188 protein-coding genes, 9 tRNA genes and 4 pseudogenes (1 of these 201 cut by a window edge) are annotated in these 230686 nt (G+C 37.4%); 55 read left to right on the top strand and 146 right to left on the bottom strand.

All coding sequences use genetic code 11. The annotated features are described in order from the left end of the window. The 6 genes from PVV66_RS02145 to topA form a co-directional block, all read right to left on the bottom strand. On the bottom strand, positions 1–230 hold the 5' end (the start) of the coding sequence (locus tag PVV66_RS02145) for a uracil-DNA glycosylase family protein (RefSeq protein WP_273718473.1). 400 nt of this gene lie to the left of the window's left edge; the window shows 230 of its 630 coding nt (coding positions 1–230); it begins with the start codon at positions 228–230; its stop codon lies off the left edge, out of view. Positions 231–258: 28 nt separating this feature from the next. Further along, a complete protein-coding gene (locus tag PVV66_RS02140) occupies positions 259–819 on the bottom strand; it encodes a thermonuclease family protein (RefSeq protein WP_273718472.1) in 561 nt (186 codons plus the stop codon). A 343-nt stretch (positions 820–1162) separates the two neighbouring features. After that, positions 1163–1330, bottom strand: coding sequence for a 50S ribosomal protein L33 (gene rpmG / locus PVV66_RS02135; RefSeq protein ID WP_004864083.1), 168 nt, complete (start codon positions 1328–1330; stop codon positions 1163–1165). 103 nt (positions 1331–1433) lie between these two features. Beyond that, positions 1434–2603: an MFS transporter gene (locus PVV66_RS02130; protein ID WP_273718451.1), complete on the bottom strand. Its 1170-nt coding sequence runs from the start codon at positions 2601–2603 to the stop codon at positions 1434–1436. Between the two features lie 284 nt (positions 2604–2887). Further along, positions 2888–5158, bottom strand: coding sequence for a ribonuclease R (rnr, locus tag PVV66_RS02125; protein ID WP_273718450.1), 2271 nt, complete (start codon positions 5156–5158; stop codon positions 2888–2890). Positions 5159–5161: 3 nt separating this feature from the next. Further along, on the bottom strand, positions 5162–7735 hold the full coding sequence (gene topA / locus PVV66_RS02120; RefSeq protein ID WP_273718449.1) for a type I DNA topoisomerase: 2574 nt from the start codon (positions 7733–7735) through the stop codon (positions 5162–5164). A gap of 265 nt (positions 7736–8000) precedes the next feature. Between topA and PVV66_RS02115 the strand changes: the two genes are divergently transcribed. Further along, entirely contained in the window at positions 8001–8207 is a 207-nt protein-coding gene (locus tag PVV66_RS02115; RefSeq protein WP_273718448.1) for a hypothetical protein, read from the top strand. Here the strand turns inward: PVV66_RS02115 and dprA are convergent. The 4 genes from dprA to PVV66_RS02095 are packed head-to-tail and all read right to left on the bottom strand — an operon-like array spanning position 8137 to position 12233. After that, on the bottom strand, positions 8137–9369 hold the full coding sequence (gene dprA / locus PVV66_RS02110; protein WP_404977242.1) for a DNA-processing protein DprA: 1233 nt from the start codon (positions 9367–9369) through the stop codon (positions 8137–8139). The two genes, PVV66_RS02115 and dprA, sit on opposite strands and share 71 nt — an antisense overlap. After that, entirely contained in the window at positions 9326–9958 is a 633-nt protein-coding gene (gene plsY / locus PVV66_RS02105) for a glycerol-3-phosphate 1-O-acyltransferase PlsY (RefSeq protein WP_273718445.1), read from the bottom strand. The genes dprA and plsY overlap by 44 nt, the downstream gene beginning before the upstream one ends. Positions 9959–9969: 11 nt before the next feature. Then, entirely contained in the window at positions 9970–11271 is a 1302-nt protein-coding gene (locus tag PVV66_RS02100) for a dihydroorotase (RefSeq protein WP_273718443.1), read from the bottom strand. After that, positions 11268–12233: an aspartate carbamoyltransferase catalytic subunit gene (locus PVV66_RS02095; protein ID WP_273718441.1), complete on the bottom strand. Its 966-nt coding sequence runs from the start codon at positions 12231–12233 to the stop codon at positions 11268–11270. The genes PVV66_RS02100 and PVV66_RS02095 overlap by 4 nt, the downstream gene beginning before the upstream one ends. A 125-nt stretch (positions 12234–12358) precedes the next feature. Between PVV66_RS02095 and PVV66_RS02090 the strand changes: the two genes are divergently transcribed. Next, positions 12359–13978 (top strand): acyl-CoA dehydrogenase family protein, encoded by a 1620-nt coding sequence (locus PVV66_RS02090; RefSeq protein ID WP_273718439.1) that lies wholly within the window; start codon positions 12359–12361, stop codon positions 13976–13978. Here PVV66_RS02090 and ruvX read toward each other — a convergent pair. Beyond that, on the bottom strand, positions 13963–14442 hold the full coding sequence (ruvX, locus tag PVV66_RS02085; RefSeq protein ID WP_273718437.1) for a Holliday junction resolvase RuvX: 480 nt from the start codon (positions 14440–14442) through the stop codon (positions 13963–13965). The two genes, PVV66_RS02090 and ruvX, sit on opposite strands and share 16 nt — an antisense overlap. Positions 14443–14589: 147 nt before the next feature. Here ruvX and gatC point away from each other — a divergent pair, with 147 nt between their 5' ends. Continuing rightward, on the top strand, positions 14590–14877 hold the full coding sequence (gene gatC / locus PVV66_RS02080; RefSeq protein ID WP_273718435.1) for an Asp-tRNA(Asn)/Glu-tRNA(Gln) amidotransferase subunit GatC: 288 nt from the start codon (positions 14590–14592) through the stop codon (positions 14875–14877). 31 nt (positions 14878–14908) lie between these two features. Next, positions 14909–16393 carry an Asp-tRNA(Asn)/Glu-tRNA(Gln) amidotransferase subunit GatA gene (gene gatA / locus PVV66_RS02075; protein WP_273718433.1) on the top strand — a complete coding sequence of 495 codons (1485 nt, stop codon included), beginning with the start codon at positions 14909–14911 and terminating at the stop codon, positions 16391–16393. A gap of 94 nt (positions 16394–16487) precedes the next feature. Here the strand turns inward: gatA and PVV66_RS02070 are convergent, their stop codons facing one another. From PVV66_RS02070 to PVV66_RS02050, 5 genes are all read right to left on the bottom strand, one after another. Beyond that, on the bottom strand, positions 16488–17198 hold the full coding sequence (locus PVV66_RS02070) for an ABC transporter ATP-binding protein (protein WP_273718431.1): 711 nt from the start codon (positions 17196–17198) through the stop codon (positions 16488–16490). Next, on the bottom strand, positions 17185–17967 hold the full coding sequence (locus tag PVV66_RS02065; RefSeq protein WP_273718429.1) for an ABC transporter ATP-binding protein: 783 nt from the start codon (positions 17965–17967) through the stop codon (positions 17185–17187). Before PVV66_RS02065 ends, PVV66_RS02070 begins: the two co-directional genes overlap by 14 nt. Continuing rightward, a complete protein-coding gene (locus PVV66_RS02060; RefSeq protein WP_273718428.1) occupies positions 17964–19022 on the bottom strand; it encodes a branched-chain amino acid ABC transporter permease in 1059 nt (352 codons plus the stop codon). Before PVV66_RS02060 ends, PVV66_RS02065 begins: the two co-directional genes overlap by 4 nt. Further along, positions 19022–20098, bottom strand: a complete 1077-nt coding sequence (locus tag PVV66_RS02055) for a branched-chain amino acid ABC transporter permease (protein ID WP_273718426.1) — start codon at positions 20096–20098, stop codon at positions 19022–19024. Before PVV66_RS02055 ends, PVV66_RS02060 begins: the two co-directional genes overlap by 1 nt. Before the next feature lie 112 nt (positions 20099–20210). Then, entirely contained in the window at positions 20211–21344 is a 1134-nt protein-coding gene (locus PVV66_RS02050) for an ABC transporter substrate-binding protein (RefSeq protein WP_273718425.1), read from the bottom strand. Between the two features lie 301 nt (positions 21345–21645). Here PVV66_RS02050 and PVV66_RS02045 point away from each other — a divergent pair, with 301 nt between their 5' ends. From PVV66_RS02045 to PVV66_RS02030, 4 genes are all read left to right on the top strand, one after another. Next, complete coding sequence (locus PVV66_RS02045) at positions 21646–22221, top strand: cold-shock protein (protein ID WP_273718423.1); 576 nt, start codon at positions 21646–21648, stop codon at positions 22219–22221. A gap of 235 nt (positions 22222–22456) precedes the next feature. Then, positions 22457–22969, top strand: a complete 513-nt coding sequence (locus tag PVV66_RS02040; RefSeq protein WP_273718421.1) for a DUF192 domain-containing protein — start codon at positions 22457–22459, stop codon at positions 22967–22969. Further along, positions 22966–23739: an alpha/beta fold hydrolase gene (locus tag PVV66_RS02035; protein ID WP_273718418.1), complete on the top strand. Its 774-nt coding sequence runs from the start codon at positions 22966–22968 to the stop codon at positions 23737–23739. Before PVV66_RS02040 ends, PVV66_RS02035 begins: the two co-directional genes overlap by 4 nt. A 589-nt stretch (positions 23740–24328) precedes the next feature. Continuing rightward, a complete protein-coding gene (locus PVV66_RS02030) occupies positions 24329–24541 on the top strand; it encodes a DUF3126 family protein (RefSeq protein ID WP_005773530.1) in 213 nt (70 codons plus the stop codon). A gap of 44 nt (positions 24542–24585) precedes the next feature. Here PVV66_RS02030 and radC read toward each other — a convergent pair whose 3' ends face one another. Genes radC through sfsA form a run of 3 tightly spaced genes read right to left on the bottom strand, consistent with a single transcriptional unit; the run spans position 24586 to position 26940 of the window. Further along, positions 24586–25383 (bottom strand): DNA repair protein RadC, encoded by a 798-nt coding sequence (gene radC / locus PVV66_RS02025; RefSeq protein WP_273718413.1) that lies wholly within the window; start codon positions 25381–25383, stop codon positions 24586–24588. 17 nt (positions 25384–25400) lie between these two features. After that, positions 25401–26231, bottom strand: coding sequence for a type I methionyl aminopeptidase (gene map, locus PVV66_RS02020; protein WP_273718411.1), 831 nt, complete (start codon positions 26229–26231; stop codon positions 25401–25403). After that, positions 26224–26940 (bottom strand): DNA/RNA nuclease SfsA, encoded by a 717-nt coding sequence (gene sfsA, locus PVV66_RS02015; protein WP_273718409.1) that lies wholly within the window; start codon positions 26938–26940, stop codon positions 26224–26226. The genes map and sfsA overlap by 8 nt, the downstream gene beginning before the upstream one ends. A 299-nt stretch (positions 26941–27239) precedes the next feature. On the opposite strand from sfsA, the pseudogene PVV66_RS02010 reads away from it, so the two are divergent. From PVV66_RS02010 to ttcA, 4 genes and pseudogenes are all read left to right on the top strand, one after another. Then, positions 27240–28077, top strand: a pseudogene (locus tag PVV66_RS02010) (RNA methyltransferase). Beyond that, entirely contained in the window at positions 28070–28897 is an 828-nt protein-coding gene (gene murI / locus PVV66_RS02005) for a glutamate racemase (protein ID WP_273718406.1), read from the top strand. Before PVV66_RS02010 ends, murI begins: the two are co-directional and overlap by 8 nt. 170 nt (positions 28898–29067) lie before the next feature. Next, positions 29068–29685 (top strand): 30S ribosomal protein S4, encoded by a 618-nt coding sequence (rpsD, locus tag PVV66_RS02000; protein ID WP_012231733.1) that lies wholly within the window; start codon positions 29068–29070, stop codon positions 29683–29685. A gap of 260 nt (positions 29686–29945) precedes the next feature. After that, positions 29946–30821, top strand: a complete 876-nt coding sequence (gene ttcA, locus PVV66_RS01995; RefSeq protein ID WP_273718403.1) for a tRNA 2-thiocytidine(32) synthetase TtcA — start codon at positions 29946–29948, stop codon at positions 30819–30821. A 533-nt stretch (positions 30822–31354) separates the two neighbouring features. On the opposite strand, the gene rimO is transcribed toward ttcA, so the two are convergent. Both rimO and lexA read right to left on the bottom strand, forming a co-directional pair. Then, entirely contained in the window at positions 31355–32668 is a 1314-nt protein-coding gene (rimO, locus tag PVV66_RS01990; protein ID WP_273718401.1) for a 30S ribosomal protein S12 methylthiotransferase RimO, read from the bottom strand. Between the two features lie 473 nt (positions 32669–33141). Next, the gene (gene lexA / locus PVV66_RS01985) at positions 33142–33855 is read right to left on the bottom strand and encodes a transcriptional repressor LexA (protein ID WP_273718399.1); all 714 of its coding nucleotides are present in this window, start codon (positions 33853–33855) and stop codon (positions 33142–33144) included. 1373 nt (positions 33856–35228) lie between these two features. On the opposite strand from lexA, the gene PVV66_RS01980 reads away from it, so the two are divergent. The 9 genes from PVV66_RS01980 (at position 35229) to PVV66_RS01940 (ending at position 44409) form a co-directional block, all read left to right on the top strand. Continuing rightward, positions 35229–35304: transfer RNA gene (locus tag PVV66_RS01980), tRNA-Lys, on the top strand. 586 nt (positions 35305–35890) lie between these two features. After that, positions 35891–36787 carry a septal ring lytic transglycosylase RlpA family protein gene (locus PVV66_RS01975; RefSeq protein ID WP_273718397.1) on the top strand — a complete coding sequence of 299 codons (897 nt, stop codon included), beginning with the start codon at positions 35891–35893 and terminating at the stop codon, positions 36785–36787. 1046 nt (positions 36788–37833) lie between these two features. Then, complete coding sequence (locus PVV66_RS01970) at positions 37834–38997, top strand: D-alanyl-D-alanine carboxypeptidase family protein (protein WP_273718396.1); 1164 nt, start codon at positions 37834–37836, stop codon at positions 38995–38997. A gap of 30 nt (positions 38998–39027) precedes the next feature. Continuing rightward, positions 39028–39672, top strand: a complete 645-nt coding sequence (gene tmk, locus PVV66_RS01965) for a dTMP kinase (RefSeq protein ID WP_273718394.1) — start codon at positions 39028–39030, stop codon at positions 39670–39672. Beyond that, entirely contained in the window at positions 39669–40715 is a 1047-nt protein-coding gene (locus tag PVV66_RS01960) for a DNA polymerase III subunit delta' (RefSeq protein ID WP_273718392.1), read from the top strand. The genes tmk and PVV66_RS01960 overlap by 4 nt, the downstream gene beginning before the upstream one ends. A 76-nt stretch (positions 40716–40791) precedes the next feature. Then, complete coding sequence (gene metG / locus PVV66_RS01955; RefSeq protein WP_273718390.1) at positions 40792–42351, top strand: methionine--tRNA ligase; 1560 nt, start codon at positions 40792–40794, stop codon at positions 42349–42351. Continuing rightward, positions 42341–43114: a TatD family hydrolase gene (locus PVV66_RS01950; RefSeq protein ID WP_273718388.1), complete on the top strand. Its 774-nt coding sequence runs from the start codon at positions 42341–42343 to the stop codon at positions 43112–43114. The genes metG and PVV66_RS01950 overlap by 11 nt, the downstream gene beginning before the upstream one ends. Before the next feature lie 10 nt (positions 43115–43124). Further along, on the top strand, positions 43125–43934 hold the full coding sequence (locus PVV66_RS01945) for an MBL fold metallo-hydrolase (RefSeq protein WP_273718386.1): 810 nt from the start codon (positions 43125–43127) through the stop codon (positions 43932–43934). Between the two features lie 115 nt (positions 43935–44049). Beyond that, the gene (locus PVV66_RS01940) at positions 44050–44409 is read left to right on the top strand and encodes a hypothetical protein (protein ID WP_273718385.1); all 360 of its coding nucleotides are present in this window, start codon (positions 44050–44052) and stop codon (positions 44407–44409) included. 391 nt (positions 44410–44800) lie between these two features. Here the strand turns inward: PVV66_RS01940 and PVV66_RS01935 are convergent, their stop codons facing one another. Genes PVV66_RS01935 through pcsA form a run of 3 tightly spaced genes read right to left on the bottom strand, consistent with a single transcriptional unit; the run spans position 44801 to position 47098 of the window. Further along, positions 44801–45214, bottom strand: coding sequence for a DUF6163 family protein (locus PVV66_RS01935; protein WP_273718383.1), 414 nt, complete (start codon positions 45212–45214; stop codon positions 44801–44803). Beyond that, entirely contained in the window at positions 45211–46257 is a 1047-nt protein-coding gene (locus PVV66_RS01930; protein WP_273718381.1) for an enoyl-CoA hydratase/isomerase family protein, read from the bottom strand. Before PVV66_RS01930 ends, PVV66_RS01935 begins: the two co-directional genes overlap by 4 nt. A gap of 22 nt (positions 46258–46279) precedes the next feature. Next, positions 46280–47098, bottom strand: a complete 819-nt coding sequence (gene pcsA / locus PVV66_RS01925) for a phosphatidylcholine synthase (protein ID WP_273718379.1) — start codon at positions 47096–47098, stop codon at positions 46280–46282. A gap of 178 nt (positions 47099–47276) precedes the next feature. Between pcsA and PVV66_RS01920 the strand changes: the two genes are divergently transcribed. From PVV66_RS01920 to sodC, 4 genes are all read left to right on the top strand, one after another. Beyond that, positions 47277–48518 (top strand): UbiH/UbiF family hydroxylase, encoded by a 1242-nt coding sequence (locus PVV66_RS01920; protein WP_273718376.1) that lies wholly within the window; start codon positions 47277–47279, stop codon positions 48516–48518. Positions 48519–49560: 1042 nt separating this feature from the next. Further along, on the top strand, positions 49561–49905 hold the full coding sequence (locus PVV66_RS01915; RefSeq protein ID WP_273718374.1) for a hypothetical protein: 345 nt from the start codon (positions 49561–49563) through the stop codon (positions 49903–49905). Next, positions 49883–50239 (top strand): hypothetical protein, encoded by a 357-nt coding sequence (locus tag PVV66_RS01910; RefSeq protein ID WP_273718372.1) that lies wholly within the window; start codon positions 49883–49885, stop codon positions 50237–50239. The genes PVV66_RS01915 and PVV66_RS01910 overlap by 23 nt, the downstream gene beginning before the upstream one ends. 443 nt (positions 50240–50682) lie before the next feature. Then, positions 50683–51210 (top strand): superoxide dismutase [Cu-Zn] SodC, encoded by a 528-nt coding sequence (gene sodC, locus PVV66_RS01905; protein ID WP_273718370.1) that lies wholly within the window; start codon positions 50683–50685, stop codon positions 51208–51210. Between the two features lie 623 nt (positions 51211–51833). Here the strand turns inward: sodC and PVV66_RS01900 are convergent. The 9 genes and pseudogenes from PVV66_RS01900 to PVV66_RS01860 all read right to left on the bottom strand — a co-directional run bounded on the left by PVV66_RS01900 (position 51834) and on the right by PVV66_RS01860 (position 64357). Further along, the gene (locus PVV66_RS01900) at positions 51834–52772 is read right to left on the bottom strand and encodes a COG2958 family protein (RefSeq protein WP_273718368.1); all 939 of its coding nucleotides are present in this window, start codon (positions 52770–52772) and stop codon (positions 51834–51836) included. 434 nt (positions 52773–53206) lie between these two features. Next, positions 53207–55958 (bottom strand): annotated as a pseudogene (locus PVV66_RS01895) (DEAD/DEAH box helicase). A gap of 22 nt (positions 55959–55980) precedes the next feature. Continuing rightward, complete coding sequence (locus PVV66_RS01890; protein WP_273718366.1) at positions 55981–57621, bottom strand: site-specific DNA-methyltransferase; 1641 nt, start codon at positions 57619–57621, stop codon at positions 55981–55983. 57 nt (positions 57622–57678) lie between these two features. Next, entirely contained in the window at positions 57679–58080 is a 402-nt protein-coding gene (locus PVV66_RS01885; RefSeq protein WP_273718364.1) for an SUF system Fe-S cluster assembly protein, read from the bottom strand. Then, the gene (locus tag PVV66_RS01880) at positions 58073–59317 is read right to left on the bottom strand and encodes a cysteine desulfurase (protein ID WP_273718363.1); all 1245 of its coding nucleotides are present in this window, start codon (positions 59315–59317) and stop codon (positions 58073–58075) included. Before PVV66_RS01880 ends, PVV66_RS01885 begins: the two co-directional genes overlap by 8 nt. A gap of 10 nt (positions 59318–59327) precedes the next feature. Beyond that, positions 59328–60593: a Fe-S cluster assembly protein SufD gene (sufD, locus tag PVV66_RS01875; RefSeq protein WP_273718361.1), complete on the bottom strand. Its 1266-nt coding sequence runs from the start codon at positions 60591–60593 to the stop codon at positions 59328–59330. 11 nt (positions 60594–60604) lie between these two features. Beyond that, positions 60605–61360, bottom strand: a complete 756-nt coding sequence (gene sufC, locus PVV66_RS01870; protein ID WP_273718359.1) for a Fe-S cluster assembly ATPase SufC — start codon at positions 61358–61360, stop codon at positions 60605–60607. Between the two features lie 166 nt (positions 61361–61526). Beyond that, positions 61527–63038, bottom strand: coding sequence for a Fe-S cluster assembly protein SufB (sufB, locus tag PVV66_RS01865; protein WP_273718357.1), 1512 nt, complete (start codon positions 63036–63038; stop codon positions 61527–61529). Positions 63039–63211: 173 nt separating this feature from the next. After that, on the bottom strand, positions 63212–64357 hold the full coding sequence (locus PVV66_RS01860) for a cysteine desulfurase family protein (RefSeq protein ID WP_273718355.1): 1146 nt from the start codon (positions 64355–64357) through the stop codon (positions 63212–63214). Between the two features lie 161 nt (positions 64358–64518). Between PVV66_RS01860 and PVV66_RS01855 the strand changes: the two genes are divergently transcribed. The 3 genes from PVV66_RS01855 (at position 64519) to PVV66_RS01845 (ending at position 67478) form a co-directional block, all read left to right on the top strand. Further along, positions 64519–65199, top strand: coding sequence for an alpha/beta hydrolase (locus PVV66_RS01855; RefSeq protein ID WP_012231761.1), 681 nt, complete (start codon positions 64519–64521; stop codon positions 65197–65199). 324 nt (positions 65200–65523) lie between these two features. Next, entirely contained in the window at positions 65524–66777 is a 1254-nt protein-coding gene (tyrS, locus tag PVV66_RS01850) for a tyrosine--tRNA ligase (RefSeq protein ID WP_273718352.1), read from the top strand. 215 nt (positions 66778–66992) lie between these two features. After that, a complete protein-coding gene (locus tag PVV66_RS01845; RefSeq protein WP_273718350.1) occupies positions 66993–67478 on the top strand; it encodes a peroxiredoxin in 486 nt (161 codons plus the stop codon). Positions 67479–67842: 364 nt separating this feature from the next. Here PVV66_RS01845 and prfB read toward each other — a convergent pair. From prfB to PVV66_RS01830, 3 genes are all read right to left on the bottom strand, one after another. Further along, a protein-coding gene (gene prfB, locus PVV66_RS01840; RefSeq protein WP_273718348.1) for a peptide chain release factor 2 occupies positions 67843–68971 on the bottom strand; the annotation gives its coding sequence in 2 pieces (ribosomal slippage) (positions 67843–68901 and positions 68903–68971; 1128 coding nt in all). 170 nt (positions 68972–69141) lie between these two features. Beyond that, positions 69142–71607, bottom strand: a complete 2466-nt coding sequence (locus PVV66_RS01835) for a penicillin-binding protein 1A (protein ID WP_273718347.1) — start codon at positions 71605–71607, stop codon at positions 69142–69144. 168 nt (positions 71608–71775) lie between these two features. Beyond that, a complete protein-coding gene (locus PVV66_RS01830) occupies positions 71776–73005 on the bottom strand; it encodes an N-acetylmuramoyl-L-alanine amidase (protein WP_273718346.1) in 1230 nt (409 codons plus the stop codon). 612 nt (positions 73006–73617) lie between these two features. Between PVV66_RS01830 and PVV66_RS01825 the strand changes: the two genes are divergently transcribed. Beyond that, on the top strand, positions 73618–76248 hold the full coding sequence (locus PVV66_RS01825; protein WP_273718330.1) for an Rne/Rng family ribonuclease: 2631 nt from the start codon (positions 73618–73620) through the stop codon (positions 76246–76248). Between the two features lie 88 nt (positions 76249–76336). Here the strand turns inward: PVV66_RS01825 and PVV66_RS01820 are convergent, their stop codons facing one another. The 24 genes from PVV66_RS01820 to PVV66_RS01705 all read right to left on the bottom strand — a co-directional run bounded on the left by PVV66_RS01820 (position 76337) and on the right by PVV66_RS01705 (position 105086). Next, on the bottom strand, positions 76337–76948 hold the full coding sequence (locus tag PVV66_RS01820) for an invasion associated locus B family protein (protein ID WP_273718327.1): 612 nt from the start codon (positions 76946–76948) through the stop codon (positions 76337–76339). Positions 76949–79087: 2139 nt separating this feature from the next. Then, positions 79088–79888, bottom strand: a complete 801-nt coding sequence (locus tag PVV66_RS01815) for a hypothetical protein (RefSeq protein ID WP_273760945.1) — start codon at positions 79886–79888, stop codon at positions 79088–79090. Positions 79889–80178: 290 nt separating this feature from the next. Next, on the bottom strand, positions 80179–83679 hold the full coding sequence (gene mfd / locus PVV66_RS01810) for a transcription-repair coupling factor (protein ID WP_273718323.1): 3501 nt from the start codon (positions 83677–83679) through the stop codon (positions 80179–80181). 5 nt (positions 83680–83684) lie between these two features. Then, positions 83685–83972 (bottom strand): succinate dehydrogenase assembly factor 2, encoded by a 288-nt coding sequence (locus PVV66_RS01805; RefSeq protein WP_273718321.1) that lies wholly within the window; start codon positions 83970–83972, stop codon positions 83685–83687. A 65-nt stretch (positions 83973–84037) separates the two neighbouring features. Further along, positions 84038–84718: an ABC transporter ATP-binding protein gene (locus tag PVV66_RS01800; RefSeq protein WP_273718319.1), complete on the bottom strand. Its 681-nt coding sequence runs from the start codon at positions 84716–84718 to the stop codon at positions 84038–84040. Further along, positions 84718–85986 carry a lipoprotein-releasing ABC transporter permease subunit gene (locus tag PVV66_RS01795; protein ID WP_273718318.1) on the bottom strand — a complete coding sequence of 423 codons (1269 nt, stop codon included), beginning with the start codon at positions 85984–85986 and terminating at the stop codon, positions 84718–84720. The genes PVV66_RS01800 and PVV66_RS01795 overlap by 1 nt, the downstream gene beginning before the upstream one ends. Positions 85987–85997: 11 nt before the next feature. Then, positions 85998–87323: a proline--tRNA ligase gene (gene proS, locus PVV66_RS01790; RefSeq protein ID WP_273718316.1), complete on the bottom strand. Its 1326-nt coding sequence runs from the start codon at positions 87321–87323 to the stop codon at positions 85998–86000. A 202-nt stretch (positions 87324–87525) separates the two neighbouring features. Continuing rightward, positions 87526–89202 carry a ribonuclease J gene (locus PVV66_RS01785; protein ID WP_273718315.1) on the bottom strand — a complete coding sequence of 559 codons (1677 nt, stop codon included), beginning with the start codon at positions 89200–89202 and terminating at the stop codon, positions 87526–87528. A gap of 47 nt (positions 89203–89249) precedes the next feature. Further along, positions 89250–90059, bottom strand: a complete 810-nt coding sequence (locus PVV66_RS01780) for a biotin--[acetyl-CoA-carboxylase] ligase (RefSeq protein ID WP_273718313.1) — start codon at positions 90057–90059, stop codon at positions 89250–89252. After that, positions 90059–91513 carry an NADH-quinone oxidoreductase subunit NuoN gene (nuoN, locus tag PVV66_RS01775; RefSeq protein WP_273718311.1) on the bottom strand — a complete coding sequence of 485 codons (1455 nt, stop codon included), beginning with the start codon at positions 91511–91513 and terminating at the stop codon, positions 90059–90061. The genes PVV66_RS01780 and nuoN overlap by 1 nt, the downstream gene beginning before the upstream one ends. Positions 91514–91530: 17 nt before the next feature. Next, the gene (locus PVV66_RS01770) at positions 91531–93000 is read right to left on the bottom strand and encodes an NADH-quinone oxidoreductase subunit M (RefSeq protein WP_273718310.1); all 1470 of its coding nucleotides are present in this window, start codon (positions 92998–93000) and stop codon (positions 91531–91533) included. Continuing rightward, positions 93000–94964 (bottom strand): NADH-quinone oxidoreductase subunit L, encoded by a 1965-nt coding sequence (nuoL, locus tag PVV66_RS01765; protein ID WP_273718308.1) that lies wholly within the window; start codon positions 94962–94964, stop codon positions 93000–93002. The genes PVV66_RS01770 and nuoL overlap by 1 nt, the downstream gene beginning before the upstream one ends. A 6-nt stretch (positions 94965–94970) precedes the next feature. Continuing rightward, positions 94971–95279 (bottom strand): NADH-quinone oxidoreductase subunit NuoK, encoded by a 309-nt coding sequence (gene nuoK / locus PVV66_RS01760; RefSeq protein WP_273718306.1) that lies wholly within the window; start codon positions 95277–95279, stop codon positions 94971–94973. Between the two features lie 13 nt (positions 95280–95292). Continuing rightward, the gene (locus PVV66_RS01755) at positions 95293–95913 is read right to left on the bottom strand and encodes an NADH-quinone oxidoreductase subunit J (protein WP_273718304.1); all 621 of its coding nucleotides are present in this window, start codon (positions 95911–95913) and stop codon (positions 95293–95295) included. A 95-nt stretch (positions 95914–96008) separates the two neighbouring features. Then, on the bottom strand, positions 96009–96500 hold the full coding sequence (nuoI, locus tag PVV66_RS01750) for an NADH-quinone oxidoreductase subunit NuoI (protein WP_004860049.1): 492 nt from the start codon (positions 96498–96500) through the stop codon (positions 96009–96011). 14 nt (positions 96501–96514) lie between these two features. Continuing rightward, positions 96515–97561, bottom strand: coding sequence for an NADH-quinone oxidoreductase subunit NuoH (gene nuoH, locus PVV66_RS01745; RefSeq protein ID WP_273718504.1), 1047 nt, complete (start codon positions 97559–97561; stop codon positions 96515–96517). Between the two features lie 22 nt (positions 97562–97583). Then, the gene (gene nuoG / locus PVV66_RS01740; protein WP_273718299.1) at positions 97584–99653 is read right to left on the bottom strand and encodes an NADH-quinone oxidoreductase subunit NuoG; all 2070 of its coding nucleotides are present in this window, start codon (positions 99651–99653) and stop codon (positions 97584–97586) included. Between the two features lie 63 nt (positions 99654–99716). Next, positions 99717–101024: an NADH-quinone oxidoreductase subunit NuoF gene (gene nuoF / locus PVV66_RS01735; RefSeq protein WP_273718297.1), complete on the bottom strand. Its 1308-nt coding sequence runs from the start codon at positions 101022–101024 to the stop codon at positions 99717–99719. 161 nt (positions 101025–101185) lie between these two features. After that, positions 101186–101842, bottom strand: a complete 657-nt coding sequence (gene nuoE / locus PVV66_RS01730; protein ID WP_273718295.1) for an NADH-quinone oxidoreductase subunit NuoE — start codon at positions 101840–101842, stop codon at positions 101186–101188. Then, positions 101842–103032 (bottom strand): NADH-quinone oxidoreductase subunit D, encoded by a 1191-nt coding sequence (locus PVV66_RS01725; RefSeq protein WP_273718294.1) that lies wholly within the window; start codon positions 103030–103032, stop codon positions 101842–101844. Before PVV66_RS01725 ends, nuoE begins: the two co-directional genes overlap by 1 nt. Before the next feature lie 121 nt (positions 103033–103153). After that, the gene (locus tag PVV66_RS01720; protein WP_273718502.1) at positions 103154–103762 is read right to left on the bottom strand and encodes an NADH-quinone oxidoreductase subunit C; all 609 of its coding nucleotides are present in this window, start codon (positions 103760–103762) and stop codon (positions 103154–103156) included. A gap of 17 nt (positions 103763–103779) precedes the next feature. Further along, positions 103780–104361 carry an NADH-quinone oxidoreductase subunit B family protein gene (locus tag PVV66_RS01715; RefSeq protein WP_273718293.1) on the bottom strand — a complete coding sequence of 194 codons (582 nt, stop codon included), beginning with the start codon at positions 104359–104361 and terminating at the stop codon, positions 103780–103782. After that, complete coding sequence (locus PVV66_RS01710; protein WP_273718292.1) at positions 104352–104717, bottom strand: NADH-quinone oxidoreductase subunit A; 366 nt, start codon at positions 104715–104717, stop codon at positions 104352–104354. The genes PVV66_RS01715 and PVV66_RS01710 overlap by 10 nt, the downstream gene beginning before the upstream one ends. Positions 104718–105009: 292 nt before the next feature. Then, positions 105010–105086 (bottom strand) — tRNA-Asp (locus tag PVV66_RS01705). Between the two features lie 176 nt (positions 105087–105262). Between PVV66_RS01705 and PVV66_RS01700 the strand changes: the two genes are divergently transcribed. Both PVV66_RS01700 and PVV66_RS01695 read left to right on the top strand, forming a co-directional pair. Further along, a tRNA-Val gene (locus PVV66_RS01700) sits at positions 105263–105338 on the top strand. A 1082-nt stretch (positions 105339–106420) separates the two neighbouring features. After that, positions 106421–106510, top strand: a tRNA-Ser gene (locus PVV66_RS01695). A 243-nt stretch (positions 106511–106753) separates the two neighbouring features. Here the strand turns inward: PVV66_RS01695 and PVV66_RS01690 are convergent. From PVV66_RS01690 to PVV66_RS01665, 6 genes and pseudogenes are all read right to left on the bottom strand, one after another. Further along, the gene (locus PVV66_RS01690; protein ID WP_404977241.1) at positions 106754–108220 is read right to left on the bottom strand and encodes a replicative DNA helicase; all 1467 of its coding nucleotides are present in this window, start codon (positions 108218–108220) and stop codon (positions 106754–106756) included. Between the two features lie 2 nt (positions 108221–108222). Next, the gene (locus tag PVV66_RS01685) at positions 108223–109221 is read right to left on the bottom strand and encodes a phage late control D family protein (RefSeq protein ID WP_273760947.1); all 999 of its coding nucleotides are present in this window, start codon (positions 109219–109221) and stop codon (positions 108223–108225) included. Continuing rightward, a pseudogene (locus PVV66_RS01680) lies at positions 109221–109474 on the bottom strand (tail protein X). The gene PVV66_RS01685 and the pseudogene PVV66_RS01680 overlap by 1 nt, the downstream one beginning before the upstream one ends. Continuing rightward, positions 109471–109941 carry a phage tail protein gene (locus PVV66_RS01675; protein WP_273760943.1) on the bottom strand — a complete coding sequence of 157 codons (471 nt, stop codon included), beginning with the start codon at positions 109939–109941 and terminating at the stop codon, positions 109471–109473. The pseudogene PVV66_RS01680 and the gene PVV66_RS01675 overlap by 4 nt, the downstream one beginning before the upstream one ends. Before the next feature lie 156 nt (positions 109942–110097). After that, positions 110098–111351: a phage tail tape measure protein gene (locus tag PVV66_RS01670; RefSeq protein WP_273760946.1), complete on the bottom strand. Its 1254-nt coding sequence runs from the start codon at positions 111349–111351 to the stop codon at positions 110098–110100. Positions 111352–111438: 87 nt separating this feature from the next. After that, a tRNA-Arg gene (locus PVV66_RS01665) sits at positions 111439–111515 on the bottom strand. Between the two features lie 271 nt (positions 111516–111786). Between PVV66_RS01665 and PVV66_RS01660 the strand changes: the two genes are divergently transcribed. Both PVV66_RS01660 and PVV66_RS01655 read left to right on the top strand, forming a co-directional pair. Continuing rightward, entirely contained in the window at positions 111787–112560 is a 774-nt protein-coding gene (locus tag PVV66_RS01660; RefSeq protein WP_273718641.1) for an NAD kinase, read from the top strand. Positions 112561–112704: 144 nt separating this feature from the next. Next, positions 112705–114108, top strand: coding sequence for a DEAD/DEAH box helicase (locus PVV66_RS01655; protein ID WP_273718640.1), 1404 nt, complete (start codon positions 112705–112707; stop codon positions 114106–114108). Between the two features lie 59 nt (positions 114109–114167). Here PVV66_RS01655 and gltX (PVV66_RS01650) read toward each other — a convergent pair whose 3' ends face one another. From gltX (PVV66_RS01650) to PVV66_RS01620, 7 genes are all read right to left on the bottom strand, one after another. Next, entirely contained in the window at positions 114168–115541 is a 1374-nt protein-coding gene (gene gltX, locus PVV66_RS01650; protein WP_273718638.1) for a glutamate--tRNA ligase, read from the bottom strand. Positions 115542–115551: 10 nt separating this feature from the next. Beyond that, a complete protein-coding gene (locus tag PVV66_RS01645; protein WP_273718636.1) occupies positions 115552–117213 on the bottom strand; it encodes an NAD+ synthase in 1662 nt (553 codons plus the stop codon). A 127-nt stretch (positions 117214–117340) separates the two neighbouring features. Next, on the bottom strand, positions 117341–118720 hold the full coding sequence (locus tag PVV66_RS01640) for a class II 3-deoxy-7-phosphoheptulonate synthase (protein ID WP_273718634.1): 1380 nt from the start codon (positions 118718–118720) through the stop codon (positions 117341–117343). Between the two features lie 71 nt (positions 118721–118791). Next, on the bottom strand, positions 118792–120183 hold the full coding sequence (gor, locus tag PVV66_RS01635) for a glutathione-disulfide reductase (RefSeq protein WP_273718632.1): 1392 nt from the start codon (positions 120181–120183) through the stop codon (positions 118792–118794). A 202-nt stretch (positions 120184–120385) separates the two neighbouring features. Continuing rightward, the gene (locus PVV66_RS01630) at positions 120386–120943 is read right to left on the bottom strand and encodes a DUF2059 domain-containing protein (protein ID WP_273718631.1); all 558 of its coding nucleotides are present in this window, start codon (positions 120941–120943) and stop codon (positions 120386–120388) included. Between the two features lie 98 nt (positions 120944–121041). Then, a complete protein-coding gene (gene rpiA / locus PVV66_RS01625) occupies positions 121042–121746 on the bottom strand; it encodes a ribose-5-phosphate isomerase RpiA (RefSeq protein WP_273718630.1) in 705 nt (234 codons plus the stop codon). A 331-nt stretch (positions 121747–122077) separates the two neighbouring features. After that, positions 122078–124354 carry a ComEC/Rec2 family competence protein gene (locus tag PVV66_RS01620; protein WP_273718629.1) on the bottom strand — a complete coding sequence of 759 codons (2277 nt, stop codon included), beginning with the start codon at positions 124352–124354 and terminating at the stop codon, positions 122078–122080. Positions 124355–124466: 112 nt separating this feature from the next. On the opposite strand from PVV66_RS01620, the gene gltX (PVV66_RS01615) reads away from it, so the two are divergent. The 7 genes from gltX (PVV66_RS01615) to PVV66_RS01585 all read left to right on the top strand — a co-directional run bounded on the left by gltX (PVV66_RS01615) (position 124467) and on the right by PVV66_RS01585 (position 132629). After that, complete coding sequence (gene gltX / locus PVV66_RS01615; protein WP_273718627.1) at positions 124467–125897, top strand: glutamate--tRNA ligase; 1431 nt, start codon at positions 124467–124469, stop codon at positions 125895–125897. Between the two features lie 277 nt (positions 125898–126174). Further along, positions 126175–127470 carry a citrate synthase gene (gltA, locus tag PVV66_RS01610; RefSeq protein WP_273718625.1) on the top strand — a complete coding sequence of 432 codons (1296 nt, stop codon included), beginning with the start codon at positions 126175–126177 and terminating at the stop codon, positions 127468–127470. Between the two features lie 807 nt (positions 127471–128277). Further along, the gene (locus PVV66_RS01605; protein WP_273718623.1) at positions 128278–129030 is read left to right on the top strand and encodes a transporter substrate-binding domain-containing protein; all 753 of its coding nucleotides are present in this window, start codon (positions 128278–128280) and stop codon (positions 129028–129030) included. A gap of 487 nt (positions 129031–129517) precedes the next feature. After that, positions 129518–130270, top strand: coding sequence for a transporter substrate-binding domain-containing protein (locus PVV66_RS01600; RefSeq protein ID WP_273718621.1), 753 nt, complete (start codon positions 129518–129520; stop codon positions 130268–130270). Positions 130271–130348: 78 nt separating this feature from the next. After that, positions 130349–131071 carry an ABC transporter permease gene (locus tag PVV66_RS01595; protein WP_273718619.1) on the top strand — a complete coding sequence of 241 codons (723 nt, stop codon included), beginning with the start codon at positions 130349–130351 and terminating at the stop codon, positions 131069–131071. After that, the gene (locus PVV66_RS01590) at positions 131068–131775 is read left to right on the top strand and encodes an ABC transporter permease (RefSeq protein WP_273718618.1); all 708 of its coding nucleotides are present in this window, start codon (positions 131068–131070) and stop codon (positions 131773–131775) included. The genes PVV66_RS01595 and PVV66_RS01590 overlap by 4 nt, the downstream gene beginning before the upstream one ends. Positions 131776–131855: 80 nt before the next feature. After that, positions 131856–132629: an amino acid ABC transporter ATP-binding protein gene (locus tag PVV66_RS01585; protein ID WP_273718616.1), complete on the top strand. Its 774-nt coding sequence runs from the start codon at positions 131856–131858 to the stop codon at positions 132627–132629. A 20-nt stretch (positions 132630–132649) separates the two neighbouring features. On the opposite strand, the gene lpxB is transcribed toward PVV66_RS01585, so the two are convergent. From lpxB to PVV66_RS01520, 13 genes are all read right to left on the bottom strand, one after another. Continuing rightward, positions 132650–133846 (bottom strand): lipid-A-disaccharide synthase, encoded by a 1197-nt coding sequence (gene lpxB, locus PVV66_RS01580; protein ID WP_273718614.1) that lies wholly within the window; start codon positions 133844–133846, stop codon positions 132650–132652. Beyond that, positions 133839–134711, bottom strand: a complete 873-nt coding sequence (locus PVV66_RS01575) for an LpxI family protein (protein WP_273718612.1) — start codon at positions 134709–134711, stop codon at positions 133839–133841. Before PVV66_RS01575 ends, lpxB begins: the two co-directional genes overlap by 8 nt. Positions 134712–134713: 2 nt before the next feature. Beyond that, on the bottom strand, positions 134714–135538 hold the full coding sequence (lpxA, locus tag PVV66_RS01570; RefSeq protein ID WP_273718610.1) for an acyl-ACP--UDP-N-acetylglucosamine O-acyltransferase: 825 nt from the start codon (positions 135536–135538) through the stop codon (positions 134714–134716). Positions 135539–135562: 24 nt separating this feature from the next. Beyond that, positions 135563–136030, bottom strand: coding sequence for a 3-hydroxyacyl-ACP dehydratase FabZ (fabZ, locus tag PVV66_RS01565; protein WP_273718608.1), 468 nt, complete (start codon positions 136028–136030; stop codon positions 135563–135565). Between the two features lies 1 nt (position 136031). Next, the gene (gene lpxD, locus PVV66_RS01560; RefSeq protein WP_273718607.1) at positions 136032–137078 is read right to left on the bottom strand and encodes a UDP-3-O-(3-hydroxymyristoyl)glucosamine N-acyltransferase; all 1047 of its coding nucleotides are present in this window, start codon (positions 137076–137078) and stop codon (positions 136032–136034) included. A gap of 65 nt (positions 137079–137143) precedes the next feature. Beyond that, positions 137144–139540, bottom strand: coding sequence for an outer membrane protein assembly factor BamA (bamA, locus tag PVV66_RS01555; RefSeq protein ID WP_273718606.1), 2397 nt, complete (start codon positions 139538–139540; stop codon positions 137144–137146). A gap of 203 nt (positions 139541–139743) precedes the next feature. Then, positions 139744–140892 carry an RIP metalloprotease RseP gene (gene rseP, locus PVV66_RS01550; protein ID WP_273718605.1) on the bottom strand — a complete coding sequence of 383 codons (1149 nt, stop codon included), beginning with the start codon at positions 140890–140892 and terminating at the stop codon, positions 139744–139746. Between the two features lie 15 nt (positions 140893–140907). After that, the gene (locus PVV66_RS01545; RefSeq protein ID WP_273718604.1) at positions 140908–141723 is read right to left on the bottom strand and encodes a phosphatidate cytidylyltransferase; all 816 of its coding nucleotides are present in this window, start codon (positions 141721–141723) and stop codon (positions 140908–140910) included. Between the two features lie 744 nt (positions 141724–142467). Next, the gene (gene frr, locus PVV66_RS01540) at positions 142468–143028 is read right to left on the bottom strand and encodes a ribosome recycling factor (RefSeq protein WP_273718603.1); all 561 of its coding nucleotides are present in this window, start codon (positions 143026–143028) and stop codon (positions 142468–142470) included. Between the two features lie 37 nt (positions 143029–143065). Next, on the bottom strand, positions 143066–143785 hold the full coding sequence (gene pyrH, locus PVV66_RS01535) for a UMP kinase (RefSeq protein WP_273718602.1): 720 nt from the start codon (positions 143783–143785) through the stop codon (positions 143066–143068). Positions 143786–143940: 155 nt separating this feature from the next. Then, entirely contained in the window at positions 143941–144864 is a 924-nt protein-coding gene (gene tsf, locus PVV66_RS01530) for a translation elongation factor Ts (RefSeq protein WP_273718601.1), read from the bottom strand. 102 nt (positions 144865–144966) lie between these two features. Next, positions 144967–145746 (bottom strand): 30S ribosomal protein S2, encoded by a 780-nt coding sequence (rpsB, locus tag PVV66_RS01525; RefSeq protein WP_273718600.1) that lies wholly within the window; start codon positions 145744–145746, stop codon positions 144967–144969. Between the two features lie 168 nt (positions 145747–145914). Next, positions 145915–146751, bottom strand: coding sequence for a cell envelope integrity EipB family protein (locus tag PVV66_RS01520; RefSeq protein WP_273718599.1), 837 nt, complete (start codon positions 146749–146751; stop codon positions 145915–145917). A gap of 142 nt (positions 146752–146893) precedes the next feature. Between PVV66_RS01520 and PVV66_RS01515 the strand changes: the two genes are divergently transcribed. Both PVV66_RS01515 and PVV66_RS01510 read left to right on the top strand, forming a co-directional pair. Beyond that, a complete protein-coding gene (locus PVV66_RS01515; RefSeq protein WP_273718598.1) occupies positions 146894–147355 on the top strand; it encodes a RidA family protein in 462 nt (153 codons plus the stop codon). 134 nt (positions 147356–147489) lie between these two features. Then, positions 147490–147924, top strand: a complete 435-nt coding sequence (locus PVV66_RS01510) for an HIT family protein (protein WP_273718597.1) — start codon at positions 147490–147492, stop codon at positions 147922–147924. On the opposite strand, the gene clpA is transcribed toward PVV66_RS01510, so the two are convergent. Together clpA and clpS are read right to left on the bottom strand one after the other, a co-directional pair. Beyond that, positions 147921–150272 carry an ATP-dependent Clp protease ATP-binding subunit ClpA gene (gene clpA, locus PVV66_RS01505; RefSeq protein ID WP_273718596.1) on the bottom strand — a complete coding sequence of 784 codons (2352 nt, stop codon included), beginning with the start codon at positions 150270–150272 and terminating at the stop codon, positions 147921–147923. The two genes, PVV66_RS01510 and clpA, sit on opposite strands and share 4 nt — an antisense overlap. Positions 150273–150278: 6 nt before the next feature. Beyond that, complete coding sequence (gene clpS / locus PVV66_RS01500) at positions 150279–150650, bottom strand: ATP-dependent Clp protease adapter ClpS (protein WP_273718652.1); 372 nt, start codon at positions 150648–150650, stop codon at positions 150279–150281. A gap of 232 nt (positions 150651–150882) precedes the next feature. Here clpS and PVV66_RS01495 point away from each other — a divergent pair, with 232 nt between their 5' ends. Continuing rightward, positions 150883–152232 (top strand): D-alanyl-D-alanine carboxypeptidase, encoded by a 1350-nt coding sequence (locus tag PVV66_RS01495; RefSeq protein ID WP_273718595.1) that lies wholly within the window; start codon positions 150883–150885, stop codon positions 152230–152232. Positions 152233–152263: 31 nt separating this feature from the next. Next, complete coding sequence (locus PVV66_RS01490; RefSeq protein ID WP_273718594.1) at positions 152264–152542, top strand: hypothetical protein; 279 nt, start codon at positions 152264–152266, stop codon at positions 152540–152542. Positions 152543–153374: 832 nt separating this feature from the next. On the opposite strand, the gene PVV66_RS09715 is transcribed toward PVV66_RS01490, so the two are convergent. Then, positions 153375–153596: a phage integrase central domain-containing protein gene (locus PVV66_RS09715; protein ID WP_404977240.1), complete on the bottom strand. Its 222-nt coding sequence runs from the start codon at positions 153594–153596 to the stop codon at positions 153375–153377. A 101-nt stretch (positions 153597–153697) separates the two neighbouring features. Next, positions 153698–153967 (bottom strand): hypothetical protein, encoded by a 270-nt coding sequence (locus PVV66_RS09710; RefSeq protein ID WP_404977239.1) that lies wholly within the window; start codon positions 153965–153967, stop codon positions 153698–153700. A 297-nt stretch (positions 153968–154264) separates the two neighbouring features. Between PVV66_RS09710 and PVV66_RS01480 the strand changes: the two genes are divergently transcribed. After that, positions 154265–154471, top strand: coding sequence for a DUF4102 domain-containing protein (locus PVV66_RS01480; protein ID WP_273718593.1), 207 nt, complete (start codon positions 154265–154267; stop codon positions 154469–154471). 676 nt (positions 154472–155147) lie between these two features. Here the strand turns inward: PVV66_RS01480 and PVV66_RS01475 are convergent. The 15 genes from PVV66_RS01475 to PVV66_RS01405 form a co-directional block, all read right to left on the bottom strand. Beyond that, a complete protein-coding gene (locus PVV66_RS01475) occupies positions 155148–156542 on the bottom strand; it encodes an L-serine ammonia-lyase (protein ID WP_273718592.1) in 1395 nt (464 codons plus the stop codon). A gap of 339 nt (positions 156543–156881) precedes the next feature. Continuing rightward, on the bottom strand, positions 156882–157571 hold the full coding sequence (locus PVV66_RS01470; protein ID WP_273718591.1) for a nitroreductase: 690 nt from the start codon (positions 157569–157571) through the stop codon (positions 156882–156884). A gap of 211 nt (positions 157572–157782) precedes the next feature. Next, positions 157783–158169, bottom strand: a complete 387-nt coding sequence (locus PVV66_RS01465; protein ID WP_273718590.1) for a MerR family DNA-binding transcriptional regulator — start codon at positions 158167–158169, stop codon at positions 157783–157785. A 550-nt stretch (positions 158170–158719) separates the two neighbouring features. Then, positions 158720–162931, bottom strand: a complete 4212-nt coding sequence (rpoC, locus tag PVV66_RS01460; RefSeq protein ID WP_273718589.1) for a DNA-directed RNA polymerase subunit beta' — start codon at positions 162929–162931, stop codon at positions 158720–158722. A 170-nt stretch (positions 162932–163101) separates the two neighbouring features. Further along, positions 163102–167253 carry a DNA-directed RNA polymerase subunit beta gene (gene rpoB / locus PVV66_RS01455; RefSeq protein ID WP_273718587.1) on the bottom strand — a complete coding sequence of 1384 codons (4152 nt, stop codon included), beginning with the start codon at positions 167251–167253 and terminating at the stop codon, positions 163102–163104. A gap of 286 nt (positions 167254–167539) precedes the next feature. Further along, on the bottom strand, positions 167540–167911 hold the full coding sequence (rplL, locus tag PVV66_RS01450; RefSeq protein WP_012231477.1) for a 50S ribosomal protein L7/L12: 372 nt from the start codon (positions 167909–167911) through the stop codon (positions 167540–167542). 101 nt (positions 167912–168012) lie between these two features. Continuing rightward, entirely contained in the window at positions 168013–168531 is a 519-nt protein-coding gene (gene rplJ / locus PVV66_RS01445; RefSeq protein ID WP_012231475.1) for a 50S ribosomal protein L10, read from the bottom strand. 354 nt (positions 168532–168885) lie between these two features. Next, positions 168886–169590, bottom strand: coding sequence for a 50S ribosomal protein L1 (rplA, locus tag PVV66_RS01440; protein ID WP_273718582.1), 705 nt, complete (start codon positions 169588–169590; stop codon positions 168886–168888). Between the two features lie 4 nt (positions 169591–169594). Further along, positions 169595–170023: a 50S ribosomal protein L11 gene (gene rplK / locus PVV66_RS01435; RefSeq protein ID WP_012231471.1), complete on the bottom strand. Its 429-nt coding sequence runs from the start codon at positions 170021–170023 to the stop codon at positions 169595–169597. Between the two features lie 148 nt (positions 170024–170171). Then, a complete protein-coding gene (nusG, locus tag PVV66_RS01430; RefSeq protein WP_273718580.1) occupies positions 170172–170702 on the bottom strand; it encodes a transcription termination/antitermination protein NusG in 531 nt (176 codons plus the stop codon). Positions 170703–170722: 20 nt separating this feature from the next. Next, positions 170723–170935: a preprotein translocase subunit SecE gene (gene secE, locus PVV66_RS01425; RefSeq protein WP_273718579.1), complete on the bottom strand. Its 213-nt coding sequence runs from the start codon at positions 170933–170935 to the stop codon at positions 170723–170725. Positions 170936–171159: 224 nt separating this feature from the next. After that, positions 171160–171235: transfer RNA gene (locus PVV66_RS01420), tRNA-Trp, on the bottom strand. 47 nt (positions 171236–171282) lie between these two features. Then, positions 171283–172458, bottom strand: coding sequence for an elongation factor Tu (gene tuf / locus PVV66_RS01415; protein WP_012231465.1), 1176 nt, complete (start codon positions 172456–172458; stop codon positions 171283–171285). 188 nt (positions 172459–172646) lie between these two features. Continuing rightward, positions 172647–172720: transfer RNA gene (locus tag PVV66_RS01410), tRNA-Gly, on the bottom strand. A gap of 31 nt (positions 172721–172751) precedes the next feature. Continuing rightward, positions 172752–172835, bottom strand: a tRNA-Tyr gene (locus tag PVV66_RS01405). Between the two features lie 205 nt (positions 172836–173040). On the opposite strand from PVV66_RS01405, the gene PVV66_RS01400 reads away from it, so the two are divergent. Then, positions 173041–173871 (top strand): RNA methyltransferase, encoded by an 831-nt coding sequence (locus PVV66_RS01400; protein WP_273718577.1) that lies wholly within the window; start codon positions 173041–173043, stop codon positions 173869–173871. Here the strand turns inward: PVV66_RS01400 and PVV66_RS01395 are convergent. From PVV66_RS01395 to PVV66_RS01370, 6 genes are all read right to left on the bottom strand, one after another. After that, a complete protein-coding gene (locus PVV66_RS01395; RefSeq protein WP_273718576.1) occupies positions 173861–174601 on the bottom strand; it encodes a rhomboid family intramembrane serine protease in 741 nt (246 codons plus the stop codon). The genes PVV66_RS01400 and PVV66_RS01395 overlap by 11 nt on opposite strands. A 1205-nt stretch (positions 174602–175806) precedes the next feature. Continuing rightward, positions 175807–176238, bottom strand: a complete 432-nt coding sequence (locus tag PVV66_RS01390) for a DUF2155 domain-containing protein (RefSeq protein WP_273718575.1) — start codon at positions 176236–176238, stop codon at positions 175807–175809. A gap of 85 nt (positions 176239–176323) precedes the next feature. Further along, the gene (locus tag PVV66_RS01385; RefSeq protein ID WP_273718574.1) at positions 176324–176722 is read right to left on the bottom strand and encodes an NADH:ubiquinone oxidoreductase subunit NDUFA12; all 399 of its coding nucleotides are present in this window, start codon (positions 176720–176722) and stop codon (positions 176324–176326) included. A 180-nt stretch (positions 176723–176902) separates the two neighbouring features. After that, the gene (gatB, locus tag PVV66_RS01380) at positions 176903–178402 is read right to left on the bottom strand and encodes an Asp-tRNA(Asn)/Glu-tRNA(Gln) amidotransferase subunit GatB (RefSeq protein ID WP_273718573.1); all 1500 of its coding nucleotides are present in this window, start codon (positions 178400–178402) and stop codon (positions 176903–176905) included. Positions 178403–178528: 126 nt separating this feature from the next. Continuing rightward, positions 178529–179956: a trigger factor gene (tig, locus tag PVV66_RS01375; protein WP_273718571.1), complete on the bottom strand. Its 1428-nt coding sequence runs from the start codon at positions 179954–179956 to the stop codon at positions 178529–178531. Positions 179957–180090: 134 nt separating this feature from the next. Further along, positions 180091–180173, bottom strand: a tRNA-Leu gene (locus PVV66_RS01370). Positions 180174–180340: 167 nt separating this feature from the next. On the opposite strand from PVV66_RS01370, the gene trmFO reads away from it, so the two are divergent. Next, complete coding sequence (gene trmFO / locus PVV66_RS01365; RefSeq protein WP_273718570.1) at positions 180341–181753, top strand: methylenetetrahydrofolate--tRNA-(uracil(54)-C(5))-methyltransferase (FADH(2)-oxidizing) TrmFO; 1413 nt, start codon at positions 180341–180343, stop codon at positions 181751–181753. 1134 nt (positions 181754–182887) lie between these two features. Here the strand turns inward: trmFO and PVV66_RS01360 are convergent. From PVV66_RS01360 to PVV66_RS01325, 8 genes are all read right to left on the bottom strand, one after another. Then, entirely contained in the window at positions 182888–183166 is a 279-nt protein-coding gene (locus PVV66_RS01360; protein WP_012231443.1) for an HU family DNA-binding protein, read from the bottom strand. Between the two features lie 229 nt (positions 183167–183395). After that, complete coding sequence (gene lon, locus PVV66_RS01355; protein WP_273718567.1) at positions 183396–185822, bottom strand: endopeptidase La; 2427 nt, start codon at positions 185820–185822, stop codon at positions 183396–183398. A 184-nt stretch (positions 185823–186006) separates the two neighbouring features. Further along, complete coding sequence (clpX, locus tag PVV66_RS01350) at positions 186007–187281, bottom strand: ATP-dependent Clp protease ATP-binding subunit ClpX (RefSeq protein ID WP_273718565.1); 1275 nt, start codon at positions 187279–187281, stop codon at positions 186007–186009. A gap of 184 nt (positions 187282–187465) precedes the next feature. Beyond that, positions 187466–188098 carry an ATP-dependent Clp endopeptidase proteolytic subunit ClpP gene (gene clpP, locus PVV66_RS01345; protein ID WP_273718563.1) on the bottom strand — a complete coding sequence of 211 codons (633 nt, stop codon included), beginning with the start codon at positions 188096–188098 and terminating at the stop codon, positions 187466–187468. Positions 188099–188245: 147 nt separating this feature from the next. Continuing rightward, complete coding sequence (locus PVV66_RS01340) at positions 188246–189055, bottom strand: hypothetical protein (protein WP_273718562.1); 810 nt, start codon at positions 189053–189055, stop codon at positions 188246–188248. Positions 189056–189065: 10 nt separating this feature from the next. Further along, positions 189066–190442, bottom strand: coding sequence for a Trk system potassium transporter TrkA (gene trkA / locus PVV66_RS01335; protein ID WP_273718560.1), 1377 nt, complete (start codon positions 190440–190442; stop codon positions 189066–189068). 3 nt (positions 190443–190445) lie between these two features. Beyond that, positions 190446–191804, bottom strand: a complete 1359-nt coding sequence (locus tag PVV66_RS01330; protein WP_273718558.1) for a sigma-54 dependent transcriptional regulator — start codon at positions 191802–191804, stop codon at positions 190446–190448. Between the two features lies 1 nt (position 191805). Next, positions 191806–194070: a PAS domain-containing sensor histidine kinase gene (locus tag PVV66_RS01325; protein ID WP_273718650.1), complete on the bottom strand. Its 2265-nt coding sequence runs from the start codon at positions 194068–194070 to the stop codon at positions 191806–191808. A gap of 176 nt (positions 194071–194246) precedes the next feature. Between PVV66_RS01325 and rirA the strand changes: the two genes are divergently transcribed. Genes rirA through PVV66_RS01310 form a run of 3 tightly spaced genes read left to right on the top strand, consistent with a single transcriptional unit; the run spans position 194247 to position 196386 of the window. Then, a complete protein-coding gene (gene rirA / locus PVV66_RS01320; protein ID WP_273718556.1) occupies positions 194247–194678 on the top strand; it encodes an iron-responsive transcriptional regulator RirA in 432 nt (143 codons plus the stop codon). Between the two features lie 32 nt (positions 194679–194710). Further along, complete coding sequence (locus tag PVV66_RS01315) at positions 194711–195901, top strand: bifunctional 2-C-methyl-D-erythritol 4-phosphate cytidylyltransferase/2-C-methyl-D-erythritol 2,4-cyclodiphosphate synthase (protein ID WP_273718648.1); 1191 nt, start codon at positions 194711–194713, stop codon at positions 195899–195901. Continuing rightward, positions 195898–196386, top strand: a complete 489-nt coding sequence (locus PVV66_RS01310) for a CinA family protein (protein ID WP_273718554.1) — start codon at positions 195898–195900, stop codon at positions 196384–196386. The genes PVV66_RS01315 and PVV66_RS01310 overlap by 4 nt, the downstream gene beginning before the upstream one ends. A 192-nt stretch (positions 196387–196578) precedes the next feature. Here PVV66_RS01310 and PVV66_RS01305 read toward each other — a convergent pair whose 3' ends face one another. From PVV66_RS01305 to tpiA, 15 genes are all read right to left on the bottom strand, one after another. Further along, entirely contained in the window at positions 196579–197040 is a 462-nt protein-coding gene (locus PVV66_RS01305; RefSeq protein ID WP_273718552.1) for a type II toxin-antitoxin system RatA family toxin, read from the bottom strand. 2 nt (positions 197041–197042) lie between these two features. Next, positions 197043–198005: a lipoyl synthase gene (gene lipA / locus PVV66_RS01300; RefSeq protein WP_273718550.1), complete on the bottom strand. Its 963-nt coding sequence runs from the start codon at positions 198003–198005 to the stop codon at positions 197043–197045. A 68-nt stretch (positions 198006–198073) separates the two neighbouring features. Further along, positions 198074–199534 (bottom strand): dihydrolipoyl dehydrogenase, encoded by a 1461-nt coding sequence (lpdA, locus tag PVV66_RS01295; protein ID WP_273718548.1) that lies wholly within the window; start codon positions 199532–199534, stop codon positions 198074–198076. Between the two features lie 214 nt (positions 199535–199748). After that, positions 199749–201092, bottom strand: a complete 1344-nt coding sequence (locus tag PVV66_RS01290; RefSeq protein ID WP_273718546.1) for a pyruvate dehydrogenase complex dihydrolipoamide acetyltransferase — start codon at positions 201090–201092, stop codon at positions 199749–199751. A gap of 14 nt (positions 201093–201106) precedes the next feature. Continuing rightward, positions 201107–202471, bottom strand: a complete 1365-nt coding sequence (locus PVV66_RS01285) for a pyruvate dehydrogenase complex E1 component subunit beta (RefSeq protein ID WP_273718545.1) — start codon at positions 202469–202471, stop codon at positions 201107–201109. A 16-nt stretch (positions 202472–202487) separates the two neighbouring features. Continuing rightward, entirely contained in the window at positions 202488–203528 is a 1041-nt protein-coding gene (pdhA, locus tag PVV66_RS01280; protein ID WP_273718542.1) for a pyruvate dehydrogenase (acetyl-transferring) E1 component subunit alpha, read from the bottom strand. A gap of 135 nt (positions 203529–203663) precedes the next feature. After that, entirely contained in the window at positions 203664–203975 is a 312-nt protein-coding gene (locus PVV66_RS01275; RefSeq protein ID WP_012231414.1) for a septum formation initiator family protein, read from the bottom strand. Positions 203976–204161: 186 nt separating this feature from the next. Next, entirely contained in the window at positions 204162–204614 is a 453-nt protein-coding gene (locus PVV66_RS01270; protein WP_273718646.1) for a TM2 domain-containing protein, read from the bottom strand. A 383-nt stretch (positions 204615–204997) separates the two neighbouring features. Further along, a complete protein-coding gene (locus PVV66_RS01265) occupies positions 204998–205429 on the bottom strand; it encodes a TM2 domain-containing protein (RefSeq protein WP_273718539.1) in 432 nt (143 codons plus the stop codon). Positions 205430–205815: 386 nt separating this feature from the next. Continuing rightward, positions 205816–206223 carry a TM2 domain-containing protein gene (locus PVV66_RS01260; protein ID WP_273718538.1) on the bottom strand — a complete coding sequence of 136 codons (408 nt, stop codon included), beginning with the start codon at positions 206221–206223 and terminating at the stop codon, positions 205816–205818. Positions 206224–206337: 114 nt separating this feature from the next. After that, complete coding sequence (eno, locus tag PVV66_RS01255; protein ID WP_273718536.1) at positions 206338–207606, bottom strand: phosphopyruvate hydratase; 1269 nt, start codon at positions 207604–207606, stop codon at positions 206338–206340. A gap of 71 nt (positions 207607–207677) precedes the next feature. Next, positions 207678–208514: a 3-deoxy-8-phosphooctulonate synthase gene (gene kdsA, locus PVV66_RS01250; protein WP_273718534.1), complete on the bottom strand. Its 837-nt coding sequence runs from the start codon at positions 208512–208514 to the stop codon at positions 207678–207680. Between the two features lie 36 nt (positions 208515–208550). Continuing rightward, positions 208551–210179 carry a CTP synthase gene (locus tag PVV66_RS01245; RefSeq protein WP_273718532.1) on the bottom strand — a complete coding sequence of 543 codons (1629 nt, stop codon included), beginning with the start codon at positions 210177–210179 and terminating at the stop codon, positions 208551–208553. Between the two features lie 140 nt (positions 210180–210319). Then, positions 210320–210772, bottom strand: coding sequence for a preprotein translocase subunit SecG (gene secG, locus PVV66_RS01240; RefSeq protein WP_273718530.1), 453 nt, complete (start codon positions 210770–210772; stop codon positions 210320–210322). An 83-nt stretch (positions 210773–210855) separates the two neighbouring features. After that, positions 210856–211620: a triose-phosphate isomerase gene (gene tpiA, locus PVV66_RS01235; RefSeq protein WP_273718528.1), complete on the bottom strand. Its 765-nt coding sequence runs from the start codon at positions 211618–211620 to the stop codon at positions 210856–210858. 154 nt (positions 211621–211774) lie between these two features. On the opposite strand from tpiA, the gene PVV66_RS01230 reads away from it, so the two are divergent. Beyond that, complete coding sequence (locus PVV66_RS01230; RefSeq protein WP_273718526.1) at positions 211775–213664, top strand: peptidyl-prolyl cis-trans isomerase; 1890 nt, start codon at positions 211775–211777, stop codon at positions 213662–213664. 1122 nt (positions 213665–214786) lie between these two features. Here the strand turns inward: PVV66_RS01230 and PVV66_RS01225 are convergent. The 3 genes from PVV66_RS01225 to yajC all read right to left on the bottom strand — a co-directional run bounded on the left by PVV66_RS01225 (position 214787) and on the right by yajC (position 217830). Continuing rightward, a complete protein-coding gene (locus PVV66_RS01225; RefSeq protein WP_273718524.1) occupies positions 214787–215644 on the bottom strand; it encodes a phytoene/squalene synthase family protein in 858 nt (285 codons plus the stop codon). An 860-nt stretch (positions 215645–216504) separates the two neighbouring features. Continuing rightward, positions 216505–216891, bottom strand: coding sequence for an Mth938-like domain-containing protein (locus PVV66_RS01220; RefSeq protein WP_273718523.1), 387 nt, complete (start codon positions 216889–216891; stop codon positions 216505–216507). A gap of 477 nt (positions 216892–217368) precedes the next feature. Continuing rightward, a complete protein-coding gene (yajC, locus tag PVV66_RS01215) occupies positions 217369–217830 on the bottom strand; it encodes a preprotein translocase subunit YajC (protein WP_273718521.1) in 462 nt (153 codons plus the stop codon). A gap of 627 nt (positions 217831–218457) precedes the next feature. Between yajC and PVV66_RS01210 the strand changes: the two are divergent. After that, positions 218458–218663, top strand: a pseudogene (locus PVV66_RS01210) (phage antirepressor Ant); the annotation flags it as partial. Positions 218664–218772: 109 nt separating this feature from the next. Here the strand turns inward: PVV66_RS01210 and PVV66_RS01205 are convergent. The 7 genes from PVV66_RS01205 to PVV66_RS01175 form a co-directional block, all read right to left on the bottom strand. Next, the gene (locus tag PVV66_RS01205; RefSeq protein WP_273718519.1) at positions 218773–219954 is read right to left on the bottom strand and encodes a M23 family metallopeptidase; all 1182 of its coding nucleotides are present in this window, start codon (positions 219952–219954) and stop codon (positions 218773–218775) included. Between the two features lie 168 nt (positions 219955–220122). Next, positions 220123–220782, bottom strand: a complete 660-nt coding sequence (locus PVV66_RS01200; RefSeq protein WP_273718645.1) for a protein-L-isoaspartate(D-aspartate) O-methyltransferase — start codon at positions 220780–220782, stop codon at positions 220123–220125. 124 nt (positions 220783–220906) lie between these two features. After that, complete coding sequence (gene serS, locus PVV66_RS01195) at positions 220907–222184, bottom strand: serine--tRNA ligase (RefSeq protein WP_273718517.1); 1278 nt, start codon at positions 222182–222184, stop codon at positions 220907–220909. 77 nt (positions 222185–222261) lie between these two features. Further along, positions 222262–223044: a twin-arginine translocase subunit TatC gene (tatC, locus tag PVV66_RS01190; RefSeq protein ID WP_273718516.1), complete on the bottom strand. Its 783-nt coding sequence runs from the start codon at positions 223042–223044 to the stop codon at positions 222262–222264. Further along, positions 223041–223475 (bottom strand): twin-arginine translocase subunit TatB, encoded by a 435-nt coding sequence (locus tag PVV66_RS01185; RefSeq protein WP_273718513.1) that lies wholly within the window; start codon positions 223473–223475, stop codon positions 223041–223043. Before PVV66_RS01185 ends, tatC begins: the two co-directional genes overlap by 4 nt. Before the next feature lie 56 nt (positions 223476–223531). Continuing rightward, positions 223532–223843 (bottom strand): twin-arginine translocase TatA/TatE family subunit, encoded by a 312-nt coding sequence (tatA, locus tag PVV66_RS01180; RefSeq protein WP_273718511.1) that lies wholly within the window; start codon positions 223841–223843, stop codon positions 223532–223534. A gap of 1024 nt (positions 223844–224867) precedes the next feature. Continuing rightward, a complete protein-coding gene (locus PVV66_RS01175; protein WP_273718510.1) occupies positions 224868–225011 on the bottom strand; it encodes a hypothetical protein in 144 nt (47 codons plus the stop codon). 218 nt (positions 225012–225229) lie between these two features. On the opposite strand from PVV66_RS01175, the gene PVV66_RS01170 reads away from it, so the two are divergent. From PVV66_RS01170 to pgsA, 3 genes are all read left to right on the top strand, one after another. Next, on the top strand, positions 225230–226093 hold the full coding sequence (locus PVV66_RS01170; RefSeq protein WP_273718508.1) for a 23S rRNA (adenine(2030)-N(6))-methyltransferase RlmJ: 864 nt from the start codon (positions 225230–225232) through the stop codon (positions 226091–226093). A gap of 712 nt (positions 226094–226805) precedes the next feature. After that, positions 226806–228791 (top strand): excinuclease ABC subunit UvrC, encoded by a 1986-nt coding sequence (uvrC, locus tag PVV66_RS01165; protein ID WP_273718643.1) that lies wholly within the window; start codon positions 226806–226808, stop codon positions 228789–228791. Between the two features lie 72 nt (positions 228792–228863). Then, positions 228864–229445: a CDP-diacylglycerol--glycerol-3-phosphate 3-phosphatidyltransferase gene (gene pgsA / locus PVV66_RS01160; RefSeq protein WP_273718506.1), complete on the top strand. Its 582-nt coding sequence runs from the start codon at positions 228864–228866 to the stop codon at positions 229443–229445. Positions 229446–229750: 305 nt separating this feature from the next. Here pgsA and ndk read toward each other — a convergent pair whose 3' ends face one another. Further along, the gene (ndk, locus tag PVV66_RS01155) at positions 229751–230173 is read right to left on the bottom strand and encodes a nucleoside-diphosphate kinase (RefSeq protein ID WP_273718505.1); all 423 of its coding nucleotides are present in this window, start codon (positions 230171–230173) and stop codon (positions 229751–229753) included. A gap of 400 nt (positions 230174–230573) precedes the next feature. Further along, positions 230574–230686, bottom strand: a 113-nt coding sequence (locus PVV66_RS09705) for an autotransporter outer membrane beta-barrel domain-containing protein (protein ID WP_404977270.1), incomplete at its 5' end; no start/stop codon positions are given.

Raw genomic sequence — 230686 nt, 5'->3', positions numbered from 1 at the left:
TTAAGCCAATCACGTAATCTTTCGCCAGAGCGATCATTAAAAGGGATAGATGTTTCATGAACACGCAATCCTGGTGCTTGTCCTGCAATTGCAATTGAAGCCGTATCAGATAAATAAACCACGGGATTGGGTTCATGAGGAAGAGGAGGAAAATAATGTGGTTGTTGGATACAAACCCGACAGGAATAGATTTTTTTTTCAAGTTTGATAATCTGACTACATTGTTTCATTGGTCAATAAAATTTAAAAATATTTTTCTTATTCTGTGCGAGGATTTGCTTTGCGCCATTCTTTCGGTCGTTGAAAACTTGATGCCCATATCCCCCTTTTTTTTCTTCTGGCTTCTTGCTCTTCTTTGGGATACTCATAATAGCTTACAGCCCAACCATTCTGTACAAGCATTGCATTGATATTGCTGACTTGTTTCGTTTGACATGTTGCAAGAATGCGGCGATATTTATCTGTTTTATGCCAGTGACATGTGACAATTTGATTTTCGAGTAGTTGTTCTAAATATTTTTTTGCCTCAAGCCCACAAGGGTATTGTGCATCTTTTTTTCCACAAAATTGGTGGAGCTCGGGAGCATCAATTCCAACCAGTCGAATCTTAATGGAAGAAATCGTGATGGAATCGCCATCCATGATTAATGCCTTTCCTTCAACAGAATTTTGAGAAGAAAATTTTTCTTTTTGAGGTAACGGTTGAGTCTGCTTAAAATAAGTTGCCATAATGATAAGCATGCTAGAGGCGACAAAAATACTAAAACCGATAATTTTTTTTAAGCTTCTTAGATTAAAATGAGAAAGAAATTTTTTCATGAAATAAAGAAACTGCTACTATCATTATAACGCATTTTATAGAGTATTACGTATAATTCTTTCAAAAAACTTTTATTCACATGACAAAACAATATCTCGTTTTAATGATAAAATCTTTGTTAGATATCACAATAATCAAATACTCATGCAGTATGATATGTAAGCAACTTAAAAAATAAATCAACTCAGCCAAATTTGTACAGAACATACAAATTTAAAGTTGTACAGATTTTAAGGTGAATTTTTTAAGACACCAAAAAACACTCCCCAGAAAATAACTTTGAAGAGCAATAACGCCACATTTCTTTTAGAGTATAAAACCTATCAAGAATGATTGGCTTATTCATTTAATTTTTGTTTCTTTAAATTCAACGTGCTTTTTTACAACTGGATCATATTTACGTTTGCTCATTTTATCTGTCATTGTACGGCTGTTTTTCTTTGTTACATAAAAAAAACCAGTATCTGCAGTTGATAAAAGCTTGATCTTAATGGTTGCTGCTTTAGCCATAATGTAAAAACCCTATTTATACTGAAAAAAATATTATCCCTGCCAAAACTTATTTCTGACATCATCAGATTTCCCGGCAACACTACGGATGTTCTCAAAAAAGTCAAGAGCTGATTAATTTTCTTATAAGTTGAACAAACACCAAAATGGCATATAAACCGAAAAAAATAGCCATGGCTATTGAAAAACCGAAGGGTTTAAAAATATCCATGGATTTTCCAATAAAGGTCGGTCCGATGAGCATACCAATTCCATAGCAAAAAATAAAAGCTGAATTAGCAGCAGCAAGTTCTTGCCCCTTGAGACGTGCTCCTAAATGTGCAAGACTAATTGTATAAAGGCTCGCTGATACCCCCCCTAGAACAAACAGATCAAACATCAGAATCCATGGATATTGAGTAATCCATGGTACTATAAAAGTTCCCACAAAGCCTAAGATAGCGCAACTTATCAACGGATAGCGCCGATCTTTGGCGTAGTCACTTATCATGCTGATAGGAATTAAGAGGAAAACATTCCCGAGTGCAAGGGTTGCCATAAAGTGTGCTGCTTCATTCTCATTATAACCAATGGATAAACTAAAGGGTATTATAAGCGTTAATGTGCCCATTTGAATGGCCCCGTAAACAAGGACCGCCATCATCGCGCTTGGAACGTGAAAAAGATAACGAAAAAATGGCGTATATTGATTTTTTTGAAATTCTGGACTTAATTTCCAAGCTGCAAGAATTGGTATAGTAGAAAGTATAATAAGGCTATAGCCAACAGCAAAAGGAATAAATCCTTGTGTTCCCACTTTTGCTAGCAGCGTTAGACCTATCACAAACCCTAATCCTAAGACAATAGCGTAAATAGAAAGGACCAAACCACGTTTTCTAGGAGGAGCATAACTGTTGATCCAAAACTCTGACAGGATAAACATAACTGTCATGGTGAAATGTAATATAAACTTTAAAATGAACCAAACCCATATGGGATCAAAAAAATAGAATCCTAAAAAACTTAAAGATCCTATCGCCATCATAAGCAATATTGTTTGAGCGATGCCTAAGCATAAAGCAATTCGAGACGTAAAAATAGCTGCAATAATTGTGGCAATTCCACCAACTGTTCCACTATAACCGATCGTACTGTTGGAAAGTCCTTTCTCTGTCATAAGAATAGAGACAAGTTGTGTTCCCATTGCCAATGCTGTTCCAACAGTGCCAATGGTTGCAATAGCTGCAATAATTGCACGTAAAGAATTATTTTGAGCGTCAAAGAATTTTTTCATGAAAATAGTTTAAGGTACTTTTGTTTATTCAAACAACCAAAAGGTGAGCTGAAATAAAAGAAAGATCAAACCAACTTTTGCAGATTTTCTCATTTCATTGAGTATAAAAAACTCTGCAATACTTTTAATAAAAAATAAAACATATATGTTATTATATGCTAAAGAAAGCGTATTGTATACATAAAATAATATAGAGAATAAACAGTATAGAAAATTTATTGTGTTAAATCATTATTATATTATTAATTATTAAAGAGGGAATAAAAAGCTTAATTTATTTTTAATTAATATTTCCTTCTTCCATAAAAAGTGCGCTTTTGTTTTTTTAATTTGTTTTTATGGTAGGATGTCGATGAAAATTTGATTGGACGAGGCTCTGTTAAGAGTTCAAAGCCTAAAGAACCAGCAAAAGGTTGTACAGTTATAAGTTTTACTTCTACAATATCACTGAGCTGATAGCCTTTATGGCTATGTTGTCCTACAAGAATATGTTGCGCTTCATCAAAATGATAGTAATCATTTTTAAGTGTAGAAATATGGACAAAACCATCTGTATTGAGTTTATCAAGTGAGATAAAAAGGCCTGCTTTTGTGACTCCAGAAATGCGGCCTGTAAAAACACGGCCGATTTTATTCGTTAAATAGTGAGCAACAAGCCGATCAATCGTTTCTCTTTCAGCCATCATTGCACGACGCTCATATAAAGAAATTTGCGTAGCAATTTCTACAAGATTCTGTTCTTGTGTATCAGTTAATTGATCATTTCCTAGTTTAAGAGCTTTAATGAGTGCTCGATGAATAATGAGATCAGCATAACGACGAATTGGTGATGTAAAATGTGTATAGTTCTGCAAATTCAAACCAAAATGGCCACTATTTTTAGGATTGTATTCTGCTTGTGATTGTGAACGCAAAATAACTTGATTGACTAGTTCTTTTTGTTCGGTATGAGCAACCTTTTCTAAAATTCTATTAAGGCGTGCTGAAGTTAATTCTGCACTTTTGGAGAGGGATATCCCTAAACTTCGAAGGAAATTCCGCAATATTTCTTGTTTGGCAAGAGAGGGTTTGTCATGAATACGATAGATGAGGGGCTGATGATGTTTTTTTAATGTTTCAGAAGCAGCAATATTGGCTTGTATCATAAACTCTTCAATCAAACGATGAGCTTCTAAATGTTCTTCACTCACAACATCTTGGATGCATCCATTTTGATCAAGAATAATTTTTTTTTCTGCTATTTCTAATTCTAGTGGTTGTCGACGATCTCGCGCTGCTTCAAGGCATGTATAAGCTTCCCATAAAGGGTGCAAGATATTCTCAAGCAGGGGAGCGATTTTTTTATGGATATGTCCTTTTCTTGCCAATTGTACTTCTTGATAGGAGAGTTTAGCTCTTACACGCATCATAATACGATGAAAACTATGTTTTTGTTTATTACCGTTTGCATCAAAAATCATACGAACGGCTAAAGCTGGTCTTTCTTTTCCTTCATGCAGAGAACACAAATCATGAGAAAGGCGTTCAGGCAGCATTGGTACAACGGTATCGGGAAAATAAATAGAATTTCCGCGTTTTAATGCTTCTTTATCTAAAGCACTTCCTGTTTTGATATAATAAGAAACATCCGCAATGGCCACAATAATAATCCAACCACCATTATTTGTAGGGTCTTCATCCTTGCTTGCATAGACTGCATCATCATGGTCTTTTGCATCTGGTGGATCAATCGTAATAAATGGCAATTGTCGCCAATCTTCGCGATTATCCATATTGGCAGCTTTGATATGTTTAACTTGCTCAAGAACGCTTTCAGGAAAAATATAAGGAATTCCTTTTGAGAGAAGAGCAATCATTGAGAGCGTTTTCTCACTCTTAATATGCCCTAAAACATTTTTTATTTGCGCACTTTTCAGTCCATAACCAGTATTTTTTTTTATTTCAACTTCGACGAGATCACCCGTTTCAATCTTCATTTCTGGAGATATTTCAACCATGAGCTCATCGGTTTTGTGGTCTATAGGATCAAGGCGCCATTGATTATTTTCCAACTTTCGTACAATACCAAATGTGCTCTTTGGGGATACATCAATTTTACGAATAATTCGCCCCGTATAAGAGGAACTTTGAGAATTTTTATTTCGAAAAACTTTTACAAGAACATGATCTCCAACGCCAATGCTCCCTCCCTTTATGTGATGAAAAGAGTGTATTTCAATATTGGGCTTTGGAGTATCTTCCCATTCAAAAGGTTGTGCAATAAAACTGCCATCTTTATCACGACCGCTGATTTTTACTAAAGCAACAGGGGGTAATTTTTTTTTGTTTATTGCCCTTTTACGCTGTTTAGATATAAGATTTTGATCCTTTAGTGCACGTAATATATCTCTAAGCCAAATACGAGAATCGCCTTTTAAGTTAAAAGCTTTGGCGATTTCTCGTTTACTTGATCGATCAGGGTTCTCATTGATAAAGGAAAGAATTTCTTCCTTATTGGGCAATTTTTCTCCCTTGACTGAGGAGAGGTATTTTACGTTTTTTTCACCTTTAGCCAAAATTTATGTCTCTTTTGTTTTTGCTTTTGTTTTGGAAGAAGCTCTTTTTGAAGTTGTCTTTTTACTCGATTCTTTAGCCGATATAAGCTCTAATGCCTCTGTAAGTGTTACACTAATGGGATCTTTCTCTTTTGGCAATGTTGCATTAATTTTACCCCAATTGATATAAGGACCATAACGCCCATTGCGCACGGTGACAGTTCCTCCTTCTGGATGCTCTCCTAATGTTGCCAATGCTGCAGATGTTGTTCTGCTTTGCTTGGTTTTATTTTCTTGTTGTTCTGCCAATACTGTAACAGCGCGATTGATACCAATATCAAAAACTTCATCTGCATGAAGAAGGCGCGCAGATTTTCCATTATGGCTAAGGTAGGGACCATATCGTCCAATTGTCGCCGTGATTATTTTTCCAGTTTCAGGATGGACGCCAATTTCACGGGGAAGAGATAGTAAAGCCAAGGCTTTTTCAAGGGTTATATTTTCTGCCTGCCATTCTTTTGGTAGTCCTGCACGTTTAACTTCTTTGCTTTCACCCAATTGAATATAGGGACCAAAACGGCCATTGCGAAGAGAAATATCTTTTCCAGTTTCAGGATCAAGACCAAGCATAACAGGTTCGTCATTGCGCACAGCTTCATTCTCTTCTTCTGTATCTGTACCAAGTTGGCGTGTGTATTTACATTCAGGATAATTGGAACAGCCAACAAAAGCACCATAACGACCGAGTTTTAATGATAACTGACCATTTTTACACAGAGGGCAGGAACGCACATCACTTCCGTCTTCGCGTTCAGGAAAGGCAAGAGGTGCTAATGTCACATTTAAAACATCAAGAACATTGGCGATACGGAGTTCTTGGATATTGCTAATAGATGCATTAAATCCATCCCAAAAATCGCGTAATACGTCTTTCCAAGAAAGTTTGCCATCAGAGATAAGATCCAGCTTTTCTTCAAGATCTGCTGTAAAACCATATTCTACATAGCGATTAAAGAAATTTTCAAGAAAGGCTGTAACAATACGCCCCTTAGCATCAGGAATAAGTTTGCGCTTATCAATGACAATATACCCACGATCACACAATGTTGCCAATGTGGAGGCATAAGTTGAAGGACGACCAATTCCTAATTCTTCAAGCTTTTTAATTAAGGAGGCTTCAGAATAACGGGAAGGGGGCTCTGTGGTATGTTGTACAGATTCAACCTTTTCTTTTGTAAGTACTTCACCCGTGTTTATTTGTGGTAAACGTGTTGATTCATTTTCTTCATTATTTTCTTCGTCTCGTTGATCCGTATAGACGGAAATAAACCCGTCAAAACGCACAACAGATCCTGTTGCACGAAGATTTGCACGGTTGTCTCCCTGCTGGGCTTCAATTTCAACGGTTGTACGTTCAATTTCAGCAGAACACATTTGGCTAGCAATAGCGCGCTTCCATATCAGCTCATAGAGCTTTGCCTGATCATTGTCGAGAAAATCACGGACTTGGTTGGGGGACCGTTGAAAATCTGTTGGGCGGATTGCTTCATGCGCTTCCTGAGCATTTTTTGCCTTTGTTGAATAAAAACGCGGTTTTTCAGGAATATAGTCCTTTCCAAAAGATTCATAAATTACTTTTCTTGCAGCATCAATGGCTTCTGGTGCTATTTGCACACCATCGGTACGCATATAAGTAATAAGTCCTGCCATTTCACCGTTAATTTCAATCCCTTCATAAAGCTTTTGGGCAATTTGCATCGTGCGAGAAGCTGAAAAGCCTAATTTTGAAGAAGCCGCTTGTTGTAGTGTAGAGGTTGTAAACGGAGGAAAAGGATTTCTCTTTGTAGGTTTTGCTTCAACACTGAGTGTATGATATTGAGCCTTCTCCAACATAAGGCGAATTTGATCTGCTTGTTCTTGAGATTGAATATCAAGTTTGCCAATCTTTCTTTGATTAAACATTGTTAATCTGGCTTGGAAATGATCATTTCGGATGGTTTTTAACTGTGTTGTAATGGACCAATAATCTTCTTTGATAAAATGTTCTATTTCTGATTCACGATCACAAATAATACGCAAAGCAACCGACTGAACGCGCCCAGCCGAGCGTGCACCAGGGAGTTTACGCCATAAAACAGGTGAAAGTGTAAAACCTACGAGGTAATCGAGAGCACGACGTGCAAGATAAGCATCGACAAGTGATGTATCAATATCACGTGGATTGTTCATGGCATCAAGTACAGACTTTTTAGTGATGGCATTGAAGACAACTCTTTTAATAGGTTTATCTTTTAAAACTTTTTTTTGACGAAGAACATCCAGAATATGCCATGAAATAGCTTCCCCTTCACGATCAGGGTCTGTTGCTAAGATAAGGCTGTCGGCTTCTTTAACGGCTTTTGCTATTTCATTTAAACGTTTAGCAGCAGCAGAATCTATATCCCATTTCATCGAAAAATCTTGATCCGGTAAAACGGAACCATCTTTTGCAGGCAAATCACGAACATGTCCAAATGATGCGACAACTTTGTATTGAGACCCAAGATATTTATTAATTGTTTTTGCTTTAGCTGGAGATTCAACGATAACGATATTCATAATTTTACCCGAATATTGAAATAAAAACCTTTTTATAAACGCCTTTCACGCGAATAGCTAATGGCAATTGCTTAAGAACAGATAAAAAAAATATTAGCCATATAAAAAACATGAATATTGTACAACTTGTGATTGTTATTATTAAAGCGTACCCTATATAGAATTACACGATTTGTTTTCCACTGTTATTACAAAAATGTACGGCGAAATACTAAGATAACGTCTATTGAGAGGTAGGAGGGGAAATGCTCAAGGATAGAGGATTATGTTTATAAATCATTTGAAAGTTATCCAATATATTACAGATATGTCAAAGCAAATGAATCAGATGGCGCATCAGGCGCGTAGTCCGCTTTTAGCATTGCTGTTGGATATGGTTGCCAAAGAAGGGCAAAGCATTATTAATAGTGCTGAGGCTCTTGGGGAAGATCAAGATTCGACAATGACACACAACCACCAGAGTGTCGAATAAGCTTTCCAGCAAGGTCGAGTTCTACCAACAAGAGGTAGAGAGTTGGGAGTGAAACACCTGAGTGCGTACTGAGTGTGTCTAAGTCGATTGGTGTTGTTGAGAGCGCGGAGAGAACTGCTGCACGTGCTGCATCATCATTTGTTAAAGAGGGCTGGCTGTTTTTTTCGTCTACTGAATTAAAATTCTCCTTTGCAAGTTGTAAAGAGGGTGGTTCCTCAAAAAAATTGAGTTGGGAATTTGGAAGTGGTGAAATTAATGGTGTAAGTGTTTCTATGATGTCAGAAGGATGTGTGGTGAGTAGAGCGCCGTCCTTGATAAGATTATTTGTACCAACAGATCTTGGATCAAGTGGAGAACCGGGAATGGCAAAAATTAATCGTCCCATTTCAGCGGCTTGACGCGCGGTAATTAAGGACCCGGAGCGCAGGGCTGCCTCCACAACCAAGAGACCAAGCGATAGAGCTGCAATAATACGATTTCTTCTCGGAAAATCGATAGCGCGTGGCTTCCAAGAAATGGGCATCTCGCTGATGATGGCTCCACCGTTGGCGATAATATCTTCATGCAACTTTTTATTTTCAGGAGGATAAATATGATCAATTCCCCCAGCCATGACTGCAACAGTTCCTGTTTTTAAACTTGCTTGATGCGCAACGCTATCAATTCCACGAGCGAGCCCAGAAATTGTTATAAAGTCTGCTTCTCCGAGAAAATGTGCAAATTGAGCCGTAAGCTTTTTCCCAGCAGCTGAAGCATTTCGAGAGCCTATAATTCCAATAGAAGTTTTTTGAAAAATTGAAACATTCCCTTTGATAGCAATAAGTGGAGGAGGAGCTTCCGTAACCTTAAGAAAAGCTGGATAATCTGGTTCTCCCATACCGATAAACCGAACACCTAATCTTTCAGCTTCTTGTATTTCTTTTTCCGCATCTTCTAAGCTTGCTATTTTAAGTAATGCAGAACCACCTCCTTTTCTACTAAGCTCTGGCAGCGCTGCTAGAGCATTTTCTGCTGTTTTATAATGATCAATGAGATTGCGAAAACTAACAGCTCCAATATTTTCACTGCGCAATAACCGTAACCAGCTTAGACGTTGACGATCAGTAAGCAGGATTCCTTTATTTATCTCTGTTTTGCGTACCAATCTTACTTTCTTCCCCAATGAGTAATCTACTGATATTTGCAGAATGTTTTATGAACACAAATAGGCTCATCGCGATCAGCATACAACAGAAATAAGAATCGGAAAAATAAAAAACAAATATCGGCGTGATCGTAACTGCAACAAGCGCAGATAATGAAGAATAACGCATGAGAAGAAAAATCGCACTCCATACAATAATAAAAATAATTGCTGCAGGCCAATAGACTCCTAAACAAACCCCTAGATAGGTAGCAACACCTTTGCCACCTTTAAATTTAAGCCATACGGGAAAAAGATGTCCTAAGAAAGCAAAAAAACCCGCTAGAGAAACAAGGATACTATTGTCTTGCGGATCACTAAAGAACTTTATAACAAAAACAACGATAGCTCCTTTCAACATATCACAAAGAAGTGTTAGAGCAGCAACTTTTTTATTTCCTGTTCGTAAAACATTTGTTGCACCAATATTGCCGGAACCGATTGTTCGTATATCGCCAAGTTTTGCCAATCTCGTAAACAGAAGACCAAATGGAATCGAGCCAATGAGATAAGATACGAGGAAAATAAACCATGGAGTGAACTGAAAAAATATTTCTGCTTCATTCATTAAAAATCTCATTAAGTTTGTTGATCAAATTGAAAAACGGATTTCCCTTTCACAAAGGTCTGGAGCACGCGTCCTTGAAAACGTGCATTCTCAAAAGGGGTATTTTTTGAACGTGAATAGAGCTTCTCTGTCGAAACAACCCATGGTTCTTCAAGATCAACGACAATAAGATCTGCATAAGCACCTTTCTTCAGTGTTCCAGCATTGAGTCCAAAGAGCTTTGCAGGCGTCGTTGACAAAAGTTCAGTTATCCGTAGAAGAGATAAGCTCTCATCATGATAAAGACGTAAGGCTGCACTCAATAAGGTCTCCATACCAATAGCGCCAGCTGCTGCGTCATTGAATGGTAAACATTTTGTGTCGATACCCTGAGGATCATGGGAAGAGACAATGACATCTATAGTTCCATCTTTTATTGCTTCAATCATTGCTATACGGTCTTCTTCTGTCCGCAATGGGGGCATGAGGCGGAAAGAAGTTTGATATTGGCCAATGTCATTTTCGTTGAGAGATAAATGATTAATCGATACACCGGCTGAAATTTTCTCACTGCGTTGCTTACTTAAACGAAGGGCATCAGCAGACAGTGCTGTTGATATCTGGGCGGCATGATAGCGTGTTTGCGTTAATGCTGCTAAGCGCAGATCCCTTTCAAGTGGGATAACTTCTGCTTCACGGGGGATGCCAGAAAGGCCAAGCCAACTGGCAAGCAGTCCTTCATTCATTACGCCTTGTCCTGTAAGATCTTTATCTTGCGTTTCGTGTATCAATGGGACATCAAAATCGCGTGCATAAGTCATTGCACGTCGCATAACAGATGAATTTTGAAGTGTTTTTTTTCCTTCACTAAAAGCAACGACTCCTGCATCCTTGAGTAAACCAAATTCGGTTATTTCTTGTCCGTTGAAAGCTTGTGTAATTGCCGCAACGGGATAAATATTGACCGCTGACATTTCCTCTGCTGTACGCTTAATAAATTGAACGAGGGCAACATTATCAATAACTGGATGCGTGTCTGGCATCATAAGAAAGGAAGTAATACCACCGGCTGCGGCTGCTTGACTTGCAGATGCAATTGTTTCACGGTTTTCATTTCCTGGTTCTCCAACAAAAACACGTGCATCAACAAGTCCAGGGAGAATTGCTTTGTTTTGTGCATTAATAACTTCTGCCCCTGCAGGGGTTCCCTGATTCAGAGCTTCTTTTCCAGAAGCTACAATCCGCCCATTTTCAACAATAACTGTACCAATTTCATCGATTGCACGTGAAGGATCAATAATACGAGCCTTTTGAAAAACAATCGGTTTTATCATTTTTTTTCTCCATTGATCTTCAAGCGTGAATCTAATAAAGCCTCCATGACCGCCATACGCACTGCAATTCCCATTTCTACTTGGGTATGAATCATACTTTGTGGTCCATCGGCTATGTCAGATGCAATCTCCACACCACGGTTTATGGGACCAGGGTGTAAAATAATGCAATTGTTTTTGGCATAAGCTAAATTTTCTTTATGTAAGCCAAAATAATGAAAATATTCACGCGTGGAGGGAATAAAAGAGCCTGTCATCCGCTCATTCTGTAAGCGTAACATCATGATAACGTCAGCATCTTTAAGGCCTTCTTTCATGGTGTTAAAAACCTCAACACTCATATGATTAATTTCGGCGGGTAAGAGTGTTGAAGGGGCAACAGCACGAACACGAGCACCCAAAGCATTAAGACTAAGGATATTAGAACGTGCAACACGTGAGTGCAAGATATCTCCACAAATGGCAACAGTTAATCCTTCAATACGACCTTTTGCTCTCTTAATGGTGAGAGCATCTAATAAAGCTTGGGTTGGATGTTCATGAGCACCATCACCTGCATTAATGACACAACAATCAACTTTTTGCGCTAATAAAGCTGCTGCTCCCGCACTGCTATGGCGAAAAACCAGTAGATCTGGCTTCATTGCATTAAGCGTTGCAGCTGTATCAAGTAAAGTTTCCCCTTTTTTTACAGATGAGTTGCCGATCGCGACACTCATCACGTCTGCTCCCAACCTTTTGCCTGCTAATTCAAAAGAAGATTGTGTTCGCGTAGAAGCTTCAAAAAAGAGATTAATTTGAGTCCGTCCGCGCAAAATAGATTTGGTTTTATCAATTTTGTTAGAAAGGATAACATTTGCTTCTGCACGCTCAAGCAATGTATTAAGGTCTTGTACACTCAGATCTTTAATAGCTAAAAGATGTTCATGAGGGAAAAGTGAAAAAAAATTATCTTGAATCATAGCATTCTTCTTTATCTCTCTCTAAACAGGTTAAACAAGCATTTGTTTGAATATGATAAATGTTTCTTAACTCTAAAAAGACAAATAGTCTATGATATGAATGATTTGAATATAGGAATAGACCTATGAGTGCTGTCTCTGCGCAAAATGCTCGTCGAAAAAATACATTTCTTAGCGATACGCTTATGTTTCGTGTGGCCTCTACTTTGCCTAAGTTTTTATTAGCAAGTTTTGAAGAAATAGGGGATTTTGCTGCGAGTCGAGAAGCATGGAAGCTTTCTTGCTTAGCGAATCATTATAAACCTTTATTGTGTTATAACGATGAATGGGGAAAGCCAACAGAAAAATTAGAAATACATTCTTCCTATCAAGACCTTCAACGATATTCTAGACAAGCGGGGTTGGTTACCTCGCTTTGGGAAAATACTTCTTCAGAAAATGGAGTACGCTATCAAGCGCGGGCGATTCGTTTGGCTTTATCTGCTGGTTTAGAAACAGGGCATTTGAATGAGGTTATTATAACCAGTGCAGCAATTGCTGTCTTAATTAGTGATAGTGAGCTTTTCAAAAAATGGCAAAATGTCCTTTTGTCACGCCAATATGATTCTTCATCAAAGCCTATTCATCATAAAAAATCTGCTTCTCTGACGTGTGCCTTTGATGATATTGAACAATACGCTTTCAATTTTCCAAGTGTTAAGAAAATTTCTTTCGATGAAAATATGGAACGCGATCTGTATCGCTTAAATGTCGTAAAAACCAATGTTATTAATCCTACAGCTGATGGATACCTTGTTAGTGCAGATTTAAATGGTCATTTAAGTTGCTTTTTTGTTCCACGTATACAGGAAAATGGTGCATTAAATGGACTGATATCGATTCGTCATTTAATTCAGCGTTCTGGAGAACTTTTAACACCAGAGGGGGTTGTTGATTTTCAAGGCAGTTATGGCTGGCTTTTGGGAAATGCTGGAGAAGGTCTTAAAGTTATTAAAGATATCGAGACGATGATGCGTTTTGATCAATCTGTCATATCGGCAGGTGTTTTGCGCGCAGCCCTTCAATTTGGTATAGATTTTTTCCGGAAAAAAATGCCAAATCAGCCTTTACCACCACTGACAGAACGTATTTTTGCAGATATTGCATTAGATATTGCTGCTTCACAAGCATTGGTTTTGCGTTTAGCGCGAGCGTTTGACAATGCAGCAAATGACCGTTCTGAAGCAGCTTTTGCGCGCATTATGACACCTATTATTGCTTATCACGTCAGTCAGTTGGTTGTGCCTATTATTGGTGAAATTATTGCACAACTTGGTATTGAAAGCTTTATAGAAAATAATCCATTATCACAAATGTTGCATAATGGGCCTGCGCGAATTGTGAGAAATAGTTCTGCTAATCAATTGGTAAAGGATGCCATTCTTATTGCTGAAAAGGCACCGGGATTGTTTCAGAAATTGTTGGAAAAAATTGCTCTTGATATTGGACCAGCAGGACCACGCGCCATTGAAATTATTAAGTCTGCCGGTGATATGGCCGCTGCAAATGAAGGTGCAGGAAGGTTTTTTGTTGAACAAGTAGCCTATGCAGCAGCTGCTGCGTCATTACGTTCTACGGATATAGAACATGTTGCAAATGCCTATATGGAAAGCCGACTTGGAGGACAATGGAGATCTTCCTACGGGATGCTCATTGCACGCTATAATGCAGGGCATTTGCTCAATGTTCTTTATCCTTCCATATGATGAAAGTTGTGAATTCTATTGAGAGCACCTTGCAATATAAAAGCGGCGGCGGCCGAATCAATTCTGCTTGCTCTTTTAGCGCGCGATACATTCATTTCTAAAAGAGAACGTTCTGCAGCAATTGTTGATAAGCGTTCGTCCCAAAAAACAAATGGAATTTTTGTATGCTCTTTCATATTGCTCACAAAAGCTTTGGTTGCTTGAACACGAGAGCCACTGCTTCCATTCATGTTAAGAGGTAAGCCAATGATAATAACGCCTACATTTTCATGATCAAAAATTTTAATAAGTGTGTGGGCATCTTCTGTAAATTTTTTTCGCTGGAGCACAGGACGCGGATTTGAAATAGTTAATCCCATATCAGAAATTGCAATTCCAATCGTTTTTGTCCCTAAATCTAAGCCTGCTATTGTTTGGCCAGGCAAAAGATGTGTTATAACTTCATTTATATTAATAACAGCCATAGGGATTATAATACGTTTTTTAATGTTTCAGATCTATAATTATATTCCTTATTTATGTTATCTAATATTCTTGCGCTTGTAAGCAGAGCCTTGTATAGCCAGAATAAAGATCAATAAATAAACAAAAAACAGAAAGGCGTAAAAAGTATGTCTGTTGATCAAGAAACCGTCAAGCGGGTTGCACGTTTAGCGCGGATTGCCATTCACGATAATGAGGTGGAACCTATGACAAAAAAATTCAATGCTATTTTAGGTTTTGTAGAGCAATTGAATGAAGTTGATGTTAGTGAAGTTGATCCATTAACATCTGTGATACCGATGACTCTACGAATGCGTGAAGATAGTGTTACAGATGGCAATAAAGCAGCAGATATTGTCGCCAATGCACCTGTTACAGAAGAAAAATTTTTTCTTGTCTCAAAAATTGTTGAGTAACTTTTTATATTTTTGAAATTTGAGAACCAATATGACCGATTTAACAACCCTCACAATTGCACAAGCTCGTGATGCTCTGATAAAGAAAAAGCTTAAAGCAACGGAATTAACGGAAGCTTATTTAAAAGCAATAGAATTGGCTAATCCAATTTTGAACGCTTATGTAACAATAACAGCAGAACAAGCAAGAAAAATGGCTGCTGAATCAGAAGGCCGCTTGACGAGAGGAGAGGGGGGGCTTTTGGAAGGAATTCCCTTGGGAATTAAAGATCTTTTTGCAACCCGTGGCGTTCATACTCAAGCCTGTTCAAATATCCTTGATGGTTTTAAACCGCATTATGAATCAACCGTTACGGCTAATTTATGGCAAGATGGTGCCGTGATGTTAGGGAAACTTAATATGGATGAGTTTGCTATGGGCTCCTCTAATGAGACATCATATTATGGTCCCGTTATTAGTCCATGGAGAAAAAAAGGCTCGAATGAAAAACTCGTCCCCGGTGGTTCATCGGGGGGATCGGCAGCCGCTGTTGCCGCACAAATTTGTGCTGGTGCAACAGCAACAGATACAGGTGGCTCAATACGTCAACCAGCAGCTTTTACTGGAACTGTAGGAATAAAGCCAACTTATGGACGTTGTTCACGATGGGGCGTTGTCGCGTTTGCTTCGTCCCTTGATCAAGCTGGACCTGTTGCTAGAGATGTTCGTGATTGTGCTATCTTACTCAGATCAATGGCCTCTTTTGATGAAAAAGACTCTACTTCCATGAATTTACCCGTTCCAGATTATGAAAGTTATCTTGGCCAATCAATCAAAGGAATGAAAATTGGTATTCCAAAAGAATATTATCTGGATGGAATGCCTTCTGAAATTATTGAACTTTGGCAAAAGGGAATAAATTGGTTAAAAGATGCAGGTGCTGAAATACACGATATTTCTTTACCTCATACACAATACGCTCTACCTTCTTATTATATTATCGCTCCTGCAGAAGCCTCTTCTAATTTAGCGCGTTATGATGGTGTCCGTTTTGGTTTGCGCGTGCCTGGAAAAGATATCATTGAGATGTATGAAAATACGCGTTCTGTTGGTTTTGGTGATGAAGTCAAGCGGCGTATTTTGGTTGGGACTTATGTTCTTTCATCAGGTTATTATGATGCCTGTTACCTAAGAGCTCAAAAAGTAAGAACACTCGTAAAACGTGATTTTGATCAATGTTTTGATTTAGGTATTGATGCTATTCTTACACCAACAACACCAACACCTGCCTTTGGTATTGCTGATGAAAAAATAAAAAATGATGCTGTTGCAATGTATCTTAATGATATTTTTACGGTACCCGTTAACATGGCTGGTTTACCAGGAATTTCTGTTCCTGCTGGTCTGTCATCAAATGGTTTACCCCTAGGATTGCAACTGATTGGTAGACCTTTTGCTGAAGAAGTCATTCTTCAAATAGCACACATTATTGAACAAACCGCAGGAATATTCTGTGCAGAAAAATGGTGGATATAATCATCAAACCCATAAGAAAGCATTTCTTATCATTGATGAAAAATGCTTTTTTAAAAGGGGGAGGGATGAGTTCTATTTCCTTAATGTCTCACTTTTATCCACCAAGATAAGCTTCTTTAACACGGGGATCAGAAAGCATCGCTTTGCCTTCACCGTGAAATAAAATATGCCCTACCTCTAAAATATAAGCATAATCAGCTATGGAAAGTGCAGCAAATGCATTTTGTTCAATAAGAAGAACAGTTTTTCCCATATCATTAATTTTTCGGATAATCGAAAAAATCTCCCGAACGAGAAGGGGGGCTAACCCCAACGAGGGCTCATCTAAGATGACCATATTAGGATTGCTCATGAGGGCGCGCCCTACAGCAACCATTTGTTGTTCCCCACCTGACATTGTTCCTCCCAACTGTTTTGATCTTTCACGCAGGCGCGGGAAAAGATCAAATATCCATTCAATATCACGAGAAATTCCCTGTTTATCATGACGGATATAAGCGCCTAAATGGAGATTTTCTAAAACAGTGAGATGGGGCATAATACGCCGCCCTTCAGGACTAAGAGCAATCCCTAATCGCAAAATCTCTTCTGGTGATTTTTTAACAATTGATTCGCCATTATAGGTAATTTCTCCATAAACAGAGCGATTAAGTCCTGTAATAGAACGTACAATACTGCTTTTTCCTGCACCATTGGCTCCAATTAAAGTAACAATACTTCCTTTTTTTATGGACATAGAAAGATTTTGTACAGCTTTAATGGCGCCATAATGAACGTGAAGATTTTTTATTTTAAGAATATCCATAAACATCTCCGCCAAGATAAGCTTCAATAACTTTAGGGTTATTACGAATTTCATCTGGTGTGCCATTGGCAATGCAACAGCCATGTTCCATAACCAAAATATGTTGACAAAGCCCCATAACCACTTTCATATCGTGCTCAATAAGAAGAATTGTAAGATCGAAGTCTTTTTGCACTTTTGCTATGAATTTTCTAAGATCTTCACTTTCTTGTGGATTCATGCCAGCGACAGGTTCATCAAGAAGAAGCAATTTAGGCTTTGTGGCTAACGCGCGTGCAATTTCTAAACGTCGTTGCACACCATAAGGTAAAGCTGTTGCCAATTGATTGGCAAGATGATCAAGTTGTAACCGTTCAAGAAGTTCCATGGAATTTTTATAAACTTCCTTTTTTTCTTTCATTGCTTTTGAAAAAAAGAGAGCTGAAGAAAACCAAGGATATTTTTGTCGAACATGCGCCCCCACCATAACATTCTGCAAAACCGTTAATCCTGAGAAAAGGCGAATATTTTGAAATGTCCTGGCAATATGACGCCTACAGATAATATAAGGAGGTTCTCCAGAAATTTTTTGTTCATCAAAAAGAATGGTGCCGCTTGTAGGGGCATAAAACCCAGAAATCATATTGAAAACTGTTGTTTTTCCAGCACCATTGGGACCAATTAACCCAGTAATACTTCCTCGTTTAATGGCCATATTAACTTTATTGACAGCCACTAATCCGCCAAAACGCATTACAATATCATTGAGTGAAAGGATGGCGTCGTTCATAGCTTTCCCTCAGTATTAGAAAGCTTTTTGCGTGTCAAAAAGCTATAAATTCCATTCCATGAAAATTCACGTTGTCCCATCAATCCTTTTCTCCAAAACAAGATAATTACCAGCAATAAAAGAGAAAAAACAACCATGCGAAGTCCTGGTGTTTCTGGAATATGTATAAAACCTAAGTCAAAAGGACTTTCAATAATACGAAGCCATTCAAGCATGACTGTAATAATAATGCTCCCAATAATGCTTCCTGTAATTGAACCAAGACCACCAGCAACAACGATCATTAAAATATTAAAAGTGAGCAAAAAATTAAACATTTTCGGATCAATGGTTGAAATAAGAGCAGCCATTAAGGCGCCACCTATACCTGCAAAAAATGCTCCAACAGTAAAAGAAAAGCTACGATAGAAAAAAACGTTAATTCCCATAGTCTTCGCAGCGATTTCATCATCACGAATAGCACGTAATACGTTACCAGTATTGCTTCGCAGTAAGAGGACAATAAAGAGAACTGTAAATGCTAACCAACCGTAGTTCCACCATAATGTTGCATTCTGAGGTATTCCTTTGATTCCCAAAGAGCCGTTTGTGAGTGATGTTGCGTTCGTAATGATGATGCGAATAATTTCCGCAAAACCCAATGTTGCAATTCCAAGATAATCGCCACCAAGACGCAATATTGGCAAAGCAATCAATAAACCAATAACAGCCGCACACAAACCGCTTACAACAACAGCGACAAAAAAAGGTAACTGCAGATAATACAATGGTTCAGCGATAGGCTCCAAAATCCACATCATCTCTTTTTGTTCAGGAGAAAGAAGTAAAATTGCGCAGACGTAAGCACCAATAGCCATAAAGCCGGCATGTCCAAGAGAAAACATACCTGTGAAACCATAAATCAAATTAAGCGAAATTGCCAATATAGCATTAATAGCAATCAGATTTATGATACGAAGCGTATAGTCATTAAAATGGCTGTCCGCATAAAATAAAAAACCTATAAGAACTAAAATACTGACACACGATAAAAAAGTTGTCGCTGACTTTGCCATTAGATTTTCTCCTGATTTTTTTTACCCATTAATCCCGTGGGCAATACCAATAAAATCAGAATCAATAAAATGAAAGCGAAGGCATCTCGATATCCAGATAGCGCGGGAAAAAATGCGATAATCATAATTTCAATAAACCCTAATAACAATCCTCCTAACATTGCTCCTGGTATCGAACCAATACCTCCAATAACGGCAGCGATAAAGGCTTTGAGACCCGGGAGAACGCCCATATAAGGATGAATTTGAGGATAACGTAAAGACCACATAATGCCTGCTATAGCGGCAAGTGCTGAACCTATCCCAAATGTAAATGCAATAACTTTATTGACAGAAACCCCCATCAAACGCGTCGTTTCAATGTCATGGGAGATTGCACGCATAGCAAGACCAGGTTTTGTTTTATGAATAATCCATAACAGTAAAACAATAAGAATCAGTGATACAATGGGAACAATCAGAGACATGGGAGCAATTCTAATGATACCTTCTGCTTCTGATCCTAGATGCCATAAAAATGGTGTTACCAGAAAATCTGGCTGTTTTACACCTTTGGGAACACCACTAAAGAGTACTGTAGAAAGATTTTCAATGAAAAAAGAAACACCAATTGCACCGATAAGTGCCGAAATACGGGGAGCATGGCGTAAAGGTTTATAAGCAAATTGATCAACAGTAATCCCCACTGCACTTGTAATAAAAATAGAAAAACAAAGAGCTAAAACCCAAATCGGTGTAAAAGCTTGTGGGGAAATTTTAAAATAATAAACAAATCCTAACGCAAGAATTAAAAAAATAGCGATCCAATAAATTGGAGGGCGCCTTTTAAATCCTATAAAAACTGAATAATAAATTAGAGCAGCAAAGAATAAAAGAAGAAGTGCTGCCCAAGCAGGCATAAAGCTAATTGTGGAAAAGAAAACAAAATAGGCTCCCAGCATAAAGATATCACCGTGAGCAAAGTTAATCAGCCTCAGTATACCGTATACCATGGTGTAACCAATAGCGATAAGCCCATAAAGAGAACCTAATGCCAGTGCATTAAAAAAATACTGGATGAACATTTCAGTGCTCATCTCTCATCCTTCCACATTTGTTAATTTACATAGGATAATAAGAAAATTTTAAGTTTTTGGTTGAGAAAAAATCTCAACCAATTCTTGTATTTTAATAAGTACAACCCTTACACTAAAAAGCAGGCTTTACTTCTTCTAAATAAACACGTTTTCCATCTTGGATTTTAATGATACCAATAGGAATCCTAGGGTTATGATTTTCATCCATTGACATTTCACCAAAGGGCGTTGGAAAATCTTTTAATTTGCTCAGTTCAATCGTAATTTTTTCACGATCAGCGCTACCAGCATTTTCAATAGCCTTCATGAACATCATATAACTTGTGTATCCCAAAACTGAATTGATATTTGGCTCTTTGTCAGGATAAGCTTCTCTCCATTCTTCTGTGAATTTTTGCGCAGCTGCTGACATATTTGGCATATCCTCACTATAGGGAAGTGTTGTATGTAAGAAGCCTTCTGCAGCACTTCCTGCAATCGTAATAGTTTCTGGATTATCCATGGCATCTCCACCCATAATTTGAAACTTTGCCCCTAATTCACGCGCTTGTTTCATGATGATGGCACCTTCAGAAAAGTAAGATGGAATGAATAAGATATCAGGTTTTTGCGCGATGATCTGTGTGAGAACAGCTGAAAAATCCTGATCTCCGGAATTATAATTTAAATTTGAAATAACTTCACCACCTAATTTTTTAAAAGCACGCGTAAAATAACTTGCAAGACCAATGGCATAATCGCTTGAAATATCTTTGAGGATAGCAGCTTTCTTTGCATGTAAAATCTGGCTTACATAAGTTGCGATTCCTATCCCTTGATAGGAATCAATAAAGCAAGCGCGAAAGTAATATTTTTTACCCTGTGTAACAAGGGGACTCGTTGAAGAAGTTGCAATGGTTGGAGTCTTTGCTTTTTCAGATATCTCACCACCCGCTAATGAGAGTGAAGAACCATAGCTGCCAATGATTCCACTTACCTTTTCACTTGCTGTTAAACGCATAACAGCATTAGCCGCTTCCACTTTATCAGACTTATTATCAATAACAACAAGTTCCACTTTACGTCCCAAAATTTCTGGAACTTGTTTATGGGCTAATTCGATACCTCGAATTTCAAGCTGACCTCCAAAAGCATTTTGACCACTTAATGGAAGATAAACACCAATTCTGATAGGCTCACTCGCATAAACATTTGCTGTAAGCGCCATGAAAGCTGTGATTGTCGTAAGGATTTTCTTCAATTGCATTGCGCATTTTCCTTAATTGAATTGTCGTTTTTGCACCTTATATTGAACTTCTTCATCATGCAAGTTACACATTATGTAAAAAACTTTTTTTGTAGGGCACTCTTTGTAAGATATGTAAAGCGTACAATCAAATAGTTTTATAAATATTTTTTATAAATATTCATGTTGATATTAACATGTAAGAGATAAGACAATATGGGGAAATCTTATCTTGGGGCTTGCGTGTTGATACAAGAGCAATGTTTACTTAAACCTAGAGAATCAATATCGTGCAATTTATAAGCTACAGGATCACGTTATTATGACGAGTAAGGATGCATTAAAGGATTGTTCCCTATCTGAGGATAGTATAGGCGCTTGTGGGGAGATTATCGAAATCAGTGGTGTCATTAAGTGGTTTGATGGTAGTAAGGGTTATGGATTTATTGTACCTGATTTACCTCATTTCCCCGATATATTATTGCATGTTACAGTCATGCGAAGAGATGGTTTCCAAACAGCTTTGGAGGGCGCTAAAGTTATTTGCGCTGTGGAGAAAACGGAACGAGGGTTAAAGTGCGTTCAAGTGAAATCCATCGATTGTTCTTCTGCGGTTCATCCATCAGAAGTTCCAGCCCGTACTCATGTTGTTGTTACTCCAGAAAGTGGCCTAGAACGTGCAATTGTTAAATGGTTTAATCGTGATAAAGGTTTTGGTTTTCTTAGCCGCGGGCAGGGGACAGAAGATATTTTTATTCATATGGAAACGTTGCGCCGTTTTGGTTTAGCAGAGCTTCGTTCTGGACAAGTTGTTCTTGTCCGTTTTGGTAAAGGAGAGAAAGGTTTGATGACAGCAGAAATTTATCCAGATATAGGGTTTCCTTTTGCTACGCATTAAATTTTACGAGTGAAATCAGTATTTTTCTGTGTTTTTAAAGGGCGGTTATTGCATAAATGGCTATGGGAGTAGCTTTGTTATGGCTCTTGTGAATTTATAAACTAAGTGAAATAATGTGCATATCCTATTGAAGAAAATAAAGAAAAACAAGGAAACAGCTCTCTTGTCGTTTGGCTTTTAAACTCTGATATTTTTTATTTTAGAGACGAAAAAATTTTCTGTGGTGGAGATAAGAATGGTAAAGCCTTTTAGAAAAGGGCATATTGTTTTATTGGCAATACTTTTTATGTTGGAAATGCGCGTTACTATCGCGAAGGAGCCCATAAAGATCCCTGTTCATCCGATTCCTTTAGAAATACAGACAGAGAACGGTACGGTTTCTTATAAAGTAGAGATTGCTTTTACACCCTCTCAAGCAGAAGCTGGTTTAATGTATCGGACTGATTTCCCACGCGATCGTGCAATGCTCTTTAAGCAGCAAGAAAGTTATCAATCGGGAGATGAACAGAAGTTTTTTATGTGGATGGCCAATACACCTTTGCCCTTAGATATGATTTTTTTAAACTCTGAAGGGATTATTGTATCGATTATTGAAAACACTTCTCCATTTTCAACAAAGATCATTTCATCAGGCGTTTCTGCAGCTTTTGCAGTTGAGATTAACGCTGGTGAAGTTTCTGAAAAACAGATACAAAAAGGGCAACGTGTTATTCATCCTGTCGTTTGTGGAAAGTACAATAAAAAATGACAACTGAAGACGTTCGTTTTTTTGAATATGATGGTTTGCGGTTTGCTTATCGAGAAGAAGGACAAGGCGCACCTATTTTATTGATCCATGGTTTTGGGTCTTCTGCACGGATAAATTGGTATACAACGGGTTGGTTTCGTATTCTCACTGAAGCAGGGTATCGTGTTATTGCTCTTGATAATCGGGGGCATGGAGATTCAGTTAAAAGTTATGATCCTGCTTTTTATACACCTCAAGCTATGGCTGGCGATGCAGTAAGACTATTACAGCATTTAGAGTTATCGAGAGCCCATGTTATGGGATATTCTATGGGAGCTCGTATTAGTGCTTTTATGGCTCTTTTGCATCCAACATATGTGAACAGTGTTATTTTTGGTGGTCTAGGTATTGGTATGGTAACGGGAGCAGGAAATTGGGAACCTGTTGCTGAGGCTCTTTTAGCGGAGGATACTTCTAGCATTACTAATACGCGTGGTTTAATGTTCCGTAAATTTGCCGATCAAACGAAAAGTGATAGACGTGCTTTGGCTGCTTGTATAATCACATCAAAACAAGAGCTGACGGCATCTGAAATTTGTAAAATTGAACAACCTGCACTTGTTGCCGTTGGTTCATTAGATGAGATTGGTGGTGCAGCAGAGCCATTAGCGGCTTTATTGCCTTGTGGTGAAGCTTTATCAATTCCTAATCGCGATCATATGCTTGCTGTAGGCGATAAAGTTTATAAAAAAGGCGTTATCGATTTTCTTTCTCGTTATCCTATAAAATAAAAATTTTTATAGGTTTTAGCATTTACAAAAATACCCAATATTTTTTGCGTATAAACTGAAAAGCTTATTTAAAAACTTTTCTATTTTGACATAAGTTATTTATAAAAAATAGGCACAAAAATAAACTCTTACTCACTTATTTTTTACCTTTTTTAAGATGTGTAATTCTTTTAAGGTTAGATAACTATATTTTAAAATGATGTAATAATATTTTAGGCTAAAAAATTTAGTTTTAAATAAAAAATTATTATTATTTTAATTTTTTATAGAAGGAACAAAATTATAAATCGTTGATTAATTTTTCTTCTGAATATGCATCATAAATGCAGATGCTAAAATTGGAGATAAAGTAAAATTATTAAAAGTCATAGAGTTTTCTGCCATTTTTTTATCTATACGAGTATATTTAATAATGATAGAATCCTTTTATAAAAGTTCTTTATGAAGATATAAAGAAAGAGCTGTAAATATATGTAATATTAAGTCAATATTCAGATTAAGCTTTTTTAATGGCTTTACAGAATCAGAGGAGTGTCTTATTCGCGCGACACGCAATTAGTTTAATCATATCAAAAAACAGGAGAGCATAGTGAATGCTGATGAAATAAAAAAACTTGATAATTATTTAAAAAATACATTCCAAAACTCAGCATTGCAAGTCAGAGCACGGCCTAAAAAGGATGATTCTTGTGAGGTTTATATGGGGGATGAGTTTTTAGGCGTTATCTATCGAGATGAAGATGAAGATGAGCTATCCTATAATTTCTCAATGGCTATATTGGATATTGATTTAGAAAATTGATTTGCTATTCATCCTTGAATGCAGTCTTTTTTATCCCATAAGATTTATATAAGTTTTAATGCTTTAAAACTTGTATGGTTATGTCGTGCGATAATAAGGTGATCATGGATCGTAATGCCTAATGCATTTGCTGCATCTTTTAGTCTGTATGTCATTGTTATATCTGCATCAGAGGGGGTGGAATCACCAGAGGGGTGATTGTGGACTAAGATCAGTCCTGATGCGGATAACTCTAAAGCTCGAGAAATAACTTCACGAGGATAAACAGGGGTATGATCAATGGTTCCGGTTTGTTGTACCTCATCGGCAAGTAAGCCGTTCTTCTTATCGAGAAATAAAATACGAAATTGTTCACGTGTTTCGTGAGCCATAACTGCTTTACAATAAGCTAATACTTTATCCCATGATGAAAAAATATCGCGTTTAAACAACTCTGCACGAGCAAGACGTCCAGCAACATCTGAAATAATTTTTAAATCAATTGCAGTTGCCGGACCACATCCTTGAACCTCTTGAAGTCGATGAATATCAGCGCCTAACACATCAGCTAATGAACCAAAATGTGCTATCAAATTTTTAGCTATCGGTTTTGTGTTTGCGCGGGGTATTGTGCGAAAAAGCAATAATTCAAGATATTCATAATCTTCAATTGCATTTCCTTTTGACTTTAAATAGCGTTTCCGAAGACGTTCACGATGTCCTTGATAATGTTTATCAAGCGGTGTATTTCTCTTAGGCTTTTCACTTTTTCTTTCTGATACGGGGGTGATGAGTGGAGAACTTGATGTTAATGCAAAGTGATTCCTTTGAATATCTTCCTTTTGATTTAACTTTTTAGCCATAACTTCTCTACATTGCGTTAGGTCTTCGAATTTGGAATATAAAAAATATTTTTAGGTGATTGTGTAAATATTTCATACCCTTCATTTGTGACACCAATTGTATGTTCATATTGTGCTGTCAGAGAGCGGTCACGGGTAACGGCTGTCCAACCGTCAGATAAAATCTTAACTTGTGGCTTACCAAGATTAATCATAGGTTCAATCGTAAACATCATGCCTTGTTTTAATTCGATTCCTTCTCCAGGATTTCCATAATGGAGAATATTGGGGGCATCATGAAAAAGTTGACCGATACCATGTCCGCAAAAATCTCTTACAATTGAGCACCGTTCAGATTCTGCGTACTGTTGAATGGCTGCACCAATATCACCTGTTGTTGCTCCAGGTTTAACGACAGCGATTCCTCTCATAAGACTTTCATAGGTTATTTGTAAAAGGCGTTCTGCAGCACGTCTGATTTTTCCAACAGGATACATACGGCTTGAATCACCATGCCAACCATCAAGAATGAAGGTCACATCAACATTCACAATATCGCCTTCTTGCAAGGGTCTTTTATTGGGAATACCATGACAGACAACGTGATTGATAGATGTACAGCATGAATGGCTGTATCCATGATAATTTAGATCAGCAGGAAGAGCTCCTTTTTGTGCACCAAAAGTAAATACGAAATCATCAATTTCTTGCGTAGTGACGCCAGGTTTAATAATATCCGTAAGTGCATCAAGGCATTCTGCAGCAATACGACCAACTTCATGCATTTTAGCGAAAGCATAGTCATCGAAAATGCGAATTTTCCCGTTAAATTTTAAAGGGATTTTATTATATTCGATATACTCAATCATTGTTTTTTCTGTTTTCTATTTTTACTCTCTGAATCGGAAAAATGCCTTCTACACTTACGTGACACTTTACAGCATAACATTCTACCCGTGATTTTAATGCTAAATTAAACTTACGTCCATAGAGTGGATCAAGATCATGACAAATTGTAAAAGCTGCACAATCTTCTCGTTGAATAATATAAAGCATCGCAGCTCGTTTTCCTTGTTGTAGGACTTGTATGAGCTCCTCAAGGTGACGGGCACCACGTTTTGTCTCAGTATCAGGAAATTCTGCTAATCCTTTTTGGCGAATAAAATGAACATTTTTGACTTCTAGGTAACAATCAGGAAGAATGCCATCCCGTAAAAGAAAGTCAATGCGTGATTGTGTTCCATAGCGTTGTTCTTTTAAAATTGTTTTATATCCACTTAATTCTGGTAGTAATCCGCTTTGAATTGCTTCTAATGCAAGTTTATTAGGTAAAGTGGTATTAATACCAACCAAAGTATTATCGGATTCAACAATTTCTAATTGATAGGCATATTTTCGCTTGGTGTTGTTATGATATGAAAGCCAAATATTGGCGTTGGGAGCTGTCAGTCCAAGCATTGATCCTGTATTTGGTACCGACACGGTGAAGACATGTTGATCATCTTGTTTCACATCTGCAAGGAAGCGTTTATAACGACGGATAAGCTTTGCAGGAAAAAGTTTGGGAGTAAAATGCATATTCTTTTTTAGGGTTTATGATTTCATAATTCAACTGAGATTATGATTTGTAGGGGCTATTCTTATTAAAAAAGATAAAATTGATGTAAAAAATGCTACGATAGCTTATATAAATTGTTATAAACTGCATCATTTATTTTAATGGCTTTTGAAATTTACTATTAGAAAGTCTACACTCTTTGAGTGAGAAAATGACATTGTCTATAATTTATTATTAAACAACATTAGAATAATATAAAAAAGGTTGCATTAAAAAATAGTGGAGAGGGAGATTGTTTAAGTGAAACTAGGTAAGATTGATGGCTGGAACGAATAAGAATCGTGAAAATTTAACAAATGGTCCCATCATTATTTTAGTTGAACCGCAGCTTCCTGAGAATATTGGTATGGTTGCAAGGGCAATGGCAAATTTTGGGCTTTCTAAGCTTCGGCTCGTCAAACCTCGAGAAACATTTCCGAATGAAAAAGCTAGAGCTGCTGCAAGTAAAGCCGATCATGTCATTAACAACGCCGTGATTTTTGACACATTGCGTGATTCAATTGCAGATTTACACTATGTTTTTGCCACAACAGCACGTGAAAGATGCGGATTTAAAACGGTAAAAAGTGCTGTCGAAGCCGCAAATGTAATCCGTCAGCGTGAAAATATCGGACATAAAACAGGTATTGTCTTTGGAAGAGAGAGATGGGGACTAGAAAATGATGAAATCAGCCTTGTTGATGAAATCATCACTTTTCCAGTTAATCCTGCTTTTGCATCACTTAATATTGCGCAAGCGGTTCTTCTGATGTCTTATGAATGGATGAAAACAGGTCTAGAAAATGTGAGCGATACAGCATTTCGTGCACCAGAGATGGAGCCTGCAAATAAAACAGTGTTTCATGGTTTTTTATCTCAATTAGAAGAGGCTTTGGATATTCGTGGGTATTTTAGACCCCAAGAACGAAAAGAAGTTATGCTTGCAAATTTGCGCTCTGTGTTTACGCGCGCCAACTTTAGTGAATCTGAGGTTCGCTTATTGCGAGGTGTTGTATCTTCATTGGATCATTTTTCTCCACAATATCCACGGGGGAGTAGAGCGCCTCGAGAGCGCGATCGTCAAAAAATTAAAAACAAGTGTGAAAACTGATGGATGAGAGGCCAGTTCTTTTTTTTGATAGTGGTATTGGTGGCTTGACAGTATTGAGGGAAGCGCGCGCGCTCATCCCTGAAATACAATTTATTTATGTGGCTGATGATGCGGGATTCCCTTACGGTAATTGGGAAGAAAATATCCTAAAAGAGCACGTTTTAAAGATTTTTACAAATCTTTTAACGCGCTATAATCCCGTCTTATGTGTGATTGCTTGCAACACTGTTTCTACACTGATGATGGCAGATTTACGACAAAACTTTCCTCATGTTCCTTTCGTAGGAACGGTTCCTGCAATTAAATCTGCTGCTGAACAAACAAAATCTGGTTTTATTTCCGTATTAGCAACTCCTGGAACAGTTAAACGTGCCTATACAAATGAATTAATTAACTCTTTTGCTGGACAGTGTCATGTTCAGCTTGTAGGAAGTGAAAAGCTTGCTGGATTTGCTGAAGATTATTTACGTGGAAAATCTATCGATTCAGAAGAGTTAAGAAAAGAAATCCAGCCATGTTTTGTGAAAAAAAATGGCAAATATACTGATGTTATTGTTTTAGCCTGCACTCATTACCCTTTTTTGATTAATTTCTTTCGTGAACAAGCTTTATGGTCCGTTGAATGGATTGATCCAGCAAAAGCGATCGCCAAACATATTAGATCATTATTACCCTTGTCTGAAAAAATACATCAGAAACCCATAAAGAAATATCAAGATTTTGCGTTGCTGACGTCGAAAAATATCACTGCTTCAACGGAGCATTTGTTAAAAGGATTTGGCTTAAAACTTATGAAAAGAGTTGACTTTGAAATACGAGATCAATAAAGATGCTCCAGCTTTTTCTTTCAAGAAATGGCAGTAATTGACGTGTCCCGTGGATAACTTTGCATATTGGTATGTTAAGCTATTCTGTCAGTCTTTTGTATTTAAAGGCAGAGGAGGGCGCGTTTCCTTGGGATCTTCAAGATCTCGTGTTTTATTTTAAAGGAAATGCGATGAGTAAACGCGAAACAACAAAGTATAAAATTGACCGTCGTATGGGAGAAAATATTTGGGGTCGTCCCAAATCTCCTGTCAATCGTCGTGATTATGGTCCAGGTCAGCATGGACAGCGCCGTAAAGGAAAACTTTCTGACTATGGGGTGCAATTGCGCGCTAAACAGAAGTTGAAAGGGTTTTATGGCGATATTTCAGAAAAGCAGTTTCATAAAACTTATGTGGAGGCTGCTCGTCGACGGGGTGATACGGGTGAAAATCTTATCGGTCTGTTGGAATCTCGTTTGGATGCTGTTGTCTATCGTGCAAAATTCGTTCCTACGATTTTTGCTTCTCGCCAATTTATTAATCATGGTCATGTGAATGTAAATGGGCGACGCACAAATATTCAATCGTATCGTTGTAAGCCAGGTGATGTTATTGAGGTTCGGGAAAAATCGAAACAGCTTGTTTTGGTTTTAGAATCAGTGCAATTAGCAGAACGTGATGTCCCTGATTATATTGAAGCAGATCATAAACAGATGAAAGCGACCTTTACACGTATTCCTGCTTTTGCAGATGTTCCTTATGCTGTGCAAATGGAGCCTAATTTGGTCGTTGAATTTTATTCTCGATAATTTTTTATGAAAAAAATTGTTTCTCTTCTATTATTATAATTTCAAACTATTGTGTTGTTTTTATAATCCTTGAGGTTAACAAATATTTTGTGAATGGTTCTATATTAAGTTTATGACACTATTCTCGTGTTATAAGCTTATATAGTTCCATTTTTTTTCATATCTGTTTTGATAAATTCAGAAAACATAAATGTAAGCGTGCTTTATATTTTGTTTCTGTCTTTACAAAACGAGCGACTACTTGTGCAGGTTATGATCTTATGAATGATGTTTCAGTTGAATATCAGGCAACAGAAGAAAACGAAAAGAAAGATGATTTTTTGGCAAACCAATCAGATGATTGTCATCCAATATTTCGGCGTGCTCCTTCAAGTGTGGAATTTAATAAATTACGCAAACGACTTTTGCGTCATATGCGGCAGGCTTTGGATGATTTTTCGATGCTCTCGACTGGAAAAAAATGGCTTGTCGCTTTATCGGGTGGAAAAGACTCTTATGGTTTATTAGCACTTCTTTTAGATTTAAAGTGGCGTGGTCTTTTACCCGTTGAAATTCTGGCTTGTAATCTTGATCAAGGACAACCAGGATTTCCTAAACATATTCTTCCAGATTTTTTGAGTTCTTATAAAATTCCCTATCGTATTGAATATCAAGATACTTATTCCATTGTTACAGATAAATTGGCACAGACACAGACATATTGTTCACTTTGTTCTCGATTACGACGCGGTAATCTCTATCGCATTGCACGTGAGGAGGGGTGTTCTGCATTAATTTTAGGACATCATCGTGATGATGTTTTGGAAACATTTTTTATGAATTTATTTCACGGTGGCCGATTAGCCGCTATGCCTGGAAAACTTAAAAATGATGAAGGAGATCTTTTTGTATTACGCCCTCTTGTCTATGCCGCTGAGGAAGATATGGAAAAATTTTCTCAAGCAATGCAATTTCCAATTATTCCTTGTAATCTTTGCGGTAGTCAAGATGGTTTACAACGTAATGCAATGAAAGAAATGCTGAAAAATATCGAAAGACAAATGCCAGGACGTAAAGATACAATGATTCGCGCTTTAACGAATGTGCGCCCAAGTCATTTGCTTGATAAAAAATTCTTTGATTTTAAAAGGTGTTAATAAAATGAGATATAAAAAAATAAGTTCAAATAGTTTAAGATAAAATACTTATTTATAATGATAATTTATTGCTTTGCAATTTAACGACCATAGGTGTTTTATTTCAAATTTTCTTATATTGTATCCATAAAAACATCTCCTTGCATATCACAAACAGAGCTCTTGTGTGTATAAAACACATTTTAAAAAGCTTCCTTTAAATAATTAATGACTGTCGCAATATGGAAAAATGGGAAAATAATATGACGGTTGGTTTGCTCTTTTTTTAAGAGAACCTTTTAGATTTTATTTTATCTTATCCTGTTGTGCAATAAAACATCTCGTCATTTAGGGTGGTGAACCAAAATGATATAAGCACTTGATAAATTAAGTATTTTTAGAGTGTATAGCAAAAACTCAAGGCAGGAATTATCCGTAAATCCTCATGAAGTGAGTCACATAAGTGATCGCGCCCTATTGTGAGCAGTTGTTTTTTTATAAACTGTCTCTGATCAGAAACTTTGTCATTGGGGATGGGAATAAGTTAAATTTTTTCAAACTGCTATACCATAAAGGTCATAGGCATCCGATTGTTCGATTTTAACGGTGACAAATTCACCGATACGTAAGGGGCGTCGTGATGATATATGGACAACACCATCTATTTCTGGAGCATCGTATTGACTACGTCCTTTGGCAACTTTTCCTTGACTTTCATCGATAAGGACTTGGAGTCTTTTTCCAATTTTTTTCTTTAAAAGATGTGTCGAAATTTGTTGTTGTTTTGCCATAAAACGATGCCAGCGATTTTCTTTCACGTCCTCAGGAATATTTTCTAATCCCAAATCATTTGCTACGGCCCCTTTTACTTCTTCATATTTAAAGCATCCAGCGCGTTCAATTTTTGCTTCTTCTAGCCATTCTAGCAGCATATTAAAATCTTCACTCGATTCACCTGGAAATCCAACAATAAATGTTGATCGCAAAGTAAGATCTGGACATATTTTTCGCCACTTTTCAATTCTACGGTTTATTTTTTCCATAAGAGCAGGACGCTTCATATGACGCAAAACAGTCGGTGATGCATGCTGAAAAGGAATATCCAGATAAGGGAGAATTTTTTTCGCAGCCATAAGTTCGATAACTTCATCCACATGAGGATAAGGATAAACGTAATGCATACGTACCCAAATACCCATATCACCTAGTTCACGACAAAGATCAAAAAACTTTGTTTTAATTGTACGATCTTTCCAAGAATTTTCGAGATATTTAAGATCAATACCATAAGCGCTCGTATCTTGTGAAATAACCAAAAGTTCTTTTACACCCGCTTGTACGAGTTTTTCAGCTTCGCGAAGAACGTCACTAATGGGGCGTGAAGTGAGATCACCACGCAGTGTAGGGATGATACAAAAACTACACCTGTTAGAGCATCCTTCAGAAATCTTTAAGTAGGCGTAATGGCGAGGTGTTAAACGAATACCTTGGGGAGGAACTAAATCAATAAACGGATCATGAATTGGAGGAATTGCTGTATGAACAGCTTCTATAACACTTTCATAAGCTTGCGGTCCTGTAATAGCTAATACATTTGGATAGGTTTGACGAATAACATCAGGATCAGCACCAAGACAACCAGTCACAATAACTTTGCCATTTTTTTTGAGCGCTTCATCAATATTGGCTAATGATTCTTTTCTGGCAGAATCAAGAAAACCACAGGTATTTACAATAACGACATCAGCTCCTTGATGTTGACGTGAAATCTCATACCCTTCAGAGCGGAGGCTTGTAATAATTCGCTCAGAATCTACGAGTGCTTTTGGGCATCCGAGGGAGACAAAACTAATACGAGGTGCTACCATGATGATCCTATAATTACTATGAACGATTGAGTTCCGCTTTTATTGACTTAAAAAGTAAAAAATGTTTTTTATTTTTATATATAACAATCTGTTACAAATTTATTTGATTTTTTTCTACAATATTTTATGTGATTTTATACTGGCATACGATTTTAACTTATTATACCGTAAAATACCGTCGTTGAGGATGATGATATAAGACAGACTCCTTCAAAGTATTCAAGCTCTTTTAGAGTACGTAGTGAATATTTTAAGCTTACTTGTCGAGCCTTCCATCATCGAAAAACATAAGAGGGAAGGAGGAATCCGTTCGATAAGGATTTGGATTGTTTATAGACCAAACTGGAGGCATCCTTTTCCTTTGGCTATGGGGAGAAAGTCAATTGCGTGTGACACAATAAAAAATACTTAACAGATTCTTTTACTCTATTTTATTGGCGTATGTATAGCGTATTATAAAATAGGGTTGTTTTTTAATATTTGCGAATAAGACCGGTAAGTTTGCCTTGTATTTCTACACGCTCGGATTTGTATGTACGTACTTCGTAATGAGGATTAGCGGCTTCTAATGCAACAGAGGTTCCTTTGCGTCGATAACGTTTTAATGTTGCCTCTTTTTTATCAATAAATGCGACAATAATTTCACCTGATATTGCTGTATTTTGACGTTTCACAATAATTGTATCTTTATCAAAGATACCAGCTTCCACCATAGAATTATCTTTAACTTCTAATGCATAGTGCTCACCTGTATTAACCATATCGTGTGGAAGAGAAAGTGTACTTGTTTGTTGAAGTATGGCAGAGACAGGCACGCTTGCAGAAATACGTCCCATAATGGGAATAGTGATATTTTTTATTTCTTCTACCTCAAAGTTACCAAGATTAGTCAAGTTTTTTGATATTTCCCTTTTATTTTTTTCTATCATACTGGGAGAAATCTTACGTGCTAGAGAAAGGTTAAATGTTATTCTCTCGGGGAGTCGAATCACCTCCACTGCACGAGCGCGATTGGGCAAACGGCGTATAAAACCTCGTTGTTCTAAGGCTATAATGAGCTTATGAATGCCTGACTTTGAAGAAAGTTCTAAAGCATTTTTCATTTCTTCAAAAGAAGGAGGAACACCAGTTTCTTTTATATGATTGTGAATAAATAAGAGGAGCTCATATTGTTTACATGTCAGCATTCAATCTTCCAATCAAAAAAATAAAAAAATTTATAGTAAAAAATACGTGTATATATAATAATTCTACAATTTTTTCGCTAAATCAAAATTATTTGCTTTATTTTTGACCTTATAAGTGAAGTTAATTAGGCAATCTATTTATTTAGAGACATATTTAAGGTATGATAGGTATGGAATTTTACTTTAATAAAGTTATCATAATATTTCTTATATATTGTAAAAACACATTAATATTAAATAATATATAAAAAATATTTTATAGCTCTGACTGAATTACCCTACACTAAATTTTATGGTCAGAGTGTTATCCTTCTATTTTTTAATAGATCTACGTATTTTATCATTTCTCGTATAAAAAGTTAAATAGAATACATTCTTTCAATAGCGACTTTATGTGTATTTAGAATTATTTTATGTGTATTTAGAATCATTTCGCATATTGTTTCTGTTTTTTTATTTTTTAGTCAAATTATCTACAGCTACAATAATGAGCATAATTTATAGTCATGTCTGATATTTTCAATGAAACTAAATTTTTTTGCTTCATATCTGCCTTATTCTATAGAATAATTGGCTATTGTTATAGAATCATTGTACGTGAGTAAAAGTCATATCTTCAAAATGCCATTATTGCTCATTCGCATATTTGTTTTTAAAAAGATATCTCTCAATGTGCCTGCTTCCATCAAAATGATCTTGCAAATAACATAAAATCTTTTGAGCAACGCTATCTTCATATCTCAAAAGTCTACACCACCATACTATTTTGTCCGCCCCTTATGTTGCAATAATTTTTGGTTGTTGAAAGGACATACAAGAGGCATTTTCATTTCTTTTTTTAATCGTTTTATTCTTCTCCTTGTGTTGAGTAAGCAAATGATTTTTATTATTTTAATATAAAAAGAACAAAAGAATTTGATATGAGAAAATCTTACGGTATTCAGATCTCTCACTCGAGTGATAAAATGATAAATTATTATAAATCAATGGGATATATTATAAATCTCTATTTATATTTGAAAATTGAAAACTAAGACATAAAGATATAAAAATAAACTATAGTAAGAAGTATTTTTCTGCTCTATCCATGATGCTTAACAGCCCATGTGTGGAGGAAGAGGGGGGCTTATAATTTTACCATTTCGAATCTATGAGATATTTTTATCGTTAGATTATTTCTTTATCGAGATTTCAAAAAGAAGATCAAAGAGTAACTTTACAATGACGAGGAAAGGGAAAAAACGGAAAATTATTGATAACTGGAAAAAAATAATAATATTTTTTCAAAAGGTGTTGACCAAATGAAAAGTCAACCGTATGTTCCCTTCACTTTCTACAAATTATATAGTCTGCAAACTAGATAGCTTGTGTGAGAGCGCGTAGCTCAGCTGGTAGAGCAACTGACTTTTAATCAGTAGGTCCAGGGTTCGAATCCCTGCGCGCTCACCAACTTTAAATAATATCAATAAACTATACAGAAGTTTGAGAATCTTTGTTATTTTGATTCTTTTTAGTTTTTTTGACTGCCCTAATTCTTTTTGAGATTTTTTGATTGATTCTATAGTCGATTATTTTTTATCAGCTGTTTTTATATAGAGCGTTTTTTCTCCAACCCAAAAGTGCTTTATGTTTATGAAACAATTAAACCTGTGCTGATAGCACGTATAGCTACTCGTTTTCGCAATTCATGGGCTGTGCTTTAATACCCGCTGCATTATATGGAACAAGCTGGTAAAATCGTCATACTTATTCACAGTTTGTGTTTATTCACAGCTTATCTTATAAGATGATTTTATATAATAACATATTGATTTATCTATTTTTTTATTTTCTAACGTTTTTATAAAGTGCATTTATTTCTCATGACAATCATAAAATGGTTAACAATGTGTTAATTTTTTGATAAAAGGGGCGAATTCAAGGGTGGTATATGCGCGAGGGGTATCATTTAAAAACGTGAATTCTCCTATCGCGTACAAAAAGCGTGACGTGGTTTTTACAGTAGTACTTAACAAAAACTAAGTGGACTGAATAGATGCCTTCAAATAGTAAAAAGAAATTTACTTCTATTATTAAACCGACATTTCAATTATTTTCTATGATCGTCATTTCTCTGTCATTGGTGTCTTGTTGCGCAAGCGAAACTATGCATTTTTCAATAAAAGATTCCTATCAGAATAAACCAATTGACGTAAATACTTCTGTTCTCCCGAAACAAATGTCCAATAACAGAAATCAATCAGAAGAAAAAAGGCGTGGACGAGCAGTTGTTGGTAAACCTTACCAAATAAAAGGAAAGTGGTATTACCCTGAAAATGATCCAACGTATAAACGTGTTGGTGAAGCATCATGGTATGGTTCAGACTTTCATGGGCGTTTAACTGCCAACGGTGAAATTTACGACATGAATCTTCTGACTGCTGCTCATCCTACAATGCCTTTACCTAGCTATGCTCGTGTTACTAATTTGAAAAATGGATCTTCACTCATTGTTAGAGTGAATGATCGCGGACCTTTTATGAAAGATCGTATCATTGATTTATCAAAGCAAGCTGCGGCAATACTTGGTTATGTGGATAGGGGAGTCGCAGATGTTAAAGTAGAGTATATTGCTGAAGCGCCCATTGGCTACTATGATGGTGCATATTTAATGGCCTCTTATACTCCTGGAAATTCTGCCTCATATTCATTAGCGTTGGAAAATGTTTCGAAAAAAAGAGAAACTGCTTTGTTCAAGGAGCGCAATACAGGAAACAAAGAAGAATTAGCTAAAGCCTCCTCTGTTTCACAAGAACAGCGCAATAAAACTGTTTCAGTAAAATTGCCAGAAATTGGTCCTATCATGGTTGATAAACCGGTACCATTCGATCAAGTTGCTTCTATAAATAAGCTAAACAAAAGAACAAAGATTAATTGGCTACAACTGTTTTGAGAAAAAATATGTTAATTTTTAATCGATATCATTTTCAAATAAAAAGTGATGAAAAAAGGTCGAGGTTGAGTGTTATCATTAATAATTTAATACGTCTCTCCAATCCATTGCCAGTCTATTTTTGATTTTATGACAGTGTTTGCTGATAAAGCGCGTGTTTTTTTCTGCTATAATGGCTTTTGTCAAATGAGAAAAGCCGGATTGTGTGAGTCTGTTTGTGTAATCTCTGAAACGACTATACAATCTAATTGGGAAAGAATATAAAGTCTAAAAAGCAAAAGATATTTCCTTTTGATTCTGACTTTGCGGCCTTCGAAAGCATAAGGGTAATATCTTATGAGGAGATTATGCATTGTTTTATGCTTTTTTATCGATTTCTTAATAGCATAACACCCTTCACGTAAACTGAACAACCTCAAAAAAAATACACTTTTGTATTGTCTGTTCACATGTGCTCATTTTCCATTTTAAAGAGGTATATCTGGCTCTCAAGCCCATTTTATGACAGCTTTCCTGAATAGTAGAATGTAAAGCCATTAGGCATCATAGTCTTTACACGTATGAAGATATAAACTGACACCATCATACATTTTGCAAAGCTTTTATGTTTTGCAATACCTTGGGACTTGAGAGATTTATAAAAAGTATTTTTATTCTCTCTTTAATAATCTTAATCTTCACCCCTATACTAACCTTGCTTATGAAGAATAAAAAAAAGCGATTTTAATTGCTTTAAAGAGGTGGGATGATGAGAGAATTTTACAGTATTTTGGTCAGCTTAAATTTTAAAAATTAATAATTTATCATAAATAAATCAATGTACTGGAAATAAAAAAGCTAAAAAGTCTTTTTTGTCTTTCATGCTTTAAAATGTTAATATTAGCTCTTGCGTGGAAGATAAAAAATATATCATTTTACTTTTGCTCATGCTGAATGAAAATAAAATCTTTTCTTGAGTTATCAATAATTCCTCAATTTGCGGAAATAAGAGAGTTTTTTCCTATATAGTGATTCTCTATGCTAATCTTTGGATGGGAGGAGTGGCTATGTATACAGTATTAAGGATCTTACTGATCTTATGGGGGATGTTGGTATTTAATACGTGGGGGAGAGCGCAAGATTTTCAAATTTCCGCTTCACAAGTGTTGTTACTAGATGATGATACAGAGACAATACTTTATGAAAAACAAACTGATATTCCTTTTTTTCCTGCTTCATTAGCAAAATTGATGACAGCGGAAGTCATCTTTCATCAATTAAAAGAAGGATTGTTACAGAATTCCCAAAAATTTAAGGTCAGTGAAAATGCTTGGCGCAAGGGTGGGGCACCTTCTGGTACAACCACTATGTTTGCAAAAATAAAGACAGAAATTAGTGTTTCTGATCTTTTGCGTGGTTTAATTATTGTTAATGGAAATGATGCTGCTATTATTCTGGCTGAAGGAATATCAGGAGATGAAGCCCATTTTGCACAGCTGATGAATCAGCGCGCTAAAATAATTGGTTTATCTCAGAGCCATTTTGTTAATGCAACAGGGCTTCCCGAGGAGGGACAATTTGTAACCGTGCACGATATGATTATATTAGCGCGCCATATTGCTCACGAATATCCGGATTATTATGCACTTTATCGTGAGCCTCATTTTACGTGGAATAATATTTTTCAACGGAATAAAAACCCTCTTATTTCTAAGGAAATTGGTGTAGAAGGATTTGGCTTTGGCTACAGCGAAAAAGAAGGATTTTCAATGGTTGCCACCATTTATAAAAATCATCGACGTCTTTTTTTAGCAATCAATGGTTTGCAAGATGGTAAAAAACATACAACGGAAATAGAACGCATTCTTCAATGGGGAATAACGGCTTTTGATCTCAAAACGATTTTCACAAAAGGGGAAACGGTTGGTCGTGCTTCTGTTTATGGTGGGAAGCAAAATTTTGTTCCACTTATTGTTAAAAAACCGATAAGTTTTATGCTTTCCAATGAAAAAGAAGTCAACGTTAAAGCAAGAATTAAATATCATGGTCCATTGAAAGCTCCCATCGTTTCAGGACAACCCGTTGGCGTTATTCAAATTTTAGAAGATAAAAAGGTTCTTTTGGAAAAACCAGTTTTTGCCGAAGTGGATGTTCAGGAAGGAAGTTTCTTTACAAAAGTAAAAGATGCATTCTATGAAATAACAATTGGATGGTTACGGAAATATTTGTAGTTACGCGCTAATAAGGGTTAAGGTTTATACGTGTCAGGTTATTTTATTACATTTGAAGGAGGGGACGGGGTAGGAAAAACAGTGCAGATTTCTTTACTTGCTGAATATCTCTCTCACCAAGGTTATGATGTTATTACAACACGAGAACCAGGAGGAACAGCAGGGGCAGAAGCAATCCGGCATATTTTGTTGTCGGGGCAGGCACAGCAGTATGGACCATTGATTGAAGCGGTTTTGTTTACTGCGGCACGCGCCGACCATATCGCCGAGGTTATCGCGCCTTCTTTGCAAAAAGGTAAAATCGTTTTATGTGACCGCTTTATTGATTCTACACGGGTCTATCAAGGGCTCAATGAGACAGTCAATACTTCTCTTCTTTCTATCTTAGAGTGTATTGCGCTTAATGGTATCATGCCTCATTTAACATTTTTATTAGATATGCCAGCAGCGTGTGGTATAAAGCGTGCAAATTTGCGAAGAAAAAAAACTGAAGAAATCGATCATTTTGAAAAAGACCCGCTGGAAACCCAAGAACAAAGGCGTCAAGCTTTTCTTCAATTGGCTAAACAAGAGTCACAGAGATTTCGAGTCATTGATGCTACTGGCTCAGTGGAAGTCATTGCGCATCAAATAAAAAATATTTGTCATCAGGTATTGTTGGATCAATTTTCATGAGTGATGTAATAAATATTTTACGACAATATGATGATATTGATACAATTTTATCGCCGTCCCAGAATAATGTTATCTTTGGTCATGAAGATGTTCGTCACTTTTTGGCAGAAATGCTTAAAGAAGAGCGTTTGCACCATGCTTTATTATTCGAAGGGGAATATGGAATTGGAAAGGCGACATTAGCGTTTCATCTTGCTTGGAATATTTTAAGTTCTCAAAAGAAAAATTTCCTAAAACCCGATCCTCATTCTACTTCATGGCGCCAAATTACACAAGGAAGTCACCCTGGTCTTTTGTATATTTCACGTCGATTTGATGTAAAAACACAAAAGTTTAAAACAGGAATACTCATTGATGATATCCGTGATATTATGCATTTTTTAAGCCGAACATCGCAAGATAATGGATGGCGTATTGTTATTATTGATTCCGCAGATGATATGAACAGAAATGCAGCAAATGCAATTCTTAAAATACTTGAAGAACCTCCTGCAAAGACGCTCTTTATTATTATCGCACATTCTTCAGGCAAATTGCTTCCAACAATTCATTCACGCTGTCAAAAAATTTCTTTTCGCCCACTGTGTCATGATGAAATGAAAAAAGTCATTACACATATTTTCACCAATCAGGATTTACCTGATGAAAAAACAATTGAAATGATCATTAAAAAATCCAAAGGAAGCCCTCGAAAAGCTGCTTTATTTATTCGCCATGGCGGTCTTGAAATTATTAAAACGATTGATGCCCTTCTAAAACAACCTGTTTGTAACGCAACGATTGTACACACGCTTGCACAAACATTCTCATCTGTTTCTTCCCCCTTCCAATTTCAACAATTTTGTGATGAAATTCTTGATAAAATTCAACAAAAAGCTATCATGTTCGTTGAAAAAGGAAACTTATTTCTCTCAAAAAAATATGCGCAAAAATGGCAAGAGATTCATCAAGAAATAGAGGAAATACAACTGTTTAATCTTGATAAGAAGCAGTTTGTTATTAACTTACTTTTTAGAGTTCATAAGATTATTCATGAGGATTAGTTTTTCCGTGACAATGTGATGAACAGGCGTTATGTCATTGTATCTTTTATTTATAGCGTTTTACAGTGAGTATGACATGCGTGACACATATTACATAACAACTCCTATTTTTTATCCTAATGGTAATCCGCATATTGGACATGCCTATAGTGCCATTGCAAGTGATGTCTTAGCCCGCTTTCAACGATTAAACGGAAAAAAGGTATTTTTTCTTTCTGGTACAGATGAGCATGGTTTAAAGATGCAACAAACCGCAGCAGTATTGGGCATAACACCTCAACAACTTGCAGATCGTAATAGTGCTGTATTTCAAAAAATGCTTGCGGTATTAAATTGTTCTAACGATGATTTCATCCGTACAACAGAAGAGCGCCATTATCAAGCTTGTCAAGAAATTTGGAAAAAGATGGAAGAAAATGGCGATATTTATCTCGGCCGTTATACGGGTTGGTATTCGGTTCGCCAAGAAGCCTATTATGAAGAGAAAGATACGGAAGTTGGACCAGATAATATCCGTCGCGAAAAAGAATTAGGTTCTCCCGTTGAATGGAATGAAGAAGAAAGTTATTTTTTTAGACTTTCTCGTTATGAAAAAGCTCTTCTTGAATATTATGAAAAACATCCTGATTTTATTGCTCCCCTTGAGCGGCGTAATGAAATTATAAGTTTTATCAAATCAGGTTTAAAAGATATTTCTATTTCACGGGCAAGTTTTAATTGGGGGATTGCTGTTCCTGAAAATCCCAAACACGTGATGTATGTTTGGGTTGATGCGCTTACAAATTATCTATCAGCAATTGATTTTTTTAATAAAAATTCAAAAAAATGTGATTTTTGGCCTGCAAATACGCATATTATTGGTAAGGATATTATTCGTTTTCATGCCGTCTATTGGCCGGCATTTTTAATGTCTGCGGGAATTGAATTACCTAAAAATATTTTTGCACATGGTTTTTTACTTAATCGTGGTGCCAAAATGTCAAAATCTGTTGGAAATGTCATTGATCCTTTTGAAATGATTGATCATTACGGTCTTGATCAGGTTCGTTATTTTCTTCTCCGTGAAGTACCCTTTGGACAAGACGGTAGTTATAACCATGAAAGCCTTATGAACCGTATTAATGCCGATCTTGCTAATGACCTTGGTAATTTAGCACAGCGTTCTTTATCTATGATTGCCAAAAATTGTGATGCAAAGGTTCCTAGACCCGCTACATTTTTAGTTCAAGATAAACAGCTTTTAGAACAATCTCTTCAAGTGCTTGAAACTGTACACCAAGCGATGTCTTCTCATAGTATGCATTTAGCTCTTTCAGCTATTTTTTCAACTGTAGCAGATGCCAACCGCTATTTTGCCAACGAACAACCTTGGAGTTTACGGAAAAATGATCCAGAGCGATTTTCTACAGTTCTTTATATAACTGTAGAAATCTTGCGACGAATAGGAATTATGCTTTTGCCTTTCATCCCCCAATCAGCAGCAAAACTTCTTGATAGCCTTGCGGTTGCTGAAGATGATCGGTTGTTGTATCATATAAGTCATGCAAAAATTCAAGAAGGACTTGATCTTCCACCGCCAGAACCGATTTTTCCTCGTTATGTCTTGAAGAAAGAAGATTCTCATCATGCTCATTGATACACATTGTCATCTTGATTTTGAAGATTTTTCACAAGATTTGGATAATGTTATCCAACGAGCTTTAGATGCTGACGTTAGACGTATGATAACAATTTCAACCCATGTTCGTAAGTTAGATAAGCTGTTAGCCATAGCACAAAGCTATGATCAAGTCTTTTGTTCCGTTGGAACACACCCCAATCATGCGCATGAAGAACAAAATATTACAGCCAAAGAGCTTATACAGCTCTCAAAGCACCCTAAAATAGTTGCGTTTGGGGAAGGGGGGCTTGATTACCATTATGATTATTCTACACCAGAAGAGCAAAAGAAAGTTTTCCAAGAACATATCATTGCTTCTCGAGAAACACAGATTCCTCTTGTTATACATTCACGCAATGCAGATATTGATATGGAGAAAATCTTACGCGAACAGATAAAGGAAGGGGCTTTTCCCTTTATTCTTCATTGTTATTCCTCTGGAATACAGCTTGCTCGCGCTGGCATTGAACTTGGTGGTTATATTTCTTTTTCAGGTATTCTTACTTTTAAAAACGCATTTGAAATCCGTGAAATAGCAAAAATTGTGCCCCATGAGTGTTTATTGGTGGAAACAGATGCACCATTTTTAGCCCCCACTCCTCATCGAGGAAAAACCAATGAACCATCTTTTGTATGCTATACAGCAGCTGTTTTGGCTGAAACAATTGGCCTAAGCATTGAAGAAACAGCTCAAATAACAACGCGTAATGCTTTTCGTTTATTTAGCAAAATGAAATAAGGCAAAGGGTATGTTTGATCGATACCGATTTACAATATTAGGCTGTGGTCCTTCTCCAGGAGTCCCACGCCCCAATGGTGATTGGGGAGCTTGTGATCCGAATAACCCTAAAAATAAACGCTACAGAAGTTCTTTATTAGTTGAACGCATTAAACCATCAGGAAAAAAAACAACAGTCGTTATTGATACAGGGCCAGACTTTCGCTCACAAATGATCGATGCGCGTGTAAACCATCTTGATGCTGCACTTTATACGCATTCTCATGCAGATCATATCCACGGTATTGATGATTTACGCAGCTATGCACTTGCACAAAAATGTTTAATCGATATCTATGCAGATAAGTTTACATTAAAACATCTCAAAAATGCTTTCGGATATTGTTTTCAAACGCCAAAAGATTCATCTTATTCGCCTATCTTAAAAGAACATCCTATCGATGAAGATAGTCAATTCATCATTCAAGGGCAGGGTGGAGCAATAACTGTCAGTACACATTTACAATGTCACGGTAATATTCATTCTTTAGGTTTTCGTATTGGGAATGTTGCTTATTGTACAGATGTTAGTGAATTTCCTGAAAAAACATTATCTAAATTAATGGATTTGGATATTCTTATCATTGAAGCTCTTCAATTTAAATCTCATCCGAGTCATTTTTCTGTTGATCAAGCATTACAATGGATAGAATATTTAAAGCCAAAACAAGCTATACTCACACATATGGACAGATCGCTAGATTACAATGAGGTTGTCAATTACGTTCCAGCATACGTAAAACCTGCATATCAAGGGCTTATTTTTGAAACAGAGGCATAAGCTTATTGTAACGTAATATTTCAGGTTAAATAAAAATACTTTTTAAAGATTATCCTTTATTTTGTTTTATTTTTGTCGTAATTGGTGCTTTTTATGTCAAGAATGAGGTTTTTTTATGTATAGATATTTTAAGCGGGGAATATGTATTGTGGCTTTAGCTGTTTCCTTAACAGCATGTGGGGGGCGTTTAGAAAAAAATATTTCAACGACAACATTACATGATGGAGCAATGAGTTGCGCCGATATTCAACGGGAATTTTTTGCTAATAAACGTCAGATTAATGATACAATTGCAGAGCGCTCTAAAGCAAGAAACAAAAATGTAGCTTTAGCAGCAGCAGGTGTTGTATTTGTACCTGCTTTGTTTTTTATGGATGTAAAATCAAGCGAAAGTAATGAAATTTCAGCTTTAAATAATCGTAATGCTGTTTTGAGTGATCTTGCGCGTATGAAACGCTGTAAAATAGCACAATAATTTTTCTTATTTATACTCCGTAATTTTATTATAACTATTTGGTCTTTAAGGGGAATATACTTAAAGACCAATTAAGCAGCATACGCTCTTTAAAATTATAGCCAAATTCATTTTCCATTTTCTCCAAATCTTCCGTAAATTTGGGGCGAGAGGATATATATGTTCTAATAGAGAATTTAGGTGTTTCTATTTGGATTAGAGGCTTTATTTTCTGCATCAGATTATCGCATAATATATATTATGTAACTTTTTTGGAAAGGGTATTTTATAGTATCAGCACTTTGAAATATGAGTTGTTTGGCAATTGTAGCGAATATCTTTTTTAATTTTAAAGACTTGATGACTTTAGATTGAAAACCGATCGTGTTTTATTTTAGCTGGAAAGTTTTAATCACACTCGTTTTTTGTTTTTTACTCTTTTAAAAAAAATCATCATAATTTGTAGGATCACAAAAGCTAAAAATAATATTCCATGAAATAATGGTACAAATGGCTGATCAATAAAATTGGAATAATAGATTGTTATTGTTTCAATCAATGCAGCGCTACACCATAAAATAATGCCCCATAGCGAATACATCCAAAGTCCAATCAAGGCAACAGGATAGAGAATGGCCAATATAGCTGATGCAAATTGCCACTGCCAAGGCATAAGGTCAAAGCGCCATAGAACACCTGGAAAAACACCAACAAGGCGTATCCAATAAAAAACACTCAAACTTAAGCAAATAAGCGCCAAAAAACGTAAATAACAGTTATAAATTAAGTCGATTTTTGAAATCCGTTTTTGTGCACTATTTTTCACAATAATAGCTCTTGTTCAATAGGTTGGAAGTAAGAATTGACCATTTCATCTGTTACATTTGAAAGTTTATCTGGCTGCCATTGAGGTGTTTTGTCCTTATCGATTAACATAGCACGTATCCCTTCATGAAAATCATGTGCATTAATCATATGATGTGCAATGCGGTTTTCAATTTTTATACAATCTTCTAAAGTTCGAGGTATATTTTGTTTCATTTGTTTCCAGATAACTTTTAAACTCATCGGAGAACGTGACTGCAAAATATCATAACATTCTTTAGCAAATAAAATACCTTCATTATTTTTTTTATTAAGCAATTCAAGACATTCTTCTAATGTATTAGCACTAAAACAAGTGTTAATGATACAACGTATTTCATGACTTGTTTCATAGTCTTTTGTAATTGCGCACTCCTCTAAAGCTAAAGTAGGATTTCCTTTCTCAATAACAGCTTTTCTAATTATATCGAATTCAATTTCAGGAACAGCATGTGTTGCTAATCCTAAATTTAAACAATCTCCCCATTTGATACGAGCACCAGTTAATGCAAGATAAATGCCAAAATGATTGGGAAGAGATGGTAAGAAAAAACTTGCACCAACATCTGGAAAAAATCCAATCGCAGCTTCCGGCATTGCAAAAACTGTATTTTCTGTAACAATTCGATGTGAACCATAGAGAGAAATGCCTACCCCTCCTCCCATCCAAATACCGTTTAAGAAAGAGATATAAGGCTTTGAAAAACGTTTAATATAAGCATTTAAACTATATTCATCTCTAAAATATTGATAAGCAGAAGCACTTCTCCCCATATGGTAGATTTCTACAACATCTCCACCAGCACAAAAAGCACGTCCCTCCCCTTCAATTAAGACACAAAAAATATCATTATCCGTTTCCCAGGTCTTGAGAGCTTTTTTTAAAGCGGAAACCATCCGCCCATTAAGAGCATTTAATGCTAAAGGACGTGAGAGTTTTATAATACCAGCACGCCCTTCTTTCGTAAAAGAAATATCATTACCCGCTCCAAAATCAATTTGCATCTCACACCCTTCTTAAAAACAACTAATCAACTGTTTTTTTTATATTTTTTGCCCCAAGTTGAGGAAATATTTGCATAATCGCGCCAATACAATATATATAAATTCCTGTTATTGAAATCCCTATTTTGACCCAATATGGAGCCTCTAATTGATAAAAGAAGGCTGCAACACCAAAGAAACACCATAAGAGAAAAATTGGAAAATTAACTCTCCGTAATCGAAGGACTCTTACAGGATGGATGAAATAAATTGGCAAGAAAGATATAATTGCCGATAAAACAATGATGATAAAAGTAATCCACTCCGCTGGTCTTACGACAAAAAGTGTAAAAACCATCATATTCCAAACAACAGGAAATCCTTTAAAAAAGTTTTCTTTGGTTTTCATACCAGTATCGGCATAATAAATAGCGGATGAAATAACAATGATTGCACTCAATGCAAACGATAACCCTACCCCCATAAAACCACTTTGATAGAGGGCAAAAGCAGGAATTAAAACATAAGTTACATAATCAATGATATTATCTAACAGCTCTCCAGACCATGTTGGAAGTACGTATTTAACATCAAGTTTGCGTGCAATTGGTCCATCTATACCATCAACGAGAAGTGCAAGCCCAAGCCAACAGAACATAGCTGTCCATTCTTTTTGAGATGCCGATATAAGAGAAAGAAACGCTAAAAATGATCCCGAAGCTGTTAGTAAATGAACAGAAAAAGCTTTTGCTTGTGGCATTGTTACTTTTTTATGGCGTAATAATTTAGCGTTTGTTTTAATTTTCTTTGTTAGCTTACGTTTCAAGGCTTTCTTATCCTCGTTTTTAAAGTCTTCATCCATCTACCAATACGCCATTTTACCCATGATATGATTTAGCGTAAAAAAATCATAAAAAGGTTACTTTTTTATATCGCATTATTTATTACATAATATAATAGAAGGGCTTCGTACAATAAAAAGAGAGCAATTATTTGGAAATGTTAAAATATTTGCTCGATGAGGAAAGGCTCAAATCGTTGTGATACTTGAAAAGAAAGAATATAAAGCTATTACTGTTATTGGTGCAGGTCCTGTCGGGATGTTAGCCGCGTTGAGGCTTGCGCATGAAGGTTTTTCTGTTTTTCTTGTTGGGCCCCCTGCTCATACAGATGAGTTACGGACAACAGCTCTTATGATGCCTGCAATACGCACGCTTCAAAAACTCAATATTTGGAATAATCTTCAAAAACAGGCTGCAGCTTTATCGTGCATGAGAATTATAGATATAACTTCCAGGATTGTGCATGCTCCTACGGTGCATTTTTCTTCTGCTGAAATTGGTGAAAAAGCTTTTGGCTATAATATACCCAATGTAGAATTAAACAATGCTTTAGTTGATGCTGTTACACATATGCCCAATATTAAAAGATTTGTTTCTGAAGCCAAATCTTTTAATCATACCAAAAGCCATGTATCTATTACTCTTGCTGATGGTAGAAACATTCAAGCGCCACTTGTTATTGCTGCTGATGGACGTCACTCTCTTACGCGTGCGGCTGCGGGGATAAGTATCAAACAGTGGAACTATCCACAAAAAGCACTTGTTCTCAACTTTTCTCATGAGTTTTCTCATCAAAATACATCAACTGAATTTCATACAGAACATGGTCCATTTACACAGGTTCCGCTACCAGGGCGAAGATCCAGTCTTGTGTGGGTTGTTCACCCTTCTCGAGCTGAGGAGTTATTGAATATAGAATCAAAAGCAATTACAAAAATAATCGAAAACCAAATGCAATCAATGCTTGGAACGCTAACCTTAGAAACATCAATTCAAGCATGGCCGCTTTCAGGGCTTCTCTCTCATCATTTTGCTGCAAATCGAACGATTTTGGTGGGGGAAGCTGCTCATGTTTTCCCCCCTATTGGAGCACAGGGATTAAATTTAGGATTCCGTGATGTTCAAACTTTGATTGATATTCTACCCAATCAAATATCCGATTCTAACTCTGAAATGATTGTTACACGATATAACCAATACCGCAAACCAGATATATTAATCCGAAGTGGAGCTGTTCATACCCTCAACTCTGCTTTGCTTTCTCATATGTTACCTGTTCATATCATGCGCAGTATTGGGCTTGCTCTATTACATCATTGCTCGCCATTACGTAATTTATTTATGCGCGAAGGAATGTATCCTGGTTATGGATTCAAGGAAATGATGCAAATATTCCCAACAAAATCGCCTAAACAAACTCTATTGGGAAATAATGGATAATAACGCAAAATAAATACTAATTTTGTATCTAACTTACTCATGCAAACTAAAAAAGTACATAATGTATAAACAACCAAAGAAATAGTTATTTCTAATAATACATTTTACTAGTACATTTATTGAGTAATAAATGCTATATTCTATCATACGTTTTCTAATGTAAATATTTAAGATTTTTTTAAATTTGAACATATAGAATAATAAAAGATAATTATTTCATTTTATTGATTTGCGCGCTTGTTTTAAAGCAACATCTAGCACTTAAATCTATTTCGCAATAGCGCTTCGTTAATGCTATAAACAAAAAGCTATTAAACCTATCATTTTTATACTTATGAAAGTGCAAATCTGTACACTTCATAGCTTTTTACTCATACACCAGCCCCTTTTTGACATACAAACAAATGATTTTAATTAATTCAGAATAAACAGATTTCAAATGAGAGCAATCATACAATATTCGAAACGCTTATTTAACATACAAAATAATGAGTTATCGTTATAAATCTATGGTTATCAATGAGCAATATAATCGCTCTATGGTTTAATATTGCGCTTTGAAGCATATCTCTTACTGATATGATAAAATTTTTGATTTTCATATTGTTATCAAGCATTTAAAATTCTGTACTGTTTTTTTTACACCATTTTTGTTCTTTCTAAAAAAACAAATTATATTAAAATGACGAAGCATATTTCTTTTAATGTGTATAATAATATATATAAAACTAATATTTATATATCTCATATTTTCTGAAAAAATTACTCTATATATTTAGCATATTGATATGAAGTAAGAGAAAAAATAAATATATTTCTTATAATACTGTATTAAATATCAAACTTATAGATAAAAAAATAATAATATTAATAGTTATTTTATAATATCAATTTTAATAAAAAATAAATAATAAAAAACAGTTTTATTTAATCAATAAATTTTCATTTTTTTGTTAAGTATAATATTAAAAATAAAATAAGCTTGGGAACCTGTTAGCAATACAACGGTTAATGAAGTGTTGTTTCAACAGAGAGTGACAAGATGAAACTAAATAACATTTTAAAATTAAGCATTTTTTTTATGATAATTGTATGTGTTTCATTGATCGTCACGACTTCAATCAGTGAAGTTTTTCATCTTCCTTATTGTCAAACCTTTACCTATAGCTCTACTCAAAATGTCACTAAAATAGGTCAAAATTCATTTACTGCTTCACAAGTTAAAAATTGTCTTATGCAAAATGGTTTTGAGAACATTAAACGATTGCGTTTAGATGACAAAGGAATCTGGCGTGCTTTAGTAAAATTTAAAAAGTCCCATTTTTTTGTATCCGTTGACTATTCAGGAACAGTTAGCATTCAAAATGAAAGAAAAAAATATGATTAATTTTAAAACTTACAGCAATGTTTCTATTGATCATTGTAAGAAAAAAATTTTCAAAAAGTGCTGTCATTCTATTAAAGAATTTGCTTTCATTGGCGGTTTAAATGGTAGCATATCAGGAGTAATCGCAGCAACTCTTGCTACTTATGGTCATATTGCTCTTCCAGGATTTGGTCCATTTATCGCAATGGGTATAGGAGTAGCACTTTCTGCCGGAATGATCATAGGAGCGCTGATAGGATCAGGAATGGGGGGAAGTGTCGGTATATGCTGTATTTTATGGGAAATTTATATGAATCATAATAGTTCTTTCTCTTATAAATTTCACAAAGAATAGAAAGTTCTCGTCATTTTTTCTATGAATAAAACATTAAAATCATCAGCAAATTATATGCTCTGTTTTTTGATGAAACGATCGTCATATTATAAATAAAATAACAACTAACTTATTAAAATTGCTTGCTTAATTGATTATTACACCTTAAAAAAATAGATTTTTTTTAAGCATCTCTTGAAGAAATGTAAGCGAGATATAATTATTCGTTCATAAAAGCTACATTTTTTATAAATCAAAAAACAAGACTTATATTCAGAATATATATAAGAATATACTTTAATTTATTTAGTATTTCTAAGAACTAATTTTATATCTAAGTTATTTTTTTAATTTCAATTTAATACGCTTATTTATATTTAATAATATATATTATTACTAAAATTTTAAGTAATATAATTATTTTTATAGATAAAATTTATTTAAGATAAGTATAAAGGTATCTTATGAAAAAAATATTATTTTTATTATTATTTTTTATGGCATTTTTAATGCATAAAAATGCTGTATTAGCGCTCTCAACAAAAGTAAATATCTATAAACTAGAAGATAATAATTCCAAAAAGGCTATTGGTAGCATTAAAATTGAAGAAAACACATACGGTTTGATTTTCATCCCTAATTTATCTACTTTACCAGAGGGAATGCATGGTTTTCATGTACATGTAAATCCTTCATGTGATACAAAAGATGGCATAATTGGTGGAAGCGCAGGTGGGCATTATGATCCTGAGCATACCGGAAAACATTTAGGACCTTATAATGTCAATGGTCATCTTGGTGATTTACCAGCACTTTATGTTGATAAGCAAGGAAATGCCATAATGAGCATTCTTGCTCCACGATTGAAAAAAATCTCTGAAATTACAGGGCGCTCATTAATAATTCATTTAGGGGCTGATAATCAATCAGATGAACCATTACCGCTTGGCGGAGGTGGTGCACGTTTGGCATGCGGTATTGTTGAAAAATAAAAAGCGTATTGTGGTAAACTGTATCGTATGCTTTTCACTTTATCATAAGATGTGATAGAAATTTATTTTTTAAATCCACTTCAAGAGATTAAATAAACTATTCACATAGTTTATTTAATCGATATTTCTTTTTGAATGTTTAATACAGATGATAAAGCAGTTAACAATAATAAAAACAAAAAGCAGTCGAAACTAAAGAAATAGCAGTGTAAATTTTCCGAAAGAAGACTTAAATATGAAAAAATATTTTTAGTAATTGATATTAACAAATAAAAACTTGATTTTTACTCTCTACAATAGAAAATTTGTAATAAATTATCATCATTAACTCTATTATTTAATGAAATCATGCCACACACAAAAAATAAAATGGGTCTAAAATAGAATTTTTACTCACCCTCGCTTGATGCATACATAAAATTTTGATTGTTTCACTATCAATATAAGATGTCTTGAAACGATTGAATGCTACAATATTCTAATCTCTAATTTAAGTAAAAAAAGAATAATTATCATTATTAATCAATATATTATCTAAATATAATCAATAAAATAGTTAGAGTAATTTTTTGTCACTCTGAACAAAAGAGCTTTAAAAAATAGAGTCTTTTTTTAAATACCCCTCATGGCCCCATATGATCCCAATCGGATGGACGCGTCTCGCCGGTTTGATAAAATTGACGAATGAGCTTGATATAATGAAGAAAGTCTTTGTTTTCCTCCACTAATCTATTAGCAGTATCCCAATCAATATCACTCCGTTCTTTCGCTGGAATTATGATCTCACTTTCAGAAGCGTTTTCCTTGTTGAGTCTTATAAATCCAATTCCATGCAAACTTGAAAGCATTCGAAGTTCTTTTAATGTATCAACACCTTCAACTTCACTAGCCACTAAATAACTAAAATTAGCCCATGAAGAATTGCTAACCGTTTGAAAAAATGCTTTTCGTAAATTTGAACGATTGATAAGAATTTTAACTTCAAAAGACCAAAGCTTCGTTTTTTTATCAAAATATTGCAAAACGCAATCTTTGATTTCACGATTCCATTCCTTACTTAAATCTTGTATTCCTACGAGATCCGGATAAAGCCATTTGTTCCCGCCCGAACCATGTTTATTATGAGAACATTTCTCATTAATGCGTTTGCTGTAAACTGCAAGTTCTGACCATAAAAATTTAGATAATAACGGATAAAGGTCATGTTCTTTAACAGAACCATCTTTTGTTCTACCCTCTGCATTGTCCTCTACTGCATCAATTTCAGCGCTATCTGTTTGTCTTGTAAAATAATATTGCCGTGGTCGTCCTTCAGTGGTTTTAATTTCTGGATAACGCTTTTGTAACTGAGGTCGCTGAGATCCTATTTCAGCGACAATTTGCTGAATAAGAGCTATATCATTCTTAAGAGGAGCGATTGTTGCCGTTGACCGCTTTTGTTTTTGTCGGCATTTTTCTGGATAATTTTCAAATATCCATTGAGCAATGTCTCGAGCTGTAAATTTTTTTGTCGGGTTTTTCTTTAAAAAATTAAAAACAGTGTTTGTTAAATTCAAAGTCATATGTAGAATATTCCACTTTTATCCTCTGGATATTTCATTATATTCAGATGTTCCAAAAGAAAAAACAACAAACTGTTTAATTTTTTTTTTGAAAAAAGCATATCTCTGAAATTACTCAATAAAATTAAAATATTTTTTCTCAATTTATCACTATAAACTCAAGAACTGTTTCGTATAAAGTAAAGTGAGGATGTATTTTCAGAAAAAATTGTAAATGAGCTGTAAATCCCCATAAAAAAGTATAATCTTGTATATATTTTTCCTTTTATTTTAATGTTTTAGAAAAAAATAATAACTTTCTTATTTAAGAAATCCCTAATATTTTTAAATTAATGATGCGATAATGCATAAAATTAAAAATAATATTCAAATATTTGATCGAGCCTCACATCCGTCAATTAAAAAACTTATATGTTTTATTTTGAAGCAAAACGTTATGGGCTTTCAAGTATAGATTCTGAAATAGTAAACTCTGCACATAAACCTTCAAAACTACTATTAGCTTTAATAGCATCATGGGGAATAAGAACATAATACCATTTTTTACCGCCATAAGTAGCCGCATAGCGCGTTGCATGACAACACCATTGAACTGCAGCTTCTCTCTTTTTTAAAACAATAACGTTTTGTATTTCAGAGGCTTTTTTAGGCTCACAAAGATATTTGGCATCCTTCGTTTCTACAACAAAGTCCGGTTCATAAGTTGAGCCTTTATCATACTCTATCTTGAAAAAACCTCTAGCGGGTTTCATCCATTTCAATACTTGTGAATCATCCTCTAATATCTGAGCAAATCGTAATTCTCCTTCTACTGAATCAAACTTTTGCAAAGGATAACAGCATTTTTTAAAGCCGCTGAATACAAGTTTTTTAATATCGCTTTTAATGGCGGGAATATTACGAAAATCAACAGGAGATGTTCCTTGCGGCAACACATAATGGATAGGTGTTAAAGTTGTAAAACTTCGTGTCACTTTGATCTCATAATCTTTTTTCGTTTCCCATTGATGTTCTCTCAATTGTGCAACAATAAAATCACTCAGCTTATGCTGATAGTGAATTAATACGTTCTCAACGGCTGCGTCATTAGGTAAATAAGATCGGAAATGCTCTACTATCTGACCAGCTAATTTTCGTAATAATAGCGTATGGCTATCATAATCGATAAAATCATTATCAATTAAACAACGAATGATATAATTTTCAAGATGAGGCTCTTTGATATATTCATTCTTAGAAGTAAGAAAAATGCTTTTGTGGGTACGCAATTCTCGAATTAAAAGCTCTTTACTAACAGGTTGCAAATTTAAGCTTTCTAGATTTTCCAAATCAAAATCAGAAAAACCATAAGTAACCTCACGTGAAGGAATGAGGATAATATTGGGAATATCTATCATCAATTCTGCTAATTGTTTTGTCAAAATTGTAACCACTTTTGACACGAGAGACTTTTGTGCTAGCGGCATAGTACTCATAATTTTATTGCTCATTTTTTCTTGTATCGGTGCAGAACAAAGCATTTGAGAACTTAGTAAATTATCATTCTCTTTGATAATATTCCACGCAATAGCAGCAATTTGTTGCTCTTCGGGCGTCAATATAGGGGAATCTGTATTTCGTAACATGATATTTTGTAGATCTGATGCTCTATCTATATCGCAATGACGCGTTCCCGCCGTTTGCATAAATAAAGCTTCCACTTGACATGGAACCGTCACTATATCTGTTTTTTCAGAGGGTATGTCCCCCCCCTTTTCCAATCTCAATATGCTTTTTTATAATTGAGTTTGGATCATTTGCACGGTCAATAATATCCTGGAAACGATCATGCGCAATGATTGTTAAACGATCAATAGCTTCTACACCGGTCCTACATCCATACGGCAAACGCAATCCACGCCCAATTGTTTGCTCTGTTAAAATTTCTGAAGCCGATGCACGCAACGGTACAATCGTATAGAGATTGGTAACATCCCACCCCTCCTTTAATTTATTAACGTGAATAACAATTTCTGTTGATTCATGAGGATCTTCAATCGCAATAAGCTTTTGAATATTTTGATCTTCTTCTATATTTGACTGCTTTGTATGAATCTCTAAAACTTTTCCCTTATAGGCCCCTGCGAAAAAATCATCTGATTCCAATAAATCACGCAATTTCTGTGCATGATTTGTATCTTGAGCGACAACTAAAATAAAAGGCTTAACGAACTTTTTGTTATAATCTTTGGCATAAGCGATTAAATCTGCTTTTACGTTTTCGTGTGCAAGAATTGCATCTTGTAATTTAATATGTTCTAATTGCTCAGATGTATAATTTTGCGGTTGAAAGTCTTTACGTGTAGCAACAGCAGGCTCTTTTACAAAACCATCCCTCATAGCCTCTGCAAGTGAATAACTGTAAACAACATTTTTAAAATCTACAGGTTTTGCACCTATTGTTTTCGGTGTTGCTGTAAGCTCTATACCTAATATAGGTTTTAACTCATTAATTGCCGCCGCACCAGCAGAAGCACGATAACGATGTGCCTCGTCCATTAACAAAACTAAATCAGGAAGATTTGCGAGATAATCAAAATAACTTTCACCAATCGTCTCTTGTAAGCGTTTAATCCGCGGAATACTAGATTTTAGTGCAGCTTTTTTATTATCCATTGTATTAATTTTAGAAATATTAAAAATATTGATAAAGGCTGTATCCCTATTTTCAAACAAACGCTTTTGTCCGTGAAAGTGGTGTTCATCAGCGCGAATACCTTTACCACTTTCATAATCTTCACCTGTAATAATGACTGGTCTATTGGCAATAAACTCACTCATTCCACTGAAAACATATTTTGAACTTTGGGGACTAAAATCCTGTTTTAATTTTTCATAAATAGTCAAATTTGGCGCTAAAACAAAAAAGTGACGACTACGTCCTGTTAAATAAAGATAGCTGATAAAAGCGCCCATAAGTCGTGTTTTCCCAACACCCGTTGCTAAGGCAAAACAAAAAGAAGGAAAGTTTCGTTCAAAGTCTTGTACAGAAGGATAGAGATTTTTTACCGATTCTAATTCTGCAATCAAATCAGCACTTTTAGAAAGCTCTATATTTTCTAAGATGTTCACCAAAATATTTAAAGATTCACGTTGAGGATCGCGCAACGATAGGCGAGCAGAAATCCTTTTTTCAACAGTGTTCATGAAAAACTCCGCTTTTTATATATTATCCAAATAGATCTAATTCTGCTTGCGCATCATCTTTATCTTTGTTTTTTTCTTTTACCACAATCATTGGTTCAAGATTGGCGATATTTAAACTGTAATCATCCCTTCCCCATTCGCATTTTTCTAATACTACACGGGGAATTTTAGTCAGTGTGAGATTCTCAAAGGAGGCTGATTTTGTATCAAAAGCTGTACAACAAATCAGCAACGTGCGATGAGACCCCACCTCTTCGCTTATAATACGCAGTTGTTCATGAGTCATAGCACTTGTTGTAACATAAATATAATCTGTTTCCGTTGAATACCCTTGCATCCAATAATGATTTTCATCCGGCGCATAAGTAAACCCCATATGTTTACACATCGCTTCTGACAGCATTGCTGCATTATATTTGCAACTAATAATCCATTGTCCCCATGGATCTTTTTGCAACAGAGAAGGAGCAAGGCGATAATAACGAAATCCACCGCCCCCTTGCCAATTGACACTTTTGGAAATTCCCCCTTGATCAGTTCCATCAATCACTTGTTTTAAACGAGGGATAATATGGGTATGACAATGTTCTCCAAGTTCAATCATAATCCACCTGCGGCCCATTTTATGAGCAACAGCCCCCGTCGTACCAGAACCCGCAAAGGAATCCAGGGTAAGATCACCGGGATTCGTTGCAAGTTGAATGATGCGTTCCATTAGACGCTCAGGTTTGGGAGTTGTAAAGACATGATCAGAATTAAAGGCTTTGACTTCTCTTTTTGCATCTTGATTGTGCCCTACTTCCGTATAGGGCCAAATCGTCATTGAAACCATACCATTTTTTACTTCTGATAAAAAACGCTTCAAAGAAGGAATATTGCTTCCTGTTGGACCAAACCAAATGCGATTATCTTCTAACAATTCAGAGAATTTTTTTTCACTCATAGCCCAACTTCTACCATGAGGAGGCATCACTTTTCGTCCAGAAGGTGTGACGATTTCGTAAATATCTTTAAGCGTCACCCTTTTTACGGATAAGTCTCCAGGTTTCCAAGGACCACGCGGATCATTATCAGGATTTTTATAGCGTGCATCCATAGCGCTTGAACGAGGAAGCAAGTAAGGGCGCCAAATCGTTTTATCTTTGGCATAAACCATTATAAAATCATGGTTATCGGAAAACCATTTTGTATCATTTTGTGGAGCATATTTCTTTTGCCAAATAACATTGTTAATGAAATTTTGGCGACCAAAAATTTCATCCATCATTACTTTAAGATAGGCTTGTTCATCATCATCGATTGATATCCAGATACTTCCATCATCCGCAAGCAAATGATGTAACAACTCTAGCCTGTCTCTCATAAGACTGAGCCATATGGAATGCTCCAAACCATCTTCATAATGCTCAAAGGCATTGCCTGTATTATAAGGTGGATCGATATAGATACATTTCACCTTCCCCGTATATTCTTGCTCTAGTGCTTTGAGTGCGAGTAAATTATCACCAAAAATAAGTTTATTATCAAAAATATCCTGCGATGATATTTGATGCGAGGCATGATAAGATTTTTCAAGATCTTCTAATAAGACATGAGGTTCTAGTTTGGGACGTTCTTCTTTTCCAATCCAGGTAAGTTCTAATTTTTGTTTATTATAACGCATATGATCGTTTTTAAATCCAACTGTTTATAAAAAACGATGTATTTGCAAACAGTATTGTTAGTACCATCCCACAGCAATTTGCGCTTCTTCTGACATACACTCAGGTGTCCATGGTGGATCAAAAGTCATCGTGACTTCAACATGCGAAACCCCTTCAACAGCACTGACAGCATTTTCTACCCATCCCGGCATTTCACCAGCAACAGGACAGCCTGGCGCTGTAAGAGTCATTTCAATTTTTACTGAACGATCATCTTCAATATCAATACGATAAATCAGTCCTAGCTCATAAATATCAGCAGGAATCTCTGGATCATAAACTGTTTTAAGAGCAGCAATAATATCATTCGTCATCCGATCAATTTCGTCTGCTGGAATTGCTGATATGTAAGATTTTTCATTTTCGCCTACAGTTTCAACAGATTCTTTAGAATGACGCTCTTCTATTAACTCACCCATTAAAAAATGTCCTTGTTTCTTTCAATGCTTCAACTAATTGATCTACATCTTCTTGAGTATTATACATGGCCAACGATGCGCGACAAATAGATGTTAGACCAAAGCGCTGTAATAAAGGCTGTGCACAATGAGTGCCCGCACGTATTGCAACCCCTTTTCTATCAATAAACATAGCAATATCATGAGCGTGAATACCTTCAATTGCAAATGATATAATAGCTCCTTTATTGGGAGAATGGCCATAAATGCGCAATGCCTCAATCGTTTTAAGTTTTTCATGCGCATAAGCCGAAAGAGACATTTCATGGGCATGAATTGTACTAAGACCTTTTTCTTTTATATAATCAATAGCCGCAGCTAATCCAATAGCTTCAACGATAGGAGGCGTCCCTGCTTCAAAACGATAAGGAGGAGCATTATAAAGAACCTTATCGGTTGTTACCTCCTCGATCATTTCACCTCCCCCTTGAAAAGGACGCATTTCCTCTAACCGGTGTTCTTTACCATAAAGAACACCAATCCCAGTGGGACCATAAAGCTTATGTCCTGTAAAGACATACCAATCACAATCGAGATCTTGTACATCAACAGTTAAATGTATTGCTCCTTGAGAACCATCAATAAGAACAGGTATAGAATTTTGATGTGCTTGCTTAATCATCTCTTTAACAGGAGGCACAGTGCCTAATATATTAGACATATGCGTTATAGCGACAAGCCGTGTTTTTTCGCTTAAAGCCTTTTGGAAGTCTTCAATATGCAGAACACCATTTTCATCAACAGGAACAAAAATAAGTTTAACCCCTTTTCGTTCACGCAGAAAATGCCAAGGGATAATATTTGCATGATGCTCCATGATCGTTAGAACAATCTCATCACCTTCCTTGAGTTTGGGCATAGCCCATCCATAAGCAACCGTATTAATAGCTTCTGTTGCATTTTTCGTAAAAACAATTTCCTCAACTTTTTGAGCATTTAGAAAAACACGAACAGTCTCACGAGCATTTTCATAGGATTGTGTTGCTGTATTGGCTAAAAAATACATTCCTCTATGTACATTAGCATAACTATGCTGATAATAATTATTCATTGCATTGAGTACTGATTGCGGCTTTTGAGCAGAAGCACCACTATCAAGATACGCTAAGCGCTTTCCATAAACTTTATGGTGTAAAAGAGGAAAATCACGTCGAATTTCGTCGACATTATAATTGAATGTTTGTACGTCATTTTCCATTCTCCCCCCCTTAAACATTTTTTTCAAGCCATTGCCTAATGATATTCTCCAAAACAGCTTGGATATTATCTTGTTTGATGTCATCAATGAGCTCAGCAATAAATCCTTTAATTAAAAGAGCACGAGCCGTTTTAAATGGAATACCGCGCGCCATGAGATAGAAAAGATAATCGTGATTAATATTCGCAACTGTTGCGCCATGACCACAGGCAACATCATCAGCAAAAATCTCCAGTTCAGGCTTTGCATTAAATTCTGCATCATCCGAAAGGATAAGGCTATTACAAGCCATGCGTGCATCCGTTTTTTGTGCTTTTTGAGCAACACGTATTATCCCTTGAAAAACACCCACAGCCTTATCTGTAACCACATTGCGTATAATTTCGGTTGATGTTGATTTTTCTTCCACGTGACGAACGGTCATCGTAAGATCACTATGGGTTTGTCCTGATAATAAATTTATAACACGTAATTGAAAATCAGATCCTTCCCCCTGTAACTCAATATCGACTTCCTGACGATTGAGTTGGCTCCCTATATTAATGACATAAAGCGATAACTTCGCTCCTTGAGCAAGAACAGCACGCAATCGGCCAAACTGTGTAGAATTAAAACCGCGGTTGCGAATAAGAATCCACGTAACATCACTATGAGCGGCAATGTTTAATGAAAATATTGAACTGACAAAGGTATCTTGATCATTGCCAACTTGATGTTCAACAAACATAACTTGATTATTTTTATCAACTTTTATGTCTGAAAAAGTATGGGATTGTCCTCCCATTTGTATATTTTGCAATTCGATAGGTATATTTAACTTTGTATTTTCAAGAATGTGAAAAAGCCAACCATCTGTAACGAAAGCTGTATTTAACTGTCCAATAAAATCTTCATCAGAAATATTTTGATCTATCTTTATAGAATTATCTTCTAATGCATCTGAAAGGCGTTTTACTGTAATATTGTCTAGCTTTTTTGATTGTGTCGATGTTTTTCCATTATTCATAGAAAAAACAGCGCTTTCTGAAAACAATGGATCAACCAATGGATTGTCTTGAGCTTTTGAAAAATTACTCACAGATTTCAGTAATGTGCGCAGGTTGGTATAATGCCAATTTTCGATTTTACGAGAAGGAAGACGTGTCGTTTGAAACTGCTCAATAGCTTTCTTGCGGATTGCCCGCACAGCTTTGTCACCAGGTAAGTCGTTGATAGACTGATTGAAATTATTGATAATATCTTCTTCAACCGCTAACAAGTTTTGCCGTGCCTTCATATTCAATAACCTCAAACCGCTTCCCTGATAAGATCAGCATACCCATTTTGCTCTAAATAAAGCGCTAAGGATTTATCCCCACTTTTGATAATTCGTCCTTTATAGAGAACATGTACCGTATCAGGAATAATATAATTAAGCAGTCGTTGATAATGGGTAATCACTAAAAATGAACGTTTTGAATCCCGAAGTTTATTAACACCATCTGCAACAATTTTTAGTGCATCAATATCTAAACCAGAATCCGTTTCATCTAAAATGCAAAGTTTAGGTTCAAGAAGTGCCATTTGTAAAATTTCAGCACGTTTTTTTTCTCCCCCTGAAAAACCTACATTTAATGGACGTTTGAGCATGTCCATATCTATTTCAAGCTTGGCTGAAACGTCTTTAACATATTTTATAAATTCAGGAATTTTAAGTTCTTCATCACCACGCGCTTTGCGTTGAGAATTCATCGCAACTTTTAAAAATTCCATCGTTGCTACCCCTGGTATTTCCATTGGATATTGAAATGCAAGAAAAATACCATATGCTGCACGTTCTGCTGGATCCATTTCTAAAAGTGATTGTCCATTATAAAGAATATCGCCTTCTGTTATTTCATAATCATCACGACCAGCAAGTAAATAAGACAAAGTTGATTTTCCGGCACCATTTTGCCCCATAATCGCGGCAACTTCCCCATCTTGAACCGTCAAATTTAAACCACGAATAACTTCTGTATCGGTCCCAGCAATACGGGCGCGCAAATTTCTTATCTCTAACATCAATTTTATCCTGTTCTGGCTGTTTTTTTCAGATACCAATGCATATATTTTTTTGCCTTAGCATCTAGCTCCTTTTGTAATCACAATAGAAGTTATTTTTTTACATTATTTTCTACTGTTACAGCCTTTTTGCATCAAGTCTTCGATTTATCTTCATTAAATAAAATTACCCAACACTTCCTTCAAGGCTAATACCAATAAGCTTTTGCGCTTCGACAGCAAATTCCATGGGAAGTTTTTGAATAACTTCTTTTACAAAACCATTGACAATTAATGCAATAGCTTCTTCTTCAGGAATTCCTCTTTGCATAACATAAAAAAGTTGGTCATCAGAAATTTTTGATGTTGTAGCCTCATGTTCAAACTGAGCTGTTGCATTTTTTGCTTCAATATAAGGGACTGTATGTGCCCCACAATCATTTCCGATTAACAAACTATCACATTGCGTAAAGTTACGCGCATTTTGTGCTTTTCGATGTGCAGTGACTTGTCCTCGATAAGTGTTATTTGAAAAACCAGCAGAAATGCCTTTGGAAATAATACGACTGGAGGTATTTTTTCCTAAATGAATCATTTTTGTACCGGAATCAATTTGTTGGTGACCGTTTGCAACAGCAATAGAATAAAATTCTCCACGCGCATTATCACCACGAAGTAAACATGATGGATATTTCCAAGTAATCGCAGAACCAGTCTCAACTTGTGTCCAAGAAATTTTAGAGTTATCCCCTCGACAATCTCCACGCTTCGTCACAAAATTATAAATACCGCCCTTTCCATCTTTATCGCCAGGGTACCAGTTTTGTACTGTAGAATATTTAATCTCTGCATTTTCGAGGGCAATAAGCTCAACAACAGCAGCATGAAGCTGGTTTTCATCACGTTGGGGGGCTGTACACCCTTCAAGATAAGAAACATAGGAATCTTCAGCAGCGATAATCAATGTTCGCTCAAATTGGCCTGTATTGCGTTCATTAATCCTAAAATAAGTTGAAAGCTCCATAGGACAACGAACCCCTTTGGGAATATAAACAAATGAGCCGTCTGTAAACACAGCTGCATTTAAGGCCGCATAATAATTATCCCCTACTGGTACAACGGTTCCCAAATATTCTTTAATAAGCTCAGAATGTTCAATAATCGCCTCCGAAATAGAGCAAAAAATTACACCAGCACGTGCCAGTTCTTTTTTAAATGTTGTCACAACAGAAACAGAATCAAAGACCGCATCAACAGCCACCTGCCCCGATACAGATACACTGTCATCAAACGTAGAGGGATCAGACTGTTTTCTTACCCCTGCCAAAATCTCTTGTTCTTTAAGGGGAATGCCAAGTTTTTCGTACGTTGCTAATAACTCAGGATCCACTTCGTCCAAAGATTTTGGTCCTGTATGATTTTTAGGGGCAGCATAATAATAAAGCTCCTGAAAATCAATTTTAGGATATTCAAGACGCGCCCAATGTGGCTCTTGCATTGTCAACCAACGGCGGTAAGCTTGTAAGCGCCATGTTAGCATCCATTCAGGTTCATTTTTTTTAGCAGAAATAAATTTGATAATATCTTCATTCAAACCTTTCGGCGCTTTATCCGTTTTAATTTTCGTTTCAAAGCCATATTTATATTGGTCAACATCTATCTCACGAACTTGGCGTATCGTTTCTTGTACTGCCGGCATAAATCTTCTCCATTTTTTGGCATCAAAAACCGGTAACTAAAAGCCTTGTTTTTTTTACAAGATTAAAGTTAAGCAAGTTATTTCTTAGGCTATAGGCAAAGTGCGAAAATTTCAATCAAAGTTATTTTATTTTTAAAATAATTCTAATTTTTATAATTTCTTCATGATGAATTTTATCCTTTTTTCTTGTTTATCATTTGAGAAAAAAACAATAGAAAATCATCAATGTCTTCAGAAGTTGTATCACGTCCTATCGAAATGCGAATGGCGCCATTTGGAACATGATACCCCATTGCTTCCAAAACTTTGCTTTGTTTTACTTTTCCTGAAGAACAAGCAGAACCAGCCGATACAGAAAAACCTTCTAAATCAAAAGCAATTTGCATCGTTTCAGCTTTTATATTTTTTACGGTAAAGTAAGTTGTATTTGGCAAACGTTGAACTCTTTTGCCAAATATTTCAATATCTTGACTTATTTTTTGGAGTCCATCTTCTAATTTACCTCGTAAATATATTAACTGTTTTATTTCTTCCTTTGTGAAACAATCAGCCATTGCTGCTCCAAAAGCAGCAATAAGGGGCAATGCTTCTGTTCCTCCACGAAAGCCTTTTTCTTGTCCCCCCCCAGTAATAAGAGGAGTTGGCATGAGAAGATTGCCACATGAAACAAATGCACCAACTCCTTTAGGACCGCCAACTTTATGGGCAGACAGTATAAAAAAGTCTCCTCCTAGCTGATTAATATCAACAAAATTTTTATCGATATATTGAGTCAAATCAACAACAAGAGTGCCTCCTAAATTCCGAACAATAGCAGCTATTTCTTTTAACGGCTGAATAACACCAGTTTCACTATTTGCAGCTTGAATAGCAACAAGAGGTAAACCTTTTGTCTTATCGTGAGCCCTTAAGAGTGATGTTAATTTATCTTGTTGAATAAGCCCATCTTGATCAACAGCAATGACACTTATCAATTCTTTAGAAAAACGTCCTCCTTCTGCAACAGAAGGGTGTTCAGTCGCTCCAAGGTAAAGATGAGAAAATTGAACCTTTGCATTCCCCATTGTGTAAAAGGGTGTTAACAAAGTCATTGCTGCTTCACTCGCTCCAGAGGTAAAGACAACGTTATCTGGATCTGTTTTAAGATTTTCAGCGATTTGTCGACGCGCCTTTTGCAATAAAGTTTTAGCAGCACGCCCTTCCTTATGAACAGATGATGGATTACCAAATATCTCTAAAGATTCCAGTAACGCCATCCGCGCCATTTTTTTGAGCGGTGTTGTTGCGTTATGATCAAAATATCGACGTTTGATAACCATTTTACATCGCAACCATTAATCTTATGAATTGATTAAAAAAATAGCGCAATTTTCTTGAAAAGTGCACTTAAAAAAGAATATCTAATGATTATTTAAGAGATTCTATGGTAAAAGTCGACCAAGGTCAATAAAAGCCTTTCATAGCATTTAAGGAGCATTTTATGCCAGAAATTATTTTTAACGGTCCCGCGGGTCGGCTCGAAGGGCGTTATCAACCTTCACAACAAAAAAATGCACCCATTGCAATCATTTTGCACCCTCATCCCCAATTTGGTGGAACGATGAATCATAAAATTGTCTATGATCTCTTTTATATGTTCCAACAACGTGGCTTTACAACTCTCCGTTTTAACTTTCGTGGTATCGGGCGTAGTCAGGGGGAATTTGATTATGGAATAGGAGAACTTTCAGATGCGGCAGCGGCTCTCGATTGGGTACAAACACAACATCCAGACTCTAAAAATTGCTGGGTAGCGGGATATTCATTTGGAGCATGGATTGGTATGCAACTTTTAATGCGTCGACCAGAAATTGAAGGATTTATCTCTGTTGCCCCTCAGCCTAATGTTTATGACTTTTCATTTCTTGCACCTTGTCCCTCCTCTGGACTTATCATTCATGGTGGTATCGATAAAGTTGCCCCTCCTAAAGATGTTCAACTGCTTGTTGATAAATTGAAAACACAAAAAGGTATCATCATCACACAAGAAATACTGGAAGGGGCTAATCACTTTTTTAGTGGATATCATGAAGAACTGATTGAACGATGTGCCCACTATTTGGATAACCACATCACCAATGAACTTCTAGGCTCTCCTCCTGAAATACTTTCACTCACTTAGGAAAACACGAAAGATTTATAAAAAATCAGCAAAAATCGTTTCTGATCATAACAAAGTAATTTTTTTCAGGCTGTATTTGCGACTTTTCTAAATTTTTTTAGGATAGAAAACAGGATAAAAAAGTGTCTTTTTTATCTTATTTTCTATTGGCCTATGTTTTTTAGCGTAAAAAGGGAATAGTCCCCGTATTATTATCTTCATGATCAATATATCTGGTTTTCTTGTGATATGTGTGTCATTTATGCTAGATAAGGCATTAATGATCCATTATATGATCATCTGTTATATAAAATGAATGCCCTCTTAAATTAGGAAATTGACTCTGTGTTTGCCTTTAAATCTGATTTTTTACACATTATGAGCGAACGTGGTTTTATCCATCAAATTTCGGATGAAAAAGGCTTAGATGATCTTTTTTTAAAAAAAACAGTAAGTGCTTATACTGGATTTGATCCCACAGCATCAAGCTTACATGCTGGAAGTCTTCTTCAGATTATGATGCTTTATTGGTTACAAAAAACGGGACACCGCCCCATTGCTTTGATGGGTGGAGGAACAGGATTGATCGGTGATCCTTCCTTTAAAGATGAAGCACGACGCCTTCTAACACAAGATGATATTGCGGAAAATATTGATGGTATTAAAAAAGTATTTGCTAACTATTTGACATTCGGTGATCGAGAAACCGATGCTTGTATTGTGAATAATGCTGAATGGTTGTGCAATTTAAACTACTTAGAATTTTTGCGTGATGTAGGAAAACATTTTTCTGTCAATCGTATGTTGTCATTTGATTCTGTTAGACTCAGACTTGAGCGTGAACACTCTTTGTCCTTCTTAGAGTTTAATTATATGATTCTTCAAGCATATGATTTTGTTGAACTTTATAAACGTTATGGATTGCGTATGCAAATGGGGGGATCGGATCAATGGGGCAACATTATTAACGGTATCGAATTGGGGCATCGTTTAGGAACACCGCAATTATATGCATTAACATCACCATTGCTGACAACCTCTTCCGGTGCTAAAATGGGTAAGTCATTGAATGGTGCTGTGTGGCTTAATGCCGATATGCTTTCACCTTATCAATTTTGGCAATATTGGCGTAATACAGAAGACGCTGATGTAACGCGATTTCTAAAACTCTATACCACATTACCAATGGATGAGATTCTCAAACTTTCTCTATTACAAGGAACTGAAATTAACGAAGCAAAAAAAATTCTTGCAACAGAAATTACAGCAATGTTGCATGGACGTTCTCTTGCCGATGCAGCTGCAGAAACTGCCCGCAAAACATTTGAAGAAAAAACACTTGGAGAAAATCTTCCAACGGTTGAAATGAGCGCAACAGAATTAAAAACAGGTGCTGGATTGCTCTCTCTTTTAGTAAAAGCAGGACTTGCAAAATCAAACAGTGAGGCGCGCCGTCATATTCAAGGCGGAGGGATACGTGTTAATGATCAAATAATAAAGGATGAAACACACCTTATTATTGAAAAAGATGTCACAGCAGAAGGAATCATTAAACTTTCTTTTGGGAAGAAAAAGCATATATTGATTAAACCTTTATAATCTATTGATGTCTCATTCATTCTATAGGTTTTATATCCCAAATAGGGATGTTTCTTACGCTTTTTTGCTGATTTTTTCATTTAGTTTTTATGACAGAATGATTTTTACATGATAGTGAAAAATCTTTGAAATAAGTGTCTTCTAGAGAGTTGAAACTTTATTCCTTCTCTGTATGCTGGTAATTGATCTTTTCACTCAAAAAGAAAGATAAAAAAATGACAAAATCAATGAAAGGTACTCTTGCTCCTGATTTTAATTTGCCACGCGATGGAGGAGAAACAATCTGTCTTTCTGACTTTAGAGGCAAACCTGTTGTTTTATATTTTTATCCCAAAGATGATACGAGTGGATGCACAAGTGAAGCTCTTGATTTCACACAATTAAAGACGAAATTCGATGAAATCGGTGTTGCTGTTATAGGAATCTCTCCAGATAATGTAAAAAAACACGATAAATTTAAATTAAAACACGGACTTGATGTCATTTTGGTTTCTGATGAAGAAAAAACAACCCTTCAAGCTTATGGTGTTTGGGTGGAAAAAAGCATGTATGGACGCAAATATATGGGTGTCGAGCGGAGCACTTTTTTAATTGATGCAAATGGAATGATAGAAAGAGAATGGCGCAAAGTGAGCGTATCTAGACATGCTGAAAATGTTTTAGCTGCTGCAACACTTTTACAGTGTAATGATGGCATATGAACTAGAGGTGTACTATACTTTTAAAAGCAATAGCCTGCCTCCCCAATTGATTTTATTTTTCCAAGGGATTCAATTTTTGCAATATGTCCGTTTATAAGGATAACTAATTATTTATCCTTAAAATTAATCCTCCGAATATCGTAATTTTTTCTCCTTTTGGAGCCTTCTTATCTTGAATTAATCAGAAAATTTACTTGCGTCCATCATAAGCAGGATTGGCTTGTGAGAAGATGCTGTTGAAAAAAGGAACAAGAAAATATCTCTTTGAATCTTTTACGTATCAAGGACTATCGATACATCACAACATCAATAAAACAAACAGTTTAAGAAATAAATCGACACGGTTTGAAGGAGGGATATATCATTAACGAATATCTTCAATTTCTTTGTCTTTTCCATAAATACGTTGAGAAAGTGCTGCCTCTATAAATGCATCTAAGTTCCCATTAAGAACGGATTGTGGATCAGTATTTTCAATCCCTGTACGTAAGTCTTTTACAAGTTGATAAGGTTGAAGAACATAAGATCTAATTTGATGTCCCCATCCGATTTCTGTTTTAGAAGATTCAACAGCATTGGTTTCTTCTTCTCTTTTTTTGAGCTCTTCTTCATAAAGACGGGCCCGTAACATAGACCAAGCCGTGGCGCGATTTTTATGCTGAGAACGCTCAGTTTGACACTGAACAACAATCCCCGTTTTTATATGTGTGATGCGAACGGCAGAATCTGTCGTATTAACATGTTGTCCTCCTGCTCCCGATGCACGATAGGTATCAATACGCACATCTGCCTCTGACACATCAACTTCAATATTGTCATCAATAACCGGATAAACCCAAATGCTTGCAAAAGAGGTATGGCGCTTTGCATTCGAATCAAATGGGGAAATTCGTACCAAGCGATGAACGCCTGATTCTGTTTTTAACAATCCATAAGCATTATGCCCTTTTACAAGAATCGTGGCTGACTTTATTCCTGCTTCTTCCCCATCATGAATTTCTAATAGCTCAACTTTCATTTCATGCTGTTCAGCCCAGCGCATATACATACGCAAGAGCATAGAAGCCCAATCTTGGCTTTCTGTTCCCCCTGCCCCAGCATGAACTTCTAAATAGGTATCATTGGGATCCGCCTCCCCTGAAAGAAGCACATCAATTTGCCTTTTATCGATCTCATTTTTAAGATTACGTATTGAATTTTCTGCATCAGCGATAATTTCAACATCACTTTCTTCTTCACCCATCGCGATGAGCTCAATGCATTCTTCAAGTGTTTTTGTAAATGATAAAAGACCATTGATTGAATCATCAAGACGTTGACGCTCCCGCATCATATCCTGTGCTTGTTGCGCATCATCCCATAATGATGGATCTTCCGCTCTTTGATTAAGATATTCGAGACGTTTTAGTGATTGATCCCAGTCAAAGATGCCCCCTTAGCAATTGAATTGCCTTCTGGATTTCATCAACTAATGTTTCTATTTCTGCTCGCATAATTTAACACCGTATTTTTCTATACTCTTTCTCGTTATGTCTCTTAGCATTTTATACAAACTTAATAGCCTCTATCAGAAAATGGAACAAGTTCATCATTCTATTTACAGGACAAACACTATAAAAAAATAGATAAAAACCAAGACTCATGGCAAAGAAGATTTTATCGATTAATACAGCCCACCTGTCCCACTTTCAAGGGCTTTATTGACTTGTGGAGAAGTGGTTACTGCAGGGACACCTTCTTGAAAAGAATTCGTTCCCCCAATGACTTGATATATATCCGCAGGACCAGTCCCTGGTTTAAATGCTTCTATAATGACATCTGGATCTCCTCTTTCCGCAAGCATTCCTGTTTTCCGATTAATTGGCATTAAAATCATACCCTTTGGCATCTTAAAGGGAACATCTGGTTTCCCCTTCAGAGCTGCTTCCATAAATTCACCAAAAATAGGTGCTGCCAATGAACTTCCCGTACCATTATATCCCAGCGATGCTGGTTGATCGTACCCAACAAAAACACCAACGACGAGATCAGGAGTAAATCCCATAAACCAGACATCTTTAGAATCATTGGTGGTTCCTGTTTTAGCGGCAATATGTCGATTGAGATAACGTAAACGCGCAGCTGTACCGCGTTGAACAACCCCTTCCATCATTGATGTAATTTGATAAGCCGTCATAGGATCAAGAACTTGATCTCTCTCATCAATCAATGTGGGTTCTCTTTGATTGTTCCATGAATGCGTATTACAATTTTCACAAATACGATCATCATGACGATAAATTGTCTTCCCATAACGATCTTGAATTCGGTCTATCAGAGAAGGTTTAATAGAGCGTCCCCCATTGGCAATAACGGAATAAGCTGTAACCATCCGTAACACTGTTGTTTCAGCAGCTCCTAAAGCCATTGGAAGATAAGGCTGCAATTTATCGACCACACCAAAACGTTCTGCATATTCAGCGACAAGAGGCATTCCCATATCATTGGCAAGCCGTACTGTCATAAGATTACGAGAATGCTCAATGCCATAACGCAGTGTTGAAGGTCCTGCAAAGGTACCACCATAATTTTTGGGTTGCCAAACTTCTCCATTATATTGACGAACTTCGATGGGACCATCTAAGATAAGCGTTGCTGGTGTATATCCAATGTCAAGCGCTGCTGCATAGACAATAGGCTTAAAAGAAGAGCCCGGTTGACGATAAGCTTGGGTTGCACGATTAAATTCAGATGCAGCAAAAGAAAAACCTCCCACCATCGCAAGAACCCGCCCTGTATGAGGTTCCATAGCAACGATGGCCCCTTCAACCTTGGGTATTTGCTGTAAACGATAAGTGTTGTTTGTATTGGATAGTTTTTCAACAAAAATGACATCCCCCACTTGCAGAACATGAGACAAGCTCTGAACAGTTCTTCGATAACCATTTTCTTTCACAACATGGAGTGCCCATTTTGAATCAGCTTCAGATAAAACAGCAATTTCGCGTTTTTTTGAGAGTAGCCCCGAAGCTTCACGCTCTGGCTGTAAACCAATCTCTACTTTATTGGGATTTGCAGAAAGAACAACAGCTAAACGCCATTCAGGAACATCACTTAACCCTGTGATATTCGCAAGTTCTATCCCCCAATCATCTTTCTTATCAATATGTGCATAAGCTCCGCGCCATCCTTGTGCATGATCAAATTTAATTAATCCATTGTGTAAAGCCCGTCGAGCAAGAATTTGCAAATGCGGATCAAGTGTTGTACGAATTGAAAGACCACCTTCATAAAGTGTTTTAGCCCCATAGCGATGCATTAAACGACGACGCACTTCTTCAGTAAAGTAATCAGCCGCAAAAACATAGCTATCGCTCCCGCGCATTGTCGCTCCTAAAGGCTTAGCTTTCGCTTTTTCACCTTGTGCACGCGTTACATACCCATTTGCAACCATCCGATCTATAACCCAATTGCGCCGATCAATAGCACGCTGTGTATTCTTAAATGGATCATAATTTGCTGGTCCTTTTGGAAGAGCCGCCAAATAAGCACATTGTTCTAGCGTCAAATCATTGACGGATTTATTGAAATAGGTCAAAGAAGCAGCGGCTATACCGTAAGTACCACGCCCCAAATAAATTTCATTGAGATAAAGCTCTAGGATATGATCTTTTGAGTAAGTTTTCTCAATACGCATTGCTAAAATAGCTTCCTTAAATTTACGCTCTAACGTTGTTTCTGAACTTAAAAGGAAGTTTTTAGCAACTTGTTGCGTTATAGTTGATGCACCTTCTGGACGTCTTCCAGCACCAATATTACGAATATTATTGATCAAAGCGCGAGAAAGCCCTTCGGGATCTAAACCAAAATGATGATAAAAGTTTTTATCTTCAGCCGAAATAAAAGCATCTTTAACAAGCTTTGGGATTGATTGAATCGGCAAATAGAGGCGATGTTTTGTTGCAAACTCTGCCATAAGACGACCATCAGAAGCATGGACACGGGTCATTACCGGTGGCTCATAAAGTGAAAGAACTTCATAATCAGGAAGTGCATTTGCTCGACCACTGCTTATAACACCCCATGTTATTGCACCACAAAGTCCAGTAGCAACAAAAAAACGAAGAAGATATCTTAAAAAAATCATCATAAAAACGGCTATCGCTTTCTTAAGAATTGATCAAAGAAAAAATATGTTACTTCAATCACACCACGTGGATATCACCACAAGATTGAGATAAAGAAAAATTGTTTTCTATCTTTTATTTATACTAGGATACATAAAAACCCATATTGATTACTCTATTTTCTTACAAATTTAAAGAGGCTGTACCATTTTCTGCCTATAATCAGCAAATTGACGAATAGAATGAGCAATAGAGATTGCCATTTGTTTTCTCCAATGAGGGTCGTTTAATAACTTTTCATCCTCTTTATTGGATAAATAACCTATCTCTATCAAGACAGAGGGTATATCTGAAGCTCTTAAAACTTGAAAATTAGCATAGCGATGAGGGTTATTGATCAAGTTTATATGGCTCTTTGATAAACTTGAAATAACACTATTTGCAAAATTAACCGAAAATGTATGCGTTTCACGTCGTGTAAGATCCATCAAAATATCTGTAACTTCAAGCGTTTCATCTGCAGGCAAACCATCAAGTAAATCAACTTTATTTTCACTTTCAGCTAAAGATTTCGCAATGGCATCAGAGGCTTTATCTGATATGGTATACACTGTGGCACCACGAAGAGAATGTACATCAATCGTATCCGCGTGAATGGATATAAAAAGATCAGCTTCAAACTCTTGCGCTTTTTTAACTCTTTCACTTAATCTTAAAAAAATATTAGAATCACGCGTTAAGGCAACGCTAATATGAGGATCTTTTTGTAATTCATCTCGCAGTGCCCGCGCAAAATCTAAAGTTACATCTTTTTCTAAAATTCCAGTAACCCCCCGTGCACCTCCATCAATACCACCATGACCAGGATCAAGAACAACACGAAAATTTTGTGCCGAAATCAACGGTGCTTTTGTATCAAAATTGGTCCTTTGCTGGCTCTTTAATATCTTATCAAATTTTTCTTGTGTACTTTTACGAATATCAACCAGCAATTGCCATAAACCATTGTCTAATTTTTTTACGATACTTTTTTCAACAACAAAAGCTGTTTTGCTTGTCAAAACAATGCGTGAAGTCTGTATGTCAGAGAATGCATAACGCACATCTGAGAGCATAACGGACAATGTATTCTGTTTTTTTAAAGGTGTATTTTGCATTGAAAAGTCAATGGTAGGTAAATTGATAATCAAACGTGCGGGCCTATCCAAAACCTGCAAACGAACATTTGGTTTTGAATTGAAAACCGCAATTATACGCGTATGAGCACTATCACCAATGGTTCGAAAACTAATAAGTTTCAAAGGACCCGCGGCTTGAACACTGGTTTGACATACCAAAAAAAATAATAATAAGCATGTGAATTGCACAATAACATCCCAATAGGCTATTTTCAGCTTTTGGGTAAAAAAAATTCTTATCATAAGCCCTCTTATCATAAGCAAAGTACTCTACACGACATTTGTAATAATTTATCTTGGTTATATAAAAACGATACACCAATTTATTCTCTATTTTTCAATAAATGTTAATCCCTTCCATTATAAATACTCAAAAACAAAATTAAGGTAATAAAAATATTATCATGATACATGATTTACATTGTTACTTGCCAAACGCATGATATCAACATAAAAGAATATTGGTGCTTCTTAGCTGATAATAGATCTAATTATCTGTAACTCATAGTAAGTTGTCTTGATAAAGGGGCTGTTGCATATTATGCGTTGAGACTTTGTTATGGATGAAAAATTTCTATGTTATAAACTAGGATTGCATTACTTAAGATTCGTTGGTTCGGATATCCGAACTGTTTTAAAGATTATTCTACCAGAGACTTTTAAGAAATATGAGTCATAAAAAACGGATGGAGATAATGATGAGAAATGGTGTAAATGCAGTCATGCATCTACACGTGATGTTTCGTCCTGTTTTTCTGGTACTTCCCTTTTATGGCAGACAGCCCTTTACATCTACGAATAATTACACCGTTCGTTTGAATAAAATTGTGCATGTCGCCTGCAGGATATTAACTTATGTCAAACAAAATGCTTATAGATGCCTCCCATCCGGAGGAAACACGTGTTGTTGTTATTCACGGAAACAAAATCGAAGAACTTGATTTTGAATCAGAACATAAAAAACAGCTCAAGGGGAATATTTATCTTGCACGTATTACGCGTGTAGAACCATCTCTCCAAGCAGCTTTTGTTGAATATGGCGGGAACCGACATGGTTTTTTAACATTTTCTGAAATTCATCCTGACTATTATCAAATTCCTATTGCTGATCGCCTTGCTCTTCTTGAAGAAGAGGAAGCAGCAGCTGTAGGGGAAAATCCAGCAGATGTTTTCCCGGAAGAAACAACTAAAAATAAAAAACGCTCCAGAAGAACAAAAAAAAATGCGAAAAACAATGTTATAGCAGCCGATGTTGAAAATGATATCACATCCGAAGCTGTAACAATTGATCATACAGAAGAAATATTAAATGCCAATGTCTCTTATGATGAGATCGAAATGGTCGGTGCTGAGGACATCCGTGAAGAGCTTCCTGCGTATCAAAGAAAACAAGGGCGCCAGTATAAAATTCAAGAAGTGATTAAACGACGTCAAATTTTGTTGGTGCAAGTCATCAAAGAAGAACGTGGTAATAAAGGTGCCGCCCTTACAACATATCTCTCTCTAGCAGGTCGTTATTCTGTTCTCATGCCCAACACAGCACGCGGTGGTGGTATTTCACGAAAAATTACGAATGTGCAAGACCGTAAGCGTCTTAAAGAAATCGTAAAAGAATTGGCCGTTCCAAAGGGTATGGGCGTTATCTTACGAACCGCTGGCGCCAATAGAACAAAAGCTGAAATTAAACGCGATTATGAATATCTTATGCGATTATGGGATACTATTCGCACTTTGACACTTGAGTCAACGGCACCATGCCTTGTTCATGAAGAAAGCAATCTCATAAAACGTTCTATACGAGATCTTTATAATAAAAACATTAGTGAAATTCTTGTCTCCGGAGACCAAGGATATCGTGAAGCAAAAGACTTTATGCGTATGCTTATGCCAAGTCATGCAAAAGTCGTGCAACCTTATCGCGATCCTACCCCTATTTTTGCAAGAAATAATATTGAAATTCAGCTTGATAAAATGTTGCAACCACAGGTTTCTTTAAAATCTGGTGGTTATCTTGTTATTAATCAAACAGAAGCACTTGTTGCTATTGACGTAAATTCTGGACGCTCTACGAGAGAATTCTCTGTCGAAAAGACAGCCTTACAAACTAACCTTGAAGCTGCAGAAGAAGTAGCGCGTCAATTACGCTTACGTGACCTTGCTGGTTTAATCGTGATTGATTTTATTGACATGCTTGAAGAACGCAATGTGCGACAGGTCGAAAAAAAATTAAAAGACTGTTTAAAAAATGATCGTGCTCGTATTCAAGTGGGTCATATTTCACACTTCGGCCTTTTAGAAATGAGCCGTCAACGTATTCGCATATCAGTTTTAGAAAGTACAACACAGCCCTGCCCTCATTGTGCAGGAACAGGAAATATACGTTCTGAATCATCAATTGCTTTACATGTTATGCGCTCAATTGAAGAATATCTTCTTCATAATTCGCAATATAATATTATTGTGCGCACACCCGTAGCAACAGCGCTTTATGTGTTAAATCATAAACGCAATATTCTTGTTAATTTAGAAGCACGCTTTAAACTTAATATTAGTATTGAAGCAGATGATAGTATTGGAACGCAACATCTTGTTATTTCTAAAGGCACAATAGCAGAAAGCATTTCTCAATCTTCATTAGAAGATGACAATAAACAAGAAATTGAAGATTTTGTTTTCATAAAAAGTGAATCTATTGAAAATCCCCCTCCCATTGAAACAAATCAAAAGCGTCGACGCAAAAATCGTCACGATGAAATGACTGATCATTCTCTCTCCGCCGTTCATAAAAAAGAAGATACGTTGAGTGATGATTCTTATCGTCGAGGACGCCGTCGAGGACGTCGTGGTGGTCGACGCAATCAAGATAATAGTTTTCATCAGATTCGCGTTCCTTACGCAGAACCAGTAGGAGATTTTGCTAAGCAGGCTTTAGAAGAAATTAAAGCAGCGCACCGCAAACGTCGTGTTCCATCTGCTAAATCTTCTAAACTTGAAGAAATGAAAAGTGATACACAAGCTCTCGATGTACAACAGCAAGATGAAGCGACAAAAGTTGATACAAATGTTAAACCTAAAAAACGTAAAACACGTTCTTCAAAGGCAGTAGAAAATAATCTTTCTCTAGAGAATAATCAAAATGTCGCAGAACAAAAATCTCTTGAAGAAAAGCCTACAAGCAGTTCAGTCCGTAAAATTAAAACAAAAAAAGCGGATAAATCTGTTCATGAGGGTGAGGATAAAACCCCTGAAAACACTAAGAAATCAACACGTAGAACACGTAAAAATTCATCCTCTAAAGAAACAACAGAAATACAAAAAACATTAGAAAAAGAAACTGATATGAAGATGGAGAAAGCTGTCGAACCTTCTCCTTCCAAAATTGAAGAAACAATTAACCAACCTGTTGTTCTTTCATCAACACCTCATGATTCTCCTAAAACTGCGCGTATTGGTTGGTGGAAACGCAGAACTCTTTCAAAAAATTAACAATAAAAAGAGACCGCCACAAAAAATTGTGGCGGTCTAAATAAACAATTATAGAAAAAGTTTGAACCAATTCTATGGCGTATGTGTATTATTTTTGTTTTGCTTTTTCTTGCTCAGCCCGCATACGCTCTTCAATTTCTTTTTGATTTGATTGAATAGCTTGCTGCAGCTTTATTTGTTCTTGTTGGAAATCTTTTTCTTCCATACCAGGACCGGTATATGCCGTTGTAAATCCATTAAGAGAAAATTCAATAGGATTAGCTGAACCACGGAAATTAACAGTGGTTACAACCATTTTTGTACCACTTTTCATAGCTGCAATAAGCTTATCATCTAAAACATCATTGGCAATACAACTTGGTCCATTACAAATGATATAAGGAATTTTTTTAGAGAAGCCATCACCTATTTGAATGTGAACACCTTCTGGCAAAAAACGACCTGTAGGCACTTGAATACCTATACGCTTTTCATTTTGCTTCCCTTTTATTTCAACAAGATTAAAAGCCGTTAAAGGTTGTCCCGTATTCGATAATACAGTATTCATTGTATTACAAATATCAACATCATGCTGCTTACTGCAAACTTTGTACCAACCTTGCGACAAAGTCTGCGCATTTGCAGAAATACCAGCTACAAGAAAAAGGGCAGCTGCTCCAACTAATACCGAAACAGCAGAATAAAAATTTTTATGCGACATGATTAAGTTAATCCTTTCAACGCGCTTTTAAGTAATTTTAAAAAATATTAAGTATAGTTCCAATTTAAATTTTATTAAATTATAATGAAATAAAACTTAATTTTATTATTTTTACTTCAATATAAAAAAAATCAAATTTAGAGAAAAAACTACGATGATCTATGTAAACTTTTATATACCCATATAGCTTTCCCCTCTTTATCACACAGAAATTTGATGCAATTTACCCACAAAACACCTCCGTGCATTTGCGCTAAGATTACACAAACGAATCAATATTGCAATATCAATTAAAATAAACTCCTATACTATTCTAAAAATCTTACGAATTTAAAACTTTTTACACTTATTACTCTTTATCTTAGGCACTAAGGCTTTAGCAACAAATATTGCAATTCGTGAAGTTTCAAAATATTAGATAAAGTTTATATTTTTATATGTCCCTAGTATAAATGAAAAGGACAAAGTTAATCTATAAGGACATTTGATGAATTAAATCCATTCCTAATCTGCAGCTTTTTAAAAATTGTAAAGGAATTTTTTCTGTAGACAATTTTCTATCCTTGTTTATGAAACAATAATCGTACGCTTTTATCATAAAACTGCTTTCGTAATAAAACCTTCGTATTTTATAGATCCTGGTTGAAAAAGTTGAGTTTTAAAATAAGCTATTAAGGAATTACTTTTTTCTTAATTTAACGATACTTTTCCTTAGACAGACAACTTATAACTGTTGAAAATATTTTTATAATAAACTCTCTTTAAAAGAGAATAATATATTAATTTATAAAAATAATTTAGCATTTTTTATATTAAAGATTATGCATTGCCTCACGTTTTTGTTTATCGCATTGCCTTTAATGGGTCCCCCTCATGAATAACAGAGCACCATTGTATTATTCACGCGCTTTTTTAAGACACATCTCTCAAGGTACCTAAACCCATTTCGCGATGGCGCTTTTGAATGATATAATGATAAAGTTATTGAGTCCCCCCCATTTTTACGCTTATGAAGGATCAAGCTGGTACTATCGCATACTTTGCCAGCTTTCAATGTTGTGCGTAACAGCCCTTGGCACTCGAAACGGTTCATAAGAAGCATTTTTATTCCTTTCTTAGACAATTTTTGTCCACACGGCTCCTTTCCCCTTGTAATGTGCAAGCCAATAGCTTTGATTAATTCAACGTAAATAAATTTGGAATGAGATAAGCTTACATTATACTCTCATTCAATGTGAAAACAATGAATTATTATAAATCAATAGCTTAGATAAATTCTAATAGCGTAAACCTCTCTTGTATTGAAACAATAAAATCTATTCGCTTGCACATTATAAGCGGTGTTGATTGTATAAAATACAAACTGTTGAAAAGAAATAAGAATACCCCTTATGGAATCATCTCACGTGTCCAATGCTGTTGTACAACATTGAGGAATAACAATTGTAATGATGGTACCACTTTATATTTTTATTAAACAAAAATGATGATAATAGATCTTATACACTTCATGGGAAATTTTATGTTGTACTATTCATAGGCCCCTCATGAAATAAGCTTAAGTGTACTGAGAAATATAAGCATCCGTGTTGAAATAAGAACTGTCAATGATAAGCAAACCAAAAGCATTTTATGTTTGAACACGATATAATTATAGCAAAATTTAAAAACTTTTTTTCTTCATAAAATGGATAAATAAACTATCAAGATTTTATTTTTCAAATTTTAAAGATATAAATGGTTAATGACTTAAACTTTAACGTAAAATGAATTCAACATATCACTCTGTTCCCCTCTATAAAATAACCAGAGCTATGAAATAGCTCTCTTATTATTAATTAATAAATTTTGTGATATGAAATGAATACATTATAAAATGATTAAATTGTATCTTATGTGATAAGAATAATAATATATTAGATATGAAAACTTATTTATATAATAAGAAAATAAAAATTTAAAAAATATATATAAATAAACTAGTTATTATAAATATTTTCTATTGTTTAGTTTGTTAACTTAATTTTTTACTGTATTTACCTGAAGTAATTATTCATAGAGCTTATAAAATATACTGTGATAAAAAAATAAATATTTTTCTGTTTTGAACAGATTACTAAAAAAATAGAAGAATACTCTCTAATTGAACCACTCTTCAAAACGAGAACGCATACGATTCATAACATTCTTTCTCTTGTCTGGAAGTATTATATTATGTACTTCTTTAATGGTTCTACAAAGCATAGGTGTATTTTTTATAAGCCAACCATCTCCTGTAATACTATCTTTTACATCGTCAAAGGTTTGTTTTTCATAACTATAAGAACTATCTGTTAGTAATTCTTTAATATCCATGACCAAACTTGGACTTATTGAATTAATTGCGTCTTTTGCCCAACCAAAATCTTTATCTTTCCAATCAAAATCTTTGCGCAAAACAGCACCTATATCACTCTGCAATATATCCGCTAAAGTTTTGCAATTAATAATAAATATGAGATAGTTTTTCATTATCTCATCATCACCTCCACTCTCCTCATTCATTCTCCATTCATTAAACATATGAGTTTTTTTCAGATAATCCTTCGCTTTAATCAGCTTTTCTTCATACTCCCCTAGTTCGTACTCTCTCGCTATATGTATCCTAGAGATAAATTTTTGTTTTTTTTCAAATAGATCCTGTAATTTCGAACCCAAATTATAATATTCATCCTTCAGATTTTTCAGTTCTTTTAAAAACTTGTTCTGCGCCTGCAAACGCTTATAGTACTCTGATTTAGAAATATTTTTTTCCCAAATATTTAAATGAGAAATACTTTCTTCAATCAATTGTATCTTATCTTTAATATTTTTTCTTTTGTTTTTAAAACGTTGGTATTGTTCTTCAGAAGAGAACTCAGCATAAGAGTTTTGTACGCTATATATTAAAGGAAGTAACACAAAAACTATCGTCAACAACCTTTGTAATGAAGAAAGCATGTTATCTTGACCTAAATTTTTAGAGAATTTACAAAAAACACCTATGCAAATGCTATTATTGTAGTTGTGCAATCTAAGCTATTTTTCTTATTATATCAATACGTGTTATAATAAAAACTCCAAATCAATATGCAAGGGATTCTTTTACTATAAACTTAGATTTTATTCTTATAAACAAATCAATAAGTTGTTATTTTCATAGAATAATTTTATAAAAATAAGGAATAATTCTAAAAAGTAGAGAAACTGCTTTAAACAGAATGTTGTTCTGCCATTTCTACAAGCTGTGTCATAATCGTTGCTGCTCCAATAAGTCTTTCATCAACGGTAGTCCAATCCCGAATAAGAGCGATACTTTGATCTGGGCGAATTTTTGCCATTGAACCTTGTTTCCCCACCCACTGAACAAGAGCAATACTATTGGCGAAATAGTTATTGCGAAACTGTATGACTATACCTTTTGGTCCAGCATCCAATTTTTCTACATGTGCTTTTCGACACAAGGTTTTGATATGAAAAACTTTAAGGATGTGTTGAACTTCAAGGGGTAAAGGACCAAAGCGATCGATTAACTCGGCTGCAAACTCATTAATCTGTTCTAAATTCTCAAGTTCTGTCAAGCGTCGGTAAAGCCCCATACGTAATGATAAGTCAGGCACAAAACTTTCTGGAATCATCACGGTTGTAGCGAGTGAGATTTGAGGTGACCATTGCTTATCCTCTCTTAGCTCTCCATCTTTTAATTCAGCAACAGCTTCTTCAAGCATTTTTTGATAAAGTTCAAATCCAACTTCTTTGATATGTCCTGATTGTTCTTCACCTAAAAAATTACCTGAACCACGAATATCCATATCGTGACTTGCCAATTGAAACCCAGCCCCCAATGTATCAAGAGATTGTAATACTTTAAGACGACGATCAGCCGCAGGTGTTAAAACTTTACCAGAAGGAAACGTAAAGAGTGCATAAGCACGTTGTTTTGAGCGCCCTACCCTCCCTCGTAACTGGTAGAGTGCTGAAAGACCAAACATCTCAGCGCGATGCACAATTAATGTATTGGCTGTTGGAATATCAAGACCGGATTCAATAATGGTTGTCGATAGCAAAACATCATATTGCCCATCGTAAAATGCATTCATAATATCATCAAGTTGTCCAGCCGGCATTTGTCCATGAGCCACAACAAATTTAAGTTCTGGAACATGTGTTTTGAGATATTCTTCTACAAAAGCTAGATCAGAAATACGAGGACAAACATAGAAACTTTGTCCACCACGATAATATTCTCGAAGCAAAGTTTCGCGTATAACAAGTGCATCAAATGGTGAAATAAAAGTACGAACTGCCATTCTATCAATGGGTGGAGTAGTAATTAATGAAAGTTCACGGACTCCTGATAATGCTAATCCTAAAGTTCGTGGTATGGGGGTTGCTGAAAGTGTAAGAACGTGAATATCACTTTTAAGCTCTTTTAAACGCTCTTTGTGTTTTACACCAAAATGTTGCTCCTCATCAATGATAAGAAGGCCTAAGCGTAAAAAATTGACTGCACCACTTAATAATGCATGGGTTCCAATGACGATATCGATTGTACCATCTGAAATACCTTTTTTAACTTGTGCAAGTTCTTTCCCTTTCACAAGCCTTGAAGCGTGACCAATTTTAACCGGTAATCCTTGAAAACGAGAAATAAACGTCTTGTAATGTTGACGTGAAAGTAAAGTTGTCGGTACAACAATAGCAACTTGATATCCATTTAATGCTGCAACAAAAGCACTTCGAATAGCCACTTCGGTTTTTCCAAAGCCAACATCACCGCATATCAAGCGATCCATCGGCTTTCCTGAGGCTAAATCATCCAAAACGGCATCAATAGCGTTCATTTGATCTTCTGTTTCTTCATAAGGAAAGCATGCAACAAACTCATCAAATAGTCCAACTGGTGGAAGTAAAGCAGGCGCAGTACAGGTTGCACGCTCCGCAGCTATACGGATTAATTGCCCTGCCATTTCTAATAAATGTTTTTTAAGCCGAGCTTTACGTGCTTGCCAAGCAACACCCCCTAATTTATCTAAAGTTACCTCTGTTCCTTCTGAGCCATAACGTGAGAGAAGCTCAATATTTTCAACAGGTAAAAAGAGTAAATCACCTCCAGCATATTTAATTTCAAGACAATCTCGCAAAATTCCAGTGGTTGTGATAGTTTTTAAACCAACAAATTGGCCAATACCGTGATCGATATGCACAACAATATCACCAGAATTTAAAGCAGAAATTTCAGAAATAAAATTTGTATTATTCTTACGCCGCTTTGGTGATCTTATGAAGCGATCGCCCAAAATATCTTGCTCTGCTATAATCGCTAAATCTTCAGCCTCAAAACCATGTTCTATCATGATAACAGCTGCTAATATGCGATCTCGTGGTGTTGCTTTGACAGTTTGCAAGGATTTTACAACATCTATTTTTTTCAATCCATGCTCGTCAAGGACTTGTACCAAACGATTAAGAGATCCTTCACTCCAACACGCTAAAAGTACTTTTTTGCCAGCAGCGCGTAAAGATACGATATGATCAATAACACTTGAAAAAACATTTTTTTCTTGCGCATTACGCTCTTTTACAAAATCATATCCTTGCTTAACATTAGTGTGAATAACTGTTTGTTCCAAACTTTGTGGAATATTAAAAGGCGAAAAATCAATACGCTGTGAAGATTGTTGCACACATTCCAAAACACGCTTTGGCGTTAAATAGAGAAGACTAGGATCTATCGGGTGGTAAGAAGTCGTATTTTCTTTATCATTTTCGCGCTCTTTACGCGCGTTATAATAGTCTTTAATAAGGCGATAGCGTTCAATGAAGACTTCTTCTATGAGATGTTCAAAAACAAGCGGTAAATTGCCACAATGGTCAAAAAAAGTATCAAGGTTTTCATAAAAAAATGGGAGCCAATGTTCCATACCAGCGAAACGCCGACCTTGAGCAATTGCTTCATAAAGCATGTTATTTTTTTGTGATACACCAAATGTACGGGTATAATTGCTTTTAAAACGATTGATGCATTCAGCTGTCAAAACAACTTCGCTCATTGCCTGTAATAAAAGTTCAGTTTTTTGGCGTATTGTCCTTTGACTTTCTGGATCAAATACGCGGATGCTTTCTAAGGTATCTCCAAAAAAATCAAGACGTAAAGGTTCAATATCCATAGGAGAAAAGATATCAAGTATTCCTCCTCTTACAGCGAACTCACCAACATCACGAACAACCGTAACGCGTTCAAAACCATTGGTTTCTAGGAATTGAATTAAATGCCCCATGTTATGTCGCTGGCCAACATGTGCGTGAATAAGCTGAGCTTCTATCATTTCACGGGGAGGCAACTTTTGCATAATTGCATTTGCTGTTGTTAATATAATTGCAGGATGTGGATTTTGACGTAAATTGGCCATGCGTGCCAATGCTGATAGGCGACGTGCCATAATAGCAATTCCTGGTGACACGCGATCATAGGGTAAACAATCCCATGCAGGAAATTGAAGTACGGGCAAATTGGGCTCAATAAAATTTAAAACTTGTTGTAAATGCGCAATTTTTGTTCCGTCTCGAACAACATAGATAAGTGGTTTACCTTGTGCAATTTCTGAACTTAATTTAGCAAGAGCAAAGGCTTCAAATCCATCAGTAACGCCATCAAAAATCATATGAACAGAACTATTTTGGGGAATAACAATTTTTTTAAATATAGGCATCGAAATCAATAAGTTAAGTAAGTATGATAATTGGCAATATCACGAAAAAGTGGACTATCAATTTCAGAGGGTGGTAAAATTTCTCCGGTAATCCATGCGAGTAAGTCGCGATCATCAAAAGACATAATATACTCAAGTTCAGAGAGCGTTTTATCATTCATCCCAGTGATATGAGCATCAACATAATGTCCAAAAATGAGATCCATTTCACGAATACCACGATGCCATGCACGAAAAATCAACCGACGACGACGCGCATCCAATTGATTTTTGTCGTTGACAAAAACTGTCATAAAAAGTCTCCTTGAATAAAGTAATATAAACCATTCAATTAGTCGTATAAATTTGTACCTTGCCTTTAAGGAAGTTCAATAATCTTCTGTTCTTTAAGTGTGATTCGACGATGCATTTGCTTCGCCAAAGCATAATTATGTGTTGCAATAAGAGCAGAAAGACCAGACTGTCGAACAAGGACAGATAAAGCTTGAAAGACATAAGCTGAAGTTACGGGATCAAGATTTCCTGTAGGTTCATCAGCCAAAAGAACCGAAGGACCATTTGCTACGGCACGTGCAATAGCAACACGTTGTTGCTCTCCTCCCGATAACTCTGAGGGACGATGGTTAGCACGATGAGAAATGCGCAGATACGTCAATAATTTACGCGCACGATCTTCTGCGATGGACTTTTTAAATCCTGCTATCATTTGCGGTATCATGACATTTTCTAAAGCCGTGAACTCTGGAAGCAAATGATGAAATTGATAGACAAAACCAATATCATTTCGTCTAATAGCTGTTCGCTCACTATCAGAGCGCTTTGCACAAGAAACCCCCCGTAATATCACATCACCAGCTGTTGGTTTTTCTAATAACCCTGCAATATGAAGAAGTGTTGATTTTCCAGCACCAGATGGCGCGACAAGGGCAACAAGCTCTCCACGATTAAGAATAAAATTTGCTTTATCTAAAACAATGAGCGGCTTATGACTCTCAAAAAAGCGTCTTTCAATCTCTACAAGCTCTAAAATCGCTGTCATTATTCATACCTCAAGGCTTGTACGGGATCTAGCTTAGCGGCGCGCCATGCCGGAATGAAAGCCGCAATAAATGACAAGAATAAAGCCATGATAGCAACCAAAACAGTTTGTTTCCATTCAATTTGTGCAGGCAATTTTGTTAAAAAATAAAGTTGAGGATTAAAAACATCGACATTAAATAACCAAGATATAAAGTCTTGGATATGATTAATATTCGCGGTTGCGATAATACCTAAAATTAAGCCCAATATCGTTCCAATAAAACCAATCATCATTCCTGTGATGATAAATATACGCAAAATAGCACTCTGTTGAGCACCCATCGTGCGTAAAATTGCGATATCATGACTTTTATCTTTTACAAGCATAATAAGGCCTGAAATAATATTTAAAGCAGCAACAAGAACAATCAGAGAAAGAATGAAAAACATGACATTCCTTTCAATCTGTAAGGCTGAAAAAAAGGCCTGATTGCGTGTACGCCAATCAATTAAATAGACTTGTTGATCAACTGCTTTTTCTACAACGGGTTTTATTTGATCAACAGCATCAGGATCGTTTAGAAATAATTCTAAAGACTGTACCTTATCTCCCAAATTAAAAAACATTTGTGCTTCATGGAGAGGCATAAAAACAAATATTGAATCATATTCAGACATACCAACTTCAAAAATAGCAACGACTTTATAAGCTTTTACACGTGGTGTAACACCAAAAGGAGTCTCATCACCATCGGGGGTAATAATACGGAGATCTCTCCCAACTGTAAGCCCCAATTTTTCTGCTAAGCCACTTCCAATTGCAACACCTTCTTCTTGATCAAACCGAGAAATCGATCCTAATTTAATATTTTGAGAGACTGTTTTAAGTTTTTCTAGATCTTGTTTGCGCATACCGCGAACTAAAGCGCCAGAACCCCCTTGAACTTCACCTTGAACAAGCGCTTGACCTTCAATAACAGGCAAAGCAAACTTCACTCCATTTTTAGATTCTAAAGAAGAAATAAGAGTCCTATAATCAGAAAAACCAGAATCAACGGTTTGAACAATAAGATGCCCATTCATACCAAGAATACGATTGAGAAGTTCTGTACGAAAGCCATTCATCACCGACATAACAACAACCAGAGCGAATACGCCCAACATAATCCCAATAAGAGAAATAATTGAAATAACAGATGCAACGACATGCTTTTTATTGGGAATCATATAACGAAAAGCAATCATCCACTCATACGATGAAAACCATTTATTTTTCAGCCTCTTCATAACATTTCCTATTAAAGTATAGAAAGTTGGCTGAGTACATCTTCAACCTTTAGAGATTTTTTTACGCCTGTTTTTCGATCTTTAATTTCAACTTCATTTTGTGCAATGCTGTTAGGACCAATAATGATTTGCGTGGGCAAGCCAATCAAATCCATTGTTGCAAATTTTGATCCAGGACGTTCATTTCTATCATCTAATAATGGATCAAAACCAGCATCCTTTAATCCCTGATAGAGAAACTCACATGCCTTTGTACAGTTTTCATCATCGGGTTTCATATTGATAATCCCAAAATCGAACGGTGCCATCGACTTTGGCCAAACAATCCCCTTTTCATCATGAGAAGCCTCAATAGCGGCCGCAACAAGACGTGAAGGTCCAATCCCATAAGATCCCATAGAGACCACATGCTCTTTTCCATCTTGTCCCATAACTTTTGCCCCCATTGGGGCAGAATATTTAGTACCAAAGTGGAAAATATGCCCAACTTCAATACCACGCGCTGAAAGACGATTTTCTTCAGAAATTTTAGCCCACTCTTCTTCATCATGCATTTCTTCTGTCGCGGCATAAAAAGATGTCCATTGTTTAACAGTATCATCTAAAACAGCTTTATCACTAAAATCAATTGAACTGTTGGGAACGCTAAGTTCAAGAAATTGTCTATCACAGAAGATAGCGCTCTCTCCCGTTTCAGCCAAAATGATAAACTCATGGCTAAGTTCTCCCCCTATTGGACCTGTATCTGCACGCATGGGAATGGCTTTTAAGCCGAGGCGAGAAAAAGTGCGTAAATAAGCCACAAACATACGATTATAAGATGTTTTAGAGCCTTCATAATCAAGATCAAAAGAATAAGCATCTTTCATTAAAAATTCTCGTGCCCGCATCACACCAAAACGTGGGCGAATTTCATCACGAAATTTCCATTGAATATGATACAAATTAAGCGGAAGATCTTTATAAGAACGAACATAGGAGCGAAAAATATCTGTCACCATCTCTTCATTGGTCGGACCATAAAGTAAATCACGCTTTTGACGATCTTTAATGCGGAGCATTTCCAAACCGTAATCATCATAACGACCGCTTTCACGCCAAAGATCAGTGGATTGAATTGTAGGCATCAATATTTCTATTGCACCCGCACGTTCTTGCTCTTCACGAATAATTTTACAAACTTTATCAAGCACTTTTTTTCCCAAAGGAAGCCAAGAATAAATCCCTGATGTTTGTTGTCGAATCATCCCAGCACGCAACATGAAACGATGAGAAACAATTTCTGCTTCTTTAGGATTCTCTTTTAAAAGAGGAAGGAAATATTGAGAAAGACGCATTGAAATAATTAACTCCTACACAGATCTATCATATTGGAACAATTTAACATACCCTCTATTCATCTATAGCCATATTCTGAATACTTGCAAATATAACGATCTTATCGTTTAAAAATTTGTTGTGCTTTATTCTCTATTTTTCTTATTGAGCAATAAAATAAAAATACTCTTCTCTTTTTAAATAACGTAATATGGAAATGCTTTATTTTGATCGATGTAAAAAAACTGTACAGAGAGGTTTTTTTTGCCAAATTTCATGAACAGCCGCTCTTACTGCACGTCGTGTTGCCTCTCGAATGACTTCATTATTTTTCCGTTTCATGCGTGGGATGTTATAAACTGTATTTTCCACAACCTCTAAAAGAATATCTTTCAATTTTTCCCCCTTTCCATTACTCTCAGGGAGTCCAAACATACTGAAACCGATATCATCTAATAACTCATGCTTGCTATTCATATGGAGAGAAACAGCAACATGACCAGCGTAACTTAGTTTTCTACGTTCACGAATTCCTAGCTCATACTCATCTCCAAGAAGACAGCCATCCTTATAAATACGGCCAACAGGAACTTGATCAATAACTTCTACAGGCGTTGGTGCAAGACGCAACATATGGCCATTTCTAATATCTCTAACAATTTTAATACCTGCTTGACGCGCTAAAGCAGCTTGAGCAGTAAGATGTATTGCCTCACCATGCACAGGCACAAGTATCTGTGGTTTTATCCAATCATACATCTGGAGAAGTTCTGAACGACGGGGATGACCTGAAACATGAACAAGTGCATCTTCATTCGTAATAACTTTAATACCCAAATCGATGAAACGATTTTGTATCTCAAAAATTGCTTTTTCATTGCCTGGAATACTTCGTGATGAATAAATAACAGTATCACCCGTGGAAAGCGCAATATTTCTCATTCCCTCACGTGACAGTTTAGCCAAAGCAGCACATGGCTCACCTTGGCTTCCTGTGACAATTAAAACAAGTTCTTTTCGTGGAATATAACCATAATCATCTTCCGTTACAAATGGCGCTAACCCATCCATATAACCAAGCTCTTGTGCGACCATAATACTTCGCTTAAGGGAACGCCCAATGACAAGCACCTTACGCCCAACAGCTTCAGCCGCAAGAGCAATAGAACGTATCCGACCAATATTAGAAGCAAAAGTTGCTATTGCAACACGCCCTTCAGCTTTTGAAATAATCTCAGAAAGACTGGTTTGAACTTGCTGCTCTGATGGAGATATACCATCCCGACACGCGTTTGTGGAATCACAAAGCAATGCTAAAACACCTTTATTGCCTAAAGCTCGAAATTTTTTTTCATCCGTTACAGCCCCCAATGAAGGCGTATGATCAATTTTCCAATCACCCGTATGGATTACAGTCCCCAAAGACGTTGTAATGGCTAAAGATACAGATTCTGGTATCGAATGATTAACAGCAATAGCCTCTATGGCAAAGGGACCAACCTGAAAACAATCCCCTGCTTGAAAAATATTGAGTGAAATTTTTTGAGATTCAAAATCTGATTGCCTTTTACTTTCCAATAACCCTGCCGTGAAAGCGGTACAGTAAAGTGGAACTTGTAACTTTGGCCATAAATCAAGAACAGCCCCATAATGATCTTCATGTGCATGTGTTAAAACAAGACCACGTATATTATGTTTTTCACTTTCTAGAAAACGAATATCAGGGAGAATAAGATCGGCCCCTGGTAATTCAGAACCAGCAAAACTAACGCCCATATCAACAAGCAACCATTCACGAAGATTTTGGGAGCCAAATCCATAAGCAGCCAAATTCATTCCTATTTCACCCACACCTCCCAGAGGTAAAAAAACAAATTCACATCTATTGGTTGCAACCATAAACATCTCCCAAATCATTAAGATAATCGGATGGTAAAATAATTTTTTTAATAACGACCTGCATTAACAGAAGCAGCCGAACCAAAATGAACATCTCCAGCTGTTATAATGGCTGTCTGACCATTTTTTTGTTTTATGATGCAGTTAAAATCATGATCAAGACCATTAAAAATACCCTCAACGATTTTGTCATCATTCACTACTTTGACATATTTTCCAAGGTGAGCAGAATATAAAAGCCATTTCTTTCGGATTATTTCACATCCTTTTGGTTGTTTCCAAAGAAGGTAATTTCTAGAAAAAGACTCCGTCAAAACCGTAAATAACTGTTCTGCCTCAACATGCAAACCGATATTCTGTAAGCTTGAAGTGGGATAGGGTGCATCTTCATAATTATATTTCACATTTATTCCAATACCAATAACCAATGCATATTGTTGTGATGGCAATTTTAAAATCTCGAGCAAAACTCCAGAGCTTTTCGCTCCTCTGAGTAAAATATCGTTGGGCCATTTTAAGCTCACAATATTGTTTGTTTGTTTTTCATCTTTTGTAAATTGTTTTATTGCCTCTGCCACACTAACTCCAGCAACAAAACCAAGTTGAGCAGCAGTTTGATGAACAATATCATCAATTAACAATAGACTAGAATAAAGGTTCCCTTTTGGACTAGACCAAGTCCTCCCCCTTCTCGCTCTTCCCTGTGATTGTTCTTGTGCAACAATCCAAAGATAACCTTGATGACCAGTTTGCGCTTTTCGTTGCGCAATGAGATTGGTTGAATCAACACTTTCGTACGATTCAACGGTGTATCCTTGTTTCTTGGCAAAATCTGATAAAATATAAACCATATTCATTAAAATAACGCAGCGGCTGCTTTTTCTGCCAATTCGGCAAACCAAATTCCAAAAAAAGTGTAAAATAAAATAAATAATGCAGAAAGGCCAAGACAAAATTGAAGCTCATTTGATAAAGCAACAAAATGCGCTTTTGCGTCATCAAACCACATAATTTTAATGACTCGTAAATAGTAAAAAGCGCCAACGACAGACGCTATCATACCAACAATAGCAAGTGGTGTCAGACCAGCATGAACAGCAGCAGAAAATGTATACCACTTCCCAAAAAAACCAGCCATAGGTGGTATACTGGCTAGCGAGAAAAGCTGTATTGTCATGACAATCGCCATAAACGGATTTGTCTTTGCTAACCCTGAAAGATCATAAATATTTTCAACATTGCCACTCTTGGAGCGCATTCCAAGAATAAAAGCAAATGAGCCAAGAGTGACACCAAGATAAATGGTCATATAAAGAATAACACTTTTTATTCCTAGCATATCTCCAGCCGATAAACCAACAAGTGCATAGCCCATATGACTGATCGACGAATAAGCCATTAAGCGCTTAATATTATTTTGACCAATTGCAGCAAACGCACCAAGTATCATTGATGCAAGTGCCATGAAGACCAAAATTTGCTGCCATGCAGGCATCGCGCTATCAACACGCCCTAGGGGAATGAAGGTCATCACAATAATACGAATGATTAAAGCCATTGCAGCGACTTTAGGCGCACCAGCAAAAAATGCTGTAATCGGTGTTGGAGCTCCTTCGTAAACATCAGGTGTCCACATATGAAATGGAACAGCAGAAATTTTGAAAGCCAAACCAGCTAAAATAAAAACAATTCCAAAAATAACCCCCAATTGTAAATTTTCACCTTTTAAAGCAAGAGCAATTTCGTGAAAACCAATTTGACCGGTAAAACCATAAAGCAAAGAAATACCATAAAGCAGTAATCCTGAAGATAATGCTCCTAAAACAAAATATTTTATACCGGCTTCAGAAGATTTTACATTATTACGATTAATCGCTGCTAAAACATATAAAGCTAAGGATTGTAGTTCTAACCCCATATAAAGCGACAGCATATTACCTGCTGAAATCATAAACATCATGCCAAGAGTTGCTAAAAGAACAAGCACTGGAAATTCAAATATATTGAATTTTTGCGCATTGGCAAAACCAACAGACATGATAAGAGAAAAGAGTGCGCCAATAAGCATTAAAATTTTCATATAACGACTAAAGGAATCGATAATGAGGGCATTGGTTTGAAATGAACCACTTTTCGGAAAAACGATGAGAATAATAATGGTTGCCACAAGAAGAGCCATGGCTAAACCTGTCACTGATAGAGAAGCTCGTGCATTGGAATAAACACCAATCATAAGCAACATTACCCCCCCTAATGCAATTAAAATCTCTGGAAGAATTAAGACTAATTGTGTTATTATTTCACTTTGCATGAGAATTCTTCCCTGATCTAGTGTAGTTTATTGATGAGGGCTTCTACGGAAAACGCCGTCACTTTAAGAATAGGCGTTGGATAGATACCAAAGAATATTGTAAGAATAACCATCGGATAAAGAATAAATTTTTCCCTTGAAGAGAGATCTATCAGTACTTTTAAATTCTCTTTATCCAAGGAACCAAAAACCATGCGCCGATAAAGATAAAGAGCATAGGCTGCTGACAAGATAACACCTGTTGTTGCTAAAACAACAACCAATTTATTCACTTGAAAAACACCTATTAAGGTTAAAAACTCACCCAAAAATCCTGAAGTTCCAGGTAATCCGACATTTGCCATGGTGAAGATTAAGAAAACAACAGCATATTTGGGCATATTATTTACTAAACCACCAAATGCTGAAATTTCACGCGTATGCAAGCGATCATAGATCACCCCAACACAAAGAAATAAAGCCGCGGAAACAATTCCGTGCGACAGCATCTGATAAATAGCCCCTTGTATCCCCTGTTCATTCGCAGCAAAAATACCCATCGTTACATATCCCATATGCGCTATTGAGGAATATGCAATAAGTTTTTTGATGTCACTTTGAACAAGTGCAACCAATGAGGTATAAATAATAGCGATAAGTGATAATGTAAAAACAAAAGGCGCAAAATCTGCTGAAGCGATAGGAAACATAGGTAAAGAAAAGCGAAGAAAACCATACCCACCTAATTTGAGTAAGACACTCGCTAAAATAACAGAACCTGCTGTGGGTGCTTCTACGTGCGCATCAGGAAGCCAAGTATGAACTGGCCACATCGGCATTTTAACAGCAAAAGAAGCAAAAAATGCAAGCCATAACCACATTTGCATATGAGCAGGAAACTGATAATTGAGTAAAGTTGGTATATCAAGGGTTCCAGCCTGCCAATACATAGCCATAAGAGCAACCAGCATAAGTACTGACCCCAGTAAAGTATATAAGAAAAACTTGATACTTGCATAAACACGACGGGCTCCACCCCACACCCCTATAATGATAAACATTGGAATGAGGCTGCCTTCAAAAAAAACATAAAACAATATTGCGTCAAGAGCACAAAAGACTCCAATAATCGTAACTTCAAGAAGAAGAAAAGCAATCATATAAGCTTTTAATCTCTCTTTAACATTCTCCCAACTTGCTAAAATACAGAAAGGCAAAAGAAAAGCCGAGAGAACAACAAAAAGAATAGAAATACCATCAACCCCCATATGATAGCTAATACCATTCCCTAGCCAACTAAATTTTTCAACCATTTGAAAATTCGGATTGGTAGAATCAAACCCTATCCAAATAATTAAAGAAATAATAAAAACAAATATCGTCGTAAAAAATGCGACATTCCGTATATTATGGCGCGCAGCTTCACTATCATCTTTGATAAACAAAATCAGAAGCACACCAACAAGTGGTAAAAATGTAACCGTAGAAAGAATAGGCCAATCGGTCATTAGTTTATGCCCCCGATCATCATCCATGTAATAAGCATCGCAACACCTATAAGCATCGCAAATGCATAGTGGTAAAGATAGCCTGTTTGCATCCGAACAACTCTATTTGTAATATCAACAACACGTGCTGCAATACCATTAGGACCTAGACCATCAATAATTTTACCGTCTCCCACTTTCCAAAGAAAAGAACCAATTCTAAAGGTAGGACGAACAAATAAAAAGTTATATAATTGATCGAAATACCATTTTTGATAAAGAAAGTGATATACTCTTGGCATAATATGAGCCATTTTCTTGGGAAGAGATGGAAAAGAAATATAGAACAAATAGGCGAACATAAAACCAAGAACCATTGCTATAAATGGCGACCATTTTACCCAATTAAAGACATTATGAGCATCATGAAGAATATGATTGTGGCTGCTTGTAAACAATGCTCCCTTCCAAAAAGCATCATAGAGGTTACCAAAAAAGTAAGGTTGGAAAACGACACCAGCAAATATTGCTCCAATAGATAAAATAAAGAGTGGAATTAACATCACTGGAGGCGATTCATGAACATGATGCATAACATCAGCAGTTGCCCGTGGTTTTCCATGGAATGTCATAAAGATAAGCCGCCATGAATAAAAGCTTGTCAATAAAGCAGCAAAAACCAGAAGATAAAAAGCATATCCTGAAGCAATATTATGGGATGCAAAAGCAGACTCTATAATCGCATCTTTTGAGAAAAAACCAGCCGTCCCGAAAAGTGTTCCTGGTATTCCAACACCGGTCAATGCAATGGTCCCGACCATCATCATCCAATACGTGACCTTTATATGCTTGCGTAACCCACCCATTTTTCGCATATCTTGTTCATCAGATACAGCATGAATGACAGAACCCGCACCAAGAAACAGTAAGGCTTTAAAAAAAGCATGGGTAAAAAGATGAAAGACAGCAGCACCATAAGCCCCAATACCTAATGCCACAAACATATACCCAAGTTGAGAACATGTAGAATAAGCAATAACACGTTTAATATCATTCTGCACCAACCCCACAGTTGCTGCAAAAAACGCCGTTGTTGCGCCAACAATAATAATCACGGTCAAAGCAGTTGAAGATAGTTCAAAAATTGGCGACATACGCGCAACCATAAAAACACCCGCCGTTACCATTGTGGCGGCATGAATAAGTGCTGATACGGGTGTTGGTCCCTCCATCGCATCAGGAAGCCAAGTATGTAAAAGAAATTGTGCTGATTTTCCCATCGCACCAATAAATAATAAAAGACATGTAATGGTAAGTGCCGCCTGTCCTTCAAGCTGCCAACCTAAAAATGTCATATTTTGTATAAAGCTATTGTCTGCAGCTTTTGCAAAGATAGAGGCAAAATCAACCGATTGGAATAAAACAAAAATACTAAATATTCCTAAGAGAAAACCAAAATCTCCAACACGATTGACCACAAAAGCTTTCATTGCAGCCTTATTGGCAGAATCGCGCTGAAACCAAAAACCTATAAGCAAATAAGACGCAAGTCCTACACCTTCCCAGCCAAAAAACATCTGGATCAAATTATTGGATGTCACCAACATAAGCATCATAAATGTAAACAGAGAGAGATAAGAAAAAAAACGGGACCTTGAAGGATCATGGTGCATATAACCAATTGAATAAATATGCACCAATGCCGAAACACTGTTTACAACAATGAGCATGACCGCTGTTAATGTATCAATATGGAAAGCCCAATTAAAACTTAAATTACCAACAGCGAGCCAATGTAATACTAATACATCAATTGCTGGAGTATGACCAAGTGCAAGATTGAAAAATGCTATCCACGACAATATGGCAACAATCACCATAAAGCTACATGTTATCAATTCACTTGCACGATCTCCTATCGTTTTTCCACCTAGTGCAGCAATGAGAAAACCCAAAAGTGGAAGAAAGACAATCGTATAATACATCACTGGTTAGCCTTTCATTACGTTAACATCTTCAACCGCAATAGAACCACGATTACGGAAAAAAACAACAAGAATTGCTAAACCAATGGCCGCTTCAGCAGCCGCGACAGTTAAAACAAATAAAGCGAATATCTGACCAACGAGATCATGAAGAAATGCTGAAAATGCAACAAAATTGAGATTAACTGAAAGTAATATAAGCTCAATAGACATCAAAATAATAATCACATTTTTTCTGTTGAGAAAAATTCCAGCAACACCAATTGTAAACATTAAAGCAGAAACAGTGAGATAATGCGTAATATCAATATACATATCCATAGCCCCCTCAAATACCCTTGCCTGATTCAACTTGCTTAATCTCAATGGCACTTTCTACCGTTCTAGAAACTTGCTCCGCAATAGATTGTCGCTTTACTCCTGATTTATGACGAAGTGTTAAAACAATAGCACCAATCATTGCAACCAATAAAATTATTCCAGCAATTTGAAAATAGAAAACATAATCCGTATAGAGAATATCTCCTAATGCTTGTGTATTTGTTCGCTGTACTAAATCTGGCATTGGTTGCGTAACATGCGTTCTTAAGACTGGAGAAAAATGGCTACTCACAAAAACAACAATCAATTCTACAGCGATAATAAAGCCAATAAGAGCTCCAATAGGCGCATATCGAAGAGCGCCACTCTTTAACTCAGCAAAGTCAACATCCAGCATCATAACGACAAATAAAAATAAAACAGCGACAGCTCCAACATAAACAACAAGCAGAATAAGCCCCAAAAACTCTGCTCCGGCAAGCAAAAATAAAGCCGCTGCATTAAAAAATGCAAGGATTAAAAATAAAACAGAATGCACAGGATTGCGTGCTGTAATAACAATCACTGCACTTGTTAGCATAATAAAAGCAAACAAATAGAAAAATGCCGCCGCTAGATCTGTTAGCATAGGCTTCTCCTTAATTATCCAAACAATTGGTACAAAACTTTCATACCAGATTACAATTTATCGGAAATTATCCGACACCTCATTTAGCGACACACTTAACGATAAGGTGCATCCATCAATATATTTCGAGCAATTTCTCGCTCCCAACGATCTCCATTCATTAAAAGTTTTTCTTTATCATAATAGAGTTCTTCACGCGTTTCTGTTGCAAATTCAAAATTTGGACCTTCAACAATAGCCTCTACTGGACAAGCTTCTTGACAAAAACCGCAGTAAATACACTTAACCATATCAATATCATAACGAACAGTTCTACGCGTACCATCATTCCGTCGCGGTCCAGCCTCAATTGTAATTGCTTGTGCAGGGCAAATTGCTTCACATAATTTACAGGCAATACACCGTTCTTCACCATTCGGATAGCGACGCAGTGCATGTTCACCACGAAAACGCTGAGATACAAAACCCTTTTCATAAGGATAATTAATCGTAGGCTTTGGCGAAAAAAATTGACGCATGGCTAAGAAAAAAGCACTCACAAATTCTAATAAAAGGAGTGACTTTGCCGCCTGAATAAAACCTGACATCGTAAAATCTCCTCTTAAACGAAATTCGTAAACTTTAAAAAAGCCGCTGTTATCACAACCATTGCTAGTGAGAGAGGAAGAAAAACCTTCCAACCAAGCCGCATGAGCTGATCATAGCGATAACGTGGAACAAATGCTTTAACGATAGCAAACCAAAAAAACACAAAACAGACTTTTAAAACAAACCAAATAACACCAGGAATCCAATTCAGCCACCAAACATCCAAGGGAGGGAGCCAACCGCCTAAAAATAAAATGGTTGTTAATGCGCACATTAAAACAATAGCAACATATTCACCAAGAAAGAAGAGCATGTAAGGCGTTGAAGAATATTCTACCATATGACCAGCAACAAGCTCAGACTCTGCTTCCACCAAATCGAATGGAGGACGGTTTGTCTCTGCGAGCGCAGAAATAAAAAATATAATAAACATTGGAAAAAGGACTAACCAATTCCAATCGAGAAAACTGTTAAAAGGAAGACCTAGAGTTGTACCAAGACCATTTGTTTGTTTAAGAACAATTGTTGTGAGATCCAACGAACCACTTACTAAAATGACGGTCACAAGCACAAAACCAATAGAAACTTCATAAGAAACCATTTGTGCCGCCGAACGAAGAGCTCCCAAGAAAGGATATTTTGAATTTGATGCCCATCCCCCCATAATAACACCATAAACTTCAAGAGATGAAATGGCTAAGATATAAAGCAAACCAACATTAATCTTCGCAACTTCCCAGCCCTCACTGACAGGGATAACAGCCCAAGTCGATAAAGCAAGAGTCGCTGAAACAAAAGGAGCTAAAAGAAAAACCCCCTTATTTGCACCTGCAGGGATAATAGGTTCTTTCACAACAAATTTAATTAAATCTGCAAAAGACTGTAGCAATCCCCACGGACCAACAACATTGGGACCACGCCGCAATTGTACTGCAGCCCAAATTTTTCTATCTGCATAGAGAAGATAAGCAACTAAAACCAACAGAACAACCAAAAGAAAGAGTGTTTTTCCAACGATAATAAGTAATGGCAACAGCCAAGTCATAAAGAAATCATACATCATTATTCCTTTTCTTTTGCCCTTACTCTACAGCTTGCATAGCACGGCTTTTTGCAAGAGATGAACATTCAGCCATAACGGCAGAAGCACGTGCTATCGGATTTGTCAAATAAAAGTCTTTAACCATAGAAGTAAATGTTTGACTCTCCAGGGAAACCATTTTTGAACCAAGCGCCTTAAGATCACTTATATCAGAAGGCATTATATCATCAACGGCATAAAAATGTGGATAATCATTAAACAAGCATTGTCTTAATTGAGAGAGAGAATCAAAAGGGAGCCTTTGCCCTAAAACATCCGATAAGGCACGCAAAATAGCCCAATCTTCTTTTGCTTCACCTGGAGCAAAACCAGCCCGATTTGTCATTTGAACACGCCCTTCTGTATTCACATAAAGCCCTGATTTTTCAGTGTAGGCCGATGCAGGCAAAATAACATCAGCAGCATGTGCACCATTATCACCATGACTACCAATATAAACTTTAAAAGCTTTTATATTGGCCAATTCCACTTCATCAGCACCAAGCAAAAATAAAACTTCACAGGTTTTTAGAATATTTGCAACCCCAAGTTGAGACGTAAAACCTATGTCCAACCCTCCAACGGTCGACGCTGCATTATGAAGAACCCCAAACCCATTCCATTCTTCACTAAGAGCACCAATATTATCCGCTAACTTAGCAAGGCTTTTTAAAACAGATAATCCTTCATTTCCTGAAACTGCCCCCTCTCCGATAAGAATAAGAGGCCTCTTTGCTTCTTTTAAGATATTAAAAAAAGAATCCTCTCCACGAATAAGTGTATTTAATGCATCACTCCCAGATCCAAGATAAGAATAAGGATAACGTAAATCGACTTCCTCTCCAATGAGCGCGATAGGAAAATTTCCCATCCGTTGGCGCTTTAAAATACGCGCATTTAAAACAGCAGCTTCATGGCGTGGATTAGAGCCCACAATAAGCAGGGCATCAGCCTGTTCAATCCCCGCGATTGTAGGATTAAAAATATAACTCGAACGCCCAAACTCTGGCGATAAAGCAACGCCTTTTTGACGACAATCAAAGAGTTTTGAACCCAACGAGATCAGTAATGCTTTAAGGGCATACATTTCCTCAACAGAAGCAAGATCCCCAGCAATAGCTCCAATTTTTTCTGGCAAGATTTTAGAAACTACGGTTTTAATTTTTGCAAAAGCTTCTGCCCAACTAACAGGTTGAAGTTTTCCGTCTTTCCGTACATAGGGTCTATCAAGCCGCTGAGTCCGTAATCCATCCCAAATAAAACGCGTTTTGTCAGAAATCCATTCCTCATTTACATCTTCATTTGTACGCGGCATAATCCGCATAACTTCACGGCCGCGGCTATCAATACGGATAGCACTACCAAGAGCATCCATCACATCAATCGATTCTGTTTTCACCAATTCCCACGGACGCGCATGAAATGCGTAAGGTTTTGAAGTTAAAGCCCCCACTGGACAAAGATCAATAACATTTCCCTGTAATTCAGATGTCATAGCTTTTTCAAGATATGTCGTAATTTCAGCATCTTCACCACGACCGATCAAACCAAGTTCAGAAATACCTGCGACTTCCGTTGTAAAACGAACACACCGTGTGCAATGAATACACCTTGTCATCACAGTTTTGACAAGAGGCCCAATATATTTATCTTCTACAGCACGTTTATTTTCTGTATAACGAGAACAATCTCGCCCATAAAGCATTGCTTGATCTTGAAGATCGCATTCTCCCCCTTGATCACACACTGGACAATCCAAAGGATGATTAATGAGAAGAAATTCCATAACACCTTCACGTGCTTTTTTTACCATCGCCGTATTGGTAAAAATTTCTGGTGCTTCACCGTTAGGCCCTACCCGTAAATCACGAACTCCCATCGCACAAGAAGCCTGAGGTTTTGGAGGACCTCCCTTGACCTCAACCAAACACATGCGACAATTGCCAGCAATTGACAAAGATTCATGAAAACAAAAACGCGGGACTTCTGCCCCAGCCGCCTCAGCTGCCTGAAGCAACGTGTAGTAATCAGGAACTTCAATCTCTTTGCCATCAACTTTGATATTTATCATCACTCATCCAACCTGCGGATAATCCACTTAAAATTTGCATTCGGTTGCTCTTTTAAAAATCTTCTATCCCACTGCTTCCAAAGCAATATTTTTTCTTTGCACGACATTTCGCGTGTATTCATCAATTCTACGCTCGATTTCCGGACGGAAATTACGAATCAACCCTTGTACTGGCCACGCTGCCGCATCACCAAGTGCGCAGATTGTGTGCCCTTCAACCTGTTTAGAAACCTCAAATAACAGATCAATTTCACGCTTTTGCGCTCTTCCCTCAACCATACGTCCTAAAAGGCGCATCATCCACCCTGTGCCTTCACGGCATGGCGTACACTGACCACAACTCTCATGTTTGAAAAAAGCCGATATCCGCCAAATTGCCTTGATAATATCAGTCGATTTATCCATAACAATCATACCCCCTGTGCCAAAAGAAGATCCGACATCGCGCATTCCATCAAAATCCATGATCGCATCAACCATATCCTCACCACGAACAACTGGACAAGAAGCGCCTCCTGGAATAACCGCTAAAAGATTATTCCATCCGCCACGAATACCCCCCGTATGTTTTTCAATTAATTCACGGAAAGAAACACCTAGGGCTTCTTCAAAGGTACAAGGGGCATTAACATGACCGGAAACCATAAATAATTTTGTTCCGACATTATTTGCACGCCCAATTGATGAAAACCAGGAAGCCCCTCGACGTAAAATCGTTGGAACAACCGCTATCGATTCGACATTGTTGACTGTTGTTGGACAGCCATAAATCCCCATATTTGCAGGGAATGGCGGTTTGAGACGAGGTTGCCCTTTTTTCCCCTCAAGACTTTCGAGAAGCGCTGTTTCTTCACCACAAATATAAGCACCGGCCCCATGATGAATAATAATATCACAAGCATGACCATATTTTGTTTTTTTGCCAAGCAAGCCTGCTTCATAACATTCATCCACAGCCGCTTGAAGCGCTTCACGCTCACGAATATATTCACCACGAATATAAATAAAAGCAACATTTGATCCCATTGCAAAAGTAGCAATTGCACATCCTTCAATCAAAGTATGGGGGTCATGGCGTAAAATATCGCGGTCTTTACATGTCCCAGGCTCCGATTCATCAGCATTAACAACCAAATAATGAGGACGACCATCATTCTGCTTTGGCATAAAGGACCATTTCATTCCAGTAGGAAAACCAGCACCACCACGACCGCGTAAACCTGACGCCTTCACCTCATCAATGATCCAATCACGACCTTTATTAATAATCTCTTTCAAACCACTCCAATGCCCACGCAACATTGCAGCCTTTAATGATTTGTCTTTTAAACCATAAATATTGGTGAAGATACGGTCTTTATCAGTTAGCATACCCCACCTTTTTCTCTATTACCCGTAGCATTTTTAGCTTTTCCTCAAATGCAATTTTAAAAAACTTCTTAAAACTTTCTACTTTTAATTAAATGTCGTTATAATATGGATAAAATAATGAAATATCTTTTCAAAAAATATTTAACTAAGATCCCATTCCCTTATGATCCTTTTTTCTTTGAAGATTTGAGAGATTTTCTTTTTTCTTCATCTTCAAGAAGAGATGTTAAACCACTAATCGGCTCCGAAGATTGACGACTGTTTTGTGGACCAACCTTTATCTCAGCCCCCTTTCCTGCCTTAAATGCATCAATAATCTCTTCAAGGCGTTCAGCTGTGAGATCTTCATAAGTATCTTTAAAAATCATAACCATAGGAGCATTAACACAAGCGCCAAGACACTCCACCTCTTCCCATGATAATGTTCCATCCTGATTGGTCGTAAAAGGTTCATGATGAATTTTTTTCTGACAAACTTTAATCAATTCATCAGAACCACGTAACATACAAGGAGTCGTACCACACACTTGAATATGCGCTTTTGTCCCTACAGGCTTAAGCTGAAACTGAGTATAAAAAGTAGCAACCTCTAGGACCCGGATATATGCCATAGAAAGAATTTGAGCGATATGCTCAATTGCAGCACGTGTCACCCAACCATCTTGCTCTTGTGCACGCATTAATAACGGAATAACAGCCGATTGTTCACGCCCTACAGGATATTTTTCTATGGTATTTTTCACCCATATCTGATTTTCCTTTGTAAAAGAAAACTCTGCGGGCTGATAGACATCATCTGCAAGACGGCGTACGGACATTAGCGATCAACCTCCCCAAAAACAATATCAATCGAACCCAAAATAGCTGTAGCATCCGCCAACATATGACCTCGGGTTAAAAAATCCATAGCTTGGAGATGAGCAAACCCAGGAGCACGCAACTTAACACGATAAGGCTTATTGGTTCCATCTGAAACAAGATAAACACCAAACTCACCCTTTGGCGCTTCTACTGCAACATAGACTTCTCCAGGAGGCGTATGAAAACCTTCCGTATAGAGTTTAAAGTGATGAATCAGCGCTTCCATTGAGCTTTTCATCTCAGACCGCTTTGGTGGTACAATTTTGCGATCTAAACTCGAAACTGGTCCATTCTTTTCACTACCAAGCAATCGTTCTACGCATTGACGCATAATTTTCGCTGATTGACGCATTTCTTCCATACGAATAAGATAGCGATCATAACAATCACTATTTTTACCTATAGGAATATCAAATTCCATTTCATCGTAACATTCATAAGGCTGACTTTTACGCAAATCCCACGGTACACCAGCACCACGGATCATAACCCCAGAAAAACCACGTGCCCAAGCTTCGTCAATACTGACAACACCAATATCCACATTACGCTGCTTAAAAATCCGATTTGGTGTCACAAGCGCATCAAGTTTTCCAAGAGAAACAAGAAACGGATCAATAAAATTACCAATGTCCTCAACTAAAGATTCTGGTAAGTCTTGGTGCACACCACCAGGGCGAAAATAATTGGCATGAAGACGCGCTCCACAGGCACGCTCATAAAAAATCATCAATCTTTCACGTTGCTCAAACCCCCAAAGCGGTGGAGTTAAAGCACCAACATCCATCGCCTGTGTCGTTACATTAAGCAAATGATTAAGAATACGCCCAATTTCAGAAAACAAAACACGTATTAACTGTCCTCTTTTGGGAACCTCAACACCTAATAATTTTTCAATCGCAAGAACAAAAGCATGTTCCTGATTCATAGGAGCAACATAATCTAAACGATCTAGATAAGGCCCTGCTTGAAGATACGTCTTTGTTTCCATTAATTTTTCGGTACCGCGATGTAATAACCCGATATGCGGATCTACACGCTCAACAACTTCACCATCCAACTCTAGAACCATGCGCAAAACGCCATGCGCTGCAGGATGCTGCGGACCAAAATTGATATTAAAGTTTCGAACATTGACCTCAGCCACAATCAACCCCTTGCTTTCTTAAAAAACTTCATATCAAACATTAAAAAAATCTATCATATTAAAAACATTTAATTATTTAAGAAACACACTACTCTAATATAATACCTTATCAAAACCAATGTTATTTTTTTCCATCTACTTTTTCATCACAAGGTAAAATATATTGTCCACCTTCCCAAGGAGAAAGAAAATCGAAATTACGCATTTCTTGGCGCAAAACAACGGGCTCATAAATCACCCTCTTTGCTTCATTATCATAACGGCATTCAACAAATCCTGTCACAGGAAAGTCTTTGCGTAAAGGATATCCTTCAAACCCATAATCTGTTAAAATCCGTCTCAAATCCGGATGACCTGAAAATAAAATCCCATACATGTCATAGGTTTCACGTTCATACCACTCTGCACCAGGATAAACGATACAAGCGGAAGCAACAGGCGTATTTTCATCTGTACGAACTTTAACACGTAAGCGTAAATTCTCACGAGGAGACAGTAATTGGTAAGAAATATCAAAACGCTTATCGCGAGAAGGATAATCCACACCACTAATGTCTGTGAGATTAATAAATTGACAGCGAGAATCATCACGAACAAACATTAGGACATCGATAATTGCATCAAGACGCACCACAATGGTTAATTCACCAAAAGCAAAAACAGTCTCTTCTAGCTTATTTCCCAACTTGCTTTCCAAATATGCTGCAAGTTCAACCAGTGATTCATCCATCATGATACGAAAACTCTCTATCGCTCTATGGATCCGGTACGACGGATTTTTTTCTGTAACAACAATATGCCGTATAATAATGCCTCCGCTGTAGGAGGACAGCCTGGAACATATATATCGACAGGCACGATACGATCACATCCACGCACCACTGAATAGGAATAATGATAATATCCCCCACCGTTTGCACATGACCCCATAGAAATTACATAACGTGGCTCTGGCATCTGATCATACACTTTTCTTAAAGCAGGCGCCATCTTATTTGTTAGAGTACCTGCTACCACCATCACATCTGACTGACGGGGTGAAGCTCGTGGTGCATATCCAAAACGCTCATTATCATAATGCGGCATTGAACACTGCATCATTTCAATAGCACAACAAGCCAAACCAAAACTCATCCACATTAAAGAACCGGTACGTGCCCAAGTAATCAAGGCATCTGCTGAGGTAACTAAAAAACCCTTATCTGATAATTCAGCATTAATATCACGAAAAAACTTATCATCTGATCCTACCAGTTTTCCCGTATTGGGATCAATGATTCCTTTTGGTTTTGGAGCTGTAATCGTTGAATTATTAGATCTTAATTCCATTCAAGAGCTCCTTTTTTCCATTCATATATAAAGCCAATAGTCAAAATCGCTAAAAACACAATCATCGACCAAAAGCCAAACATACCTATCGATTTGAATGAAACAGCCCAAGGAAAAAGAAAAGCAACTTCAAGATCAAAAATAATAAATAAAATTGAAACCAAATAGAAACGAATATCAAACTTCATGCGTGCATCACTAAATGAATTAAACCCACATTCATAAGCCGATAATTTTTCAGGATCGGGAGAACGATATGCTACAATGTAAGGTGTAATCAACAAAACCCCAGCAATAATCGCTGACACAATAATAAAAATCAAGACCGGCAAATAAGAGCTCAATAAATAAGCCATAACCCTCTTCCATCGTAACGAAATGCCTGAGTTTAACACAATGACTCGATATTGCGAGATCAAACAGACAAATTTAACAATCGCTCTATTAATTCTGCTCATACGGCTTGAAAGGTATACAGAGCGATACTTTTCTTATCGGCATAGGTAACGCAGAGCAAAGAAAGACGCAAGCACTATTCTTATAAACCATATAAAAAGGAAGAAAAAACATATCCCCCCTAAATTAGACACTCCATACCTAATTCATAACACATAAATATCAAGAGAAATTCCATAAGGAAACATAAAATGGCGCGAGTGACGGGGCTCGAACCCGCGACCTCCGGCGTGACAGGCCAGCACTCTAACCAACTGAGCTACACTCGCGCATTTCTTTCGAACCAATTCATTATTGGTATAAGGGGTCGTGTAAGGGGTTCATACGTTTATGTCAAGAAGACTTATGCATTTTTTTAAAAAAATCATCAAACACAATCTTTATTCTTGCGTTTGCGAAAAAATTTCCTTAAAGAGAGCCTATTCAATTGCTGATCATTGGCATTGGGCGATTAGCTCAGCTGGTAGAGCGCCTCGTTTACACCGAGGATGTCGGGAGTTCGAGTCTCTCATCGCCCACCATTTGTTTTTATATCAATAATAACTTGTTGGTTTTATACATACTCATGAGTGAGTAAGCTTTTGAAGCTTGGTTAAAGTTTATGTTCTTTGCCTATGTACAATGAGTATTTTTAAGCTTTGTTCTTGGAAAACTATTCAATACTTTAACAAACGCCCTAGTATTTTTACCTCTATATTATTCAAAGAATTAAAAAAACTCTTTGTGAAAGCTTTGATTCTTTAATGAAAGGAACCTCCCTATTAATCTAAGTGTATTGCTCAATAAGCCTTTTCTTCTCTTCAAATCAACTTCTTACTAATCTTACAGCAAAAAGCGTTATAAATATATCCACTTTTCAGTCATGCTTGAGCTTGGAAGAAGTTTTATACTTTCAATGCAAATCTTGCGTAAAATTTTGTTCAAATAGTATAAGAATTAAAAAAAATCACTGTTAATCAATAAAAAATTTGTCGTGATTCTAGCTGAATTTTTCAGTTCTTTCTCTATTAGAATAAATCAACTGCTTTCTTCAAGCTATTCTTTAACTGTATGATATACTCAAATATTTTTATTAAAAAAATTAAAATCCTTTAAAGAGTTTTCTTATTAAATCATACTTACTTTAAAATCAATACAAGCTTACCTTGAATAATATGTCGTTCCTACAATTTACCTCTCATAAACTGTCAGAGCAATAACATTTTCTTTTCGCAAAATATGAACGAACTAAATGGAATAAATATCTAGAAAAGCAAAATAATTCAAAAATATACGTCTGCAAAGAATTTAATATAATTTATCAAACAGTTCCCACTAAACATATCTTATCATTATGAAAATAATTGTCAAAAATTTCAAAAATCTTGCTTTGTGAAAAACTTTTAGACAAGAAAATGAAATGATAAATATCATATTTACCTTTCATTTTTTCAGAAAGAATTATTATGTTTAAAAGTAAAACTATTAGCTAACACACTCAAAAAATTGACTTATGAGGAATTATTTTGCTTGAAACTTAAATAATTTTACAAAAAACGCTTTAGAATGCGTATTAAAATGATTGACCTTTTGCAAGAAGTTTGTCAAAAAGCGTATCTAATTTGGAGGGGTGGCCGAGCGGTTTAAGGCACCGGTCTTGAAAACCGGCGTGCAGGAGACTGTACCGTGGGTTCGAATCCCACCCCCTCCGCCACAGCGCTTTTGTCGTGCTATAACTTCTTGATTCTATATGTCTTTTTTTAAGGTGCGTGTAGCTTGCCAGCGTGTTTTGTATATTTTGCCACCAGGTTTTGTACCAATTTATTTTGTTTCACATGATTTTTAAGGGGTTCTCAAAGGGTCTTTAAAGGCCTTTCAAAGGGTGTTTTAAGATTCGTCATTTTTTGTGAGAATCTATGGGTTTTTGCTTCTCAAGCATCGGATCATTATTTTGAGCTCAAGCGGATATTTCTGGAAAGTTGTCTTTATCCGTTAGGTCACTAAAGCATGTAAATTCAGATTGGAAAACAAGAGGAACGATTCCTGTTGGCCCATGGCGTTGCTTGGCTATGATAACCTCAGCTTTTCCCTTAACTTGCTCCATTGCTTCTTTCCATTTGTGATACTCAGGAGCGCCTTCTTTTTGTTCTTCATTGTTGAGATAATATTCTTCACGATAAACAAACAACACAATATCGGCATCTTGCTCGATTGAACCTGATTCCCGTAAATCGGAGAGTTGTGGACGTTTATCTGTTCTATTTTCAACTTGTCGTGATAATTGCGAAAGCGCAATGATGGGAATATTGAGTTCCTTTGCAAGTGCTTTAAGCCCCATAGTAATGGCTGTAATCTCTTGAACGCGGTTTTCAGAAGAACGCTTTGAACCGCTTGTCATCAGTTGGATATAATCAATTATCAAAACATCTAGACCATGTTGTCGTTTAAGACGCCTTGCACGGGCCGCCAATTGTGCAAGGGATACAGCTCCCGTTTGATCAATATAAAGAGGAATGGTTTGAAGGGAATGCGTCATATGAACAATATTTATAAACTGATCATCAGAAAGATTACCCCGTCGCATATCAGAAGAAGAAACCTTTGTTTGTTCTGAGATAATACGGGTTGCAAGCTGTTCTGTTGACATTTCAAGGGAGAAGAAACCAACAATGCCCCCTTCACTGGCTTGGCTATCATCATGACGCTTACAAGCATTGGCAATGTTAAAGGCAATATTGGTTGCAAGGGACGTTTTACCCATCCCAGGGCGCCCTGCTAGAATAATCAAATCAGATGGTTGCAACCCGCCCATTTTTTCATCAAGAGTTTTAATATGGGTTGCCATTCCAGAAAGCTGTGAAGAACGCTTTTTTGCAGCACTTGCCATGTCCAGTGCTTTGGCAATGGCTCTATCAAAGTTTTCAAAACCAGCCCCATACTTGCCTTTCTCTGCCAATGCAAACAACTGATTTTCAAGCGCTTCAATTTGTTTAGAGGGGGTAAGTTCTAAGGGAGAATCAAAAGAACTATTTACAATTTGAGTGCCAAGGTTAATTAAAGAACGCCGAATAAACAGATCATAAATAACCTGTCCGTAATCTTGAGTATTGATGATGGTGACAGCTTCTTTGGCTAAACGAACAACATAATTAAAGACTGTGATATCTCCAATGTTTTCATCATTTGCAATAAAGGGCTTCACGGTAATCGGGTCTGCAACTTTTCCCTTTTGAACAATTTGTAAGATGATATCAAAAAGCCTTTGATGGAAGGCTTCAAAAAAATGTTCTGGTTTGAGAAAATCAGAAACTCTATCAAGTGCATCATTATTAATCAGAATTGCTCCAAGCAATGCTTGTTCGGCTTCTATATTATGCGGGAGTTGGCGAACAGAAGGAGGGAAGCAGCCTTTTGGATTTTCCATTTTTAGTTGGTTTCCTTTTTCCATGTCTCTTTTGCCTCGATTGGTGCCTCAAAGGTGATTTCGGTGGTGTATCCGCTTTGTTTCTCATAGCGGTGGGTGACGGTAGCGGCTTTCCATGAGCCATTGATTTCTTCCCGAAACCCTTGCAATAAAAGAGGTTGATCCGCCATGATTTCGGGGCGCCCCGCAAGGGTCAAAGAACCACTGCCCACAGCACGGCAAAGTCGGTCTGATTCTGATGCAGCAGCAGCTTGTGCTTCTTCCTTGCAGGTGTAACAAGTGCGAAGACAGCGCACGGGACCGCTAAATCCTGTCTGATGCTTGACTTGGCATTGCTGCCCTTTTGAGCGATCAAAATAAGAAGCTTCAATGGTGCCATATTGCGTACGTGGCTCAAGGGTAAATTCCCAGTTGGAACAGTCGTGTTTATGAAGTTGGAGTGCTGGTAAATTATCTCCGCTTAAAAACAAAAACTTATTATCCTTGATCAAAAAACGTGCCTGCATGCGGTCGGCAAGGCGGGTTAAAAAATCAACCGTGGATTGATCTGTACGCACCACATAAGGCAAAGTTTGTTTGGTGAACTGGGGACTAATCTTTGCTTGATAGCCATGGCGTTTGGCGAGTGTCTCGACAATCTCACCAATGGTTTTGTGGTCAAAATGTTCACTCATCTGTTCTTTGAGTTCTTTACGCATCGAAGCACTTTTGCCACAAAGGCGCAAAATCTCTCCATCACTGCCACCACAACTTACAACCGATTCGACAACAAAACACCCCATAAATGCACTGATGCAGTTCTCATAGCCAAAGGTGACTTGCAGCGCACTGTTACTGGAGGGAATCTCTAAATCATTGCCACTATCATCAAACTCCGCTTCAAATGTATCAGCTTCATTGCCCGCATGATCGGTGATCGTTGCCGTTAAAAGACGCTGGTAAAAAACCTCATGGACAAGATTCTCCCCCACCCTCACCTCAATAAAAGGATGTGTGCGCATTAATCCCATAGCCTTTTACCACGCTGTTCTTTTCACATGATAAAAATTCAGGCAGAATGACCTTTAAGCCCCGCGGCAACAGAGCACCATACCCTGCAATACCTGGATTGGCTTGCAAAGTAGCCTCACAATACCCTCTGATCGCTCCAACTTGAAAACGATCCCCTAAAACAGCCATAGCATGTTGAAAGCAGATCAGATCAAGACTCATATCCTCTAGCTCTACCACAAGGTGCTTTTCTGGTATCTTCATGGCGTTTCTCCCCCTTGGAAATATTGATCATATCCCACTTGGTATTGTCCTTGCGGTTTTCCACCATCAAAAAACGGTATCAAGCTAATGGCATAGCGAATGCGCCCCGATTGACCAGAACGACTGATGTAATCATGGTCTTTCGTGACACTAGTGATCACCACAGATCCATGGAGAAGGGCACTATAGCCGTTGTCACTCATCCAACGGATCATCTGAACGGGCTTGGCGGCACGAATGGTTCTGGTGATGGCATCAAGAGCTACACGATCCCCAAACTCTTCTGGAAACAATACCCCGTGGATGGTTTTGGGATCATTGCCATAGCCAGTAAATTGCAAACCAGGAGCCTCACCAAAACGCTCTAGGCAAACCCATGAAGCAGAGAACTCTTCCTCAAACGATTGGAAATTTAGCCAGTCCACATAAAAGAGATGTGAACCTAACACCAGCAAAGGATCTCTCATAGACGCCCTCCCCTTGATTGTATTCCTTCCAACACGTCATCTCTTTCGAAACCTATCATTGCATCTCTCCTATCATTGCGCCCTCCTAACACTTCATCCCTCCCCTCATTGTGTTCTTTCCAGCACGCCGTCTTTTCCCTTATTCTGTCGTCCTTATCATTCTGTCCCGCCATGCAGGGCATTGGCGCGTGCCCGTTGCAAAGCATGGGCAACCGCACGACCAGTGGCCATGGGTTCACGCGCCCCATTGACATGCACTGTGACATTTTGATTGTGTGTGATGGGGGAGCGGTCTTTGTCTCTTGGTTCTCTCCCTGATGGCTGAGGAGAAGCCCCCGCAAATTGTGCTATGGGCTGGATTGGCGTTTTACCCCCCAAAAAACTTGGCAAAAACTCTCTTACATCAATGGATCCAATCCACTCCTTAATGCGGTGAGGTAAAGATTTACAATAATCCATCAATTGTGAGATGGACGACATAAAGCCCTCAATAATCGAATTAGCCAGATCTTCGCCCGCTTGTTCCATACCAGCCTTGGCACTCTCTGTGAGCTTTTCCTGTGTAAAAAAACGCTTCAACCATTGCCAAAAGTTGGAAAAGCTTTGTTTAACGCCCTCCCACAAACCAGCAAAGCTTTGAGAAACAGAGGAAAGTCCTTGTTTAAACTTTTGCCAATGGGAAGAGAAGTCGAAAGCAGCAGCAATGATATTTTTCCATTTGGTGATGGTTGCCGTATCAGCACCAAAAAAACGCATAACGGCTTCAAAGGCTTGGCCCCAAGCCCGTGTTATCCCCCGTGCAAAATCTTTGACAAAAGAAGAAAAACGATCCCAATATTTCCACAAAGCAAAACCAGCAGCCAATATGACAGCCACAACAGCAGCAATGAGAGCCCCTACCGGAGTAAAAAGCCCTCCCACAACAGAGGACAGGCTTGCCCCAACCACTTCGATCACGGTTCCCATCCAACCAAAGCTGCTCGCAAAAGCCGCCCCTGAAACAGCAATCCCCCGCAAAGCACCCACCAACAAGGTCATGGGGCGCAAAAGTTTGAGGAAACGTGCCCCAAACCCTGCGGTGAGCAAGCCCAGTGAGCGCCCTGAAGCCAAGAGCCCGCACCAACTTGCCTTCAGCATGCGGCTAATAGACCCAAGCTTGATGAAAGAGGCAATCAATTGCAAGATCCCAAGGCGGGTTCCCGCCATGGAAAAACGTACAACCCGTAAAGCGATGTTAAAAGCCATCAGGGCGGCAATGGTCTTGATGATCACACCGGTTAAAGTTGGATGCGCATTCGCCCACGCCATCAAACCATTGACAAATCCCCCAACAGTTTCCATGAGACTGTTGAGAGGAGGCAGGAGCACTTCACCAATGGTGATACCCAGAGCCACAATACGGTTTTGCAACAATTCAAATGGCTATTTTCATAAAAGAGAAAATTTGCCTCTTCTTAGGTGATATTGTTATTGAGGATGATATCAAGTTGAGGAGTTTGGTGCACCCGACAGAATTCGAATCTGTGACCTCTGCCTTCGGAGGGCAGCGCTCTATCCAGCTGAGCTACGGGTGCTTCAAACTGATTATTAAAACCAGTTGTGCTCTTTTAACTAATCATACTCTCAGCTTCAATGCTGAATTATCATTCTAATAAAAAAATTACTTATTTGTAAATTATCTAACGACGCAATATTCTTTCTTTTCTACAATGATACTTTATCTTGAAATAGCTTCTCTTTTTGTTTTCAATACTCTTTTTATTATAAAAAAAGCTTTTATTACAACTTCAAAACTCTCAAAAAATAAGTTACAAGATAAGTTATAAGTATCAGGATAATTCTTAAATGACTACATTACCAAGTCGCTTTCATTTTATTTCCGCTGAAACTGAGGAAGCTATCAAAGCTACCCATAAATTAATTTCCGTTTATGGTCATTCTTCTCTGGAAGAAACTGATATTGTTGTTGCAATCGGGGGTGATGGGACAATGTTACAAACCGTACGAGACGTTATGAACACTGGAAAACCTATTTATGGCATGAATCAAGGCTCTGTAGGATTTCTTATGAATGAATTTCATGAAAAAAAATTGCCTAATCGTATTGCTGTCGCCCATAAAAAAGAAATTCATCCCTTGCGCATGATTGCAAAAGCTGAATGTCAAGAATCTATCGAGGCGCTTGCAATTAACGAAGTATCCCTCTTTCGGCAATCTTATCAAGCAGCAAAAATTCGCATCACCATTGATAATAACGTACGCATAGAACAATTAAGTTGTGATGGTATCCTCGTCGCGACACCAGCAGGATCAACCGCCTATAATTTATCAGCACAAGGACCTATTCTCCCCCTTATGGCCCCCCTTATGGCCCTCACTCCCGTTAGCCCTTTTCGCCCAAGGCGTTGGCATGGCGCATTGCTTCCCAATACAGTAACAGTGCGTTTTGATATGCTTGAACCTGACAAACGCCCTGTCAATGCTGCTGCTGATAATGTTGAAGTTAAATCTGTCCATTCAGTGACTATTTCAATGGCAACAGAAGTAACAGCTTCAATCCTTTTTGACTCAAGTCATTCATGGGATGAGCGCATTTTATCAGAACAATTTCGCTATTAATGATTGTATTATGCGCTTTATATGTATATGATTGTTATAGTTGGCTTTTTTGAAAGCATCTTAACACTCTTTAAGAATAGAGAATATTAGTTGTACTTATCATTGAGATAGCGAAGTTAAAAGCACAGAGCAATTGATAAAAAAATGATACCATCTTTGAATAGTTTTGATGATTTAGGTCTCTCCGCAAAGGTTATTAGTGCAGTAAAGTCAGCGGGATATACAATTCCAACACCTATTCAAAGTGAAACAATTCCTCATGTCCTTCAAAGAAAAGACGTTCTAGGAATTGCTCAAACAGGAACGGGTAAAACCGCCTCTTTCGTATTGCCTATGCTCACTCTCCTTGAAAAAGGTCGTGCAAGAGCACGAATGCCCCGTACGCTCATCTTAGAACCAACACGGGAAATTGCAGCTCAAGTTGAAGAAAATTTCGATAAATACGGAATAAATCATCGTTTAAATGTTGCTCTTTTGATTGGTGGGGTTTCTTTTGAACACCAAGATCGTAAACTTGAACGAGGCGCTGATGTGCTTATCGCAACACCAGGACGTCTTCTTGATCATTTTGAGCGTGGTAAATTGCTCCTGATGGGCGTTGAAATCCTTGTTATTGATGAAGCTGATCGCATGTTGGATATGGGCTTTATTCCTGATATTGAACGTATCTGTAAACTAACCCCTTTCACGCGTCAAACTTTGTTCTTTTCTGCAACAATGGCGCCAGAAATTACAAAGCTAACGAAACAATTTTTACATTCTCCTGTATCCGTTGAAGTTACAAAAGCATCCTCAACAGCGACCACAATTACACAACGGCTTGTCAAATCTGGAAATAAATCATGGGATAAAAGAGCGGTTTTACGAGAGCTTATCCAAAACGAAGGTGCAGAACTTCAAAATGCAATTATTTTCTGTAATCGAAAGAGAGATATCTCTGAACTTTTTAGATCGCTCGTCAAACATAACTTTAATGTAGGGGCGCTTCATGGAGATATGGACCAATATTCACGCATGAATACCCTAGCCGATTTTAAGAATAATAAGCTGACACTTCTGGTTGCTTCAGATGTTGCTGCCCGTGGACTCGATATTCCAGCGGTAAGTCACGTGTTTAATTATGATGTTCCTACACATGCTGAAGACTACATCCATCGAATTGGTCGTACAGGGCGTGCAAATCGTCGTGGAAAAGCTTTTACAATCGTCACGAAAGCTGATCAAAAATATATTGATGCCATTGAGGAAATGAGTAATGAAAAAATTGAATGGCTCAATGGAGATCTCTCGACTTTAATAACCAATGATCAAACAGAAGATCATGTTGTCAAGACAAAATCTTCACAATCATCAAAGAAAACTGCTTCAAAAGAGTCTATTGCTCACCCTAAAAAAACTGTAAAAGAGAATAAAACAGATTATATCAAAAAAGTGAAGGGTAAAGAAACACCATCCGAGCAACAGCGCCTTCGAAAAAATAAGAATTACGCTCCCCTTGGATTTGGTGATGATATTCCTGCATTCATGCTCATAAAAACGAGTAGATAACCCTGCGTTTTACTCTCTGTAAGCGTAAAATAAATAAAAAAGCTTTTAAAAAGTTGCTCTTATTTCCTAGAGAGTCTTTCTATTACCTTTTCACGCCCTAAAAGCTGCAAAAGCTTTCCCATTTCAGGTCCATGATCCACGCCCGTAAGTGCTTGACGTAATGGCATAAATAAAGACTTTCCTTTCCTCCCCGTTTTTTCTTTTAATGCCATCGTCCAAACTTTCCAGCTTTCATCCTTCAAGACACCTTTAGGTAAGAAATTGAGCGACTGCTGCACAAATGCGCGATCCTCTTGTGCCACTGTATCAAAATTCTGTTCATCATGAATGATTTTCCACCACAAGACAGCCTCATTGACTTTATCAATATTGCTTCTTATCGCATTCCAGAAATACTCCGCCTTTTCTCCTTCAATAGAAAGATTTTTAAGGCGCGTTTTAACGTCCTCATAATTTAGTTCATGAACAAGATGACTATTCAAAGTACAAAGATCAGCAATATCAAATTTTGCAACTGATTTTGATGTATCTTGTAAATTGAAATGTTCTAAAAGTGCTTCTTGATGGGGATAGGGATGTACATTTTGTGATGTTCCAATTAAAACAGCAAGACACTGAACGGCTATTGATTCAAATCCTTCTTCTCGTAGAGAACGAATAGAAAGATCATTATTACGTTTTGAAAATCCTTTTCCTAAAACTGTTGCCAATAAATTGGTATGACCAAAAACAGGTAATTCTGCATCAAGAGCTTTAAAAAGAGCAATCTGAACACCTGTATTTGTAATATGATCATCACCACGAATAATATGTGTAATGGCCATATCGACATCATCCACAACAGATGGTAATGTATAAAGATAGGTTCCATCTTCACGAATAAGCACAGGATCTGAAAGAGAAGCCAAATCAATCGTCTGTTTTCCCTTTACGGCATCATTCCAGCAAACTTCTGTTCGCTTTGTTTGCAAAGGATTATTTTCAAAATTAGGAAGAAGAAAACGCCAATGGGGCTTGCGACCTTTTAATTCAAAGTTTTTTTTGTCTTCTTCTGTTAACTTCAATGCTGCACGGTCATAAATGGGAGGTAGTTTGCGTGAAAGCTGGATTTTCCGACGCCGCTCTAATTCTTCCGCTGTCTCATAACAAGGATAAAGAAGACCACGTTGTTTGAGAATTTCTGCCACCTCGTCATATCGACTAAATCGCTTAGATTGGTAATAAATTGCATCTGGTTGAATACCAAGCCATTCAAGGTCAACAGCAATAGCATTGATATATTCTTGTTTAGAACGCTCAACATCTGTATCATCATAGCGCAAAATAAATTCTCCCTTATGCGCTCGTGCATAAAGCCAATTGAACAGGGCACTACGGATATTGCCAATATGAATATAACCTGTTGGAGAGGGAGCAAAACGAACTTTAACCATAAAAGAATACTCAACTTTTATCACGAAAATGATTGACTATGGGATAACGACGATCGCGTCCGAAATTCTTGTAACTGATTTTTACACCGGGTGCAGATTGTCGTCTTTTATATTCAGCACCATAAAGAAGCTGTTCAATTTTCTCAACAGTTTCCCTCAAATACCCACGTTGAACAATATCATCAATACTCATGTCATTTTCTACAAGAGATTGCAAGATATCATCTAGAATAGGATAAGGTGGTAGAGAATCTTCATCTTTTTGATTTTCCCGCAGTTCTGCAGAAGGTGCTTTTTCTATAATATTGGATGGAATGACAATTCCTTCTGGGCCCTTTAAATGGTGCAAATAATTTTTATTACGCCACTCAGCTAAGGCATAAACCTGCATTTTATAAATATCTTTAAGAGGATTAAACCCGCCATTCATATCACCATACAGTGTTGCATATCCCACAGCCATCTCTGACTTATTGCCTGTTGTTACCACCATTGAGCCAAATTTATTTGAAAGAGCCATTAAAAGCGTACCGCGTATACGACTTTGAAGATTTTCTTCCGTCACATCAGGTAGTAGCCCTAAAAAAAAAGGTGATACTATATTTAAAAAAGTCTCAACAGCTTGCTCAATTGGTATGATTTCATAGTGGCATCCCAAAAGATCGGCACATTCTTTGGCATCTTTCAATGATTCTTGTGAAGTATAACGATAAGGCATCATAATGGTGCGAACTCTCTCAGCACCAAGAGCATCTACCGCCATTGCTGTACACAGAGCTGAATCAATTCCTCCGGAAAGACCAAGAATAACATCCTTAAAGCCGTTTTTATTAACGTAATCTTTCAAACCTAAAACACAAGCTTGATAATCAGCCGCTACCCCATCGAGAAGACTTTCATTAGGGCCTGAAACACAGTGCCACCCTGTCGTTTTTCGTTGCCAATGACTTACAGAAATATGACTTTCAAAATGTTTCATTTGAAATACCATTTTGCCTTGACCATTCAAGGCAAAAGAGCCTCCATCAAAAACCAGCTCATCCTGACCACCAACTTGATTAGCATAGATAATCGGCACTCCAGATTGAAGTGCATGCGCATGAACAACTTCTATCCGCTTTCGTATTTTATTATGATAATAGGGAGATCCATTAAGAACCAGAATCATCTCAGCACCTTTATTGCTAAGTTCTACACACACAGAGGAATCATTCCAAATATCTTCACAAATCACTATCCCCAATTTTATCCCATGATAATTAATCGGCTTAGGACGCGGTCCAGAAGAAAATAGACGCTTTTCATCAAACTCAGCATAATTAGGTAAATCAAACTTCAAGCTTTCAGCAATGACTCGTCCTTCATCAAGAAGCATGACACCATTGTAAATATTGCCATTACGTCTTAATGGAAGACCAATAATAATTCCTGGTCCGCCTACGGTTATTTTTGCTAATTTTTCAACAGACTCTTCACATGCTTTCGTAAAAGCAGGTTTTAGAACAAGGTCTTCTGGCGGATAAGCACTTATAAAAAGCTCTGTGAATAAAACAAGGTCAGCCCCCTCTTCTTTAGCCTTTTGATGCGCCATAACGGCTAGAGAAAAATTTCCCCCAATATCACCGACAATAGGATTTAATTGGGCAACTGCGACCCGAAAGTTATTTTTCATAAGCCTTTGTATCACTTCATCAGTTTGGCAACCACAACTTTATTCCTCATTATCGGAAATACTCCTTTTTAAAAATTCTTTATCTGCCATAATGATCTAAAATAAAAAATGTCAGACAAATTTTTGCCTACTCACCAACAGCAAGTGCTAATGGATCAGTTACACGTTTTTTTTTAAGGAGTTCAGCAACAAGAAAAGCTAATTCTAACGCTTGATCTGCATTTAGTCGTGGATCACATTGCGTATGATAACGATCAGATAAATCATCTACAGAAATAGCATGCGCTCCTCCCGTACATTCAGTGACATCACGACCTGTCATCTCGATATGAATGCCTCCTGGATAGGTTCCCTCTCCATGATGCACTGCAAAAAAATTCTCTACTTCTTTTAAAACATAATCAAAGGGACGCGTCTTATAACCATTAGCAGTAATGGTATTGCCATGCATTGGATCACATGACCATATAACCTCACGCTTCTCGCGTTCAACAGCATGGATGAGTTTAGGCAGATAACTTTCAACCTTATCATAACCAAAGCGCGTAATAAGAGTAAGACGCCCCGGTTCGTTTTCAGGATTTAAAATATCAATTAATTTTAAAAGCTCGTCCGGCTCAATAGAAGGACCACACTTTAATCCTATAGGATTTTTAATGCCGCGACAATATTCAACGTGAGCATGGTCAATCTGACGTGTGCGGTCACCAATCCATAACATATGACCAGATGTTGCATACCAATTTCCTGAAGTTGAATCAATCCGCGTCAAAGCCTCTTCATAACCAAGCAAAAGCGCTTCATGACTGGTATAAAAAGATGTTTCACGCAACGAAGAATGCGTTTTGGATGTAATCCCTATGGAACGCATAAAATCAATTGCTTCAGAAATACGCTCTGCTAATAATTCATAACGTTCCCCCTGCGGACTGTTAGAAACGAAACTCAACATCCATGTGTGAACATTTTCTAAATTAGCATAGCCACCTTGTGAAAACGCACGCAATAAATTAAGTGTTGCCGCAGATTGGCGATACGCCATAGACATCCGTTGCGGATCTGGAATACGAGAACCGGCTCCAAATTCAATGCCATTAATAATATCCCCCCGATAAACAGGAAATTCAATTCCTTCTTTTCTTTCTATATCAGAAGAGCGGGGCTTTGCAAATTGACCAGCAATACGACCAATTTTAACAACGGGTTTAGAACTACCAAAGGTTAAAACAATCGCCATTTGCAAAAATACACGAAAAAAATCGCGGATATTATCAGCTTCATGTTCTGCAAAGCTTTCGGCACAATCACCACCTTGCAATAAAAAAGCCTTGCCTTGCGCAACAGCTGCTAATTCATTTTTTAAATCACGTGCTTCACCGGCAAAAACCAAAGGAGGATAGCTCCTCAGCTTTCGTTCTACATCTTCTAACATAGACTTATCCGGATAAGTCGGAACTTGTTTAATTGGCCGTTTTCTCCAAGAGTTAGGCGCCCATTCTTTTATCATTACACTCTCTCTAAAAATGAAGTTTCCAAGCCTGCCATATCAAAAACTTTTTACCACACTATGAATGTTGTTTAATTTTCTATTTTCTTCCCATTTTCATATATATAACTTGGTTTATACATCGTTACCAATTCTTCTGCCATTGTTGGATGCACTGCCATCGTTTCATCAAAGATATCCTTCGTCAGTTTGCCCTTAAGAGATATGCCAATAAGTTGTGCCATCTCACCAGCATTTTCTCCTAAAATATGAGCGCCTACAACAATACGGCTTTCACCATCAACAATGAGCTTCATAAACATTTTCTCTGAACTACCAGACAGAACATTACGCATAGGACGAAAGACTGTACGATAAATTTCAAGATGCTTATAACGCTGTATTGCCTCTTCTTCTGAAAGACCTACCGTCCCAATCTCGGGCTGTGAAAAAACTGCTGTTGTAATTAAATCATAATTAGGTTTTGTGGGAATATTCTCAAATGCTGTCTTAACGAAACACATTGCATCATGGATCGCAACAGGTGTTAATTGAATATGGCCCGTTACATCTCCTACAGCCCAAATATGGGGGATATTTGTTGTCATTTTCTCATCAACAATAACACCACCAAACTCATTAACTTCTATACCTGCCCTCTCAAGTCCTAAACCCACTGTATTGGGCATACGCCCCGTGGCTAACATAACTTGATCAGTGTTGATCGTTTGCCCGTTTGATAAAAGAACATCATAACAATTTTCTGCCGCCTGCACTTTAGAAATTGTTACTCCATAGAGAATAGAAATCCCTTTTTCAATCATTGCATCGTTGAGCAATTGCCGCAAATCATGATCAAAATCACGGAGAATTAAATCACCACGATGAAGGAGTGTTGTTTTTACACCTAGCTCATGAAAAATATTAGCAAATTCAACACCAATATACCCTCCACCAACAATGACTATTGATTTTGGGAGTTCATCAAGATCAAAAATCTCATTAGAAGTTAGGCAAAAATCACCGCCTTCTATGGTCGTATTTGTTGCAACTTTTGCCCCCGTTGCAATCAAAATTTTTTCCGCCCTTACTCGCTCACCCGTAGCACAAAGCTCTAATGTATGATCATCGATAAAAGTAGCACGACTTTCATAAATATGCACATTGTTATTTTCTAACCCCTGACGATACAGTCCTTCTAATCTTGATATTTCTTTATTTTTAGCCGCAACCAACTTTTCCCAGCTAAAAATTGGATCCGCATATTTCCACCCAAAACCAACGCTTTTCTTAAATTCTTTTGCATATTGTGAAGCATAAACATAAAGCTTTTTGGGAACGCAACCACGAATAACACAGGTTCCCCCTATACGATATTCTTCTGCTATAGCGACACGCTTACCAAGACCTCCAGCAAGCCGTGCTGCACGCACCCCACCAGAACCACTTCCAATAACAAATAAATCAAAATCAAAAGAGCCCACGAACTATTCCTTCTCATATATCTGCAACGATAGGCTAAGGTCATTTATTATCAAATGAAAGTCTTTTTTCTTTTAAAGGAGCATTTTTCTATAAAGAGTAGTCTAAAAGGACAGACTCTTAATTAAAATACTAAAAACGGCGGAAAAACCGCCGCTCTTAAAAAATCAGAAATTGCCGATCTCTGTCATGATATCAATCAAGTTATTTTTTATTTTCTGAAGCTTCTGATTTTGTAGGCATTGTAGAATTATTCAAATTAAGTGTTTCAGACATCTCTTTTTTCACATTTTCTACAAGATCCTGCATAAGAGCAGAGCGCCATACATCAAATGCGGAATAGGAATCACGTGCAATATTGGGAACTTCTGTTAAAAACTTTTTACCGGTATCAGAATTATAAAATGCTGTGATTGCATCAAGCTCTTTTTGAGTAAAATATTTTGCATACACATGAGCAATCTCTTTTTCTAGATCCGAGCGCCTTTTAATTAAAGCAAGCGCCTGCTTATCAACGATATCAGAAATAGCTGTTGCCAAATTCGGATCATCACTGATCAGTTCATTTTTTAAATCTTGGACTGCATTTGGTAAAAAACTATCAAATTGATCCGTTGCATGAATGGCCCTAATCGCCTTTCGGGCAGAATCTAAATGTTGATCACTCACACCTTGTGCATGAACCATTCCAATATTCACAAAAAAAATGGCAATTGCACCAAAACATACGAAAAAACGCTGAAAAGAAAATATTATTCTCATTTTAATGATTACCCCAATCGCTAATTATAATTTAAATTCGTTATTCTACTCAAAATCTTTTTTTATTCTGCTAACATATCACAATGTAAATGTCTTTTCTAAAAATCAAATGGTTCTAAAACTTTTATTTGACCATCCGCCATAGCGACAATTGCACGTGAAGCCAACCCCAAAAAAAGACCATGCTCAACAACACCAGGAATGGCAAGAAGCGCATCTGATAATAATTTAGGCTGCAAAATGCATCCCCAAAATGCATCAAGAATAAAATGGCCACCATCTGTTTTAAAAGGATTTTTTCCATTCATTCGCAATGTAATTTCTCCAGAAAGTCCTAAATCATCAGCGACTTTTTCGATGGCTTTGCGTGTTGTATGGACACCAAATGGATTCACTTCAATCGGTAGTGCAAAAGCACCAAGTCTTTTGACCATCTTTGTTTCATCAGCAATGACAAGCATTGTACGAGATGCCGATGCGACAATTTTTTCATACAATAATGCTCCCCCTCCCCCTTTAATGAGCATCATCTCAGGACCAATTTCATCTGCTCCATCAATATCAAGATCCAGTTCAGGTATTTGTTCTAAAGTGCTAACAGGCACTCCAAACTTATGACAAAGTTGTTCAGAATATCTTGAAGTAGCAACACCAGTCACCCGAAGACCATCCGTAACACGCTCACCAAGAAGACGAATAAATTCATTAACAGTTGAACCAGATCCGATACCAAGCCGCATATCATCTTCAATAAATTCAAGCGCCTTAACAGCTGCCCTTTTTTTTAACTGCTGAACATCCATAAATGACTTTACCTTTTATCCGCAAACAACATTTATCACCACGATTACTACCAATAACAATGATAATAAAAGGCAGCCTCTTGACTCAATTTTTTAAATTTAACCGTCATCTTTTTTTGAAGAGATGTTACTCGTTATAGAAATATATGATAAGAATAAAATAGAATAATCAACAATTATCTTTTTTATTTTTTCAAAAAAAATTGTTGGTATTTCTCTCATTCACAATAAAATTGATAAACTGATCAATTAAAAAACGCAAAATATATCAGAAAAATCTTCTCTTATTTTTTTTCTATCAATTATCCAGATATGAAAAAAACGCGATAAATTATATGTTTTTTTGTAAATGCTGTCTGTGCATATTCCATGGTCTATGAAATCCTAGCGAAGACCAAATAATATCCCCATCTTTAGTCATCATAACGCTTCCTCTTGATAATAATTGCCGGGGAGTAAATATTATTTTTGCCCTCTTGTGACATGTTGGAGTATGCATTACAAATGTCTGAATGAGGATATCTGCCTCTATGCAGTGATCTATTTCTCCACGTAAAACGATAACTTTTAATCCATTCTCTAATAAGGATGTACAGACATAGTGATCACAAATAAATTGTCCGTGAAACGAAGGTCCATACCTTGTTGATTTAATCGTTTCATTCAAACGAAATGACTTTTTCCATATGGATGTCGTAAACTTAGAATGATGATAACGATCAATATATAATTTTTTATCCTGGATAACGCCCACAAGACGCATATTATCTGCTATAATCAATTGTACAGGTGAATGCGTGATACAAATAGAAATACCAGCCAAAATAAAAAGACTAAAAAAAAGCCTGATGGGTGTTTTGCAAAAAGTCAGTCCAACCAAGCCTATACTCAATAAAAGCAACGCAGACAACGGCATAAAACCAGGATTCAAATCAGGAGAAATAGCCTTGATAGCGTGTGCAATCTTTATCACAAGATCAACACCAAAACCCATAATTTGAAGGGGAAGCCATTCGACACCTCCTAACATTGCCAGAACTGCGATTAAGCCAAAAGGAATGACGAAAATAGAGATGATAGGCAAAGCAAAAGCATTACTGATAACGCTCAAAGATGCCGTATTAGAAAAATGATAAGCAGCATAAATTCCACTTGCACTCCCTGCTACAAACGAAGACGCACATGTCGAACATATTGATAAAAAAGCAAAATTTATCACTCCCCCTCCAACATAAGAGGAGACTGTTTTTCTTTTACGAAAAAGTGACCTTCTGCTCCACCAATCAAAAAACGCAATCAAAGCTGCCGTCGCAGAAAAGGACATTTGAAAGCTAGGGCCTAATATTTCATGGGGCCTAATTGCTAGAGTTATCAACCCCGCAATAGAAAAATTACGCATTGTTACAGCCGAGCGATTACACAATATAGCAACCAACATAACAGCAATCATCACAAAACTTCTTTGCGCTGATATCGCTAAGCCCGACAAGAGCAAATAAAAAGATGTTATCATAAATGCAACGATAGCAGCAAATTTTTTACTGGAATAATAGGAAGAAAAAACTGGAAAAAATGCTAAAAAACTACGGATACTCAAAAGAACTAGACCGCTCAACAGAGCCATATGTAAACCTGATATTGACAAAATATGCGCTAATCCAGCTTTACGTAATGCTTCATTTGTCTCACTTGAAATCCCAGCACGCTGTCCTGTTATGAGAGCCGCCGCAACACTCCCCTTTTCTCCTTCAAGCGCTATATGGATTCTTTGCGTCATCTTCAGGCGTAAATTTTCAATTTTCTGTAGAATGATAGCGAATATTCCATCAGGTTGCGAAACGGATATTTTTTTTGGTTTTCCTAAATAAACGCCTTGAGCCCCAATTCCTTTAAAATAATTATGAAAACTAAAATCGTAGCCTCCTGGACGCACCGGCCCAGAAAATGCACGAATCTTAGCTTTCCCATACAAGCCATCACCAATTGCTAATCCAGATGGCAAATATCTTGCCGATAAACGAATACGATGAAGACTATGGCGTAATATGGGCTTTTCTGTACTCAAAACATCCACGACTAAACGAAATCCCCCTTTGGTAACTGACTCAATAGAAACAATTCTTCCCGTCAATGTGGTGACAATGTCACTGCTTAACATGGGTGTTGCAATACGCCATGTTTCTATTTTTGCCGCCAAAGCCCCCAATACGATACAAAACAAAAATCCCGTAGGAATCCATACTTTTCGATAAAAACGTGTAATATAGAATATTCCTAGAAAGATGCCGATCAATGCCCCCAATTGTCCCCAACTTGGCTCCTGTTCTAAATGAAAATAAAAAATGATTCCTAGGGAAAAAAAGACTAAAATCAGCGAAAAAAGGATCCCAAAAGAAACCTCTTTATTGATACAATCCGCTAACCATTGTCTCATAAAAATGATTGCTTCTTTTAAGAACGTCAATAAAGAAAGTTTTTGTTGGCTATAACTGCCATTCTTTGCATCATCATACCTAGAAAAAACATCCTGCTCTATTTGACAGGCGCCTTTTCTTTCTGTAGCAGATGTTACGAATAAACCCTCTTTAACTTTATTTTGATTAAACATCCGCCCCCCCACTTTAACTTGCAATGCATCTATTGCACACCCCATCACCTATGCTAACATAACCTTTCTATAAAATTCCATAAGTAATATCTCAATTTAAAGGAAAATATTCGTGTCTGTTATTACTCGTTTTGCTCCCTCCCCCACAGGCTTCCTTCATATTGGTGGCGCTCGTACTGCTCTTTTTAATTGGCTTTATGCAAAACATACCGGTGGGAAAATGCTTCTACGCATTGAAGATACAGACCGAGAGCGTTCAACAGAAGCAGCTGTAAAAGCCATTATAGATGGCTTGCAATGGATGGGGCTTAGTTATGATGGTCCCCCTATTTCGCAATTCGAACGTGCAGAACGTCACCGCCAAATCGCCGAACAGTTGGTCGAAAATGGTAAAGCATATTATTGTTATGCCTCACCTGAAGAGTTAGCTGAAATGCGTGAAAAAGCCCGTGCAGAAGGACGCCCACCACGTTATGATGGACGTTGGCGTAACCGTGATCGTTCTGAAGCTCCTCAAGGTGTCAAACCTGTTATTCGTATCAAAACCCCTGAAGATGGAGAAACGATTGTACACGACCGTGTTCAAGGTGATGTTCGTTTTCCTAATAAAGATTTAGATGACTTTATTATTTTGCGTTCTGATGGTTCGCCTACCTATATGCACGCTGTTGTCGTTGATGATCATGATATGGGGGTTACACATATCATACGGGGTGATGATCATCTAACCAATGCAGCCAGACAAACGATCATCTTTAAAGCGATGGGATGGGATATTCCTGTTATGGCCCATATTCCTCTTATCCATGGTGAAAACGGTGCAAAATTATCAAAGCGGCATGGTGCACTCGGTGTTGATGCTTATCGAACAATGGGATACCTTCCTGCTGCTTTGCGCAATTACCTTGTCCGTTTAGGGTGGAGCCATGGTGATGACGAACTCATGTCACTTCAAGATATGATTTCTTGGTTTGATATTGAAGATATTAACAAAGGTGCTGCTCGTTTTGATCTCAAAAAGCTCGATTCCATCAACGGACACTATATGCGCATGAGCAATGATGCAGAACTTTTTGATGCCGCTCTTGATATTCTACCAGAAACCGATGGGGGAGCACAAATCATTGAAAGACTTGATGAACAACGCCGTGTTCAATTTTTCAAAGCCATCCCACATTTGAAAGAACGTTCAAAAACACTGTGCGAACTGATTAACAATGCCTCCTTCATTTTTACGCAACGACCATTACAGCTTAACGAAAAAGCACAAATGCTCTTAGATAAAAATGGACAAACCATTTTAAACGATCTTTATCTTGCCCTGAAAGCTTGCCCCTCTTGGGATACAAAAAACCTCGATGAAACGCTTCGCTCTTATATCCAAACACAGAATCTCAAATTTGGATCTATCGCCCAACCACTTCGTGCAGCTCTTACAGGATGTACCACATCGCCAGGTGTTTTGGATGTTCTTATTTTATTGGGACGCGATGAATCTCTTCATCGCATCAAAGATCAACTTATCACAACAATAGGTTCATGATATGTACTGAGTATATCTCCTCAAATGGGCATCTATGTAGACATCTCAACACAATCTAAAAGAGTTTTTTTATCTTATATCATTGAAATACAGTTTTTATTGAGTAATAATGATTAATAAGGAAATATTTTTGATTGCATGTCCTCACTTTTAGAGGCAATCTGCCCTTAATATAAGTAAGAAAAATAAGTAAAAAAGCTTCAGTTATTATATATCTCGCACTCTGATGAAGCAGAGTCTTAATTTTTAGAAGAAAAGGATCTGAAAGGAATACCGAATGTCTGAGAATAACGCACATATTATTGTGAATGATAAAAAAGTAGAGCTTCCCTTGCGTAAAGGCACGAGTGGACCTGAGGTCATCGAAATTGCTTCTCTCTACAAAAAAACCGACATTTTTACTTATGATCCTGGTTTTACTTCAACAGCTTCTTGTGAATCAAAAATTACTTATATCGATGGCGATAAAGGGATATTGCTTTATCGTGGATATCCTATCGACCAATTGGCTGAAAAAGGAGACTTTCTCGAAAGTTGTTATCTTCTCCTTTATGGGGAACTCCCAACACAGCAAGAAAAAAATGACTTTGATCGATGTATCATGCAGCATACCATGGTCCACGAACAGTTTGCGCGCTTTTTCCATGGCTTTCGTCGTGACTCACATCCCATGGCCGTCATGGTTGCCTGCCTTGGCGCTATGTCTGCGTTCTATCACGACTCTATTGATATTACAGATCCTCACCAGAGAATGATCGCTTCTGTTCGTCTTATCTCAAAAGTTCCAACACTTGCTGCTATGGCCTATAAATATAGTATTGGACAAGCATTTGTTTATCCACGCAATGATCTGAGTTATGCTGCAAATTTCCTCCGTATGTGTTTTGCTGTTCCTTGTGAAGAATATAAAACAAACCCTGTGCTTGCTCGGGCAATGGATCAAATCTTTATCCTTCATGCTGATCATGAACAAAATGCTTCTACATCTACAGTACGTCTTGCTGGATCATCGGGTGCTAATCCGTTTGCCTGTATTGCAGCAGGTGTTGCATGTCTTTGGGGACCAGCACATGGTGGTGCCAATGAAGCATGTCTAAAAATGCTACAAGAAATAGGTTCTATTAAAAGAATTCCTGAGTTTATTGCACGTGCAAAAGATAAAAATGATCCTTTCCGCCTTATGGGCTTTGGTCACCGTGTCTATAAAAATTATGATCCACGTGCAAAAATCATGCAAAAAACCTGTCATGAGGTGTTAAAAGAGCTCAACATTCAAGATGATCCACTTCTTGATATTGCAATAGAACTTGAAAAAATTGCCTTGAGTGATGAATATTTTATTGAGAAAAAGCTTTATCCCAATGTTGATTTCTATTCCGGTATTACATTAAAAGCTCTAGGCTTTCCAACGGAAATGTTTACTGTTCTTTTTGCATTAGCGCGCAGTGTCGGATGGGTAGCGCAGTGGAAAGAAATGATTGAAGATCCTGCACAAAAAATTGGTCGTCCTCGACAACTCTATACAGGCCACCCTATGCGTGATTATGTTCCTATAGATAAACGTGTAAATTAAAGAAAGAAATCAATAAAGCTTCAGTAAACTGAAGCTTTATTGTAAATGATTTAAAAAACATCCTTTAAAACTTTTACAAAGTCTGATTTAAAAACTCTTTCTACAGAAATAACAGCATCATAAAAGTTTATAAAAAAACTCTAAGCTTTGGCTCTTTCAATAAATTGAGAATATTCTTTTAAAATGAGTCAAAAGGAAATTAAAAATTCTTACCTTATAATTCTCATTATCTTTAATGAAGCATACTTCCTATCATTCCTTCATGTTTAAAAGCCTTATTGTGTATTTTAACTTGCAATGTTAGAATTATTTTATTCTCTAATCTTCGCAAATAAAATTGCAAAAAGCTTACCTAAAGTGCTTTTTTACCATGCCAAAAACTTTTTATTCTCTTGAATCAATTAGAATAAACATGAAATGTCCTCTTAAAATTTCTACCCCAAATGACACTTTTCTATAGGAAGCATTATAAAAATCACTTTATTTTGATATTCTTTAATATCGAGGCATTTCATACAAGAGCTGAAATTTTCTTTGTATTTAAACGAATAGTTTTTCTTTTAAAGATAATTAATTGATTTTAAAAAAACTATTAAAACTCATCTCTTCATTAACGAGAATTTGCCTTCTTGCCTGTATTTCTCCCTTCATATTAATACGAACAAATCATTTTTTTGACATTAATATCCAGCGTAATGATAATAAAATGGAGGCAGATAAATTTTTTACATTGCTCCCAAAGGGCTTACGAATTATAAAAATGTCTCATGGTTTCATATTTGCCTGCTTATTGAATAGGAGAACATAATGAAGTTATTAGCAAGAGCTCTTATAATAAGCGCAACACTGTTTACCTTATCAGCCAATTCTCAAACGCTGAAAATAGCAAGTGATGCTTCCTACCCACCGTTTAGTTATATTGACTCAAATAACGAGCTCCAAGGGTTTGATATTGATATATCTTATGCACTTTGTAAAAAAATGAATGTTGAATGTACCATTGTCACGCAAGACTTTGATGGAATGATACCCGGCCTTCTGGCCAAGAAATATGATGCTATTGTTTCTTCCCTTTCTCCTACAAAAGAGCGCTTACAAAAAATTGATTTTACCGGTCCTTACTACAACACAGTACTTGCTGTCATTGTTACCAAAGATTCGGGAATTAAAGAAATCTCAACACAAGCCTTTAGAGGTAAAAACCTTGGTGTACAATCAAATACAACACAAGCTGCATATGCGGAAGATCATTATGCCTCTGAAGGCGTGAATATCAAACTTTATCCTACAGCAATAGAAGTGAATCGTGATCTTTTAAGCCATCGGCTTGATATCATCATCTTTGATAAATTAAAGGCATTAAATTGGCTTGAAAATGAAGGAAAAGATTGTTGTAAGCTTCTAGGAACATTAGACGAAGTAAAATTCCCTGTCGCAATTGCACTCCGTAAAAATAATAATGACCTTAAAAACAGCTTTAATAAAGCAATAGAAGCGATACGCACCGATGGAACCTATGAAAAAATTATGAGAAAATATTTTACATCCGATATCGATTAAATATCACTATCAATTAAAATTGAATCTTTTCAGAAAAGATCTTTTGACTTGTTGTTGAACAGGAAAAAAATGTTGGAAATTCAGAATTTTCATAAGAAAAATTTACATTTATCAAAAAATTAATTTTTAATGTTTCTCGATAGTTAAATGTTTATGAAATCTAATGGCAACAATGAGATTGTATTTTTATCTTATCTAAATCTAATTTTTTATGTTCAAATTGAATAGCCTTATTCTTAAAGAAAAGCCCTCAGTTTTTACTTGTGAAATGATGTAAACTTATCATTTCATGAAATTTAATCGTCGTACAGCAATAAGATGTTTATTCTTCTTTAAATTAATAAAGAAGATAATTTTTTGATAATAATGCCCAGCATAATAATCTAAAATAAACACTGATAAATTTTTGCATTGCTCCAGAAAAGCTTACAGATTATAAAAACGTAGACGACTTCATATTTGCCCGCTTATCCAATAGGAGAATATCATGAAACTATTCGCAGGAGCTCTTATAATAAGCGCCGCGCTATTCACCCAATTGGCTGATGCGAAAACGTTAAAAATCGCGAGTGAAGGCACTTATCCTCCCTTTAGCTATATTGACTCAAATAACAAACTACAGGGATTTGATATTGATATATCTTATGCACTTTGTAAAAAAATGAATGTCGAGTGTACGATTGTTACGCAAGATTTCGAGGGAATGATCCCTGGACTTATTGCAAAAAAATATGATGCTATCGTTGCTTCCCTCTCTCATACACAAGAGCGTTTACAAAAAATTGACTTCACAGATCCTTACTACGACACAGCACTGGCTGTCATTGTTACTAAAGCTTCGGGGATTAAAGAAATCTCGGCACAAAGCTTTAGAGGCAGAAATCTTGGTGTGCAATCAAATACAACACAAGCTGTTTATGCAGAAGATCATTATGCCTCTGAAGATGTAACAATCAAACTCTACCCTTCCACAATAGAAGTGAATCGTGATCTTTTAAATCATCGACTTGATGTAATTATTGTTGATAAATTACAAGCATTAAATTGGCTTAAAAATGAAGGAAGAGATTGCTGTCTCCTCTTAGGTGCTTTAGAAGAAACAAAATTTCCTGTTGCAATTGCCCTGCGTCAAAACAATAATGATCTTAAAAATAAGTTCAATGAAGCAATAAAAGAAATCCGTTTGGATGGAACTTATGAGAAAATTATGAAAAAATATTTTACAAGCGATGTTTATTAAATATCCCTATGATATTTAAATGAAAACCACCGTTTATTTCTAAAAACATTATCTAACTCTTTCATGAGGAACACAAGAATGATTGAAAATTTAGCATTGCTATCATTTAGCAATGGTGGATGGGGAACGGTGATACTTTCTAGTGCAGGAATGACATTGTCATTGGCGTTATGTTGCGGCCTTCTAGGACTTCCTCTAGGACTTTTAAATGCAGTGATGATTCGATCCAATATTAAGATGGCTAAAGCTATAGCACGTCTTTTTTCAACGGTGTTTCGTGGGCTACCAGAGCTTTTAACCTTGTTTTTAGTGTACTACGGATTACAAAGCCTTATTCAAAATGTCTTTGACTATTTTAATCTTGAAGTCATGTTCAGTATCAATGCTTTTGTTGCTGGTGTTCTTGCATTGAGTATGGTTCTTGCCGCTTTTTCTTGTGAAGTTTGGCTTGGAGCCTTCAACATTTTTGATAAAGGTCAATATGAGGCGGCCAAAGCCTTAGGCCTTTCACGGTCAACCACATTCTTTCGTATTGTCTTTCCTCAGCTCATCCGAAATGCCTTGCCAGGGCTTTCCAATAATTGGCTTACTTTACTGAAAGATACATCCCTTGTTTCAACCATCGCGCTTGTTGATCTCATGCGACAAACGAATTTAGCTGTCGCTGCGACCAATGAACCCATGCTATTTTATCTTGTCGCATGTTTACTTTATTTATTATTTTCAGCATTTTTTGCTGCAATCTTACGCCATTTAGAAACATACACTCAAACTGGTTATAAAAAGGTACTAAGTCAATGATTCCTGAGTGGCTTTATTTCCTTTTTAATCCTGATCTTTTAAGCCGTTATGGGCCAAAATTTATTAATGGCTTTATTGTTACTGTTGAGCTTGTTTCTATTTCTTGTTCTCTTGGTTTTTTCCTTGGTATGCTCATCGCTTTTGCACGTTTATCAAAGAATACGTTTTTACAATATTTTGCAAATTCTTATGTTTATTTTTTCCGCGGCTCTCCTTTGTTAGCCCAACTCTTCCTTTTTTATTATGGGCTTGGTTCAATGAACAGTTTTTGGCAACAGGTTGGTCTATGGTGGTTTTTTCAAAACGCGTGGTATTGTTGTCTTTTTATTTTCACACTCAATTCTGCTGCTTATCAATCTGAGATCTTTAAAGGAAGTTTTCTATCCGTAACAAATGGGCAACGTGAAGCATCAAAAGCTTTAGGTCTGAGCAATTCTGTCATATTTTTTAGAGTTATTCTTCCACAAGCAATGATTGTCGCATTACGCCCCCTAGGAAATGAGTTGATTTTAATGATTAAATCGAGTGCCATTGCCTCACTTGTTACTGTTTATGATTTAATGGGGATTGCCAAACTCACTTATTCACGTACATTCGATTTTCAAGTTTACGTTTGGGCCGCTCTTATCTATCTTTTTATTGTTGAACTCATTCATCGTTTTATCGTTTTTCTCGAACATCATCTCACGCGATATTTACGGTAAAATACAATGATCATAAAAAACTTTACCAAACCAAAATGTTGAATTAATCAATTTATTCATCAATGAAAGAATAAAACAAGATGAATTTGGAAAATAATCAATCGATCTCTCCCAGTAAAAACCCTGTGATCTCCATTCGAAACCTCAATAAATGGTATGGAAACTTTCAGGTCTTACACGATATCAACTTTGATGTTCAAGCTGGTGAACATATCGTTATTTGTGGACCATCCGGATCAGGAAAATCAACGTTAATTCGTTGTATTAACCAATTAGAACAAGCACAAAAAGGTTCAATCTGTATTCATAACGTTGATATCAATACCGCTCCTCTACAACAGCAAAAAGATGTTCTGCGAAAAATAGGAATGGTTTTTCAGAACTTTAATTTATTTCCCCACATGAGCGTTATACAAAATTGTATTTTAGCCCCTATGACCGTTCAAGGACTTTCCAAACAACAAGCAAAAGAACGGGCAATGCGTTACTTAACGCATGTCGGTATTGAAAAACACTGTGATAAATACCCTTTACAACTTTCTGGTGGACAACAACAGCGTGTTGCGATTGCCCGTGCGCTTTGTATGGAACCGGAAGTTATGCTTTTTGATGAACCCACTTCAGCTCTTGATCCGGAAAGTGTGGGAGAAGTTTTGGAAGTGATGGCTCAATTGGCCGATACAGGAATTACAATGCTTTGTGTTACCCATGAAATGGGATTCGCACGGAAAGTCTCAGAAAGAATACTCTTTCTAGAAAATGGAAAAATTGTTGAAGATACCGCCTCTGACAAATTTTTTACCACCCCTAAAAGCCAACGTGCCCGTGATTTCCTTGCTAAAATTAAACATTAGTCATCAAAATATTGCTTCATTTATACAATTTTACCCCTGCTTTTTAAAAGAGTGATAATTTTTTGCGCACCAACAATTCCCGATGGTACTTCAGTTTTCATTTTCTGTTCTACTATCTCAAAAGCATCGAGTTGGGCCTGGCGCAATAAAGGATTAAATAAAAGTTGTTCTATCTGTCTTGCTAACATGCCAGGACGTATCAGTTCATTCAAATATTCTGGAACAATAGGCTTATCAGCAATAATGTTTGGGAGAGCAGCACTCCATAACATCATTTTAGGAAAAATAAATAATTTAGAAAAACGATCAAGTTTATAGCAAAGAGCCATAGGAATTTTTGCTAAAGCTAATTCAAGTGAAACCGTCCCATGGGCTGCAAGAGCAACATCTGCTTGTGCAAAAGCACGCCATTTTTCATCTTCACCAACAACAATTTCTACTTTGCTTTTCCAGCCCTGCACAAAGTCACGGATTCTATCAACCAAATGGGGTAACGTTGGTAAAATAATCTGTAAATGAGGAATACGTTGTACAAGAATTTCTACTGTTTCTTGAAAAACAGGCATTAAGGAACGAATTTCTAAATTGCGTGATCCTGGCAAAATAACCAATGTAGACGATGATGTTTGTTGATCACACAAATTTCTTTGTTCTACTTGGCGCTTTTTTTCTGACTGAACTCTCAAAAGGGGAGGATATGTCAAAAGACGATGTCCAACATAGGTGGTCGCAGGACCTCCTAAATCCCGCATAACCTTTTCTTCAAAAGGAAAAACCGCTAAAACATGATCAACAAATCCGCGCATAGCTTTTGCACGCTCTGGCCTCCATGCCCAAACGGTTGGTGCAATATATTTAATAATCGGAATAGAAGGCGCTAGAGCGCGTACCTTTTTTGCAACACGATGTGTGAAATCAGGACTATCAATAATAATTAAACAATCAGGTTGTTCTTGTGCGATAAATTTGGATAAATTGCGAATATGGAGCAACAACAACGGTAATTTTTTCAACACCTCCTTTAAACCTATTAAAGCAATATCATGAGAATCAAAAAAGCTTTTTAAACCTAATGCCTTTAGGTGCCTCCCCCCAACACCAATCAAATGAGTGTTGCATCCTATTTGTTGTGATAAACAAGAAATTAAATCCGCCCCAAGCAAATCACCAGATTCCTCACCTGCAACCACAGCAATCTTTAAGAAACAATTATTCATGATCAAACTTTTCAAATGTTTCTATAAATAGAGAATATTTGTTGGCTTTTTCTATTGTTGTTTTCACCGATAATATGAGACTTCTATTTGCCTCTACCGCAATACCAGATAAACCACTCTTTGCAATATTCATTATTGTCGCGGGCCCAATTGATGGCAAATCAACGCGATTATCCTGTTGTGGCTTTGCACATTTAACAAGAACACCACCTTTAGGGGGGATTTGCCCTCTTTCTCGCATTTCACAAACACGCCACAACATATTATCAGTTCCCTCAGCGCCCTCCAAAGCAACCACCCTTCCTTGAACAACGACAACGGCTTGCCCGATATCCAATTGACCTAAAAGCTTTGCTGCTTGTGCTGCTAAAAAAATATCTTTCTTCTCTTTTTGCGTCGCACGCCGTACCGTTAAATTAAATTCTATGGGAGCTAAAAGATCTGGGACTATTTCGTGAGCACCGATAACACAAAAACCATGCGCTTCAATAACCCGTATAAAAGCTTTTAATAACGCATCATCCCCCTTCCTCAAAGCTCCGATTAACTTAGGAAGCGCTAAAAATGTTGTCCAGTCTAGTCGCAATTGTGTAAGAAGTGGTCGCTTTTTCACACCACCTGCCAAAACAACATTATAAACTCCAGCCTCTTTTAAGATTTTAATGAGTCGCGCTAACTCTACAATTGATAGCTCGCAATGCTCATAGCGATAAAGAACAGAATCTGCCTCACCATGCAAAAGCACAAGAAAAGGATTCCCTCCGTTCTTCTCAAGAACCTGCGCAACAGTAATCGGTAAAACACCACTTCCTGCTATAATAGCAGTACGGCCGGAAAGAAAATTTCTGGCACCCCAAATAGGCATTTTTAATCCTTATGTTCTTTTATTCTATCACCTTCAAATTTTGGTGTACAATAAAAACGTTTTCCTTCTTCTTTAATAAAATTAACAACATCAATAACCGACTGAGAAGAAGAATAGCAAGAAGCAACATCGCTAACACGCTCTTTAAATGGCTTGCTATGATCAAAAAGCATGGCAACCGCATGACGAAGTGCGTGAATATCTTGATGCTCAAGCCCTGCACGTTTCATGCCAATAATATTGAGTCCGGCAAGTTTTGCCTGCACACCAACAGCTGTTCCATAAGGAATCAGATCACCCACCAGAGCAGATACACCACCGATAAATGCATGATGCCCAACACGAACAAATTGGTGAACAGCAGCACCACCACCGATAATCACATAATCACCAACAGTAACATGACCAGCAATCATTGCATTATTAGCAAATGTTACATGATTGCCTACATGACAATCATGAGCGATATGCGCATAACAAAAAAATTGGCAATTATCACCAACAACTGTCATTCCCACACTCGAATCGGAACCTCTATGCATTGTTACGCCTTCACGAATCGTACAATTCTTACCAATAGAAAGAGTCGTAACTCCCCCTTTATGTTTATTATTTTGCGGATCTGCTCCCAAAACTGCATGAGAAAATACTTTACTCTTGGCTCCTAACGTTGTCTTTCCCATTATTACAACATGACTTGTCAAACTACATTCATCACCAATAACAGCCTCTGAACTAATATGGCAAAATGGCCCAACGCGTACATTCTCACCAAGCTGCGCTCCCTTCTCCACAAGAGCAGTTGGATGGATTTTCGTACCGGACATTTTTAAATTCCCATCAAATATCGTTTATTCTTCTTCAACAATCATCGCAGCAATTTCTGCTTCAGCCACGCGGACATCTTCTACTTTTGCAACACACGAAAAACGTCTCATACCAGATCTCTTTTTCAAAAGCTGAACATGAATCTTGAGCTGATCTCCAGGCATAACCGGCTTACGAAATTTCGCATTATCAACCGTCATAAGGTAAACTAAATTTGTTTGCTTATTGCCTAAATTTAAAAGTGCTATTGCTCCTGCTGTTTGTGCCATAGCTTCTAAAATCAAAACACCAGGCATAACAGGCTTTGCAGGAAAATGTCCCGTAAAATGTGGCTCGTTAATCGTTATATTTTTAATACCAATCGCTTCTTGTTCACCATCAATATCAACGATACGATCGATCAATAAAAATGGATAACGGTGCGGTAATATTGATAGCAGTTTCTCAATATCAACAGCTTCTAAATTTTTCATTTCTCCGGTGCTGATCATATCAGCTTTTCTCCTTTTTAACTTTTCCCATACTGCGCAACGTCGCTACTTCACGAAACCATTGTTTAAATGGTCGCGCTGGACTACCTCCCCATTTTTCACCATCTGGAATGTCATTCATAACACCGCTGCGCGCAGCAATCTGAACAGATTTTCCTATTACGATATGATCCGCTACTCCAACACACCCGCCAAGCTGAGACATATCCCCTATAGATGTACTTCCGGCAATTCCACATTGAGCGGCAATAAGGCAATAACGACCAATTTTTACATTGTGGGCAATTTGTACAAGATTATCAATCTTGCTTCCTTCTCCAATAACAGTATCTTGAAATGTCCCTCGATCAATAGTGGTATTCGCACCAATTTCCACACCATCCTCAATAATAACGCGACCAAGTTGTGGAATTTTTTCGATTCCAGAAATACCCCCAACATAACCAAAACCATCTTGCCCAATGCAAACACCAGGATAAAGCTGAACTCTATCACCTATTAAAGAACACTGAACGGTTACTTTAGGAGCAATATAGCAGTCACGTCCAATACGGCAATTTTCACCGATAACAGCTGTGGATGAAATAAGAGTTCCTGCGCCAATCTGAACATTTCTACCGATAACAGCTCCCGCTTCAATACACACATCATGGGCAAACTTAGCCGTTGGGTGAATATGCGCATGCGGTGAAATCTCCTTCTGTCCCAACCAAGGAACCGGCTTGACAGAATCAGGAAACAAAATACGACCAATCTGAGCAAAATCACGCTGCGGCGTGGAAGTTACCAAAATTGCCATCGTGTTAGGAACTTTAAAAACAATCTCATTCGTACAAAAAACAGCAACAGCAGAGCTGTCCCGTAGAGCATCAGAAAATTTCCGATGCTCCACAAAAACAAGAGAGCCTTCCACTGCACTCTCAAGCGAAGAAAGAGTATTGATAACTTTATGAGAAAACTCTGGATTAAGAAGCTTTGCACCCGTCAACTCAGCAACATTTGCAACTGTCAATTGCCGGGACGGCGTAAAAAAAAATGTATCCGCCATCAAAACACTTTCTCTCCCAGCTTAAGCCATTTTCTTCAAATTTTTCCTTCTTAAAACCACTCAAATCAGAACTTCGTAGAAATACCAAAGTTTAATTGCTGCAAACGATCCCCCTCCCGCTTTGTTATTGGCCAAGCATAATCAAAACGCAAAGGACCAAATGGAGAATCCCACATCAAACTCACACCTGCAGATGAGCGCCAAGCACTTTTTGTATTGGTAACAGGCGGCTCCCCCTTAAAAACGGCTTTATAATTATTGCCATAGAGTGTAGCAATATCCGCAAATAAAGCGCCGCGTAATCCAAATCCTTCCGGCACAACAGGAATAGGAAACTGTACTTCAGCAGTCGCATTCATATAGGTCGTTCCCCCTAAGAAATAAACTTCACCTTTACTGGAAACCTGACGTGGACCTATTCCATTGTATTTGAATCCTCGAATCATATCAGTATTCGCTTTAAACATATCGAAAATACGAACACCTTCTTTGCCTATTTCGTGGATATAACCACCGCCAAAAGAAAGCAAACCAACAATATCCCTCTGATCAGAAAGAGTCTTGTACATCATCGCCTTACCCGTGGTCTTCAAGAACTTTGCCCTCCCGCCAAGTCCTGCATATTCCTGAAGAAGATGCACATACCATCCATCATGGGGGCTTCTCATATCGTCAATCGTATTATAGGTTAAACCATAACTAATTGATGAACGTTTCCAAGGGCTTTGCTTCGCTGCTTGAACAATCGCACCAGAATATTTCCCATATAATTCTACTATATCACTCTCTTTGTTGAAATCATACTCTCCGCCAAAATCGTATTCTTCCTGTACATAAGAATAAGCTACATTTGCAGATAACTTATTATTAATAGGGAATGAAAACCGTAGTGCCCCCCCTGTCTGTCGTACATCATAGGCTTTATCAGCACGGTAAGTGCTGCGAAAAACATCAACGCCAGCTGATAAACGGTACCCTAAGAAATAAGGATCAACAAATGATAAATTATAATTACGGGACTTTTCTTGTCCCGCTCCTAACCCTAAACGAACGTACTGACCACGTCCCCCAAGATTACGCTCAGTAACAGAAACTTCAAGTGACATACCAGGGCTTGTTCCCCCCGTTGTATACCCTCCAGAAAGAGAGAGATCTCCTGTTGAAGCTTCAACGACATCTATCACCAAAACAACCTGGTCAGATTGCTCAGTGGGAACCATTGAAATATTAACGGCTTTGAAGAAACCTAAACTTTCTAGACGACGTTTCGCCCGCTGTAATAAAGTCTGGTTGTAAGCATCTCCTTCATTTAAATCAATTTCACGACGAATGACGTAATCACGCGTTTTTTCATTGCCCCGTATATCAATACGCTGAATATAAGCACGTGTACCTTGTTCAATATTATATAAAATTGAAATTGTATGATTTGCTAAATTACGGTTTCCCCGTGGTTCAACTTTAGCAAAAGCATATCCCGAATCAGCAACCTTATTGTTAATAATTGCAACAGATTGTTCAATATCTTCTGCACTATAAACATTACCTGGCTGGGTTTTAAGCATCCCTTTCACAGATTGAACGTCAATTCCATCAACATCACTTTCAACCTGAATATCACTAATTTTATAGCGTGCCCCTTCATCAAGAACGAAAGAAATTTTATAGGTATTGCTTGCGGCATCAAAAGTCGCTTTAGAAGAGACGACACGAAAATCTGCATAACCACGATTATAATAAAAGCGACGTAAAGCTTCTTCATCAGCAGCGAGGCGCTCTTCACTATAAACATCGCCTCCTAACAACTTCGAAAAAATTCCTGAAGATTTTGTTGAAATCACATCACGCAACCGGCGGCTTGCAAAGACACTATTTCCCTTAAAAGTGATATCACCAATCTTTGTTTTTTGTCCTTCAACAACATTAAACACCACATTAACACGCCCTTTTCCAAGGTTAATCGTTTGAACGTTAACAGTGATATTGTTACGACCAAGAGTTTTATAAGCTTCACGAATCGTATTTATATCAGCAGAAAGCTTAGCAGAATTAAAAGGCTCATTTGGCTTTAAAGAAATAAACCGTTTAAGATCTGGGTCTTTAAAAGATTTATTTCCCTGAAATAATATTTGATTGACAACCTCATATTCTTTTACGAATACAACCAATTTATCACCGACTTGATTTATTTTAACATCATAAAATAAACCTAATTCGAAAAGATTTTTCACAGCATGATCAACATCACCACTGGAAACTCCTTGTCCAGCCTTAATACCCATATTGTCCCGAATCGCCTGAGAACTTACAAACTTATTCCCACGAACCTCAATAGAACGGACTACAGATGCTTGTATTTCTCCAACCGCAGCAATTGACATAAAAACCGTTGCTGGGGCAATCATCCCCATCTTTAACACCAACACAGATGCTGCATTTAAAAACTTTGAATTCGTAGTCATTGGCTTTTTTACCTTACTCTTGTTCCTTGGACATGATGCCTTAAAAAGCTAACTGCCATAACAACCTTTTTACAGCGAGACTTTTCATCCCTTAATTACTCATTATAATGTACGACGCCACAATATTTTGCAGACATGGTAAACAACCTTCAATTTGTTTTTGCCATTATTACCCAATTTACAAAGTGTTTTCCATAATTTAATTAGCTAAACCAACAAAAATAATCATTAAAGAAGACAAAAATCATAAAAAGGAGAAGAAGGGAAAAACCTAAACGAAAAACAATTCCCTGAATTTTAGCGGATATTTCCCTCCCAGTAATAGCCTCAATGACATGAAATAAAAGGTGCCCACCATCAAGCGGTAGAATCGGAAAAAGGTTAATAAACCCAACGCTTATTGAAAGAAAAGCAGCCAAATTCAACAAAGAGATAAAACCTGTCTCGCTTACTTTCCAAGCAATTTTAACGGTTTTAGAAGGCCCACTTAGCCGACAACGATCTTCTTTGCCTCCGATTAAACGACTCATAAAAAGAACCGTTTGAGTGGTAATCAACTCAGTACGGTTTAACGCTTCTTTTATAGCTGTTACAAAACCATAGCGAATATGTTTTATATAAGTTGAATCTAAACGTGCAGGATTATTTAAATCAACAGGAACACCTACACCGATTATAGCACTTTGTGTTCGATTTCCAAATCCATCATCTCGCTCAACGACTTTCGGGGTAATGACCGTCGTAAACACACGCCCCATGCGTTCTATTTTAAACTCTATCGGTTCTTTTCCATGAAAAGATACATAATTCATCAAATCTTCAAAACTTTCAACCCGTCGACCATCCATTTCAACAAAACGGTCCCCTAATTTCAAACCAGACTGAATAGCAGGGCTATCTTTTACCAAGGAACCAACAACCGGTTCAATGGCGACACGACCGTAAATAAAGAAAAAAAACGTTAGAATAACAACAGTAAAAAGAGCATTGAAAAAGGGACCAGCAAAAACAGTTGCTGCTTTTTTCCAAGGATGCGCACTGGCAAATGAACCATCAACAATCGGAGATGATGGAGATAATAGCGTATCGTTTTTTTCCTCATCTCCAACAAATTTTACATAACCTCCTAGGGGGATAAGTGCTAAACGCCATTTCGTGCCATGCTTATCTGTATAACTGGCTATTTGCGGTCCAAATCCAAGTGAAAAAACTAATGCCTTAATACCACACCACCGCCCAATGAGATAATGCCCAAGTTCGTGCACAAAAATGATAAGCATAATGATGAAAAGAATACTCAAACTTCTTAAAAGAAAATCACCCATAGTGACCATATGATTTAAAAGTCCCAAAATATCTTCTCCCCATTAAATCATATTAAAAAGATTAAAAGGTGCATCCATATCAGATATCAATGAACCAATTAAATAAAGAAGACAAGTTGCCCCTACCAATCCATCCATACGATCCATAAAACCACCATGTCCAGGCAATAAAGAACTGGAGTCTTTAACAGAAAAACGTCTTTTAAGCCATGATTGTCCTAAATCACTCAATTGTGAAATAATTGACAAAACAAGTGTAAGGAGTGGCACAAAAAAACTTGCTAAATTTATATCAAAAAATACAAAAGCAACCCATATACCACCGAAAACGCCGACAAATGTACCACCAAGTGCTCCTGACCATGTTTTATTAGGAGAAAATTGTGGTGCTAATTTAGCCCCCCCCAATGCACGTCCGATAAAATATCCACCAATATCGGTTCCCCAAACTATCGTAAATAAGAAAATAACAACTTGGAACCCCAACATCTCATGATCCCGTAAAAAGCATAAAGCTACAACAGGAAAAGATGCATATAAAAAACCACAAAAAACCCAACCACTGTTTTTTATAGATATAATAGCCAACACCGCAGCCAATACGATTAAAACACAAAAAACCAATGGAGCAGATACATTCAACACTAAAAAAAAGCCAAAGAGCAAATAAAAAATACTTGCTAATATCTTTTGTAAAACACACCATTTCTCTTGAGTAATACTCATCCACTCATAAAGAATAAAACCACCAATACACCATGCGAACAGAAAAAATGAGATCCCCCCCAACCATGTTAGATACAAAGCAATAACGCCAAACACAAAAGCTGTTAGAATACGATAAACCAAATTAGACAAAACAACATCCAAACAATAAAAATAGAAAATACAAGCTCTAAAATTGATGCAATAAAAATTTCCCTACCTCGTATTTTTATTTCATACTTGTACAAATTTCTCTTATAATTTACCATAAATGATTTAGTCTACCAAGATAGCGCTTATAAGACGAATAATCAATGAAAACAGCTTCAAAAATCTTCCTTATCAAGGGTTAATCCTAAAATAAGTTGTTAAATATTTTCTCAAACATAAAATGAAAAAGCAGCCATCTACGCCCCACATAAATTAATTCATATAGGTTTCTGTATAAAAAACTTCTCTATCAACTCTTCATCATTAAAAAACGAATTACGGCCCATAACATCTGCTTACCCCATCCTACGCGCATGCTTTATAATGGGTATTAAGAGTAAGATTAAGGCATTATTTTTGCGCTATATTATTTTCCCAAACCCATCTTATAATCTTATAATATTGAGTAATCCCTCATCATGCAGTTTAACAAAGATATGCTGAACAAAAAACTCTCATGACGCTGTTAAACAGTGTTCTCCAGTAAAGGGTGGAATTCACTCACAGATTAAAGAATAAAAGCATCAACCCTTTCAAATCAATCTTTCCCTTGATCAAGATGATAAAACGATAAAATAGCTTCCTTCCTCACACCTTGCTATCATAGTGTACATTATTCCCTGCTCTTATCCATAAAAATAATTTACATGCAGGGAGTAGAATATCTTTTCTAGCGAAAAAGCCGTCTTAAACGTGCATAATTTCAGATTCTTTCACAGCTAAAATTTTATCGATATCAGCAATAGTTTCATCTGTAAGTTTTTGAACTTTCTCGGAGAAACTATGGGCTTCATCTTGTCCAATTTCACCATCTTTTTCTAACTTTTTTAAATTGTCCATACCATCACGGCGAACATGACGTGTAGCAACACGCGCTTGCTCTGCATAGTGATGCGCAATTTTTACAAGTTCTTTACGGCGCTCTTCATTCAACTCAGGCAAAGGAATACGTAAATTCGTACCATCAGTTATGGGGTTTAAACCAAGACCAGAATCGCGAATAGCACGCTCAACTGCTCCCACCATCGTTTTATCCCATACAGAAACGGAAAGCATCCGAGGTTCGGGAACAGAAATATTAGCAACCTGGTTGATGTGTACAACAGAACCATAAGATTCAACAGTCAACGGTTCTAATAAACTCGCTGATGCCCGTCCCGTCCGCAAGCCACCTAATTCATGTTTAAAAGCCGTAATAGCGCCATCCATGCGACGTTTTAGATCATCCATAATTGATGCAACATTCATATTTCTGTCTCCTTCAATTGTCCTTTGAAGCTTATCCTTATTCCGATACCATTGTAAAGCGCCCTGTTCCATTCAAGACCTTTGCTAAACCACCTTTTTCATGAATGGAATACACAATAATCGGTACATTGTTCTCACGGGCTAAAGTAACCGCCGTTGAATCCATAACCGATAATCCCCACTGCAAAACTTCAACATGTGTTAATTGGTCAAAACGCTTAGCTGTAGGGTCTATCTTTGGATCTGCTGAATAAATACCATCGACTTGTGTTCCTTTAAGAAGAACATCCGCCCCAATTTCTGCTGCACGTAAAGTTGCAGCAGAATCAGTGGTAAAAAATGGATTTCCTGTACCGCCCGCAAAAATAACAACTTTTCCCTGATTCATATAAGCTATTGCTTTACGTTGCGAGAAACTTTCACAAATTTGTGGCATAGCAATCGCAGAGAGTACAACAGTTTCAACGCCTAATTTTGTCAATGATGTTCGCAATGCTAAAGAGTTAATAGCCGTTGCTAGCATTCCCATATGATCACCTGTCACGCGATCCCCACCATGCGAAGCAACAGCAACACCACGAAAAATATTTCCCCCACCGATAACAACCGCAACTTCTATCCCCATTGCGCGTACTTCTGCAATATCAGCGGCAATACGGTCGACAACAGAAACATCAATGCCAAAACTTTGTCCCCCCATAAGAGCTTCACCAGAAGCCTTTAAAAGAATACGTTTATACGGACGTGTTAATGCCATTCATAATCTCCCCAAAAGCACATTTACTTTTTGCTTTTGACACCACGAAGGGCACCACTTTTTTCACGTGACGCCCTCACAATAATCACATCGTTTCCGTCAGAGTTTCTAAAACCAATGATGATTTTAAATCCCTGATCAAGATTTTTCAATAACTAGCCTTTTGCAGCTGCCGCAACCTCTGCAGCAAAATCAGACTCCTCTTTTTCTACACCTTCACCGAGTGCAAAACGAATAAAGCCTGTGATTTTTGCTGGAGCACCTATTGATTTCTCAGCGTCCTTTAAAGCAGCCTCAACAGTCATATCAGGATTCATAACAAAAGCTTGAGAAAGCAAAACAACCTCTTCAAAAAACTTACGCATACGCCCTTCTACCATTTTTTCAATGATATTTTCAGGTTTTCCAGACTGACGTGCTTGATCTGAAAAAATTGCTTTTTCACGTTCAACAGCACCAGCATCAACATCTTGTGCTGTAAGCGCTAATGGATTGGTTGCCGCAATATGCATCGCGACCTGCCGACCAAAAGCAAGAGCAGCTTCTTTATTTCCCGTTGTTTCAATTGCAACCAAAACACCAAGTTTCCCAAGCCCATCAGACACGCTATTGTGTATATAAGTCGCAACAACACCATTCTCAACAGACAATTTAGCGGAACGACGAAACGTCATATTTTCGCCAATTGTACCAATTGCATCTTTAATTGTAAGTTCTACAGTCTTCTCAGAGCCTGGATAAAGAGAAACAGAAACAGATTCAACATCACCCGGCGTATCTAAGGCAGCAGTTGCTACATTACGCACAATGTCTTGGAATCCATCATTGCGTGCAACAAAATCCGTTTCCGAATTAATCTCAACCAAAACTGCATGTGAATCTTTTGATACGACTCCGATTAATCCCTCAGCTGCTGTACGACCAGCCTTTTTATCTGCTTTAGCTATGCCTTTTTTACGAAGCCAATCAACAGCTGCTTCCATATCGCCATTGGTTTCTGCTAAAGCGGCTTTACAGTCCATCATACCGGCGCCAGATAATTCTCGAAGTTCTTTTACTTGTGCAGCAGTAACGCTCATATTTGCCTCTTCATTCTGTAACAGTGAATGCGTGCAAATTTCCTCTGCACGCCTATAACTTTTTCCTTAGATAATAAAAATACCTTAATTAGGCGTTTTATATTACTCAGAAACTGCCAAAACCGCATTTTCTTCCAAAACAGGCTCCACAGGTGCATCAACTTGAGCTCCCAAATCGATACCCATTGCACCTTGCTGACGAGCAATACCATCAAGAGCGGCACGAGCAAAAAGATCGCAATAAAGAGAAATTGCACGTGAAGCATCGTCATTCCCTGGTATTGGATGTGTTACGTCATCGGGATCACAATTGGTATCAATAATAGCAATCACTGGAATACCCAAACGTTTTGCTTCTTGGAGTGCAATATTTTCTTTATTTGTATCGATAACAAAGATAAGATCTGGAACAGAGCCCATATCTTTAATACCACCAAGCGCACGATTAAGTTTTTCACGATCACGTTCAAGATTTAAACGTTCTTTTTTGGTAAAGCCTTGTGCTTCAGCAGCAAGAATCTTATCAAGCTTCCGCAAACGATGTATCGAATTGGAAATTGTTTTCCAGTTCGTCAGCATACCGCCAAGCCAACGCGCATTAACATAATATTGGGCGGAACGATTCGCTGCATCAGCGATAATTTCAGATGCCTGCCGTTTCGTGCCAACAAAAAGAATACGACCACCACGCGCAACAGTATCTGAAACAAGTTTAAGCGCTTGATGTAAAAGAGGAACAGTCTGAGCAAGATCAATAATATGAATATTATTACGCTGACCATAAATATAGGGAGTCATTTTGGGATTCCAGCGATGAGTCTGGTGACCAAAATGCACACCTGCTTCTAAAAGCTGGTGCATAGTAAAATCGGGTAGTGCCATAAATTTTATCCTTTCCGGTTTAACCTCCGCGGAAAAAGCAGGAAAACCTACTACCGGCGGATGCTTGCTAGACTTTTCTCTCGAGATCATCTATAAACACCCAAACTCCGCGTGTGGAATAGCGCAAACATACTAAACTTTGATTCTTTTTCAAGTCATTTTCTTCAATCATTTAATATTTGCATTTTCACATTGATTAAGATCTTTTCCAAGTTCGAGAAATTCAAGACTGTTCAATTTTGCACGCACTGAAAAAGTCCCATAATCTATATGAAGATCACGCATGACACCATTCTCATGTAAGAGAAAACTGCTCCGATAAATCGGCAAACCATCTTTATTTTCACCATCATCAAAATAAGAGATTGTAACAGGCCAATATTCTTCTTCATCCAATTTTCTCATTTTTTCCGTCTCGCTATCAGATAAAAGCGCCTTCTTTTCCCCTATGACGATACTTTCTTTTATAACTTTATCCGCTTTATTTGTCCCATCAAATACAGTAACATTATAAAAATGATCCCCCGCTTTTGCATGGCGGATAATATTCTTTAGTTGCATCATTGGAAATTCAGCCATTGCAAGTTTATACTTTTTTTCCTTTGGCTTTTTTAAGGTAACTGTAATGCCATCTCCCGTTCGCTCCGCGACCCCTTCGGCACGATGCGCAACCTCTTCCCCCTCTTGATCGGTAATATTAAAACGAAATGTACGGCTATCTCCTGTTTCATAACTCGTCGTCTGTTGATCCGTTAAACGCACCGGCATATCTTCAACATGAAGACGGCTAATGAAACGAAAACGTGTGCTATAGCCTTGGCATGCCGAACCAGTAAGCTCGTAAACCATTCGCCCTGACATCCCAGAAATTGCCATTTCATGAGAAACACTATCGAGATAAAAATCATAAATTGCTCGATGAGGCACAATAAAAATAGGCTCTTCAGATCTCGCTGTACAGAAAAAAATAATATATAAAATTATTGTCAATAATGCTCTAATCATTCCCAACTTCCAAACTTTATCCCCGTTGCATAACATCATACAATAAGGCAAAAAAGGCTATTTTCTTAATTAACCACACATTTCCTTAAATTAAAAAATAGGTTATGCAATGAATATATAGAACAGCTATGGAGTTTAAATTATGACCAATGTGATTGAAAAAAACTTAGAAAAGTTTGGAATCATTCTTCCTGCAGCAACGCAACCCCTTGCCAATTACATCACCACTTCACAAAGTGGCAATCAACTCTTTATCTCTGGGCAGCTCCCTCTTATAAATGGAAAACCTATAGCCATCGGTAAAGTTGGTGCAGCTGTGAATGTCGAACAAGCAAAAAAAGCATCTGAAGCTTGTGCTCTCAATATTCTCGCTCAACTCAAAGCAACTCTAGGTGATCTAAATAGAATAAAACGCGTGGTAAAAATTACTGTTTTTGTAGCTGTCGATTCTCATTTTACCGATATCCCTTTTGTCGCCAATGGAGCTTCTGATTTATTCGTCAATATTCTTGGTGAAATTGGAAAACACGCCCGTTCTGCTATTGGTGTTGCCTCTCTTCCTATGGATGTTCCTGTAGAAGTTGAAGCCATTATAGAAATCTAAATCTTCACTAAAGAGAGTGCGTGCCTTAAAGATAACTGAAGTCAAAATATTTTTTTGTTTTAAACTCTGATAAATCTTGCATTTTTCCGTTTTGAAATTAAAATTCTAAACTTACAATAAAAGGAAATACTTGTATGAAACAAGCTTATGACAATAACAATATTTTTGCTAAATTAATTCGTAATGAAATCCCTTCTGTTCGTGTTTACGAAGATGATGATGTTATTGGATTCATGGATATCATGCCACAAGCACCAGGTCATACACTGGTCATTCCCAAAAAAGGTTCTAGAAACTTACTTGATGCTGATACTGAAACATTATTTCCTGTTATTAAAGCCGTTCAAAAAATTGCTAATGCTGTTAAAAAAGCCTTTCAAGCAGATGGCATAACGATCATGCAATTTAATGAAGCGGCTAGTCAACAAACCGTTTATCATCTCCATTTCCATATTATACCGCGTATGGAAGGAATAGAACTTACCCCTCACAATGAGGTAATAACGCCTACAGAAATACTTGAAGAGAATGCAAAAAAAATCCGTGCTGCCTTGTCTCCATGTTCTTAAGATGTTGTGCTTTTCCTTTCTACACGTTTTTTTGTCAAATTTTTCATTTTACTTTTCTTTGAGCCAACAGATAGATCGGAAGAAGAAATTTTTAACTGTAATCTTTCTTTTTCATCATTTGATTTTTCTGTTGATACGCGAATGATGCCGCCATTGCGTAACTTTCCAAATAAAATTTCATCCGCTAATGGCTTTTTAATATATTCTTGTATAACACGCCCTAATGGGCGTGCTCCCATTTGAGAATCGTATCCTTTATTGGAAAGCCATAAAGTCGCAGAAGGGCTTAATTCAAAACAGATCCCCCGATCAGCTAATTGTGCTTCAAGCTGAAAAATAAATTTTTGCACGATCTGATTGATGCTTAAGTGAGATAAAGGCGCAAACGGAATGATTGCATCCAACCGATTACGAAATTCTGGCGTAAATAACCGATTGATTGCTTCTATATCCTCACCATCACGATGGACTTTTCCAAATCCAATAGCTGATTTTGCCATATCTGAAGCACCAGCATTGGTTGTCATAATCAAAATAATATTGCGGAAATCAATTTTCTTGCCGTTATGGTCTGTTAATCGACCATAATCCATGACCTGCAATAAAATATTAAATAACTCTGGATGGGCTTTCTCAATCTCATCGAGCAATAGGACTGCATGAGGCTTCTGATCAACTGCATCTGTAAGGAGACCTCCTTGATCAAACCCTATATAGCCTGGAGGTGCACCGATTAAGCGTGCTACCGTATGGCGTTCCATATATTCTGACATATCAAAACGTAATAGTTCAATGCCTAAAGATGATGCAAGCTGTTTTGCAACTTCGGTTTTTCCAACACCTGTTGGTCCTGAAAATAAATAACTTCCTATTGGTTTATCTGGTTCGCGCAAACCTGCACGCGCCAATTTTATGGATGAAACTAAAACGGAGATTGCCTGATCTTGCCCATAAACAACATGCTTGAGTTCTCTCTCAAGCTTACTCAATATCTTCTGATCATTCCGTGAAACTGTTTTGGGTGGAATCCTTGCAATTGTAGCAACAGTCGCTTCAATTTCTTTAACACCTATAGCTTTTTTGCGTTGTTTTTTTGGCAAAAGCTTTTGCGCTGCACCACTTTCATCAATAATATCAATTGCTTTGTCAGGTAATCTACGATCAACCATATAGCGTGAAGATAATTCTACGGATGCCTTCATCGCCTGATCTGTATATTTTATCTGATGAAAATCTTCAAAGTAAGGCTTCATCCCCTGCAAAATTTTAATCGCATCAGGGACAGAAGGTTCATTAATATCAATCTTCTGAAAACGGCGCTCTAAAGCACGATCTTGTTCAAAGAATTTTCGATATTCTCTGTAAGTCGTCGACCCAATACATCGCATAGCTCCAGAAGATAATGCAGGTTTTAAAAGATTTGCTGCATCCATATTTCCCCCTAATGTTGCCCCTGCACCAATTAAGGTATGAATTTCATCAATAAATAAAATAGCATCTGGATACAGCTCAAACTCTTTAATAACTTGCTTTAATCGTTCTTCAAAATCACCGCGATAACGTGTACCAGCAACAAGTCCCCCCATATCAAGAGAAAATATCGTTGCATTTGATAAAACTTCAGGCACTTGCCCATCAACAATACGCTTTGCCAATCCCTCAATGATCGCGGTTTTTCCTACTCCAGGATCACCAACCAAAAGCGGATTATTTTTTGATCTTCGACATAAAATCTGAATCATGCGTGAAATTTCTCTTTCACGGCCAATTAATAAATCAATTTTTCCATCCCGCGCTTTACAATTGAGATCAATACAATAACTCGTTAAAGCACATGTTACCCTTTCACCATTGTCTGAAATCTGCTGATCTAATTGCTCTTCAAGTCCTTCAAGTAACATGGATAATCCATCATCACGCGTAATACCATGTGAAATAAAACGTACAGCATCATAGCGTGTCATTCCCATCTCTTGAAGAAAATAGGCTGCATGGCTTTCACGTTCAGAAAAAATAGCAACAAGAACATTTGCCCCTGATACTTCATCTTTTCCAGCAGATTGAGCATGTATTACCGCACGTTGGATAACACGCTGGAAAAAAGCTGTAGGCTTTGTATCCTCATCAGCTCTAATCTGTTCATCTAATTCTGAGCGAAGATAATTGGTTAAACGCTCGCGCAATTCCTCCACATCTACCTGGCATGCCTGAATAACGGAATTTGCATCGGCATCATCTAACAGCGCAAGGAGAAGGTGCTCTAATGTTGCATATTCATGCCGTGCTTGAGTGGCAATTGTTAATGCACGATGCAAAACCTCTTCAAGACTAGGTGTAAAAGATGGCATAATTCCTCACTTCCATTCCATTACACATTGTAACGGATGCTCATTTTGACGCGCACACTCCCTCACTTGTACTATTTTCATTTCAGCAACTTCATAAGTATAAGCTCCACATTCTCCTATCCCATTGTGATGAACATTTAACATAATTCGCGTTGCCTCTTCGAAACTTTTTTTAAAAAAGTTCTTCAAAACGAAAACAACAAAATCCATAGGTGTATAATCATCATTAAGTAAAAGAACGCGATATAATTTAGGTTTTTGGAATTTTGCTCTAGCCTTAGGTATTATAACCGCACTATGCCTACCTTCATCCCAATTCTTGCCTTTTTCATTATGCATAATATGAGGTATAGAGTTTATTATGAGTGTTTGTCCCATTAACGTTTTCCATATAGCAAATTTTTTATTAATTTTAAGTTCTTTCAAAACTATTGCAATACCTCTTTAGCATCAGAAAAGACTTTCCCCCTATGATTAGATGTAAGTCACTCATAAAATAACTTCTGTAAATAAATTAGTAATACCATTCGTCTAAACTGCATCAACACGTTACAGAAAAGGAAGCTATATAGAAGTTTTTCAGGGTAAATGGAGAAATAGGATACGACAAGTGTATATTAACGATCAAAAAATTATGCGCTGCTATAAAAAAATAGCAATTTCTTTTGTTATGTTAGCTTTTTCTTACTGTTGGGCATCAGCAACACCTCAAGGAGCCTATCCTGATAAGTATGCTGCTATTGTGATAGATGCCACGACGGGGAAAACTCTTTTTCAAGCCAATGCAACACTGAAACGTTATCCTGCTTCCCTAACAAAAATGATGACATTATACTTACTGTTTGAAGCTATGCAGATAGGGCGTGTGACATCCAATACTCCAATTCCTGTTTCACATTATGCAGCAATGCGCCCACCAACAAAAATTGGATTTAAAGCAGGCCAAACAATTTCTGCAGAAGCAGCTGCTAAAGCACTTATTACAAGATCTGCAAATGATGTTTCTGCAGCCATTGCAGAATATCTTGGTGGGAGTGAAAAAAAATTCGCTCGAATGATGACAGCAAAAGCTCGTAAACTTGGCATGAAACATACACATTTCGCCAATGCTTCAGGACTTCCGGATGTGCACAATTATTCTACAGCACGAGACATAGCCACTTTGTCATTAGCCTTACGTAAACATTTTCCAAAACAATATAAATTGTTCAAAACAAAAAGTTTTAGTTTCCGTGGACATACGATTAACAGCCACAATAAACTCGTCCAAATAATGAAAGGTGTTGATGGAATTAAAACAGGATACACACAAATGTCAGGTTCTAATTTAGCAACTTCGATGCGTCTTGAGGGACGCTCTGTTGTTGCTGTTGTTATGGGAGGTAAATCATCTACTGCACGTGACGAGCACATGGCTAGCTTATTGAATCAATATTTGCCCAAAGCAAGCCAAATGAAAAGTGGGGAACCTTTAATGGCCTCTGTACACTATCACTTACCCACTGGCGCAAATACGCCTATACCAACCATTAAAGCTGATTCAAATGATTTTAACGATGAAATTTCGACTATGTTGACAGCATTTGCAGAACAACCTAAAAACTCTAATATCGCAATAACGGCTGTAAATAGGGTCATTGTACCAATACCTAACCCTCAAAAAATTATACCGGTTGAGACTCATAAAATTGTGAACGCTTCTTTGTCCACAAATGCCGGATGGGCTATCCAAATTGGTTCTCTTCCTAGTAAAGAACAAGCAAATACTCTGCTTTTAAAAGCAAAAAATACAGCTTTTTCTACTTTAAAGAACACCTCTTCACATATGCAACTGTTTGAAAAAAATGGGCAGCGTTATTATCGAGCCCGATTTACAGGATTTCAATCAAAAAAAGCTGCATTTGACGCGTGTTCTACATTAAAGAAAGCAAATTTTAACTGCTATACTGTAGCCTACTAAAAGTTTTTGAATTTGCATTAAGGATAGTATTATGACAGATAATGCTTTTGCTTCATTCCCTAAAAAAGAAATTTTATTGAAGCAATCATCCCTCCTTTCATTGCGTTCTCTTCACGATGCTGCAGCAAAACTTGTTGGTTTAAAGTATAATTCAACTGCATTAGATACACAATCTCTTGTTAATCTTCTCATTTGCCAAACAATGCGCAATCGTCGTCTCATGATGCCTCCTGTACGCATTCATTTACGTGTTGCGAGTCAAACTGGTAATGTACCTATTAAAATCCGTCTAGGAGCAACAAATATTTAATTCTACAGACTTCTCTAAACAATTATTTTATTATTGCACCATTATCTACAATCTTAAAAGATCCTTTGATAAACATATTTCTTTCTTAAATTACAGGAATTGTGCTGATATCTTTTCTACTATCCAATATCTTCAAGCTTTCAATAAAACCATTTTTAAAGACATAAAAATACTAAATGTTTTTCCAATTTTTGATTTAATATTAAAAAAGTGTCCTGGATATCGTTCGGGAAAAAATGAACCCTACATGGGATGAAAGCTTATCACTTTAGAGGTTATTGTAAAAGTGCAATAAAGAAAATCCCTTTTAATAACGCTTCTCCCTACAACACAAATACTGTAAAAAATAATTTAAGTCCTTTTACTTTTTCTTTTTTTCAACAAACAAAGCAAATTTAAAAATACAAATACTATCCATAAAAAAACGTAAAAGAAATTATCAGATTAAATATCATAATACGATCTCCATAAGATTTTAATTTATATAATGATCATTTTTTTGCATATACCAGCAGCAAGTAAAATAGGACAATGACGGGTAGATGAAAAACTAAAATCACTTTTAGAGATGCAAAAGGCTTTTTCAATTATTCTCATTGCTTCTAATGATAAAGGTAAAAGAAATTCTTTTTATTCATGCCTTCAGCAGGGATTATCCAATAAATCATCCCCAATCTGACTGCCACAATAACGCAATGGATGCGTACAAACACCTGTAAGAATAAACAAATGCAAAGACAAATATGTTATGGGTGTTGTTTCATAAAATTTTTTTATAAAAAGCAGGCTCTTCTCTTCAATCTATTGCTGGTAAATTTTGTGTTTTATGGAGTTATTTTCCTAAGAGAGCCCGTCGTGCTTTTCTATCGCTTGTAAAACCCAATGTAGTCGCATGTTTGAAACAAATATTAAGACGATTTAGTGTTTTCTCTACTGTTGCAGCTTTTGTATGCCAGATGGGAGTAAGGGTATTGCGTATCTCTGTTTGTATAATCTCTGAAACAAGCAGAAAACCTAATTTTGGAAGAATATGAAGTTTTAAAGTGACAACCAATCCTAGTCCTTGCCATCTCCTTTTAATGCAGCTTTACCGCTTTCAAAAGTATCTAAAGCAATATCCTTTAAATAATGGAGATTACGCATTGTCTTATGCTTTTATTTATCGCGTTCTTTAATGCTGTCACAACCTTCACGTAAAACAGAGTGCCATTGTTGCTCATTCATGAGTTTTGTTTTAGAGAGACATCTCTCAACGCTCCCAAGCCCATTTCGCGCCGGCGCCCATGAGATGATATAACGGTAAATCCATTGAGCGCCACCATCTCTACGCTTATAAAGGAGTAAGCTGACACTATCACATATTTGGGCCTCAATGTTGCTGCGCGGGAACAGCCCTTGACACTTGAAACGGTTCATAAGAGGCATTTTGAGGTCCTTTCTTATACAATTTCACTTCATACGGCTCTCTCCACTTGTGATGCGCAAGCGAATGTTTTTGACTAATTCAGCATAAACAGATTTGAAAGGAGAGAATCTTACGGTATTCAAGGTTTTAATTCAATATAAATAACGTTACATTATCTTGATATATCAATATATTACATATTAAACGAGAAATTTTCTAAGATTCTCTTATTTTTCTCCTTATATTGAATCAGTCAAAATCATTTGCTTGCTCATCACGAGAATGATTCGTATATACACGACTAAAAAGGACTCAAAATGCCTCTTATGAACCTTTCAAGTGCCAAGTCCTATATCTTACAAACATTGGGGCTGGCAAAATATGTGATGGTGCTGGCTTGTTCTCTTATTAAGCGTAAAGATGAAGGTGCTCAATGGATTTACCATTATATCATTTCACAGGCACCGTCCCGAAATGGGCTTGTGAGCGTTGAGAAATGCTTTTTTAAAAAAACTCATGAATGAGAAACACGATAATGTTCTATTATATACATTCTATTCTTCATAAGAATTTTGACAAATATTTTTTAATGTACACGTTATTATTTATTTTAATTTTTTTGACGGTACAAGATTTATAAATAAAAGTTGGAGAATAAGATTTTCTAAGATAGCTTTTAATTATTGCGAATTAGAGTTTTTTTCAAGGTATTTTTTTCGCAATATCAGATGTCTAAAAGATCTGCACTTCTAAAAAATTAAAATCTTTAAATCTCTCTCTCACCTCATCACAATTATTTAGATTTAAAACAGATTTTCCTTGGATACCAAGGTATAATCCTCCATTCCTTAAAAGATATTGCAACGAAAACTTTTAAAAGTAATAAAATCCAGCTAGAAAGTAATGACAGATTGATCACTCATTTTACTTTAAGCTTTTTTATTTTTTCCCAATGAGACTGTTTTTCCATTTCTGAGACAAATCAAACAGATATAAGCAATACTCTCTTCCCAATCTTGCAGGCAAGAGCTATTACTCGTCCAGAAAGCATGAACCTATTTCAAATTTATCTCAAGCATGCTGCTGAATTAAATTTAAATTCTGATTTATAAGTCACAAAAAACGTAAGCTTTCTTAGGAAGAAGAATATGATCCTTCCCCAAAGAGCCCAGTTATAGATTGAGAAAAATACTCCAGCTCTTAACAAGAGATTGCATTGACTGCGAGGCCACCTTTACTTGTTTCTTTATAGCGTTCACTCATATCATGACCTGTCTGACGCATTGTTTCTATACAAGCATCAAGAGAAACAAAATGTTCTCCATTACCATGTAATGCAAGAGAAGAAGCCGTTACTGCCTTAACAGCCCCCATTGCATTACGCTCAATACAAGGAACTTGTACAAGACCTGCAACCGGATCACACGTCATTCCCAAATGATGCTCAAGCGCAATTTCCGCTGCATTTTCAATCTGAGCCGATGTTCCACCTAACGCTGCGGTCAACCCTGCCGCAGCCATTGAAGATGCCGCTCCAACTTCACCTTGACACCCAACTTCTGCACCAGAAATAGAGGCATTATGTTTGATAACACCGCCAATAGCTGCAGCCGTCAATAGAAAATCATGTATTCCCTTTTGATCTGAATCATCATTAAACTGAAGATAGTAACGCAAGACTGCGGGGACAACACCAGCTGCCCCATTTGTTGGTGCTGTAACAACACGACCACCTGCTGCATTTTCCTCATTGACTGCCATAGCATAGACTGACAGCCAATCATTTGCCCAAAGTGGATAATTGCAATTTTTCTTTTGATTTTCCAAAAGCGTTTCATGAAGCTTTTTAGCACGCCTTAGAACACGCAATCCACCAGGCAACTCGCCTTCTTGTGATAGACCTCTATCAATGCAATTTGTCATCGCTGAAAAAATTTCATCAAGCCCTGCATCCAGAGAAGAACGCTCTATCTTGGTTTCTTCATTTAAGCGTTTCATTTCAGCAATCGAAAGTCCGGATTTCTCCGACATTGATAACATTGTACGCGCAGAATCAAAAGGATATGGCACCTCAAATGCTTCTGGTTGCATACCACCACCATTCATATGGCTTAATTCATCCTCAGTCACAACAAAGCCACCACCGATAGAATAATAAATCTGCCGCAATAGAACATTCCCACCTGTATCAAGTCCTTCAAATGCGAGTCCATTCGTATGTCCAGGTAAGATTTCCTTTCGTTCAAAAATAAGATCACTTTGCAAATCAAACTGATAAGCGGGCTGGTCTTCTGGTTGCACTTTTTTCTCACGGATAACTTTTTCTAACAGAAATTCCATATTATCAGGATCAACAGTAGAAGCTTTTTCTCCTAAAAGTCCTAATATAATAGCCCTATCTGTCGCATGACCAATACCCGTGAAAGCTAAAGAACCGTAAAGATAAACACGTATACGAGAAACTTGAATATTAGAAGACTGGGAAAAATCTCGTATTTTTTGCAAAAACATATTAGCAGCTGTCATCGGCCCCATCGTGTGCGAGCTAGAAGGACCAATTCCAATTTTAAAAAGTTCAAAAACAGATAAAAACACGTATCACCTCAAAACTGTAGTATGGTTTGAGCACACGCTTTTTATAACGTTTGTCTCGTTTAAAATCAAATTGCGAGATAAACCAAAAAAATGACAACAATAAACACGAATGTTGCTCGTCTTGCTACCACCCAACACTTTCTTTCTATAGTGCTTTCCATAGTCAACCTTCAAAATGGACAATACCTCTAGAGTCATCCTCTCTCAATTTTCTGAACGTAGTAAAATAAGTGTTAATGTGCAATACTAGAATTCAATAAAAATGTGAGATTCTTACCGAAAATATTCCTCATAATGCACCAAGTTCTTCAAAACGTATGATTAATTATACAAAATATTTTATGGATATGCTTCAATGAAACGTACAAAGTTTTCTAACGGTTCTCGTTCTGTCTCAAAATTGTTCTCTGGAGCATTCATATCGCGATAACCAAGCGCCATACCACAGATAATATGGCGATCAGAAGGGATAGATAAAAGTGTACGAATCTGTTTATGATAATCAGCAAAAGCTGCTTGGGGGCAAGTATCTAATCCAAATCCACGTGCTGCTAACATAATAGTCTGCATAAACATACCCAAATCAAGCCAGCTCCCCATTTCCATGTCGTGATCCATTGTAAACAAAAGCCCTACAGGTGCACCGAAAAATAAAAAATTTCGCGCCTTTTGATGAAGCATTTTTTCTTCATCACCTTTTTGAATTCCAAGACTCTGATAAAGATCTAAACCAACTTTTCGACGTCTTGAAAGGTAAGGCTCACGCCACTGACGTGGATAATAATGATATTCACGCTCTCCTTTTACACCTGAAAGCACAAGTTGTGAAAGCTCTTGCCCTACTTTCTGTAATACACCTCCCGTAAGCACAATCACTTGCCATGGCTGAATATTTGTTCCAGATGGTGCACGTGCTGAAAGTTTTAAGATTTCTTTGATTGTTTCCAGACTCACTGGCTGGTCAGTAAAAGCGCGAATTGACTTTCGCGACAAAATAGATTGAAAAACACTCATGGAAGAAACTGCCATTGTCTTTACTCTCTTTATGAAAAATATTTTTTACTTATTAAGGACAATATACTGCGAAAATACCTTTGTTGCTTTTTTCGCACGCTCTATTTCTTCAAATGACTTACACATTTCACGCAGTGCTAAAAAACACCCACCCATTAGGATAGTACAACCTATCCCTTTTAATGACAAGAAAATTGCCTAAAAGTAGATAAAATAAATTTCATAATCAACGATTAACCCCCAACTCTGCTAAGCTCTCAAAAAAAGCCTCCTCAATTCGTTCTAAATCCTGTAGAAGATCATCAATATCATGCTGCATCTTCTTTAAATCAGCTCGTTTTTTATGAATTCCTGCAATTAATTTCTTAAGCTTTTTCTCATCATCAGGTGGTTTTCCAACCATAGCCAACATATCAGATATTTCAGACAACGAAAATTTAACTCTTTTAGCACGCAGTATTTGTTTTAACTTATGACGATCCGTTTGTGTATAAAGCCGTGTACTTCCACGTCTGAAAGGAATAAGAAGCCCCTCTTCTTCATAATAACGCAAAGTCCGAGCTGTTATTGAAAACTCACGCGTCAATTCTCCAATGGAATAATATTCGTACATTTTATCATTCTGTCTTCATAGACCACATTGTTATAAGAAATATGTCTAATTTTTATAAAACTTGAGGCAAGCACTCTATTCTCTACTTTCCCGCACTCTAAAATGTAAAGACATACAGCCTTATCATACAAATATTATACAGCAAAAAACCAATTATTTTTTTAGATTACAGAAAAAACTACTGATCTTTCATTATAAGACCTTTTAAATCTTTATAGAAGATATCAATCAAAAATTTTCTTAAAATTCGAAATCAGCCGTTACTTTACTTGTAGAGAATACTCTCTTTTCCTTGGAATATGGCTTTTAGACTTCACGTATCTTGAAAAAAAATTCTATACAGCCTTCAGAAATAAGAAAACTTTAAAATAAAGCAATAAAAAAGATAAGCACCATCATAAAACAACAAACTATTCAAGATGAGTGAAATAACTATTACCTTATAATTTTTAACATTTTCAGGAAAATATGCAATTTCCGTATTTTGAGATAAAAAAACGCCTGAACTTTTTATTCAGACGTTTTTATATTATGTGACGCTATCTTTAAATTATTCAGCAACAGCTTCAGTTGTCATATTTGTCAACATAGCCTTGGCCACTTCGTTATTATTAGACTTACGTTGCTCATCTACAATCAAATCATCACGAACTGCTGCAATACGACGGATTTGAGAAATCGTGCCCCCTGTACCGGCAGGAATAAGACGACCGACAATAACGTTCTCTTTAAGACCTTGCAAAGTATCAATTTTACCAGAAACCGCTGCTTCGGTAAGAACACGCGTTGTTTCCTGAAACGATGCCGCCGAAATGAAAGAAGGCGTTTGAAGAGAAGCTTTTGTAATTCCAAGAAGAATGGGATTACCAGATGCAGGTTTTTTCCCTTCTGCAATCAAATTATCATTGATTTCATCAAGTTCAATACGATCAACATTATCACCTGGAATATAACCAGAATCTCCAGAGTCAGTAATTTCAACCTTTTGCAACATTTGACGAACAATCACTTCAATGTGCTTGTCATTGATAAGAACCCCCTGCAAACGATAAACCTCTTGAATCTCATTAACAAGGTAAGATGCCAAAGCTTCAACACCCTTGATTGCTAAAATATCATGAGGAGCTGGATTACCATCAAGGATATAATCACCCTTTTCAATTTGATCGCCTTCTTGGAAGTGAAACAACTTACCTTTTGGAATCAAATATTCTACTGCCTCAAGAGTTTCATCATTTGGTTCAATAATAATACGGCGTTTGTTCTTATAACCACGGCCAAATCGAATTGTACCACTGACTTCAGCAATAATCGCATGATCCTTTGGACGACGCGCTTCAAAAAGCTCTGCCACACGTGGTAGACCACCCGTAATATCTTTCGTCTTGGCACTTTCCATTGGCAAACGAGCAATAACATCACCAGCTTTAACATGCGCACCAAGCTCAACAGAAAGAATAGTTTCCACTGACATCATATAACGGGCTTCACCTCCCTTATATAATTTAGCGATGGATTTACCTTCTTTATCTGCATGAATAATAATGGCTGGTTTGAGCTCCGCACCACGTGGATTAGCACGCCAATCAATCACCAAACGCTTCGTAATCCCCGTCGATTCATCAGCTGTTTCAGTGACCGATAAACCATCAACCATATCTTCAAAACCCACATAGCCTTCAACTTCCGTTAAAATTGGACGTGTATAAGGATCCCATTCTGCTATACGTTGACCACGTTTAACCACATCACCATCATCAACAAAAATATGTGCTCCATAGCTAATACGATGCACAACGCGCTCTTTTCCTAACTCATCCTTGATAAGGATAGCCATATTACGCCCCATAACAACTAAATGTCCTTCAGAGTTACGCGCCACATTACGATTACGAATCTCCACCGTACCTTCATAAGATGCTTCTAAATACGATGAATCAACAACCTGTGCAGTTCCTCCTAGGTGGAAAGTACGCATAGTAAGCTGCGTTCCCGGCTCACCAATTGACTGAGCAGCAATAACACCAACAGCTTCTCCCTGATTAACCGGTGTTCCACGCGCCAAATCACGACCATAGCATTTTGCACAAACCCCAAGACGTGTTTCACATGTTAAAGCAGAACGAATTTGAACAGATTGAATTCCTGCTTCTTCAATCTTCGCGACATCGGCCTCCTCAATCATCGCTCCACCTTCAAGAATGACCTCTCCAGAGATAGGATGTAAAATATCAACAAGGGCTGTACGACCAAGAATTCTTTGCCCAAGAGAAGCAACAATTTGTCCGGCATCAACAATTGGCTGCATGGTAAGCCCTTTTGCCGTACCACAATCAACGGCTGAAATAATAGCATCCTGTGCAACATCAACAAGACGCCGTGTTAGATAACCAGAGTTCGCCGTTTTTAACGCAGTATCAGCAAGTCCTTTACGCGCACCATGTGTGGAGTTGAAGTATTCGTTAACAGTCAGACCTTCCTTAAAATTTGAAATAATAGGTGTTTCAATAATTTCACCCGATGGTTTTGCCATTAATCCACGCATACCAGCCAATTGTCTCATCTGGTTAGCAGAACCACGGGCACCAGAATGCGACATCATATAGATCGAATTCATAGGCCGTTGACGACCTGTTTTAGGATCAAAATCGACAGCTTGAATTCGTTTCATCATTTCATCTGCAACACGGTCTGTACATTTACCCCAAGCATCTACAACCTTATTGTATTTTTCACCTTGTGTAATCAAACCATCATTATATTGCTGTTCGTATTCCTTAGCCAAAGCTTCTGTTTCTGCAACCAAACGCGACTTGCTATCAGGAATAACCATATCATCCTTACCAAATGAAATTCCTGCACGACAAGCATAAGAAAAACCAAGCTGCATAATACGGTCACAAAAAATAACCGTCTCTTTTTGTCCACAGTGGCGATAAACATAATCAATCATTTTAGAAATATTCTTTTTTGTCATTTCTTGATTGACAATATCAAATGAGATATTCGGATTTTTGGGCAAAAGCTCACCGATAATCAAACGACCAGGTGTCGTATCATAAAGTTTAGCGACTTCTTTTCCATCCTTGCCGATATTCTTAACACGGCCTTTAATCTTCGTATGAAGCGTTACGACCTTATTTTCCAAGGCATAATGAAGCTCACCTATATCAGAAAAAGCCATTCCCTCACCTGGTTCTTTTTCAGAAACAATCGAGAGATAATAAAGTCCAAGAACCATATCCTGTGATGGAACAATAATGGGGGCACCATTAGCTGGATGAAGAATATTATTAGTCGACATCATCAAAACACGAGCTTCAAGCTGTGCTTCAAGAGAAAGTGGAACGTGAACAGCCATCTGATCTCCATCAAAATCCGCATTAAAAGCGGTACATACCAATGGATGAAGTTGGATAGCCTTTCCTTCAATTAAGATAGGTTCAAAAGCCTGAATCCCCAAACGGTGCAATGTTGGCGCACGATTGAGTAAAACAGGATGTTCACGAATAACCTCATCCAAAATATCCCAAACTTCTGGATGCTCTTTTTCAACAAGCTTTTTTGCTTGTTTTACAGTTGAGGAATATCCTTTCGCATCAAGCCGCGCATAAATAAAGGGCTTAAATAATTCAAGGGCCATTTTTTTGGGAAGACCACATTGATGTAATTTTAATTCAGGACCTGTCACGATAACAGAACGACCCGAGTAATCAACACGCTTTCCAAGTAAGTTTTGACGGAAACGACCTTGTTTACCCTTTAACATATCTGAAAGAGATTTTAACGGACGTTTATTGGCCCCCGTAATCACACGCCCACGCCGTCCGTTATCAAACAATGCGTCAACAGCTTCTTGCACCATACGCTTTTCATTACGCACGATAATTCCAGGAGCACGCAATTCAATCAGCCGTTTCAAGCGGTTATTACGATTGATAACACGTCGATAAAGATCATTCAGATCTGATGTCGCGAAACGTCCACCATCAAGCGGAACCAATGGACGTAAATCCGGTGGAATAACCGGAATTGTTTTCATAATCATCCACTCTGGTTTATTCCCAGACTCAAGAAAATTTTCTACGATCTTAAGTCGTTTAATTAATTTTTTCTGCTTTAACTCTGAAGTTGTTTCAGCTAATTCGAGACGCAAATCATTGGCAATTTTATCTAACTCCATACTCGCTAAAAGCTCGTAAATAGCCTCAGCGCCAATCATAGCTGTAAACTGATCTTCTCCAAACTCATCAATAGCAAGCATATATTCTTCTTCAGAAAGAAGCTGGTGGAGCTTAAGAGATGTCAACCCTGGTTCGGTTACAATATAATTCTCAAAATAAAGAACACGCTCAATATCTTTTAAAGTCAAATCTAAAAGTGTAGAAATACGGCCTGGTAACGATTTAAGAAACCATATATGTGCAACAGGTGCTGCAAGCTCAATGTGCCCCATACGCTCACGACGTACGCGCGAAAGAGTAACCTCCACTCCACATTTTTCACAAATAATGCCCTTATATTTCATACGCTTATATTTGCCGCATAGACATTCATAGTCCTTAATCGGGCCAAATATACGTGCACAAAAAAGACCATCCCGCTCTGGTTTAAAAGTCCGATAATTAATAGTCTCAGGCTTCTTAATCTCACCATACGACCAGGACAAAATTTTCTCAGGACTCGCAATGGAAATACGAATAGAGTCAAATGTCTGCGCTGGCGCTTGAGGATTGAAAAGATTCATGACCTCGTGGTTCATGCTGTTCTCCTTCAAAGATTCTTAGAACCTGTTGTAATATCTCTTTTTATTTTATAACAGATCTTCTTTAAAATACATTTACTTTTAAAAATGATCTACACAACCCGAATAAGGTTATTGAGCCTTTTAAAGTAATCAGAGCGCAACCTTTTTCCAGTGCGCTCCTTGAATTATTGTTCTACCCTCTCAGATAAAACACGCTGTGCAATAAGTTCACGTGCATCATCAAGCTCTACATTAAGAGCGAGTGAACGCATTTCTTTCACCAACACATTAAAGCTCTCAGGTATACCGGCTTCAAATGTATCATCACCACGCACAATCGCTTCATAGACTTTCGTCCGCCCAGCAACATCATCCGATTTGACGGTCAACATCTCCTGCAAAGTGTATGCAGCACCATAAGCTTCAAGGGCCCACACCTCCATTTCACCAAAACGCTGTCCACCAAACTGTGCCTTACCTCCCAATGGTTGTTGCGTAACAAGTGAATAGGGACCAATAGAACGTGCATGAATCTTATCATCAACAAGGTGATGCAATTTCAACATGTAAATATACCCCACCGTTACTGGACGATCAAAAGGCTCTCCTGTGCGACCATCATAAAGCGTAACCTGCCCTGAACTATCTAAGCCTGCATCTTCCAGCATCATGTTGATATCAGACTCATGTGCTCCATCAAAAACAGGCGTTGCAATTGAAACACCTTTCTTCATCTGAAGTGCCAATTTATAAAGGCTTTCGTTATCATACTGACGCACAGGTTCATTATGATAATCATCCGGCATAAGATTTTCAATACGCTGACGTAAAGGAAGTATATCACCAGTCTCTTGATATAATTCCAACAAATCACCAATCTTTTTGCCCATCCCCGCACATGCCCAACCAAGGTGCGTCTCAAGAATTTGCCCAACATTCATACGACTAGGCACACCAAGCGGATTTAAGACGATATCAGCATGCGTTCCATCTTCAAGAAATGGCATATCTTCTACGGGAAGAATACGTGAGACAACACCCTTATTCCCGTGACGTCCCGCCATCTTATCACCTGGTTGAATTTTGCGCTTCACAGCCACAAAAACCTTTACCATTTTCATGACACCAGGAGGCATTTCATCACCTCTTTGGACCTTTTCAACTTTATCCATAAAGCGACGTTGTAATGCTTCTTTTGATTCATCATATTGCTTGCGCAGAGCTTCAATTTCATTTTGAAGCTTTTCATCCTCAACAGCAAATTGCCACCACTGCGAACGCGGATAACGCCCCATCACCGTACTATCAAGCTTTTTGCTCTCCGAAAAGCCTTTCGGACCTTCTACAGCGACTTTCCCTGTCAACATATCGGTAAGACGCGCATAAACATTGCGATCAAGAATCGACTGCTCATCATCACGATCTTTCGCTAAACGCTCAATTTCTTCACGCTCAATTGCCATAGCGCGCTCATCTTTCTCCACACCATGGCGATTAAAAACGCGAACCTCAACAACAGTACCAAACGTCCCAGGCGGCATACGCATAGAAGTATCACGAACATCAGATGCCTTTTCACCAAAAATTGCTCGCAGAAGCTTCTCTTCCGGTGTCATGGGACTCTCACCCTTTGGTGTAATCTTTCCAACCAAAATATCACCCGGTTGAACTTCAGCACCAATATAAATAATGCCAGCTTCGTCAAGATTCCTTAATGCTTCTTCCGCAACATTAGGAATGTCACGGGTAATTTCCTCAGGACCAAGTTTTGTATCCCGTGCTGCAACTTCAAATTCCTCAATATGAATTGAAGTAAACACATCATCCGCAACAATGCGCTCAGATAACAAAATGGAATCTTCGTAGTTGTATCCATTCCACGGCATAAACGCGACAAGAACATTCCGCCCAAGAGCCAAATCACCAAGATCTGTGGATGGACCATCTGCAATGATATCACCCTTCTCTACCCGATCACCAACATGCACAAGAGGACGCTGATTAATACAAGTGGATTGATTAGAACGCTGAAATTTTTGTAAGCGATAAATATCAACGCCTGATTTTGAAGGATCTAAATCTTCTGTTGCACGGATAACAATACGGGTAGCATCAACTTGATCAACAATACCACTCCGTTTTGCGCTCACAGCAGCTCCTGAATCTCGTGCAACAACGGCTTCCATTCCCGTACCAACAAATGGCGCCTCAGCGCGTACAAGAGGAACTGCCTGACGCTGCATGTTCGATCCCATCAGTGCACGATTCGCATCATCATTTTCCAAAAAAGGAATAAGCGCGGCTGCAACTGAAACCAACTGTTTTGGTGAAACATCCATCAAATCAACATGATCGCGCGGCGCCATTAAAACTTCACCAGCATGACGGCAAACAACAAACTCTTCTATAAAACAGCCTTCACTATCTAATGAAGAATTTGCTTGAGCAACATAATGCTTTGCTTCTTCCATCGCTGAAAGATAAATAACTTCTTTGGTGACTTTACCATCAATAATTTTACGATATGGGCTTTCAATAAAGCCATATTTGTTAACCCGAGCAAATGTTGCTAAGGAGTTAATGAGGCCAATATTGGGGCCTTCTGGTGTTTCAATCGGACAAATACGACCATAATGCGTAGGATGGACGTCACGAACTTCAAAACCCGCACGCTCACGTGTCAAGCCACCTGGACCAAGAGCAGAAAGACGGCGCTTATGGGTGATTTCTGACAATGGATTGGTTTGATCCATAAACTGTGATAATTGTGAAGACCCAAAGAACTCGCGAACTGCTGCTGCAGCAGGCTTTGCATTGATCAAATCCTGCGGCATAACTGTATCAATTTCAACCGATGACATACGCTCTTTTATCGCACGCTCCATACGCAGCAAACCAATGCGATATTGATTTTCCATCAACTCCCCAACGGAACGAACACGACGATTGCCTAGATTATCAATATCATCAATTTCACCACGGCCATCACGCAATTCAACCAACATCTTAACAACAGCAAGAATATCCTCTTGACGTAAAACGCGAACTGTATCTGGACAATCAAGATCCATACGCAAATTCATCTTAACACGTCCAACAGCTGAAAGATCATAACGCTCTGGATCAAAAAACAATGAATGAAACATTGCTTCTGCTGTATCGATTGTTGGGGGCTCACCTGGACGCATTACTCGGTAAATATCAAACAATGCATCCTGTCGACTTTCATTTTTATCCACCTTTAAAGTATTGCGAATATAAGCTCCAATATTCATGTGATCAATATCAAGGATATTGATTTGATCAGCACTAACATCAAGCAAAACTTTTAATACTTTTTCGTCAATTTCATCACCAGCTTCAAGGTAAATCTCACCTGTCTCGTAATTGACGATATCTTCGGCAAGATAACACCCTAATAAATCATATTCACTAACTTTAACCGCCTTGAGGCCTTTTTCTGCCAAAGACTTTGCAGTACGAACTGTTAGCTTTTTACCAGCCTCTGCAACAACTTCACCACTATCTGCATCTATAAGGTCAGAAATGAGCTTCATTCCTTTAAAGCGATCAACAGAATAAGGAACACGCCACCCTTCTCCATCACGCTCATAAGCCACTTTATCATAAAACGTCGACAAAATATCCGACGCATCCATACCTAATGCCATTAAAAGACTGGTAACAGGAATCTTGCGCCGCCGATCAATACGCGCATAAATGATGTCCTTAGCATCAAACTCAATATCCAGCCAAGAGCCACGATAGGGAATAACACGAGCTGCAAAAAGAAGCTTTCCCGATGAATGAGACTTGCCCTTATCATGATCAAAAAAGACACCAGGAGAACGGTGCATCTGAGAAACAATAACACGCTCCGTACCATTAACGATAAAGGTACCATTCGTCGTCATTAAAGGCATATCACCCATATAAACGCCTTGTTCTTTAATGTCTTTGATATCTTTGGAGCCAGTATCCTCATCAACATCAAAAACAATCAAACGCAATATCACCTTTAATGGGGCTGCATAAGTTAAATCACGTTGACGACATTCTTCAACATCAAATTTCGGTAAATCAAATTCATAACCAACAAACTCAAGCATAGCCGTACCGGAAAAATCGGAAATAGGAAATACCGATTTAAAAACAGCTTGCAAACCTTCATCTGGTCGTCCACCTTTCGGTTCCTCAACCATGAGAAACTGATCATATGACGCTTTTTGAACCTCAATAAGATTCGGCATCTCTGCTACTTCAGGAATCTTACCAAAAAATTTGCGTACCCGCTTACGACCATTGAATTGAGACATCATTGCGTGAGTCTGAGCCATCGTCGCTCCTTGATCCTTACTCTTCAAGGTAGACCAACCTTGAAAGCCTTATATCATTAACCTGCAAATGCAGACCAGTTTACTTGACACCCAATAATGAGCATCATGAACTTTCCCCACCAACACAAGCCTTTCTTTGGCTTGGCTCCATGATGAGGGATGAGTAACCCAAACCTATACCCATTCCTGCAATTAAACCATTGGTAAAAGTTTTTTTACTCATTATTTTTCCTCTTTTTAGAGAAAGAAAATCGGCGAACATATATGGCCGCCGATAAAATTAAATTTATTTAAGTTCAACTTTAGCACCAGCAGCTTCAAGTTGAGATTTAATTTTCTCTGCTTCTTCTTTAGAAGCGCCTTCTTTAATAGGCTTAGGTGCTCCTTCAACCAGATCTTTTGCTTCTTTAAGACCAAGTCCCGTAAGAGCACGAACTTCTTTAATAACATTAATTTTTTGCGCGCCACCTTCAACAAGAATAACATCAAATTCTGTTTTTTCTTCAGCAGCTGGAGCAGCAGCACCAGCAACAGCAGCGACAGCAACAGGAGCAGCAGCCGAAACGCCCCACTTTTCTTCAAGTAACTTAGAAAGCTCAGCAGCTTCCAAAAGGGTTAGATTAGAAAGGTCTTCTACGATCTTCGCTAGATCAGCCATTTTTAAATTCCTTTAATTAAAAGATTTGAACCATTATTAAAACTTATTCAAAAAAACAGAAAAGCATTAAAGCTCTTCCATCAACGTGAATACAAACAGCCTTAAGCCGCCTTATCCTCCTGAGCATATGCTCCAATGACACGTGCAACCTGACCTGCTGGTGCATTAACAACCTGTGCAATACGGGTCGCAGGAGTAGAAATCATACCCACAAGTTTTGCCCGCAACTCGTTTAATGAAGGCAATGAAGCCAATGACTTCACAGCGTCTACAGTTAAACTTGTTGCACCCATTGAACCGCCAAGGATGACAAATTTGTCATTGCTTTTTGCAAAATCAACAGCAACTTTTGGTGCTGTGATTGGATCTTCTGAATAAGCAATAAGTGTTTGTCCTGTAAACAAACCCGCTATCGATTCAGATTCCGTGCCCTGAAGAGCGATTTTAGCAAGACGGTTTTTGGCGACTTTAACGGCACCGCCAGCTTCACCCATTTTCGAACGCAGATCGTTCATCTGTGAAACTGTCAGACCGGAATAATGTGCAACAACAACAGAACCAGACTTTTGAAAAGCCTCGTTAAGCCATGTAACAAATTCGCGTTTTTCCGCTCTATTCACTGTCTCTCTCCATTTAACAGATTTGCTTAAAACAAACCTGTTGGTTACCTTTGATAACATAAAACATTTCATGTTACCGATGAGGATCCTGTCCCCTTTTTCACGCACAGCGTTCAAAGGCAACCCTGGCTCAAACCCTTTAAGTCTTTTAACTCTCAGTTTTTACCCCAGTCTCATGCAGGTTTTTTTGATTAAGATACTTAAAGCATCACCTACAATCTCGGACAGGATATTCCGGAATTTCTCCCGGTATAACCTAAGCCCTATAAAGCTTAGATGGCTAAATGTCGGTTAAAACCGACATTTAAAATATAATTTTAATCGTCACTTACCTCAAAAAAATTATAAATCAGTTTATACTGACTCTGAACGAACCGTTGCTGGATCAACTTTAACACCAACCCCCATAGTCGAAGAAACAGCAACGCGCTTAACATACTCACCTTTTGCACCTTGCGGCTTTGCTTTAATAACAGCACTTGCAAAGGCTTTAATATTTCCTACGATTTTTTCAACGCCAAAAGAAGCTTTCCCAATACCAGCATGCACAATACCAGCTTTTTCAACACGAAATTCGACAGCACCACCTTTAGAAGCTTTGACAGCACCGGCAACATCAACTGTTACAGTACCAACTTTTGGATTTGGCATCAAACTCCGTGGACCAAGAATCTTACCAAGACGACCAACAAGAGGCATCATATCTGGTGTTGCAATACAACGATCAAAGTTAATCTTCCCCCCATTAATGCTTTCAAACAAATCTTCAGCACCCACGATATCGGCCCCCGCTGCCTTAGCTTCCTCAGCCTTATCTCCACGAGCAAAAACGGCAACACGAACATTTCGTCCCGTTCCGTTAGGCAAATGCGCAACACCTCGAACCATTTGATCAGCATGACGAGGATCAACACCCAAGTTCATTGAAATCTCAATTGTTTCATCAAACTTAGCTACAGCACGCTCCTTAACCATTGAAACAGCATCATTCAAAGCGTAAAGTTGATTAAAATCAACATCTTTGCGGATATTTTTTATTCTCTTTGCTACTTTTGCCATAACATTAGCCCACCACTTCCAAGCCCATCGAGCGCGCAGAACCTTCAACCATACGCATTGCTGCCTCAATGTCATTTGCATTAAGATCTTTCATCTTTGATTCCGCAATCGAGCGAATTTTATCGCGAGAGATACTTCCTACGGACACTTTACCGGGCTCTTTTGAACCAGATTTCAGTTGTGCTTCTTTCTTTAAAAAGAACGATACAGGAGGTGTCTTGAGAGAAAATGTGAAAGACTTATCTTGGTAATACGTAATAACAACTGGAATCGGTGCCCCCTTTTCCATTTCTTGTGTCGCTGCATTAAACGCCTTACAAAATTCCATGATATTAATACCACGTTGACCAAGAGCTGGACCAATCGGTGGAGATGGAGTAGCAGCCCCTGCAGGAACCTGCAACTTGAGCTGACCTATACTTTTTTTTGCCATAATAATCTGCCTTCAATTTCACTGGTACACTAACAATTCATCTTGCTCGCTACCCGCTGCAGTCATGTGGTTCGGATCATTAAGCCGACAAAAGCCATAAATCACCTCCCACTCCTTCCTTAAAGTAATTAAACTACTCTAAGCTTAATCAGAGTTTTTCAACCTGACCAAATTCCAAATCAACAGGCGTAGGACGCCCAAAAATGAGCACTTCAACCTTAAGACGAGAGCGCTCTTCTTCAACCTCTTGAACAATTCCATTAAACGAAACAAAAGGACCATCAGCAACGCGAACTTGCTCTCCAACCTCAAACGACACAGAAGACTTTGGAGATTCAACTCCTTCCTGAACTTGTTTGAGAATTTGCTCAACTTCTCGATCAGAAATGGGAACAGGACGTGCCTCAGACCCTAAAAAACCTGTCACTTTAGGCGTATTTTTAATAAGATGATAAACCTCATCTGTTAATTCAGCACGAACAAGAACATAACCAGGAAAAAATTTCCGTTCAGTATCAACCTTGCGTCCACGACGAACTTCTACAACACGCTCCGTTGGAACAAAAATCTTTTCAAACAAATGATCAAGTCCCTTTTGCTTTGCCTCCTTATCAATAGCCTCCGCTACTTTCTTTTCAAAATTTGAATATGCCTGAACAATATACCAACGAGCTGCCACAGTCACACTTCCTTACATTCTCAACTAAAAAGATATTTCAGAAGATCAATAACCCGCCAAACACCAAAATGCATAACCTGATCCACAATAAAAAAGAAAGCTGAAGCCAATGCCGTTACCAACAAAACCATAACAGTAGAAATAACCGTCTCGCGACGCGTAGGCCACTTCACTTTAACTGTTTCTGCATAAACCTGCTTCAAAAAGGCAATTGGGTTGGTTTTAGATGCCATCGTCACACTATACTCTCTCTAGCCTTATATACTCTCTTCTAGTCCTATTGTGCTTTATCCCCAAAAAAATAAATACGAAAAAAATGCAAAAGCCACCTTTCAGACTGATGCAATTTTCTACTTCCTATCCAATAGCGTTTCACACACAAAAAAACAAGCCCCATATAAAAAAAAGCGAAAAAGGCAGCAAGACCTGCCCTCACATCTAAAATCCTATTCCCCTTTGGCAGGGGCAGCAGGACTTGAACCCGCGACCTGCGGTTTTGGAGACCGCCGCTCTACCAACTGAGCTATACCCCTAACTCTCAAGACTAAAACACCTTTAGCAAGCTTTCAATAAGCATTATTTATTCAATGATCTTAGAGACGATACCTGCACCAACAGTACGACCACCTTCACGAATAGCAAAACGAAGCTTCTCTTCCATCGCTATCGGCACGATCAGAGACACATCCATCGCAACATTATCCCCTGGCATAACCATCTCTGTTCCCTCTGGAAGCGTAACAATACCCGTAACATCCGTCGTACGGAAGTAAAACTGAGGGCGATAGTTCGTGAAAAACGGCGTATGACGACCGCCTTCATCTTTCGTCAAAATATAAGCCTCTGCTTTAAAACGTGTATGAGGCGTAACAGATCCGGGCTTCGCCAATACTTGACCTCGCTCAATCCCTTCACGGTCAACACCGCGAAGCAGAGCACCAATATTATCACCCGCTTGACCTTGATCTAAAAGCTTACGGAACATTTCAACACCTGTGACTGTTGTCTTAGATGTTGGACGAATTCCGATAATCTCGATTTCTTCCCCAACCTTAATAACACCGCGCTCAACACGACCCGTAACAACTGTTCCACGACCTGAAATCGAAAAGACATCTTCTATCGGCATCAAGAATGGTTGATCAACAGGACGTTCAGGGGTTGGAATATACTTATCAACCTCACTCATCAAAAGACGAACCGCATCTTCACCAATGCTTTTATCCTTGTCCTCAAGGGCAGCCAACGCTGAACCTTTAACAATTGGCACATCATCACCAGGAAAATCATATTTAGATAAAAGTTCCCGAACCTCAAGCTCTACAAGATCTAAAAGTTCGCTATCATCAACCTGATCAACTTTATTAAGAAAAACAACAATCGCAGGAACACCAACCTGACGGGCTAGCAAAATATGCTCACGCGTCTGAGGCATTGGGCCATCAGCCGCAGAAACAACCAGAATAGCACCATCCATCTGAGCTGCCCCTGTGATCATGTTTTTCACATAATCTGCGTGTCCGGGGCAATCAACGTGGGCATAGTGACGATTTTCTGTTTCATACTCAACGTGGGCTGTAGAAATGGTAATTCCACGGGCGCGCTCTTCTGGTGCTGCATCAATTTGGTCATATGCTTTAAACTCACCAAAAAATTTCGTAATCGCTGCTGTCAATGATGTCTTCCCATGATCAACGTGACCAATCGTACCTATATTAACATGCGGTTTTGTACGTTCAAATTTGCTCTTCGCCATTGCTATTAATCTCTTGTTTTATTCTCTATCTTTGTTAGCACCTAGAAACAGGCCTGCAAAACTGAATTCAACTGGACCGTACACCAAGCCCAATCACCACAACTCTTAACCTTAGACGGAAAATCCCGCCCACTTTAATAATGGAATACCTTCCATCATACCTACTTGCCTAATCATCAACAACCATTTGGAGCGGGTAGCGGGAATCGAACCCGCATATTCAGCTTGGAAGGCTGCTGCTCTACCATTGAGCTATACCCGCATGATCCACCTACTAACACTCCTTCGATGAATGGTGGAGGGGGTTGGATTCGAACCAACGTAGCATACGCAACGGATTTACAGTCCGCCCCCTTTAACCACTCGGGCACCCCTCCATTACACCGGCAAAGTCGCGCGATGAGGCATCACGACAATCATCTCGAACACCCATTCAATTCAATCTGATTGCGAAGTGGTTATGACGATTACGATTGTATCTGTCAACAGAATAAATACAATTCTGTACAAATTTCCTGCTCATATTTTTAAATCATAGATTTTTTCTAGCACTTTTTCTTATTAAAACGCTATAAAGAAGTTATGAAAGAAAAAACATCACAAAATTCTCATTATGCTCGTTTACGTCGCCGATATCGGGATACGAAAGGCTCTCCTTCTCGATCTTCCACAAATCTGAAGAAGGGAGCTGCTTCTTTACAGCAAGGGATAATCCATCTTTATGGCATTCATGCCGTTCAGGCTGCTTTAAAAAACCCAAAAAGAATTTTTAAATGTCTGTACGTTACACAAAATGCCTTAAAAAGATTAAATATATCCGAATCAGATTATCCTTGCTCTGTTAAATTATGCGCCCCCAAATATCTTGATTCGCTTGTTGGAAGTGAGGCAGTTCATCAAGGGGTTGTTTTGGAAACCTCTCCTCTCAAACCATGCAAACTATCGGAATTAACCAATACTGATCTGGTCATTGTCATGGATCAAATTACTGATCCACATAATGTTGGCGCTATTATGCGCTCTGCCGTTGCATTTAAAGCGAAGGCACTTATTACCACTTTCCGTCATTCTCCCCACGAAAGTGGCGTTCTTGCAAAAGCAGCATCAGGGGCTCTAGAAATGATTCATTATATTACCGTACGAAACCTCGCTGAAACTCTTCAAGAACTCCACCAAACAGGTTTTACAAGCTTTGGTCTCGATTCAGAAGGGGATCAACCTCTAGAAACAACATTAACAGGGAATAAAATTGCTCTTGTTTTAGGAGCAGAAGGTAAAGGTTTACGAAAAAAAACACGTGAAACCGTTTGTGCTCTAGCGCGCCTTGATATGCCTGGAAATATTAAATCATTAAATGTTTCAAACGCAGCAACAATAGCGCTTTATGTGGCGCATAAATATCTTAGATTCTAGTTTTTAATTTTTTTTGTGAAACATCAAAAAAGCCAACCAACAAAAAACCCGCTAAAAACCCGCCAATATGCGCTTCCCATGCTATTGAGAGACCATTTTCTTCAAACAGAATGGAAGAAATACCTATGATAAAATCAGCTGCCAGCCATACACTTATATAAATAAGTACGCCTTTGGAACAAAGGGCTTTTTTGATGGATAATAAAGACCCAAAAGGTTTTTCGTTCTGCGCATTGACACCTAAATAGCTGCTAGGGAAACCGTAACGTGCAATAGCTCCCATCATTCCAGATACGGAACCTGATGCCCCAACAAGTGATATGATACTTTCTTGATGAAATGTAAAATAAGTCAAAACAGAAATAACTGCCGTTAACACCCAAAAAACTAAAAAACGTAAAACACCAAAATGCCTTACTAAAGGAGAGCCAAAAACCAAAAGCCAAACCATATTAAGAGCAACATGTTTAAAACTACCATGCATAAATGAATAACTCACCATGGTATAGAAAAATGCGATAGGATCCTTCTTAAACAATGCTGGTGTAAATGAAAAAAACTCAAAACTCTCAATATAAAGCTGACGAGAAAAAAAATACTGAGGAATGCAATAAAGACAAAAACAAAATGCTATCAAGACAACAATAATAAACGGAACATTCAATAAAGGTTCTTTAGATTGTCTCGGCAATCGGGAAACATTCTTATATTGATGACGAGAATCTTTCATTATATAAAATCTCATATTCTTTAAAATAACTGGTTATTCTTTACACAAAATAAAGATACTACTATCCAAGTAATAAGGAATCTTTTAGCGCCTCTTAGCCCCCCTTTTTAATCTTCAATAGCTCACCGTAAAAACATGTGTCTCTTATACAAAAGATTTTGAAAAGTATGGATATCAAAAATATGATTCACAAAATGAGCGATATCCTGCTTATTGAAATATGAAGGTTTTCACGCAATATGCAAGAGCTTATGAATAAAGAAAATCACTTATAAAGCAGTCTATAATGAAAATGTAAAATACATAAATATTGCTTTTGCCAGAAATGTACCAATTTTTGCATTTTTTAATCAACCTATACTTCAATTGAAACTTTAAATAATCTTAAACTTCAATTGTTCCAACAACAGCGCTTGAATTACTTCTACTTTTTGAATAAAAAAGAAATCTCCATGAGAAGAAAGGCTCACCCAACACAGTTGTTTTCTCTCGATATAATCATTGGTGTTTCATAAATTACGCAATTGAATCAATCAAAACCATTCGCTTGCACATTACAAGCGGGAAGAGTCGTGTTGATAAAAACTGTACAAGAGAGGAATAAAAATATCTCTTATGAAGAGTCTTCAAGTGCCAAGGACTATCCGGTAATATTGGGCGCTGGCAGAGTGTGTGATGGTGTCTACTTGCTCCTTTACATGCGTAAAGGGAGAGAATACTCAATGGATTTATCGTTATAACATTCATGGGTTCTGTTGCAAAACGGATGTGACGAGCCTTAAGAGAAGAGGTCTCTTTAAAACAAGCCCGTAAATATGTAATACAATGACGTTCTGTTTTTCATGAGAGATGCAACCTATTCAATGCAAAAGAGTCAATTCATCTCTTGAACAAATATAAACAAACCTTTCATTTCTACCTCTAACAGATATAACTCAAGAATTTTTTCTATGGAACACTCAAAAAAATACGTTGATTTGCATAGTGAATCCTTGGATTTAAACGTTTCATAAGAGAAACTTTCATTCCTTTCTTAAACAGTAGTATTCACACGTCCACCGCTTGTAACAAATAAGGCAATAATTTTGATCGTTTCAATATAAGAAAGTTTGAAATGAGAAAATCATAGAAATGCGAACCTCTCATTCAAATTGTAAAATGATAAATCATCATTATAAATCAATGTATTATAAATAGATAACACACTATTCCTGAAGAGGTATATTTTGGGAATTTTGCTTGCAATCTTTTAACCACACATCATAAATAGGATGTTCAACAGCGTTCAAACCAGGACTATCTGCAAACATCCATCCTGTAAAAATACGCCGTATTTTTTTATCTAATGTTACTTCGTTGACTTCCACAAAACCTGTTGTACGCGTTGGTTCATCTTTAGAGCTCGTATAACAAGCACGGGGTGTTACCTGTAATGCACCGTACTGATAAATTTCACCAAGAGAAACTTCAAAACGTGTCGTCCGCCCCGTAATTTTATCAAGACCTGCAAAAACTGCAATTCCATTGCTAATACGCTCAGCCCGCCCCCCACTATTTAAGAATAAAAATACTAAAATTCCTATTAAAAAAATATGTATAAAATGCCTTAACCTTAACAATAAAAAAAAACTCACCATATCAAAACCAATCGCACCTTAAAAATAACTTTTGTCATAACGTAGAGCCAAACAAAACAAAAATACACGCGCCCATTAAAACATTTTATTTTTTAGGTGACCACGCATCATAATCTTCATGCACACAAGGACGCTCATCATTGTAAGGAATAGCCCCCTTTGGCCGATAAGCCTCACTTGTTCCTGTCATATTTGCGACATGAGGTTTTTCCCATTCATAGGGATGATAATCTTCTTGGGTTGGTGGACACTCAAAGCGATGATGAATCCAGCCGTGCCAACCTGGTGGAATAGTAGAGGCTTCAGAATAGTCTTTATAAATAACCCAACGACGCGGATAACCATCCTTATGAAGTCCCCCTTCATAATATATATTCCCAAATTGATCTTCCCCTATCCGCTTACCTTTGCGCCATGTAAAAAAACGCGTACCAATGGTATTACCACCCCACCACGTAAAGATTTGCTTAAAAAAACGAGCCATTTTCTATTCCATTTCTTCAGCATACTCATGAAATCAATCGCTGGAATAAACTTGCTAATGCTTGAAATTACCGAAAAAGTTACTGGTAATTCAGCCGCAACTTCAATTGATAGGATAACTCTCCATCCCTTAATTTCAAGAAGATATCATATTTATAGATTCTTCTCCACCCCATAAAATTTAATCTATGCCAAGTTTCATCTTAACCAACTCATTAACAGTTTGAGGATTTGCCTTACCCCCAGTTGCTTTCATTACTTGTCCAACAAACCAACCAGCTAAAGCAGGTTTTTGCTTTGCCTGCACAACTTTATCATAATTATTGGCAACGATCTCATCAACTGCTCTTTCAATAGCCTTTGTATCTGTTACCTGCTTCATATTGCGCTCTTCTACAATTTGGCGTGGATCTCCCCCCTCATTCCAAACAATCTCAAAAAGATCTTTGGCAATTTTTCCAGAAATTGTTCCCTCTTTTATAAGATCAATAATGCTTCCCAACTGATTTGGCGATACTGGTGATTCTTCAATTTCACGATTATCTTTATTTAAAGCCCCTAAAAGATCATTAATCACCCAATTGGCAACTATTTTTCCATCACGCCCATACGCTACTTCTTCAAAATAATCAGCAATAGCTTTTTCTGTCACAAGAATGGAAGCATCATACACCGTCAATCCCATTTCCTTAATAAAACGTGCTTTTATCGCGTCAGGTAATTCTGGTAAATCCGCTGCCAAAGCATCCACAAATGCTTGATTAAATTCTAATGGTAAAAGATCAGGATCAGGGAAATAACGATAGTCATGCGCTTCTTCCTTTGAGCGCATAGAGCGGGTTTCACCTTTAGTTGCATCAAAAAGCCGAGTTTCTTGCTCTATGATGCCGCCATCTTCTAAAATTGCGATCTGACGACGCGCTTCATACTCAATCGCTTGACCAATAAAACGAATAGAATTAACATTTTTTATTTCACAACGCGTTCCAAAATCTTCACCAGGACGACGAACAGATACATTAACATCCGCACGCATAGAACCTTCATCCATATTGCCATCGCAAGTCCCTAAATAACGGACAATCGTACGTAATTTTGTCATATAAGCTTTGGCTTCATCTGATGAGCGCATATCAGGTTTGGAAACAATTTCCATAAGAGCAACACCAGAGCGATTAAGATCCACGAAAGACATCGTTGGATGTTGATCATGCATCGATTTCCCAGCATCCTGTTCAAGATGTAATCTCTCAATTCCTACTTCGATATCCTCGAACTGGCCATTCGAATCTGGACCAACAGATATGATAATCTTCCCCTCTCCTACAATGGGATAGCGAAACTGAGAAATCTGATACCCCTGCGGTAAATCTGGATAAAAATAATTTTTACGATCAAAAACAGATTTTAAATTAATACGCGCTTTTAATCCCAAACCTGTTCGAACAGCTTGACGAACACATTCTTCATTCAAAACTGGCAACATCCCTGGCATAGCCGCATCAATAAGTGATACATGATTGTTCGGCTCTGCACCAAATTTGGTTGATGCTCCTGAAAAAAGTTTCGAATTTGATATGATTTGCGCATGAACCTCCATGCCAATGATGACTTCCCAATCACCTGTAACGCCAGAAATAAAACGCTTAGAATCAGGAATACGCGTATCAATGATGCTCATTGCCAATCCACTACCAATATTTTAAAATCTATCCCATGGTTTATCTAAAACCGTTCACAGTGCAAGCTCAAAATACAATCTCACAACAAGTCCGATTTTATCGGGCTTGTTATGTTTGCATAAATATTAAGCTTTTTTAGGAGCCTTTTTCTTAGCTGATGTTTTTTCTGCAGACTTTTCTTTCACAGTAGATTTTTTCTTTGCCGGCTTTTCTTCAGGGAGATCTAATTCATCATATTCTTTCATCAACTCTTCAATCGTCACTTCTTTATCTGTGACTTTTATCTGAGCTAACAAATGATCAATAACCTTTTCTTCAAAAATCGGAGCACGTAGATTTTCAACAGCTTCCGGAGTCTTCCGGAAAAAGTCCATAATCTCTTTTTCTTGTCCAGGATACTGACGAACTTGCTCAAAAACAGCCGCTTTTAGTTCATCTTCATTAACTTTAACACCAACCTTCATTCCAATTTCAGAAAGTACCAAACCAAGACGAACACGACGTTGTGCAAGGATACGATACTCCTCCCGTGCCTTTTCTTCTGTAATACCCTCATCCTCAAAACTACGTCCAGCCTTTTTCAAATCATCATTAACCTGAGCCCATATATTATTGAACTCAATTTCTAAAAGTCCTTCAGGAATCTCAAAATCATAATCAGCATCTAAAGCATCAAGAATTTGACGCTTAACTTTTTGACGTGTCATTGAACCGTATTGGCTTTCTATCTGCCCACGAACAACCTCACGCAAACGATCTAGAGATTCTAAACCAACTTTTTTCGCCGCTTCATCATCAATTTTTAATTCATCTGGCTTAAAGACAGCTTTGATAGTAATGTCAAACTCTGCTTCCCGTCCTGCCAAATGTGCCGCACTGTAATTATCAGGAAATTTAACAGAAATTGTTTTTGTATCCCCAGCTTTCACACCAACCAATTGCTCTTCAAAACCAGGAATAAATTGTTTGGATCCAAGAATTAGTTGTGCATCATTATCTGCCCCACCTTCAAATGGAACCCCCTCAAGCTTACCCAGATAGTCTATGGTAATACGATCACCTTCTTCAGAAGATCCCTCTTTTAGGGAATAATTACGCGTAGAAGAAAGGACACGATTGACTTGCTCATCAATATCCTTTTCAGGGATAGCTGCAATTTCACGAATAACCTCAATATGTTCAAAGTCCTTAATTTCAATTTTTGGTAAGACTTCATACTTTAAACTAAAAGTAAAATCGGCTTTTCCATCTAAAATTTTTTCATCTTCATCGATATCAATTTTCGGCTGCATCGCTGGACGTTCATTACGGTCCGCTAAAATAGAACGTGGCGCATCACTGAGTATCTCATTGAGAATCTCTGCCATAAAAGATTTACCATACATTTTTCGCAAATACCCACCCGGCACCTTACCAGGACGAAAACCATTAAGTCTGATCTTACCCTTGGTATCATCCAATCGTTCATTCAATTTTTCTTCTAAATCTTTCGCTGGAACCACGATCTTAATTTCGCGCTTCAGTCCTTCATTAAGCGTCTCGGTAACCTGCATTAAACACCTTCATTTTTCTAAGGAGAGGGATAAACCCACTCTAATCATCATTACATTCTAACACTTCAAGTGTTACATTACCATGAAGCGGAATTCCAGACACGTAGAAATCCGTAGCACTTAAGGGATTGCTTTGGTGCGGATGGAGGGACTCGAACCCCCACGGTCTCCCGCCAGAACCTAAATCTGGTGCGTCTACCAATTTCGCCACATCCGCTCAAACTTAGTAAGCTAATAACCTTATACAAGCGGCGTTTCTATACCATTAATTATAGAAAAAAAGCAAACAAATATATTAAAAAAACTCAATACACCTCATTCTTACAAAGAACAAAAACAAAATCTATGCTTTTCATACACGGCGGCTTACGCTAAAAGTCGATTATGTTAAAGATATTTGATACTCCAATTCATATTATCGGTGGCGGTCTTGCGGGGTGTGAAGCAAGCTGGCAAATCGCTCAATCAGGAATTCCTGTTATTTTGCATGAAATGCGCCCCCAAAAAAAATCAGACGCCCATAAAACCGGTAAATTGGCAGAACTGGTTTGTTCAAATTCATTCCGTTCTGATGATTCATCAACAAATGCCGTAGGACTTTTACATGCTGAAATGCGATTAGCAAAATCATTAATTATGGAAGCTGCTGATGCCAACCAAGTCCCTGCTGGGAGTGCCCTTGCTGTTGACCGTGATGGATTTTCAAAAACCGTGACATCAGCACTTGAAAGCCATTCACTCATAACGATCAAACGCGAAGAAGTTCAAGAAATTCCTAAAGATTGGAAACATGTTGTCATTGCAACGGGGCCCCTTACCTCACCAGCACTTGCTCAAGAATTAAAAGCAATAACCGGTATAAAAGCTCTTTCTTTTTTTGATGCTATTGCACCTATTATCCATACCGATAGTATTGATATGAATATTTGTTGGTATCAGTCTCGCTACGATAAAATTGGTCCTGCGGGAACAGGAAAAGACTATCTTAATTGTCCCCTCAACAAAGAACAATATGAAACATTCGTTGAAGCACTAAAAAATGCAGAGAAAACAGAGTTTCGCGACTTTGAAAAAACGCCCTATTTTGATGGATGCCTCCCTATCGAAATTATGGCTGAGCGCGGACTTGAAACTTTAAGACATGGGCCTATGAAACCTATGGGCTTAACCAATGCCCATAATCCCACCGTTAAACCCTATGCTGTCGTTCAATTACGCCAAGATAATAAACTCGGAACGCTTTACAATATGGTCGGCTTTCAAACAAAACTGAAATACGGTGAACAAGTCCGCATTTTTAGAATGATTCCTGGTCTTGAAAAAGCAGAATTTGCACGTCTTGGTGGTCTTCACCGCAATACCTATCTCAACTCTCCAATCATTCTTGATCAAACCCTTCGTTTAAAACAAAAAAAACAACTACGCTTTGCAGGACAAATTACCGGATGTGAAGGTTATGTAGAATCAGCAGCTATAGGGCTTCTTGCTGGACGTTTTGCCGCTGCAGAATATCATCACAACTGTCCTTGCCTCCCCCCACACACCACGGCATTCGGAGCTCTTTTGAATCACATTACGGGGGGACACATTATCGATGAAGAAGCAGAAAGGCAGTCTTTTCAGCCAATGAATATCAATTTTGGACTCTTTCCCCCTATTACTTCTATTAAACATTCAGGAAAACGCTTGCCAAGTAAAGAAAAAAAATTAGCAAAAAAACAAGCTATAACAGCGAGAGCTCTCAATGATTGTATTCAGTGGTTAACAAATAAAGAATCAAAGAACTCCTGTTTATAAAAAAAACACGCGATTCGTCACTCATCCCATCTACGAATAGATCTCTATGATTCTCATGAAAAAAATCATTCTAAAGCCTTGTTAAAACACTATCTCACTCAATAGACGCTGTTCTACACTTCATCATTTATTTAATAATGTAAAAGATATGAAATAATTACATCAGTATATTATAATAATAAATAGTTGAAAATAATACTTTATTTTTAATATTAATATTTTTCTACCCTATTTATTATTTGATAATAGTTTTTTTTAATTTTTACTTCCTTTGTTAATATTTATGAGCCCCTCTTATTTTAACTTTTGTGTGATGAAAAAAATTTTATGATGAATAAAAAATACTCGCTTGCATAGCGCAAGGGAAATAAAAATATTTAAGACAGAGTTGAATATATCTTTTCCAGCTCAAGTGCTAAAAAAAATCATAATACTGAAATTACAATGCAACTTTATAAATTTACAATGCATTGCTTCATAATAATAATTTATCTTTTTCTATAGTGATTGAGAAACCTAAGTATCGTATTTTTTTTGTTTCAGACTCTCTTATAGTCAATCAATAAAGACCATCTACTTAGTCAGTCAATTAGGCTGCGTCACACAAGCGAGGTTGGCTATTCTAAGTTAAGAGAACTACTAAAGAAAGGAATAAAAATGTCCCGTATGCACCCTCTCAAATGCCGAGAGCTAGTCGCAACATTATAGAAACTGAGAAAAATAGTATGATGGTGCCAATGTGCACCTCTATTAAGCGAAAAAATGGCGGTTTATGTAGGTTTTATACATTTCACAGAATGTTTTGTCTTATATCATTTACAGATACTGTTCTGAACAAACACTTTAGCTCTTTCACATATAAAAGTTAACGCCATATTTTATAAGCCACACAATGCTTCATTATTAAAGTGAAATATTTACTGAAAAGGCTAAAAATTATACATTCCAAGCCTATGGTATTTTATGCAATTTTTACAATCATTTTCAAAAACATTAGCAATTCATAAAATAAGAAAAATGGTACAAAGACCTCAAATTTCTATATGAAAAACATGTACAATATATCTGTTAAAAAAATATCTGTAAAAAAAACCCGCTTATAAATAAATCGGGTTTTTTTAAATGTTGTTTAAATTATTTTTTATTAACTGCTTCTTTAAGGCTTTTTCCTGCAGAAAATTTAGGTACAGAACGTGCTGGAATATCAATTTCAGCACCAGTTGAAGGATTACGCCCCTTTGTCGCAGCACGATGAGAAACTTCAAAAGAACCAAAACCTGGAAGACGAACATCGCCTCCTGAAGCCAAAGCTTCTGTTACAGAAGCCATAAAAGCGTCAACAACAGCACCAGCTTGCGCTTTCGAAACACCTGCCTTTTCAGCAACGGAACTAACCAATTCACTTTTATTCATGAGATATTTCCTTTCCCTATATTACACAACATGACCTAATCATGTTATTGGTTAGTTTATTGAAAAGTACAGCAAACAGAAGTCTTATTTTTATCCAAAACATTGTTTTTTTAGCAATAATCACAGTTATTCACGGAATTTTTCACTTTTTTTAACAAAAAAACAGAATAATAACCACAACAACACCTTCTGCCCCTTTAAAAATGCCGTTATAAACGAGATGAGTGAATCAGTGCGCAATCTGTATTCCTTCACTATCGCTACTCTCTGACCGGATAGGAACAGCCGCTGTAGAAGGTTCTTTCCACTCAATAGTGTCAGGGGAATGAACCAAAGCGTGTTTCAAAACTTCACTCACATGATTTACCGGAATAATTTCCATGTTATTTTTGACATCGTCAGGAATATCAACCAAATCTTTTGCGTTTTCTTCAGGAATAAGTACTTTTTTTATCCCTCCTCGAAGCGCAGCTAGGAGTTTTTCTTTTAATCCACCAATTGGTAAAACACGTCCACGTAAAGTAATTTCACCAGTCATTGCAATATCTTTATGCACAGCTATTCCTGTAAGGACCGAAACAATTGCTGTCACCATTGCAATCCCAGCAGATGGACCATCTTTCGGTGTCGCCCCTTCTGGAACATGAACATGGATATCGCGTTTTTCAAAAAGTGGAGGTTCAATACCAAAATCAACAGCACGAGAACGTACATAAGATGCTGCCGCAGAAATAGACTCTTTCATAATATCACGCAAATTTCCAGTTACAGTCATCTTGCCCTTTCCCGGCATCATCACGCCTTCAATAGTCAATAACTCTCCACCCACTTCTGTCCACGCAAGGCCTGTCACAACACCAATGTGATTTTCTCCTTCAATCTGATTATAGTGATAGCGTTTAACACCCAAGAAATCATTGAGATTATTTTCTATAACTTTTACAGATTTTTGATGCGTTTTGAGAATTTTTGTAACAGATTTACGGGCAATTTTCATGAGTTCACGCTCAAGATTACGAACACCTGCTTCACGTGTGTAAAACTGAATAATCGACCTTAGTGCTCCATCAGAAATGCTGAGTTCTTTTTTAGACAAACAGTGATCTTTGAGTGCCTTTGGTAAAAGATGCTGCTTAACAATTTCCATTTTTTCACATTCAGTATAACCAGCAATACGAATAATTTCCATTCGATCCATTAACGGACCTGGAATATTAAGCGTATTGGCAGTCGTGATAAACATGATATCAGAAAGATCATATTCAACTTCCAAATAATGGTCAATGAATGTACCATTTTGTTCAGGATCAAGAACTTCTAATAAAGCAGAGGAAGGATCTCCACGAAAATCTTGTCCCATTTTATCAATTTCATCAAGCAAGAAAAGCGGATTAGATTTTTTTGCTTTTTTCATAGACTGGATAATTTTTCCAGGCATCGAACCAATATATGTTCGGCGATGTCCGCGAATTTCTGCTTCATCCCGTACACCTCCCAACGAGATACGAACATATTCACGCCCCGTCGCCTTTGCAATAGAGCGCGCTAATGATGTTTTCCCAACACCAGGAGGACCTAACAAACAAATAATGGGACCTTTTATCTTTGACGCACGACTTTGTACGGCCAAATATTCAATAATTCTCTCCTTAACTTTTTCAAGACCGAAATGTTCATTATTCATGACCTTTTCAGCAAAATCTAAATTGTTTTTAATCTTAGATTTTTTACCCCAAGGCATTGCTAATAACCAATCAAGATAGTTACGCACAACCGTCGCTTCCGCAGACATAGGAGACATATTCCGTAATTTTCTCAATTCTGCTCCAGCTTTTTCCCGTGCTTCCTTGGAAAGTTTTGTATTCTTAATACGGTCTTCGAGTTCAGAGAGCTCATCGCGACTATCATCCCCTGCTCCTAACTCTTTTTGAATAGCCTTCATCTGCTCATTGAGATAATATTCCCGTTGGTTTTTTTCCATTTGCCGTTTAACGTGTGAACGAATACGTTTTTCAACCTGCAAAACAGAAATTTCTCCTTCCATGAAAGACAGAACACGCTCAAGACGGGCTCGTACAGGTAAGAGCTCTAATATTTCCTGTTTTTCTGCAAGTTTAATCATCAAATGAGAGGCAATCGTATCAGCAAGCTTAGAAGGATTATCAATCTGGCCAATCGCATTGACAACTTCAGGAGAGATTTTTTTATTAAGCTTTACATAGTTTTCAAAATAAGCAATCACCGACCTTGAAAGAGCTTCAATCTCAACATCACTCTCTCTAGGTTCTTCTGTAACAGTTGCAAAAGCCTGATGATAGCCTTCACTTAAAGAAAATTGACTAATTTTTGCACGCGCAGTCCCTTCAACCAAAACCTTTACAGTGCCATCAGGAAGTTTTAAAAGTTGAAGAATATTCGCAAATGTACCAATATGATAAATATCTTCTGATTTTGGATCATCATCAGAAGCATTTTTTTGTGTCACCAAGAGTATTTGCTTGTCAACCGTCATCGTTTCTTCAAGAGCACGAATCGATTTTTCGCGGCCCACAAAAAGTGGAACAATCATATGGGGGAAGACAACAATATCACGAAGAGGTAAAACAGCATAAACCCCATCTCTTACTTCATCTGTCTTTTCATCAATATATTGCATAACTCTCCTTTCTGGAGCCTATGAGCTATCTACAACACCAAGCCCACCCTTAAGAAAACCTCAGCTCTCCACAATACATGAAGTGGTAATTGGTAACATATAAATCAAGCATTATAACGATATTATTAGAAACACCCATTAAATACCGTTCATTACCACTTTTTATATCGTATATTGCACCACGTCATGCTGATACATTTTCTTTATCTTCTGCACGTTCTGAGTAAATATAAAGAGGACGCGCTTTCCCATCAACGACATCACTCGAAATAACCACTTTTTGAACGCCTTCAAGAGCTGGTAGTTCAAACATCGTCTCAAGAAGGATCTTCTCCATAATAGAACGTAAACCACGTGCGCCAGTTTTACGTTCAATTGCTTTCTTCGCGATAGCACGTAAAGCATCTTCATGAAATGCTAACTCAACATTTTCCATTTCAAAAAGACGCTGATATTGCTTTACCAATGCGTTTTTAGGTTGTGATAAAATTTGCACGAGGGCATTAATGTCTAAATCCTCTAAGGTAGCGACTATAGGAAGACGCCCAATAAATTCTGGTATTAAACCAAACTTTATAAGATCTTCAGGCTCTAAATCACGAAAAATTTCACCAACACAACGTTCATCAGGGGCCTTAACAGTCGCAGAAAAACCAATAGAAGTTTTTTCACCACGCCCTGAAATAATCCGCTCTAAACCTGCAAAAGCTCCCCCACAAATGAATAAAATATTTGTGGTATCAACCTGAAGAAACTCTTGTTGCGGATGTTTACGTCCACCTTGTGGAGGAACAGAAGCAATCGTTCCTTCCATAATTTTTAATAACGCTTGCTGAACCCCTTCCCCAGAAACATCTCTTGTAATAGAAGGATTGTCAGCTTTACGAGAAATCTTATCAACCTCATCAATATAAACAATACCACGCTGCGCACGTTCAACATTATAGTCCGCCGCTTGAAGAAGCTTTAAAATAATATTTTCAACATCTTCCCCCACATAACCTGCTTCAGTCAAAGTGGTCGCATCCGCCATCGTAAAAGGGACATCAATAATACGAGCTAATGTTTGTGCAAGATAAGTTTTACCGCAGCCCGTTGGACCAACAAGCAGAATATTTGATTTAGCCAACTCAATATCATTGCTTTTAGACTGATGCGCTAACCGTTTATAATGATTATGGACTGCAACAGAAAGAACACGCTTTGCATGCTGCTGACCAATAACATAATCATCAAGAACTTTTATAATTTCCTGTGGGGTCGGAACACCATCACGCACCTTAACCCCAGAAGACTTATTTTCTTCCCGAATAATATCCATGCAAAGCTCTACACATTCATCACAGATAAATACAGTAGGCCCCGCAATGAGCTTACGCACCTCATGCTGACTCTTGCCGCAGAACGAGCAATAGAGAGTATTTTTTGATTCGTTCCCGCTATTGCTAATTTTGCTCATTTTTCTTTCCTTTCACCACGATATATGAATACTTCGCTTTTTCAAAGGAAGCTTTTCATCATGAAAACTAAAAGACATATAGAAAACCATGAATGTCTCAATATTTTTAGGTGTTTCTCTTAATTTTTGCGATATTTTCTATAAAACTCTTTATCTAAAGTAGATGTTTTTTCTATAAAAATTCTTAATCTTTTTCTTCTTTTTCAGTTTCTGCACGATAGTGTATAACATCATCAACTAAGCCAAACGCTTTGGCCTCTTCTGCTGTCATAAAATGATCGCGATCAAGCGTTCTCTCAATAACCTCATAATCTTGACCTGTATGTTGAACATAAATTTCATTTAAACGCCGTTTCATCTTTATAATATCTTGTGCATGTCGCTCAATATCTGAAGCCTGACCTTGAAAACCACCAGATGGCTGATGCACCATAATACGCGCATTTGGCAATGCAAAACGATGACCTTTTGCTCCAGCTGTTAACAATAACGATCCCATAGATGCCGCCTGCCCCATGCAAAGCGTAGAAACAGGAGGACGAATAAACTGCATAGTATCATAAATAGCCATACCAGATGTTACGACACCACCTGGAGAATTAATATAAAGACTAATTTCTTTTTTAGGATTTTCGGCTTCTAAGAAAAGTAATTGTGCACAAATAAGCATTGCCATACCATCTTCAACAGGACCATTAATAAAAATAATCCGCTCCTTTAAAAGACGGGAAAAAATATCATAAGCCCGTTCACCACGATTGGTTTGTTCAATAACCATAGGAACAAGGCTTAATGCTGTTTTCATTGGATCACTCATATTTTTACTTTCCTTGTCATATAACAATCGCTTTTTACACAATCAATATTTTTATCCATAGGCTAACATTACTCTTTTGTGCAAGCGACAATCAAGAGCCATCTAGGATAGATTAAAATCTCAATGGTTAAAATAGCAATAATAACTCTACCTAAACAAATCATGAACTTCAGGAATGCGAGAGACTGCCCAATGGTAAAAACTTCCTTCCTGAGGTCTTTGCGTGGTCTTGGTTTTTCTGTGAATATGAAATCCTATCAAACGTGAATCTGTAAGCGGTTTTACGCCAAAAGCTGATTCAAAGATGTATTCAGTTTTTCGTCCAGTCCAATAATAAAAAGTTTCCTTTTCCTTTGCCTCGTGAAAAAAACTATATCGTTTTGCTAATCGTGAAATACCGTCATTGCCAAATATCGTAACGCCAAGATTTGCGGGTAAAACTGGCATTTTTTTTCTCTTTAACCAGAATGGTCTCCAAACACGACGCTTAAACCCAAGCCAATGAGGGATCATTTCTGTCCCTGCCCAATAATCTTCAAACACTTTTATAATAGGGTTATCTGGAGGAAAATAAAGGGCAGAAACGCCTACTCTTATATTATTTTCTCTTGCCAACCAAACCTTATTCGCATCGGGGTGAAATTGTTTAACGAGGTAAACATCTGTATCCAACCAAACACCTTGTTGATATTTCATCAGCATAACACGAAAAAAATCCGAGAACTGAACAATTGTACATCCTGGTTTATTATCAGAAAAATTGGGATCAAGGCGATAAATTGCTGAACGTGGTAAAATTGATTCGGCTTCAAGCAACTCAACACCAGCAGGTAAATTGTCTATTTCTTTATCATAACTAAAAAGCTTAACGCGCTGACCAGTTTTGACCATTGAGGACAAACAAAGCCTATCCACCAATCTTAACTGTCCACTATACCAAAAAGTACAAATATCCATAAATAATATATCAAAAATATTCCAAACTTACGCGAAAAAGTTGTTCAACATCACGAACCCTATCAGCAAGGGCAAAAATCACTATTCTATCACCAGACAAAATACGCGCTTCTGCTGAAAGCTGTATGATTGTCTTATTACGATAAATTGCCCCAATTCTCAAACCATCTGATAAATTAAGCTCTGATAATGACTTACCAACCAATGAAGATGTTTGCATCACTTCAGCTTCAATAATTTCTGCTCGACCATTAAAAACTGAATGAACAGAACGAATACGCCCACGGCGCATTTGTTGCAAAATTTTCGATATTGTAACGCTATGGGGATTAAGATAGGCATCCACACCAACTGCACGGCTAAATTCTTGGTAGGCAACATTATTAATCAACACCATATTGGCTTTACAACCCAATCTTTTAGCAATAATAGCACTTAAGAGATTAACCTGATCCTGATTGGTTAATGTAATCATTAAATCGGCCTGATCAATTCCCGCATCTTGAAGAATCACTGGATCTAACACGTTACCATATAAAACAGTTGTTTTCTCAAGCTGATCAGCAATTGTGAGAGCTCTTTCTCTCTGCGATTCTATAATCTTCAATTTTAATTTATGGAGACGCTTTTCAATAGCCTGAGCAACATAAAGGCCAATGTGACCACCCCCTGCAATAATCATGCGGTGCGCATCTTGTTCTTTATGACCAAAAAGTCCAACAGCACGACGCATCTGCTCACGAGCAACAACAAGATAGGTTATATCACCAACGCGTAATTGCGTTTCTGAATGTGCAATCAATAATTCCGAACCACGTTTAATAGCGGTAACCGTCGTGTGAAGATCTGGAAAAAGCTCTGTTAATTGACGCAAAGGTGTATTAATAACAGGACAATCTTCCATACATTCCAAAGCTAGTGCAACAATATCATCATTACAAAAATAAAGAACATCTATTGCACCAGGCAGCGCAATACGACGTAAAACCATTTCCCCAACTTCAACTTCTGGCGAAATAACCACATCAATGGGAATATTTTCTCTGGAAAAAAGCGTCTTATAGCGTGGTTCTAAATAAGATTGTGATCGGATACGAGCAATTTTTGTGGGAACATCAAATAATGAATGGGCGACCTGACAAGCGACCATATTCACTTCATCAAACAAAGTAACAGCAATCAACATATCAGCTTTGTCTGCATCTGCAGCCAAAAGAACTTCAGGACGAGAACCGTGACCAACAAAACCTCTCACATCCAATGTATCGCGAATTTTTTCAATTAATCTGGTTTCAATATCGATAACAGTAACATCATGATTTTCAGCAGCAAGACGCTCTGCTATTCCATAACCAACCTGTCCTGCACCGCAAATAATAACACGCATTTTTTAAGAAACTCCAAGCGCTTTAAGCTTACGATGCAAAGCTGAACGCTCCATGCCTATAAATTCAGCAGTACGCGATATATTTCCACCCAAACGCCCAATCTGCGCCACTAAATATCTCTTTTCAAACAATTCCCGTGCTTCACGCAACGGTAAATCCATGATACTCTCATCTGAATCCATTTGAAGAAGTGGTAAAGGATCACTCACTTCACTGGGAAGAAAATCTGCTGTTATAGGACCATCACCATCCCGTACAAGAATAAGAAGACGCTCAATATTATTCCGTAATTGCCGTACATTACCCGGCCAAGCATGCGTTTGCAAAATAGCAATCACATCATCACTGATTTCACGCGGCTTAATTCCAACCTGCTGTGATATTGTTTTTACGAAATGATGGACAAGTTCTGGAATATCTTCACGACGGGCTGAAAGAGGTGGAACAGTAATAGGAACGACAGAAAGGCGATGGAAAAGCTCTTCTCTAAAGCGCCCGTCAGAAATAAGGTTTTCAAGATTTTGTGCTGTTGAAGAAATGATACGAACATCCACCTTAACACGTTTTGTACCGCCAACTCTCTCAAATGTCTGTCCCGTTAACACCCGAAGAATCTTACCTTGAGTTTCACGGGGCATATCAGCAATTTCATCAATATATAATATTCCACCATGAGCTTCCTCTAAAGCACCGATCTTGCGCTCTCTTCCCTCCATTTCGCTGCCAAATAACTCTATTTCCATTCTTTCCGGCGTAATCGTTGCTGCATTTATTGTAACAAATGGCCCATTCGAACGTGTTGAGAGCGCATGAATAGTTCGTGCAACTGTCTCTTTTCCAGCCCCTGAAGGACCTGTTATCATGATGCGACTATTGGTTGGCGCTACTTTTTCTATGATTTGACGCAAATTTCTTATAACTGTCGATTTTCCGAGCAGCTCCAATGTCTCGTTTGAACGTTTTCGCAATTCTAAAAGCTCACGTTTTAAATTTGAGTTTTCAAGCGTTCTCTCTGCAACCAATACAAGTCTATCAGCTTTAAAAGGTTTTTCAATGAAATCATAGGCCCCGCGCTTTATAGCAGAAACAGCGGTCTCAATATTACCATGACCTGAGATCATAACGACTGGAAGAGCTGGATATTGCGTTTTAATTTCATCAAGCAATGCTAAACCATCGAGGCGACTTCCCTGTAACCAAATATCTAAAAAAATGAGCTTTGGAATACGCTCACTAATTTGAGCTAATGCTTCATCAGAGTTACAAGCAACACGCGTTTCATAACCTTCATCATCTAAAATACCAGAAACAAGCTCACGAATATCTGCTTCATCATCAACAATCAAGATATCTGATACCATACTATTCCCCTATCTTATGATTTATAGCTTGTATAATATTACCCTGCTTACCCCCATCTGAGGGAAATATCAAACGGATCATCGCTCCACGCCCTTCATAAAAACTCTCCGGTGCATCATGAAGCTCCATGGAACCACCGTGATCTTCAATAACTTTGCGCACAATGGCTAACCCGAGCCCTGTTCCTTTCTCCCGCGTTGTTATATAGGGTTCTAATAACTTTTGTCTTTGCTCTTTAGGAAGTCCTTTTCCGTTATCAATAACATCCACAACCACCCATTCTTCTTGCCGGTAAGAACGGACAAGAATATGACCGTGAATAGTCTCCTCTCGCATAACCGAATCTATGGATTCGCTTGCATTTTTGATAACGTTGCAAAAAGCCTGTACAATGAGACGGTTATCAAATGCCCCCATAAGGGGTAGACTCCCTAAGTCTTGCTCAAAATAAATATCATGTCGCGTCACTTCTATCAAGAAACATGCTTCACGCAACAATTCACGTATATCTAAAACATGCATTTGTGGTTTGGGCATACGTGCAAAAGAAGAAAACTCATCAACCATACGCCCAATATCTCCAACTTGGCGAATAATTGTGTCAATACACCGCTCAAAGACCTCTCTATCTTGTGTAATAACTTTGTTATAACGTTTACGAATACGTTCAGCGGATAACTGAATAGGTGTGAGGGGATTTTTAATTTCGTGTGCAATGCGCCGTGCAATATCCGCCCACGCTGCTGTACGTTGCGCTGCAACGAGGTCTGTAATATCATCAATTGTTAGAACCCAAGATTGCCCTTCTCCATCATCCTCTTCCATCGTAACTTGGACATTACAGACACGCTCTTTTCCTGCAACGTTTAAAGTAACCTGCTCACGATGATTTTTACGACCTAATGAACGCGCAAACTGAAAAACCTGCCAAATTTCAGCACTTAAAGATAAAAGACTTTGTCCAACAACCTGTTCAGAACGAATATCAAACATCGTTTCAATAGACCGATTGATAATTGTAATATCACCATTATCATCTATTCCTGCTACTCCCGCTGTTACACCCGATAACACAGCTTCAGAAAAACGCCGTCTCTCATCAATTTGATCACGCACTGCAATCAACTCATTGCGCCGACTTTTCAATTCACTGACCATGTAATTAAAAGTTTTGGATAATTGCCCAATATCTCCATCTTTTGCTCGTACTGGCACAAAAATTTCCATATTTCCAGACGCAACGTCATCAGCAGCACTAATGAGAAGACGAATAGGGCGAACTAAACGATCAGCAACAGCAATAGCTGCCCAAATGGAAGATAAGAATAAACTAAAAAAAAGACATAAATAAAGCATACCAAATGCAATTTGTGTCAACAGGCGATTTTCATTTAAATCACGATAACGATCCGTATTAACTTCTGTCAAACGCAAAGCAGATAAAACGCCTTTATCAACGTCACGCACCAAATATAAAAATGTGTTTGGAATATTGTTAAATTTTAAAATAATACCAAAATAATCATGAACGCCTGGTTGAAAAGAAAAAGGCCTCGCACTGGTTGCACGTTCAATAAGATTGGACGGAGGAATTGGTAGTTTATCCTCATCACCAAGAGCACTCGATACAAAAATAGTTCCGCTAGAACTTAACAAAAATGCACCACGCAAATTGCGTCCTAAAGCATGACGCGTCAATTGCATCCGATATTCAGCTGGATTACGTTCTAAAAGTTTTTTGTTATCAAGTGCAAATGCCATAGCGTAAGATAAATTTTTTAAATTTTGAAGCATTTCATCTGCATAAGCATTTGCTAAATCAATAGAAGAACCTACAATTTGCCGCGTTGTTGTATCAAACCATCGGTCAAGTCCTAAATTGAGTGCTGGCCCTGATACAAGAGCGACAGCAACAGCTGGCATGGTTGCAACAAGTGCAAACAATGAAATAAGGCGCACATGAAGACGCGAGCCTGCACGCCTTGAACGCCACGCACGAATGATGGGAATCATCTCATAAAAAACGATGACAACAAGCCCTAAAACCCAAAAACTATTAATCCCTATAAGAATAAGGGTTACTATTCTACTAGGAACAAAAGGGGTTAATCCGATAAGAATAATAAACGAAACAGAGGCTGTAAGTAAAGCCAATACAATAATTGCAATCCCTAAAAAGATATATACCTTACTTAATCGATACAATTCATCGTTATAAGTATTTTTATCGATGTCTTGAAGATTCGTCACAGCAGTTGTATTCATCATAAGCTTACAGACCCTTATCCCATTATTCTCATATAACCTTTTGTGACAAAAATTGACAATAATAATACTCCATTTAAAATAAGGCAAATATAGTCAATAAGAAAGAACTTCTTTATTTTGCAAAATATCTTTAAATTAGACTGCGTCCGACGATACTTTACAAAGGAAATGAGATGCGCTTAACAAAACAAACAAATTATGCTCTTCGAATGCTTATGTATTGTGCAGATAAGCAGGGATCGCTGTGTCGTGTTCCAGAAATTGCTAAAACATATGCCGTTTCAGAACTCTTTTTATTTAAAATCCTTCAACCACTTGTTCAAGCAGGTTTTATACAAACAGTGCGTGGACGCAATGGTGGTGTTAAATTGGCGAAACCCGCAGCAGAGATTTCTGTTGCTGATGTTGTGAAAGTAACAGAAGATAACTTTTCCCTCGCAGAATGTTTCAATACTGCAGAATCCAATTGCCCACTGATCGATTTTTGTGGTTTAAATACGGCACTTCAAAAAGCATTAAATGCTTTTTTTGAGGTGTTATCCGTGATATCCCTTGCTGATCTACAACAATCATCCTTTCACAATCATTTTAAAGTTAATAAATAATAAACTAAAGTTATAACATAAGGAGATTCAGTATTTCTATTGCAGCAATAATATTAGCCGCTGGACGTGGTGAAAGAGCAGGATCTCCCCATAAAGTTCCAAAACAATATCGGCTTCTAGGACAAAAGCCGATTATTTATCATACCGTGCATTGTTTTTTGCAGCATCCAGCTATCACAACAATTATCCTTGTTATTCATCCAGAAGATCGTCAAATCTGTGAACAAGCACTCGCCGAATTGAAAGAGCGCCTTATTATCGTTGAAGGAGGCAATACACGTCAAATCTCTACCTTACATGGACTTCAGGCACTTAAAAAATTCAATCCCCAATATGTGCATATTCATGATGGTGCACGTCCCTTTATCGAAAATAAGCTCCTTGATAACATTCATAACACTATCACGCCTCAAGAAGGCGTTCTTCCTGTTCTACCCATCTCTGATACCCTTAAACGCATCAATCATCAGCATGTTTTAGAAACAATTCCCCGTACCCATCTTTATAGTGCACAAACGCCACAGTGCTTTCCCTTTGAACATATCTTAGCAGCCCATAAACAAGCAAAAGAAGTTTGTAAAGAAGACTTCACTGATGATTGTGCCGTTGCCGAATGGTTTGGTCTTCCTATGCGCACCATTCCAGGTGATCCTCATAATATAAAAATCACATGGCACAAAGATTTTGATACCGCCCATTTATATCTCCAGAAAAAAATGCAAATGTTTCCTGATATCCGTACTGGTAATGGTTATGATGTTCATTCTTTCGAAGAAGGGGATTTTCTTATATTATGTGGTATAAGAATCCCTTTTCATAAAAAATTAAATGGACACTCCGATGCGGATGTTGCTCTTCATGCATTAACAGATGCCCTTCTTGCAACACGAGGTGCAGGAGATATCGGTACACATTTTCCTCCCTCTGATCCTCAATGGAAAAATGTATCATCAGAAATTTTTCTACGCCATGCTCTTGGTCTTCTAAAACAAGCTGGGGGTCGTATTGCCAATGTTGATATCACAATTATTGCTGAAAACCCTAAAATTGGTCCCTATCGTCATGCTATGACAGAAAATCTTATGACAATACTTGCAATGACACCGGACCGAATCTCTATCAAAGCGACAACAAATGAAAAACTGGGGTTTATTGGTCGTGGCGAAGGCATTGCGGCTTTGGCAACAGCAAGTGTTCTTTATCCAGGAGAAATTCCCCAATGACATATTTTTATGAAAAACAAGCGCATGAAGTTCTTAATATCTGTCGCCAAAAGGGTTTATTATTAACAACTGTCGAGTCTTGTACAGGAGGACTCATTGCTGCAAGCCTCACAAATATTGCAGGATCGTCAGATGTCCTCGATTGTGGATTTGTTGTTTATTCAAATGAATCCAAAACACGCCTTGTTAGCGTGTGTGCTGAACTTATAAAAACCTATGGTGCCGTTTCAAAAGAAGTTGCTCTTGCAATGGCTGAAGGTGGATTAAAACATTCACAAGCTGACATTGCAGTTTCTGTAACAGGAATTGCTGGTCCAGGAGGCGCAAGTCTAAACAAACCTGTAGGGCTTGTGCATTGCGCAGTTGCTTACAAAAATCACTCCCCTTTGCACAAAGAAATGCACTTTGGCCATCTTGATCGCAAGACTATCCGCCATGCAACTGTTGAAAATGCTTTTCAAATGATTCTGGAACGACTTCTCTGAATTTCCATACCAATTTCAAAACTCTCTATTCAACATTGGAGTCCATAATCATCAATATCTTATCTAATAAATATTGTGATGTTCTGTTTAAAAGAGTTTCCCTTAAAAAAAAGAAATCACTAAAGATGGCAATCAATTCCCACCTTTACGCCTTTATAAACAATGTGTCTTATTAAAAAATAACAGAATAGATTATGTTATTGCAGAACCATAAATCTGATTGGCGCGCTTTTCAAAAGCATCGGTAAATTTACGAAATGCAATATCAAACATTGAGCCCATCACGCGTCCAAGTATTTTACTTTTAAATTCATAATCAATAAAAAACTCTACATTACATGCATTGGTATTTTCAATATTATGAAAGACCCAACGATTTTCAAGATATTTAAATGGACCATCAATATAATTAACCTCTATCAAAGCTTTCTTTGGCTGAAGAAAAACTTGGGTCGTAAACGTTTCTCGAATAACCTTATAGCCAACGGTCATATCTGCAAGAAGCAACGTCTTTTCCTCACATTTCTTGCGAGAACGTATTATTAAAGCCTCACACATGGGTAAAAACTCAGGATAACGTTCAATATCTGACACAAGATCAAACATCTCACGAGCACTATGGGCAACTTGCCGATGTGTTGAAAAAGTTGGCATAATTATCTCTGTAAGGCAAATTTTTCATCACGCGCTTTTTGCAAAATGGCAAAATCATCTCCTGCATGATGAGATGAACGTGTCAGAGGATTGGAAGCCATATGTAAAAAACCTTTTACTTTACCAATCTTGGCAAAAGATTCAAACTCTTCCGGAGGCACAAAGCGAATAACTGGATGATGTTTTCGCGTAGGCTGCAAATATTGTCCAATTGTCATAAAATCTACATCAGCAGAGCGTAAATCATCCATTAATTGCAGAATTTCATTTCGTTCCTCTCCAAGGCCAACCATAATTCCCGATTTTGTAAAAATTGTTGGATCAAGTTCTTTAACGCGTTGTAACAGACGAATTGAATGAAAATAACGCGCTCCTGGACGAACCTTCAAATATTTAGAAGGAACTGTTTCTAAGTTATGATTAAAAACATCAGGCTTAGCAGCAACAACAATTTCTAAAGCACCATCCTTATGACGAAAATCAGGTGTCAAAACTTCAATTGTTGTTTTAGGCGCTTTTCGACGAATCGCATAAATAACTTTTGCAAAATGCTCAGCGCCACCATCAGCAAGATCATCACGATCAACAGATGTAATGACAACATGCTTTAATTCCATCCGTGCAACAGCATCGGCTACACGCTCTGGCTCATCATCATCAACGGCAAGCGGAATACCTGTTGCAACGTTACAAAAAGCACAAGCACGCGTACATATCTCACCTAAAATCATAAAGCTTGCATGCCGCTGGCTCCAACATTCGCCAATATTAGGGCAACCTGCTTCTTCACAGACAGTCACCAACTTATGTGTGCGGACAATACCATGCGTTTCCTTATAGACCGGTGATGTTGGCGCTTTTACACGTATCCAATCTGGCTTTTTCTGAACGCTTGTATCCGGACGATGGGCCTTTTCAGGATGACGCAAACGTCTATTCGTAACTCTATCAACAACCGTAACCATTTAAGCCTTTGCCTTATAAATATAAAGTCGCAATGAAAAATATAAGATCTTTCACTCAAACCCAATCATCAAGCGTTTAAAACTTGACCATAAGCATCCAATACACTTTCTTTCATCATTTCCGATAAGGTCGGATGTGGAAAGACAGTATGCATCAATTCTTCCTCTGTTGTTTCAAGATTCATGGCAATAACAAAACCCTGTATTAGTTCTGTTACCTCCGCCCCGACCATATGGGCGCCAAGAAGCTGTCCTGTTTTTTGATCAAAAATCGTTTTTACTAACCCCTGATCTTCACCCAAAGCAATCGCCTTGCCATTTGCGGAAAAAGAATAACGACCAATACGTATATCATACCCTGCGTCTTTTGCTGCTGCTTCTGAAAGACCTACAGAAGCAACTTGTGGTGTGCAATAGGTGCACCCTGGAATTTTTTTCTTATCAAGCGGATGAACATTCTTTAAACCCGCAAGACGTTCAACGCATATCACGCCTTCTTCTTCTGCTTTATGGGCTAACATAGGAGGACCTGCCACATCACCAATAGCATAAATACCTCCAATCCCTGTCCAACTCCATTCATCGGTTACAATACACCCACGATCGGTTTTGACACCCAACGCTTCTAACCCGATATTCTCAATATTACCCTGCACCCCAACAGCAGAAATCACCCGGTCAACAGTCATTGTCTCTGTTTTGCCCTTAACATCAATATGTACTGTCACAGAATTGGAAGCTTTTTCAACCTTTGTTACTTTTGCTTGGCAAAGAATACGTAAACCTTTTTTCTCTAACCGTTTACGGGCAAATGTTGAAATTTCAATATCTTCAGCGGGCATAATGTGAGGCATCATTTCAACAACAGTGACCTCAGCACCCATATCACGATAAAAAGAAGCAAATTCAATACCAATAGCTCCAGACCCTATGACCAAAAGCGATTTTGGCATTGCTGGCGGGATCATCGCTTCAAAATAAGTCCAAATGAGCTTTCCATCTGGCTCAATACCAGGAAGGACACGAGGACGTGCGCCTGTTGCAATAATGATGTGTTTTGCTTGATAAGTCCCCTGCCCTAATATTCCTTTAGGGATTGGATTTTGCGGTTGCATAACCGGTTTAGAGGATGAAGAAACCATAATTTCCGCAGGTTGGCTTCCTTTCGCTTCTTTCGTAAGCTTTGCTTCACCCCAGATAATATCAATTTTGTTTTTTTTCATTAAAAAATCAACACCAGCATTTAAACGTGCTGAAACGCTGCGTGAACGTGTCACAACATCTTTGATGTTTGCTTCAATTGAACCATTAATTTTTAGTCCATAATCTTTCGCATGTTCAGCAAAATGTTTCACTTCCGCCGAACGTAAAAGGGCCTTTGTTGGAATACACCCCCAATTTAAACAAATCCCTCCCAGATGTTCACGCTCAACAATTGCAGTCTTAAAGCCACATTGCGCAGCACGAATTGCGGTTACATATCCGCCTGGACCTGATCCAATTACAATTACATCATAAAGATTTGCCACAGTAATTCCTCCATGGATATATATAAAATGGATATGCACTCTTTGAACTTAAGACTGAAAACCAACATGATAAAATTATCTTATGTTTTTACTCTATGCTTCACATAAATGCTTTACCCAAACCAGAAACAGCAATAGCATTACTCTTCAAACTTTTAAATTTGCTTTCACTCTCTTAACATACACGCTCATAGTTTACGTGAAGAATTGTCATTCAAACCAACATTGCTAATGGATTTTCAATCATCTTCTTAAAAGTTCGTGCCAGCTCTGCTGCTAAAGCACCATCGACAGCACGATGATCAACAGAAAGTGTAACCGACATAACTGTTGCAACGGCTAATGCGCCATTTTTAACAACGGCGCGTTGCTCACCTGCGCCAATCGCAAAAATCGTCGCATGTGGTGGGTTAAGGATAGCAGAAAAACTTTTTACACCATACATCCCCATATTGGATACAGCTGTTGTTCCCCCCTGATATTCTTCCATTTTTAACTTGCGTTCACGCGCACGCTTTGCAAAATCCTTCATCTCTTTGGAAATAAGCGATAACGGCTTTTCCTCTGCATGGCGAATAATCGGCGTAATTAATCCATTGGGAACAGAAACAGCAACCCCAACATCACAATGTTTATGATGAAGCATTCCACCTTCAAGCCAAGAAACATTCGCATCAGGAACCGCTTTCAAAGAAAGTGCAACCGCTTTGATTACCATATCATTAACAGAAAGCTTATAAGTAGGCTTAGCTTCTTCCAGAGTCTTAACCATTGGAGCAGCAGCATTCAATTGTGTACGCAACGCTAATAGCGCATCAAGTTCACACTCTACGGTCACATAGAAATGCGGAACTCTTTGCTTTGATTCCACCAAACGTGTGGCGATCGTTTTACGCATATTATTATGGGGTGCGAAAATATATTCATCCTCTTTAAAGAGTTGCAATATCTGTTTATCAGAAGCACCCGCTGCAACCGGCTTGCCGATTTGTGACGAATAAGAAGCTTGAGAAATATCACCGCCCATAGCTTTTTCTACATCGCACTTAATAATACGTCCATGGGGACCACTTCCAGAAATAAGCGATAAATCAAGACCTGCCTGAGAAGCTAATCGCCGTGCTAAGGGAGAAGCAAAAAGACGAGTCCTCTTTTTATCTTGCTGTATTAATTGCTGATCTGATGATTCATGAGACATTTTTGCTCCCTTTGCGTCCGTCTGCTTCAGAGAATCTGGTTGTTTTACACCCTCTGATTCTTGTCTTGTAGAAGAAGAGGTCTCTTCTACAACTTTTGCCGCTTCAGCTAAGTCTTCATCTTCTTCTGCTAAAACAACAATCAAAGAATTTACTTTAACACCTTGTGTACCAGCAGGAACAACGATTTTGGCAACCCTACCTTCATCAACGGCCTCAACTTCCATCGTCGCTTTATCCGTCTCAATTTCAGCAATAACATCCCCGGAGGAAACCTTATCGCCCTCCTTAATATTCCATTTTGTTAAATTTCCCTCTTCCATCGTAGGGGAAAGCGCTGGCATTGTAATTTTAATGGGCATTGTGCTTTCCTCCGTTATGCTCTGTACGTCACAGCCTTAACAGCCTCAATAACTTCAGCAGTATCAGGCAAAGCCAACTTCTCAAGATTAGCAGCATAAGGCATTGGAACATCTTTACCAGAAATCGTCGCAATTGGTGCATCAAGATAGTCAAAAGCCTGCTGCATAACACGCGTTGCTATTTCAGTTCCTACAGATGACTGAGGAAACCCCTCTTCAATTGTTATCAAACGACCCGTTTTTTTAACAGAAGAAAGAATTGTCGGAAGATCCATCGGACGAATGGTTCGTAGATCAATTAATTCAACGTCAATACCAAGTTTCTCAATTTCTGGTAACGCTTGAACAGCATAATGCATTCCAATCCCACAGGCAACAATCGTCACATCTTGCCCAGACTTATGAATACGCGCCCGACCAATAGGCAAAATAAAATCATCGAGTTGAGGAACCTCAAATTGATGCCCGTACAAAATCTCATTTTCAAGGAAGATAACAGGATTATCATCACGAATAGCAGCTTTTAGCAAACCTTTTGCATCTGCTGCACTATAAGGCATGATAACTTTCAGACCTGGAATATGACTATACCAGGCAGCATAGCATTGAGAATGTTGAGCTCCAACACGAGCCGCCGCGCCATTGGGACCACGGAAAACCATAGGAGCAGTCATTTGCCCACCAGACATATAACGTGTTTTTGCTGCTGAGTTAATAATTTGATCCATTGCCTGCATGGCAAAATTAAAGGTCATAAACTCGACAATAGGACGTAACCCTCCAAAAGCAGCACCAACAGCCAACCCGGCAAAGCCGTGCTCTGTAATTGGGGTATCAATAACGCGCCGTTCTCCGAATTCTTCCAACAAACCTTGGCTAACCTTATAGGCCCCTTGATATTGCGCAACTTCTTCCCCCATGAGAAAGACTTTTTCATCACGCCGCATTTCTTCAGCCAAAGCCTGATTAAGCGCTTCACGGACTGTCATTGTCACCATTTGTGTTCCCGCTGGAATATCAAAATCAGCAGGGATAGCAAAAGTCGGAGACTGCGGAACTGACGAGGGAAGAGAAGGGGAGGACGCTTTAGGTTTTTGTGCTGTATCCGTAGACTGTGAGATATCCTCAGCACGCTCACCTTCTTCTAATAAAACTGCAATAACACTATTAACCTTTACGCCTTCAGAACCTTCAGGCACAAAAATTTTACCAAGAGTGCCTTCATCAACAGCCTCTACTTCCATTGTCGCCTTATCCGTCTCAATTTCAGCAATAACATCGCCAGAGCGAACCTTATCACCTTCTTTCTTGAGCCATTTAGACAATTTACCTTCTTCCATAGTTGGTGAAAGCGCCGGCATCAAAATATCAATAGACATACTTGCTTCCCTCGCATCAAACTAAAATATCCGTGTAGAGCTCAGAAGCATCTGGCTCTTGATCACTTTGTGCAAAATCTGCCGCATCAGCAACAATTGCACGGACCTCTTTCTCAATAGACTTTAAATCATCTTCGCTCGCCCAACTCTGTTTAAGAATCCGACTTCTTACTTGATCAATCGGATCGTGTTCCTCTTTTATTTTTTGGACTTCTTCTTTAGAGCGATATTTTGCCGGGTCAGACATGGAATGACCACGATAACGATAGGTTTGCATATCAAGAATGATCGGCCCTTTACCCGAACGAGCCCAAGAAATTGCTTCATCAGCAGCACCTTTTACGGATCGAACATCCATACCATCAACAACAATACCTGGAATTTCAAAAGAAAGACCACGACGCGAAAAATCAGTTTCTGCAGATGCACGTGAAACGGATGTTCCCATAGCATACTGGTTGTTTTCAATAATATAAACAACCGGCAGCTTCCAAAGTGAAGCCATATTAAAACTTTCGTAAACCTGCCCCTGATTTGCAGCACCATCACCAAAATAAACCAATGTCACATTATCTTTACCAAGATATTGATTCGAAAATGCCAAGCCTGAACCTATGGGAACCTGCGCACCAACAATACCATGTCCACCATAAAAGTTCTTTTCTTTAGAGAACATATGCATCGAGCCACCTTTGCCTTTGGAAAATCCCCCTTGGCGTCCCGTTAATTCTGCCATGACACCACGCGGGCTCATCCCAACTGCTAACATATGGCCATGATCGCGGTAAGACGTAATAACTTGATCACCTTCTTTTGTTGCCTTTAATGTTCCTATAACAACAGCTTCCTGTCCAATATAAAGATGACAAAATCCCCCAATAAGCCCCATACCATAAAGTTGTCCTGCTTTTTCTTCAAAACGGCGAATTAAAAGCATTTCACGATAGGCATCAATTTCTTCCTCTTTTGTAAAAACTGCTATTGGTGCTTTTTTCGTGGTGCTTGATAATGCAGTGTGCGCTACCGACGCAGAATTTTTTTTAAGTCGTTCTGCCATATTAAACTCCCTTTTATGATTAGCTAGGAATAACCTTTACGAACGAAAGTTACAAGCCTTATCAATCGGCTTAAACAATATCATTACTGATTGTCGTTTAAATTAAGCGATTTCTCATTTACCTTTGATATCATTTCAAGGCATTAAGATTGTCAATTCATTTGGCTTAGAAAAATTTAAATTCTTTCGGACATACTCATCCAACATGTCCTTTTCAATATGTCCATTGCGTAAAAGAGAAATGCGCTTTTCAATGAATTTCCGCTCAGCTTCTATTTTATGAAGCTCCTTTTCTAATTCGCTAATATACTGATTAACTTCACTGCGTGAATACAATCCATACTCACCATGATAAATATGGTAACTGAAATAGCTTAAAACACCCACCGTCATAAGAGGTAGTACAAAGCGCACTTTGATTGATCTACGTTTCTGCTTTGTCCACATAAAATAGCACAGTCTTTACAGCACAAGTTTCTTAATATTCTGCCCAACTATGCACGATTTTGATTAACACCTCATTACTCAATCTACACACGCAAACAATTTGTTACCACCAATTTATCCCCCCCTTAAATACAATCAAAGTAAGCTGAATAACCCACTTTCTATATTATAAATATTGGATATCCTCTAAGTTGTGATTTTACACCCATCTTTGTCCTTAAAATTTCCTGTTAAAATGACTATAAAATCAATCAATACCCAAGGTGTAATTATCAAAAAAATTCCTATAAGCCCTACCGGCATAAATATTACACTTATTATACTTATTACACTTATTATATTTATAAGAAGCATTGCAATGCCCGTTCCAACTTTACCAACCATAAAACGATGAAGTCCTAGTCCACCTAGAAAAAAACAAACGACCGCTAACGTCACTTTTGATTGCTGTGACTGACCTTCAGTCAAGATAGGGAAAATAGATTTAATGGTATCCCCTTCACACACAAAATCAACGACGTCACCAACTTTCGGCGGCGTTTTTCCTGACCAATCCCAATTCGCAAACTGATAGCGCTTACCATCAGCCCCTGAAATGAAATAATCTCCTTGATCATGACCAATAATCTTACCTTTCATCTTCACCACCTATAAAATTGTTATTCATAAAGAAGCTTTTCTTCTAATATGATAATATGTTGAATAAACCTTACTGCCTGAATACAATCTGTATTCACCGTGATATATGACAATTTAAAAAGCTTAAAATCCCCCAACAACTTAAAATTCCCGCAATTATAAGTGGTAATATAAAGCACGCTGTTCGATTTGCACTTTCTCTTTTTTCATATGAAATAGTACAGTCTTTTTCAATAGTTTTATTTAAATATTCATAATTTTCTTTAATATTTCACATTTAAAGACATAGACTAAAATAATTTATATTATTAAATTAATATATTGACAACATTAAAAGTAAAGAAAATTCTTAGCTCTTTACATTTTATATTATTCTAAAATTTCTACCAATTTATAATTTTATCCCCATTTTCATCTCTAAAATATCCCGATAAAATAACTATAAAATCAATAAATGACCAAGGCCCAGTTATTAAAAGTATTCCTATCCCCATAGTAAATGGTATACTTAGTAGGCTTATAAGAAGCATTACAATGCCCGTTCCAACTTTACCTGCCATAAAGCGATGAATTCCCAACCATCCAAAAAACCAACAAACAAGTGCTATCGCCAATCTTGATTTTTCTGACTGTGATTCACTCAAAAGAGGGAAAACAGATTTAACAACATCATCTTCATATACAAAATCAACGGCATCCCCTACCTTTGGTGTTTTTTTTCCTAACCAATCCCAACTCGAAAATTGATAGCGCTTACCGTCAGACCCTGAAACAAAATAATCTCCTTGATTTTGACCAATAATCTTACCCTTCATCCTTACCCACCTATAAAGCTGCTCCTCATGTGTTATTCATAAAGAGATTATTATCTGATAATATGCTGATTAACCTCACTGCGTAAATAAAACGCATAGAAACCATGATACATGATAAATGTGGAATTGAAATAGCTTGGAGCCCCCCCAATAATTAGCGCTTTCCACTGCTATAAGCTGCAGCCCAAAGTACACTTTAACCGATTTGCGTATTTGTTTCACCCATATAAAATAGCACAGTCTTTTTCAATAGTTTTATTTAACTGTGCATATTTTTCTTAATATCTCACATTAAAGAAATAGAGTACAATAATTCTGCATTATGAACTTAATATATTTGTAAAAATAAAAAGCAATTCCCTGCTCTTTACATTATTATAAGATTTTTACAAATCTGTAATCTGATTCCCATTTTTATCCGTAAATTTTCCAGCAAGAATGAGTATGAAATCAACAATTGCCCAAATACCAGTAATCATCAATCCAACAACAGATAAAGATAACACAAGCATTAAAACACCCGTCCGAACTCTCCCAACCATAAAACGATGGACACCAAAGATCCCTGCAACCCAACAAAGAAGTGCAAACATTATCTTGGAATTCTCTGTACTTGGTCTCAACAACGGAAAAACAGAACTGACCACACCGCCTTCACAGACAAAATCAACAGTATCACCAATCCTGGGCGGTTTCTTTCCTAACCAATCCCAAGTCGCAAACTGATAACGCTTACCATCATCACCCGAAACGAGATATGTTCCTTGATCTTGACTAATAATTATACCTCTCATCTTAATCCCTATAAATTTAAATACCTATAAAATAATTGCTCTATGCCTTTGATAAGACAGCTCAATTTCATGATCTAAATGATCTTATACTTTCATATTTCGTGCTCACAACGATTAACGATATATATCACCCGCATAACGTGCTTGAACCCCTAGCATTTCTTCAATACGAATAAGTTGATTGTATTTTGCTAATCTATCCGAACGTGCCAGAGAACCTGTTTTAATTTGTCCACAATTCGTTGCAACCGCAAGATCTGCTATGAAAGAATCCTCTGTTTCGCCTGAGCGATGAGATATAATGGCACGATAACCTGCTTTATGGGCGACTTCTACAGCATCAAGTGTTTCACTCAATGTCCCAATTTGATTAACTTTTATGAGAATAGAATTGCCTACCCCCATCTTGATACCCTCACGCAAACGCGCTGAATTTGTTACAAATAAATCATCGCCAACAAGCTGACACTTATCTCCAATTGTATCAGTGAAGAGCTTCCAACCTTCCCAATCATCCTCTGCCATTCCATCTTCAATGGTAACGATAGGATAACTTTTCACAAGGTGCGCCAGATAATCTACCTGTTCTTGGATGTCACGACATTTTCCCTCACCTTTATAGAAATATGAACCATTTTTATAAAATTCAGTGGAAGCACAATCTAAACCAAGTGCAATCTGTTCACCTGGTTTATATCCACAAGCCATGATAGATTCCATAATAAAATCAATTGCTTGATCTGCACTTTTAAATTGAGGTGCAAAACCACCTTCATCACCAACATTGGTATTATAACCTGCATCTTTTAAACGCTTTTTCAACGTATGAAAAATTTCAGCACCATAACGGATGGCTTCTTTCACGCTAGGGGCTCCTACCGGAATAATCATAAACTCTTGAAAATCAATCAAGTTATCAGCATGAACGCCACCATTAATAATATTCATCATAGGTGCTGGAAGAATATGCGCTTGCGGTCCACCAATATAACGATACAAAGGTAAATTTAATGAGTTCGCGGCGGCTCTTGCAACAGCCAATGAAACACCAAGAAGTGCATTGGCACCAAGACGGGCTTTGTTTGGCGTTCCATCTAAAGCAATCATTGCTTGATCAATAGCGATTTGGTCTCTGGCATCCCGCCCACCAAGTTCTTCAAGAATTACGCCATTGACTGCAGCAACCGCTTTTTCAACACCTTTCCCTTGATAACGCAAACCACCATCACGAAGTTCTATAGCCTCATGTGCCCCCGTTGAAGCCCCTGAGGGAACCAGAGCGCGACCAAAAGCGCCATTTTCCAAATAAACATCAACTTCTACCGTTGGATTACCACGGCTATCCAGAACTTCACGTCCAATGATATCGACAATTATAGTCATCTGTATTTCCTTATCCAATCAAAGCCGCGATTCATTTCTAATGTCCTATTCATAAAATATTTTTTCTCTTCTTAATTCAACTTCTTTGACAGATCATCAAACTCCATTAAAGTCTCAAGCAATCTTTGTAAATCGTCAATTTTAACCATATTGGGTCCATCAGAAGGTGCATGATCTGGATCTTGATGTGTTTCTAAAAAAATACCGGCGACCCCAACAGAAACAGCCGCACGCGCTAAAACTTCAACAAATTGACGCTGTCCACCAGATGAAGCTCCCTGCCCTCCAGGTTCTTGAACGGAGTGTGTTGCATCAAAAATAACAGGAGCCCCAAATGAACGTAAAATAGGCAACGAACGCATATCCGAAATCAAACGATTATAACCAAATGATGTACCGCGCTCACAAAGCATAACATTGGGATTACCACTGTGAACAACCTTTTTTAAAACATTCTCCATATCCCACGGCGCCAAAAACTGACCTTTTTTAATATTAATAACACACCCTGTTTTGGCGGCTGCGATCAAAAGATCTGTTTGACGACATAAAAAAGCAGGTATTTGTAAAATATCAACCGTAGAAGAAACAATTGTACATTGCTCTTCGGTATGCACATCAGTCAATATAGGACAATCAAACTCTTTTTTTAAATCAGAAAAAACAGCCATTGCTTTTTCAAGACCAATGCCACGTGCCGCACTCAAAGAGGTTCTGTTGGCTTTATCGTAACTTGATTTATAAACAAATCCGATACCAAGCTGATCGGTCATTGTCTTAATACGACCAGCCATTTCAAAAGCATGATCGCGACTTTCCATTTGACATGGCCCTGCAATTAATGAAAGAGGCATTTCATTTGAAAAAATAATATTTCCAACTTTTACACGCGCATTTGGTTTCGTCATTTTATCCCTCAAAAGCAAAGTAACCAAATTTATGCCTTAAACCAATCGACTTTGTTCTACAGCGGCTTCAATAAAAGAAGAAAAAAGTGGATGTGGATCAAAAGGGCGTGATTTTAGTTCTGGATGATATTGAACACCAATGAACCATGGATGATCTGCATATTCTATTGTTTCCGGCAAAACGCCATCGGGAGACATGCCAGAAAAAATCAAACCACACTGTTCTAACTTATCTTTATAATCAATATTGACCTCATAACGATGACGATGTCGTTCAACAATCTTTGTCATCCCATATATTTTAGCAATATGACTTTCTTCTTTTAATTCAGCAGCAAAAGCACCAAGGCGCATGGATCCGCCGAGATCACCATTTCTTGTCCGCCTTTCAAGAACATCACCTTTAAGCCATTCTGTCATTAAACCTACAATTGGATTTTCTGTTTCGCAAAACTCACTTGATGAAGCATTCTCAATCTGCGCAATATTGCGCGCAGCTTCTATACAAGCCAATTGCATTCCAAAACAAATCCCTAAAAATGGTATTTTACGCTCTCGCGCAAATTGAATGGCTCGAATTTTTCCTTCTGCCCCTCGAGCCCCAAAAGCCCCAGGAACCAAAATTCCATGCGCTTTTTGTAAAGCTAAAACGGAATCTTCTTTTTCAAGAAGTTGCGAATCAATCCACTCAATATTAACTTTCACTTTATTCGCTAAACCACCATGCGCAATCGCTTCAATAAGAGATTTATAAGCATCCTTTAAGCCCGTATATTTTCCTACAACAGCAATCGTAACTTCTCCTTCAGGGTGGTGAATGCGATGCGTAATATCTTCCCACCGATCCATCTGAGGAAGAGGGGACGAATCTATCCCAAAAGCGCAAAGAACTTCAGAGTCTAAACCCTCTTTATGATAGGCCATGGGAACATCATAAATTGTTGGCATATCTAATGCCTGAATAACCGCTTTGGCGCGAACATTGCAAAAAAGTGATAATTTGCACCGCTCTGTTTCTGGAATAGACCGATCTGCACGCACAAGCAAAATATCAGGAGAAATACCAATTGATTGCAATTCTTTGACAGAATGTTGTGTTGGTTTTGTTTTTAATTCACCTGCCGAGGGAATATAAGGCATTAACGTAAGATGAACATAAACGACATTTTGTCGGGAGAGTTCATTCCCAAGCTGACGAATCGCTTCTAGAAAAGGCATAGCTTCAATATCACCAACCGTTCCACCTATTTCACACAAAACAAAATCAAATTCTTCATTGCCCGTCGTAATGAATCGCTTAATTTCATCTGTAACATGAGGAATAACTTGAACTGTTGCCCCCAAATAATCACCCCGCCGTTCTCGTTCAATGATATTGCGATAAATACGCCCTGTTGTAATATTATCCTGGCTATTTGCAGAACGCCCAGTAAAACGCTCATAATGACCAAGATCAAGATCCGTTTCCGCACCATCATCGGTCACAAAGACTTCACCATGTTGATAAGGCGACATCGTCCCTGGATCAACATTTAAATAAGGATCAAGTTTGCGAAGGCGTACACGATAGCCACGTGCCTGTAATAACGCCGCTAACGCTGCCGCTGCGATGCCTTTTCCAAGGGAAGAAACCACACCACCAGTAATAAAAACATAACGTGCCATGGGCTTATGGTGATAAGCAATTTATAATAATTTTTCCAGCAAAAAATACAAAAAGAAACAGTTTTTCTTCTAAAATAAAATAAACAAATAAAAAAGGTGAAAAAATCACCTTTTTAAAAGTCTATATTTTCTCTAAAGAACTATTTTGTACTGTTATCTGGAACTGTACTTTCAAGAACCGGTGGAACTGGGGTTTCCACTTCAGGATTTGTAAGCGATTTTTGTTCCTGCGAAGAATCCGAAGTGCCCCCTAACTGTTCAAGAATAGAAGGTTGAGACTCACCATCTGATGATGGAACTGATTCTGAGCCTTTATTGGTAGAATTCTGCTCTGAATTAACCGGTATACGCTTTAAAATATCAGAACTAGAATTTGATATACTTCCCACAACAGTCAGTGCAATGGACACAACAAAAAAACAACAGGCTAAAATAGCCGTCAAACGTGTTAAAGGATTCCGAGATCCACGGGTTTTCATCAGCCCTGAGCTATTACTCACACCGAGCCCACCGCCTTCTGAAGGTTGGATTAAGATCACCCCAACCAAAGTAATTACAATCAATAAGTGAATAACAATAAGTACTGTTTGCATAAACCCTGCTCTTCAAATAACTCTTTCATAAGCTCTTTACACATAAATAACACACAATCCAAGGGGGAACTCAAATTTCTCTGCTATAATTTACGACAAACATCGCAAATCGTTAAAAAATCAATCGCTTTTAAGCTGGCTCCACCAATCAAAGCCCCATTAACATGAGGAATACTTAAAAGCTCAAAGGCATTGGATGGCTTTACCGATCCACCGTAAAGCAAACGTATTTTGTTTCCTTCATCACCAAAACGAGAGCACATCTTATTACGAATGAAATGATGCACTTTTGCAATATCTTCTGAAGTCGCCGTATTGCCAGTACCTATCGCCCAAACAGGTTCATAAGCGATAATGGTATTTTCTGCTATTGTATCATCTGGTAAAGAGCCTTCAAGCTGCTGCACAAGAACATCCAGTACTTTATTATTATTGCGCTCCTCTAATGTTTCACCAATACACACAAGAGCCACAAGACCTGCGCGCCACGCTGCTTGCACTTTAGCACAGACAATTGCATCATTTTCTTGATACACTGTACGACGTTCCGAATGCCCAATAATGACATGACTTGCTCCCGCTTCTTTAAGCATAAAAGCTGAAATATCGCCCGTATAAGGACCATGATCGTCAAAGTGACAATTTTGTCCTCCTAAAAGGAGATTTTCACCATTCAGCGTATTAGAAGCACGCGATAAAAGCGTTGCAGGAACACAAATGAGCGCTTCAAATAGATGACCGAAATCAGAGCTAACGCCTGTAGCAATAGCGCGCAATTCTCCAAGCGATTCTCTCGTTCCATTCATTTTCCAATTTCCAGCAAGAAAAGGCCGAATATTTGGAGACATATTTTCACCTCAAGAGCTCTTATAACACTTTATTTATTTGTAGTATCAAATTATAAAACGAAAGCAAGTCTTTAAAAGCTTGCATCTTTCGTCTCTTTATTGCAAATTCCATTACTGCTTTGATAATAACTTATGTTTAAAATGGAATTGAACAATGCTTGACGTCATAAGAAGTGCTACAAATTCTTGGATTTTCAGAATTTTCCTTGCTATTTTACTCTTATGCTTCATTCTTTTATGGGGAATACCACACTTACACACAAAAAGCGAAAGAGATCTTATTACTTCTGGAAAGTCCATAGTTACTATCGATGATTATCGTCTCGCACTTGCCGATCAAAGCGCACGTTTAGCACAGGCGGCTCATCTTGGACGAATGTTTACACCAAATGAAATGCAACAATACCAAATTCCCGCTTTTGTGTTTAATCAATTGCAACAAAATGTACTGCTTGATGAACAAGCCCGTAAAATGAAAATAAGTCTTTCAAAAGATACAATCGCTCATACGATTGGTTCTGATAAGATGTTTCAGATAAATGGCACTTTTGATAAAAATTTATTTTATAACTATCTTCAGCATTTACGGATCAGTGAAAGTGCTTTTCTTAATTATTACACCAAACAAGAAAAGCGTAACCAACTTATTGCAGCTTTACTTTCTGATATGAAAGCACCCGATCTCTTTTATAAAGCACTTGCTCTTTATCAAGGAGAAAAGCGGAGCGCTGATTATCTCGTTATTGATCTAAAAGAAAAGCAAATAATTGCTGATCCTGATCACGAAACACTACAAAAATGGTTTGAAACACATCAAAGTGAATTTCGCGCTCCGGAATACCGTACTGTCTCTTTGCTATCGATGGAACTTAATGATTTCGTAAAACCTAAAGATATCTCAACAGATGAGGCAAAAGCCTATTATACTCAAAATGCTTCACGTTTTGTAACGCCTGAAAAGCGTACATTCGAAGAACTGCGATTCCCCACACGCGAAAAAGCCGATAATGCAGCAAAAAAAATAGCCGATGGATTGAGTTTTGATGAACTGGTAAAAGCTGAAAAAAAGACTCTTAATGACATAAAAAAAGGGCCTCTTGCAGAAAATGAACTGCCTAATCATCTCGCATCTGAAATTTTTGAACTCCAACAAGGGCAGGTCAGTCCTGTAATAAATGACTTACAAGGACCTGTTCTCATTCGCGTTACACATATTGAACCTTCAAGCTCTCTTCCTTTTGAAAGTGTAGAAGAAAATATTCGCCAAATACTTGCCAAAAATCGTGCGACTGGTGATATCCGTAACAATTATGTCGCCATTGAAAATGCTCGTTTTGAAGGTGCTTCTCTCAAAGAGCTTGCTGACCAATACAAATTATCTCTGCGCACAATTACCCTTGATAAAACGGGCAAAACGCTTGAAGGTGCAATTCTCACGGATTTACCTCAAAAAGATGCTTTACTCAATGCCATCTATCAATCAAATGAAGGTGTTGATCTTGATCCTCTCTCTTTTCAAAATGGTGGATATCTCTGGTATAAGGTCGATAAAATTATTCCTGCCCGCGATAAAACACTTGAAGAAGCTAAGCTCGATGTTCTGTCTCAATGGAAAAGTGAGGAAATTCAGCGCCTTCTTGATGAAAAAGCCCAAAATGCTCTCAAACAGCTTATGGAAGGAAAAAGTCTTGTTGCTCTTGCTCAGACACTTGGTGTTACAAAACAAACAACACCACCCCTCCGGCGTCAAGATCCCTCTGAAATTCTTGGTGTTGAAGGGGTTAAAGCATTATTTTCTGCTCCCCAAGGTCATTATGGCATTATAAAAGGTCCGGTTGCAACAAATCGTATCATTTATCAAATAAAGTCTGTAACGATGCCTAAAGATATCACGCCTCATACTCTTTCACCTGAGGTTCGGGCGAGTATAGATATGATGATCAGAGAAGATCTCAAACTAGAAATGCTACAAATTGCCAATAAAGAACATCCTTTGGAAATTAATAACAAAAATTATAATCAGATCTTTAACGCTCCCCAATAAAAAGGATATACATAATTTAAAAAGCTTATTTGATAGAGTTTTTTATCAGCACTTCATCTATCGTTGAAAAGGTAAGATCGATCTCTTGTTTGCTTATATCTTAAGATTGGCATTATAATGAGCTCTCTCGTAAATCAGCGTATGTGTGAATTTGCGAGAAAATAGTCAATTGAATGTAGAAGCTCGTTTTTTTTCAACGCAGTAAGCAATATTATCCATCCAAATTAAGCGATAAATTTCGCCCCTATTCTCATTCATTTACAGCTCGTCGTATTGCTCGCTCTTAATATTCATTCATAAGGGATCTTATTGCTTCTTCCTGAAATGATTTTCATTGACACACCCAACTCATGGAAAAAACCACTTTAAAATTCATTATAAACATGATTTAAAATAGGAAAATCTCTTCTTTTCAGAGCTCTCATTCAATATGAGAAAAAAACAAACTTCATGATAAATCAATATTTTTATATATCATAACAGTCATATAGCTTCTATGGCTTCATCATTTTAATTTCTCAAAATGAGCATTTTTTATAGACTTAATAGGCAGCCAAGATAACTTCTCTCATAATAAAATAGAAATTATATTTCATTTACAAATAAGACGCGACCAATACATTCAGAGCACTCAATATCAAAATTTTTCACCAAATGAACCAATGTATTAAGCTTTATCTTATGTTTTCCTTTACCGTATAATGCATTGATTTATAATGATAATATAGCGTCATTCATATTGAATAAAAATCCTTAATACCATAAGCTTCTTTTATTCCAAATCTGTTTATGATTAAATCAATCAAAATCTCTCGCTTGCACGTTATAAGCGGAATTAGCGTTTGGATATACATTAAAGAAAGGGCATGCCTCTTATGAAAAGTCTCAAATGCCAAGGACTATCGTAATATTGGAAGCTTGGCCGATATAACAATGGTGCCGGCTTGCCACTCAGCCATCCAATACACTATATTTTCAAGGTCTTTAAATCTCTTACTCTTTTGCGTTCATAGAAAGAACTATATCAATGTTTTTGATAACAAAGAAATGGTTTGGAATTACAATATCTCCTTTTATTTTCAACATGAAAAAATCAGCCTAACTCTAACGTCGTCATATTCTTTATAACATCTTTGGAAAATTACCACTTATTGCTGCTCTTGTTATCAACCAATAGCGATGTATCAATAGCAAAGTTGCACTTTCTTGAAAAATTGCAGCCCCCAGCTGTAGAGCCTTTTGAAGAGAAGCCGGTATAATAACCAATGGAAGAAATGCTGGCTTAAGGGTTCTAGGTAAAGCACGAGAATACGCGTAAAATTTACTATAATGATCGCGTGATAATGCTACCATAGCTTCAACAATCTGGCCCTTTTGTTGATCACTGAGACGATGAGAATCTAAATCTTCCCTATTCACCCCTAAAGCTTTCAGCATATCAGTAGGTAAATAATAGTGATATCGTGATTGCATGAATGATAAAAGACGCAATACACCGCTTAATCCTTGAGCAATCCCTCCATGTTCATAGATATCTATAAAATCTTGTGCAACATCAGGATCTAATATCTGACAAGAAAGCTGTAAAATTATGCTTGCTGTCTCACCACAATAATACTCGAGATCATGAAGCGTTTCTATCGGATTGTGGTAAAGATCTAAAATTTGTGCATCACAATACCGTAAAAAAGCTGTCTTAGGTAAATTAAAAAGGGTCATTGCTGCCAATAAATCACTCAAAATTGGATTACTTTCACTCGTTTGCATTTCACCCGCGATAGAATCATACCACCAGCGTAATCGTATTTCTCCGATGAATGGATCATGGACACTTTCACGAATACGAGAAATCTCAGCATTAAATGCGTAAAGAGCAGCCAATGCTTTGCGCTTTTTTTTAGGTGCAAATAAAACCGATATATAGCGATCACGATCTATGTTACGTAAAATATCAAAACTATAAGGAAGAGAACCTATCATTCTGTGAGCCTATTAACGTTCCTTTTTTAGCAATTAAATTAATATTCTCTTTTTATTCATATTTAAAAATGAGAGATAAGAAAATACAACTCAGAGAATAAGATTTTTAATGTGTCTCTTAATGTATGATGAATTAAAAGTTCTTTTTTGAGTACCTTTTCTTTTCAACAAGAAAATTCTTTAAAATTAAATAAATCACTTTTTTGATAAAATTTCTCTCATAAGATTTAAGCTTTCATTTGTAGTAAAAACAGCTAAAAATGAATCGTAACATGCGTCATGAAACTTAGAGCCACAGACAATGCAAAACACTTTTTGACTGAATAGATGCCAATGCACTTTTATAGAAAATGAACTGATTACAAAAACTTAATCAAATTATTGACCTCTTCCGGCCCCCTCAAAGGACAAAGCTTCCTACCCGTACCAGTTTGTCAAAAATTCAATTGCTCTTGATAAGTTCCTACTGCTTGTGGCGAATTAATTTATAATAATAATTTATCGTTTTGTCTTTTGAATGGAAAAAACTAAGATCATATGTTTCTCTTATTTTAAATCTATTCCCTTTCACCTCACACGCAGAACGGGTGTGTAGTTACTCTTAAAAAAGGAATAAAAATGCCTCTTATAATCGCCTCAAGTGCTAGAGGCTTAATCACTGATGTGATACTCTAGGCGGCTACAGGCTAACTCAACTCTGAATATTTGCTGCTGTATTAAAAATACACTTAATGTGTTAAGTTATGTATACTTTATGTTCCTATATTACCGCCTTAAACGACGGTATTTTGCGGCACCGCAAAATAATCACACTCGTCTTTTATGCGAGATTAAAAGTATTTATTTTATTAAACAATACTTTATTCTACCGCAAATAATAACGCCGCAACAGCGCGATCTTCAGCCAATAAAACATTAAATGTACGCACTGCTGCTCCCGTACCCATTGTATCTGATGAAATACGCTTTTCCCATAAAAGGGCCCGTAACTCTTCAGGTAATCGTAATAATTCAGTTCCAGTGCCTATTAACAAAACTTCAATCTCATTTGCTTCTTCTAAAACACGAGATAGATCCCCTTGAGAGGGAATAGGCCCTACCATATCAATGCCATAAATTCCTGATGGGACACAAATAATAGAACCTCTATGGGACATATCAGCAAAACGAAATCCACCATTTCCATAAGCATCAATAGGCGCACGACTTGGAAAATGTGCTTCTCGAATTTGAATTGCATCAGACATGAATAAGCACCCTTTATTTTTGAAAATCCACTTGTCTTTTACGGCTCACTATAAAAGTTAATGGTAAGATAAAACATTGATATATTAACTATAATCCATCAGAATATTGAGGTAGAAATTTTTACTATAAAACCTTGATTGGATCATACAAAAATATGTGAAAAGTTGGCAATAAACCGCGATTAAATACTATATTTATCTACGTTTTAAAAATTTTTCTCAACTGAGTTGGCTAAAAAGTGAGAAACTTCTCTTTATAGAAATAAGGATATTGTTTAAAAAATAGGAAAATTTGCCGTAATACCCCATAATCGTAATACCCCATAATAAAGCAACTATTTTAATCGCCTACAGAAAACAAAGACAACACTCTCCCTTTCGTGATTATAAAAACCATCCCCCCTCATGAAATTGTCTTTATATTTCGATATTTTTTATAAAAATGCTTTTTAAAATAGTATAAATTGCATTCACACTTTAAGATGCATTTTCCTTATTTTCCTTTGACAGCGCTTTTTTCTCTTTAGAGATACTCACATTTTCTTCCGTTGTCGTCTTAGATTTAGACTTTTGTGGTGTTTTTGCTTTAGCATGAAGCTTTGATTTTTTTTCTGCAATCGGCTCACCTTTAACGCGCACATCGGCTAATGTTGAGCGAATAACACGAATATTCATACTCTCACCAATTTCAACCTCTAATTCACCACTCTCGTCATGAACCTTTGTAACCTTGCCAATAATACCACCACCCGTTATAACTGTATCACCGCGACGTACTGCATTGAGCATTTCCTGTCGTTTTTTCATTTGGGCTTGCTGGGGCCGAATGACAAAAAAATACATAATTGCAAAAATTAAAATGAATGGGACAGCATTAACAAATGAAATTCCACCGGAAACATCGCCTGCAACTTGAGCATAAGCGTTCGTAATAAACATTTTTATCTCCTATAGTTAAACTTCATATACTTCCCACTCTATTAAAATAAAATTCCGATTCAGAAAAAATATCCTCAAGAATTTATCATAAAAAGTAATGATGATATAACGTAATCTCAGCTTTATAAAAATGCAATAAATCCTTAAGAGACAGAATACAATAAGAAAAATCTTTAAAAAACAGATTTATTTTTCTTTATTATATATCCTACACTAGATATCCTTCTCACTCACTCAATAAATGATATAAAAAAATTTTTCTAATGGAAAAACTTTAATTTATAGAGATAATTCATTATTTCTAATTGTCGAATGATAGGGTTAAATACCGTAAAACGCTCTCATTTCAAACCCTTTGAATGAATCAAAACGATTTTCTTGCACATTACACCTGTGAAATGAACATAAAGATAAAAATTCTTTATGATAAGAAATTCAATATCTCTTCTCATGTCCCCTCTCAAATACAAGAGTATTGCGAACGTTGGGTGCTAACAAATAATATGATATGGTATATTGTTTTATACCTTCATAAACACAAAGATGATAATAGCTAACTAATAAACACAACGAACTGCTCTTTTAAACCAATGGTTTTCTGCTGACTCATTATGTTAGACATGGGGAAAACACCTTTCGATGATCGAGCGTAATGATAAAGTACATGAAGCATGTCAATACTTTATCAAATGTGAACGGCTTTGAAGAAAGGAGCAATCCCATAAATTGGTTATTCAACTCTTCAAGCATTGCTTTTTGCCTTGAAACATCTACAAAGGCAAATTGAGCAAAAAGATCATGTTATTGCAGAATTAGCACCGAAAGCAGAAGCTTGAGAAAATTTCAAACGTTCTGATGAGTGTTATTGATTTAAGAAAATAACTTGTTTTCATGAAATTTCTATAAACTATAAGCTTATTCAAATTGAATATCATCAATAAATTAGTTTTCTAAATATTTAAGAGGATCAACCGGTAACGAATTCTTACGCATCTCAAAATAAACACGTGGCGTTTTAACATTTCCAGAAACACCAGACTTAGCAATCTCATCACCCCGTCTTATCCTTTGTCCTTTGTTAACAACAAGCTGACTATTACATCCATAAATAGTGATAATATTATTTTCATGTCGAATCATAACAACATTACCCAGCTCTTTTAATCCATCTCCCGCGTAAATAACGACACCATTTTCCGCTGCCTTTACCGATGATCCTTCAGGCACTGCAATGTCTATTCCTCGATTCATTATGGTTCCTTTTTTTTGACCAAACTGGCTTAATAAACGCCCTCGTACTGGCCAACGCATTTTAGAAATTCCTGTGGCTTGCGGCGTCCTAATATTATCTGTATTCGTAACAGCACTTGATAAATCAGACTCATGGTTCAATTGCTTCATCTGTTTAGAAGAATTGTTTTCAAGATTTGATCTGTTCATCTGTGCAGAAGGTGGTATTGTTACAGGAGCTTTATATATAGGAGAAGTCTTCTTGTGCTTTATAGAAGATGTCACTTGAGATTGGAATGAAGATTCTGCTTTTGACGCTGCCCAATCGTTATGACTGGGCGGTTTGGGAGCTTCTAATGTACGCCGGCTTGGAACCACAAGGACCTGACCGATATAAATGGAATTGCTGTTTATACCATTTGCCGATTTTAAAGCCTCAACACTAACCCCTATTTGTCGTGCAATACTGAGGAGTGTATCTCCACTCTGCACAATATAAGAGTTCCGCCGAAAAATAGGAGAGTTATCCGTTTGTGAACGGGAAAGCGTTCCAAGATTACGTGGAGGAACTCCCATAACCCGACCATCAGAAGAAGCTCCCCTACCTTGCTGTGGAGAATTATAGGAAGAATTATCATCGATCCACGAATCATCACTTGGTTCTACAGGTGGCAATTCAGTGCTTTGTATCATCCCCCCACCATACGATAGCATTCGCGGATCTGTAGACATAGAGTTTGATATATTTGATTGAGATGATACCGTATGATGAGAGACAATATTAGAAAAACGTTGTGTACCAGAACTACAACCAGCAACAATAGTTGCCACCGCTAAAAAAGTTATTCTCTGAAAATTATGCCGGAAAATATTACCTAAAGCTTTTAAACACATAGTTTTGCTCACTCATCAATACTCAACTCACTCCATTAAAGCTTTTTTAAATTACCGAAGGGTTAAAATGAGATGTTTTATTCATAAATATCTTTAATTAAGATCAAAATGAATTTAACAAAAACAAAAAAAGTGAAATAATTTGCGCTATTTCTTAAATTTTAAAAATTAAAGTTTCTCCGCAATACCTTTAATAAAAGGTTGATAACGCACTTGAAAGAGTTCTAAACACTCAAATCGACACCCAATTTTTGTATAGCGCGTCACCGTTTGTACCCCTTCATCCGGTCCTATCGCCTGAATGAGAATTCCATTTTCAGCTAAAAGTTCTAAAAGCTCCTTGGGTTCATCAGAACGTGATGGCCAAACAAGAATGCGATCAAATGATCCCAAACCTGTCACACTATAACTTCCATCAATCTGCCGTATAACAATATTTTCAATGCCCAAAGTTTGAAACTTTTGGCGTGCCAAATCAACAAGCGTTTTATAACGATCAACCGTTGTCACACGGTCACTCAGACATGCCATAAGAGCAGTACAAAAGCCAGAGCCTGTACCAATTTCTAAGACACGATGCTTTTTTTTCAATGAGAGTGCCGAAAGAATCAAGAGTTGTTCTTCCAAACGTTCCATATATTCACCACACTCAAGGGGAATAACTTTATTATCATAAGCACTATTAAACCAAGGAGCAGAAACAAATTGTTGACGTGGAATTTTCTCTAATGCCGAAAAAAATCGCACGTCATCAATGCCTTTGCTACGCATTTTCAGTACAAGAGCAGCCAACTCCTCACGAAATTGTAAAATACCCTTTTGCCCCATAGTATCATTCACTCTCTTGGAGGTGCACTTTTATCATCCCTACAAACCACCTCTTTTAAAATGGCAAAATCTTGCGTTTGCATACCCTCTTTGCAATAACGCATATTGCCCTCCTTTCGCAAAATTAAGCAGCAATACAACGCATGCCTCCCATATAGGGTTGTAAAACATCTGGAACAATAATTGACCCATCAGCCTGTTGATAATTTTCAAGCACAGCAATAAGACAACGGCCAACAGCTGTACCAGAACCATTAAGACTATGAACAAAATGCAATTTTTTATCACCTTCTTTACGATAACGAGCATTCATACGACGACCTTGAAAGTCTCCACAAACTGAACAGCTAGAAATTTCACGATAACATTCTTGACCAGGAAGCCAAACCTCAATGTCATAGGTTTTACATGCTGCAAACCCCATATCCCCCGTAGAAAGAACTACTGTGCGAAAAGGCAAACCGAGTCGTTTTAATATATCTTCTGCACATTCTGTCATACGTTCCAATTCCATGAGAGACTGCTCTTCACTGGTAATCGAGACCATTTCTACCTTCCAAAATTGGTGCTGACGCAACATACCGCGCGTATCACGACCAGCGGCTCCCGCCTCTGAACGAAAACAGGGAGATAAAGAAGAAAATCGCAGTGGCAAATCTGATATTTCAAGAATTTCATCGTTGACCAAATTGGTTAAAGGTACTTCTGCTGTAGAAATAAGCCACCGACCATCTGTTGTTTGAAACAGATCTTCAGCAAACTTCGGCAATTGGGCTGCTCCGTAAACAATCTCATCACGAACAAGAAGAGGCACAGAAACTTCTGTATAACCATGCTCATTGACATGCACATCAAGCATAAATTGTCCTAATGCACGTTCTAGCCGCGCTAACGCCCCTGAAAGCACTGTAAAACGTGTTCCAGACAAACGACTAGCTCGCTCAAAGTTCATCTGCTTGAGATCTTGACCAAGATCAAAATGCTCCTTTGGTGTAAAATTAAATATTGGAGGTATCCCAAAATGTCGAATGACGACATTATCACTTTCATCTTTACCCTCTGGAACATCATCCAATGGAATATTGGGAAGTGCTGAAAGAATTTTTTCAAGACTTTCCGTCAGCTGTTTTTCTTCCGCTGTGGCAGAAGAAAGAAAGACTTTAAGCTCTTCAACTTCAGCCCTAAGGCGTTCAGCCATTTGCTCGTCAGAGATAGCTAAAGCTTGTCCTATTTCCTTTGAAACCGCATTGCGACGCTCCTGCGCCAATTGCACCTTAGCAACATGTGACCGGCGTGCAAGATCAAGTTGTATTAACCTTTCAGCTTGTGGCTCAAGACCTCTACTTGCGAGCGCTTTATCTAATTTCTCAGGATTTTCGCGAATCCACTTAATATCAAGCATCAAAATTCCTCATTTACATTATTTTTATTCTATATTGTTTTTACTCATTTCTCATCGCGTAAGATTATACACTTTTCTTAAGCGGATTTTCTTCTCTTTTCTATACCGTAAGCAATTAAAATTGAGATCTCATAAAGCGCTATTGTTGGTAAAGCTACTGCAAACATCGTAAAAAAATCCGACGGCGTTATCATTGCCGCAATGGTAAAAGAGAGCAGAATAGCCCATTTTCGTTTAGACACCAAATCATGAGACGTTAAAAGTCCAACTTTTGTTAAAAGACTAATGACCAGAGGCAATTGAAAGATCAAACCAAAAATGAGGATAAACGACGTCATAAAGCCCAAATAATCAGAAATACGCACTATAAACTCTATTTTTAAATGAGAATCTGGAAGAAATTGTTGAGAAAGGCTAAACCATAGTATTATGGGTGCCAATAGAGCATAAACAAATGCTCCTCCAATACAAAATAAAATAGGACCACCAATGAGAAATGGTAAAAAAGCTATGCGCTCATTTTTATAAAGCCCTGGTGCAATAAAACGATAAAACTGAAAAGCCGTATAGGGAAAAGATAAAATAATTCCCCCAAAGGCAGCAAGTTTCATCTTAGTTAAAAAAGTTTCCCATACTTGTGTTGATTGCAAACGAATACTCTCAGGATATCCACCTGCTATTTTCATCGCCCACTGATACGGCCATAGTAAAAAATTTAAGATATAATCTTTAACAAGAAAACACATCATAAAAGCGATCATAAATGCAACCAAGGCAGAAATAATTCGCTGACGAAGTTCAATTAAATGTTCTAAAAGTGGCGCCATATTGGCATCAACTTCATCTTTTTTTACATTCATGACACATCTTCTTTATCTTTAGAAACAACAGAAATGCTTTCAGAATGATGAGACGCTATAGAGATTGTTATATCTTTCTTGATTACCTTTTGATCACACTCCAAAACTTCTTTATCTTTTTTTGATTTATGGTGTGTTGCCTTAACATCCAAATTATCATGGATATCCTCTAATGTATTTTGAATAGGATCAAAAGTTTCTGCCAACTTCTTGCTTGAATCATTAATATCCGAAGATGTTTTTTGCAAATCATCGCTCTCGATTTGTTTTATTACATCATCAAACTGGTAACGAAGTTCATTTGCAGTTGAATACACATACGCTCTTACCTTTGCTATTGTCTTTAGTATTTTAGGTAAATCTTTTGGTCCAACGACAATGATGAGAACAAGTAAGATCACGACAAGCTCTGGTCCATCAATCCCAAACATCGCTTATACTCGACTTCCTCATAAAAAAATAATGCACAATGATGATGACGTTTTTGTTATTTGACACGCTGTTTTTTAGCAACAGATGCCTTGCCCCCTTTAGAGTCAGAAGACGCCTTTCTACGTGTTGCTGCACGTTTTACCGATAATGGCTGAGATTGTTGAGATTCTCCCTCAATTATTTGGGAACTATCAGCAATTCCAACTTTATCCTCAATACTCCCCTCTTCTTCCTTCATATTCTTTTTGAAGGCTTTAATGCCCTTAGCAACATCACCCATTAATTCAGAAATTTTACCACGCCCGAAAAGCACTAAAATAAGCAATAAAATTACAATTAAATGTGCTGGTGAAAAAATATTACCCATTACTCTCTCTAACCCTATGCTTTTAAATTTTATCTCACTTATTTATGCTTCCTCTGAAGAGAGTATCAAATATCGTATCCTCCTTGTATATTTCTTTCTCAACCGAAAAGCAATCACACGCTTTTTAATGGAAACGACGTAAACGAACTTTTATCGTCTCATCCCTTTTTAGCATATTACAACACAAACCATTCAAAAATGATAAACGACTCCCTACAAAATTCAAAAGGCTTAAAAACTTTTTTTAAGAAGCTTCCTATGATCTCTTGGACTGCTCATCTCCCTGCAAATACGGTATCCAATGTCTTTTCTTTTAAAAACGGTATCGTACATGAATTTGCAAATATCTCTTCCAAATCAACTTTACCAATGAGAATAATATCATAACCTTCCATAAAAAAATTTACATGTCTCTGAAAGTTTTTTCGAAAGTATATTCGCTGAAAGAGTTTTCTTTAACACATCATCTAATATTAAATTAGCCTCAAAACCTATCATTTTACGAATAATATTTTCAACAATTCTTTGCATTGCAGGAATCCTGTTATCAATTGTTTCATAAACAATATGAGCAATGATCGTAATCAATCAGTCAAATTTTTAAAAGGTGCAGGATCATACTTTTCTGAATATCATCATAGTTTTCTAAATATTAAGCGTGATACCGCAAGCCGGCACTCATCATCATTATATTTGCCAGTTCCCAATGTTGCGACAGCCCTTGCATTAAGACGATTCATAAGAACCATTTTTATTCCTTTCTTCTATAGTTTTTATCCACATGCTAATCCCGCTTGTAATGTGCAAACGAATGGTTTTGATTGACTCAATATAAACAGATTTGAAATGAGAGAATCTTACGGTATTCGGGACTCTCATTCAACATACAAAGCAATTAATTATTATAAATCAAAGAGTTGTAGCAATATGGACTCACTCAAAATGCGTATTAGACAACATTTATTCCGTATGATCATATCTGGGAATATGTTTTATTAATGCGTAAAATATTAATAAGAATCATTCACTTGTACATCACAAACAAGGTTAGCATAGAGAGATAAAAACTATTAAAATGGCTCTTATAGACCAACTCAAGTGTCAAGGAGGCTAGCCAATAAGTCGCAATACTAGGAATATGACGATGCCAGCTTTCATCGTTATTCATTAAAGAGCTTCCATTGAATTGTTTGCCTGCTTCTTATCCAACTTTCATATAAAAGATTTAAAATCCTAGTGAATAAATGCTCTCACGACATTAATATATATGTATAATTTTTTGATGAGAGTTTTATTTGATTTCTTCGAGAAAATTTTTATGGATATCAATTCTATTATTCTATGCTAATAATCTGATACAGTTATTCATATGATAGAGTTTTCTCCATGAATTATCGGCATATTTATCATGCTGGCAATTTTGCTGATGTTTTTAAACACATTGTTGTCACGCGCATTGTAGAGTATCTTAAACGCAAAGAAAAAGCTTTTCGCGTTATAGATACGCATGCTGGTATCGGTATTTATGACCTCTCTTCTTTAGAAGCCCATAAGACAGAAGAGTGGCGCGAAGGTGTACAACGAATTTTTTCAACGCCTATCCCAGAAGATTTAAGAGTGCTCCTTTGTCCATGGTGCGATATCATTGATACCCTCAATAAAGGGGAAAAAGAAATTGTATTTTATCCTGGATCTCCTGTTCTTATTCGTCACTTATTACGGAAACAAGACCGCCTCACCGCAATAGAATTGCACAATGAAGATTATCCTATTTTAGCAAAAAATTTTGCTGGCGATTATCAAACAAAAGTTCTGCATTTAGATGGTTGGCTTTCCTTAAATGCTCATTTACCACCAAAAGAAAAACGTGGGTTTATCCTTGTTGACCCTCCTTTTGAAAAAACTGGAGAATTTTCTCGCCTTATTGAGGGATTAATGAAAGCCTATCGCCGTTTTTCTGGAGGGATCTACGCTTTGTGGTATCCTGTTAAATATGACAAAGAAATTGAAAGTTTTCTTCACGCACTTTATCAAACAGGAATTCCTAAAATTCTACAGCTTGAAATGCGTATCCGAAAAAATTCAAGTCTACCTACAATGAATGGAAGTGGGATGATCATTATCAATCCTCCCTATGTTTTGGAAGAAGAAATGAAAAAACTCACTCCCTTTCTTATCAGCCGTCTTGGACAAGATGAAAGTGCCCAAATAACGCATAAGTGGATTCAAAAAGAACATCTATTAAGTTAGATTTTGCCCTTATATATTTTCCCTAAAAAATACCCTTTTGTAAGATATAAAGGCAATGAGATTTTATTATTTTTGTGATAATATCAACACATAATATAATAATGGCAAGCTTATAACTATTCCGTGAATCATGGAACAATAAAGCTATTGAGCAACACCCTCTTTACGCCTCATACAAGAGCAAGTTGGCGCCATCATACATTTTGCCAACCCTCAAATGTTGCAAACAGTCGTTGGCACTTGAGACGGCTCATAAGAGGCGTTTTTAGTCCTTTCTTATACAGTTTCACTCCACGCGACTCTCCCCGCTTGTAACATGCAAGAGACATGATTTTGATTGATTTAACATAGAATAGGTTTGAAATGAGAGAATCTTACGCTATTCAGAAATTTAATTCAATGTAAATAATGATAAATTATCTTTATAAATCAATTCTTTATTTCGTAATTATTTTTTCTTTTAGAAAGTTCATTCTCTTATCATCATGGATTTTTTATTCCAATGATTTTTAATGAATCAATGGGGCGTATTCATAAAGCTGTCTTAAATAATAACTCTTATATTTTTTATGAAAGATAGGCACTCTAAAATTACATTCTTATGCTATAATGTGTTATTGATGGACAAAAACTATTAAAGATATAAACAATCGTTATTTAATAAAAAAGAATATTTAATAGAGTAAACAAAAAGCATTTCTTGATAAACGGAATGATCCTAGAAAATAATACAAATTGTCTGAAAAATAAACGAGAAAAGCTTTCTTTTCTCTCTAATCTTACATGGAACAATGCCAATCAAAGCAATGGGAAAAATCAATTCCAAGGTGTCAAATTCATACAAGAGTTTGTTAGACACCTCCCGCATAAGCCGGGAGTTTACCGGATGATTGGTGAAAATGGTGATATTCTCTACGTTGGCAAAGCCCGTAATCTCAAAAAACGTGTTTCAAACTATGCACGTGAACAAGGACACAATAATCGTATTACCCGCATGATTCGTGCAACATATCATATGGAATTTATCGTTACCCACACAGAAACAGAAGCGCTCCTTCTAGAAGCAAATCTCATCAAAAAATTGCATCCCCATTTTAATGTATTGCTCCGTGATGATAAAAGCTTCCCTTATATTATGATTACAAATGATCATCGAGCACCTGGACTTTACAAACATCGTGGTGCGCGAACACAAAAAGCCCATTATTTTGGGCCTTTTGCTTCTGTTGGTGCGGTAACACAAACAATTCATGTTTTACAACGCGCTTTTTTATTACGGACCTGTGCCGATACAATTTTTGAAAATCGGACGCGCCCCTGTTTGCTTTATCAAATTAAGCGATGTTCTGCACCTTGTACCCATGAAATTAATGACAGTGATTATAAAGAACTGGTGAGAGAAGCAAAAGCGTTCCTTTCGGGAAAAGATCAATCTGTTAAAAATGATATGGTTCAAGCTATGCATAAAGCCGCAGAAAATCTTGATTTTGAACAAGCTGCTTCCTATCGTGATCGCTTATCAGCCCTTTCTCACATACAAAGCCATCAAGGTATTAATCCCCAAACGATAAAAGAAGCGGATGTCTTTGCAATTGCACAAAAAGAAGGAATGACCTGCATTCAAGTATTCTTTTTTCGTATGGGGCAAAATTGGGGAAACCGTGCCTATTTTCCTAAAGCAGATTCCTCTTTTTCCCGTACTGAAATTTTAGCGAGTTTTCTGGCCCAATTTTACGATGATAAACCCCTTCCCAAAAGCATCCTTTTATCTGAAGAAATTGAAGAAAAGGCACTTCTTACAGAAGCATTTAGTCTCAAAGCAAATCACAAAGTATCTCTCTCTTTACCCAAGCAAGGTGAACGAAAAACGCTTGTTAATCACGCCTATCTCAATGCTCATGAAGCACTTGAATATAAGCTTGCTGAAACAGCTACCCATACAAAATTGCTTCAGGGGCTTGCTGAAACATTCCAACTCCCTTTTCCTCCGCGCCGTATAGAAGTCTATGACAATTCTCATATTATGGGAACAAATTCTGTCGGTGCCATGATTGTTGCGGGTCAAATGGGATTTGTTAAAAATCAATATCGCAAATTCAACATTCGCTCAACAGATATCACGCCTGGCGATGATTTGGGCATGATGAAAGAAGTCATTAAACGAAGATTTTCACGCCTTATCAAAGAATATGATTTGCCAAATAAAAATCATGACATACAAGATCAAGAGAAAGATCTTGTTCCCATTTGGCCTGATCTTATCTTAATCGATGGTGGTGAAGGACAAATCAACAGTGTACATACAATACTTGCTGAATTACAATTAAATAACCTGATCACAGTTATTGGAATCGCCAAAGGTATTGACCGCCATGCAGGACGTGAACGATTTTTTATAAAAGGTTCCCCTCCTTTTACACTTCCCCCACGTGATCCTATCCTCTATTTTTTGCAACGTCTGCGTGATGAAGCACATCGTTTTGCCATTGGAACGCATAGAATAAAACGAAAGAAAGCAACATTCAAAAATCTACTTGATGAAATAGAAAATATCGGTCCGACAAGAAAACGTGCGTTGCTTCATCATTTTGGAAGTGCCAAAGCTGTTGCTGATGCCTCACTTGAAGATTTGAAAAAAGTTACAGGAATCTCTGTCACAATTGCACAAAAAATTCATAACCATTTTCATGAAAAATAGGCTTGTTTCATCACCTTAGCCTTGTTACGTTTAGGGGATATATTCTCTTTTACAAGAATTAAAAATAGCTCTATGAAAAATCATACTTTTTCTTTTCCAAATATTTTAACTTATGCACGAATTGTTGCAGTCCCAATGGTTGTTGCCTGCTTTTTTGTAGAAGGACGCCTACAATCAAGCGATATCGCACGCTGGATTGCCGTTTCCATTTTTGTTGTTGCATCCATTACTGACTTTCTTGATGGCTACCTTGCCCGTATTTGGGAACAAACATCCAATATTGGTCGCATGTTAGATCCAATTGCCGATAAACTTCTTGTCTCTGCCTGCTTGCTCTTGCTTGCCGCAGATACTACCATTGCCGGATGGACTCTATGGGCAGCCATTATCATTCTTTGCCGAGAAATTCTTGTATCAGGATTACGTGAATATTTAGCTGAATTAAAAGTGAGCGTTCCGGTCTCTCGTCTTGCAAAGTGGAAAACTTTTGTACAAATGATCGCTATTGTCTTCCTTTTAGCGGGGCCAGCTGGTAATAAAATTTTCCCTTACACAGTAGAATTTGGCATTACTATGCTGTGGATTTCTGCCCTCCTTACATTGTGGACAGGATGGGATTATTTTCGCGCAGGTTTAAAACACGTCATCTCATGAAATCGTCTCTTGATTTGTAATAACAATCTATCTTTCTGCAACTTAAACAAGAAAAGAGATATCGTAAATCTACGTACTTCAAATCTATTGATGATGAATCAATTAAAACTCTTCTTTTGCCCATTACAAACGAAGTTGGCGTACAAAGACATTCAAGAAGAGAATAATAGGCTCTTGCAAAAACAGTTGCAATATTAAAAGCGGAAAAAACGGTGATCTACATATCTCTCAAAGAGATCTATAATCTTGTAAACAAAAACCCGAAACATTATGTTTCGGTTTTTTGTTTCTTATTGTCGCTTTTATTAACCAACAATTTCTACCTCAGAAAACCAAAAAGCAATTTCTGTTTTTGCCGTTTCAGCACTATCGGATCCATGGACAGAATTTTCACCAATCGACAAAGCATGAACCTTACGAATTGTTCCTTCTTCTGCATCACTAGGATTTGTAGCACCCATCACTTCACGATTTTTAGCTATTGCGTTTTCTCCTTCCAAAACCTGTACAACTGTTGGACCAGAAGACATAAATTCAACCAATTCGCTAAAAAAAGGACGTTCTTTATGAATAGCATAAAATTTTTCAGCCTCACGCTTGCTCATCCACACACGTTTAGATGCAATAACACGCAACCCCGCATCCTCAAGCATTTTCGTAATTGCGCCCGTCAAATTACGACGGGTTGCATCTGGTTTAATCATCGAAAAAGTACGCTCTAAAGCCATTTCGTCACCTTTATTTCTCTTATAACATTTTCTGACTGTTTCTATAGCGAGCAAGCCGCCCTTTGCCAAGTGACTCTGCAAAAATCTACACAAATTCTCAAAAATATAGAATAAATTATAAAGAAGACTTCAATAGAAATAAAAATACCTATATTGTGTCTCCATTATATAAGATGCATATCCGCCTCTCAGTAAATGCTGAACTCCTTCTTATATTCTTCAACGCTTCCCATCAAAATGACCATTTAAGCAGTAAAAAATTATAAGAAAAAAATAACATGCAAAATTATATACCCTTTATGAAAGCTTTCTTTTTTAAAGAAGACAGATCTAGAGACTTCGTGTCTAGGTTTGAAAATCCCCACACACACTGAGATCAATCAAACAATACCCCTAATAATTAGAAACTATAACGTACCCCTATAATGCCCTGAAGAGACTGTTTTGTTTTACGCCCTTTAACATAATGCGCCTCACCATAGAACTTCAACTTCTCACTCACTAAACTGCTTA

The organism is Bartonella sp. AU16XJBT, from assembly GCF_028618665.1.
In the GTDB taxonomy this organism is placed as follows: Bacteria; Pseudomonadota; Alphaproteobacteria; order Rhizobiales; family Rhizobiaceae; genus Bartonella.
The sequence above is the reverse complement of the archived record's forward strand: the minus strand, read 5'-3'. Positions and strand labels throughout refer to the sequence as shown.

What these genes read in the sequence shown, in the direction of transcription:
- PVV66_RS02140 (WP_273718472.1), bottom strand. Translation starts at nt 819, where the DNA reads ATGAAAAAATTTCTTTCTCATTTTAATCTAAGAAGCTTAAAAAAAATT.
- rpmG (WP_004864083.1), bottom strand. Translation starts at nt 1,330, where the DNA reads ATGGCTAAAGCAGCAACCATTAAGATCAAGCTTTTATCAACTGCAGAT.
- PVV66_RS02130 (WP_273718451.1), bottom strand. Translation starts at nt 2,603, where the DNA reads ATGAAAAAATTCTTTGACGCTCAAAATAATTCTTTACGTGCAATTATT.
- topA (WP_273718449.1), bottom strand. Translation starts at nt 7,735, where the DNA reads ATGAATATCGTTATCGTTGAATCTCCAGCTAAAGCAAAAACAATTAAT.
- PVV66_RS02115 (WP_273718448.1), top strand. Translation starts at nt 8,001, where the DNA reads ATGTTTATAAATCATTTGAAAGTTATCCAATATATTACAGATATGTCA.
- plsY (WP_273718445.1), bottom strand. Translation starts at nt 9,958, where the DNA reads ATGAATGAAGCAGAAATATTTTTTCAGTTCACTCCATGGTTTATTTTC.
- PVV66_RS02100 (WP_273718443.1), bottom strand. Translation starts at nt 11,271, where the DNA reads ATGATAAAACCGATTGTTTTTCAAAAGGCTCGTATTATTGATCCTTCA.
- PVV66_RS02095 (WP_273718441.1), bottom strand. Translation starts at nt 12,233, where the DNA reads ATGATTCAAGATAATTTTTTTTCACTTTTCCCTCATGAACATCTTTTA.
- PVV66_RS02090 (WP_273718439.1), top strand. Translation starts at nt 12,359, where the DNA reads ATGAGTGCTGTCTCTGCGCAAAATGCTCGTCGAAAAAATACATTTCTT.
- ruvX (WP_273718437.1), bottom strand. Translation starts at nt 14,442, where the DNA reads ATGGCTGTTATTAATATAAATGAAGTTATAACACATCTTTTGCCTGGC.
- gatC (WP_273718435.1), top strand. Translation starts at nt 14,590, where the DNA reads ATGTCTGTTGATCAAGAAACCGTCAAGCGGGTTGCACGTTTAGCGCGG.
- gatA (WP_273718433.1), top strand. Translation starts at nt 14,909, where the DNA reads ATGACCGATTTAACAACCCTCACAATTGCACAAGCTCGTGATGCTCTG.
- PVV66_RS02070 (WP_273718431.1), bottom strand. Translation starts at nt 17,198, where the DNA reads ATGGATATTCTTAAAATAAAAAATCTTCACGTTCATTATGGCGCCATT.
- PVV66_RS02065 (WP_273718429.1), bottom strand. Translation starts at nt 17,967, where the DNA reads ATGAACGACGCCATCCTTTCACTCAATGATATTGTAATGCGTTTTGGC.
- PVV66_RS02060 (WP_273718428.1), bottom strand. Translation starts at nt 19,022, where the DNA reads ATGGCAAAGTCAGCGACAACTTTTTTATCGTGTGTCAGTATTTTAGTT.
- PVV66_RS02055 (WP_273718426.1), bottom strand. Translation starts at nt 20,098, where the DNA reads ATGAGCACTGAAATGTTCATCCAGTATTTTTTTAATGCACTGGCATTA.
- PVV66_RS02050 (WP_273718425.1), bottom strand. Translation starts at nt 21,344, where the DNA reads ATGCAATTGAAGAAAATCCTTACGACAATCACAGCTTTCATGGCGCTT.
- PVV66_RS02045 (WP_273718423.1), top strand. Translation starts at nt 21,646, where the DNA reads ATGACGAGTAAGGATGCATTAAAGGATTGTTCCCTATCTGAGGATAGT.
- PVV66_RS02040 (WP_273718421.1), top strand. Translation starts at nt 22,457, where the DNA reads ATGGTAAAGCCTTTTAGAAAAGGGCATATTGTTTTATTGGCAATACTT.
- PVV66_RS02035 (WP_273718418.1), top strand. Translation starts at nt 22,966, where the DNA reads ATGACAACTGAAGACGTTCGTTTTTTTGAATATGATGGTTTGCGGTTT.
- radC (WP_273718413.1), bottom strand. Translation starts at nt 25,383, where the DNA reads ATGGCTAAAAAGTTAAATCAAAAGGAAGATATTCAAAGGAATCACTTT.
- map (WP_273718411.1), bottom strand. Translation starts at nt 26,231, where the DNA reads ATGATTGAGTATATCGAATATAATAAAATCCCTTTAAAATTTAACGGG.
- sfsA (WP_273718409.1), bottom strand. Translation starts at nt 26,940, where the DNA reads ATGCATTTTACTCCCAAACTTTTTCCTGCAAAGCTTATCCGTCGTTAT.
- murI (WP_273718406.1), top strand. Translation starts at nt 28,070, where the DNA reads ATGGATGAGAGGCCAGTTCTTTTTTTTGATAGTGGTATTGGTGGCTTG.
- rpsD (WP_012231733.1), top strand. Translation starts at nt 29,068, where the DNA reads ATGAGTAAACGCGAAACAACAAAGTATAAAATTGACCGTCGTATGGGA.
- ttcA (WP_273718403.1), top strand. Translation starts at nt 29,946, where the DNA reads ATGAATGATGTTTCAGTTGAATATCAGGCAACAGAAGAAAACGAAAAG.
- rimO (WP_273718401.1), bottom strand. Translation starts at nt 32,668, where the DNA reads ATGGTAGCACCTCGTATTAGTTTTGTCTCCCTCGGATGCCCAAAAGCA.
- lexA (WP_273718399.1), bottom strand. Translation starts at nt 33,855, where the DNA reads ATGCTGACATGTAAACAATATGAGCTCCTCTTATTTATTCACAATCAT.
- PVV66_RS01975 (WP_273718397.1), top strand. Translation starts at nt 35,891, where the DNA reads ATGCCTTCAAATAGTAAAAAGAAATTTACTTCTATTATTAAACCGACA.
- PVV66_RS01970 (WP_273718396.1), top strand. Translation starts at nt 37,834, where the DNA reads ATGTATACAGTATTAAGGATCTTACTGATCTTATGGGGGATGTTGGTA.
- PVV66_RS01960 (WP_273718392.1), top strand. Translation starts at nt 39,669, where the DNA reads ATGAGTGATGTAATAAATATTTTACGACAATATGATGATATTGATACA.
- metG (WP_273718390.1), top strand. Translation starts at nt 40,792, where the DNA reads ATGCGTGACACATATTACATAACAACTCCTATTTTTTATCCTAATGGT.
- PVV66_RS01950 (WP_273718388.1), top strand. Translation starts at nt 42,341, where the DNA reads ATGCTCATTGATACACATTGTCATCTTGATTTTGAAGATTTTTCACAA.
- PVV66_RS01945 (WP_273718386.1), top strand. Translation starts at nt 43,125, where the DNA reads ATGTTTGATCGATACCGATTTACAATATTAGGCTGTGGTCCTTCTCCA.
- PVV66_RS01940 (WP_273718385.1), top strand. Translation starts at nt 44,050, where the DNA reads ATGTATAGATATTTTAAGCGGGGAATATGTATTGTGGCTTTAGCTGTT.
- PVV66_RS01930 (WP_273718381.1), bottom strand. Translation starts at nt 46,257, where the DNA reads ATGCAAATTGATTTTGGAGCGGGTAATGATATTTCTTTTACGAAAGAA.
- pcsA (WP_273718379.1), bottom strand. Translation starts at nt 47,098, where the DNA reads ATGGATGAAGACTTTAAAAACGAGGATAAGAAAGCCTTGAAACGTAAG.
- PVV66_RS01915 (WP_273718374.1), top strand. Translation starts at nt 49,561, where the DNA reads ATGAAACTAAATAACATTTTAAAATTAAGCATTTTTTTTATGATAATT.
- PVV66_RS01910 (WP_273718372.1), top strand. Translation starts at nt 49,883, where the DNA reads ATGAAAGAAAAAAATATGATTAATTTTAAAACTTACAGCAATGTTTCT.
- sodC (WP_273718370.1), top strand. Translation starts at nt 50,683, where the DNA reads ATGAAAAAAATATTATTTTTATTATTATTTTTTATGGCATTTTTAATG.
- PVV66_RS01900 (WP_273718368.1), bottom strand. Translation starts at nt 52,772, where the DNA reads ATGACTTTGAATTTAACAAACACTGTTTTTAATTTTTTAAAGAAAAAC.
- PVV66_RS01890 (WP_273718366.1), bottom strand. Translation starts at nt 57,621, where the DNA reads ATGCGTTATAATAAACAAAAATTAGAACTTACCTGGATTGGAAAAGAA.
- PVV66_RS01885 (WP_273718364.1), bottom strand. Translation starts at nt 58,080, where the DNA reads ATGGGTGAGTTAATAGAAGAGCGTCATTCTAAAGAATCTGTTGAAACT.
- PVV66_RS01880 (WP_273718363.1), bottom strand. Translation starts at nt 59,317, where the DNA reads ATGGAAAATGACGTACAAACATTCAATTATAATGTCGACGAAATTCGA.
- sufD (WP_273718361.1), bottom strand. Translation starts at nt 60,593, where the DNA reads ATGAAGGCACGGCAAAACTTGTTAGCGGTTGAAGAAGATATTATCAAT.
- sufC (WP_273718359.1), bottom strand. Translation starts at nt 61,360, where the DNA reads ATGTTAGAGATAAGAAATTTGCGCGCCCGTATTGCTGGGACCGATACA.
- sufB (WP_273718357.1), bottom strand. Translation starts at nt 63,038, where the DNA reads ATGCCGGCAGTACAAGAAACGATACGCCAAGTTCGTGAGATAGATGTT.
- PVV66_RS01860 (WP_273718355.1), bottom strand. Translation starts at nt 64,357, where the DNA reads ATGGTTATCAAACGTCGATATTTTGATCATAACGCAACAACACCGCTC.
- PVV66_RS01855 (WP_012231761.1), top strand. Translation starts at nt 64,519, where the DNA reads ATGCCAGAAATTATTTTTAACGGTCCCGCGGGTCGGCTCGAAGGGCGT.
- PVV66_RS01845 (WP_273718350.1), top strand. Translation starts at nt 66,993, where the DNA reads ATGACAAAATCAATGAAAGGTACTCTTGCTCCTGATTTTAATTTGCCA.
- PVV66_RS01835 (WP_273718347.1), bottom strand. Translation starts at nt 71,607, where the DNA reads ATGATGATTTTTTTAAGATATCTTCTTCGTTTTTTTGTTGCTACTGGA.
- PVV66_RS01830 (WP_273718346.1), bottom strand. Translation starts at nt 73,005, where the DNA reads ATGATAAGAATTTTTTTTACCCAAAAGCTGAAAATAGCCTATTGGGAT.
- PVV66_RS01825 (WP_273718330.1), top strand. Translation starts at nt 73,618, where the DNA reads ATGTCAAACAAAATGCTTATAGATGCCTCCCATCCGGAGGAAACACGT.
- PVV66_RS01820 (WP_273718327.1), bottom strand. Translation starts at nt 76,948, where the DNA reads ATGTCGCATAAAAATTTTTATTCTGCTGTTTCGGTATTAGTTGGAGCA.
- mfd (WP_273718323.1), bottom strand. Translation starts at nt 83,679, where the DNA reads ATGCCTATATTTAAAAAAATTGTTATTCCCCAAAATAGTTCTGTTCAT.
- PVV66_RS01805 (WP_273718321.1), bottom strand. Translation starts at nt 83,972, where the DNA reads ATGACAGTTTTTGTCAACGACAAAAATCAATTGGATGCGCGTCGTCGT.
- PVV66_RS01800 (WP_273718319.1), bottom strand. Translation starts at nt 84,718, where the DNA reads ATGACAGCGATTTTAGAGCTTGTAGAGATTGAAAGACGCTTTTTTGAG.
- PVV66_RS01795 (WP_273718318.1), bottom strand. Translation starts at nt 85,986, where the DNA reads ATGAAGAGGCTGAAAAATAAATGGTTTTCATCGTATGAGTGGATGATT.
- proS (WP_273718316.1), bottom strand. Translation starts at nt 87,323, where the DNA reads ATGCGTCTTTCTCAATATTTCCTTCCTCTTTTAAAAGAGAATCCTAAA.
- PVV66_RS01785 (WP_273718315.1), bottom strand. Translation starts at nt 89,202, where the DNA reads ATGGTTGCAACCAATAGATGTGAATTTGTTTTTTTACCTCTGGGAGGT.
- PVV66_RS01780 (WP_273718313.1), bottom strand. Translation starts at nt 90,059, where the DNA reads ATGAATATGGTTTATATTTTATCAGATTTTGCCAAGAAACAAGGATAC.
- nuoN (WP_273718311.1), bottom strand. Translation starts at nt 91,513, where the DNA reads ATGCAAAGTGAAATAATAACACAATTAGTCTTAATTCTTCCAGAGATT.
- PVV66_RS01770 (WP_273718310.1), bottom strand. Translation starts at nt 93,000, where the DNA reads ATGACCGATTGGCCTATTCTTTCTACGGTTACATTTTTACCACTTGTT.
- nuoL (WP_273718308.1), bottom strand. Translation starts at nt 94,964, where the DNA reads ATGTATTATACGATTGTCTTTCTTCCACTTTTGGGTTTTCTCATTGCT.
- nuoK (WP_273718306.1), bottom strand. Translation starts at nt 95,279, where the DNA reads ATGTATATTGATATTACGCATTATCTCACTGTTTCTGCTTTAATGTTT.
- PVV66_RS01755 (WP_273718304.1), bottom strand. Translation starts at nt 95,913, where the DNA reads ATGCTAACAGATCTAGCGGCGGCATTTTTCTATTTGTTTGCTTTTATT.
- nuoI (WP_004860049.1), bottom strand. Translation starts at nt 96,500, where the DNA reads ATGTCAGGTTTTATTCAGGCGGCAAAGTCACTCCTTTTATTAGAATTT.
- nuoH (WP_273718504.1), bottom strand. Translation starts at nt 97,561, where the DNA reads ATGTATGATTTCTTTATGACTTGGCTGTTGCCATTACTTATTATCGTT.
- nuoG (WP_273718299.1), bottom strand. Translation starts at nt 99,653, where the DNA reads ATGATAAATATCAAAGTTGATGGCAAAGAGATTGAAGTTCCTGATTAC.
- nuoF (WP_273718297.1), bottom strand. Translation starts at nt 101,024, where the DNA reads ATGCTAACTGATAAAGACCGTATCTTCACCAATATTTATGGTTTAAAA.
- nuoE (WP_273718295.1), bottom strand. Translation starts at nt 101,842, where the DNA reads ATGTCCGTACGCCGTCTTGCAGATGATGTCTATCAGCCCGCAGAGTTT.
- PVV66_RS01720 (WP_273718502.1), bottom strand. Translation starts at nt 103,762, where the DNA reads ATGGATGAATCACTGGTTGAACTTGCAGCATATTTGGAAAGCAAGTTG.
- PVV66_RS01715 (WP_273718293.1), bottom strand. Translation starts at nt 104,361, where the DNA reads ATGGAATTAAGATCTAATAATTCAACGATTACAGCTCCAAAACCAAAA.
- PVV66_RS01710 (WP_273718292.1), bottom strand. Translation starts at nt 104,717, where the DNA reads ATGGCTTATTTATTGAGCTCTTATTTGCCGGTCTTGATTTTTATTATT.
- PVV66_RS01690 (WP_404977241.1), bottom strand. Translation starts at nt 108,220, where the DNA reads ATGGAAAATCCAAAAGGCTGCTTCCCTCCTTCTGTTCGCCAACTCCCG.
- PVV66_RS01685 (WP_273760947.1), bottom strand. Translation starts at nt 109,221, where the DNA reads ATGCGCACACATCCTTTTATTGAGGTGAGGGTGGGGGAGAATCTTGTC.
- PVV66_RS01675 (WP_273760943.1), bottom strand. Translation starts at nt 109,941, where the DNA reads ATGAGAGATCCTTTGCTGGTGTTAGGTTCACATCTCTTTTATGTGGAC.
- PVV66_RS01660 (WP_273718641.1), top strand. Translation starts at nt 111,787, where the DNA reads ATGACTACATTACCAAGTCGCTTTCATTTTATTTCCGCTGAAACTGAG.
- PVV66_RS01655 (WP_273718640.1), top strand. Translation starts at nt 112,705, where the DNA reads ATGATACCATCTTTGAATAGTTTTGATGATTTAGGTCTCTCCGCAAAG.
- gltX (WP_273718638.1), bottom strand. Translation starts at nt 115,541, where the DNA reads ATGGTTAAAGTTCGTTTTGCTCCCTCTCCAACAGGTTATATTCATATT.
- PVV66_RS01645 (WP_273718636.1), bottom strand. Translation starts at nt 117,213, where the DNA reads ATGAAAAATAACTTTCGGGTCGCAGTTGCCCAATTAAATCCTATTGTC.
- PVV66_RS01640 (WP_273718634.1), bottom strand. Translation starts at nt 118,720, where the DNA reads ATGATAAAAGAATGGGCGCCTAACTCTTGGAGAAAACGGCCAATTAAA.
- PVV66_RS01630 (WP_273718631.1), bottom strand. Translation starts at nt 120,943, where the DNA reads ATGAGAATAATATTTTCTTTTCAGCGTTTTTTCGTATGTTTTGGTGCA.
- rpiA (WP_273718630.1), bottom strand. Translation starts at nt 121,746, where the DNA reads ATGGATGTTCAGCAGTTAAAAAAAAGGGCAGCTGTTAAGGCGCTTGAA.
- PVV66_RS01620 (WP_273718629.1), bottom strand. Translation starts at nt 124,354, where the DNA reads ATGTTTAATCAAAATAAAGTTAAAGAGGGTTTATTCGTAACATCTGCT.
- gltA (WP_273718625.1), top strand. Translation starts at nt 126,175, where the DNA reads ATGTCTGAGAATAACGCACATATTATTGTGAATGATAAAAAAGTAGAG.
- PVV66_RS01605 (WP_273718623.1), top strand. Translation starts at nt 128,278, where the DNA reads ATGAAGTTATTAGCAAGAGCTCTTATAATAAGCGCAACACTGTTTACC.
- PVV66_RS01600 (WP_273718621.1), top strand. Translation starts at nt 129,518, where the DNA reads ATGAAACTATTCGCAGGAGCTCTTATAATAAGCGCCGCGCTATTCACC.
- PVV66_RS01595 (WP_273718619.1), top strand. Translation starts at nt 130,349, where the DNA reads ATGATTGAAAATTTAGCATTGCTATCATTTAGCAATGGTGGATGGGGA.
- PVV66_RS01590 (WP_273718618.1), top strand. Translation starts at nt 131,068, where the DNA reads ATGATTCCTGAGTGGCTTTATTTCCTTTTTAATCCTGATCTTTTAAGC.
- PVV66_RS01585 (WP_273718616.1), top strand. Translation starts at nt 131,856, where the DNA reads ATGAATTTGGAAAATAATCAATCGATCTCTCCCAGTAAAAACCCTGTG.
- lpxB (WP_273718614.1), bottom strand. Translation starts at nt 133,846, where the DNA reads ATGAATAATTGTTTCTTAAAGATTGCTGTGGTTGCAGGTGAGGAATCT.
- PVV66_RS01575 (WP_273718612.1), bottom strand. Translation starts at nt 134,711, where the DNA reads ATGCCTATTTGGGGTGCCAGAAATTTTCTTTCCGGCCGTACTGCTATT.
- lpxA (WP_273718610.1), bottom strand. Translation starts at nt 135,538, where the DNA reads ATGTCCGGTACGAAAATCCATCCAACTGCTCTTGTGGAGAAGGGAGCG.
- fabZ (WP_273718608.1), bottom strand. Translation starts at nt 136,030, where the DNA reads ATGATCAGCACCGGAGAAATGAAAAATTTAGAAGCTGTTGATATTGAG.
- lpxD (WP_273718607.1), bottom strand. Translation starts at nt 137,078, where the DNA reads ATGGCGGATACATTTTTTTTTACGCCGTCCCGGCAATTGACAGTTGCA.
- bamA (WP_273718606.1), bottom strand. Translation starts at nt 139,540, where the DNA reads ATGACTACGAATTCAAAGTTTTTAAATGCAGCATCTGTGTTGGTGTTA.
- frr (WP_273718603.1), bottom strand. Translation starts at nt 143,028, where the DNA reads ATGAATGTTGCATCAATTATGGATGATCTAAAACGTCGCATGGATGGC.
- pyrH (WP_273718602.1), bottom strand. Translation starts at nt 143,785, where the DNA reads ATGGCATTAACACGTCCGTATAAACGTATTCTTTTAAAGGCTTCTGGT.
- tsf (WP_273718601.1), bottom strand. Translation starts at nt 144,864, where the DNA reads ATGAGCGTTACTGCTGCACAAGTAAAAGAACTTCGAGAATTATCTGGC.
- rpsB (WP_273718600.1), bottom strand. Translation starts at nt 145,746, where the DNA reads ATGGCACTACCCGATTTTACTATGCACCAGCTTTTAGAAGCAGGTGTG.
- PVV66_RS01520 (WP_273718599.1), bottom strand. Translation starts at nt 146,751, where the DNA reads ATGATTAGAGCATTATTGACAATAATTTTATATATTATTTTTTTCTGT.
- PVV66_RS01515 (WP_273718598.1), top strand. Translation starts at nt 146,894, where the DNA reads ATGACCAATGTGATTGAAAAAAACTTAGAAAAGTTTGGAATCATTCTT.
- PVV66_RS01510 (WP_273718597.1), top strand. Translation starts at nt 147,490, where the DNA reads ATGAAACAAGCTTATGACAATAACAATATTTTTGCTAAATTAATTCGT.
- clpA (WP_273718596.1), bottom strand. Translation starts at nt 150,272, where the DNA reads ATGCCATCTTTTACACCTAGTCTTGAAGAGGTTTTGCATCGTGCATTA.
- clpS (WP_273718652.1), bottom strand. Translation starts at nt 150,650, where the DNA reads ATGGGACAAACACTCATAATAAACTCTATACCTCATATTATGCATAAT.
- PVV66_RS01490 (WP_273718594.1), top strand. Translation starts at nt 152,264, where the DNA reads ATGACAGATAATGCTTTTGCTTCATTCCCTAAAAAAGAAATTTTATTG.
- PVV66_RS09710 (WP_404977239.1), bottom strand. Translation starts at nt 153,967, where the DNA reads ATGCCTCTTATGAACCGTTTCAAGTGTCAAGGGCTGTTCCCGCGCAGC.
- PVV66_RS01480 (WP_273718593.1), top strand. Translation starts at nt 154,265, where the DNA reads ATGCCTCTTATGAACCTTTCAAGTGCCAAGTCCTATATCTTACAAACA.
- PVV66_RS01470 (WP_273718591.1), bottom strand. Translation starts at nt 157,571, where the DNA reads ATGGCAGTTTCTTCCATGAGTGTTTTTCAATCTATTTTGTCGCGAAAG.
- PVV66_RS01465 (WP_273718590.1), bottom strand. Translation starts at nt 158,169, where the DNA reads ATGTACGAATATTATTCCATTGGAGAATTGACGCGTGAGTTTTCAATA.
- rpoC (WP_273718589.1), bottom strand. Translation starts at nt 162,931, where the DNA reads ATGAACCACGAGGTCATGAATCTTTTCAATCCTCAAGCGCCAGCGCAG.
- rpoB (WP_273718587.1), bottom strand. Translation starts at nt 167,253, where the DNA reads ATGGCTCAGACTCACGCAATGATGTCTCAATTCAATGGTCGTAAGCGG.
- rplL (WP_012231477.1), bottom strand. Translation starts at nt 167,911, where the DNA reads ATGGCTGATCTAGCGAAGATCGTAGAAGACCTTTCTAATCTAACCCTT.
- rplA (WP_273718582.1), bottom strand. Translation starts at nt 169,590, where the DNA reads ATGGCAAAAGTAGCAAAGAGAATAAAAAATATCCGCAAAGATGTTGAT.
- rplK (WP_012231471.1), bottom strand. Translation starts at nt 170,023, where the DNA reads ATGGCAAAAAAAAGTATAGGTCAGCTCAAGTTGCAGGTTCCTGCAGGG.
- secE (WP_273718579.1), bottom strand. Translation starts at nt 170,935, where the DNA reads ATGGCATCTAAAACCAACCCAATTGCCTTTTTGAAGCAGGTTTATGCA.
- tuf (WP_012231465.1), bottom strand. Translation starts at nt 172,458, where the DNA reads ATGGCGAAGAGCAAATTTGAACGTACAAAACCGCATGTTAATATAGGT.
- PVV66_RS01400 (WP_273718577.1), top strand. Translation starts at nt 173,041, where the DNA reads ATGAAAGAAAAAACATCACAAAATTCTCATTATGCTCGTTTACGTCGC.
- PVV66_RS01395 (WP_273718576.1), bottom strand. Translation starts at nt 174,601, where the DNA reads ATGAAAGATTCTCGTCATCAATATAAGAATGTTTCCCGATTGCCGAGA.
- PVV66_RS01390 (WP_273718575.1), bottom strand. Translation starts at nt 176,238, where the DNA reads ATGGTGAGTTTTTTTTTATTGTTAAGGTTAAGGCATTTTATACATATT.
- PVV66_RS01385 (WP_273718574.1), bottom strand. Translation starts at nt 176,722, where the DNA reads ATGGCTCGTTTTTTTAAGCAAATCTTTACGTGGTGGGGTGGTAATACC.
- gatB (WP_273718573.1), bottom strand. Translation starts at nt 178,402, where the DNA reads ATGAGCATCATTGATACGCGTATTCCTGATTCTAAGCGTTTTATTTCT.
- tig (WP_273718571.1), bottom strand. Translation starts at nt 179,956, where the DNA reads ATGCAGGTTACCGAGACGCTTAATGAAGGACTGAAGCGCGAAATTAAG.
- trmFO (WP_273718570.1), top strand. Translation starts at nt 180,341, where the DNA reads ATGTTAAAGATATTTGATACTCCAATTCATATTATCGGTGGCGGTCTT.
- PVV66_RS01360 (WP_012231443.1), bottom strand. Translation starts at nt 183,166, where the DNA reads ATGAATAAAAGTGAATTGGTTAGTTCCGTTGCTGAAAAGGCAGGTGTT.
- lon (WP_273718567.1), bottom strand. Translation starts at nt 185,822, where the DNA reads ATGCAATATATTGATGAAAAGACAGATGAAGTAAGAGATGGGGTTTAT.
- clpX (WP_273718565.1), bottom strand. Translation starts at nt 187,281, where the DNA reads ATGAGCAAAATTAGCAATAGCGGGAACGAATCAAAAAATACTCTCTAT.
- clpP (WP_273718563.1), bottom strand. Translation starts at nt 188,098, where the DNA reads ATGAGTGATCCAATGAAAACAGCATTAAGCCTTGTTCCTATGGTTATT.
- PVV66_RS01340 (WP_273718562.1), bottom strand. Translation starts at nt 189,055, where the DNA reads ATGGATATTTGTACTTTTTGGTATAGTGGACAGTTAAGATTGGTGGAT.
- trkA (WP_273718560.1), bottom strand. Translation starts at nt 190,442, where the DNA reads ATGCGTGTTATTATTTGCGGTGCAGGACAGGTTGGTTATGGAATAGCA.
- PVV66_RS01330 (WP_273718558.1), bottom strand. Translation starts at nt 191,804, where the DNA reads ATGGTATCAGATATCTTGATTGTTGATGATGAAGCAGATATTCGTGAG.
- PVV66_RS01325 (WP_273718650.1), bottom strand. Translation starts at nt 194,070, where the DNA reads ATGAATACAACTGCTGTGACGAATCTTCAAGACATCGATAAAAATACT.
- rirA (WP_273718556.1), top strand. Translation starts at nt 194,247, where the DNA reads ATGCGCTTAACAAAACAAACAAATTATGCTCTTCGAATGCTTATGTAT.
- PVV66_RS01310 (WP_273718554.1), top strand. Translation starts at nt 195,898, where the DNA reads ATGACATATTTTTATGAAAAACAAGCGCATGAAGTTCTTAATATCTGT.
- PVV66_RS01305 (WP_273718552.1), bottom strand. Translation starts at nt 197,040, where the DNA reads ATGCCAACTTTTTCAACACATCGGCAAGTTGCCCATAGTGCTCGTGAG.
- lipA (WP_273718550.1), bottom strand. Translation starts at nt 198,005, where the DNA reads ATGGTTACGGTTGTTGATAGAGTTACGAATAGACGTTTGCGTCATCCT.
- PVV66_RS01290 (WP_273718546.1), bottom strand. Translation starts at nt 201,092, where the DNA reads ATGCCCATTAAAATTACAATGCCAGCGCTTTCCCCTACGATGGAAGAG.
- PVV66_RS01285 (WP_273718545.1), bottom strand. Translation starts at nt 202,471, where the DNA reads ATGTCTATTGATATTTTGATGCCGGCGCTTTCACCAACTATGGAAGAA.
- pdhA (WP_273718542.1), bottom strand. Translation starts at nt 203,528, where the DNA reads ATGGCAGAACGACTTAAAAAAAATTCTGCGTCGGTAGCGCACACTGCA.
- PVV66_RS01275 (WP_012231414.1), bottom strand. Translation starts at nt 203,975, where the DNA reads ATGTGGACAAAGCAGAAACGTAGATCAATCAAAGTGCGCTTTGTACTA.
- PVV66_RS01270 (WP_273718646.1), bottom strand. Translation starts at nt 204,614, where the DNA reads ATGAAAGGTAAGATTATTGGTCATGATCAAGGAGATTATTTCATTTCA.
- PVV66_RS01265 (WP_273718539.1), bottom strand. Translation starts at nt 205,429, where the DNA reads ATGAAGGGTAAGATTATTGGTCAAAATCAAGGAGATTATTTTGTTTCA.
- PVV66_RS01260 (WP_273718538.1), bottom strand. Translation starts at nt 206,223, where the DNA reads ATGAGAGGTATAATTATTAGTCAAGATCAAGGAACATATCTCGTTTCG.
- eno (WP_273718536.1), bottom strand. Translation starts at nt 207,606, where the DNA reads ATGACTATAATTGTCGATATCATTGGACGTGAAGTTCTGGATAGCCGT.
- kdsA (WP_273718534.1), bottom strand. Translation starts at nt 208,514, where the DNA reads ATGACGAAACCAAATGCGCGTGTAAAAGTTGGAAATATTATTTTTTCA.
- PVV66_RS01245 (WP_273718532.1), bottom strand. Translation starts at nt 210,179, where the DNA reads ATGGCACGTTATGTTTTTATTACTGGTGGTGTGGTTTCTTCCCTTGGA.
- secG (WP_273718530.1), bottom strand. Translation starts at nt 210,772, where the DNA reads ATGCAAACAGTACTTATTGTTATTCACTTATTGATTGTAATTACTTTG.
- tpiA (WP_273718528.1), bottom strand. Translation starts at nt 211,620, where the DNA reads ATGTCTCCAAATATTCGGCCTTTTCTTGCTGGAAATTGGAAAATGAAT.
- PVV66_RS01230 (WP_273718526.1), top strand. Translation starts at nt 211,775, where the DNA reads ATGCTTGACGTCATAAGAAGTGCTACAAATTCTTGGATTTTCAGAATT.
- PVV66_RS01225 (WP_273718524.1), bottom strand. Translation starts at nt 215,644, where the DNA reads ATGATAGGTTCTCTTCCTTATAGTTTTGATATTTTACGTAACATAGAT.
- PVV66_RS01220 (WP_273718523.1), bottom strand. Translation starts at nt 216,891, where the DNA reads ATGTCTGATGCAATTCAAATTCGAGAAGCACATTTTCCAAGTCGTGCG.
- yajC (WP_273718521.1), bottom strand. Translation starts at nt 217,830, where the DNA reads ATGTTTATTACGAACGCTTATGCTCAAGTTGCAGGCGATGTTTCCGGT.
- PVV66_RS01205 (WP_273718519.1), bottom strand. Translation starts at nt 219,954, where the DNA reads ATGTGTTTAAAAGCTTTAGGTAATATTTTCCGGCATAATTTTCAGAGA.
- PVV66_RS01200 (WP_273718645.1), bottom strand. Translation starts at nt 220,782, where the DNA reads ATGGGGCAAAAGGGTATTTTACAATTTCGTGAGGAGTTGGCTGCTCTT.
- serS (WP_273718517.1), bottom strand. Translation starts at nt 222,184, where the DNA reads ATGCTTGATATTAAGTGGATTCGCGAAAATCCTGAGAAATTAGATAAA.
- tatC (WP_273718516.1), bottom strand. Translation starts at nt 223,044, where the DNA reads ATGAATGTAAAAAAAGATGAAGTTGATGCCAATATGGCGCCACTTTTA.
- PVV66_RS01185 (WP_273718513.1), bottom strand. Translation starts at nt 223,475, where the DNA reads ATGTTTGGGATTGATGGACCAGAGCTTGTCGTGATCTTACTTGTTCTC.
- tatA (WP_273718511.1), bottom strand. Translation starts at nt 223,843, where the DNA reads ATGGGTAATATTTTTTCACCAGCACATTTAATTGTAATTTTATTGCTT.
- PVV66_RS01175 (WP_273718510.1), bottom strand. Translation starts at nt 225,011, where the DNA reads ATGAATAACGATGAAAGCTGGCATCGTCATATTCCTAGTATTGCGACT.
- PVV66_RS01170 (WP_273718508.1), top strand. Translation starts at nt 225,230, where the DNA reads ATGAATTATCGGCATATTTATCATGCTGGCAATTTTGCTGATGTTTTT.
- uvrC (WP_273718643.1), top strand. Translation starts at nt 226,806, where the DNA reads ATGATCCTAGAAAATAATACAAATTGTCTGAAAAATAAACGAGAAAAG.
- pgsA (WP_273718506.1), top strand. Translation starts at nt 228,864, where the DNA reads ATGAAAAATCATACTTTTTCTTTTCCAAATATTTTAACTTATGCACGA.
- ndk (WP_273718505.1), bottom strand. Translation starts at nt 230,173, where the DNA reads ATGGCTTTAGAGCGTACTTTTTCGATGATTAAACCAGATGCAACCCGT.